At 64.6% G+C, this 222,421-nt stretch carries 227 protein-coding genes, 2 tRNA genes and 3 pseudogenes (2 of these 232 running past the window's edge); 150 read left to right on the top strand and 82 right to left on the bottom strand.

Translation table 11 applies throughout. From position 1 onward, the window contains the following. On the bottom strand, positions 1-1,333 hold the 5' portion of the coding sequence (locus UNPA324_RS30845) for a hybrid sensor histidine kinase/response regulator (protein WP_141937697.1). The gene continues 1,145 nt to the left of window position 1, outside the view; the window shows 1,333 of its 2,478 coding nt (coding positions 1-1,333); it begins with the start codon at positions 1,331-1,333; the stop codon falls past the left edge of the window. Positions 1,334-1,552: 219 nt separating this feature from the next. On the opposite strand from UNPA324_RS30845, the gene UNPA324_RS30840 reads away from it, so the two are divergent. From UNPA324_RS30840 to UNPA324_RS30825, 4 genes are all read left to right on the top strand, one after another. Beyond that, positions 1,553-2,647: a zinc-binding metallopeptidase family protein gene (locus UNPA324_RS30840; protein WP_141937695.1), complete on the top strand. Its 1,095-nt coding sequence runs from the start codon at positions 1,553-1,555 to the stop codon at positions 2,645-2,647. 187 nt (positions 2,648-2,834) lie between these two features. Beyond that, on the top strand, positions 2,835-4,850 hold the full coding sequence (locus UNPA324_RS30835) for an acetyl-CoA carboxylase biotin carboxylase subunit (protein WP_141937693.1): 2,016 nt from the start codon (positions 2,835-2,837) through the stop codon (positions 4,848-4,850). Between the two features lie 147 nt (positions 4,851-4,997). Next, the gene (locus UNPA324_RS30830) at positions 4,998-5,864 is read left to right on the top strand and encodes an isocitrate lyase/PEP mutase family protein (RefSeq protein ID WP_141937692.1); all 867 of its coding nucleotides are present in this window, start codon (positions 4,998-5,000) and stop codon (positions 5,862-5,864) included. Further along, entirely contained in the window at positions 5,861-6,160 is a 300-nt protein-coding gene (locus UNPA324_RS30825) for an acylphosphatase (protein ID WP_128918091.1), read from the top strand. The genes UNPA324_RS30830 and UNPA324_RS30825 overlap by 4 nt, the downstream gene beginning before the upstream one ends. Positions 6,161-6,427: 267 nt before the next feature. On the opposite strand, the gene UNPA324_RS30820 is transcribed toward UNPA324_RS30825, so the two are convergent. Both UNPA324_RS30820 and UNPA324_RS30815 read right to left on the bottom strand, forming a co-directional pair. Then, on the bottom strand, positions 6,428-7,948 hold the full coding sequence (locus UNPA324_RS30820; RefSeq protein WP_141937690.1) for a PAS domain-containing hybrid sensor histidine kinase/response regulator family protein: 1,521 nt from the start codon (positions 7,946-7,948) through the stop codon (positions 6,428-6,430). Between the two features lie 120 nt (positions 7,949-8,068). Beyond that, entirely contained in the window at positions 8,069-8,923 is an 855-nt protein-coding gene (locus UNPA324_RS30815; protein ID WP_141937688.1) for a LysR substrate-binding domain-containing protein, read from the bottom strand. A 112-nt stretch (positions 8,924-9,035) separates the two neighbouring features. On the opposite strand from UNPA324_RS30815, the gene UNPA324_RS30810 reads away from it, so the two are divergent. Then, positions 9,036-9,458, top strand: coding sequence for a tautomerase family protein (locus UNPA324_RS30810; RefSeq protein ID WP_128918094.1), 423 nt, complete (start codon positions 9,036-9,038; stop codon positions 9,456-9,458). Positions 9,459-9,502: 44 nt separating this feature from the next. On the opposite strand, the gene UNPA324_RS30805 is transcribed toward UNPA324_RS30810, so the two are convergent. Together UNPA324_RS30805 and lipB are read right to left on the bottom strand one after the other, a co-directional pair. After that, entirely contained in the window at positions 9,503-10,216 is a 714-nt protein-coding gene (locus tag UNPA324_RS30805; protein ID WP_181769576.1) for a DNA helicase, read from the bottom strand. A gap of 200 nt (positions 10,217-10,416) precedes the next feature. Next, positions 10,417-11,178 (bottom strand): lipoyl(octanoyl) transferase LipB, encoded by a 762-nt coding sequence (gene lipB, locus UNPA324_RS30800; RefSeq protein WP_141937686.1) that lies wholly within the window; start codon positions 11,176-11,178, stop codon positions 10,417-10,419. A gap of 100 nt (positions 11,179-11,278) precedes the next feature. Between lipB and UNPA324_RS30795 the strand changes: the two genes are divergently transcribed. The 3 genes from UNPA324_RS30795 (at position 11,279) to UNPA324_RS35855 (ending at position 12,431) form a co-directional block, all read left to right on the top strand. Further along, positions 11,279-11,521: a FliM/FliN family flagellar motor switch protein gene (locus tag UNPA324_RS30795; protein ID WP_018647371.1), complete on the top strand. Its 243-nt coding sequence runs from the start codon at positions 11,279-11,281 to the stop codon at positions 11,519-11,521. Between the two features lie 216 nt (positions 11,522-11,737). Beyond that, positions 11,738-11,822, top strand: a tRNA-Leu gene (locus UNPA324_RS30790). Positions 11,823-12,212: 390 nt separating this feature from the next. Next, positions 12,213-12,431, top strand: a complete 219-nt coding sequence (locus UNPA324_RS35855; RefSeq protein ID WP_141939120.1) for a GDCCVxC domain-containing (seleno)protein — start codon at positions 12,213-12,215, stop codon at positions 12,429-12,431. Positions 12,432-12,531: 100 nt separating this feature from the next. Here UNPA324_RS35855 and UNPA324_RS30780 read toward each other — a convergent pair whose 3' ends face one another. Beyond that, positions 12,532-13,194 (bottom strand): hypothetical protein, encoded by a 663-nt coding sequence (locus tag UNPA324_RS30780; protein ID WP_210246771.1) that lies wholly within the window; start codon positions 13,192-13,194, stop codon positions 12,532-12,534. 311 nt (positions 13,195-13,505) lie between these two features. Between UNPA324_RS30780 and UNPA324_RS30775 the strand changes: the two genes are divergently transcribed. The 8 genes from UNPA324_RS30775 to UNPA324_RS30740 all read left to right on the top strand — a co-directional run bounded on the left by UNPA324_RS30775 (position 13,506) and on the right by UNPA324_RS30740 (position 18,437). Further along, positions 13,506-13,835, top strand: coding sequence for a hypothetical protein (locus tag UNPA324_RS30775; RefSeq protein WP_141937684.1), 330 nt, complete (start codon positions 13,506-13,508; stop codon positions 13,833-13,835). A gap of 20 nt (positions 13,836-13,855) precedes the next feature. Continuing rightward, positions 13,856-14,446, top strand: coding sequence for a TlpA disulfide reductase family protein (locus tag UNPA324_RS30770; protein ID WP_181769575.1), 591 nt, complete (start codon positions 13,856-13,858; stop codon positions 14,444-14,446). A 140-nt stretch (positions 14,447-14,586) separates the two neighbouring features. After that, positions 14,587-14,928, top strand: a complete 342-nt coding sequence (locus tag UNPA324_RS30765; RefSeq protein WP_141937680.1) for a BufA1 family periplasmic bufferin-type metallophore — start codon at positions 14,587-14,589, stop codon at positions 14,926-14,928. Positions 14,929-14,977: 49 nt separating this feature from the next. Beyond that, a complete protein-coding gene (gene bufB / locus UNPA324_RS30760) occupies positions 14,978-15,865 on the top strand; it encodes an MNIO family bufferin maturase (RefSeq protein ID WP_141937679.1) in 888 nt (295 codons plus the stop codon). After that, entirely contained in the window at positions 15,849-16,637 is a 789-nt protein-coding gene (locus UNPA324_RS30755; protein WP_141939114.1) for an HvfC/BufC N-terminal domain-containing protein, read from the top strand. Before bufB ends, UNPA324_RS30755 begins: the two co-directional genes overlap by 17 nt. Positions 16,638-16,651: 14 nt before the next feature. Beyond that, positions 16,652-17,143, top strand: coding sequence for a DoxX family protein (locus tag UNPA324_RS30750; RefSeq protein ID WP_246667250.1), 492 nt, complete (start codon positions 16,652-16,654; stop codon positions 17,141-17,143). Then, positions 17,140-17,772: a sigma-70 family RNA polymerase sigma factor gene (locus UNPA324_RS30745; protein ID WP_141937676.1), complete on the top strand. Its 633-nt coding sequence runs from the start codon at positions 17,140-17,142 to the stop codon at positions 17,770-17,772. The genes UNPA324_RS30750 and UNPA324_RS30745 overlap by 4 nt, the downstream gene beginning before the upstream one ends. Then, positions 17,769-18,437, top strand: a complete 669-nt coding sequence (locus tag UNPA324_RS30740) for an NrsF family protein (protein ID WP_141937674.1) — start codon at positions 17,769-17,771, stop codon at positions 18,435-18,437. The genes UNPA324_RS30745 and UNPA324_RS30740 overlap by 4 nt, the downstream gene beginning before the upstream one ends. 283 nt (positions 18,438-18,720) lie before the next feature. Here UNPA324_RS30740 and UNPA324_RS30735 read toward each other — a convergent pair whose 3' ends face one another. Continuing rightward, positions 18,721-19,479 carry an SDR family NAD(P)-dependent oxidoreductase gene (locus UNPA324_RS30735; protein WP_128920495.1) on the bottom strand — a complete coding sequence of 253 codons (759 nt, stop codon included), beginning with the start codon at positions 19,477-19,479 and terminating at the stop codon, positions 18,721-18,723. 164 nt (positions 19,480-19,643) lie between these two features. Between UNPA324_RS30735 and UNPA324_RS30730 the strand changes: the two genes are divergently transcribed. The 7 genes from UNPA324_RS30730 (at position 19,644) to UNPA324_RS30700 (ending at position 26,240) form a co-directional block, all read left to right on the top strand. Continuing rightward, positions 19,644-20,903 carry an extracellular solute-binding protein gene (locus tag UNPA324_RS30730; RefSeq protein ID WP_141937672.1) on the top strand — a complete coding sequence of 420 codons (1,260 nt, stop codon included), beginning with the start codon at positions 19,644-19,646 and terminating at the stop codon, positions 20,901-20,903. Position 20,904: 1 nt separating this feature from the next. Next, positions 20,905-21,846, top strand: a complete 942-nt coding sequence (locus tag UNPA324_RS30725) for a carbohydrate ABC transporter permease (RefSeq protein ID WP_141937670.1) — start codon at positions 20,905-20,907, stop codon at positions 21,844-21,846. Continuing rightward, a complete protein-coding gene (locus tag UNPA324_RS30720; RefSeq protein ID WP_128920498.1) occupies positions 21,839-22,687 on the top strand; it encodes a carbohydrate ABC transporter permease in 849 nt (282 codons plus the stop codon). The genes UNPA324_RS30725 and UNPA324_RS30720 overlap by 8 nt, the downstream gene beginning before the upstream one ends. Before the next feature lie 22 nt (positions 22,688-22,709). Continuing rightward, positions 22,710-23,807, top strand: a complete 1,098-nt coding sequence (locus UNPA324_RS30715) for a Gfo/Idh/MocA family protein (protein ID WP_128920499.1) — start codon at positions 22,710-22,712, stop codon at positions 23,805-23,807. A gap of 9 nt (positions 23,808-23,816) precedes the next feature. Beyond that, entirely contained in the window at positions 23,817-24,461 is a 645-nt protein-coding gene (locus UNPA324_RS30710; RefSeq protein WP_128920500.1) for a ThuA domain-containing protein, read from the top strand. Further along, positions 24,458-25,507, top strand: coding sequence for a LacI family DNA-binding transcriptional regulator (locus UNPA324_RS30705; protein ID WP_141937668.1), 1,050 nt, complete (start codon positions 24,458-24,460; stop codon positions 25,505-25,507). The genes UNPA324_RS30710 and UNPA324_RS30705 overlap by 4 nt, the downstream gene beginning before the upstream one ends. A 124-nt stretch (positions 25,508-25,631) precedes the next feature. Further along, a complete protein-coding gene (locus UNPA324_RS30700) occupies positions 25,632-26,240 on the top strand; it encodes a cysteine hydrolase family protein (protein ID WP_141937667.1) in 609 nt (202 codons plus the stop codon). Positions 26,241-26,252: 12 nt separating this feature from the next. Here UNPA324_RS30700 and UNPA324_RS30695 read toward each other — a convergent pair whose 3' ends face one another. The 5 genes from UNPA324_RS30695 to UNPA324_RS30675 form a co-directional block, all read right to left on the bottom strand. Beyond that, positions 26,253-27,428 (bottom strand): DUF305 domain-containing protein, encoded by a 1,176-nt coding sequence (locus UNPA324_RS30695; RefSeq protein WP_181769574.1) that lies wholly within the window; start codon positions 27,426-27,428, stop codon positions 26,253-26,255. Continuing rightward, the gene (locus UNPA324_RS30690; protein ID WP_128920504.1) at positions 27,425-27,604 is read right to left on the bottom strand and encodes a CsbD family protein; all 180 of its coding nucleotides are present in this window, start codon (positions 27,602-27,604) and stop codon (positions 27,425-27,427) included. The genes UNPA324_RS30695 and UNPA324_RS30690 overlap by 4 nt, the downstream gene beginning before the upstream one ends. 157 nt (positions 27,605-27,761) lie before the next feature. Beyond that, positions 27,762-29,366, bottom strand: a complete 1,605-nt coding sequence (locus UNPA324_RS30685; RefSeq protein WP_141937663.1) for an alpha-amylase family glycosyl hydrolase — start codon at positions 29,364-29,366, stop codon at positions 27,762-27,764. Continuing rightward, the gene (locus UNPA324_RS30680; protein ID WP_141937660.1) at positions 29,347-29,916 is read right to left on the bottom strand and encodes a hypothetical protein; all 570 of its coding nucleotides are present in this window, start codon (positions 29,914-29,916) and stop codon (positions 29,347-29,349) included. The genes UNPA324_RS30685 and UNPA324_RS30680 overlap by 20 nt, the downstream gene beginning before the upstream one ends. Positions 29,917-29,927: 11 nt before the next feature. After that, positions 29,928-31,103, bottom strand: coding sequence for a zinc-dependent alcohol dehydrogenase (locus tag UNPA324_RS30675; protein ID WP_128920507.1), 1,176 nt, complete (start codon positions 31,101-31,103; stop codon positions 29,928-29,930). Positions 31,104-31,254: 151 nt separating this feature from the next. Here UNPA324_RS30675 and UNPA324_RS30670 point away from each other — a divergent pair, with 151 nt between their 5' ends. Continuing rightward, on the top strand, positions 31,255-32,037 hold the full coding sequence (locus UNPA324_RS30670) for an SDR family NAD(P)-dependent oxidoreductase (protein WP_141937658.1): 783 nt from the start codon (positions 31,255-31,257) through the stop codon (positions 32,035-32,037). A gap of 289 nt (positions 32,038-32,326) precedes the next feature. On the opposite strand, the gene UNPA324_RS30665 is transcribed toward UNPA324_RS30670, so the two are convergent. Beyond that, positions 32,327-32,800, bottom strand: a complete 474-nt coding sequence (locus UNPA324_RS30665; RefSeq protein WP_141937656.1) for a response regulator — start codon at positions 32,798-32,800, stop codon at positions 32,327-32,329. Between the two features lie 345 nt (positions 32,801-33,145). On the opposite strand from UNPA324_RS30665, the pseudogene UNPA324_RS36235 reads away from it, so the two are divergent. The 3 genes and pseudogenes from UNPA324_RS36235 to UNPA324_RS30655 all read left to right on the top strand — a co-directional run. Next, positions 33,146-33,727, top strand: a pseudogene (locus UNPA324_RS36235) (chemotaxis protein CheB); the annotation flags it as partial. Between the two features lie 42 nt (positions 33,728-33,769). Further along, a pseudogene (locus UNPA324_RS36230) lies at positions 33,770-34,903 on the top strand (sensor histidine kinase); the annotation flags it as partial. After that, positions 34,903-35,649, top strand: coding sequence for a Crp/Fnr family transcriptional regulator (locus UNPA324_RS30655; RefSeq protein ID WP_141937652.1), 747 nt, complete (start codon positions 34,903-34,905; stop codon positions 35,647-35,649). The pseudogene UNPA324_RS36230 and the gene UNPA324_RS30655, both read left to right, overlap by 1 nt. Before the next feature lie 47 nt (positions 35,650-35,696). Here UNPA324_RS30655 and UNPA324_RS30650 read toward each other — a convergent pair whose 3' ends face one another. Both UNPA324_RS30650 and UNPA324_RS30640 read right to left on the bottom strand, forming a co-directional pair. Beyond that, positions 35,697-35,897: a hypothetical protein gene (locus tag UNPA324_RS30650; RefSeq protein ID WP_128920512.1), complete on the bottom strand. Its 201-nt coding sequence runs from the start codon at positions 35,895-35,897 to the stop codon at positions 35,697-35,699. Positions 35,898-36,466: 569 nt separating this feature from the next. After that, positions 36,467-36,751 (bottom strand): hypothetical protein, encoded by a 285-nt coding sequence (locus UNPA324_RS30640; RefSeq protein ID WP_128920514.1) that lies wholly within the window; start codon positions 36,749-36,751, stop codon positions 36,467-36,469. A gap of 192 nt (positions 36,752-36,943) precedes the next feature. Here UNPA324_RS30640 and UNPA324_RS30635 point away from each other — a divergent pair, with 192 nt between their 5' ends. The 4 genes from UNPA324_RS30635 (at position 36,944) to UNPA324_RS30620 (ending at position 39,526) form a co-directional block, all read left to right on the top strand. Further along, positions 36,944-38,020, top strand: a complete 1,077-nt coding sequence (locus UNPA324_RS30635) for a flavodoxin family protein (protein WP_141937650.1) — start codon at positions 36,944-36,946, stop codon at positions 38,018-38,020. Continuing rightward, positions 38,017-38,916, top strand: coding sequence for an NAD(P)/FAD-dependent oxidoreductase (locus tag UNPA324_RS30630; RefSeq protein ID WP_141937649.1), 900 nt, complete (start codon positions 38,017-38,019; stop codon positions 38,914-38,916). Before UNPA324_RS30635 ends, UNPA324_RS30630 begins: the two co-directional genes overlap by 4 nt. A gap of 81 nt (positions 38,917-38,997) precedes the next feature. Further along, on the top strand, positions 38,998-39,327 hold the full coding sequence (locus UNPA324_RS30625) for a four-helix bundle copper-binding protein (RefSeq protein WP_128920517.1): 330 nt from the start codon (positions 38,998-39,000) through the stop codon (positions 39,325-39,327). Positions 39,328-39,337: 10 nt separating this feature from the next. Continuing rightward, positions 39,338-39,526 carry a hypothetical protein gene (locus UNPA324_RS30620; protein ID WP_128920518.1) on the top strand — a complete coding sequence of 63 codons (189 nt, stop codon included), beginning with the start codon at positions 39,338-39,340 and terminating at the stop codon, positions 39,524-39,526. 6 nt (positions 39,527-39,532) lie between these two features. Here the strand turns inward: UNPA324_RS30620 and UNPA324_RS35420 are convergent, their stop codons facing one another. Next, a complete protein-coding gene (locus tag UNPA324_RS35420) occupies positions 39,533-39,790 on the bottom strand; it encodes a hypothetical protein (protein WP_164936394.1) in 258 nt (85 codons plus the stop codon). A gap of 294 nt (positions 39,791-40,084) precedes the next feature. Here UNPA324_RS35420 and UNPA324_RS30610 point away from each other — a divergent pair, with 294 nt between their 5' ends. Next, on the top strand, positions 40,085-40,459 hold the full coding sequence (locus tag UNPA324_RS30610) for a hypothetical protein (RefSeq protein WP_128920519.1): 375 nt from the start codon (positions 40,085-40,087) through the stop codon (positions 40,457-40,459). Positions 40,460-40,462: 3 nt separating this feature from the next. On the opposite strand, the gene UNPA324_RS30605 is transcribed toward UNPA324_RS30610, so the two are convergent. After that, on the bottom strand, positions 40,463-41,740 hold the full coding sequence (locus UNPA324_RS30605; protein ID WP_141937647.1) for a polysaccharide deacetylase family protein: 1,278 nt from the start codon (positions 41,738-41,740) through the stop codon (positions 40,463-40,465). Between the two features lie 188 nt (positions 41,741-41,928). Further along, entirely contained in the window at positions 41,929-42,702 is a 774-nt protein-coding gene (locus tag UNPA324_RS30600; protein ID WP_181769691.1) for a polysaccharide deacetylase family protein, read from the bottom strand. A 116-nt stretch (positions 42,703-42,818) separates the two neighbouring features. Here UNPA324_RS30600 and mgtE point away from each other — a divergent pair, with 116 nt between their 5' ends. The 4 genes from mgtE (at position 42,819) to tolA (ending at position 46,975) form a co-directional block, all read left to right on the top strand. Beyond that, positions 42,819-44,240, top strand: coding sequence for a magnesium transporter (mgtE, locus tag UNPA324_RS30595; protein WP_141937643.1), 1,422 nt, complete (start codon positions 42,819-42,821; stop codon positions 44,238-44,240). 442 nt (positions 44,241-44,682) lie between these two features. Continuing rightward, positions 44,683-45,015 (top strand): helix-turn-helix domain-containing protein, encoded by a 333-nt coding sequence (locus tag UNPA324_RS30590; protein WP_128920523.1) that lies wholly within the window; start codon positions 44,683-44,685, stop codon positions 45,013-45,015. Between the two features lie 162 nt (positions 45,016-45,177). Further along, positions 45,178-45,996: an aldo/keto reductase gene (locus UNPA324_RS30585; RefSeq protein ID WP_141937641.1), complete on the top strand. Its 819-nt coding sequence runs from the start codon at positions 45,178-45,180 to the stop codon at positions 45,994-45,996. 49 nt (positions 45,997-46,045) lie between these two features. Continuing rightward, positions 46,046-46,975 carry a cell envelope integrity protein TolA gene (tolA, locus tag UNPA324_RS30580; protein WP_141937640.1) on the top strand — a complete coding sequence of 310 codons (930 nt, stop codon included), beginning with the start codon at positions 46,046-46,048 and terminating at the stop codon, positions 46,973-46,975. A gap of 207 nt (positions 46,976-47,182) precedes the next feature. On the opposite strand, the gene UNPA324_RS30575 is transcribed toward tolA, so the two are convergent. Beyond that, positions 47,183-47,899 carry a DUF599 domain-containing protein gene (locus UNPA324_RS30575; RefSeq protein ID WP_128920526.1) on the bottom strand — a complete coding sequence of 239 codons (717 nt, stop codon included), beginning with the start codon at positions 47,897-47,899 and terminating at the stop codon, positions 47,183-47,185. Positions 47,900-48,019: 120 nt separating this feature from the next. Here UNPA324_RS30575 and UNPA324_RS30570 point away from each other — a divergent pair, with 120 nt between their 5' ends. The 4 genes from UNPA324_RS30570 (at position 48,020) to UNPA324_RS30555 (ending at position 50,853) form a co-directional block, all read left to right on the top strand. Continuing rightward, positions 48,020-48,694 (top strand): glutathione S-transferase family protein, encoded by a 675-nt coding sequence (locus tag UNPA324_RS30570; RefSeq protein ID WP_128920527.1) that lies wholly within the window; start codon positions 48,020-48,022, stop codon positions 48,692-48,694. 293 nt (positions 48,695-48,987) lie between these two features. Then, positions 48,988-49,191 (top strand): hypothetical protein, encoded by a 204-nt coding sequence (locus UNPA324_RS30565; RefSeq protein ID WP_007611353.1) that lies wholly within the window; start codon positions 48,988-48,990, stop codon positions 49,189-49,191. Between the two features lie 171 nt (positions 49,192-49,362). After that, positions 49,363-50,370, top strand: coding sequence for a hypothetical protein (locus tag UNPA324_RS30560; RefSeq protein WP_141937638.1), 1,008 nt, complete (start codon positions 49,363-49,365; stop codon positions 50,368-50,370). A 42-nt stretch (positions 50,371-50,412) separates the two neighbouring features. Next, positions 50,413-50,853 (top strand): DUF1489 family protein, encoded by a 441-nt coding sequence (locus UNPA324_RS30555; protein ID WP_141937636.1) that lies wholly within the window; start codon positions 50,413-50,415, stop codon positions 50,851-50,853. 83 nt (positions 50,854-50,936) lie between these two features. Here UNPA324_RS30555 and panC read toward each other — a convergent pair whose 3' ends face one another. Beyond that, the gene (panC, locus tag UNPA324_RS30550) at positions 50,937-51,788 is read right to left on the bottom strand and encodes a pantoate--beta-alanine ligase (RefSeq protein ID WP_141937634.1); all 852 of its coding nucleotides are present in this window, start codon (positions 51,786-51,788) and stop codon (positions 50,937-50,939) included. Between the two features lie 281 nt (positions 51,789-52,069). Here panC and UNPA324_RS30545 point away from each other — a divergent pair, with 281 nt between their 5' ends. The 4 genes from UNPA324_RS30545 to UNPA324_RS30530 all read left to right on the top strand — a co-directional run bounded on the left by UNPA324_RS30545 (position 52,070) and on the right by UNPA324_RS30530 (position 55,875). Beyond that, complete coding sequence (locus tag UNPA324_RS30545; protein WP_141937632.1) at positions 52,070-52,993, top strand: division plane positioning ATPase MipZ; 924 nt, start codon at positions 52,070-52,072, stop codon at positions 52,991-52,993. Positions 52,994-53,332: 339 nt separating this feature from the next. Beyond that, complete coding sequence (locus UNPA324_RS30540; RefSeq protein ID WP_128920532.1) at positions 53,333-54,193, top strand: alpha/beta fold hydrolase; 861 nt, start codon at positions 53,333-53,335, stop codon at positions 54,191-54,193. A 134-nt stretch (positions 54,194-54,327) separates the two neighbouring features. Further along, positions 54,328-55,077, top strand: a complete 750-nt coding sequence (locus UNPA324_RS30535) for a vWA domain-containing protein (protein ID WP_128920533.1) — start codon at positions 54,328-54,330, stop codon at positions 55,075-55,077. Between the two features lie 72 nt (positions 55,078-55,149). Then, positions 55,150-55,875: a DnaJ domain-containing protein gene (locus tag UNPA324_RS30530; RefSeq protein ID WP_128920534.1), complete on the top strand. Its 726-nt coding sequence runs from the start codon at positions 55,150-55,152 to the stop codon at positions 55,873-55,875. Positions 55,876-56,123: 248 nt separating this feature from the next. On the opposite strand, the gene UNPA324_RS30525 is transcribed toward UNPA324_RS30530, so the two are convergent. Further along, entirely contained in the window at positions 56,124-57,968 is a 1,845-nt protein-coding gene (locus UNPA324_RS30525) for a D-alanyl-D-alanine carboxypeptidase (protein ID WP_141937630.1), read from the bottom strand. Between the two features lie 387 nt (positions 57,969-58,355). Between UNPA324_RS30525 and UNPA324_RS30520 the strand changes: the two genes are divergently transcribed. Then, positions 58,356-58,694: a phasin family protein gene (locus tag UNPA324_RS30520; RefSeq protein ID WP_128920536.1), complete on the top strand. Its 339-nt coding sequence runs from the start codon at positions 58,356-58,358 to the stop codon at positions 58,692-58,694. A gap of 74 nt (positions 58,695-58,768) precedes the next feature. Here the strand turns inward: UNPA324_RS30520 and UNPA324_RS30515 are convergent, their stop codons facing one another. After that, positions 58,769-60,121 (bottom strand): vWA domain-containing protein, encoded by a 1,353-nt coding sequence (locus UNPA324_RS30515; RefSeq protein ID WP_141937628.1) that lies wholly within the window; start codon positions 60,119-60,121, stop codon positions 58,769-58,771. Positions 60,122-60,603: 482 nt separating this feature from the next. Between UNPA324_RS30515 and clpS the strand changes: the two genes are divergently transcribed. Further along, positions 60,604-60,936 carry an ATP-dependent Clp protease adapter ClpS gene (gene clpS / locus UNPA324_RS30510; RefSeq protein ID WP_026202494.1) on the top strand — a complete coding sequence of 111 codons (333 nt, stop codon included), beginning with the start codon at positions 60,604-60,606 and terminating at the stop codon, positions 60,934-60,936. Positions 60,937-61,220: 284 nt separating this feature from the next. Beyond that, entirely contained in the window at positions 61,221-63,629 is a 2,409-nt protein-coding gene (clpA, locus tag UNPA324_RS30505) for an ATP-dependent Clp protease ATP-binding subunit ClpA (RefSeq protein WP_128920539.1), read from the top strand. Between the two features lie 72 nt (positions 63,630-63,701). Here the strand turns inward: clpA and UNPA324_RS30500 are convergent, their stop codons facing one another. The 6 genes from UNPA324_RS30500 to UNPA324_RS30480 all read right to left on the bottom strand — a co-directional run bounded on the left by UNPA324_RS30500 (position 63,702) and on the right by UNPA324_RS30480 (position 68,229). After that, positions 63,702-65,123, bottom strand: a complete 1,422-nt coding sequence (locus UNPA324_RS30500) for an MFS transporter (RefSeq protein WP_141937626.1) — start codon at positions 65,121-65,123, stop codon at positions 63,702-63,704. A 90-nt stretch (positions 65,124-65,213) separates the two neighbouring features. After that, positions 65,214-65,552, bottom strand: coding sequence for a c-type cytochrome (locus UNPA324_RS30495; protein WP_141937624.1), 339 nt, complete (start codon positions 65,550-65,552; stop codon positions 65,214-65,216). A gap of 12 nt (positions 65,553-65,564) precedes the next feature. Continuing rightward, a complete protein-coding gene (locus tag UNPA324_RS35415; protein WP_164936395.1) occupies positions 65,565-65,729 on the bottom strand; it encodes a hypothetical protein in 165 nt (54 codons plus the stop codon). Between the two features lie 66 nt (positions 65,730-65,795). Beyond that, positions 65,796-66,821, bottom strand: coding sequence for an aldo/keto reductase (locus UNPA324_RS30490; protein ID WP_164936396.1), 1,026 nt, complete (start codon positions 66,819-66,821; stop codon positions 65,796-65,798). A 115-nt stretch (positions 66,822-66,936) separates the two neighbouring features. Next, positions 66,937-67,173, bottom strand: a complete 237-nt coding sequence (locus UNPA324_RS30485; protein WP_128920543.1) for a hypothetical protein — start codon at positions 67,171-67,173, stop codon at positions 66,937-66,939. 99 nt (positions 67,174-67,272) lie between these two features. After that, positions 67,273-68,229, bottom strand: coding sequence for an AraC-like ligand-binding domain-containing protein (locus UNPA324_RS30480; RefSeq protein ID WP_141937622.1), 957 nt, complete (start codon positions 68,227-68,229; stop codon positions 67,273-67,275). 188 nt (positions 68,230-68,417) lie between these two features. Here UNPA324_RS30480 and UNPA324_RS30475 point away from each other — a divergent pair, with 188 nt between their 5' ends. Continuing rightward, complete coding sequence (locus UNPA324_RS30475) at positions 68,418-69,434, top strand: carbon-nitrogen hydrolase family protein (protein WP_128920545.1); 1,017 nt, start codon at positions 68,418-68,420, stop codon at positions 69,432-69,434. Between the two features lie 24 nt (positions 69,435-69,458). Next, positions 69,459-70,499 carry a phenylacetaldoxime dehydratase family protein gene (locus tag UNPA324_RS30470; RefSeq protein ID WP_141937621.1) on the top strand — a complete coding sequence of 347 codons (1,041 nt, stop codon included), beginning with the start codon at positions 69,459-69,461 and terminating at the stop codon, positions 70,497-70,499. A 97-nt stretch (positions 70,500-70,596) separates the two neighbouring features. Here the strand turns inward: UNPA324_RS30470 and UNPA324_RS30465 are convergent, their stop codons facing one another. Both UNPA324_RS30465 and UNPA324_RS30460 read right to left on the bottom strand, forming a co-directional pair. Beyond that, positions 70,597-71,235 (bottom strand): HAD family hydrolase, encoded by a 639-nt coding sequence (locus UNPA324_RS30465; protein WP_128920546.1) that lies wholly within the window; start codon positions 71,233-71,235, stop codon positions 70,597-70,599. A gap of 68 nt (positions 71,236-71,303) precedes the next feature. Further along, positions 71,304-72,341, bottom strand: coding sequence for a TRAP transporter substrate-binding protein (locus UNPA324_RS30460; protein WP_181769573.1), 1,038 nt, complete (start codon positions 72,339-72,341; stop codon positions 71,304-71,306). Between the two features lie 129 nt (positions 72,342-72,470). Between UNPA324_RS30460 and UNPA324_RS30455 the strand changes: the two genes are divergently transcribed. The 4 genes from UNPA324_RS30455 to tsaA all read left to right on the top strand — a co-directional run bounded on the left by UNPA324_RS30455 (position 72,471) and on the right by tsaA (position 75,124). Next, positions 72,471-73,400, top strand: coding sequence for a lytic transglycosylase domain-containing protein (locus tag UNPA324_RS30455; protein ID WP_181769690.1), 930 nt, complete (start codon positions 72,471-72,473; stop codon positions 73,398-73,400). A 112-nt stretch (positions 73,401-73,512) separates the two neighbouring features. Further along, positions 73,513-74,253 carry an AzlC family ABC transporter permease gene (locus UNPA324_RS30450; protein ID WP_128920548.1) on the top strand — a complete coding sequence of 247 codons (741 nt, stop codon included), beginning with the start codon at positions 73,513-73,515 and terminating at the stop codon, positions 74,251-74,253. Continuing rightward, positions 74,250-74,600, top strand: coding sequence for an AzlD domain-containing protein (locus UNPA324_RS30445; protein ID WP_128920549.1), 351 nt, complete (start codon positions 74,250-74,252; stop codon positions 74,598-74,600). The genes UNPA324_RS30450 and UNPA324_RS30445 overlap by 4 nt, the downstream gene beginning before the upstream one ends. Before the next feature lie 32 nt (positions 74,601-74,632). Continuing rightward, the gene (gene tsaA, locus UNPA324_RS30440; RefSeq protein ID WP_128920550.1) at positions 74,633-75,124 is read left to right on the top strand and encodes a tRNA (N6-threonylcarbamoyladenosine(37)-N6)-methyltransferase TrmO; all 492 of its coding nucleotides are present in this window, start codon (positions 74,633-74,635) and stop codon (positions 75,122-75,124) included. Between the two features lie 123 nt (positions 75,125-75,247). On the opposite strand, the gene UNPA324_RS30435 is transcribed toward tsaA, so the two are convergent. From UNPA324_RS30435 to UNPA324_RS30420, 4 genes are all read right to left on the bottom strand, one after another. After that, positions 75,248-75,676 (bottom strand): HIT family protein, encoded by a 429-nt coding sequence (locus tag UNPA324_RS30435; protein WP_128920551.1) that lies wholly within the window; start codon positions 75,674-75,676, stop codon positions 75,248-75,250. Positions 75,677-75,729: 53 nt separating this feature from the next. Further along, positions 75,730-76,986, bottom strand: a complete 1,257-nt coding sequence (locus UNPA324_RS30430; protein ID WP_141937617.1) for a GNAT family N-acetyltransferase — start codon at positions 76,984-76,986, stop codon at positions 75,730-75,732. A 219-nt stretch (positions 76,987-77,205) separates the two neighbouring features. Then, positions 77,206-77,952: a glycerophosphodiester phosphodiesterase gene (locus UNPA324_RS30425; protein ID WP_128920553.1), complete on the bottom strand. Its 747-nt coding sequence runs from the start codon at positions 77,950-77,952 to the stop codon at positions 77,206-77,208. A gap of 6 nt (positions 77,953-77,958) precedes the next feature. Continuing rightward, positions 77,959-78,426, bottom strand: coding sequence for a RidA family protein (locus tag UNPA324_RS30420; RefSeq protein ID WP_018321130.1), 468 nt, complete (start codon positions 78,424-78,426; stop codon positions 77,959-77,961). Between the two features lie 245 nt (positions 78,427-78,671). Here UNPA324_RS30420 and UNPA324_RS30415 point away from each other — a divergent pair, with 245 nt between their 5' ends. Beyond that, positions 78,672-79,517: a cell envelope integrity EipB family protein gene (locus UNPA324_RS30415; RefSeq protein WP_128920554.1), complete on the top strand. Its 846-nt coding sequence runs from the start codon at positions 78,672-78,674 to the stop codon at positions 79,515-79,517. Positions 79,518-79,781: 264 nt separating this feature from the next. Then, the gene (locus tag UNPA324_RS30405; protein WP_141937615.1) at positions 79,782-80,183 is read left to right on the top strand and encodes a RidA family protein; all 402 of its coding nucleotides are present in this window, start codon (positions 79,782-79,784) and stop codon (positions 80,181-80,183) included. Positions 80,184-80,222: 39 nt separating this feature from the next. On the opposite strand, the gene UNPA324_RS30400 is transcribed toward UNPA324_RS30405, so the two are convergent. Genes UNPA324_RS30400 through UNPA324_RS30390 form a run of 3 tightly spaced genes read right to left on the bottom strand, consistent with a single transcriptional unit; the run spans position 80,223 to position 82,218 of the window. Next, on the bottom strand, positions 80,223-80,621 hold the full coding sequence (locus UNPA324_RS30400) for an ACT domain-containing protein (RefSeq protein WP_141937613.1): 399 nt from the start codon (positions 80,619-80,621) through the stop codon (positions 80,223-80,225). Next, positions 80,621-81,910 (bottom strand): DNA polymerase IV, encoded by a 1,290-nt coding sequence (locus UNPA324_RS30395; RefSeq protein WP_141937610.1) that lies wholly within the window; start codon positions 81,908-81,910, stop codon positions 80,621-80,623. The genes UNPA324_RS30400 and UNPA324_RS30395 overlap by 1 nt, the downstream gene beginning before the upstream one ends. Continuing rightward, positions 81,907-82,218 (bottom strand): DUF3572 domain-containing protein, encoded by a 312-nt coding sequence (locus UNPA324_RS30390; protein ID WP_128920558.1) that lies wholly within the window; start codon positions 82,216-82,218, stop codon positions 81,907-81,909. The genes UNPA324_RS30395 and UNPA324_RS30390 overlap by 4 nt, the downstream gene beginning before the upstream one ends. A 238-nt stretch (positions 82,219-82,456) precedes the next feature. On the opposite strand from UNPA324_RS30390, the gene UNPA324_RS30385 reads away from it, so the two are divergent. Both UNPA324_RS30385 and UNPA324_RS30380 read left to right on the top strand, forming a co-directional pair. Then, complete coding sequence (locus UNPA324_RS30385) at positions 82,457-82,822, top strand: response regulator (RefSeq protein WP_008130064.1); 366 nt, start codon at positions 82,457-82,459, stop codon at positions 82,820-82,822. A 14-nt stretch (positions 82,823-82,836) separates the two neighbouring features. Beyond that, complete coding sequence (locus UNPA324_RS30380) at positions 82,837-84,210, top strand: PleD family two-component system response regulator (protein ID WP_141937608.1); 1,374 nt, start codon at positions 82,837-82,839, stop codon at positions 84,208-84,210. 297 nt (positions 84,211-84,507) lie between these two features. Here the strand turns inward: UNPA324_RS30380 and UNPA324_RS30375 are convergent, their stop codons facing one another. Beyond that, positions 84,508-85,113: a TetR/AcrR family transcriptional regulator gene (locus UNPA324_RS30375; RefSeq protein ID WP_141937606.1), complete on the bottom strand. Its 606-nt coding sequence runs from the start codon at positions 85,111-85,113 to the stop codon at positions 84,508-84,510. A gap of 130 nt (positions 85,114-85,243) precedes the next feature. On the opposite strand from UNPA324_RS30375, the gene UNPA324_RS30370 reads away from it, so the two are divergent. Continuing rightward, positions 85,244-86,482: an MFS transporter gene (locus tag UNPA324_RS30370; RefSeq protein ID WP_141937604.1), complete on the top strand. Its 1,239-nt coding sequence runs from the start codon at positions 85,244-85,246 to the stop codon at positions 86,480-86,482. 108 nt (positions 86,483-86,590) lie between these two features. Here UNPA324_RS30370 and UNPA324_RS30365 read toward each other — a convergent pair whose 3' ends face one another. After that, positions 86,591-87,253, bottom strand: a complete 663-nt coding sequence (locus UNPA324_RS30365) for a nucleoside/nucleotide kinase family protein (RefSeq protein ID WP_246667248.1) — start codon at positions 87,251-87,253, stop codon at positions 86,591-86,593. Positions 87,254-87,487: 234 nt separating this feature from the next. On the opposite strand from UNPA324_RS30365, the gene UNPA324_RS30360 reads away from it, so the two are divergent. The 6 genes and pseudogenes from UNPA324_RS30360 (at position 87,488) to UNPA324_RS30335 (ending at position 96,261) form a co-directional block, all read left to right on the top strand. Further along, positions 87,488-88,990 carry an MmgE/PrpD family protein gene (locus UNPA324_RS30360; protein WP_181769572.1) on the top strand — a complete coding sequence of 501 codons (1,503 nt, stop codon included), beginning with the start codon at positions 87,488-87,490 and terminating at the stop codon, positions 88,988-88,990. Between the two features lie 117 nt (positions 88,991-89,107). Continuing rightward, positions 89,108-92,263 carry a GAF domain-containing sensor histidine kinase gene (locus UNPA324_RS30355; protein WP_246667247.1) on the top strand — a complete coding sequence of 1,052 codons (3,156 nt, stop codon included), beginning with the start codon at positions 89,108-89,110 and terminating at the stop codon, positions 92,261-92,263. Continuing rightward, positions 92,260-92,480, top strand: a pseudogene (locus tag UNPA324_RS30350) (response regulator transcription factor); the annotation flags it as partial. The gene UNPA324_RS30355 and the pseudogene UNPA324_RS30350, both read left to right, overlap by 4 nt. Positions 92,481-92,712: 232 nt before the next feature. Further along, the gene (locus tag UNPA324_RS30345; RefSeq protein ID WP_128920565.1) at positions 92,713-93,804 is read left to right on the top strand and encodes a TRAP transporter substrate-binding protein; all 1,092 of its coding nucleotides are present in this window, start codon (positions 92,713-92,715) and stop codon (positions 93,802-93,804) included. A 372-nt stretch (positions 93,805-94,176) separates the two neighbouring features. Further along, positions 94,177-94,686 (top strand): DUF2867 domain-containing protein, encoded by a 510-nt coding sequence (locus tag UNPA324_RS30340; protein ID WP_128920566.1) that lies wholly within the window; start codon positions 94,177-94,179, stop codon positions 94,684-94,686. A 294-nt stretch (positions 94,687-94,980) separates the two neighbouring features. Next, positions 94,981-96,261 (top strand): amidohydrolase family protein, encoded by a 1,281-nt coding sequence (locus tag UNPA324_RS30335; protein WP_128920567.1) that lies wholly within the window; start codon positions 94,981-94,983, stop codon positions 96,259-96,261. Between the two features lie 87 nt (positions 96,262-96,348). Here UNPA324_RS30335 and UNPA324_RS35410 read toward each other — a convergent pair whose 3' ends face one another. The 3 genes from UNPA324_RS35410 to UNPA324_RS30315 all read right to left on the bottom strand — a co-directional run bounded on the left by UNPA324_RS35410 (position 96,349) and on the right by UNPA324_RS30315 (position 99,635). After that, complete coding sequence (locus UNPA324_RS35410) at positions 96,349-96,690, bottom strand: hypothetical protein (protein WP_181769571.1); 342 nt, start codon at positions 96,688-96,690, stop codon at positions 96,349-96,351. Between the two features lie 1,326 nt (positions 96,691-98,016). Beyond that, complete coding sequence (rpmG, locus tag UNPA324_RS30320; RefSeq protein WP_007603295.1) at positions 98,017-98,184, bottom strand: 50S ribosomal protein L33; 168 nt, start codon at positions 98,182-98,184, stop codon at positions 98,017-98,019. Between the two features lie 125 nt (positions 98,185-98,309). Next, positions 98,310-99,635 (bottom strand): LLM class flavin-dependent oxidoreductase, encoded by a 1,326-nt coding sequence (locus UNPA324_RS30315; RefSeq protein WP_141937593.1) that lies wholly within the window; start codon positions 99,633-99,635, stop codon positions 98,310-98,312. Positions 99,636-99,879: 244 nt separating this feature from the next. Between UNPA324_RS30315 and UNPA324_RS30310 the strand changes: the two genes are divergently transcribed. Then, positions 99,880-100,419, top strand: a complete 540-nt coding sequence (locus tag UNPA324_RS30310) for a hypothetical protein (RefSeq protein WP_181769570.1) — start codon at positions 99,880-99,882, stop codon at positions 100,417-100,419. A 9-nt stretch (positions 100,420-100,428) separates the two neighbouring features. Here UNPA324_RS30310 and UNPA324_RS30305 read toward each other — a convergent pair whose 3' ends face one another. From UNPA324_RS30305 to topA, 4 genes are read right to left on the bottom strand one after another with little or no spacing between them, the layout of a single operon-like run. Beyond that, positions 100,429-101,181, bottom strand: a complete 753-nt coding sequence (locus UNPA324_RS30305; RefSeq protein WP_141937589.1) for an NUDIX hydrolase — start codon at positions 101,179-101,181, stop codon at positions 100,429-100,431. Between the two features lie 31 nt (positions 101,182-101,212). Beyond that, complete coding sequence (locus tag UNPA324_RS30300; RefSeq protein WP_141937587.1) at positions 101,213-101,653, bottom strand: DUF983 domain-containing protein; 441 nt, start codon at positions 101,651-101,653, stop codon at positions 101,213-101,215. After that, complete coding sequence (gene rnr, locus UNPA324_RS30295; RefSeq protein ID WP_141937585.1) at positions 101,647-103,998, bottom strand: ribonuclease R; 2,352 nt, start codon at positions 103,996-103,998, stop codon at positions 101,647-101,649. Before rnr ends, UNPA324_RS30300 begins: the two co-directional genes overlap by 7 nt. Before the next feature lie 20 nt (positions 103,999-104,018). Then, positions 104,019-106,763, bottom strand: coding sequence for a type I DNA topoisomerase (topA, locus tag UNPA324_RS30290; protein ID WP_141937583.1), 2,745 nt, complete (start codon positions 106,761-106,763; stop codon positions 104,019-104,021). A gap of 226 nt (positions 106,764-106,989) precedes the next feature. Between topA and UNPA324_RS30285 the strand changes: the two genes are divergently transcribed. Further along, positions 106,990-107,229 (top strand): hypothetical protein, encoded by a 240-nt coding sequence (locus tag UNPA324_RS30285; RefSeq protein WP_141937581.1) that lies wholly within the window; start codon positions 106,990-106,992, stop codon positions 107,227-107,229. A 275-nt stretch (positions 107,230-107,504) separates the two neighbouring features. On the opposite strand, the gene UNPA324_RS30280 is transcribed toward UNPA324_RS30285, so the two are convergent. Then, positions 107,505-108,059, bottom strand: coding sequence for a flavodoxin family protein (locus UNPA324_RS30280; RefSeq protein WP_141937579.1), 555 nt, complete (start codon positions 108,057-108,059; stop codon positions 107,505-107,507). 80 nt (positions 108,060-108,139) lie between these two features. Beyond that, a complete protein-coding gene (locus UNPA324_RS30275; protein WP_128920577.1) occupies positions 108,140-108,607 on the bottom strand; it encodes a winged helix-turn-helix transcriptional regulator in 468 nt (155 codons plus the stop codon). Between the two features lie 121 nt (positions 108,608-108,728). On the opposite strand from UNPA324_RS30275, the gene UNPA324_RS30270 reads away from it, so the two are divergent. Then, entirely contained in the window at positions 108,729-109,502 is a 774-nt protein-coding gene (locus UNPA324_RS30270; protein ID WP_181769569.1) for an SDR family oxidoreductase, read from the top strand. Positions 109,503-109,678: 176 nt separating this feature from the next. Next, positions 109,679-109,861, top strand: a complete 183-nt coding sequence (locus UNPA324_RS30265) for a hypothetical protein (protein ID WP_128920579.1) — start codon at positions 109,679-109,681, stop codon at positions 109,859-109,861. Positions 109,862-109,928: 67 nt separating this feature from the next. On the opposite strand, the gene UNPA324_RS30260 is transcribed toward UNPA324_RS30265, so the two are convergent. After that, positions 109,929-110,534 carry an FMN-dependent NADH-azoreductase gene (locus tag UNPA324_RS30260; protein ID WP_128920580.1) on the bottom strand — a complete coding sequence of 202 codons (606 nt, stop codon included), beginning with the start codon at positions 110,532-110,534 and terminating at the stop codon, positions 109,929-109,931. Between the two features lie 83 nt (positions 110,535-110,617). Between UNPA324_RS30260 and UNPA324_RS30255 the strand changes: the two genes are divergently transcribed. Beyond that, positions 110,618-111,052 carry a winged helix-turn-helix transcriptional regulator gene (locus UNPA324_RS30255; protein ID WP_141937575.1) on the top strand — a complete coding sequence of 145 codons (435 nt, stop codon included), beginning with the start codon at positions 110,618-110,620 and terminating at the stop codon, positions 111,050-111,052. A 198-nt stretch (positions 111,053-111,250) separates the two neighbouring features. On the opposite strand, the gene dprA is transcribed toward UNPA324_RS30255, so the two are convergent. Continuing rightward, positions 111,251-112,393 carry a DNA-processing protein DprA gene (gene dprA / locus UNPA324_RS30250; RefSeq protein WP_141937573.1) on the bottom strand — a complete coding sequence of 381 codons (1,143 nt, stop codon included), beginning with the start codon at positions 112,391-112,393 and terminating at the stop codon, positions 111,251-111,253. A 91-nt stretch (positions 112,394-112,484) separates the two neighbouring features. On the opposite strand from dprA, the gene UNPA324_RS30245 reads away from it, so the two are divergent. Then, positions 112,485-113,729, top strand: coding sequence for an amidase (locus UNPA324_RS30245; RefSeq protein WP_141937571.1), 1,245 nt, complete (start codon positions 112,485-112,487; stop codon positions 113,727-113,729). Here UNPA324_RS30245 and UNPA324_RS30240 read toward each other — a convergent pair. The 4 genes from UNPA324_RS30240 to UNPA324_RS30225 form a co-directional block, all read right to left on the bottom strand. Beyond that, entirely contained in the window at positions 113,721-114,920 is a 1,200-nt protein-coding gene (locus UNPA324_RS30240; protein WP_181769568.1) for a patatin-like phospholipase family protein, read from the bottom strand. The two genes, UNPA324_RS30245 and UNPA324_RS30240, sit on opposite strands and share 9 nt — an antisense overlap. A gap of 171 nt (positions 114,921-115,091) precedes the next feature. Further along, positions 115,092-115,688 (bottom strand): glycerol-3-phosphate 1-O-acyltransferase PlsY, encoded by a 597-nt coding sequence (gene plsY / locus UNPA324_RS30235; protein WP_141937564.1) that lies wholly within the window; start codon positions 115,686-115,688, stop codon positions 115,092-115,094. Positions 115,689-115,750: 62 nt separating this feature from the next. Further along, entirely contained in the window at positions 115,751-117,052 is a 1,302-nt protein-coding gene (locus UNPA324_RS30230; protein ID WP_141939105.1) for a dihydroorotase, read from the bottom strand. 5 nt (positions 117,053-117,057) lie between these two features. Beyond that, a complete protein-coding gene (locus tag UNPA324_RS30225; protein WP_028135931.1) occupies positions 117,058-118,005 on the bottom strand; it encodes an aspartate carbamoyltransferase catalytic subunit in 948 nt (315 codons plus the stop codon). 211 nt (positions 118,006-118,216) lie between these two features. Between UNPA324_RS30225 and UNPA324_RS30220 the strand changes: the two genes are divergently transcribed. The 3 genes from UNPA324_RS30220 to UNPA324_RS30210 are packed head-to-tail and all read left to right on the top strand — an operon-like array spanning position 118,217 to position 121,418. After that, a complete protein-coding gene (locus UNPA324_RS30220; protein WP_246667245.1) occupies positions 118,217-118,966 on the top strand; it encodes a M15 family metallopeptidase in 750 nt (249 codons plus the stop codon). A gap of 20 nt (positions 118,967-118,986) precedes the next feature. After that, entirely contained in the window at positions 118,987-120,630 is a 1,644-nt protein-coding gene (locus UNPA324_RS30215; RefSeq protein ID WP_141937560.1) for an isovaleryl-CoA dehydrogenase, read from the top strand. A 23-nt stretch (positions 120,631-120,653) separates the two neighbouring features. After that, positions 120,654-121,418: a CPBP family intramembrane glutamic endopeptidase gene (locus tag UNPA324_RS30210; RefSeq protein ID WP_141937557.1), complete on the top strand. Its 765-nt coding sequence runs from the start codon at positions 120,654-120,656 to the stop codon at positions 121,416-121,418. Here UNPA324_RS30210 and UNPA324_RS30205 read toward each other — a convergent pair. After that, entirely contained in the window at positions 121,415-122,338 is a 924-nt protein-coding gene (locus UNPA324_RS30205; protein WP_128920588.1) for an AEC family transporter, read from the bottom strand. The two genes, UNPA324_RS30210 and UNPA324_RS30205, sit on opposite strands and share 4 nt — an antisense overlap. Positions 122,339-122,341: 3 nt before the next feature. After that, positions 122,342-122,833, bottom strand: coding sequence for a Holliday junction resolvase RuvX (ruvX, locus tag UNPA324_RS30200; protein ID WP_141937554.1), 492 nt, complete (start codon positions 122,831-122,833; stop codon positions 122,342-122,344). Positions 122,834-122,879: 46 nt separating this feature from the next. Between ruvX and UNPA324_RS30195 the strand changes: the two genes are divergently transcribed. Further along, complete coding sequence (locus UNPA324_RS30195; RefSeq protein WP_128920590.1) at positions 122,880-123,095, top strand: hypothetical protein; 216 nt, start codon at positions 122,880-122,882, stop codon at positions 123,093-123,095. On the opposite strand, the gene UNPA324_RS30190 is transcribed toward UNPA324_RS30195, so the two are convergent. Next, positions 123,082-123,972 (bottom strand): LysR family transcriptional regulator, encoded by an 891-nt coding sequence (locus UNPA324_RS30190; RefSeq protein WP_141937551.1) that lies wholly within the window; start codon positions 123,970-123,972, stop codon positions 123,082-123,084. The genes UNPA324_RS30195 and UNPA324_RS30190 overlap by 14 nt on opposite strands. Positions 123,973-124,067: 95 nt before the next feature. Between UNPA324_RS30190 and UNPA324_RS30185 the strand changes: the two genes are divergently transcribed. The 9 genes from UNPA324_RS30185 (at position 124,068) to UNPA324_RS30140 (ending at position 132,157) form a co-directional block, all read left to right on the top strand. Then, entirely contained in the window at positions 124,068-125,075 is a 1,008-nt protein-coding gene (locus UNPA324_RS30185) for an NAD(P)H-dependent flavin oxidoreductase (protein WP_128920592.1), read from the top strand. A 17-nt stretch (positions 125,076-125,092) separates the two neighbouring features. After that, a complete protein-coding gene (locus UNPA324_RS30180; RefSeq protein ID WP_128920593.1) occupies positions 125,093-126,169 on the top strand; it encodes an NAD(P)H-dependent flavin oxidoreductase in 1,077 nt (358 codons plus the stop codon). Positions 126,170-126,245: 76 nt separating this feature from the next. Next, the gene (gene gatC / locus UNPA324_RS30175) at positions 126,246-126,533 is read left to right on the top strand and encodes an Asp-tRNA(Asn)/Glu-tRNA(Gln) amidotransferase subunit GatC (protein WP_028143922.1); all 288 of its coding nucleotides are present in this window, start codon (positions 126,246-126,248) and stop codon (positions 126,531-126,533) included. A gap of 15 nt (positions 126,534-126,548) precedes the next feature. After that, positions 126,549-126,773: a hypothetical protein gene (locus tag UNPA324_RS30170; protein WP_128920594.1), complete on the top strand. Its 225-nt coding sequence runs from the start codon at positions 126,549-126,551 to the stop codon at positions 126,771-126,773. Then, positions 126,770-128,245 (top strand): Asp-tRNA(Asn)/Glu-tRNA(Gln) amidotransferase subunit GatA, encoded by a 1,476-nt coding sequence (gene gatA, locus UNPA324_RS30165; protein WP_128920595.1) that lies wholly within the window; start codon positions 126,770-126,772, stop codon positions 128,243-128,245. Before UNPA324_RS30170 ends, gatA begins: the two co-directional genes overlap by 4 nt. Then, a complete protein-coding gene (locus UNPA324_RS30160; RefSeq protein ID WP_128920596.1) occupies positions 128,236-128,538 on the top strand; it encodes a hypothetical protein in 303 nt (100 codons plus the stop codon). The genes gatA and UNPA324_RS30160 overlap by 10 nt, the downstream gene beginning before the upstream one ends. Then, the gene (gene gatB, locus UNPA324_RS30155; RefSeq protein WP_128920597.1) at positions 128,535-130,013 is read left to right on the top strand and encodes an Asp-tRNA(Asn)/Glu-tRNA(Gln) amidotransferase subunit GatB; all 1,479 of its coding nucleotides are present in this window, start codon (positions 128,535-128,537) and stop codon (positions 130,011-130,013) included. The genes UNPA324_RS30160 and gatB overlap by 4 nt, the downstream gene beginning before the upstream one ends. Positions 130,014-131,585: 1,572 nt before the next feature. Further along, positions 131,586-131,852 (top strand): hypothetical protein, encoded by a 267-nt coding sequence (locus UNPA324_RS30145; RefSeq protein ID WP_128920598.1) that lies wholly within the window; start codon positions 131,586-131,588, stop codon positions 131,850-131,852. Positions 131,853-131,947: 95 nt separating this feature from the next. After that, positions 131,948-132,157, top strand: a complete 210-nt coding sequence (locus UNPA324_RS30140) for a hypothetical protein (RefSeq protein ID WP_128920599.1) — start codon at positions 131,948-131,950, stop codon at positions 132,155-132,157. 137 nt (positions 132,158-132,294) lie between these two features. Here the strand turns inward: UNPA324_RS30140 and UNPA324_RS30135 are convergent. Then, positions 132,295-132,387, bottom strand: a tRNA-Ser gene (locus UNPA324_RS30135). Positions 132,388-133,040: 653 nt separating this feature from the next. Between UNPA324_RS30135 and UNPA324_RS30130 the strand changes: the two genes are divergently transcribed. Further along, entirely contained in the window at positions 133,041-134,582 is a 1,542-nt protein-coding gene (locus UNPA324_RS30130) for a porin (RefSeq protein WP_141937548.1), read from the top strand. A gap of 522 nt (positions 134,583-135,104) precedes the next feature. Here the strand turns inward: UNPA324_RS30130 and UNPA324_RS30125 are convergent. The 4 genes from UNPA324_RS30125 to UNPA324_RS30110 all read right to left on the bottom strand — a co-directional run bounded on the left by UNPA324_RS30125 (position 135,105) and on the right by UNPA324_RS30110 (position 139,380). Beyond that, positions 135,105-135,740 (bottom strand): MarR family winged helix-turn-helix transcriptional regulator, encoded by a 636-nt coding sequence (locus tag UNPA324_RS30125; RefSeq protein ID WP_141937545.1) that lies wholly within the window; start codon positions 135,738-135,740, stop codon positions 135,105-135,107. 751 nt (positions 135,741-136,491) lie between these two features. Continuing rightward, positions 136,492-137,817 carry a flagellar protein export ATPase FliI gene (fliI, locus tag UNPA324_RS30120; RefSeq protein ID WP_141937542.1) on the bottom strand — a complete coding sequence of 442 codons (1,326 nt, stop codon included), beginning with the start codon at positions 137,815-137,817 and terminating at the stop codon, positions 136,492-136,494. 42 nt (positions 137,818-137,859) lie between these two features. After that, positions 137,860-138,588 carry a flagellar basal-body rod protein FlgF gene (gene flgF, locus UNPA324_RS30115; protein WP_128920250.1) on the bottom strand — a complete coding sequence of 243 codons (729 nt, stop codon included), beginning with the start codon at positions 138,586-138,588 and terminating at the stop codon, positions 137,860-137,862. 3 nt (positions 138,589-138,591) lie between these two features. Further along, complete coding sequence (locus UNPA324_RS30110) at positions 138,592-139,380, bottom strand: DUF1217 domain-containing protein (RefSeq protein ID WP_128920249.1); 789 nt, start codon at positions 139,378-139,380, stop codon at positions 138,592-138,594. 143 nt (positions 139,381-139,523) lie between these two features. Between UNPA324_RS30110 and motA the strand changes: the two genes are divergently transcribed. From motA to UNPA324_RS29925, 37 genes are all read left to right on the top strand, one after another. Continuing rightward, entirely contained in the window at positions 139,524-140,420 is an 897-nt protein-coding gene (gene motA / locus UNPA324_RS30105; protein WP_128920248.1) for a flagellar motor stator protein MotA, read from the top strand. Beyond that, on the top strand, positions 140,417-141,358 hold the full coding sequence (locus tag UNPA324_RS30100; protein WP_141937540.1) for a flagellar motor switch protein FliM: 942 nt from the start codon (positions 140,417-140,419) through the stop codon (positions 141,356-141,358). The genes motA and UNPA324_RS30100 overlap by 4 nt, the downstream gene beginning before the upstream one ends. Beyond that, positions 141,339-141,653 carry a hypothetical protein gene (locus tag UNPA324_RS30095; RefSeq protein ID WP_141937538.1) on the top strand — a complete coding sequence of 105 codons (315 nt, stop codon included), beginning with the start codon at positions 141,339-141,341 and terminating at the stop codon, positions 141,651-141,653. Before UNPA324_RS30100 ends, UNPA324_RS30095 begins: the two co-directional genes overlap by 20 nt. Positions 141,654-141,729: 76 nt before the next feature. Further along, complete coding sequence (fliN, locus tag UNPA324_RS30090) at positions 141,730-142,119, top strand: flagellar motor switch protein FliN (RefSeq protein ID WP_128920245.1); 390 nt, start codon at positions 141,730-141,732, stop codon at positions 142,117-142,119. 2 nt (positions 142,120-142,121) lie between these two features. Next, positions 142,122-143,162: a flagellar motor switch protein FliG gene (locus UNPA324_RS30085; RefSeq protein ID WP_128920244.1), complete on the top strand. Its 1,041-nt coding sequence runs from the start codon at positions 142,122-142,124 to the stop codon at positions 143,160-143,162. 13 nt (positions 143,163-143,175) lie between these two features. Next, positions 143,176-144,261, top strand: coding sequence for a flagellar biosynthesis protein FlhB (gene flhB / locus UNPA324_RS30080; RefSeq protein ID WP_141937536.1), 1,086 nt, complete (start codon positions 143,176-143,178; stop codon positions 144,259-144,261). Positions 144,262-144,323: 62 nt separating this feature from the next. Then, a complete protein-coding gene (flgB, locus tag UNPA324_RS30075) occupies positions 144,324-144,725 on the top strand; it encodes a flagellar basal body rod protein FlgB (RefSeq protein ID WP_128920242.1) in 402 nt (133 codons plus the stop codon). Positions 144,726-144,736: 11 nt separating this feature from the next. Then, positions 144,737-145,153: a flagellar basal body rod protein FlgC gene (flgC, locus tag UNPA324_RS30070; protein ID WP_097660216.1), complete on the top strand. Its 417-nt coding sequence runs from the start codon at positions 144,737-144,739 to the stop codon at positions 145,151-145,153. A gap of 2 nt (positions 145,154-145,155) precedes the next feature. Then, the gene (gene fliE, locus UNPA324_RS30065) at positions 145,156-145,485 is read left to right on the top strand and encodes a flagellar hook-basal body complex protein FliE (RefSeq protein WP_128920241.1); all 330 of its coding nucleotides are present in this window, start codon (positions 145,156-145,158) and stop codon (positions 145,483-145,485) included. Between the two features lie 18 nt (positions 145,486-145,503). Then, entirely contained in the window at positions 145,504-146,292 is a 789-nt protein-coding gene (gene flgG / locus UNPA324_RS30060) for a flagellar basal-body rod protein FlgG (RefSeq protein WP_128920240.1), read from the top strand. A 13-nt stretch (positions 146,293-146,305) separates the two neighbouring features. Continuing rightward, a complete protein-coding gene (gene flgA / locus UNPA324_RS30055) occupies positions 146,306-146,782 on the top strand; it encodes a flagellar basal body P-ring formation chaperone FlgA (protein ID WP_181769567.1) in 477 nt (158 codons plus the stop codon). Then, positions 146,779-147,909, top strand: coding sequence for a flagellar basal body P-ring protein FlgI (gene flgI, locus UNPA324_RS30050; protein ID WP_141937532.1), 1,131 nt, complete (start codon positions 146,779-146,781; stop codon positions 147,907-147,909). Before flgA ends, flgI begins: the two co-directional genes overlap by 4 nt. Positions 147,910-147,976: 67 nt before the next feature. Then, positions 147,977-148,762: a MotE family protein gene (locus UNPA324_RS30045; RefSeq protein WP_181769566.1), complete on the top strand. Its 786-nt coding sequence runs from the start codon at positions 147,977-147,979 to the stop codon at positions 148,760-148,762. After that, complete coding sequence (flgH, locus tag UNPA324_RS30040) at positions 148,763-149,470, top strand: flagellar basal body L-ring protein FlgH (protein ID WP_128920236.1); 708 nt, start codon at positions 148,763-148,765, stop codon at positions 149,468-149,470. It abuts the gene before it with no gap. A 39-nt stretch (positions 149,471-149,509) separates the two neighbouring features. Further along, complete coding sequence (locus UNPA324_RS30035; RefSeq protein WP_128920235.1) at positions 149,510-149,953, top strand: flagellar basal body-associated FliL family protein; 444 nt, start codon at positions 149,510-149,512, stop codon at positions 149,951-149,953. Further along, complete coding sequence (gene fliP, locus UNPA324_RS30030) at positions 149,950-150,690, top strand: flagellar type III secretion system pore protein FliP (protein WP_126255035.1); 741 nt, start codon at positions 149,950-149,952, stop codon at positions 150,688-150,690. The genes UNPA324_RS30035 and fliP overlap by 4 nt, the downstream gene beginning before the upstream one ends. A 240-nt stretch (positions 150,691-150,930) precedes the next feature. Further along, positions 150,931-151,836: a flagellin N-terminal helical domain-containing protein gene (locus UNPA324_RS30025; protein ID WP_128920234.1), complete on the top strand. Its 906-nt coding sequence runs from the start codon at positions 150,931-150,933 to the stop codon at positions 151,834-151,836. Positions 151,837-152,110: 274 nt separating this feature from the next. Beyond that, the gene (locus tag UNPA324_RS30020; protein WP_128920233.1) at positions 152,111-153,025 is read left to right on the top strand and encodes a flagellin N-terminal helical domain-containing protein; all 915 of its coding nucleotides are present in this window, start codon (positions 152,111-152,113) and stop codon (positions 153,023-153,025) included. Between the two features lie 305 nt (positions 153,026-153,330). Continuing rightward, the gene (gene fliF / locus UNPA324_RS30015; protein WP_164936359.1) at positions 153,331-154,956 is read left to right on the top strand and encodes a flagellar basal-body MS-ring/collar protein FliF; all 1,626 of its coding nucleotides are present in this window, start codon (positions 153,331-153,333) and stop codon (positions 154,954-154,956) included. Next, on the top strand, positions 154,953-155,657 hold the full coding sequence (locus tag UNPA324_RS30010; protein ID WP_141937527.1) for a hypothetical protein: 705 nt from the start codon (positions 154,953-154,955) through the stop codon (positions 155,655-155,657). Before fliF ends, UNPA324_RS30010 begins: the two co-directional genes overlap by 4 nt. 6 nt (positions 155,658-155,663) lie before the next feature. Next, a complete protein-coding gene (locus tag UNPA324_RS30005; RefSeq protein WP_141937525.1) occupies positions 155,664-156,971 on the top strand; it encodes a MotB family protein in 1,308 nt (435 codons plus the stop codon). Next, complete coding sequence (locus UNPA324_RS30000; protein WP_128920229.1) at positions 156,968-158,146, top strand: chemotaxis protein; 1,179 nt, start codon at positions 156,968-156,970, stop codon at positions 158,144-158,146. The genes UNPA324_RS30005 and UNPA324_RS30000 overlap by 4 nt, the downstream gene beginning before the upstream one ends. After that, positions 158,143-159,480: a flagellar hook-length control protein FliK gene (locus UNPA324_RS29995; protein ID WP_141937523.1), complete on the top strand. Its 1,338-nt coding sequence runs from the start codon at positions 158,143-158,145 to the stop codon at positions 159,478-159,480. The genes UNPA324_RS30000 and UNPA324_RS29995 overlap by 4 nt, the downstream gene beginning before the upstream one ends. Next, positions 159,431-160,012 (top strand): transglycosylase SLT domain-containing protein, encoded by a 582-nt coding sequence (locus tag UNPA324_RS29990; protein WP_128920227.1) that lies wholly within the window; start codon positions 159,431-159,433, stop codon positions 160,010-160,012. Before UNPA324_RS29995 ends, UNPA324_RS29990 begins: the two co-directional genes overlap by 50 nt. 120 nt (positions 160,013-160,132) lie before the next feature. Further along, positions 160,133-161,368: a flagellar hook protein FlgE gene (locus UNPA324_RS29985; RefSeq protein ID WP_128920226.1), complete on the top strand. Its 1,236-nt coding sequence runs from the start codon at positions 160,133-160,135 to the stop codon at positions 161,366-161,368. Between the two features lie 34 nt (positions 161,369-161,402). Continuing rightward, a complete protein-coding gene (flgK, locus tag UNPA324_RS29980; protein ID WP_141937521.1) occupies positions 161,403-162,878 on the top strand; it encodes a flagellar hook-associated protein FlgK in 1,476 nt (491 codons plus the stop codon). 3 nt (positions 162,879-162,881) lie between these two features. Beyond that, positions 162,882-163,928, top strand: a complete 1,047-nt coding sequence (locus UNPA324_RS29975; RefSeq protein ID WP_141937519.1) for a flagellar hook-associated family protein — start codon at positions 162,882-162,884, stop codon at positions 163,926-163,928. Between the two features lie 67 nt (positions 163,929-163,995). Then, positions 163,996-164,340 carry a flagellar biosynthesis regulator FlaF gene (gene flaF / locus UNPA324_RS29970; protein WP_164936358.1) on the top strand — a complete coding sequence of 115 codons (345 nt, stop codon included), beginning with the start codon at positions 163,996-163,998 and terminating at the stop codon, positions 164,338-164,340. Continuing rightward, positions 164,340-164,750 (top strand): flagellar biosynthesis repressor FlbT, encoded by a 411-nt coding sequence (gene flbT, locus UNPA324_RS29965; RefSeq protein ID WP_128920223.1) that lies wholly within the window; start codon positions 164,340-164,342, stop codon positions 164,748-164,750. Before flaF ends, flbT begins: the two co-directional genes overlap by 1 nt. 14 nt (positions 164,751-164,764) lie before the next feature. Beyond that, on the top strand, positions 164,765-165,187 hold the full coding sequence (gene flgD, locus UNPA324_RS29960) for a flagellar hook assembly protein FlgD (RefSeq protein WP_128920222.1): 423 nt from the start codon (positions 164,765-164,767) through the stop codon (positions 165,185-165,187). Beyond that, positions 165,184-165,450: a flagellar biosynthesis protein FliQ gene (gene fliQ / locus UNPA324_RS29955; RefSeq protein WP_027572776.1), complete on the top strand. Its 267-nt coding sequence runs from the start codon at positions 165,184-165,186 to the stop codon at positions 165,448-165,450. The genes flgD and fliQ overlap by 4 nt, the downstream gene beginning before the upstream one ends. 78 nt (positions 165,451-165,528) lie before the next feature. Beyond that, positions 165,529-167,610 carry a flagellar biosynthesis protein FlhA gene (gene flhA, locus UNPA324_RS29950; RefSeq protein WP_141937517.1) on the top strand — a complete coding sequence of 694 codons (2,082 nt, stop codon included), beginning with the start codon at positions 165,529-165,531 and terminating at the stop codon, positions 167,608-167,610. Continuing rightward, complete coding sequence (gene fliR, locus UNPA324_RS29945; RefSeq protein WP_128920220.1) at positions 167,607-168,359, top strand: flagellar biosynthesis protein FliR; 753 nt, start codon at positions 167,607-167,609, stop codon at positions 168,357-168,359. The genes flhA and fliR overlap by 4 nt, the downstream gene beginning before the upstream one ends. Before the next feature lie 5 nt (positions 168,360-168,364). Further along, entirely contained in the window at positions 168,365-168,784 is a 420-nt protein-coding gene (locus UNPA324_RS29940; RefSeq protein ID WP_128920219.1) for a hypothetical protein, read from the top strand. Then, entirely contained in the window at positions 168,781-169,260 is a 480-nt protein-coding gene (locus tag UNPA324_RS29935) for a rod-binding protein (protein WP_181769565.1), read from the top strand. Before UNPA324_RS29940 ends, UNPA324_RS29935 begins: the two co-directional genes overlap by 4 nt. Positions 169,261-169,302: 42 nt before the next feature. Beyond that, a complete protein-coding gene (locus UNPA324_RS29930; protein WP_128920217.1) occupies positions 169,303-169,815 on the top strand; it encodes a flagellar biosynthesis protein FlgN in 513 nt (170 codons plus the stop codon). Beyond that, the gene (locus UNPA324_RS29925; protein WP_128920216.1) at positions 169,812-170,270 is read left to right on the top strand and encodes a hypothetical protein; all 459 of its coding nucleotides are present in this window, start codon (positions 169,812-169,814) and stop codon (positions 170,268-170,270) included. Before UNPA324_RS29930 ends, UNPA324_RS29925 begins: the two co-directional genes overlap by 4 nt. Before the next feature lie 317 nt (positions 170,271-170,587). On the opposite strand, the gene UNPA324_RS29920 is transcribed toward UNPA324_RS29925, so the two are convergent. Continuing rightward, on the bottom strand, positions 170,588-171,358 hold the full coding sequence (locus tag UNPA324_RS29920; RefSeq protein WP_181769688.1) for a winged helix-turn-helix transcriptional regulator: 771 nt from the start codon (positions 171,356-171,358) through the stop codon (positions 170,588-170,590). Positions 171,359-172,175: 817 nt separating this feature from the next. Between UNPA324_RS29920 and UNPA324_RS29910 the strand changes: the two genes are divergently transcribed. After that, positions 172,176-173,138, top strand: a complete 963-nt coding sequence (locus UNPA324_RS29910) for a hypothetical protein (RefSeq protein ID WP_141937511.1) — start codon at positions 172,176-172,178, stop codon at positions 173,136-173,138. A gap of 14 nt (positions 173,139-173,152) precedes the next feature. Here the strand turns inward: UNPA324_RS29910 and UNPA324_RS29905 are convergent, their stop codons facing one another. Then, positions 173,153-173,731: a MarR family winged helix-turn-helix transcriptional regulator gene (locus tag UNPA324_RS29905; protein WP_141937509.1), complete on the bottom strand. Its 579-nt coding sequence runs from the start codon at positions 173,729-173,731 to the stop codon at positions 173,153-173,155. A gap of 705 nt (positions 173,732-174,436) precedes the next feature. Here UNPA324_RS29905 and UNPA324_RS29900 point away from each other — a divergent pair. After that, positions 174,437-175,324 carry a dienelactone hydrolase family protein gene (locus UNPA324_RS29900; RefSeq protein ID WP_128920212.1) on the top strand — a complete coding sequence of 296 codons (888 nt, stop codon included), beginning with the start codon at positions 174,437-174,439 and terminating at the stop codon, positions 175,322-175,324. A 57-nt stretch (positions 175,325-175,381) separates the two neighbouring features. On the opposite strand, the gene UNPA324_RS29895 is transcribed toward UNPA324_RS29900, so the two are convergent. Both UNPA324_RS29895 and UNPA324_RS29890 read right to left on the bottom strand, forming a co-directional pair. Continuing rightward, on the bottom strand, positions 175,382-176,650 hold the full coding sequence (locus tag UNPA324_RS29895; RefSeq protein ID WP_141937507.1) for a serine hydrolase domain-containing protein: 1,269 nt from the start codon (positions 176,648-176,650) through the stop codon (positions 175,382-175,384). 119 nt (positions 176,651-176,769) lie between these two features. Next, entirely contained in the window at positions 176,770-177,618 is an 849-nt protein-coding gene (locus UNPA324_RS29890; protein ID WP_141937505.1) for an SDR family oxidoreductase, read from the bottom strand. 144 nt (positions 177,619-177,762) lie between these two features. Here UNPA324_RS29890 and UNPA324_RS29885 point away from each other — a divergent pair, with 144 nt between their 5' ends. Further along, positions 177,763-178,518: an HAD family hydrolase gene (locus tag UNPA324_RS29885; protein ID WP_181769687.1), complete on the top strand. Its 756-nt coding sequence runs from the start codon at positions 177,763-177,765 to the stop codon at positions 178,516-178,518. A gap of 24 nt (positions 178,519-178,542) precedes the next feature. Here UNPA324_RS29885 and UNPA324_RS29880 read toward each other — a convergent pair whose 3' ends face one another. Further along, complete coding sequence (locus tag UNPA324_RS29880; RefSeq protein ID WP_141937503.1) at positions 178,543-178,950, bottom strand: nuclear transport factor 2 family protein; 408 nt, start codon at positions 178,948-178,950, stop codon at positions 178,543-178,545. Positions 178,951-179,048: 98 nt separating this feature from the next. After that, on the bottom strand, positions 179,049-180,533 hold the full coding sequence (locus UNPA324_RS29875) for a mannitol dehydrogenase family protein (RefSeq protein ID WP_164936355.1): 1,485 nt from the start codon (positions 180,531-180,533) through the stop codon (positions 179,049-179,051). A 143-nt stretch (positions 180,534-180,676) separates the two neighbouring features. Between UNPA324_RS29875 and UNPA324_RS29870 the strand changes: the two genes are divergently transcribed. The 6 genes from UNPA324_RS29870 (at position 180,677) to uxuA (ending at position 186,979) form a co-directional block, all read left to right on the top strand. Further along, the gene (locus UNPA324_RS29870) at positions 180,677-181,483 is read left to right on the top strand and encodes a FadR/GntR family transcriptional regulator (RefSeq protein ID WP_141937501.1); all 807 of its coding nucleotides are present in this window, start codon (positions 180,677-180,679) and stop codon (positions 181,481-181,483) included. Between the two features lie 85 nt (positions 181,484-181,568). After that, complete coding sequence (locus UNPA324_RS29865; RefSeq protein WP_430641960.1) at positions 181,569-182,534, top strand: sialic acid TRAP transporter substrate-binding protein SiaP; 966 nt, start codon at positions 181,569-181,571, stop codon at positions 182,532-182,534. A gap of 203 nt (positions 182,535-182,737) precedes the next feature. Next, positions 182,738-183,316 carry a TRAP transporter small permease gene (locus UNPA324_RS29860; protein ID WP_128920205.1) on the top strand — a complete coding sequence of 193 codons (579 nt, stop codon included), beginning with the start codon at positions 182,738-182,740 and terminating at the stop codon, positions 183,314-183,316. Between the two features lie 4 nt (positions 183,317-183,320). Further along, a complete protein-coding gene (locus UNPA324_RS29855; protein WP_128920204.1) occupies positions 183,321-184,727 on the top strand; it encodes a TRAP transporter large permease in 1,407 nt (468 codons plus the stop codon). Beyond that, the gene (locus UNPA324_RS29850; RefSeq protein WP_128920203.1) at positions 184,724-185,773 is read left to right on the top strand and encodes an L-idonate 5-dehydrogenase; all 1,050 of its coding nucleotides are present in this window, start codon (positions 184,724-184,726) and stop codon (positions 185,771-185,773) included. Before UNPA324_RS29855 ends, UNPA324_RS29850 begins: the two co-directional genes overlap by 4 nt. A 15-nt stretch (positions 185,774-185,788) precedes the next feature. Continuing rightward, positions 185,789-186,979 (top strand): mannonate dehydratase, encoded by a 1,191-nt coding sequence (gene uxuA, locus UNPA324_RS29845; RefSeq protein ID WP_141937499.1) that lies wholly within the window; start codon positions 185,789-185,791, stop codon positions 186,977-186,979. A gap of 133 nt (positions 186,980-187,112) precedes the next feature. Here uxuA and UNPA324_RS29835 read toward each other — a convergent pair whose 3' ends face one another. After that, entirely contained in the window at positions 187,113-188,051 is a 939-nt protein-coding gene (locus tag UNPA324_RS29835) for a LysR family transcriptional regulator (protein ID WP_128920200.1), read from the bottom strand. Between the two features lie 210 nt (positions 188,052-188,261). On the opposite strand from UNPA324_RS29835, the gene UNPA324_RS29830 reads away from it, so the two are divergent. The 6 genes from UNPA324_RS29830 (at position 188,262) to UNPA324_RS29800 (ending at position 194,338) form a co-directional block, all read left to right on the top strand. Continuing rightward, complete coding sequence (locus UNPA324_RS29830) at positions 188,262-189,341, top strand: ABC transporter ATP-binding protein (protein ID WP_164936353.1); 1,080 nt, start codon at positions 188,262-188,264, stop codon at positions 189,339-189,341. 34 nt (positions 189,342-189,375) lie between these two features. Beyond that, positions 189,376-190,101 (top strand): HAD family hydrolase, encoded by a 726-nt coding sequence (locus UNPA324_RS29825; RefSeq protein ID WP_128920198.1) that lies wholly within the window; start codon positions 189,376-189,378, stop codon positions 190,099-190,101. An 8-nt stretch (positions 190,102-190,109) separates the two neighbouring features. Further along, positions 190,110-191,417 (top strand): NAD(P)/FAD-dependent oxidoreductase, encoded by a 1,308-nt coding sequence (locus UNPA324_RS29820; protein ID WP_502705473.1) that lies wholly within the window; start codon positions 190,110-190,112, stop codon positions 191,415-191,417. A 23-nt stretch (positions 191,418-191,440) separates the two neighbouring features. Next, entirely contained in the window at positions 191,441-192,490 is a 1,050-nt protein-coding gene (locus UNPA324_RS29815) for an ABC transporter substrate-binding protein (protein ID WP_141937491.1), read from the top strand. A gap of 193 nt (positions 192,491-192,683) precedes the next feature. After that, the gene (locus UNPA324_RS29805) at positions 192,684-193,556 is read left to right on the top strand and encodes an ABC transporter permease (RefSeq protein WP_181769564.1); all 873 of its coding nucleotides are present in this window, start codon (positions 192,684-192,686) and stop codon (positions 193,554-193,556) included. Continuing rightward, a complete protein-coding gene (locus tag UNPA324_RS29800; protein ID WP_141937489.1) occupies positions 193,553-194,338 on the top strand; it encodes an ABC transporter permease in 786 nt (261 codons plus the stop codon). Before UNPA324_RS29805 ends, UNPA324_RS29800 begins: the two co-directional genes overlap by 4 nt. Positions 194,339-194,386: 48 nt before the next feature. Here the strand turns inward: UNPA324_RS29800 and UNPA324_RS29795 are convergent, their stop codons facing one another. Continuing rightward, on the bottom strand, positions 194,387-195,037 hold the full coding sequence (locus tag UNPA324_RS29795; RefSeq protein WP_128920194.1) for a TetR/AcrR family transcriptional regulator: 651 nt from the start codon (positions 195,035-195,037) through the stop codon (positions 194,387-194,389). A 204-nt stretch (positions 195,038-195,241) separates the two neighbouring features. Next, positions 195,242-195,937 (bottom strand): aspartate/glutamate racemase family protein, encoded by a 696-nt coding sequence (locus tag UNPA324_RS29790; protein WP_141937487.1) that lies wholly within the window; start codon positions 195,935-195,937, stop codon positions 195,242-195,244. Positions 195,938-196,938: 1,001 nt separating this feature from the next. Here UNPA324_RS29790 and UNPA324_RS29785 point away from each other — a divergent pair. The 4 genes from UNPA324_RS29785 to UNPA324_RS29770 are packed head-to-tail and all read left to right on the top strand — an operon-like array spanning position 196,939 to position 201,442. Further along, positions 196,939-198,600 (top strand): thiamine pyrophosphate-binding protein, encoded by a 1,662-nt coding sequence (locus UNPA324_RS29785; RefSeq protein WP_141937486.1) that lies wholly within the window; start codon positions 196,939-196,941, stop codon positions 198,598-198,600. Positions 198,601-198,604: 4 nt separating this feature from the next. Then, positions 198,605-199,870: an NAD(P)/FAD-dependent oxidoreductase gene (locus UNPA324_RS29780; RefSeq protein ID WP_128920191.1), complete on the top strand. Its 1,266-nt coding sequence runs from the start codon at positions 198,605-198,607 to the stop codon at positions 199,868-199,870. A gap of 9 nt (positions 199,871-199,879) precedes the next feature. After that, positions 199,880-200,623: an aspartate/glutamate racemase family protein gene (locus UNPA324_RS29775; RefSeq protein ID WP_128920190.1), complete on the top strand. Its 744-nt coding sequence runs from the start codon at positions 199,880-199,882 to the stop codon at positions 200,621-200,623. Positions 200,624-200,662: 39 nt separating this feature from the next. Further along, the gene (locus UNPA324_RS29770) at positions 200,663-201,442 is read left to right on the top strand and encodes an SDR family NAD(P)-dependent oxidoreductase (protein ID WP_141937483.1); all 780 of its coding nucleotides are present in this window, start codon (positions 200,663-200,665) and stop codon (positions 201,440-201,442) included. A gap of 162 nt (positions 201,443-201,604) precedes the next feature. Here the strand turns inward: UNPA324_RS29770 and UNPA324_RS29765 are convergent, their stop codons facing one another. The 4 genes from UNPA324_RS29765 to UNPA324_RS29750 form a co-directional block, all read right to left on the bottom strand. After that, positions 201,605-202,399: an IclR family transcriptional regulator gene (locus tag UNPA324_RS29765; RefSeq protein ID WP_128920188.1), complete on the bottom strand. Its 795-nt coding sequence runs from the start codon at positions 202,397-202,399 to the stop codon at positions 201,605-201,607. A 19-nt stretch (positions 202,400-202,418) separates the two neighbouring features. Continuing rightward, complete coding sequence (locus tag UNPA324_RS29760; RefSeq protein ID WP_141937481.1) at positions 202,419-204,152, bottom strand: FAD-dependent oxidoreductase; 1,734 nt, start codon at positions 204,150-204,152, stop codon at positions 202,419-202,421. A gap of 7 nt (positions 204,153-204,159) precedes the next feature. After that, positions 204,160-205,374, bottom strand: a complete 1,215-nt coding sequence (locus UNPA324_RS29755) for an ABC transporter substrate-binding protein (RefSeq protein ID WP_128920186.1) — start codon at positions 205,372-205,374, stop codon at positions 204,160-204,162. A 200-nt stretch (positions 205,375-205,574) separates the two neighbouring features. Further along, positions 205,575-207,062 carry a glycosyl hydrolase family 79 N-terminal domain-containing protein gene (locus UNPA324_RS29750; RefSeq protein WP_141937479.1) on the bottom strand — a complete coding sequence of 496 codons (1,488 nt, stop codon included), beginning with the start codon at positions 207,060-207,062 and terminating at the stop codon, positions 205,575-205,577. Positions 207,063-207,403: 341 nt separating this feature from the next. Between UNPA324_RS29750 and UNPA324_RS29745 the strand changes: the two genes are divergently transcribed. The 4 genes from UNPA324_RS29745 (at position 207,404) to UNPA324_RS29730 (ending at position 210,117) form a co-directional block, all read left to right on the top strand. After that, complete coding sequence (locus UNPA324_RS29745; protein WP_141937477.1) at positions 207,404-207,865, top strand: Hsp20 family protein; 462 nt, start codon at positions 207,404-207,406, stop codon at positions 207,863-207,865. A 78-nt stretch (positions 207,866-207,943) separates the two neighbouring features. Continuing rightward, positions 207,944-208,435, top strand: a complete 492-nt coding sequence (locus tag UNPA324_RS29740; protein ID WP_141937475.1) for an Hsp20/alpha crystallin family protein — start codon at positions 207,944-207,946, stop codon at positions 208,433-208,435. Positions 208,436-208,522: 87 nt separating this feature from the next. Further along, positions 208,523-208,858 (top strand): hypothetical protein, encoded by a 336-nt coding sequence (locus UNPA324_RS29735; RefSeq protein ID WP_141937473.1) that lies wholly within the window; start codon positions 208,523-208,525, stop codon positions 208,856-208,858. Between the two features lie 155 nt (positions 208,859-209,013). Next, a complete protein-coding gene (locus tag UNPA324_RS29730; RefSeq protein WP_141937471.1) occupies positions 209,014-210,117 on the top strand; it encodes a trypsin-like peptidase domain-containing protein in 1,104 nt (367 codons plus the stop codon). A gap of 305 nt (positions 210,118-210,422) precedes the next feature. On the opposite strand, the gene UNPA324_RS35400 is transcribed toward UNPA324_RS29730, so the two are convergent. Next, complete coding sequence (locus tag UNPA324_RS35400; protein WP_164936352.1) at positions 210,423-210,599, bottom strand: hypothetical protein; 177 nt, start codon at positions 210,597-210,599, stop codon at positions 210,423-210,425. After that, positions 210,596-210,814 (bottom strand): hypothetical protein, encoded by a 219-nt coding sequence (locus UNPA324_RS29725; RefSeq protein ID WP_128920180.1) that lies wholly within the window; start codon positions 210,812-210,814, stop codon positions 210,596-210,598. The genes UNPA324_RS35400 and UNPA324_RS29725 overlap by 4 nt, the downstream gene beginning before the upstream one ends. Before the next feature lie 210 nt (positions 210,815-211,024). Between UNPA324_RS29725 and UNPA324_RS29720 the strand changes: the two genes are divergently transcribed. Next, positions 211,025-211,822 carry a fumarylacetoacetate hydrolase family protein gene (locus UNPA324_RS29720; RefSeq protein WP_141937469.1) on the top strand — a complete coding sequence of 266 codons (798 nt, stop codon included), beginning with the start codon at positions 211,025-211,027 and terminating at the stop codon, positions 211,820-211,822. A gap of 147 nt (positions 211,823-211,969) precedes the next feature. Next, positions 211,970-212,356 (top strand): hypothetical protein, encoded by a 387-nt coding sequence (locus UNPA324_RS29715; protein ID WP_141937466.1) that lies wholly within the window; start codon positions 211,970-211,972, stop codon positions 212,354-212,356. Positions 212,357-212,420: 64 nt separating this feature from the next. Here UNPA324_RS29715 and UNPA324_RS29710 read toward each other — a convergent pair whose 3' ends face one another. Then, a complete protein-coding gene (locus tag UNPA324_RS29710; RefSeq protein ID WP_181769563.1) occupies positions 212,421-213,272 on the bottom strand; it encodes an HpcH/HpaI aldolase/citrate lyase family protein in 852 nt (283 codons plus the stop codon). Then, the gene (locus tag UNPA324_RS29705) at positions 213,272-213,769 is read right to left on the bottom strand and encodes a MaoC family dehydratase (RefSeq protein ID WP_349630220.1); all 498 of its coding nucleotides are present in this window, start codon (positions 213,767-213,769) and stop codon (positions 213,272-213,274) included. The genes UNPA324_RS29710 and UNPA324_RS29705 overlap by 1 nt, the downstream gene beginning before the upstream one ends. Before the next feature lie 187 nt (positions 213,770-213,956). Here UNPA324_RS29705 and UNPA324_RS29700 point away from each other — a divergent pair, with 187 nt between their 5' ends. Continuing rightward, positions 213,957-215,123 (top strand): acyl-CoA dehydrogenase family protein, encoded by a 1,167-nt coding sequence (locus tag UNPA324_RS29700; RefSeq protein WP_128920176.1) that lies wholly within the window; start codon positions 213,957-213,959, stop codon positions 215,121-215,123. 49 nt (positions 215,124-215,172) lie between these two features. Here UNPA324_RS29700 and UNPA324_RS29695 read toward each other — a convergent pair whose 3' ends face one another. The 3 genes from UNPA324_RS29695 to UNPA324_RS29685 are packed head-to-tail and all read right to left on the bottom strand — an operon-like array spanning position 215,173 to position 219,505. After that, on the bottom strand, positions 215,173-215,709 hold the full coding sequence (locus UNPA324_RS29695; RefSeq protein ID WP_128920175.1) for a hypothetical protein: 537 nt from the start codon (positions 215,707-215,709) through the stop codon (positions 215,173-215,175). Between the two features lie 12 nt (positions 215,710-215,721). Then, complete coding sequence (locus UNPA324_RS29690) at positions 215,722-217,047, bottom strand: hypothetical protein (RefSeq protein ID WP_141937460.1); 1,326 nt, start codon at positions 217,045-217,047, stop codon at positions 215,722-215,724. Further along, positions 217,013-219,505, bottom strand: coding sequence for a hypothetical protein (locus UNPA324_RS29685; RefSeq protein WP_246667244.1), 2,493 nt, complete (start codon positions 219,503-219,505; stop codon positions 217,013-217,015). Before UNPA324_RS29685 ends, UNPA324_RS29690 begins: the two co-directional genes overlap by 35 nt. Positions 219,506-220,019: 514 nt before the next feature. Between UNPA324_RS29685 and UNPA324_RS29675 the strand changes: the two genes are divergently transcribed. The 3 genes from UNPA324_RS29675 to fliD form a co-directional block, all read left to right on the top strand. Next, complete coding sequence (locus UNPA324_RS29675) at positions 220,020-220,718, top strand: RNA polymerase sigma factor (RefSeq protein WP_141937458.1); 699 nt, start codon at positions 220,020-220,022, stop codon at positions 220,716-220,718. A gap of 144 nt (positions 220,719-220,862) precedes the next feature. After that, positions 220,863-221,687 (top strand): flagellin, encoded by an 825-nt coding sequence (locus UNPA324_RS29670; RefSeq protein ID WP_128920172.1) that lies wholly within the window; start codon positions 220,863-220,865, stop codon positions 221,685-221,687. Positions 221,688-221,748: 61 nt separating this feature from the next. Continuing rightward, positions 221,749-222,421: the 5' portion of a flagellar filament capping protein FliD gene (gene fliD / locus UNPA324_RS29665; protein ID WP_181769562.1), read on the top strand. The gene runs 1,010 nt beyond the window's last position; 673 of the gene's 1,683 nt are visible here — the first part of the coding sequence; the start codon lies at positions 221,749-221,751; its stop codon lies off the right edge, out of view.

The following is a 222,421-nucleotide window of genomic DNA, read 5'->3' as shown; positions in this document are numbered from 1 at the left end:
ATGCTTCCTCGCCGCGGCGTCGCTCGGTGATGTCGACGGCCTCGGGCACGGCGCCGGTGATGTTGCCGTGGCGGTCGAGCACGGGACGCATGCCGAAGTCGAAATCGCGCTCGCCGATCGGAAGGTGCAGGCGCATCTCGAGCCGCACAGCTTCGCCTTTGAGCACGTTCTCAAAGGCCTCGCGCACGGCGGCGCTCATGCCATCGGTGCCGGTGAACCAGGGCGTGTCCCAGAACGGCTTTCCGATCACGTCCGCGGCGCTCGCCTTGATGCCGTCGAGCGCGGTGCGGTTGGCATAGAGCAATTCGCCCTTGAGGTTGACCAGGCCCTGATATTGGTTGCTGGTGGCCAGGATGGCGCGCAGCCGCGACTCGTTGGACTCGAGCTCGGCGGTGCGCTCGGCGATGCGCTGTTCCAGCGTCTCGTTGAGTTGCCGCAGCTCGATCTCAGCCTGCTTGGCGACGGTGATGTCGTGGGCGACGCCGATGAAGCCGATATGCTTGCCGGTCGGGTCCCAGCGCGGCTGCGATTCCGAGCGCAGCCAGCGCCATTCGCCGCTGGCGTTCTTGTAACGCGCTTCCAACACGAAGGGCTTGAGTGAGGCTTCGCCCTGGACGGATTGCTGAAGCACGTGCGGCAGGTCGTCGGGGTGCAGCACCTTGCGCCAGTCGAAGTCGATGGCCTGATCGTAGGGCAGGCCGACGAAGTCGACATAGGCCTGGTTGGCGAAGGACCGCTTGCGGTCGAGCTTGGTCACCCAGATCGGCACCGGGGCGCTGTCGGCGATCAGGCGGAAGCGCTCCTCGCTCTCGCGCAGGGTCTCGCGCGCGAGCATCTGGTCGGTGACATCGATATGGGCGCCGACGAGGCGGATCGCGCAGCCATTCTTGTCGCGTTCGATCTTGGCGACGACTCGGATCCAGCGGGTCTCGCCGTCATTGGGGCGGATGATGCGGTATTCGGCGCTGTAGTCTTCGCCGGTGCCGGCGAGAGCTTCGAAGAAGTGCTTGACGGTGGCATCGCGGTCGTCGGGATGGATGCGATTGACCCATTCCTCATGCGATTCCTCGGCGGCCTCCGGCGGCAGGCCGTGGAGCATCAGATATTCGGGTGAGCGACGGTTCTTGAAGCCGTCGCGGAAATCGACCTCGAAGCCGCCGACCTTGCCGATGCGCTGGATGCGCGCCAGCTCGGCCTCGCGCTCCTGGATCGCGCGATAGGCGTTGTCGCGCTCGCGCGCGACGTCTTCGAGGTGTTGACGCAGCCTTTCGGCGGCGATGGTCTCGGGTAAGGGATCGTTCAAGGCATCGGCCGTTGTCATGCAGGAGCGCACGTGCCGGACCGATATTCACACAGACGGAGCGTGATGGCCATTGCCTAGAGGAAAGCGCGTGGCAGGAAAATCTGGGCTTGCGCGGACCGAAAAAGTACGCCTTGCCAATGCCGGGTCTGGCAATTTGTTCCAGAGACTGGAACGATCAGCCGGCGGACGCGTCTTCGCGAGGCGCAATGACGAGCTCCATGAAGCTCCCCTTTCCGAAGAGGCCAAATCTTGAAGCTCTTTGTCTGCCAGGCCTGCGGCAACGTCCTGTATTTCGAAAATCGCGCCTGTGAACGCTGCGGCCATCGGGTCGCTTTCCTGCCCGAGCAGGAGACGATGTCGGCGATCGAGCCGGACGGAGAGGCCTGGAGGATGCTGGCCGACAAGGGCGAAAGCCGGATGCTGTGCCGGAACGCCGGGTACGACGCCTGCAACTGGCTCACAGACGCGGGCGATACCACCGGCTATTGCCGCGCCTGCCGCCATAATGGGATGGTGCCGAACCTCTCGGATCCGGCGCAGCTCGCCGGCTGGCGCGAGCTGGAGGTGGCGAAACACCGTCTGTTCTATTCCCTGATCCGCTGGAAGCTGCCGCTCTGGACGCGGCAGGACGACCCCGAGCATGGTCTGATCTTCAATTTCCTGGCTGACGATCCGAACAGCGGTGAGAGGATCCTGACTGGCCACGACAACGGCTTGATCACGATCGCGCTCACCGAGACCGATACAATCGAGCGCGAGCGGCGCAGGCTCGAAATGGGCGAGCCGTACCGTACGCTGCTCGGGCATTTCCGCCACGAGGTCGGGCACTATTTCTGGGACGTGCTGGTGCAGGGCGGCGGCAAGCTCGATCAATGCCGCGCGGTATTCGGTGATGATTCCGCCGATTACGGCCAGGCCTTGCAGCGCCATTATGCCGAAGGCCCGCCGCCGGACTGGCAACAGACCTACGTCTCAGCCTATGCCACGACCCATCCCTGGGAAGACTTCGCCGAAACCTGGGCGCACTATCTCCACATCGTGGATGCCCTGGAGATGGCTGGCGAGTTCGGCATGGAGGTGCGCCCCAAGGTCGACCGCGACGGGGAGTTGACGGCGCGTATCCGTTTCAACCCGTACGAGGCACGCGACGTCGACGCGCTGGTCAACGCATGGCTGCCCTTCACCTTCGCCATGAACAGCGTCAACCGCGCCATGGGCCTGCGCGACCTCTATCCCTTCATCCTGTCGCCCGCGGTGGTCGGCAAGCTGGGCTTCATTCACGGCCTGGTCCGGGACGTGGCCAAGTCCGCGTCCAAGTCCGCATCCAGGTCCGGGAGGGCATAGGGCATCCGCGGGCTCGCCAGCCCCGTTCCCAAACCGGTTGGTCTTGCGCTGGCCCGCTGGAAGCGGGCCGGATTTAGACCGTTGCCTCCGGCTCATTTTGATGTACCACGGAAGCCACACGGCCCAGCCCCATAGGCCCCAACGGCCAGGGAAGGGTCCCGCCCAAGGTCGAGACTCAAGAAGAAGCATGTTCAAACGCATTCTGATCGCCAATCGCGGCGAAATCGCCTGTCGGGTCATCAAGACCGCTCGCCGCATGGGGATTGAGACGGTTGCGGTCTATTCCGAGGCCGATCGCGACGCTCTCCATGTCGAGATGGCCGACGAGGCCGTGCTGATCGGCCCGCCCGCGGCGGCCGAGAGCTATCTGGTGATCGAGAAGATCGTCGAGGCCTGCCGCAAGACGGGCGCCGAGGCCGTGCATCCCGGTTACGGCTTCCTGTCCGAGCGCGAGGCGTTTCCGCGCGCGCTGGAGGCGGCCGGTATCGTTTTCATCGGCCCGAACCCGGGCGCGATCGCCGCGATGGGCGACAAGATCGAATCCAAGAAGGCAGCGGCGAACGCCGACGTCTCGACCGTGCCGGGCTTTCTCGGCGTCATCGAGGATGCCAAGCATGCGGTGAGGATCGCCGACGCGATCGGCTATCCCGTGATGATCAAGGCCTCTGCCGGTGGTGGCGGCAAGGGCATGCGGATTGCCTACTCGACCGAGGAAGTCGAGGAGGGATTCGGGCTCGCGAAAGCGGAAGCGAAGGCCTCATTCGGCGACGACCGCGTCTTCGTCGAAAAGTTCATCGTCGATCCTCGCCACATCGAGATCCAGGTGCTGGGCGACAAGCACGGCAACGTCATCTATCTCGGCGAGCGCGAATGCTCGATCCAGCGCCGCAACCAGAAGGTCATCGAGGAAGCGCCGTCGCCGCTGCTCGACGAGGCGACGCGCCGCAAGATGGGCGAGCAGGCCGTCGCGCTGGCCAAGGCCGTGAACTACGATTCCGCCGGCACCGTCGAGTTCGTCGCCGGGCAGGACAAGAGCTTCTACTTCCTGGAGATGAACACGCGCCTGCAGGTCGAGCATCCCGTCACCGAGCTCGTGACCGGCATCGATCTCGTCGAGCAGATGATCCGCGTTGCCGCGGGCGAGAAGCTCGCCATCGCGCAGAAGGACGTCACACTGACGGGCTGGGCGGTGGAATCGCGACTGTACGCCGAAGATCCGTTCCGCAACTTCCTCCCGTCGATCGGGCGTCTGGTAAAATATCGTCCGCCGGCGGAAGCCAGCCACGACGGCATCACCATCCGCAACGACACCGGCGTGCAGGAGGGCGGCGAGATCTCGATCCATTACGATCCGATGATCGCCAAGCTCGTCACCCACGCGCCCTCGCGCGCGGCTGCGATCGAGGCGCAGGCGACCGCGCTGGATTCGTTCTACGTCGACGGCATCCGCCACAACATCCCGTTCCTGTCGGCGCTGATGCATCATCCGCGCTGGCGCGAGGGGCGGCTCTCGACCGGCTTCATCGCCGAGGAATTCCCCAAGGGCTTTGCGGTGCGCGTGCCGGAAGGCGAGGTCGCACGGCGCATCGCCGCGGTCGGCGCCGCCATCGATCACGTGCTCGGGGAGCGCAAGCGGCAGATCTCGGGCCAGATGGGCGGCCGGCTCGTGCAGCGCGAGCGGCGCCGTGCGGTCTGGCTCGACCGCCAGGAGATCCAGCTCGAGGTCGGACGCGAGGGCGAGGCCATCGCGATCCGCTTCATCGACGCCGAAGGAAAGGCCGGCAACGCGCATCTGCTGCAGTCGCCATGGAAGCCGGGCGATCCGGTCTGGCAGGGCACCATCGACGACCACTTCGTCGCGGTGCAGGCGCGCCCGATCCCGAACGGCATTCGCCTCGCGCATCAGGGCGTCGAGGTGCCGGTCTATGTCTGGACCGAAGCGGAGGCGACCTCAGCGCGGCTGATGCCGGTGACGACGGCCTCCGACAGCGGCAAGAAGCTGCTCTGTCCGATGCCCGGCCTCGTGGTCTCGATCGCGGTGAGCGAGGGGCAGGAGGTCAAGGCCGGCGAGACGCTGGCTGTGGTCGAAGCCATGAAGATGCAGAACGTGCTGCGCGCCGAGCAGGACGGCACGGTGAAAAAGGTTCACGCCAGCGCCGGCGCGACGCTGGCGGTGGACGCGCTGATTTTGGAGTTTGCGTAAAGCGCTTCAGGCACAACAGCAAACCCTCACCCTGAGGAGCCGCGCCTTCGCGGCGTCTCGAAGGGCGAGGCCACCAGCCGGGCCTGCATCCTTCGAGACGCGCGCAAGAGCGCGCTCCTCAGGATGAGGAATTGAGAGTGAGGCACCATGGCCTTTCGTTCCCGCCGCGAGAAACTTCGCTCCGTTCTGTCGGGCGCAGCTTGCGTCCATCCCGGCTCGGTCTACGACGCCATCTCGATCCGCATCGCCGAGGATCTCGGCTTTCCGCTCGGCATGTTCGGCGGTTCGGTCGCCTCGCTCGCGGTGCTCGGCGACCCCGACGTCACGCTGATCACGCTCACCGAGCTTGCCGAGCAGATGCGGCGGATGTCGCGCGCCTCCGCGCTGCCCGTGCTGGTCGATGCCGATCACGGCTATGGCAACGCACTCAATGTCAGGCGGACGGTGCAGGAGCTGGAGGCGGCGGGCGCCGCCGGCCTCACCATCGAGGACACGCTGCTGCCGGCGGCCTTTGGCGAAGCGAAGACGCAGTTGATCTCGCTCGAGGAAGGCGTCGGCAAGATGAAAGCCGCGCTCGCCGGCCGCAATGATGCTTCGCTGGTCATCATGGGCCGCACCGGAGCGGCTTCGATCACCTCGATCGAGGACGCGATCCGCCGCGCCAAGTCTTATGAATCCGCCGGTGTCGACGCGCTGTTCTTCACCGGCATCAAGTCGCGTGCCGAACTCGAGGCGGTACGCGCTGCGACGCGCCTGCCGATCGTGCTCGGCGGCGCGCCCGAGGACTTGAACGCGCTCGATTACCTCGCAGGTCAGCGCGTACGCATCGCGCTCCAGGGCCATGCACCGATCGCCGCCGCGACACAGGCCGTGTACGAGACCCTGAAGGCGCTCAGCGAAGGTACGTCGCCCAAAGGCCTCAGAGGGCTCGCATCCTCGGAGCTGACGGCCCGCATCATGCGCGAGGCCGATGTCAAGGCGCGCAGCGCCGACGTCCTCGGATTGAAAAAATGAGCCGGGCGATTCTCCAGGTGATGATCCGCGGGCGCGTGCAGGGCGTCGGCTATCGGGCCTGGGTCGAGTATCAGGCGACGGCGAGCGGCCTCGAAGGCTGGGTCCGCAACCGCCGCGACGGCAGCGTGGAAGCGCTGTTCGCCGGCACGCCGAAGCACGTCGCCGACATGGTTGCGCTGTGCCGCCACGGCCCGCCATCCTCGCGCGTCGACAGTGTGACGAGTGAGACGGCCGGTGCGGATGAGCTGAATTTGCGCCGGGCAGGGGAGGCGTTTTCGGTGTTGCCGACGGTGTAGGTGTATCGACTCTCTCGCCCCGCTTGCGGCAGGCTATCGTATATGGCGCTTTGCGGCATCTGAGCGCACGCCTCGTCCTTCGAGACGACCGCTTCGCGGTCTCCTCAGGATGAGGTTAAGTAGCATTGGTGCTCGTTGAAGCGAGTGCCGCGAACAAGATCCTCATCCTGGGGGCCCGCCAACCGCGGCGTCTCGAATGATGGCCACAGGCGAGATCGCTCCATATGCAATTGCCCTGCCGCACGCGGGAGAGGCGAAGGAAAGACCTCACCTTGGCAGCTTGGCGATGGCCTCGCTGAGCTCGTGGATCTCATACGGCTTGCGCAGAATCGGGAAATCGCCACGCACGTCGGCGGCGACCTCGCTGTAGCCGGTGGCGAGCAGGATCGGCAGGCCGGGGCGAATCTCGCGGAGATGATAGGCGAGGGTGAGGCCGTCCATCTTGCCGGGCATGACGATGTCCGAGAACACGAAGTCGACGCCGTCGGTCTCGATCTCGCGCAAGGCAGCTTCGGCGTCCGCAACCCGGCGCACCTGGTAGCCGAGCTGCTCCAGCAGGCCAATGCTGACGAGGGCGACGTCCGGATTGTCCTCCACCAGCAAGACCGTGCCGCTGCCCTTGAAGCCCGGCTCGCCCGTCGTGTCATGCGATGGCGCGTCTTCTCCGCGCGGCAGGAGGATGGTGAACGTCGTGCCCTTGCCGAGCTCGCTTGCGACCTTCACGGTGCCGCCGGCCTGGTGCGCGAAGCCGTGCACCTGGGATAGGCCGAGGCCCGTGCCCTTTCCGATCGGCTTGGTCGTGAAGAATGGCTCGAAGATCTTGTCGAGCACGTCGGAGGGGATGCCGAGCCCAGTGTCGGTGACGTCGATCGCGACGAAATCGCCGGTAAGCGATGCCTCGTCCAGCACGGCATTGCGCGCGCTGATCGTCACCGCGCCGCCATCGGGCATGGCGTCGCGGGCATTGATCACGAGGTTGAGCAGCGCGGTCTCGAGCTCGGAGACGTCGGTCTTGATCGGCCAGAGGTCGCGGCCGATGTCGAGGCCCAGGCGCACAGAGCTGCCGACACCGGCATCGAGCACCTCGCGGATCGCCGCGATGCGCTCGGCGAAGTCGATCGCCTGCGGATTGACGCTCTGCCGCCGCGCGAAGGTGAGGAGCTGGTTGGTCAACGCCGCGCCGCGCTTGGTGGCGGTCTCGATGGCCGAGATCGCGCGCTGAAGCTTAGCCGGGTCGTCGGCGCCTCGCTTCAGCATATGGAGGCTGCCGCTGATGATCATCAGGAGGTTGTTGAAGTCGTGCGCAACCCCTCCGGTGAGCTGCCCGAGCGCGTCGAACTTCTGGGACTCGGCGAGCTGCTTGTGCATCGCCTCGAGCTTGACCTGCGCATTGCGGCGTTCGGTGATGTCGCGCGTGATCTTGGCGAATCCGACCAGCTCGCCGTCCTCGTAGATCGGATCGATCACGACGCTGGCCCAGAAGAACGTGCCGTCCTTACGGACGCGCCAGCCTTCCTCCTCATAGCGGCCCTTTTCCCGGGCGATGCCGAGCGCACGCGCCGGCTTGCCGTTGGCGCGGTCGGTCTCAGTGTAGAACCGGGAAAAATGCTGGCCGAGGATCTCCTGAGGCGAATAACCCTTGATCCTCTCGCCGCCGATGTTCCAGCTGGTGATGATCCCTTTGGGATCCAGCATGTAGAGGGCGTAGTCGGCGACTCCCTCAACCAACAGCCGGAAACTGCGTTCGCTCTCGAACAAGTCTCTCTGTTGACTGAACTTTTCGACCATTCCGGACCCCGCCTCGACGGGAACAAACGCCGCAGGCGGCCGGATGGTTCCCTGGGGTGGGACATTTTTAGGCAGGTGTCCCGTACGCGTGCAGATAGGGCCGCTAAAGCGCCCATATCGTCAGGCTGCCGCCACGCTCCGGAACGTCGCCGCCACCGCACGCAGCGCTGCAAGCTTCGCGGGATCGCTGACCTTCGAATGCAGCATCACCTTCGAGCTGCCGAGTTTGGGCAGCTTGTGCGCAAGCCCGATGTCGACCAATCCGGGCGGCGCGATCCGTCGCGCCAGCGGCGCAATCGCAAGTCCGGCGAGCGTCGCTGCGACCACCGCCGTGACACCGCCGCCGACAAAGCGCTCGCGCCAGGCAATGCCTGCCTTGTCGAGGGCGCGCACGGCGATGGCGCGGACACCGCAGGGCGGGGCGAGCGTGGCGAGCGGCAGCGGCTCGCCTTTCGGCAGGGTGAAGCGTCGTGCGGCGAACCAGCCGAACGCGTCCTCAATCAGCTTCTCGCCGCCGCGGCGGCTGCCTTCTTGGCGCACGACCACCGCATCGAGCTCGCCTGCGTCGTAAGCATCCTGCATCTCGCGCGAGAAGCCGATGGTGACGGCGAGGGTGAGGTTCAAGGACATGGCGTGCAGGCGTTCCAGCAGCGGCACGAGCTCAGGGCCCGCCGCATGATCGGAGATACCGAGCGAGAGCGACTGCGCGGCCGGTGCCTCGCCCGACAGCGCGCGATCATGCGCCGCGATCAGCACACGGGCGCGTTCGAGGAAGCCGGCGCCGTCGGCAGTGAGCCGGACCGCGCGCGGCGAGCGCTCGACGAGACGTTTTCCCAGCAATGTCTCCAGCCGCTGCAGCTTGAGACTGACCGCCGCCTGCGTGGTGCCGAGCGCTTCGGCGGTGCGCGTAAAGCTCCGGAGGTCGGCGACCAGCAGGAAGGCCTGGACGGTGGCGATGTCGAGCGTCGGTGTCATTGTGGTTTGTTATCACTGCTATCAATATAGATAAGATATCAAAATGACGGCGACAGGTCTAGCTTCTCACCAACGCCGCGCTGACCGGCGCAGCATCTCGAGGAGAGCCAAAATGCCCCTGATCACCGTGTCCTACACCACCTCCCGCCAGTCGCCGTCGCTGAAGGCCGACATCGCGAATGCCGTATCCGAGCTTACCGCTGAGATATTGCACAAGGATCCCAGGGTGACCGCCATCATCGTCAAGTCGGTGGATGCCGATGACTGGTTCGCTGGCGGCAAGTCGCTGGCCGAGCAGAAGCTTGCAAGCTACTGGCTCGACATCCACGTCAGCGAAGGCACCAACACCAAGGACGAAAAGGCGGCCTATCTCGCCGCGATGTTCAAGCGCATGGCCGAAATTCTTGGACCGCTGCATCCCGAGACCTATCTGCATGTCGACGAGGTCAAGGGCGACGCCTACGGCTTTGGCGGCCTGACCCAGGAGCGCCGCTACATCGCCGGCAAGCTCGAGGTGTCCCTGCAGGCGGCGTAAGACCGCAAGCCGCGGGTGAGCCATCTCACCCGCGGCCTGATCGGTCAGCTCGCGGCGCGGAACTGGACTTCGGAATTGTTCAGGAAGCACGTCTTGTCGAACAGCTTCAGGTCGAGCGGATTCGGCAGCCTGATATCGCTGAGATCGGGGCAGGGCTTGACCGAGGGATCATAGGATCTGTCGATCTGCGAGATGAAGACCACGATCAGCCCCTGATCGCATGCGAACGATTTCAGCGTGCGCACCTGAACATTGAGGTCGGGGTTTTCGCGCCTTTGGTCGAGCAACTGCAGATAGTCGATCACCACGAATGTGCCGCGGGGCGCCGCGGCCATTTGCTTGACGACGTAATCGGCACTGATGGCGTCGGAGCAATCGACCTCGAAGAGTTCATCGAATTGCGCGGGCTCGACGCCGATCGCCTGCAGGCGGTCCCGCACGTCTTTCTCGGTATATTCGAGCGAGAAGAACGCGGCCCGATGGCCTGACCTCATGGCCTCCACGGCAAGTTCGAGGCTCATCAGCGTCTTGCCCTGACCCGGCCGGGCGCCGACCAGCACCATGTCGCCTGGCATGAATTGCGGGAACAGCCGGTTCGCGGGCGTCAACGCGGCGGCTTTCGCTGCGAGCATGCTCCAGGCGGAAAACCCTTCCGTCCTGGCGATGCGGTCAAGCGCGTCGTGCAGTGGAACGCCTTCCTCGCGGGACAGGCGCTTCGCTCGTCGCTTCAGATGATAGATCGGCGCAGAAAGTCTCATCGTCAAAACCTCCCATTGCGAGCAGAAAACGCAATCCCTCCTTATGCCTGGCGCTCGAAACAGTCGGTCCGATGATCTCATCGCCCTGCATGAGGTCTGCTTTCCCGGCGGAGGGGGGAGGCGTGGGCGGCGCCGGACCTAGACATAGCCGATTCCGCGGGAGAGGAGAACGCAGGCATTGCGTCTCCAACAGGAAAGCGTCAGGCGGCCGTTTCCGGCAGCAGCGCGCGGGTCGGTCCGAACAGCTGTTCGAACGCCTGGCGTAGCGCGATATCGACGTCAGCCATGGCGACGAGCTGGCCGAGGTCGACCAGCGAGGTGACGCCGTAGCGGGCGTCAGTGACGCCGCACGGCACGATGCCGGCGAAATGCGATAGCTCCGGCTCGACATTGATCGCGATGCCGTGGAACGAGACCCAGCGCTTCAATCGCACGCCGATCGCCGCGATCTTGTCTTCGTGTTCGGGCCCCTTGTCGGGCCGCTTGACCCAGACGCCGACCCGGTCTTCGCGCCGCACGCCGCGGACGTTGAAGGCGGCGAGCGTGCGCAGGATCAGCTCCTCCAGGCTGGCGACGTAGGCCCGCACGTCCGGCCGGCGGCGCTTAAGGTCGAGCATGACATAGGCGACGCGCTGGCCAGGCCCGTGATAGGTGAGCTGGCCGCCGCGTCCCGTGGCGAAAATCGGGAATCGGGGATCGAGCAGGTCGGTGGCCTTGCCCGAGGTGCCGGAGGTGTAGAGCGCAGGGTGCTCCAGCAGCCAGACCAGCTCCGGCGCCTCGCCCGCCGCGATGGCGGCAACCCGGGCTTCCATCGCGGCCACCGCCTCCGGATAGGGCACCGGCGCGTCCGAGATCCGCCACTCGACCGGCTCGCCGCCTGCGGCGGAAAACGGCGTCAAATCGAGCTCCTGACGCGGGTCTTGGCGCGGATCTTGGCGAGGGTTTTGCGGCGAATTAACCATTGCCTAACCATAACGTGGTGATCATCTCGGGGGCAAATACCAAGTCCTTTGGTCAAGTCCCAAATCAAGTCCCAAGTCCCAAGTTGCGGCGGTCCTGACAGTGCCCACCCTCGATAAAGTCACCGTGGATCTCATGGTCGTCCTCGGGACGACCACCATGCCGATCCATCAGGTATTGCGTCTTTCCCGCGGCGCCATCATCGAGCTGGACGCGACCGAAGCCGACGAGGTGAAGGTGTTGGCCAACAATCTGCCGGTCGCCTCCGGCGTCGTGCTGGTGGACCGCAACCGAATCGCGGTCGAGGTCAAGCAGATGCTGCCGCGCTCACCGGGCACGCGATAGCGGCCTGGGCACGCGGTAGCGGCCCGGGCACCCGTAGGGCCCGGGCACCCGTAGGGCCTGGGCACCGGGGGCAGGGCCAATTCGGGGAGGGGCCCGAACTTTCGTGCAAAGCTTGTGGGATTCAGGGCCTTTGCAGGCTTGTACCCCTCTGATGGATTTGTTAGATCGGCGCCGTTGATCCGGCCGGCCTTCAAGCCTCAGGCCGGTATCCCCAAAGCGCTCGTGGCGGAACTGGTAGACGCGCTGCCTTGAGGTGGCAGTGAGTAAAATCGTGGGGGTTCGAGTCCCTCCGAGCGCACCAGGCGGCATAAGTCATTGATACGAAAAATGATTCGTTGAGACTTGTTCCCACATTGTTACCCACACCGAACGTTAGAACTTCATTCCGCGAGGGCTCCGCACTCGACTTTCGCGTCTTGGTTCGGCGCTTTCCCTTTTCGGTCGAGCATCTTGATTTGAACCAACCATATGCGGTGCAAAACCACTATTTGCTCGCGACAGGGCGCTAGCGTCGCTCAGCGCAGAAATCGGCAGGTTCACATTTTCGGCGGGATCGCGCTTATCTGAACTACTTGGAGCGCTGGATATCGAGGATATCCAACACCGGAGGGCCGATGTGGCGGCACTCACGACGGCCACCACCAATGCCGGGTATCCTTCGCAGCCCAAGAGTTGAAAGGAGTTGAACGCAATGATCCTTGAATCGATTATCACCTGCCCGCATTGCGGCACCTCGAAGTCGGAAACGATGCCGACCGACGCTTGCCAGTTCTTCTACGTGTGCGCAGGCTGCGGCGCAAAACTCCGGCCGAAGGAGGGTGATTGCTGCGTGTTCTGCTCCTACGGCTCCGTGCCATGCCCGCCGATGCAAGCCGAGCATTCGGGGAATGTTTCGTGCCGCAGCACCTAGGGCGCAGCTAACGCTTCGGAGCAATCTGTTCGTGATTGGGTCAACAGCGTCGGCGCCGAGTGTGGGAGCCGCGACCGGAAACCCCAAGAGCGCCTCAGGATCACTCAGGCCGCGCGATGATCTGGTGATGGGCGTCAACTCCGATGCGGCCGCGTTCCATTCCGTGCGGCTGGCCGCCGCTGTTGTAGATGACGAGCACGGCGTTGGCGTGAGTCGGCATGCCGGGCAGAGTCACGGTGACGCTGGCGGTGCCGTCGGTCTTTGCGGTGAAGCTGTTCGCCTTTCCGGCGCCGTCGATAGGCGTGAACGTGATCGGCGCGGTGTCGAAGTGATTCTCGAAGAGACTGTAGCTCGCGTTCGGCTGCAGATTCTTGAACGTCGCATCGAGCGTCACCTTGCCGTCCTTCTCCGAGATCGTGACGGTGCCGGTAGCGGACAGCCACGACCGGAGATCGAAGCCCAGCGGCTGGTGCTCGGCGTTGAACAGCTTCAACGTCCTGGCGTCTTGGTCGATGAACGGTGGCCGCACTCCGGCGACGTGCTTGATGCCTTGCGGGCCGGTCGCCTCCGTTGCTGAGGCGTCCTCGACGAAGACCTGAGGGTCGAGCGTTTTCGGCTGCTTGGTTTCCGCCGAGAAGAAGGCAGCGTGAGTGACGAATTCCAGTTTCAGAGGCTGGGCCGCGAAGCTGCTTCCGACCGAAGCGAGGAGCAGTCCGGCCGTCGCGGCCGAGAGGATCAGACGTCGTTCGAGCGATTTCTTCATGTGGAATCGTTGCCTTTCGAGGTGATAGCCGGTGCCGCCTAAGGCGCCGCGGGCGGGAGGCCTCACGTCTAGTTCGCTGCGATCCGCCCCGAGGTTACGTCCCGCGGCCAGAAATCACCGCTCCGGTCCCCTGGGTACGGATGCCCTAAAATTCCCTCGATGTGTCCGGCGGCTCGAGCGCGAACGATGCCCAAGACGGGGCCGGAGCTGACCTGGAACGAAGAGGCGAGATGGTCACACTGCGCGGCGACCTGTAACCTTTTTGGAGATGCAGCGAACTGATCCGCGGGTACTGCATGGGAAGTCGAAGCATGTCGCGCCACGTCCGGATCACGCATCGAGCGAGCGGCGAAGTCATCGCGGAAGGACCGATTGGCCTCTTCGGGATCATGCCCTTCGAGGGCAACTACTACATCGCCCGCAAATACCTGAGAACCTCGCGACTGAAGCCGAACTGGGTTCCCGGGCTCTGCATCTACAAGTTTTTGTACGTTTGGCTCGACCTGCGTCTTCCAGACGGGACGCGAGAACCGTCGATCGGATGGCTGTACTGGCTGCCCAATCCGCTATTCTTCTTCATCGCGTTCCGGCCGGCAGTCCCTCAATCGTCGCCGGCGCTGTCGGTGCTGGAGACGGCTTGAAGAAGGAAGCGACAGCGTGGATGCCCTCACGTCGCGCCATTCTGCTGCGCGCGCTGGTCGGCATGGCGGCCGAATTCGCGCCGCGCGAGGCGACCGCGGCTGAAGATGACGTTCCCGGGTTCGCATCCGGACGCTACCAGTTCACCATTCTCCGTCCGCCGCAGGAGTTGCCCCCGCTGCGGCTGTTTCGTCTGGAAGGCGGCACGATCGATCTGTCGATCCTACGCGGCAAGCCGATACTCGTGAACTTTTGGGCGTCGTGGTGCGCGGCGTGCCGCTTCGAGTTACCCGCTCTGGACAGGCTATATCGGGACGCCTGGCGGGGCAGGGTGCATGTCGTCGCCGTCTCGGAAGACCGCGGTCCGCGCGAAGCGGTCGCGCGTTTCGTCAAGTCGCTCGACTTGAAGGCGCTTCCGATCTTCCTGGACCCGAACGGATACGCGGCGTACTCCGACGCCGAGAACGCCAAGAAGGCGCCGTTTGCGCTCTATGGCATGCCGATCACCTACGCCATCTCGGGCTCCGGCGCAGTCGTCGGGTACATGCAGGGCGATGCGGATTGGTGGTCCACGGCCGCGGGCGACCTCATCGCCTATCTCGACAGAATGTAACCCGGCGAAGGGCCGTAGGGCACACGAGCCATGTAACCTTTACCAGTCACGCAGCGAACATCGGTACGGACGGGAAAAGCAACCCGTCGGACAGCGACCATGCACCTCGCAAAGTCGCTCCGAACCCGGAGGAACTCGAAATGTCCAATCGCACGCTCAATGCAATGGTTGCCGGCGCATTTGCCGTCGCTGTCGGAACGCTCGCAGCCACGTCGGCCACCGCGCAGGGCAAGGCCGACATGGAAAAGATGATGAAGGAGAAGCAGGCCCAGACCATGAAGGCGATGCAGGGCGGCAAGATGGAGAAGTGCTTCGGCGTGGCCCTCAAGGGCCAGAACGACTGCTACGCCGGAGCCGGTACGACCTGCGCGGGGACGAGCACCGTGGATTATCAGGGCAACGCGTTCAAGCTCGAGCCCAAGGGGACCTGTACGACCATGAACACGCCGAAGGGCGCCGGAAGCCTCACCCCGAAGGCCTGATGAAACCGGGGCGGGCCACGCGGGCCCGCCCTCCATCCTCGAGATCGCCATGCGCTTTCTTTCGTCGTCGCCAGAAGACCGTATACCGGCGCGCGCCGGCGTCGGCCTCAAGGCCGAGCATTACCGCACAATCATCGATACGGCGCCCGACGTCGGTTTCTTCGAAGTACATGCGGAGAACTATATGGGGGCGGGAGGTCCACCGCACCGCTATCTGTCGGCCGTCAGGGAGCGCTATCCGTTGTCCCTTCACGGGGTCGGATTATCGATCGGCGCGGACAGGCCCCTGGACGAAGACCACATCAAGCGGTTGGGACAGCTCAGGCGACGCTACACACCTGGCCTGTTCTCCGAGCATCTGGCGTGGTCGACGCATGACGCCGGTTTCCTGAATGACCTGCTTCCCGTACCGTACACGTCCGGGACGCTCCAGCGCGTCGTCGAGCATATCGACCAGGTCCAGACGGCGCTCGGCTGCGAGATGCTCCTCGAGAATCCGTCGACCTACGTCGCGTTCGTCGAGAGCACCTACGCTGAGACCGACTTCATCGCCGAAGTCGCCCGGCGTTCGGGCTGCGGCCTGCTGCTCGACGTTAACAACGTCTTCGTCGCGTCGACCAACCAGCAGTGGGATCCAGTCGCCTATATCGAAGGCTATCCGCTCGCAAGCGTAAAGGAGATCCATCTCGCCGGAAACCACCGGCAGGCCGACGAGATCGGCAGGCCGCTTCTCATCGATACTCATGATCGCCCGGTCGAGGATGCCGTCTGGTACCTCTACGAACTCGCGATCCGACTCATCGGTCCGGTTCCCACCCTGATCGAGTGGGATGCCGAAGTGCCGCCTTGGCCGACGCTCGCAGGCGAAGCCGAACGTGCCGAAGCGATCATGGCCGCCAACCGTCCGGAGATGCCACGTGATGCAGCCGCTTGCTGAACTGCAACGGTCTTTCGCGGCCGCGCTGCTCGATCCCGCGCTTCCGACACCGGCGGGCCTGGTCGGCCCCGACGGGAAGCCGAGTTCGCGGCGCTTCGCCGTTTACCGCAACAACGTGATCGTCGGCCTGACCCAGACACTGAAGGATGCCTATCCCGCGGTGCACGGCATCGTCGGATCGGAATTCTTCCTCGCCTTGGCCCGCGCCTACGTCGTCGGTGATTTGCCCCGGTCGCCGATGCTCTTCGACTATGGCGCGGGCTTCCCGGACTTCATCGGCCAGTTCGAACCTGCTTCGGTGTTGCCTTATCTGGCCGACGTGGCGCGCATCGAGCGGGCGTGGACGGAGGCCTACCACGCGGCCGAGGCCTCGCCGATCGGTCTGTCGGCGTTTGTGGAAATCGCACCGGACCGGATTCCGGCTATTACCCTGGAGCTGCATCCATCGGTCCGGATCGTACGTTCGCGGTTTCCGGCGCTGACGATCTGGCAGATGAACGTCGACGGCGGCATTCCAGGTCCGGTCGATTTGGCGGCCGGCGGCGAAAACGCGATCGTCGTCCGGCCGGAGGTCGACGTGGAGGTTCGATCGATTCCGAACGGCAGTCCGGAGTTCATCCACGCGCTCGCATCCGGAAGGCCGGTGCTTGCCGCTTTCGAGGAAGCCAATGCCGCCGACCCGACTTTTGATCTTTCGGCGAATTTGTCGGATCTGATCCTGGCGGGCATGGTGGTCGGTTTCGGGTTCGCGCAGGAGCCGCTAGGGACATGAGATCTTTCCCGACCATGTCGACCGCCGAAGATGTCGTGCGGGACCTCCTGGAGCGTCTCGCGCAGGTCGCCCTCGTCGTAGCGCCGCCGGTGCTTCGCATCGCTCTGGCGCTGCCGTTCTTCAAATCGGGATTGACGAAGTGGGACGGCTTCCTGTCCCTGTCGCCGGCGGCGTCGTACCTCTTCGAAGGCGAGTTCAAGCTGCACATCTTCGGACACGCGTACGATCTTCCCTTTCCCGCCGTGTTCGCGTACTTCGACGGCATCGCGGAGATCGTACTGCCGGTACTGCTGATCGTGGGATTCGCAACGCGCTTCAGCGCGCTCGCGCTCCTAATCATGACGGGCGTGATCCAGCTCGTCGTGCCGGAGGGGTGGGCCAACTTCCATCTGCCGTGGGCAGCGCTTGCCATCGCCCTCATGGCGCTCGGTCCCGGCAGGCTTTCGCTCGACCATCTCGCCGCCTCGCTCTGTCGGCGCCGAGTCCCTGGCGGAGGCCGTCCATGACCGGACGATCCGGCGGCCCTCCTCAGCTCAGGCTCGTCGGCAGCGAAGGCGACGCCGCGCCTGCCGTCCCCGAGCCCACGAGGCGCGACACCGACTGGGCGATCCTGATGGCCCATGCCCAGGACGGCGACAGGTCGGCCTATCAGCGCCTCCTTCGGGAAATCACGCCCTACCTGCGTTCGCTGGCGGCGCGCCGGCATCGCGACCCGAGCGACGTCGAGGACGCGGTGCAGGACATCCTGCTGACCGTCCACGCGATCCGGCATACATTCGATCCGACCAGGCCATTCGGCCCGTGGCTCGTGACGATCGCGAACCGGCGGTTCATCGACCGGCTCCGACGGCAAGGGCGCAGGCGGAACCGGGAAACGCCTTTGATGCCCGAACATGAAACCTTTGCCGAGCCCCAATCGAACCTGGAAGAGACACCCGACAGACACGAACTCGAAAAGGCGATTGACAAGCTTCCTCCCATGCAACGCAAGGCGGTACGTTTGCTCAGGCTCAACGAGATGTCTCTGAAGGAAGCCTCCACGGCGAGCGGGATGTCGATCGCCTCGCTCAAGATCAACATGCATCGCGCGGTGAAGAGCCTGCGGAAGATCCTGGGCGATCGGAGCGAGCCATGATAGCCACCCCCGATCTCATCGAATCCCTCGCCGCGAACATGAAGCCGGTGCGGCGGCTTCGGCCGCCGGTGACGCGGGCGGCCTGCTGGCTACTGCTCGCAGCCCTGGTCGTGGCGCTTCTCGCGGTCAGTCAGGGCATCCGTCCGGACCTGGCGCAGCGGCTGCACGATCCGGCTTTCGCCGGCGGGATGGCCGGGGCCGCTTTGACGGGCGTGCTTGCGGCCATCGCGGCTTTCCTCGTCAGTCTTCCCGACCGCTCGCGACTGTGGCTGATCCTGCCTGCGCCGACCGTGGCGATCTGGTTGTCGAACATCGGCTACCAGTGCCTCGCGCAGTGGATATCGATGGGACCGAACGGGGTCAGTCTCGGCGAGACGATCCGTTGTCTTGCAACCTTGGTTCTGACGAGCCTGCCGTTGTCGCTCGCCATGCTGGTAATGCTGCGGTACGCGGCGCCGCTGCGACCGACGTCCGTGACGTTCATGGGCAGCCTATCGGTCGCGGCGATCACCGCAACAGCTCTCTCGCTCTTTCACGCCGGCGACGCGACTTTGATGATCATCATGTTCAACGTCGGAACGGCGGCCATGTTTGTCGGCCTCGGCAGCCTGTTCGGCCGTCGCATGCTCGAATGGATGGGCCCGCGCTCCGACATCAGAAACTAGCCAGCAGATCGCCCGATCGGATGGCAGTTCGGGCATCCTCCTCGAAAGACACTTTCGAGGCACGAAACGCGCGTTGTGTAACCTTTGCCGAGTGCCGCGGCCCGACTTTTCTCTTAAGTGGCGCACCCGACACCATTCCCGAGCGCTACCGCGGCGGGGTGCCTCCGCGGGCGCCTCGTCCGGTTTGACGGGCAGTCTCATTTTTGAATGTTGCGGCGCAAATGGTTTTGCAGTGCAAGCGGCGACCGGGCTGCGCCCGGATGCGTCCGCCATCCTCGGCATCTTACACCCAGCCGCCATCCACGATGTAGTGCTGGGCGGTGCAGGCGGAAGCTTCCTCCGAGGCGAGGAAGAGGGTGAACTTCGCGACCTCGTCCGGCATCAGCCGGCGCTTCAGGCACTGCCGCTGCTGCAGCTCGATCTCGCCCGCCGGCGTCATCCATTTCTCGAGCTGCCGCTCGGTCATGATCCAGCCCGGTGCGATCGCGTTTACGCGGATATTGTAGGGACCGTAGTCGCGCGCCAAAGAGCGCGTGAGACCGATGACGCCCGACTTGCTGGCGGTGTAGGCGGCCATGCCGCCTTGTCCGGCGATCCATGATACCGAGCCGAAATTAATGATGGCGCCGGCATTTGCCGCCTTCATGTCCGGCAGAACGGCTTGCGCCGCAAAGAACTGGTGCTTCAGATTCACCGCGATGCGATCGTCCCAATACTCAGGCGTCATCTCCTCGGTGTTGTGCCGTTCGTCATGCGCGGCGTTGTTGATCAGGATGTTGATCGCGCCGTGCGCCTTGCGTGCCTCCACGACTCCGGCGCGCAGCGCGGGGATGTCGGTGAGATCGACGTGTTGGAAATGCGCGGACAGTCCCTGATCGGACAGCTCGCGCGCGAGGCGCTGGCCCTCCTCGACTTTGATGTCGAAGAACACGATTTTGGATTTCTGCTCCGCGAAGCGCCGCACGATCGCGGCGCCAATTCCTGCCGCACCTCCGGTGACGAGCACGACCTTGCCGGCGAGGTCGGAATAGATGGCGGCCATGGGCACCTCTCAGTCTCTTGCGGGCGGCACGGTGGGCCGTCCCGATTCTTGTCGAGACATTAGCCAGTCGGTCCATGAGGTGCATAGGTCAGAATTTCAGTTGCGTACCTCAAATATTGAAGGCAGGATTGCGGTTCAAGAATAAGATCGGCCGGGAGGATGTGATGAGACTGCTCGGGAAACTGGGACTCGCCGCTGCCGCCTGCCTGCTTTGGGCCAACTCTGCCGCAGCCGACACAACCGTGAAATGGCTGCACATTGAGGCCAATCCGGCCCAGGTGAAGATCTGGGAGGAGGTTGCGCGCGCCTACGAGGCGTCGCATCCGGGCGTGAAGGTCGAGATGCAATTTCTCGAAAACGAGGCCTACAAGGCCAAGTTGCCGACCATCCTGCAATCCAAGGACCGGCCGAACATCATCTACAGTTGGGCCGGCGGCGTCCTGAAGACGCAGATCGAGGCTGGCGTCCTCGACGACATCACCGATTCCGTGAAGGGTTACAGCGACAGCCTCACGCCGGCGGCGCTCGCCGCCTTCACCAGCAATGGCCGCGTCTATGGCCTGCCGACCGCGCTGTCGCAGGTCGGCTTCCTCTGCAACAAGGAACTGATGGCCAAGGCGAAGGTCGATCCTGCCGCGATCAAGACCTGGGACGATCTGCTTGCCGCGGTGAAGACGCTGAAAGCGGCGGGCGTCACGCCGATCGTGGTCGGCGGCGCCGACAAGTGGCCGCTGCACTTCTATTGGACCCATCTTGCGGTGCGCCTCGGCGGCAAGCCGGCCTTCGAGGTGGCGCTGAAGGGCGAGAACGGTGGCTTTGCCGGCGAGACTTTCCAAAGATCCGGCGAGCTGTTCAAGCAGCTCGTCGATCTCCAGCCGTTCCAGAACGGTTTCCTCGGCTTCAAGAACCCGCAGGCCGTCGGCTATTTCGGCGACGGCAAGGCAGCGATGACACTCGCGATCTCGACCGTCTACCACTTGCAGCGCGCGCTCGCCGCCGACAAGGTCGGATTGAGCGAGGACAAGATCTGCTGGTTCGATTTTCCGATCGTATCAGGCGGCAAGGGTGCACCGACGGATACGCTCGGCGGTATCACCGGCTGGCTGATCACCAAGGGCTCGCCGAAGGAGGCGGTCGATTTCCTGAAGTACTTCGTATCGAAGGACGTGCAGACCCGGCTTGCGGCGGGCAATTTCATCATCCCGGTGGTGCAGGGCGCGGACGCCGGTCTCAACAATTCCTTCATGAAGCTGATCGCGGCCAATCTCGCGAAGTCGAACTATCACCAGAACTTCTATGACCAGAGCCTCGGCCCCTCGGTCGGCCGCGTCGTCAACGACGTCACCGCGGAGATCGCCGGCGGCAGCATGAGCCCGCAGGACGCGGCGAAAGCGATCGAGGCGGCGTGGAAGCAGGGCAATTGAGGTGGCGCGGCGGATCGCGATCGCGTCGGCGATGAGCGTTGCCGGCGAGACGGCCCCGCGGGCCGCGCTTCGCGGCCCGCGCTGGGACGACCGCTTCACTGTTCTGATCCTGTTCCTGCCGCCGGCGCTGCTGTTGTTCACCTTGTTCGTGGTGCTGCCGATCGGCGAGGCCGCCTGGTACTCGGCCTTCAACTGGAACGGGTTCGGCAGGCCGACCAACTGGATCGGACTCGACAATTACCGTTTCGTGCTGGAGACGCGCGCCTTCTGGCTCGCACTGCGCAACAACGGCCTGATCATCGCGGTCTCGCTCGCAATCCAGCTGCCGCTCGCGCTGACGCTGGCCCTGATGCTCGCCGAGCGCTTTCGTGGGGCTGTGGTGCTGCGCATGCTGTTCTTCATGCCCTACATCCTCGCGGAGATCGCGACCGGGCTGATCTTCTCCTTCGTCTATGACGGCGACTACGGCCTGGTCGCCTCGATCTGGCGCAGTTTCGGCGCCGAGCCGCCCCATCTTCTCGCCTCGACCGACACGGCGATGCTGGCGGTGCTGATCGTGATCGTCTGGAAGTACTTTGGCTTCCACATGATGCTGTTCATCGCGGCGCTCCAGAGCCTCGACAAGAGCCTGGTCGAGGCGGCGCGGATCGACGGTGCGACGCGGACGCAGGCGTTGCGTCACGTCGTGATCCCCTTGCTCTATCCAACGATCCGTCTGTCCGTGTTCTTCGCCATCATTGGCTCGCTGCAGCTCTTCGATCTCGTCATGCCCCTGACGCGCGGAGGGCCGGCCGATTCGTCGAACACGATGGTGAGCTTCCTCTACAACAACGGCATTTCCCGCATGCGGGTCGGCTATGGCAGCGCCATCGGCGTCATCCTGTTCGTGATCTGCGTGACCTTTGCCTTCACGTACAAGCGATGGTTCATGCGCGATGAGTAGGGCCGAGACCACCCGCGCGCCGTTCGATCCCGCCGTGCTGTTCAAGACGGTGTTCCTCGCCGTCGTCGCCGTCTTCGTGCTTGTGCCGCTGCTCGCGACCCTGCTCGGCGGCTTCAAGTCGCTCGGTGAATTGCGTGTCAATCCGTTCGGCTGGCCCACGCATTGGGAATGGCAGAATTATGCCGACATCCTGTTCTCGGCCCGTTACTGGCAGCTCCTGCGCAACTCGCTGATCATCTCGACGCTCACGGTGACGTTGACCTTGATCGTCGCCTCGATGGCGGCATTCACCTTCGCCCACGTCAGGTTCTTCGGTAGCTCGATGCTGCTGAGCTACCTGACGCTGGGCCTGCTGTTTCCGGCAGCGACCGCCGTGCTGCCGCTGTTCATCAAGGTGCGCGATCTCGGATTGCTCGATACTTATTTCGGCGTCGCGCTGCCGCAGGTCGCTTTCAGCCTTGCCATGAGCGTGCTGCTGCTGCGACGCTTCTTCAAGGACATTCCCTATGAGCTGCTTGAGGCCGCGCTGGTCGACGGCTGTAGCTACATCAAGTTCTTCCGCTACGTGACACTGCCGTTGTCGCGACCGATCCTGGCGACCGTCGGCACCATCACCTTCGTCAACAGCTGGAACGCCTATCTGCTGCCGCTCGTGATGCTCAACACCGATGCGCTCTATCCCTGGCCGCTCGGCATCATGATCTACCAGGGGGAGTATTCGTCCGAGTGGCACCTGATCCTGGCCTTCATCACGCTGACTATCCTGCCGACGATCATTCTGTTCCTGCTGGCACAGAAGCATATCGTCGCCGGCCTCACCGCAGGCGCGGTCAAGGGATGAGCAGGACTTCACGGAGAACGCAATGAGAAAAATCGGCGTCGGAATCATCGGCTGCGGTGTGATCAGCACCGCCTACCTCAAGGCAGCGCAGCGCTTCCCGTTCATGGAGGTGAGAGCTTTGGCCGACATGCGCAGCGATGTGGCGGAGCGGCAGGGCGCCGCCTTCGGGCTGCCGGCGATGCGGGTCGACCAGCTGCTCAAACGCGATGACGTCGAGATCGTCATCAATCTCACCGTTCCGCTCGCCCACACCGACGTCAGCCTCGCGGTGCTAAACGCCGGCAAGCACGTTCACTCCGAGAAGCCGCTCGGCATCAACGTCGCGGAAGCCCGCAAGGTGATGGATCTCGCCGCGCAGAAAGGGCTTCGCGTCGGCAGCGCACCCGACACGTTCCTCGGCGGCGGGCACCAGACTGCGCGCAAGCTGATCGACGACGGCGCGATCGGCACCCCTGTCGCCGGAAGCGCCTTCTTCGGCTGTCCCGGCCACGAGCGCTGGCATCCGGCGCCCGGCTTCTATTACTTGCGCGGCGGCGGGCCGATGCTCGACATGGGCCCGTATTACATCACCGATCTCGTGCAATTGCTCGGTCCGGTCGCCAGCGTGATGGGCTCGACCGCGCGCCCGAAATCGGAGCGTCTGGTCACCAGCCAGCCGATGAACGGCGCGCTGATTCCGGTCGAGGTGGCGACCCATGTTGCAGGCACGCTCGAATTCGAGAGCGGGGCGGTGGTCTCGATCGCGATGAGCTTCGACGTGCCGAAGCACCGGCATGCGCCGATCGAGATCTATGGCGACAAGGGCAGCATGTTGGTACCGGACCCGAACCGCTTCGGCGGCGAGGTGCAGGTCGCCAAGACCGGCGGTGAATTTGAGACGGTGCCGTTGACGCACGGTCATGTCGAAGGCGAGTTTCGTTCCATCGGCGTCGCCGACATGGCCTCCGCGATCCTGAACGACCGGCCGCACCGCGCCAGCGGCGCGCTCGCCTTCCACGTGCTGGAGGTGATGGAGGCGTTCCAGACTTCCGCCGACGACGGCCGACGCGTCAAGATCGAGAGCCGCATCGAGCGGCCGGCGATGCTGCCGGCCGGACGTGAAACCGGACAAATCGACTGAGGACAGAACATGCGCAAGGCAATGATTGTGTGGGGCGGCTGGCCGGGACACGATCCGGATCTGTGTGCCTCGATGATCCGCGGCTGGCTCAGGGCGGAAGGTTTTGAGGTCCGGATCGAGACGACGACGGAAGCATTCGGCGATCCGGCGATCCATGATCTGTCGTTGATCATCCCGATCTACACCATGTCGAAGATCGAGAAGGCGGACGCGCTCAATCTCTGCGCGGCGGTGCGCAGCGGCGTCGGACTCGCCGGCCATCATGGCGGCATGTGCGATGCGTTCCGCGAGTCGGTCGACTACCAGTTCCTGTGCGGCGGGCAGTGGGTGGCGCATCCCGGCAACATCATCGATTACAAGGTCGACTTGACGAAGCCGGATGACCCCATCATGAAGGGCCTGAAGAGTTTCGAGCATCGTTCCGAGCAGTACTACATGCATGTTGACCCCGCCAACGAGGTCTTGGCGACGACCACCTTCACGGGCGAGCACGCGCCCTGGATCGACGGCGTAGTGATGCCGGTGGTCTGGAAGAAGCGTTACGGCGCGGGCAGGGTGTTCTATTCCTCGCTCGGCCACCGCGCCTACGAGCTCGACGTGCCCGAGATCCGGACGTTGATGACGCGCGGCATGCTGTGGGCGGCGCGCGAATGACGGCTGGCGCGATGCAGCCGGCAGTTCGCGCCACGCTCGAGGATGTCGCGCGTGCGGCGGGCGTTTCGCTTGCGACCGTCGATCGCGTCGTCAACCGGCGCGAGGGCGTCCGTGCCAAGACCGTTGCGCGTGTCGAGGCCGCCGTCGCCAAGCTCGGCTACCGTGCCGACGTGGCGGCCGCCCGGCTGGCGCGCGGACAGAGTTTTCGCTTCGCCTTCGTGCTGCCGACCGGCAGCAACAGCTTCATGACCAATTTGACCGAGCAGGTCCAGCGCACCGCGGACTGGCTCGCCGGCCAGCGCGGCTTCATCGATATCCTCCATGTCGACGTGTTCGATCCGGATGTGCTGGCAGGCGCGCTCGAAAACCTGTCGCCGGCCTATCAGGGCGTCGCCGTCATTGCGCTGGACCATCCCAGGGTGCGCGCCGCGATCGACGAACTCACCGCGCGCGGGGTCGCCGTGGTGACTCTCGTGTCGGACGCGCCGAGCTCGCGCCGCCTGCATTACGTCGGTATCGACAACCCGGCCGCGGGGCGGACTGCCGCGACGCTGATGGGACGTTTCCTGGCCGGGTGCGAGGGGACGGTCGCCGTGATCGCCGGATCGTTGTCGCTGCGCGATCATACCGAGCGGCAGTTCGGCTTCCACCAGATCCTGTCCAGCGAATATCCGAACCTGGTCGCGCTCCCGGTCATCGAGGGCCGCGACGACAGTGCACGCACGCGGGAGCTCACCGCCGCGTTGCTCGCGCGCCATGCCGATCTCCGCGGCATCTATTGCTGCGGCGCCGGAAATCGCGGCATTGCCGATGCGCTGGAGGCCTCTGACCGCGCGCGCGAGGTGGTCTGGATCACCCACGAGCTCACCCAGTACACACGGCGTTTCCTGGTGCGCGGCACGCTCGATGCCATCATCAACCAGGATCCTGGCCACGAGGCGCGGTCTGCGGCGCGGGTCCTGCTCGCGCATTGCTCGGGTGAGCCGATCAGCCCCGATCAGGAGCGCATCCGCATCGACATTTTTCTGCGCGACAATCTGCCGTAAGCGACGCATCATCCTGCCGGATCACCGGCCGCATGAATGCGGAACGATTGCCGCCGGAATCGCATTTGCAGTCGGTAAGCCCGCTGCGGACGGGCCGCGGCCATGCGTTTGCCGGTGGAGGACAATGAGAAACAGCGCCTCGGACGTCGCCGAGATCAGGGACGCCGTTCACCTCTGCATCGACATGCAGAACATCTTCGCGCCCGGTGGTCTCTGGGCGACACCCTGGATGGAGCGCGTCCTGCCAACGATCGCCTCGATCGTTTTGCGCTTCCAGATCAGAACGATCTTCACGCGCTTCGTCACGCCGGAAGATCCGGAAGATCGTCCCGGACAGTGGCAGCACTATTTTCGTCGCTGGCACCAGGCGACGCGGAAGCATCTTCCGCCGTCCGCTCTCGACCTCGTGCCGGTCCTGAGCCGCTTCGTTCCGCCGGCGGCCGTGATCGACAAGCCGGCCTATTCCGCCTTCAGCAATCCCGGCCTCGCGGGCCTGCTGATCGAAAAGAAGGTCGGCACGGTCGTGATTTCGGGCGCCGAGACCGACGTCTGCGTGCTCTCGACGGTGCTCAGCGCCGTCGATCTCGGCTTCAGGGTCGTCATCGTCGAGGATGCGCTGTGCAGCTCGTCCGACGTCGGGCACGACGCGCTCATGACGATGTACCGCACCCGCTTTCACGGTCAGGTCGACCTCGTGACCGCCGAGGAGCTGGCGGAGTTCTGGCGCGAGTAGGGTGCTATCAGCTCAATTGACGTTGTCGCCGAACATGTTGCGGAAGGCCGTGGCGACGGCCGTAACGCCGTCGACGCCGTGCATGAGCGCGATCTCGCCCTGCTGGCCGTGGCGAATGGCATGCGCCATGATGCGCAGGCGCAGATCGCCGCGGCTCTGCCATATCTGATCGGCCATCCGGACCGCGCCGGAATGATGCTTGGTCATCGCCTCGGCGAAGACCGCGTCGAACTGGTCGGGCGGCGCCGCCTTGACCCCTCGCATCTCGGCCGGCGTCAAGTAGCCCGGCATGGCAGCACGTTCTTCCGTGCTGCAGTCGGGCATCTCCGTGTCGAACCAGCTCAGCCACCAGTTTTCGAAGATCCTGATTTCGCCGGCCTGGCTCGCGACCATCAGCATCGCGAGCTTGCGCAGATGCGGGTCCTGGGCCTGTTCGGCGGCGATCCGCGCCAGCTCGATGCCCTGGGCGTGATGCGCGGTCATGTGCCTGATATAGGTCTGGTCCGCATCCCTGTCGCGGCCCATCCACGGCGGCTCGTAGCCGTGGCTGCCGAACAGGGCTATCGCGCCGAGCAGCACCATCGCGGCCACCGCGCCGGTGGCCCAGACATTGGTGAAACGAATATCGCGCAGCCGCGCATGGCCGCGCCTCCAGCGCAGCCGGGCGAACAGGGGATACATCACGGCCGAGGAGCCATGGACCAGCAGCCCGATCCAGTAGGGCTGCTGCAACGTGAACAGCGGTTGCCAGAACGGAAACAGTGGCACCAGCACGAACCATTCCATGCTCGAGGTGAACGCCGCCCACGGCAGCGCGAGCAGCAGGATCGTTCGCGGCGCTAAGTCCGCGGTCCAGCGCCCGAGCACGCCGAAGAACACCAGCGCCCAGGAGAAATCCGCCCATTGATGAAAGCCGATGCCGGCGAGGATCGCGCTCCACGATGGCTCTGCGCTGAGCGCCCAGTCGCGCGCGGGAATAGCGGCCACCGTCATCCAGTCGACCGCGGCATCGCGGCCGATGCGGGCGGCGAAGAGCTGGCTGACGAGGGTCGAGAACGTGCTGCTGATCAAGCCGAGCTCGGCGGCGGCGATCCAACGCGAACGTCGCGCTCGCCCGGTGAACCGCAACGCGCCTCCGCCAGCGTGCCGCGCTGTATCGGAGACCGTTGGTCGCGGCTCGGCGTTCACGTCAGCTGCTTGAGCTTCTTCAGTGGATTGAGCTCGCTCGGCTTGTCCTGTTCGTCACGGCCGCGCTCGGCTTGCGCCTTGCCGTCATCGTGGAGATCCTGGTCGCCGATGATCTCGCCGACGGCCTGCCTGGTCTTGCCGACGATGCGTTGCCGAAGACCGTTCGTCTTGCTCATGAGCTGCCTCCCTTGGCCTGCCTCCAAGCTTCATGCCGCCAGCCCCGGCGCCTGAAGGGGGGGCGAGCGCCGGGGCCGCGGTTTCGCGCAGTCCGCCTCCGGCCGGGGGGGCAGGAGGCGTTGATCAGACGCACTGATGCGCCGATGGTTCCTGCCGTCACCGCGCCTCGATTGCGATGATCACGCCTTCATTGCCGCGGAGCAGGATGGATGCGTCCGGCAATGGCTCGGGCGGGCGATCCAGATGCGTGGACATCAGCAGGCGGCCGCGGCCCTGCCAGTGGTATTTCCGCGGCTCGGCAGCGATGTTGAGCGCGATCAGCAATCCGTCGCCGTCATCGGTCCGTTTGTAGGCGAGGACGTCCTGCAGCGAACGCAGCGGCTCGTAACCGCCCCGGCGCAGGCACCCATGCTCGCGCCGCAGCGCCATCAGCGCGCGAAACAGTGCCAGGATCGAACGCTCGTCGCGCTGCTGCCCGGCGACGTTGGCCGCACCATCAGGACGCTCCAGCGGCAGCCATGGTTTGCCATTGGTGAAGCCGCCCTCCGGACTGTCGTCCCAGCGCATCGGCGCGCGCTCGGGATCGCGGCACAGGTCGAAGCCGGGCACGAGCTTTTCGAAGGGATCGCGGACGCGCTCGGACGGAATCGGAACGCGCTTGCGGCCGATCTCGTCGCCCATGAAGAAGAACGGTGTCCCTTGCAGCGTCATCAGCAGCATCGCCAGCACGCGCATCTGGGCTTCGCCGATCTTGCTGGCGATCCGCTGCTTGTCGTGGCCCCCGACCACCCAGACCGGCCAGGCCTTTTCCGGGATGGCGTTGAAATAGGAATCGATCGTTGCCTGCAGCGACAATGCATCCCATTGCGAGTCAAGCAAAGCGAAATTGAGCGGCAGATGCAGGCGCGGCTTGTCGTTGCCGTAGAAGTGGCCGATGCGGTCGGTCTTGCCCTGGACTTCGCCGCACACCATGCGCCCCGGATAAGTGTCGATCACCTCGCGAATGAACTCGATGCAATCCATCGTCTCCGGCCGGTCGTCGTTGAACACGGGCGTCTGCCGCTGCGGCGGCGGCTTGCCCTTGGCCTGCGGGTTAGGCGGATTGTCGCGCATCAGCGCGTCCTTGATGAGCACCGCGCTGGCGTCGACGCGAAAGCCGTCGACGCCGCGGTCGAGCCAGAAGCGCATGACGTCGGCGATCGCGGCGCGCAGCTGCGGATTGCGCCAGTTGAGGTCGGGCTGCTCGACCAGGAAAGAATGATAATAATATTGCCGCCGCGCCTCGCACCATTCCCAGCCGCTGCCGCCGAACCGGCTCAGCCAGTTGTTGGGCGGCCCGCCATTCTCGGCAGGATCGGCCCAGATGTACCAATCGGCCTTGGCACTGTTGCGCGAGCTTGAGCTCTCGACGAACCAGGCGTGATCATTGGCGGTGTGATTGGGGACGAGGTCGAGGATCAGCCGGATGCCTGCGGCGTGCAGCGCCTCGAGCAGGCGGTCGAACTCCTCCAGGCTGCCGAACGCAGGATCCACCGAGCAATAGTCGGAGATGTCATAGCCGAGGTCGCGGAACGGGCTCTTGTAGATCGGCGTCAGCCACACCGCGTCGACGCCGAGCCATTTCAGGTAATCGATCCGCGACATCAGCCCAGCAAGGTCGCCCTTGCCGTCGCCGTTGGAGTCCTGGAAGGAGATCAGTGCGATCTCGTAGATGACGGCGGATTCCCACCACTTGGCTTCGTCAGGGGACTCGACGCTCATCACCTCGCTTCACCTCGTTTTGTCCGGCGTGAGCCGCGATCTGCCTGGCCGCAGTCCGGACGCTCTCGATGCCCTTGGGGAAACCGCTGCGGTTCGGATAGAGCTTACGCCGTGCATCGCGCGGCGGGCGTCGCGGCTTGGTGTCCTGTGCGGCACGGTAGTCGAGCATGGCAATGCCACCGACCATCAGCAGCGCCAGCGCGATATTGCCCTTCTTGGGATTGTCCGGCGTCAGCCCCGACAGCAGCGCGGCGGCATCGAGGCCGTCGCCGCCGACGCGTGCCCACAGGCCAGCGTTCTTCTCGACCGACAGCGACATGATGCCGGCCAGGATCTCGCGGGCGCCGAAGGCCCGCACCATCGTCTCGTGGCCCTCCATGCCCAGCGTTTCCGTGACGCGCCGCGGCGCGAGGAATTCGACGACGCCGAGGCCGATGCTGAACCAGCCGAGCGCGCGGGCGAGCTGGTCCGCCGGCTGCTTCAGGCTTGGTCCGCCCTGGACGATCTTCGGATCGCCCTTGGTGCGCACGATGTTGGAGAAATGAAACATGAGCTTGCTCCTCAGGGCTTCAGCACGACCTTGACGCAGGAATCGCGCTTGTCGCGAAACACCTGGTACATCTCCGGTCCCTGTTCGAGCGGGACGGTGTGGGTGATGACGAAGGACGGATCGATCTCGCCGTCCTCGATGCGGCGCAGCAGATCGTCGGTCCAGCGGTTGACGTGGGTCTGGCCGGTGCGCATCGTCAGCCCCTTGTTCATGAAGGCACCCATCGGGAGCATGTCGGACAAGCCGCTGTACACGCCTGCCACCGAGATGATGCCGCCGGGACGGCAGACATAGATCATCTCGCGCAGGACGTGCGGCCGGTCGCTCTCCGCCATCACCATCTGCTTGGCGCGGTCGAGCAGCGTGTCCGGCAGCGAGGCCATCACATGCGATTCCATGCCGACGCAATCGATGCATTTCTCCGGGCCCTTGCCATCGGTCAGCTCCTGCAGCCGCTCCAGAACGCTCTCGGTCTCGAAGTTGATCGTGGTCGCGCCGCCGGCTTCCGCCATGCTCAGCCGTTCGGGCAGGCAATCGATTGCGATCACCTGGTTGGCGCCGAGCAGGAGGGCGCTGCGGATCGCCATTTGGCCGACCGGACCACAGCCCCAGATCGCGACCGTGTCGGTCGGCTCGATGTCGCATTGCACGGCGGCCTGCCAGCCGGTCGGGAAGATGTCGCTGAGGAACAGCAATTGCTCGTCGGGAATGCCGGCGGGCACCTTGATGTGGGTGGCGTCGGCATAGGGCACGCGCAGATATTCGGCCTGGCCGCCGGGATAGCCGCCGGTCAGGTGGGTGTAGCCGAACAGGCCGGCGGTGGTATGTCCGAACACCTTGTCGGCCAGATGGCGCTTACGGTTGGTGGTTTCGCAGACGGAAAAATTGCCCCGCTTGCACTGGTCGCATTCGCCGCAGATGATCGTGAAGGGCACGACGATCCGGTCGCCCTTCTGCAGCTTGCCGTCGACGCCGGAGCCGACCTCGACCACTTCGCCCATGGTCTCGTGCCCCATGATGTCGCCGGGCAGCATGCCGGGAATGAAATTGTGGAACAGGTGCAGGTCGGAGCCGCAGATGGCGCAGCTCGTGACCTTGATGATGGCATCGCGCGGATCCTGGATCTCAGGGTCGGTGACGGTGTCGCAGCGGATGTCCTCCTTGCCGTGCCAAACCAGCGCCTTCATCTTTCGTCCTCTCGGCTGAACCAGTTGCCACTTAAGTCCAGTAATGAACGATGGTTGCTAAGCGCTGCACAATTCTTCGCACTGCACCTGATAGGAACGAGATGGCGGCGGAGCGATTGGGCGTCATCATCTCACCGCAAGGACATATGCCATGCCCGCCAATCAACTCGCCGTCGTCACCGGCGCCTCCACCGGCATCGGCCTGGAGCTCGCCAGGTGCTGTGCCCAGGCAGGCTTCAACCTGGTCATCGCCGCAGATGAATCCCAGATCGAGCGGGTCGCCGTCGATCTGCGCCGGCTCGGCGTCAGCGTGGAGCCGGTCGAGGCCGATCTTTCCACCACCGAAGGCGTCGACAAGCTCTGCGCCGCGGTGGGCGACCGGCCGATCGACGCGCTGCTCGCCAATGCCGGGGTCGGCCTCGGCAAGGCCTTCCTCGACCAGGACTTCGCCAGGGTGAAACACCTGATCGACACCAACATCACCGGCACGCTCTATCTGATCCACCGCGTCGGCAACGAGATGCTCCGCCGCAATGCCGGCCGCATCCTGATCACCGGTTCGATCGCCGGCTTCACGCCCGGCAGTTTCCAGGCGGCCTACAACGCCAGCAAGGCGTTCCTCGATTCATTCTCGTTCGCGCTGCGCGAGGAGTTGCGTGACAGCGGCGTCACCGTCACCTGCCTGATGCCGGGCGCCACCGACACCGAATTCTTCCGCCGCGCGGACATGATGGACACCAAGGTCGGCACCGAGCAGAAGGATGGCGCCTACGACGTCGCCAAGGCCGGCTTCGATGCCATGCTGCGCGGCGAGGCCGATATCGTCACCGGGCTGAAGAACAAGATCCAGACCACGGTCGCCAACGTCACGCCGAACGAGATCCTGGCCAGGCAGTATCGCAAGATGGCCGAGCCGGGCACGGCAAGATCGTAAGATGCCGTCGCTGCAATCTTCGCGGAGCAGTGCGGCACATTCCTTGGTGCGACTATAAGGAGAGAGCCGATTCACATAGCCTAATGCGCGGTGGCCCCGAAGCCGTCAAATTGGACGGGCTGGAAACAGAAGGGGGCTGCGATGGCGATGGACCGCATCGAACAGGCCTTTGTCGCGACTGCAATCACGGGCTTTCTCGTCATGATGGCGGCAATCGTCTGGATGATGGTGAGTTGACGCGAGGGAGCTTGCCGTCTTGCGCGTCGCGCTACCTTACGCCGCGGTTATCCTATGCCTGGCCGTCACCGCCTGGCTGACTTTCGCGCATCTGCTCTGATCGGTGGCGAGGCTGCGCGGTATCATGCGGTTGACCGCGGACGAGGCTCGCAAGGTTCTGGGCCATGGCCACAATGTCGATCGGTTTCTCCCAGAGCTGCACGTCCCGGAATTCCGTTTCGATGCTGAGCCTGTCGTAGCCCGTGGTGAACACGAAGGGCACTTGGCGTGCCCTGAGCTCGCGGGCGATCGGAAAGATCGACTGGGCGCGGATGTTGACGTCGAGGACCGCGGCATCGAGAGCGCCGCCATTGTGCAGCATCTCGACCGCATCCTCGATGTGGCCGACGGGACCGGCGATCTCCGCGCCGAGTTTGCGTAGCGCGTTGCCGATGTCATCGGCGAGAAAATATTCGTCCTCGACCACGAGGATGCGGCGACCCATCAATGGCGCGCGCTGACGAGACGACGTGGACGATACCGACATGATCCCTCCGGCGCCCCCTCGCTGGGAACATTAGGCCGGTGGCGCCCTCGTACAACAATGCAACCGAAGCTGGGTTCCATGCCACCGCGATATCATCGTCATCGGAGGCTCGGCCGGTGCGACCCAGCCAAAACCGGGGTAGCCATGAGCCAGCCTGACCTACGCATTGAGACCGAACATCTGACCGAACCCTTGACGCCGGGTCGCCGGGAGGGGCTTGGTTCGGAAATCGAAACAGGTTTCGGGACGTTTTTGTCTTTGATCTGTTGGGATAATATCGATTTCTGCGATTTGCAGGGACGGGCGCCCGTTGGCCCCGGTCGGTGAACGAAAGCTGCCAGAGCCATGAACGAAGTCGGCGACCAGCCGGTCGATGGAGAGCGCCAGAGGAAAGTCCCGCTGATCATCGGCGTAGGCGCCTCGCCGGGTTCGCCGGAGAGCATCGCGCGCTTTTTTTCCAAGTTGACCCTCGGCGCCGATCAGACCCTCGTGCTGGTGCTTCAGCATCACGAGGCATCCGACGAGCCGCGGTTGCGAGAGGTCGTAAGAAATTCCAACGGCGGCAAGGTCGCTGAGATCGCCGATGGCCATGTGGTCGAGGGCGGCACCATCTATCTGTGTCCGCCCGCGATGATCACCACGATCCAGGACGGCCGGTTCGCGGTTCGGAAGGCCAGGCAGTCGCCTGGCGAGCGCGCCATCATCGACAGCTTCCTGGTGTCGCTCGCGGAGGAACGCGCCGAGCAATCCATCGGCGTCCTCCTGGCCGGCACCGGCGGTGACGGCACGCTCGGCACTGCGGCCTTGAAGGATCATGGTGGTCTCGCCATTGCCGAAGGAGTCGCGAGCCCCGAACAAGCCTCGCCTCTGGCCGACGGCAACACGCCGGCTTCCATCGCCGATTTCGTGCTGTCGCCGGAGGAGATCCCCGCGTACATCCAGGTCTATGCCCGACATCTGCGGCGCCTGGAACCGAAATCCTCCAACGCGGGATACCACTCGCTCAACGAGGAGCTTCAGTCGGTCAATGAGGAGCTCGAAACCTCGCGCGAGGAGTTGCAGTCGGTCAACGAGGAATTGACGACGGTCAGCGGCGAGCTGGCGCATCGTGTCCAGGAATTGACGCGCACCAGCAGCGACCTCAAGAACTTCCTCGAGAGCACGCAGATCGCCACCGTGTTTCTCGACAACGAAATGCGCGTAATGAACTTCACGCCGGCGATCAGGCAGATCCTGCATCTCGTCGAGACCGATACGGGCCGGCCGATCGCCCACATCAAGGCCCACGTCCCGATCGAGGAGCTGTACGAGGACATCCGCCGTGTACTGCGCACGCTCGCGAGCGTGGAGCGCGAGCTGAGCGCGACGGACAGCGGCACGCGCTACATCGTGCGCATTCTGCCTTACCGCAGCATCGACAATCTTATCGCTGGCGTCGTCATCACTTTCATCGACGTCACCGCGGTCACGCGCGCCGAGGAGCGCCAGCGTCTGCTGCTGGCCGAGCTCCAACATCGTGTCCGCAACACGCTCGGCGTGGTGCGCTCGATCGCCCGCCGCTCCGCCGAGACCAGTTCCACGGTGGAGGAATACGCCTCGCATCTCGACGGGCGGCTCAACGCATTCGCCCGCACCCAGGCGCTGGTGACCCGCGATCCCGAAAGTGGGGTCGACCTGGAATTTCTCGTCGTCGAGGAGTTCCTGGCCTATAACGCCCGCGAAGGAGAGCAGATGCGGGTGTCCGGCCCCAAGGTGCGCTTCCAGGCCAAGGCCGCGGAGACGTTTGCGCTCGCGATCCACGAGCTTGCGACCAACGCACTGAAATACGGTGCCCTGAGCCGGCCCGGCGGACGTATCGAAATCACCTGGCGCCTCGACGAGGGCAGGGATCCTGCCGCGCTCCTGTTCGAATGGCGCGAGCACGGCGGACCGCAGGTCGAGCCGCCGCCGCGAAAGGGTTTTGGTACCGAGCTTCTGGAGCGCACGCTGGCATTCGAGCTCAAGGGGCACACCGCGTTGGCATTCAACCCTGCGGGGTTGGAATGTGCCATCGCGATCCCCCTCAGCAAGCGCACGTTTCACACACCGGTGGTAGCTGGCTGATGCCGTTGTCGACGTCCGATCGCAGCGTGGTGGAGCCGGCCATTCGCCGGCTGAGCGCGCTGAGGATGTTGTCAGCGGAGGCCCGCGCTTCACTCGAATATGCGATGCTCGAGGGGTTGCAACGTGGCGGCCCGGGCGAAGACCTCCTCGCCGAAGGGGATTCTGTCGACAGTGTCCGTATCCTGCTGTCGGGCTGGCTCTGCCGCTACAAAATGCTCGAGGATGGGCGGCGCCAGATCGTCAATTTCATTTTTCCGGGCGAGAGCTGTGACACCCATGCGTTCCTGCTCCCGGTGATGGACCATTCCATCGCGACGCTGACGCCGGTGGTCTACGCCGAGATCAAGCGCGCCCGTTTCGAGAGCCTGTTGGCCGGCGACCGCTCGCTCGCGGAAGCGTTCTGGTGCGAGACGCTGGTCAACAACGCGATCCAGCGCGAATGGGCCGTCAATCTTGGAAGGCGCATGGCCTTGGAGCGCGTGGCGCATCTGTTCTGCGAGATCTTCGAGCGGCTTCGTCCCGTCGGCATGGTCGAGGGCAATTCCTGCATCATGCCGGTGACACAAATGGATCTCGCCGATGCGACGGGATTGTCGGTGGTCCATCTCAACCGCACCGTCCAGGAGCTGCGCGCGTCGGGCCGGATCGTGCTGCGCGATCGCACGCTGACCATCAACGATCTCGATGCGCTCAAGGACGCCGGACTGTATTCGCCGAGCTATCTGCAGCTCTACCGGCGCGGTTGAACTGCGGACCAGGCCTTCGTGGCGCCCGCGGTCGGGCCGGAAATCGGTCATTCAACGTTCGTGATCATTTGCATACCGACGCCTCGCGGATCGTCTTGCGCGCGCAGCTCGGCCGCCTGAAGCTCCTTGTATTCCGCTCGTTTGCGATACTCCTCCGCCATTTCGAGAAGCACCGTTCGCGTTGCGGGGGAGGAGCTGAGAGCAGCCTGGTGCTCACAGCTCTTCTGCAGCTGGCGATAGTTGTCCATTTGCGCCAATCCAGGCTGGAGCCACGACATCCCCAAATTAGCAGAATGAGCCACCGGCTGATTTAACCCATGTTACGCTTTCTGGCCGATGAGGCACCACGCAACCGTTCCGCTTCTGGAATGTTGTAGAGGCATCGCCTTCGCGCGATGATTTCAATCGGTAAGGAGGCAACGGAGCGCTCCGACCTGGCGATCAGGGAGACAGCCTGATGACGACGCGACATCGGTTCAAACATGCTGAGACTTTGGAAACGCGCCTCGCCGCCGAGGCGGAGCGGCTGCGCGAGGCAGCGAAATCGCTTCCGCCGGGCGCAGCTCGCGACGAGATGTTACGCAAGGCGCGTCAGGCGGAGACGGGGTCTCAAATGAGCGAGTGGCTGAGGTCACCGGGCCTACAGCAACCGAACTAAAGGGCGCAGCGCGTGCAGCCTGTCACAGGCTGCACGCGCCGGGAACGGGTTAGATGTCGGCGCGTACCGATGCGCTGATGTCGTGGGCAGAAACCGGAAAAATGAGCGCCACGTCCATCGTCCCCGTTGTGTCCGGTTGTCACCCGGCGGTGCGGAGCATCAACGCCGCTTCGCGGTTTTGGTTCGCCGGTTGTAAGGCGAGCGGTTGACGGGCCGCAGCGAAATGCCTTCGCGTTGCGCCTTGCTGCGAATGGCCGCGACCGGGCGCTGCAATTTGATGCTCATCACACCGGTCGGCGTGTTTCCTTTCGCAAGCTGCTTCAACTTGCTCACGTCCGCCGGCGTCCAGGGCTGCCGCGCGCGGCGCTTGTACGCCGGGCTTGCCTTGCGCGGTCCCTTGCGGCCGATCGGTGAGCCCGGCCGTTTCCATGCTGCTTTCGCCATGATGATCCTCCTTCAGGATCGTTCTTGAACATACGAATCAGCATTTCGGTTCCGGCGCAATGTCCGTCCTGTCGCTTGCCAAAATCGCGCGCCGTTAACTTGATGCGCCACAGGAGGTGGTTCGCCAGTAAGGGTAAGGAACCGCGCGCAATGCTCCGGGTTGATCGGACGACCGACTTTGCCGGAGCACGCATGACGGACGCCGAAATTCGCAAGGGGATGCCGCCCGTCAAGCTGTCGCGCGCAGAGTTCGAACGGCGTTACAAGGGGCAGTTCGTCGACCCCGTCTTTGCCCCGCTGCAGCGCGAGCTCGATGCCGTCACCGCTGCGGCCTGGGATGCCTACAGCCATTCGCGCAAGGCACCGTTGACGCGGAAGGCGGGCGCGGGTTTTTCCGATCCCGACTACGACATCGCCGTCGACTGGCTCGAGGCACGTGCAAAGATCCTGGAAGCCCAGCGACGGCACGACGATGCGAACGAGACGCCGCGCATCCTCGTCATCAACGGCTCGGCCCGCAGCGAGCACACCTGTCCCGGCGAGATGTCCAAGACCTGGCGGCTGGTCAAGCTGGCCGAGCCTGTCTTCGCCGAGATGGGGTTTGCCGTCGACATTCTCGACCTGTCGCGCCTCGCCTCGGAATTCGGCAAGACGATCCATCCTTGCAAATCCTGCGTCGGCACCGCCATGCCGCTCTGCCACTGGCCCTGCAGCTGCTACCCGAACCATTCGCTGGGACAGACGGGCGACTGGATGAACGAGATCTATCCGCTATGGGTTGCCGCTCACGGCATCCTGATCGTGACGCCGGTGAACTGGTATCACGTCCCGGCCGGGCTCAAGGCGATGATGGACCGCATGGTCTGCGCCGACGGCGGCAATCCCGATCCGACCTCGACGCATGGCAAGAAGGCCGCCGAGGCCAAGGCGATCGAGCTGAAGGGCTGGTCCTATCCGCGCCATCTCGCCGGCCGTCATTTCGGAATCGTCGTTCATGGTGATGCCGTCGGTGCCGAGGGCGTGCGCCGCGCTTTGTCGGACTGGCTGACTGACATGCAGCTGATCTCGGCCGGCCGCTTCGCCGAGCTCGACGGCTATGTCGGCTACATGGAGCCATACGCCACCTCGCATCACGAGCTCGATGAAGACGCAAAATTCCAGCAGCAGGTGCAGAACGCGGCGCGCGCGCTGGGCAACGCTGTCCGGCTGGCAAGGAGCGGGCGCCTTCAGGAGCCCGGTGCCGGTCTTGCCGACCCGAGCCCCAAATGACCGTTGCGCGGCTCGATTGCCTGATCGTCGGCGGCGGACCTGCCGGACTGATGGCTGCGATCTATCTGGCACGCTTCCGCCGCAGCGTCTGTGTCGTCGACACCGGCGCGAGCCGGGCCGCGCTGATCCCGCGCAGCCACAACGTTCCCGGCTTCGTCCACGGACTGTCAGGCGCGGAGCTGATCGAGCGGATGTCAGCGCAATTGGACGAGCTCAGCGTCACGCGCGTGGAGGCCGAGGTCACCGCGCTGCGGCGGCACGATCATGGTTTTGAGGCGAGCTGGAACGGCGATGCGCATGCCGCCGCCACCGTCATTCTCGCCAGCGGCATCGTCGACACCCATCCGCCGTTTGCCGAATGGCGCGAAGCGGTCGCGGATGGGCTGTTGCGCTACTGTCCCGTCTGCGACGCCTTCGAGGCGACCGGCCATCGCATTGGCGTCATCGGCCCGCTTCACCTTGCCGCCAGTAAGGCGCTTTTCCTGCGCGCCTATTCGCGCGACGTGACGCTGCTCGCAACCGGACCGGACGACGACCAGGGCGCAGCCTCGGAGCTGCTGGATGCCGGCGTCGAGGTCGTGTTCGCGCCCGATTTACACCTGCGGCGCAGCGGCGAGGGCATCGAGGCCGTCTTCGCCGATGGCCGGACGATGCAATTCGACATGGTCTATCCCGCGATGGGGGCCGAGGTGCGTTCGCAGCTCGCGGTGTCGCTGGGGGCCAAGCATGTTGGCGAAGGCTATCTCAAGGTCGACGACCATCAACGCACGTCGATCCATGGGCTCTACGGCATCGGCGATGTCGTCACCGATTTGCACCAGATCTCGGTCGCGTTCGGCCACGCGGCCGTCGCCGCCTGCAACATCCATCACAGCCTGCCGCGGCGTCTTGCATGAACTCACAATTGCTAGGGAACCGGGAACGAAGGGCGTTGCCTCGCCTTGGTTGAGCGGGCGGGCGAGCGCAAGGAGATAGAGATGGCGCAATCAGAAGACATGACCCGCTGCGTCGCGCTCTGCATGAGCTGCTACCAGACCTGCCTTGGCACGGCGATGAACCACTGCCTCGAGACCGGCGGAAAGCACGTCGAGCCGAAGCACTTCCGCCTGATGATGGCCTGCGCCGAAATGTGCCGGACGGCGGCGCATTTCATGCTGATCAATACGCCCCATCACCGGCATACCTGCGGCGAATGTGCTGAGATCTGCGCCGAGTGCGCCGCGGATTGCGAGCGGATCGGGGGCATGGACGAATGCGTCGCCATGTGCCGCTCCTGCGCACAATCCTGCCGCGCGATGGCCGCTTGAGGAGAAGCCCATGCTGGAAGAGAAGCTCAAGGACGCCGTCATCGGCGAGCTGCAACGGCAGGCCGCCAACCGGCCGCAGTCGCTGAAGATCGAGGGCGCCAAGGATGCGCAACGCTCGGAAGAGCTGACCGTCAACGGCAAGATCGACCTCGGCGCGCTCGTCATGGCGATCGCCGGATCGGTTGCGGGCGGCCCTTAAGCCGCCTCAGCCGTATTCCTCGCCGATGCCGTATTCCCGATAGATCTCCAGCGGATCGAGGTCGGGAAACAGGCGGCATTTGGCCTGGGCGAGGTGCAGGCGCACCGCCGCCGGCTCCTTGCCGTTCGAGAGCATCTTGCGGATGTCGTCCATATGCGCGGTCGGCTGGTGCTTCGGTTCGAGCTGCTCCAGCGCGACCAGGGCGGTCGCGAGGGCCTCGGTCAGAACCCAGTCGTCGTGGCCGGTAATTCCCTTCTTCGGCATCGGCTGACCCCAGATGTGGCGGCAGGGCTTTAGTCTATCGCGACTTCCGCCAAATCGCCATTGAGCCGTTGCGGGTATCCTGCGGGGGGCAGCGCCCGTGGGCCATGCTCCGGCTTGCCTTATGTCCGCGTCAGGCTAAAAGGCGGCGCGAGTTGCGGGGGCGACAGTATCTTTATTGAAACAAACTTGGCGTAGACGGGCCGCTACCGCATCCAGGCTGGCCGTTCCGGTCTGAATCTCCGATCCCGAATTTGCAACACGATTGTGGTTGCGCTCCTCAAGGCTCGAACCAGCATGGTCTTTCTCAGCTTCGTCTACCGCTTCATCACCAACTTCGCGTTCATGGCGGTGGTCTATTTCAGCCTGAACTTCATGGAGAAATATCCGAACCGGGCGATCCTTGCGATCCTGGTGCTGATCTATGCCTCCATGCGTGCAGTCTCGACGCTGCGGGCGTTCTACTTCTTCCAGAAGATCGAGAGGCTGGAAGCCGAGACACGGCGTCTTCAGGGCCCGATCAACGACGGCTCCGGAGGAACGAACGCGCGCAAGCAGGTCATCGCCGACGTTGCCCGGCTGCGGCGTGACGGCGAGCTCAAGTCCTATATGGACCTGTTCTTCCTGGCGCTGATCGTGCTGCTCTGCGTCGCCGCCATCCTGCGCCAGTAGAGGTTAAGCCCGTTTCTTCAGGCTGGCGACGCGGGTCGGGCGCGGCGTAGCACTCTTGACCTGCGCGGCATGCTTCGGTGCCGCCGGGGCCGCATGCGCGGCGTGCCGAGCTTGGGACTTGGCCGTCCTGCCCTTTGCTATCTTGCCCCTGACCGCATGCGGCGTCTCGGCCGCCATCGCCAGCCGCGTCGCGGCACGCCGCGACAATGTCGTCGACAGAAGCACCTCGACCGAGCCTTCCGGGATCGCGAAGAGTGCGCGGCCGGGCACGGGCAGGGTGGATGCGAGATCCATCTGTCCCTTGGTCCGGCGCGGCAGCAGCGATTGATGCTCGGTCTGTGCGTTGAGGTCGGCGAGCGAGGGCGCCGGAAGCGTCCGGGTCTGCGTGAACACGAAGGTCGGAACGGCCGGCCAGCGCGCGATCGGCACCGTCTCGGTCGGCGGATGCAGCAGCCATTCCACCGGATTGGTCGGCGTCGCCGGCCGGTCGGCGGTCGCCGGCACCACATGCACGATGCGATAACCGTGCGCCTTGAGATCGCGGATGATCTTCGGCAGCGCCGCCACCGTGCGGGCCTGGATGTCGTGCAGCAGCAGGATGCCCTTGCCCTTGGCCTCCAGCCGCTGGATCGCGAGCTGATAGACGCGGTCGGACGACACATGGCGCCAGTCGTCGGCCGGGAAGTCGGCGCTCCAGACCTGGATGCCGCGCGAGATCAGATAGTTCTCGACGCCTTCGGCGCGCATCAGGCCGGGAATGCGGAAGAACGGGGCGAGCTGGGACGGGTCCGTCATCGCGGCCGAAGTCCACTCGATGCCGCCGTTGATCTCGGGCTCGAACTTCTCGACCGGCATCCGGTCGAAGGTCAGCGGATGGTTCATGCTGTGGGTGCCGACGGTATGCCCCGCCGCCACCAGCTTGCGCACACCTTCGGGATTCGCCTTGGCCTGGCTGCCGATGATGAAGAAGGTCGCCTTGATGCACTCGTCGTCGAGGATCTTGAGGACCTGGTTGGAATATTTGGGCAGCGGACCGTCGTCGAAGGTGAGAACGATTTCATGGTCCTTCAGCGGCAACGTCTCGCGGTACTGCATGGTGCCGATGCGCGGATGCTCGTGCGGATCGACCACGAGCGTGCGGGAAGTCCCGAGCGCGTCCGGATGGCCCGGACAATCGGCTGCAAGCGCCGCCGGCGATCCCACGGCCGAAAACCCAAGGAAACCGCCGAGGCAAAGGACGATCCACGATCGCGTCCGCACAACAACGCTACTTCCGATCATGAACTCCGTCTGCCCTCATCAGCTATTGCCGCCATAATAGGTCGGAGACTGCAGGAAACGGTTCAGGCGCCAAGAGGCTTTCAAGCCTTTCCCATTGCAAAGTCCCTATCTATTTGCATGGCGTAGCATGAACAGAGTGTTAATAGGGCTCAAATCACCCCAATTTGCGCCGGCGTGACATTCCGGCATCAGCGCGCATCGGCATTCTTCTGCGGCGGGCCAGCCGGTACGACGTGAACCACGCGAAACCCGTTCTCCCTCAGATACCGCAGGAAGGCCGGCATGATCGCGGCCGTGCGCGCCTTGGGGTCGTGGAACAGGACGATGCCCTTGCCGGCCGCGGCGAGGCGCTCGGTGACGAGCTTCAATTCCTGCTCCGGCGTCATCTCGTTCCAGTCGCTGGCCCAGAGGTCGGCCCCGAACACGACGATGCCGCGCGCCTGGAGCAGGTCGAGCTCGGCCTGCGTCCCCTCGAAATAGGGAAACCGGAAGAACGGCGTCGAAGGCGTCGTCGTCGAGGTGCCGTGCAACGCCGTCTCGTTCGCGGCGATGCCGCGGTCGATCTCGCTCTTCGCCTTGTCGAACGGGATCCGCGCCATGAACGGATGTGAGAAGGTGTGGTGGCCGATGGTGTGGCCCTCGCGGGCGATGCGCTTGACCATGTCGGGATGCTGGGAGGCGTGCAGGCCGATCAGAAAAAAGGTCGCGCGCACGCATTCCTGCGCCAGCGCCGCCAGCACCTTCGACGTCGTCGGCGGGTTCGGTCCGTCGTCGAAGGTCAGCACGACCTCGTGATCGGCCAGCGGCAGCGTCTGCGGAAAGCTCTTCAAGCCCACGCGCGGCGTGGTCTTGGCATCGACGCTCAGCACGCGGAAGGTGCCGAGCGCGGCCTTGCGCGGGCACTCCGCAGCATCCGTCGCGGCGATGCCGGCGAGGGCGGCGAGGGCCGCGCCCAGCGACATCGAGGTCCACCTCAGTCGAAGCATCTTTGTCATTGCGCTCGGAGTTGCCTTGTGGGTATTGCCTGAACCGTCAGCCCAGATCACCCGTTCCAACCTGTCAAACGGCGAGGCGCGCCATGGACGAACATATGGACGTGGCCCCACCCGCTGCGGATTCGGTACTCGACCACGTGCCGATGCGCAATGAAGACGGCGACATCAGGCACGAATTCGTCGAGGAGATTGCGCGTGCGATCGAGGCCGGCGACAGCGCCTCGCTGCGCGCCTGCGTCGCCGAGCTGCACGAGGCCGATCTCGGCGATCTCATCGGCGCGCTGGAGCCCGACGACCGTGTCCGCCTGGTCGAGCTCACCGGGGCCGACTTCGACTTCTCCGCGCTGAACGAGGTCGACGAGGCCGTCCGCGAGGAGATCCTGGAAGAGCTGCCGCCGGAGACCGTCGCCGAGGGCGTCCGTGAGCTCGAATCCGACGACGCGGTCGAGCTGCTGGAGACCCTCGACCAGGCCGAGCAGGAGGAGATCCTCGAGAAGCTGCCGCTGAAGGAGCGCGTCGCGCTCGAGCGCAGCCTGCTGTATCCGGAGAATTCGGCCGGACGCCGCATGCAGACCGAGTTCATCGCGGTGCCCCAGGATTTTACCGTGGGCCAGGCGATCGACTACATGCGCGAGACGCCGGATCTGCCCGACCGCTTCTACGAGATCTACGTCGTCGACAAGGACCAGCACTGGCAGGGCGCTGTTCCCCTCGACGTGCTGCTGCGCGCGCGCCGGCCGATCGCGCTGGCCGAGCTGACCGATGAGGACCGCCGCCGCGTGTCCGTCCTGGAGGACCAGGAGGAGGTGGCGCGCATGTTCGGCAAGTACAATCTCGTCGCTGCCCCCGTGCTCGACACCCAGGATCGCCTGGTCGGCGTCATCACCGTCGACGACGTCGTCGACGTCATCGAGGAGGAGGCGGACGAGGACCTCAAGGCGCTCGGCGGCGTCACCAGCGACGAAGAGCTGTCGGATACCTTCCTGACCATCGCGCGCGGCCGCTTCAACTGGCTGCTGGTCAATCTCGCGACCGCCTTCCTCGCGTCCTCCGTGCTCGGCCTGTTCGAGGGGCAGCTCGAGAAGATGGTCGCGCTCGCCGTGCTGGCGCCGATCGTGGCGAGCCAGGGCGGCAATGCCGCGACGCAGACCATGACAGTGGCGGTGCGGGCGCTGGCGACGCGCGAGCTCGGCGCCTCCAACGCCTGGCGGGTGGTGATACGCGAGGCGCTGGTCGGCCTCGTCAACGGTCTCGCCTTCGCGGTGATCACGGGGATCGCGGCGGTCGCCTGGTTCAAGATTCCGGGCCTTGGCATCGTCATCGGGCTCGCGATCATCTGCAACCTCATCGCCGGCGCGCTCGGCGGCATCCTGATCCCGATGGCGCTCGAACGTGTCAGGGCCGATCCGGCCGTGGCCTCCGGCACCTTCGTCACCACCGTGACCGACGTCGTCGGCTTCTTCTCCTTCCTCGGCATCGCGACGCTCTGGTTCGGGTTGAGGTAGGGGGCGGTTTGGGGCGCCAAGCTCGCTCCGCGTCATTGCGAGCGCAGCGACTTGTCCGCCGAAGTCTTGGCGAAGGCGGAAGCAATCCAGAATCCCTCCGCAGTGGCAGTCTGGATTGCTTCGTCGCATCAGCGCAAAATTGCTACGCAATTTTGTCGCGAGCTCCTCGCAATGACGGGGTGGGCAGCGCGGGCCCCCTCACTCTCGTGTCCCGGGCGCGCTGCGGCGCTCCATAGCGCGTCGAAGACGCGCGTAAACCCGCTTATGGCGCTGCTGCGCAGACCGGGACCCAGAAGGCGGCGTACTCCGCGGCGAAATGGGCCCCGGCTCAGCAGCGCACCACGCCGCAAGGGCGGCGCGTTGCGCTGCGTCCGGGGCACGGGACCGTCATCTTTAATCCGAACTTAAGCGACCTGCCGCATCATCGGCCGCGCTTGGGGGACTGGACATGCGGTTGCGGCTGAAGGCGGACGGACGGGTCGTTGAGTTGCGGGACGGGCAAGAGCTTCCAGTTCAGCCGTTTCCGGTCCAGCCGTCTGTCGTCGAGCCCGTGGCCACGGTCGCGCCTGGCGATAGCTCTTCGCTCGCGGTGCGCGATTTGCGTCGCCGCGCCTGCCTGACCCAGATGGAATTTGCCGCCAAGCTCGGCGTTCCCGTTGAGACCATCCGCAATTGGGAGCAGGGCAAGCGTGCTCCGCGGGGGCCGGCCCGCGCGCTACTGGCGGTGATCGCGCACGCCCCGGAAACGGTGTTCCAGGCGCTTGCCAAAGCCTGACGTCAAGGCCTCGCGGATTGAACAGCCCTGATGCGAACCTCCCGTTAGCATTGCGCCAAATATCCGGCCGGACTGCCGCGGCCTGCGTTGGCAGCGTCATGGGCCGGGTCCATAATGCGCTCTGATGACGTTTGGGGCTGCCGGAACGGAAGAGGAATTCTCATGCTGTTCGTCGAGGCCAATGGCGCAAGAATCCCGGCGATCGGGCTCGGGACCTGGGAGCTGAGCGGAAGGCTTGCCGCGCGCGTGGTCGAGCAGGCGCTGCGGCTCGGCTATCGCCACATCGACACCGCCCAGGTCTACGACAATGAACGCGAGGTCGGCGACGGCTTGCGCGCCTCGGGCGTGCGGCGCGACGACGTCTTCCTCACCACCAAGGTCTGGACCAACCACTTCGCGCCCCACGATCTCGAGCGCTCGGTCAAGGAGAGCCTGGCGCGCTTGCGGCTTCCTAGCGTCGACCTGTTGCTGCTGCACTGGCCCAATTCGCACGTGCCGCTGGCGGAGACGCTTGGCGCGCTGTCGCATGCGAAGACGATGGGCCTGACCCGCCACATCGGCGTCTCCAATTTCACGGTGGCGCTGATCGAGCAGGCGGTGGCGGCCTCACCGGAGCGGCTCGCCTGCAACCAGGTCGAATACCACCCTTATCTCGATCAGGCCAAGGTGAGGGCGGCCTGCGACCAGCATGGCCTTGCCCTCGTCGCCTACAGCCCGATCGCCAAGGGGCGCATCAAGACCGACCAGACGCTGGTCGAGATCGGGCGCACCCACCACAAGACGCCGGCGCAGGTCTGCCTGCGCTGGCTGCTGCAACAGAATGTCGCTGCGATCCCGCGCACCTCGCGCATCGAGCGCCTGTCTGAAAACATCGAGATCTTCGATTTCGAGCTGTCGGAAGACGAGATGAGCCAGATCGCCGCGCTCGCCAATCCGAAGGGCCGCCTGACCGACTTTGGCTTCGCCCCGAAATGGGATTGAGGGGAGACCGCATTATGCTAACAGCAGGGCGGCAATCCAAGATCTGGCAATGGAACTGCGGACAATCATACGGACGGACATTGCAGCGTCGGCGATCGCGCATCTGACGCTGGTGGCGCTGATCATCCTGATCAGCGAAGTCCATCCGTTCCACGCTACTCCGTCCGAAACCGTCACGGTGGACATCATCACGCCGGAGCAGGTGAAAGAGGAGGAGGCGAAGGCAGAGGAGAAGGCTCAAGAAGAGGTCAAGGAAAAGCCGCCGGAGCCCGACCTGAAGCTGCCGAAGCTCGATATCACTGACAAGGCGGATCCAGCGCCAAAATCCGCGGACAAGCCGCAGGCTTCGTCGCAACCTTCACCGCAGCCGGCGCTGCAGAAGCCGCCGCAGCCCGCGCAGGCGCCGAAGCCGCGTGAGGCCAACGCGCAGCCGCAACAACAGGCTCCGCCGCAACAACAGCCGCCGCAGCAACCCCAGTCGCAGCCGCTACCGCAAATGCCGCCTCAGCCGACGCCCCCGCAGCAGCAGGCTGCGCCGCCGCCGGCCTATCAGGCGCCGCAGCCTGACGTCACCGTCAAATACGGCGTCATGCTGGGGCTGCCGCCTGAATTGCCGCTGCCGAAAGACGTCCCCAAGGACGATGGCGGCGACGCCAAGGATTCGATCGGCGCCAAGCTGCCGCCGGAAGTCATCGCCGCGCTTCGCGGTCACTTGCGCAGCTGTGCGAAATTGCCGGCCGGACTTGCGCCCACCGACAACGTTCACATCAAGCTGCGCACGGTGTTTTCGACCGACGGCACGCTGGCCCGCGAGCCGATCCTGATCGAGGCCCCGCCGTCCGCGAAAGGCGTGGCCCTCATGAAATCCGCGATGAGCGCGCTGCAGAACTGTCAACCTTACAAGATGCTGCCCGCCAATCTGTACGAGGAATGGAAGGTGCTGGACCTGCCGTTCAGCCCGCGGGATTTCGGCGGGTAGCTCTGGTAGCTCGGGTGGCGTCTTGAAGCCCGGGTGAGCGGCTTGCGCGCCACACTCTCGTTGTCGTGCCCCGGACGCAGCGCAGCGCTCCTTCAGCACTGCGCTGCAGAGCCGGGGCCCATCCATCCGCATTGTACCGTGCGGCCCTTGGGTCCAAGCTCTGCGCCGCAACGCTCAGCGCGTTGCGGCTGGTCCGGGACACGTACGTCAATGACCGCGCTTCATCTCCTCATCGCCGTGCACCACCTCCGGCGCCATCGCCGCCCAGGCGCTGGATGCGAACTGGCGTCGCCAGGTCACGACCACCACGGCGGCGGTGGTGACGAACAGCACCCAGGGGCTGACGAACCAGCCGAGATAGCCGAGCGCGAAGAAGAAGGCGCGCTGGCCGCGGTTGAAATGGCGGCCGGCGGATTCGAACAGGCGCGAGGTACGGATGACATGGGCTTCCGCCTCCGGCGTGTCGCGCCGCTCCGCCGGCGGCATGCCGCCGAACAGGATCGCGACGTAGTTGAACAGACGATAGGCCCAGGCGAATTTGAAGAAGGCATAGACACAGATCAGCACGAGGCCGACGCATTTCAGCTCCCACATCGCCGGCGACGTACTGAGGTCGATCGGCAGCTTGCTCAGAATCGTGATGGCGTCGTTGGTGGCATGCAGCAGCGCCAGCGCGCCGCCGAGCGCAAACAGGCTGGTGGAAGCGAAGAAGGCGGTGCCGTTCTGCAGCGAGGCCATGATCTGCATGTCGACCATGCGGGTGTCGCGGTCGAGCAGGCGGCGGACCCAGACCTCGCGATAGCGGTTCATGCGCGCCGACAGGCTGTCCCGGCCGTAGGCCGAATGCTCCAGCGTCAGGGCGTAGACCAGCCATTCGATGATGAAGAAGCCGACGGCGGTGATGTCGACCCAATGCCTGCTCATCTCTCTCTCCTCGGAAGCCGCCACGATTGCCACGCGTGACGGGGCGCGGCAACGATTGATTGGCGGCAGGCGATGGCGTTAAAAGCGGCGCTTCAAAGCGTTTCGGGAAGGACTGATGACATGGCTGCGCTGAAACTCGCGATCGGCAACAAGAACTACTCGTCATGGTCGATGCGGCCCTGGCTCGCGCTTCGCGCCAACGACATCCCGTTCGTGGAGACGCTGATTCCGCTCTACACCGACAATCCCGCGGACAAGGAGCAGATCCTGTCCTTCAGCCGCGCCGGCAAAGTGCCGGTGCTGGTCGACGGCGACGTCACGGTGTGGGATTCGCTCGCCATCATCGAATACATCGCCGAGCGCTATCCGGAAGTGAAGCTGTGGCCCGACGACGTCGCCGCGCGCGCGCAGGCCCGATCGGTGTGCGCCGAGATGCATTCCGGCTTCGTGGCGCTGCGCGGCGAATGCGGCATGAACCTGCATCGGCCGATCCGCCCCGTGGCGCTCTCCGCGGACGCCAAGGCCAACGTCGCGCGCATCGAGGAGATCTGGCGCGAGTGCCGCACGGGCTATGGGGCCAAGGGTTCGTCCAAGGGTCCGTTCCTGTTCGGCCGCTTCGGCGCGGCGGACGCGATGTACGCGCCGGTCGTGCACCGCTTGCGCACCTACGCGATCGACGTCGCGCCGGACACCAAGGTCTACATGGAGACGATGATGGCGCTGCCCGCGTTCCAGGAATGGACCCGTGACGGGCTCGCCGAAACGCTGGTCATCTCCAAGTTCGAGGACGCTTGATCGCCGGGTCCCCCAGGTCCGCTGACCGCGTGTCGGCCGGCGGCGCGCCGGTCCGGAAGTTGACCGGAGGCCAGGGATCCCCGGCCTGCGACTCGCCCGCCCGGACGAGCGGCCCGGGCGGTATCATCGGCCCGCTGGTTCGATCTCTATCATTTTGAAAAGACTGCAAAATTTACTCGTTTGCCATGCGGGCATGGCGCTGGCCAAAACCGTCGGCCGCGTGCTATACAGCGCCTGGGTTTCCGGCCGGCCGTCGTAGTGGGACCATGGGCGAGGCAGGCGTTGTTTGAGTGATGGAGAGGGTGTTGAAGCACAAATTCCCGATTGGAGCGCGCGTATTGTTCACGGCGAGCAACGTCGCGCGTCCCGCTGCCAGCGGCTCGTACGAGGTCATCCGCCTGCTGCCGACCGACGGCGACGACTGCCAGTATCGGATCAAGAGCTCGACCGAAGCCTTCGAACGCGTTGCCAAGGAAAGCCAGCTCGCGCTGTCCTGAGGCCAGCTCACGCTCCTGAAGGCTGACGCACCTCGCATGGGTGCCATCCGGAATTGTGTCCTGCCGCCGTTAAAAGGCCCGCTTCACCTTCAAAAGGTGGGCCGGGGCAGCTGCCGACTCGCGGTGCTCGCTTGACCATTCGCTCTCTGCTCGCGTGAGGGGACGTCGCGCATGAACTGGGCATGGGCCACTTCGCTCGACCAAATCTGGCGCTCACCGGCCTTTCCGATGTGGATGACGCTGGCCGCTGCAGGATTCTTCGGATTGATCCTGCTGATTACGCTGCTGCGCGCCGAGAAGTCGGTCGCCAACGGCGCCCTGACCGTGATTACGCTGCTCTCCATCGCGATCGCCGGAGCCGCCACCGTGCGCGTCTATGGACCGGCGGGGCCGGACACGCCGGTCGAGGCGCGCGCGCAAGGTGCGGTCGTCGCCAGTCTGCCGGCGCTGTCCTGCCTTGACGATCTCGCCGGCGATGCCGTGGCCATCGGCTGCGAGAAGGCGTTGTTCGGCTCGCCGGATGCCGTGGCTTCGGCCGTGTCCTACACCGCGGCCCGGATCGACCGGCTGATGGTGCTCGGTGATGCCGCGACTGCCGAGAAGAGCCTGACGGCGGACATGAAGGTGCTGCGCAAGGCGCTGGAGCGCGATCGCTACGGCCTCGTGGCGCAGGTGCTGGTCGTGCGCGACGGCTGTACCCAGTTCGATTGTGCCGCGTTCCGCTCGCTGACCGACCAGCAGCAGGTCGCTGCCAACATGGATTCCCGTCTCTACGACACGCTGGTCGCGCGCCATGCGCCGACCTGGAACGCGCCCGCGATGGCGACGGCGCCAGCAGCGCTGCCACCGACGGCGGCGCTTGCGGGTCTGCCGCCTTCGATGCCGACGGGCAAGCCGACCAACGCGGAGTTCCCGAGCGCCTCGTCGACGCCGCCGGTGAGCATCATGAATCCGGAGCCCGCGGCGACGACGCGGCAGGCGGCCCCTGCCGCGAACGCAGCGGCAGCGCCGGCCGCTTCGCGCGCACCGGCCGCGACCTCGGCACAGGCCTCGGCTCCTGCGGCACCTGCTGCGAAGAGGCCGCCGGCTCCGAAGGCTGCGCGTGCCCCCGCCGCGCCGGTTCCGCTCGCGCCCCCGCCGGCGTCGGCTGCGGCTCCTGCGGCTGCGGATAACGAGTAGTTCGGCATTCCAAATGCGGTGCTGCCCGGCTAATGCTTGGGCATGCCGCTACATCTGATCAAGCTCGCCGTCGGCTGCGACTCCGTCAAGGAATTGAAGGGGTGGATCGCCGAACGGATGCAGACCGCCAAGAAGAAGGGTCTGCCGCAACATCACATCCACATCACCCGCATGGTCCCCAAGCGCGACGCCGAGATCCTCGCGGGCGGGTCGCTCTACTGGGTGATCAAAGGCGAGATCGCCGCGCGGGAAAAGATCATCGGCATCGAGCCGTTCCGCGACAAGGACGGTATCGGGCGCTGCCGCATCGTGATGCAGCCGAAAGTGATCTCGGTATCGCCGCGGCCGATGCGCCCGTTCCAGGGCTGGCGCTATCTCACCGAGGATTCCGTGCCGCCCGATCTCGGCAAGTCCGCCGCAGGCTCGATCGCGGCGATGCCGGAGCCGATGCGGCGCGAATTGCGCGATCTGGGTCTGCTCTAAGGATGATCCGGAAAAGTGCGCTGCGGTTTTCCGAAGAGATCATGCTCAAACAATAAGCTGAAGCGCGATGATGTCGTCGCGCTTCAGACTCCTATATTGTCGATCAGCCGCGTGCTGCCGAGCTTGGCCGCGACCAGGATCCGCAACGGGCCCTCCTTGCGCGAGGCGACTTGCGCCAGCGTCTCGGCATGGCGGACCTCGTAATAGTCGAGCGCAAAGCCCGCCGCCTTGATCATCTCGGCGCCGCCGGCCATCGCAGGTGCGATGGCGTCGCCGGCCTTGATCCGCCGCGCGCTCTCTTTCATGGCCCGGTAAAGGATGGGGGCGGTCTGCCGCTCCTCGGGCGACAGATAGACGTTGCGGGAGGACATCGCGAGTCCGTCGCGCTCGCGCACGGTGCGCGAGCCGATCACCTTGACGCCGAGATCGAGGTCGCGCGCCATCTGCGTCACCACCCGCAACTGCTGAAAGTCCTTTTCGCCGAAGATCGCGAAGTCCGGCCGGCACTGCGTGAACAGCTTGCCGACGACTGTGGCGACGCCGCCGAAGAAATGCGGGCGGAAGCGATCCTCGAGGCCGGCGAGCGCCGGCCCCTCCGGCACGATTCGGGTGGCGAAGCCCTCCGGATACATCGCCTTGACGTCCGGATGCCAGACGATGTCGACGTCCTCGGCCGCGAGCTTGGCGATGTCGGCCTTCCAGGTGCGCGGATAGGCGCCGAAATCCTCGGTCGGGGCGAACTGGGTCGGGTTGACGAAGATCGAGACCACGACGCGGCTGGCGCGCCGCTTGGCGAGGCGGACGAGAGACACATGTCCGTCATGGAGGGCCCCCATGGTCGGGACCAGCGCGATCGTGGCCTTTCGCTTGCGAAGAGTGTCGACGGTGCGGCGCAAGGTTGGGACCGTGCGGGCGATCAAGGGGCTTGGTGACATCAGGACTCGGCAGGGTTGGGAATCGGCGCGGTGTGATCTGCGCCCAGGGCGACTAACCTTAACAAGCAGCGATCATGGATGCCATGCATGCGGATGCGGCACAGCATCCCGCGCAAGGCCGCACGACATCGCGACATTGTAGACTGGATCACAGACGAAGATTGGCGCCGCGATTCATGATGAAGAACGGCGCAGTACGATTTGCATTGCCTGTCACGCATTTCACTTGACCGCAGACGCGGCCAACTCGAAGATATTCATCAGGGGTGTTGAGGATCGCCATGCTTGTGCAGGCTAGCCAAGGCCAATCCGGCTCGGCGCATGTGGTCGTGCTCGGCAACGAGAAGGGCGGCTCCGGCAAGTCGACCACCGCCCTGCACATCGCGGTTGCGCTCCTGAAGGCTGGCCAGCGCGTCGCCACCATCGACCTCGACTGCCGTCAGCAGAGCTTTACCCGCTACATCGGCAACCGCGCCGCCTGGGCGCGCCGCACCAAGCTCGACCTCGAACTGCCGGTTCATCGCTGCATCAAGCTCGGCGAGACCATGCAGATCGCCGAGAACGAGAATTCCGAGTTCCAGCAGTTCATGGAGGCGGTCTCGGCGGTCGAGAGCAGCTTCGACTTCATCGTCATCGATACGCCGGGGACCGACAGCTACCTGATGCGGCTTGCGCATTCGATGGCCGACACGCTGGTCACGCCGATCAACGACAGCTTCCTCGATTTCGACGTGCTCGGTACCGTCGATCCCGCGAGCTACGCGGTGACGGGCGAGAGCCATTACGCAGAGATGGTGCGCGACGTCAGGCGCAAGCGCCGCCAGCTCGACGGTTCGACCACCGACTGGATCGTCGTGCGCAACCGCCTGTCGATGCTCGGCTCCCGCAACAAGCAGCTGGTCGCCGAGGGGCTGAAGGATCTCTCGCTGCGGCTCGGCTTCCGCTACGTCGATGGCTTCGCCGAACGGGTCGTCTACCGCGAATTTTTCCCGCGCGGCCTGACCGCCCTCGACGAGATCGACGAGGTCACGCTCGGCATGCGGCCAAATCTCGGCCATCTCACCGCGCGGGAAGAAGTGACGAGCCTGCTTCGTCAGCTCAAGCTGCCGCTCGACGAACGCGGCCGCCGCCGCGCCGCCAACCGGGCCGAGTGGTTCAACCAGGTCGACAAGCCGCTCGAAGTCCACGACATCCTGGGCGCCTGAGGCGGTATATCGCTACTTCCGATCGATCTAACCGGCCGGTCCTCAGGGAACCGGAGCCGCGTTTGGCCGTTTTCATCCTACGCATACGCGAAATTGAACCCGATCCTGACCGGTTGCGTCGGATAGTGAGATACACCCTAACGTAGCCGTGGAAAAACAGGGTGCCTAGAAAACGTGTGCGCCGCACAACGAAAGAGCTGCCGGTTCACAATATTTGGCCTTCCTGTCACGCGCCTGTGACATATATTAGCGAATAGGCGACCAGGGGACGAAGAGCCCCGGAAGAACACGATTTTCAACAGGGATTCAGGCCGCAAACGCCTGAGGCTGAGGACGAAAATGAAGCGTGGAATTGCCGTTCTGGTTTCGGTCAGTGCCCTCTGCGGCATCGCCTATTTCACGGCGAGCAAGTGGGCAATCAAGCACGAGACCATCACCTTCTACGACGCCTCTCGGGACAATCGTCCGGTGCCCGTCGACATCGCGGTGCGCCGCGACAAGGAAATGCAGGCCAATGCCGGCATGATCACGCTGCCGGTCGCAGTGATCAATCACGGCAACACCGTCAAGAACACCGAATACGGCTTCCTCGCCAACATCTTCGCTGCGCGCGGCTACATGGTCGTGAGCCCGCAGCACGATTTGCCGACGGATCCTCCGATGGTCACCAAGCCCGGCGAGCTCTATGTCGGCCGGCTGCCGCAGATCCTGCGCGGCGTTGCCAACATCCATCTCGCGATGCAGGAGTTGAAGAAGGTTCAGCCCAACGCCGACTACGCCAGGGTGACGATGGTCGGCCACTCCATGGGCGGCGACATCACGATGTATTTTGCCAAGCAGTATCCGGATGAGGTCAAGAAAGTCGTCACACTTGACAATCTGCGCGTGCCCTTCGTCACCGCCGGCAAGTTCAAGATCCTGTCGTTCCGCTCGCAGGATCCGCAGTTCAAGACCGATGCGGGCGTTCTCCCGACCGACGAGGAATGCGAGAAGGCGGGTATCCAGGTTGTGAAGACCGAATTCCAGCATAATGACATGCGCGACACCGGTCCGGATGTCGCCAAGAACTCGATCCAGGGCATGCTCGACAAATTCCTGAGCGTGACCGACAGCGAGATCGCGCCGGTCGACACGCAATCGTCGCCGCCCAACATCCTCGAGCCTGGTCCGGTCGCGCTGATGGCGCCTGCCAAGAGCTAATGCCCTAAGCCGACGCTCTTCCTCGTCGTCCGTCACGTTCTCAAAGCCCCCGCCGGTCTCCGCCCGCGGGGGGCTTTGCGCATTGACCGGGCCTCCCGCGCTGACCACATTAGCTGTCCACGCAGGGTCAAGGGATGTCGGGCGAACCCATCAAGCCGCACCGCGGCGATGCCGTCTCGGCGCAAGCGGGCGGCGCGGTGCCACAGGCCGCAACGTCGACCGCGGAGGACATCGCCGCTTTCGTCGCCAAGGCGCGGGCACTGTCACCCCATGCGCCGGGCGCGAAGGGGCGGCTGATCTTCGCATTGGACGCGACGATGAGCCGGCAGCCCACCTGGGACATGGCCTGCGCGCTTCAGGCCGACATGTTCCGCGAGACCGCGGCGCTCGGCAGTCTCGATATCCGGCTCGTCTACTATCGCGGCTTCAACGAGTGCCGTGCCACGGGGTGGATCTCCGACAGCGCCAGGCTTGCGGCTTTGATGAGCAAGATCGATTGCCGCGGCGGCGATACCCAGATCGGCAAGGTGCTGACCGAGGCGCGACGCGAAGCGGTCGCATCGGGCGTGCGCGCCGTCGTCTTCGTCGGCGATGCCATGGAGGAGAAGGTCGACGAGCTCTGCGCCAAGGCCGGCGAGCTCGGCATGCTCAAGGTGCCCGTGTTCGTGTTTCAGGAAGGTCATGATGCGGTCGCCGAGCAGGCCTTTCGCGAGATCGCGCGCCTGACCGGCGGTGCCTGGTGCCGGTTCGATCCAGGCGCGGCCGCGCAGTTGCGCGAGCTGCTGCGGGCAGCCGCGGCCTATGCCGCCGGCGGTCGCGAGGCGTTGTTGAAATTGGCGAAGACCGCGAGCGGCGCGGCCAAGCTGATCGGCCAGATGAAATAGCGCGCAGGCCGTCCTCGCTCGCGGCGGGGCGCATGCCATGCATTTTGCCACGAGGGCGACTATATTCCCGATATGACCCTGCTCGCCGGCGCCGTCGCCGTTATCACGCTTTATCTGCTGCTCCAGACGTTCCGCGCCGCCAACCCGGCGGTGCTGGCGCGTGCCATCAGATTTGGTGGCGGCGTGCTGGCACTCGCAGTCGCAGCGTTCACCGGCCTGCGCGGCGAGCTGGCGGTGGCGATCCCGCTGGGGATTTTCGGTGCCGGGCTGCTGGGCTGGACACCGCTGGCAAACGCCGGCTTCGGCAATGTCGGCGGACTGTTCGGCGGCGGTGCCGCGCCCGCGTCAGGGCAGGCCTCACGCGTGCGCTCGCAATTCCTGGATATGCGGCTCGACCACGATTCCGGCCAGCTTGGCGGACAGATCGTCGCCGGGCCTCACGCCGGGCGCGATCTCGGCGAGTTCGATCTTCCGAGCCTGCTGGCGATGGTCCCGACCTTCGACGCCGAGAGCGTGGCCTTACTTGAAAGCTATCTGGACCGCCGGTTTCCCGCTTGGCGTCAGAACGCGCAGGGCGATGCGGCAGGGGGGCAGCGCCGCACGGCGGCGAGCGGCAAAATGACGGCGGAGGAGGCCTATCAGATCCTTGGCCTGCAGCCGGGGGCGGGGCGTGACGACATCAGCCGGGCGCACAAGTCCTTGATGAAGAAACTCCATCCCGACCAGGGGGGCTCGAACTATCTCGCTGCCCGGGTAAACGAGGCCAAGGATACTCTGCTTCGTACGCATAACGGCTAACTCCGGCACCACGCCACAAACGCCCGTACCGTGTGAGCTCCGCTTGCTCCGTTTGCCGTCGCCCCGATGCCCGCCATTTCGGCGTGGTCGATCCCTTGAGCAAAGTTTTAACCGTAAATTCTTGACGAGAGGTTGTCGCGGAATAGCCTTGTCGTGATCCCGTCACCGCGTCCGCACAACGAACGCGTCCCCCCAAACGAAAATGCCCGCGCAAGGCGCGGGCATTTCGTCGGGAACGGGAAACGAGATCAGTTGCGGACGGTGATGCAGGAAATCTCGGCGCGCTTCAGGGTGCGGCAGACCGCTTCGGCTTGGTCGCGCTCGAGGCCGGCGAAGCGGGCGCGATAGAGCTTGCGATTGTCCTTTGCGACAACGGGCTCGGTGAACGGATCGGCCCTGCTGAGCAGGCCGCGGGCCGAGCTGCGCGCGGCGTCGATACGCTGCTGGGCTTCGTTCTCGCTCTCGAGCGCGCCGACCTGGACGATCCAGCCGTTGTGGGTGGCGGCCGGCTTGGTGGTGGCGCTCATCTGGACCGGCATCGGATCGGCGGAGGCGAGCTTCGGAGCGGCCGGGGCTGGCGCGGCGGCCGCTGTGGCGGGCAGCACGCCGAGGATCCCGTTGCCGGTGCCGAAGCCGGCCGGCTGCCGCGGCATCTCGGTGCGGGCGACCTCGGCCTTCGGCGCTTCCGCCTGGCTGACGATCTCGGGCTTGTTGATGAGGTCGGCCCGGGCGACCACGGCGCCGGAGGTTTCTGCGACGTCGGAACGGGACGGGATGGTGCTGGTGACCGGCGGGGCAACCTGGGCGGGGGCGGCCGAGGCGACCTTCACGGCGCCGGCCTTGACCTGAACCGTCTTGACCCGCACCGGCTTCATCGGCTCGGACGAGCCGGGGATGATGGAGAGCGGCTGGCTCGAGATCACGCCATTGGTGAGCGGCGCGGGCTCGATCTTGGATTCCGTCGGCCGAACCTCGGGCTTGCTGGTTTCCGGCTTGGGCGGGGACGGTGGCACCGCGGCCGTTGCGGCAGCAAGCGTCGACAGGCGGGCAGCGAGACGAGACGGGGCGGATTCGGGCGCAGGGGCCGCGGCCTGGACCTGCGCAGCGGGACGGGCCGGCGGAGTATCCGAGGCGGCAGCAACATCGGTGGCGGTGTCGGCGCCGTTGCGCTCGGTGACCGCGGCGACGGTGTGAGTGGTCGCACCCTTATCGAGATTCTCCGCGAGCAGGTTGCGCATGATGGCATCGCGCGAGCCGCCGCTGCGGCCGCCAAGCACGACGCCGATCAGATGGCGGTTGCCGCGGCGCATCGAGGTGACGAGGTTGAAGCCGGAGGCGCGGGTGTAGCCCGTCTTGATGCCGTCCACGCCCTCGACGCTGCCGAGCAGGTGATTGTGATTGCGGATCGACTGTCCACGCCAGTTGAACGTGGAGGTCGCGAAATAACGATAGTAGCGCGGGAAGCGCTCCTGGATGGCACGGCCGAGCGTTGCCTGGTCGCGCGCGGTCGTGACCTGCTCGTCGTTGGGAAGGCCGTTGGCGTTGCGGTACACCGTCCTGGACATGCCGAGCGCGCGCGCCTTGCGCGTCATCATCTGGGCAAAGTCGTCCTCGTCGCCGGCAATCGCTTCCGCGATCACCACCGCGGCGTCGTTGGCGGAGCGGGTGACGAGACCCTTGATCGCGTCCTCGACACGGATGGTCTGGCCGGCACGCAGGTTCAACTTGGTCGGATCCTGGTCGGCGGCGTGCTGGGACACCGGCATCTCGGTGTCGAGCTTCATCTTGCCGGACTCAAGGCGCTCGAACAGGAGATAGAGCGTCATGATCTTGGTCAGCGAGGCGGGGTGGCGGATCCCGTCGGGGCTCGTTGCCTGCAGCACCGCACCCGAATTGCCGTCGACGATGATGGACGCGAATTTCGGGCTGGAGCTCTCGGACACATCGCGCTGCACCCGGTGGTGCGCATAGTGGCGGCGATGGCGCCGTGCCTCGGCGGCATCGGTGGTGAAGATGACCGCGGTGGTGATCGTAAGAAGCCCGAAAACGCCAACCCGCGCCAAGCGCGAGGAAGACAAGTTTTTGCGAAGCATGGAACCCCGTCCCCGTTTCTGACTAGATCACCGGCTCGTGAGGCGAAATTGTGCCCATTGGACCCGGGATCATTACCTGCTCAGGCTGTCCCTCCGCTGGTGTTCGCCGCGGGAGACGTTGGACCTGAGCCGCTATTCTGGCTAAGGTGATGTTCTCAAACGGCTTTTGACCGTCTGCGGTAGCTGAACACGTCCGGGAATCAGGGTAGGGGGCCGCGGTTTCCAAAAGCTTAAGGAACCCTTGCGGGAAACCCCGGGAATCTCCGCGATTTGCGTCGAATTTTGTGCGACGCACAAATATTCTTGACTTATTTGTGCGTTGCACTAATAATGGGCAGAGTCAGGGAGCCGGGGCTTCCGACGCGAGCCAGGGAAAAGGATTCCGAAATGTTCAAGGTTGAAGACTTTCAGAACTACGGGAAAGAGCAATTCGAGCAGTGTGTCGCTTCCGCGACCTCGGTGCAGCATGGCCTCCAGGCGATCGCCAGTGCCTATGGCGACTACACCAAGAAGTCGTTCGAAGACACCAAGTCCTTCGTCGAGAAGCTTTCCGGCGTGAAGTCGCTGGACAAGGCGATGGAAGCGCAGACCGATTTCGCCCGTTCCGCCTACGAGACCTTCGTTGCGGAATCGCAGAAGATCGCCGGCCTCTACAGCGACCTCGCCAAGCAGGCGTTCAAGCCGGTCGAGACCATCGTGTCGAAGTTCACCCCGGCCGCCCAGTAACGTTTTCAGGATATCCTGGAATCGAAAAGCCCGGCTGATCCAGCCGGGCTTTTTGTTTGCTCGCGGTCACTCGGTCAGCGCGCCACGCGCAGCTTCGACAGCGAGGTGCCGATGTCCTTGAACACCGAGACGGTCTGGCTGGCCGACGTGACCAGATAGAATTTGTCGGTGCTGCTGGCGCAATATTGCAGCACGCTCGAGGTCGGATCGCTGCCGGTGTTCACCTGCACGGTGTAGATCGTGATGTTGTAGGGCTGGGCCTTGGCATTGTCGCACAGCTTCTTCTGCCGCGCGTCGATCTGCGAGGCGTTGCTGTACCAGCGGTTCTGCGTGTTCAGACCGTCGGAAAGCAGCACGATCGCGTCCTTGTAGGTGTAATTGGTGTCTTTGGCCGGCGCGTTCATGGGATCGCCGGTCGATAGTGTCATCCACCCCCAGGCGAGGCCGATGCCCTGGTTGGTGTTGCCCGTAGGCTTCATGGCGTCGATCCGGCTCTTGAGCGCGGTCCAGTCGTAGCTCAACGGCATGATCGGTTGCAGGTAGGACCAGCTGCTCGTGCTGCAGTAGGAGTACTGGTCGGCGGGGAAGAGCGTCCCCACATTGCTGCTCGTCGGCGTGGTGTTCTTGGTGTCGTAGTCCTGATCGCGATCGACCACGCACCCGGTCCAGGTGTTGTGGTTGGCCGGCGTCCATTTCCAATTGTTGCAGTTGTTGTAGTTGCCCGACGTGCAGCTCCAGCTGCCGTTGGCGGCATCCCAATCGCTGAAATCGATCCAGCTCTTATTGTAGTTGCTGGCGCCGACATTGACGTCCTTGGCGAACGGAACGATCGAGATGTAGACATCGCCGGTAGTCTTGGCGAGCGCGCTGAGTTGGTCGACCAGATTCTTCGCAGCCGTCTGCATCGCCCCCATCTTGCCGTCCTGGGCCATCGAGCCGGTGTTGTCGAGCACCAGGGCCACGCGCATGCGGACGTTGCCCCAGGCGCTGGTGGACGTGGTGCCGACGTCGAGCGTCGGAAAGCCGGCGATCTTCATGAAGGTGGTCGTGTAGGTGCCAGTTCCGGTGAGCTGGATCGTTGAGCCCATGCTGGTGCTCGCCGAATAGGTCGCCGCGACGCTGACCGAAGGCAGGGCGGACGTATCTGTAAACAGCGCGTTGACATAGGCTTGCGCCTTCGTGCCGAGCTGCGAGGTGGTGATGGTCCCGGACGACAGATCCTTGGAAAGCATCAGAGCGGCGGAGTCGAGGGCCGCCTGCATGGACGTCCGGGCCTGGGCGGCGCGGCTATAGTCCACTGCGGCACCGATGAAGCTCAGCACCGGGACCAGCGCGATCGCGAAGATCACGGCGATATTGCCTTGCTCGGCCGCTGCGAAGCGGGCGAACTGTCGACCAATCAGGCTGGCGAGCGGCGAGCGAAACATGACGGTGCCCCGAAATCGGTGGTTTTGCCCGATTTCGCGCCACGCCATTGAAGACTTGGTGAATCGCACCGTAGAAGACCGGGGTATCTCGGGCGAAACGTCGCAATCGTGTTAAATGGCTGGGTTCCTGGTCAACAGATTCTAAGCGGCAGGGGCATAAGTTTTTGTCAAATCGGTCCGGATTGATTAACCTTGACCCAGATCGCCCGGACCGGGAATCGGGACTGCCGCGGCCATCGGTCGGACCTTGCACGCTTGCGGCGAGCCGGGGGCAGGCCCATATTGCTGGCGAACGATCCGGTTTGAATCGGATCTATCGGGAGCGGCGATCCAATAAGGCGGCGCGCCTGCGCCAGGCTCCGAAGGGCGGGGTCGCGCGGTGGCCGCCATTCGCTTCCGTGGGGAATTTGAACGCCTGAGCCATGCCGCAATTGACTTCCAGACTCGACCTGTCCGCGCCAGCCGCTGCCCACGCTCCTCGCATGAGCAATGACGAGAACCGTTCCGGCAACCCCTCCGGCCCGAACACGTCGGTCATCACCAAGGTCAAGCCCAAGACCAAACGGCCGAACCTCTACCGCGTGCTGATCCTGAACGACGACTACACGCCGATGGAGTTCGTCGTCCACGTGCTGGAGAAGTTCTTCAACAAGGACATCGAGGCCGCGACCAAGATCATGCTGCACGTCCATCATCACGGCATCGGAGAGTGCGGCGTCTTCACCTACGAGATCGCCGAGACCAAGGTGACGCAGGTGATGGATTTCGCCCGTAAGCACCAGCATCCGCTGCAATGCGTGATGGAAAAGAAGTAGACGGTGCGTTTGACGCTGGCCCTTGTGTCGGTCGCAGTGTGAGCGTCGCGTGAGGCCTGTGCGCACGAGGTGCGTCGCAGTCGGCAAAACTACGGAATTCCGCGCCGGCGCCGCTCCCGCCCAATTCGGAATGGGTTTTGCATCGAAAAATACCACAGCTGTGGAGTCGCCGAGTCGCGGGAACCGGTCTTTCGCCGCGGTCTTGTATAACTATATGTGACAAAGGTTGTTGTTGCCTGACCGGGCGATCACGACCATGATGGTGGGGGCCATAGAGGACGCGAATGCCGACTTTTTCCCAAAGCCTTGAACAATCCCTGCATCGTGCGCTGGCGATCGCAAACGAGCGTCATCACCAATACGCGACGCTCGAGCATCTCTTGCTCTCCCTGATCGACGACTCCGATGCAGCCGCCGTCATGCGCGCCTGTAGCGTCGATCTCGACAAGCTCCGTACGAGCCTCGTCAATTATCTTGAGACCGAATTCGAGAACCTGGTGACCGATGGCGCCGACGACGCCAAGCCGACCGCCGGTTTCCAGCGCGTGATCCAGCGCGCGGTCATCCACGTGCAATCCTCCGGTCGCGAAGAGGTGACCGGCGCCAACGTGCTGATCGCGATCTTCGCCGAGCGCGAGAGCCATGCCGCGTACTTCCTGCAGGAGCAGGACATGACGCGCTATGACGCGGTCAACTACATCAGCCACGGCATTGCCAAGCGGCCGGGTGTCTCCGAGGCGCGCCCCGTTCGCGGCGTCGACGAGGAGACCGAGGCCAAGGGCAACGAGGACGCCAAGAAGAAGGGCGAGGCGCTCGAGACCTATTGCGTCAACCTCAACAAGAAGGCGCGCGACGGCAAGATCGATCCGGTGATCGGACGCAATTCCGAGATCAACCGCGCGATCCAGGTGCTGTGCCGCCGGCAGAAGAACAATCCGTTGTTCGTCGGCGAAGCCGGCGTCGGCAAGACCGCGATCGCCGAAGGCCTCGCCAAGCGTATCGTCGACAGCGAAGTGCCGGAGGTGCTGGCAGCTGCCACGGTGTTCTCGCTGGACATGGGCACGCTGCTCGCGGGCACGCGCTATCGCGGTGATTTCGAAGAGCGCCTGAAGCAGGTGCTGAAGGAGCTCGAGGCGCATCCCAACGCCATCCTGTTCATCGACGAAATCCACACCGTGATCGGTGCGGGTGCGACGTCGGGCGGGGCGATGGACGCCTCGAACCTGCTGAAGCCTGCGCTCGCCTCGGGCACGATCCGCTGCATGGGCTCGACCACCTACAAGGAATATCGCCAGCACTTCGAGAAGGACCGCGCGCTGGTGCGGCGCTTCCAGAAGATCGACATCAACGAGCCGACGGTCGAGGACGCGATCGCGATCCTCAAGGGGCTCAAGCCGTACTTCGAGGACTACCACCGGCTGAAGTACACCAACGAGGCGATCGAGGCTGCGGTTCAGCTCTCCTCGCGCTACATCCACGACCGCAAGCTGCCTGACAAGGCGATCGACGTGATCGACGAGTCCGGTGCCGCGCAAATGCTGGTTGCCGAGAACAAGCGCAAGAAGACGATCGGCATCAAGGAGATCGAGACCACGATCGCCTCGATGGCGCGGATCCCGCCGAAGAGCGTGTCGAAGGACGATGCCGAGGTGCTCAAGCATCTCGAGCAGACCTTGAAGCGCACCGTGTTCGGCCAGGACAAGGCGATCGAGTCGCTCGCCGCCTCGATCAAGCTGGCGCGGGCCGGCCTGCGCGAGCCCGAGAAGCCGATCGGCTGCTACCTGTTCTCGGGTCCGACCGGCGTCGGCAAGACCGAAGTCGCCAAGCAGCTCGCGGCGTCGCTCGGCGTCGAGCTCCTTCGCTTCGACATGTCCGAATACATGGAGCGGCACACCGTGTCGCGCCTGATCGGCGCGCCTCCCGGCTATGTCGGCTTCGACCAGGGCGGCCTCTTGACCGACGGCGTCGACCAGCATCCGCATTGCGTGGTGCTGCTCGACGAAATCGAGAAGGCGCATCCCGACCTCTACAACGTGCTGCTTCAGATCATGGACCACGGCCGGCTCACCGACCACAACGGCAAGCAGGTCAACTTCCGCAACGTAATCCTGATCATGACCACGAACGCGGGCGCTTCCGATCTCGCCAAGCAGGCGTTCGGGTTCACGCGCTCCAAGCGGGAAGGCGACGACCACGAGGCGATCAACCGGCAGTTCGCGCCGGAATTCCGCAACCGCCTCGATGCCATCGTCTCGTTCAGCCATCTCAGCGTCGAGGTGATCGGCACCGTGGTCGAGAAGTTCGTGCTTCAGCTCGAAGCGCAGCTCGGCGACCGTGACGTCACCATCGAGCTGTCCGAGCCCGCGAAGGCTTGGCTGGTCCAGCATGGTTACGACGAGCAGATGGGCGCGCGTCCCATGGCCCGCGTGATCCAGGAGCACATCAAGAAGCCGCTGGCCGACGAGGTGCTGTTTGGTAAGCTCAAGGGCGGCGGCCACGTCCGCGTCGTTCTCGTCAAGGACGAGGCCGACGAGACCAAGGAGAAGATCGGCTTCGAATTCGTCGAGGGCCCGGTCACGCCGAAGCAGGAGAAGCTGCCCGGCGCCCGCAAGCGTCCGCCGGGCAAGTCCAAGCCGGGCGGTCCCGGCGGCTCCAAGGGGCCGACCTCGAAGGGCCCGCTGGTCAAGGCTTGATCTCGAGCGATATGGGTTGAAAAGGTCGGCTGTAAAGCCGGCCTTTTTTGTCGGCTCGACGTCCGATGACCGTCAATCGCCGCGCAAGCGCTGATCGTCCTGCACACGGACATGTTCGGCGCCGCGCGCGCCGGCCGGGGACAGTCGCAGCATGCTCAGGACCGCGCCGCAGAGCGCAAATCCGACGCCCGCGAGGAGGGCCAGCCTGGTCCCCTCGACCGGATAGCGACCGAGCAGCAGCGCCACCAGCGCAGCGCCGGTGGTCTGGCCGAGCAGGCGCGCCGTGCCCAGCATGCCGCTGGCCCCGCCCGCGCGCTCGCGCGGGGCGGCCGCGATCATGGTGCGGTTGTTGGGGGTCTGGAACAGGCCGAAGCCGGCGCCCGCCAGCGCCATGCGCCAGATCACGTCGAACGGCGTCGGGTCCGCGGGCAGGAGCGCGAGCGCGGCAAGGCCGCAGGCGAACAGCGTGAGCCCGATGCCGCCGAGCAGGCCAGCCGGATAACGCTCGACCAGGCGGCCGGCGAGGGGAGCCGCGAACGCCACCGCGATCGGCCATGGCGTGATCAAAAGGCCCATATGCACCGCCGAATAGCCGAAGCGGCTCTGGAGGTAGAAGGGGATCGCGACGAAGGCGAGCATCTGTCCGCAGAACGAGGCGATCGAGGTTGCAATCGACAGGGCGAACACCGGGATGCGCAGCAGATCGACCGGCAGGAGCGGCGAGGTCATGTGGGTCTCGCGCCAGATCAGCAGCGCACCGGCGACGATGGCGATGGCGAACTGGATCAGGCAGGTGATCGCTGCCTCGCCGTGACCGACGCTGTCGACCGCGGCGATGCCGACACCGAACGTGATCGCGGAAAGCCCCGCGCTCTGCCAGTCGAACGAATGGCTGGCAGGCATGGTGTGCGGCAGGCTGCGCAAGCCGACCAGCAGCGTCACCGCGCCGAGCGGCACGTTGATGGCAAACAACCAGGGCCAGCTTCCCACCGCGAGGATGCCCGCGGCGAGCGTCGGGCCGATTGCGGCGGAGAAAGCGACTACGAGCGCGTTAAGTCCGATGCCGCGGCCGAGCAGATTGCGCGGATAGGTGAAGCGCACCAGCGCCGAATTGACGCTCATGATGCCGGCGGCGCCAAAGCCCTGGATGATGCGCGCGACCGTCAGCAGCGGCAACGTATGCGCCAGCGCGCAGAAGGCGGACGCCAGCGTGAACAGCACCAGCCCGACCAGATAGACGCGGCGATAGCCGACGATCTCGCCGAGCGAGGCCAGCGGCAGCAGCGCGATCGTGATCGCGAGCTGGTAGCCGTTGACGATCCAGATCGAGAAGGCCGGACTCGCGTCCAAGTCGGCCGCGATCGTCGGCAGCGCGACATTGGCGATGGCGCTGTCGACCACCGCCATGATGATGCCGAGTGCAATCGTCAGCACCGCCTGCTTGCGCTGCGGCTGCGGCAGGCCGTCGGCATGCTCGATCGTGGTTGACGACATCGTGAGACGTGTTCGGTTGAGATGCGGTGCTGCTCCGCAACTTGGTCCGACCCGGGATGGTTCCAGCCAAAGCCGTAGCCGTTTGAGCTCCTATTTCGGCTTCCGCGGCTCCTGAATCGCCCTGAGGTAGCTTACCACGGCCTCGGCGTCGTCGCGGCCGAATCGAGCCGTCGGCATGGAGCGGTGAATGCTGCTGTAGCCGTCCTGGAGGCGCTGCATGAAGTCGGGGTCGTAGAGTTTGTTCTCGCCGAGGTTCCGGAAAGGCGGTGCCAACTCATTCCGGCTCGTGCCAGCCCTGCCAACTGCGTGGCAACGCGCGCACATCCGTTGCAGCATTGCTTCGGCGCGCCGCTGTTCGAGGTCCAGGGCTTGACTCGCGGTGCTCCACAGAATGCTGACGGCCAGCAACGCCGGTACGACCCTATTCATCAGGCACTCCCGTCATTCCCAGCGCGAGGTTGCCTTGGCCCAGACGTAGAGTGTGATCAAGGCGATCGTTACCCCTGTGGAGATGACCAGGATGTAGCGATCCCAATCGATCCGCGTCCGCTCGGCGCGGCCCAGACTGAGGGCTGTGAACAGGACCTTCATGGCAAATCGGCGCATCGGAGCCTCGCGACGGCCGTAGAATGTCATGGCCGACGCAAGCGCGCTTGATGCAGCTCAAGGGTCCTAGACCGCCGGCGGATTGCGGTCGGTGAACGTCGTCCTCTGGTGCCAGTAGGGATAGGGCAGCGTGACCTTGCTCGCCGCATCGAGCTTGGCAACCTGCTCCTTGGTCAGCGACCAGCCGATCGCGCCGAGATTTTCGCGCAGCTGCGTCTCGTTGCGCGCGCCGATGATCAGCGTCGACACTGTGGGGCGCTGCAGCAGCCAGTTCAGCGCGATCTGCGACACGCTCTTGCCCGTTTCCTTCGCGACCTCGTCGATCGCATCGACCACGCGATAGACGTGCTCGTCCGGCACGGGCGGGCCGAACTCGGCCGTCTTCGGCAGGCGGCTCACCTCGGGCTTCGGCTGACCCCGGCGGATCTTGCCGGTGAGGCGCCCCCATCCGAGCGGCGACCAGACCACCGCGCCCAGCCCCTGGTCGAGGCCGAGCGGCATCAACTCCCATTCGTAGTCGCGTCCGATCAGTGAATAATAGGTCTGGTTGGCGACGTAGCGCGGAAAGCCGTGCTTGTCGGCAAGTGCAAGCGATTTCATCAGGTGCCAGCCCGAGAAATTCGAAACGCCGACGTAGCGGATCTTGCCGGCGCGCACGAGCACATCAAGCGTTGAGAGCACCTCTTCGGGCGGCGTGAAGGCGTCGAAGCCATGAAGCTGGAACAGATCGATGTAGTCGGTGCCGAGCCGGCGCAGCGAACCATCGATGGCGGCGAGCAGATGCTGCCGCGACGAGCCGATGTCGTTGGGGCCGTCGCCGAAGCGGAAAGTGGCCTTGGTCGAGATCAGCACCTTGTCGCGGCGGCCCTTGACGGCTTCGCCGAGCACGCGCTCGGATTCGCCGAGCGAATAGACATTCGCGGTGTCGAACATCGACACGCCGGCCTCGAGGCAGATATCCAGCAGGCGCCGCGCTTCGGTCGCGTCCGTCGTCCCCCACGCAGCGAGGCGGCCGACGCCGCCGAAAGTGCCGGTGCCAAGGCTCAGGGCGGGCACCATGAGGCCTGACCGGCCCAAGCGTCGGTATTCCATCGATATGCTCCTCGGCTGCCTGCTGATTGATCGTTGCGGCCTTGGCGCCGAAGTTAGCGCAAGCAAGCGGCTTGTCCTATCACAGGCTCACATGGCGGCCTTGCTCGGGAACGCCCTAATCGTGACGAAGCATATCGTCGAAGGCGGCATCAACGAGGCGCGGGCCGATGGTCTGCGCCGGAAGTTTCGCATCGTCCCTTACCACGGATGAGGGAACGCAGCCGAGCTCACGATTGCGCGCCTGCGGCTGCAGGAGAGTCAAACCCCACCCCACCACGACCAGCACCGCAAGCCGGATCGCGATGACGCTCAGCAACACCTCCGTTCCGCTCATGGTAGCGTCAGTCCTCATGCGCGCCAGCCTGATGCAGCCGGCAGGGTCTGACAATCTGGAATTCACGAGCACTGCCTTCGCTCCGAGCGAAGGCTCCAGCCAATGGCTGTCCGGATCTCAATGCCGCAACTGGCTTTGCCTGAAGTCGCGCGGTGACATGCCAAAATGCTCGCGGAAGACGCGGCCGAAATGCGAGAGGTCGTTGAAGCCCCAGGCGAAGGCGATCTCGCTGATGTGGCGATGGACGAGCAGGGGCGAGACGAGGTCGCGCCGGCAGTGGGCGAGGCGTTCGGCGAGGACGAACCGTTGGAACGAGGTCTCTTCGTCGGCGAGCAGGTCGTTCACGTAGCGCGGCGAGATGCCGAGCGCGGCCGCGGTCTCAGCGAGCGAAAGGTCGGGATCGGCGAGATGGGCGCGGACGTGCGCCTTGAGCCGGTAGAGCAGCGCCGAGCGGTGGGTCGAGGACGGCAGCGACGTCTTGCCGAGGCGCTCGCTCAGCGCCATCGCGAGCAGATCGACGGCTTGCTCCGACAACGCCGCGGCGTTGTCGGATGCGAGCCGGTCAGCGCTCTGGCAAAGCCGGAAGATGAAATCGTAGGCGAGCCGCTCGAGCGGGGCCTCGGTACCGAACGACAGCGCGGTCAGCGTCTCGGTGCCGCCGAGCCGGCGCTGCAGCATCTGGCGCGGCACCTTGAAGATGGTCTGGGTGAAAGCGTCGTTGAACTTCAGCTCATAAGGGCGCGTGGTGTCGTAGAGTGCAAACTCGCCGGGATGAATCACGGTTTCGCGACCGTCCTGCACCACGCCGCCGTCGCCGCGGTGGCCGAGCGCGATCAGGATGAAATCCTGATCCGAGCGCGCAATGCGGGAGGGCGTGCGAAACACATGCTGGCGATCGGAGCAGACCTCCGAGCACACCGCCTTGCCGAGCGAAGCCTGCGTCACCGAACCGCGAAAGGCGCTGCCGAGATCGGACTTGCAGTCAAGCCCGACAAAGACGTCGCAGACGATGTCCTGCCAGAGCGCGAGCCGCCGATAGCCCGGGCTGCCGTCCGTCGTGAACTGGATTGGCATCTGGACAGCCTCCCTTTCGCATCCAGCAAAATCGCGGGGCTCTAGCCTGCCCGGAGGCAAATCCCGTACCGGCAGGAATTCCGTCCGGTCGAGTTTTTGTTCCGCCGCGGTCGAGCGTCCGATGGTCCGCTTTGGCCCAATAGACTGCATCGGAGATGGCTTCCGATCAACCGGCAAGGGAGGCGGCAATGGGCATCGAACATCCGAAATACAAGGTGGCGGTGGTGCAGGCGGCACCGGCCTGGCTCGACCTCGACGGCTCGATCGACAAGTCGGTCGCGCTGATCAGGGAAGCCGCCGAGAAGGGGGCCAAGCTGATCGCCTTCCCGGAGGCCTTCATCCCAGGTTATCCCTGGCACATCTGGATGGATTCACCGGCCTGGGCGATCGGGCGCGGCTTCGTGCAGCGCTATTTCGACAATTCGCTGTCCTATGACAGCCCGCAGGCCGAGCGGCTGCGCGCCGAAGTGCGGAAAGCGCAACTCACCGCCGTGATTGGCCTGTCCGAGCGCGACGGCGGCAGCCTCTATCTGGCGCAATGGCTGATCGGGCCCGACGGCGAGACCATCGCCAAACGCCGCAAGCTGCGGCCGACCCATGCCGAGCGCACCGTCTATGGCGAGGGCGACGGCAGCGATCTTGCCGTCCATGCGCGGCCCGACATCGGCCGTGTCGGCGCACTGTGCTGCTGGGAGCATCTGCAGCCGCTGTCCAAATACGCGATGTATGCCCAGAACGAGCAGGTGCATGTCGCGGCCTGGCCCAGCTTCTCGCTTTACGATCCCTTTGCGCCGGCATTGGGCGCCGAGGTCAACAATGCCGCCTCGCGCGTCTATGCGGTCGAAGGGTCCTGTTTCGTGCTCGCGCCTTGCGCGACGGTGTCGCAAGGAATGATCGACGAGCTCTGCGACCGGCCCGACAAGCACGCGCTGCTGCATGCCGGCGGCGGCTTTGCCGCGATCTATGGCCCCGACGGCAGCCAGATCGGCGACAAGCTGGCGCCGGACCAGGAGGGATTGCTGATCGCCGAGATCGATCTCGGCGCAATCGGCGTCGCCAAGAACGCGGCAGATCCGGCCGGCCATTATTCGCGCCCCGACGTGACGCGGCTGCTTCTGAACAAGAAACGGTACCAGCGCGTCGAGCAGTTCGCGTTGCCGGCGGATACCGTCGAGCCCACGGACATTGCCGCGGCGGCAAGCTGATCATTGCGATCGAGGGGTATGATCATGGAATCCGCAATTCCTCCGCATCTCAAGACCCAGCGCACGCGCCACAAGCGGGTGCCGGATGATTACCAGCCGCCATATCCGTCCTTCGTGGCGCGCTACAAGCCTGCCGTGAGCCGTGTCGTGATGGCTTATTTTGGCGTGCAGTATCGCGGCGCGGCACCGGCCGCCGCGACGGCGGCGCTTGCCGAGATCGCGGCGCGGTTCGCTGCGGCTGACGGGCCTTCGCATTGGGACCGCGCCCACTATGTCGATCAGGCCGGCCATGAGAACGTCGTCTCGGTGGCCTATTGGGACGATGTTGCGCGCTTCGACGGTTGGTTCGAACCGGCGCGCGAGGCCTGGACCGGACAGCGGCGCGAGGGTATCGGCACCTTCATCGAGGTGCTGCGTCCCAGTGTGGCACGGCACGAGACGCTGTTCTCCTCGCCCGACCGCACCGAGGGCGCCGCCGCCATCGCCGGCGGCATGAGCGGCGAGGTCCAGGAGCACGCCTATTGGGGCGGCATGCGCGACCGTATCCCGCTCTCGCAAACCGACGCGATGGCGCCGGACGGTGCGCCGGAACTGGTCCGCGACGGCGCGCGGCTGCGGGTCGTGGCGCACGACAATCTCTGCCTGATCCGATCCGGACAGGATTGGAGCGATACCGAGGCATCGGAGCGAAAGCTCTATCTCGACGAGGTCGAGCCGGTGCTGCGCGAGGGCATGGATTTCCTGCGCGACGATGGACTTGCGATCGGCTGCTATGCCAACCGCTACATGCGCGTGCTCTCGGCCAACGGCAGCGTGAGTGAGAAGTCCTATGGGCAGAGCTGGTGGAAGAGTCTGGCGGCGCTCGAACGCTGGGCGGAGTCGCATCCGACCCATGTCAGGATTTTTGGCGCGGCGATGAAGTATCTGTCCACACTCGGTCCATCAGCCAAGCTGCGGCTTTATCACGAGGTCACGGTGGCAGCCGCAGACGAGCAGTTCCTCGAGTACCGCAACTGTCACCCGAAGACCGGTATGCTGGCGGCAGTCGAGACCGTCAGCGCCTAAAGCATGATCCGGAAAAGTGCGAAGCGGTTTTCCGGAAGGATCATGCGCAAACAACGACCTAAAGCGCGATGACGATTCTTCCAAATCTCATCGCGCTTTAGGCCACGCAATGGCCGAGCAGCTCGGGATGCGCGGCGCAGATGTGATGGGCGCCGGCGTCCTTCAGCTCGGCCTCGCTGCCATAGCCATAGAGCACGCCGATCGCGGTCATGCCGTTGGTGCGGGCGCCAATGACATCGTGACTACGGTCGCCGATCATGATCGCGCTGCCCGCATCGACCTTGGCCTGGTCGAGCGCGTAGCGCAGCAGGTCGCGCTTGTCGACGCGCGTGCCGTCGAGCTCGGAGCCGAACACATGCTCGAAGTAGGGTTTCAGGCCGAAATGATCGACGATGCGCCTGGCATAGACCGCAGGTTTGCTGGTCGCGACGAACATGCGCGGCGTTGTCGCGGCGAGCGTCGTCAGCGTGTCCACGATGCCGGCATAGGCCTCGTTCTCGAACAGGCCGATATCGCTGAAGCGCTCGCGATAGAGCAGCAATGCGCGGTCGGCGAGTTCGTCGGTTCCGGTGAGCTTTTTCAGGCTGGCATGCAGCGGCGGCCCGATGCACCAGGTCAATTCGTCCTCGCTCGGCACCGCGACGTCCAGCCGCTCCAGCGCGTACTGGATCGAGCGCGTGATCCCAGGCTTCGGGTTCGTGAGTGTGCCGTCGAGATCGAAGAAGATTGTCGCCATGCCGCCGCAGTCCGGTTGATACCGCCCCGTTGCTAGTGGGATCGGCTTTCAAGTCAAGAGCAGATGCGTCATTGCTGCCGGGCCCATTCGACGATCGCGGCGGCGTCCGCGCCGGCCTGCGTTTCCCAGGTGGCGACCGTCGTCGTTGCTGCCCTCCGGAGCGCGGCGAGGAGGGATTGCGGCGCCGCCTCGGCGATGCGCACGCCGTTGTCACGCATGCGCGCATAATTTTCGGCAGTGCGATGGGCCAAGAGGGCGAACTGGCTTTGCTCGGTCTCGGCGGCCGCCGCCAGCACCTCGCGCTGCACCGGCTCGGACAGTTCGGCAAAGGCGTCGCTGCGGACGAACGCGATCGAGACCGGCATCGCGTAGTTGATGGCGGTGAAGTGCGGCAGGAAATCCCAGAGCTTGCGTCCCGCGCCGCCGTCGCCTGAGGTGAGGAATGCATTCAGGCGATGCTCCTTGAGTCCAGCGAGCGCCGCGTCCATCGGTAGGAATTGTGCGTCGGCGCCGGCCGCGCGCATGACCGCGCTGGAATTGGCGTCATAGGTCCGCAAATTCAGCTTGGGCAGGTCGTCGGCACCTTGGAGCGCATATTCAGACCACAATCCCGTGGCGGGCCAGATCGTCAGATAGAGTAGCTTCAGGCCACGCGCCGCCAGCGCCTTCTCGTAAAGCGGACGCGCCCGCAGATTGGTGGCGCGGGCGAGCTCGACCGATTGCACGAGGAAGGGCAGGGTGGACAACCCGAGCACGGGATCGACGCCGGAGAGCGCGCCTGCGAAAGCATCGCCGCCGGCGATCCGGCCATCGAGAGCGGCGCGCGGCATCTCGCCCGAATTGATCTTGAGCCGGTTGTCGAAGGCGTTGGCCACGGTCACGAAGCCGTGGGTGCGTTCGGAAACGCGGCTGGCAAAGGTCGTGAGCCCGATCCCGGAGATGTTATTCTCGGGGTATTCCGTGGTCATTTGCCAGGTGACTTTGGCGGCCACCTCAGCGATGGCCGGCGCGACGCTCAAGGTGAGCGCGATCCAGGCGGCGAAGGCGAGAATGGTGCGGATCCGTTTGGCGGGGTAACGCATTGGGAGAAGCAGGTCAGGCAGCATCAATTGGTAACTCGTCGAAACATGGCACGATGCCACAGCATGGCAGATCATCTTGTTGCACGCCGCGCCGGTGGGCGCCACTGCCATGCCTGTCCGCGATGGGTGCAGATTGCATCGGGCATCGTCACCATGCTGCTCGTCCTGACGTCACAGGTTGCGGCCTCGGACAGCCCGCCTGCCAAGACCGATGCCGCCGTTCCCGCCGCCGAGGAGCCCGCGAAGCCGCCGGAGAAGTCCGATGCGCGTGAGAACGATACGCGGGAGTCGATCTGCCTGATCATCGAGGCCGCCGCGCGCGACGCCAATCTGCCGCTCGAATTCTTCGCCCGGGTGATCTGGCAGGAGAGCCGCTTCCAGGCCGATGCAGTCGGCCCCATGACGCGCAGCGGCGAGCACGCACAGGGGATCGCGCAGTTCATGCCGGGCACGGCGAGCGAGCGCGGGCTGCTCAATCCGTTCAATCCGGTGCAGGCATTGCCGAAGTCGGCGGAGTTTCTCAACGAGCTGCGCAACCAGTTCGGCAATCTCGGCCTTGCCGCCGCTGCCTACAACGCAGGTCCGCGGCGCGTGCAGGAATGGCTCGCCGGCACCGGCGGCATGCCGGAGCAGACCCGCAGCTACGTCTTCGCCATCACCGGCACGAGCCTCGATGCCTGGGCCAAGGCAGGCGCGACCGGCAAGGGGCCGCCGAGCTCGCCGCCGACGAGCTGCCGCGATCTGATGGCGCTGCTCAAGCGCGCGCCGAATGCCTTCGTCGCCGAGCTCGAGCAGCATGTGGAGCTTGCGGCCGCAAAGGTCTGGGGCGTCCAGCTCGCTGCCGGCTTCGACCGCAACAGGGCGCTGGCGATGTATTCCCGCGCGGTCACGCGGCTCGGCGCCGTGATTGGCGACCGCGATCCGAGCCTGCTGTCATCCGTGATGCGCAGCCGCGGCACGCGCGCCTTCTACCAGGTGCGCATCGGTGCAGACACGCGCAGCGAGGCGGATGATCTGTGCAACCGGATACGAAAGGCTGGCGGAGCCTGTTTCGTGCTGAAGAATAGGGGCGTGAGCGGATAGGGTGCCCGGTCAGCGCCGACGCTGCGCATGCCAGCCCCGCCGCGCGCTTCCTTGACGCGAGCCGCCGTCTCGCCCGTTATGCAGGCACGATTCCTCACCAGCCAAAGCTCCCGTGGCGCTGCCTCCGCTCGATTCACCGCAATGGAATAGCCCCTGGCTTGCCTTCGGCTGGGGGCTGCGTTCGATCACGCAGACGATCCTCACCATCGTGCTGTTCGTGACCTATCTCGGCATCGGCGCGCTCGCCCATGACACCCATTTCAGCCTGCTCTGGGCGCTGTGCTCGACGCTGTTCGTCTGGGCGGGCCCGGCGCAGATCATCCTGATCACCACGCTCGGCTCCGGCGCCACCATCATCCAGTCGGCGATTGCAGTCACCGTCAGCGCCATCCGCCTGTTTCCAATGGTGGTCTCGGTGCTGCCGCTGATGCGGACGCCGACGACCAAGCGGCGCGAGCTGGTCTTCGCCGCGCATCTCACCGCGGTGACGCTGTGGGTGGAGTGCCATCGCTTCCTGCCGCTTGTGCCGCGTGAGCGGCGCATCGCCTTCGTTCACGGGCTCGGCTGCGGCCTCGTCTCGGTGTGCCTCGTTGCCAACACCGTCGGCTATTTCCTCGCCGCCAACCTGACGCAGACGCTTGGCGCGGCGATCCTGTTGCTGACGCCGCTGTCCTTCCTTTTCTCGACCGCGCGCAACAGCCGCGAGGTCGCCGACGTCGTCGCGCTCGTGCTGGGGATCTTCCTGTATCCGCTGGCCGCAAAGATGAGCTCCGGCGTCGATATCCTGGTCAGCGGGGTGGTGGCCGGCACGATCGCCTATGGCGTGCATTGGTGGCGGGAGGTGCGCGCATGAGCTTTGCGCAAGCGATCGGCGACTGGCAGGCGCTCGTCGTGCTGTTCGTCGCCGGCGTCGTTCCTAACCAGATCTGGCGCATGCTGGGTCTGTGGTTCGGCGGCGGCATCGACGAAGGCTCCGAACTGCTGGTCTGGGTGCGGGCGGTCGCCACCGCCATCCTCGCCGGCGTCATCGCCCAGATCGTGGTCGAGCCGCCAGGCGCGCTCGCGAGCGTGCCTGATGTCCTGCGCTATGGCGCGGCGGCCGCCGGCCTCGTCGCCTTCCTGCTGGCCCGCCGCTCGATCTTCGCGGGCGTCGTGACCGGTGAAGTCTTCATGCTGGCCGGCAAGTGGTGGTTGGGCTAAAACCCCCAGCGAACAGCCAAGGAACAGGAAATATGGTTCGCGAACAGGAGCTCCGCGAGGGCGAGGTCGCCATCGAGCTGCCACCGACTAAGGATGCCGGTCTTGTCTTCATCGGCCGCATCCGCACGCCCTGGACGTCGCGGCTGGAGACGCCGCGGCAGGGCCGGCAGGATGGCCCGATCTGCCGTCTCGAAATCTTCGAGCCGTTCGTGCCGGCCATCAAGGGCGTCGATTTCTATAGCAATCTCGAAGTGCTCTACTGGCTCGACCAGTCGCGCCGCGACATCATCCTGCAGAGCCCGAAGAACAACGAGAAAACCCGCGGCACCTTTTCGCTGCGCTCGCCGGTGCGGCCGAACCCGATCGGCACGTCGATCGTGAAGCTGGTCGGTATCGAGGGCAATGCGATCCTGGTGCGCGGGCTCGACTGCCTCGACAATACGCCGCTGATCGACATCAAACCGGATCGGTGCGAGTTCACCCCGCTGGCGGCGCCGCAGAAGGGTGATTTCGAGACGGAGTGAGGGGCGCTCTGCTCCAACCGCCCGTCATTGCGAGCGCAGCGAAGCAATCCAGGCTGTTTCTACGGAGACAGTCTGGATTGCTTCGTCGCGCAAGGGCTCCTCGCAATGACGGAGTGTGTGGCGCTATCCCGCCTTCAACGCCGCGATCAGCTTCGCCGCGTTCTCCTCCAGCACCTTAGTGTCTTCCTTGCGGCTGGCGGGCGGCAGCATCGCCACGCCGTCGTGGCGCGGCATCACGTGCATGTGCAGGTGGAACACCACCTGGCCGCCGGCGGGCTCGTTGAATTGCTGAACGGTGATGCCGTCGGCGCTGAAGGCCTTCATTGCGGCGGCAGCGATCTTGTGCGCGCCGCGGGCGACATGGGCGTAATCGTCGGGCTTGATGTCGAGAATGTTGCGGGCAGAGGCTTTTGGGACCACCAGCGTGTGGCCTGATACCCGCGGCATGATGTCGAGGAAGGCAAGCACGTGCTCGTCCTCGTAGACCTTGTGGCAGGGGAATTCGCCGCGCAGGATTTTTGCGAAGATGTTGTTGGGGTCGTAGGCGGTCATGTCGGCGGCTCCTCGAACAATTTGCGCCTACTGTCACCAGCCACGGCGAGGCGTCAAGGCGCCTCGTCGGCGTCTCTGCGGAACGGGCCGAGCTCGGCAAGCTCGCGTCCGGCCTCCGCAACATAGGCGCGCTCGCGCTTGAGGTAATCGTCGATGGCGCGGCGCAGACCGGGATCGGCGATGAAGTGGGCGGAATGGGTGGTGCGGGGCAGGTAGCCGCGCGCGATCTTGTGCTCACCTTGCGCGCCGGCCTCGACATGCGTGAGGCCGCGCTTGATGGCGAAGTCGATCGCCTGGTAATAGCAGACCTCGAAATGCAGGAACGGGTGATGCTCGACCGCGCCCCAGTTGCGGCCGAACAGCGTATCCGACCCGATGAAATTGATCGCGCCCGCGATCCAACGATTGTTGCGGCGGGCCATCACCAGCAGCACGTCCTCGCTCATGGTCTCGCCAATCAGCGAGAAGAATTCCCGCGTCAGATAAGGCCGGCCCCATTTGCGCGAGCCGGTCTCCATGTAGAATTCGAAGAAGGCATCCCAGGCATCCTCGGTGATGTCTTTGCCCGTCAGCCAGTGGATGGAGATACCTGCGGCCAGCGCATCGCGCCGCTCGCGCTTGATCGATTTGCGGTGGCGCGCGTTCAGCGTCGCCAGGAAATCGTCGAAGCTCGCAAAGCCCTCGTTGTGCCAGTGGAACTGCTGGTCGGTGCGCTGCAGGAAGCCGTGCTTGGCGAGCAGCTTCCACTCGGACTCGCGCGCGAAGGTGACATGGACGGAGGAGGCCTTGCTGACGCCGCACAGCGCTATGAGGCCACTCGCCAGCGCGTCCATGATGCGCTCGCGGTCGACGCCGTCGCGGACCAGCAGCCGCGGCCCGGTCGCCGGGGTGAAGGGAACCGAGACCTGGAGCTTCGGATAATAGCGCCCGCCGGCGCGCTCATAGGCGTCCGCCCAGCCGCGGTCGAAGACGTACTCGCCTTGGGAATGCGATTTCAGATAGCAGGGCACGATTCCGGCGACGCGGCCATCGATCTTGGCCACGAGATGCCGCGGGCCCCAGCCAGTGCGGATCGTCGCCGAACCCGATTTCTCAACAGCAGACAGAAATGCGTGCGAAACGAACGGGTTATAGGCAGGTTTTGAGAGGCTGAGGGAATCGCCTGGAAGGGGGGATGAAGTTCCCGGGCCATGCCCGTTGCAGGCCTTCTCGTTAAGGGCCTTGCCGGGATTGGCGCAAGCGTCCCAATCCTCCGGCGAGACCTCGCCAATGGACGGTACAGCCTCAAGAGTAATTTCGGATGATGCCATCGACCCCCAAGATCGTGCATTGCAGCAGCGACTTCAAGGGGGTGGGGAAGGCACGCTCTCGGTGCCCCGGACGCAGCGCAGCACGCAGGCGATGCGAAGCATCGTCCGGCGTGGTACGCTGCTGCGCCGGGGGCCCATGTGGCCGCACAGTCTGGCGCCTTCTGGGGCTCTGCGCTGCGACGCTGACGCGTTGCAGCTTGTCCGGGACACGGGCAAGACCTACGGCACGAACCCTTCAAAAATCATCTGGTCCGCATATTGCCCGACCCGCGTCCGCTGCTCGCCCGTGCGGACGGTCCAGCCGAGCAGGGCGCAACCGAAGACGTTGCGGGCGATCCAGGGGGCGGGGGCCGGGAGGTCGTCGACCCGAAAGGCCACGAAGTGGGGCTGGGTCCGAAAGCCGTGGCGCAGATAGAGCATGCTGTCGCGCTGCTCCCGCGTGAGCTTGGCCCAGTAATCGTCCTCATAGGCGCGCTGCGCGACGATGCCGCGCGGGCGATTGGGCAACAGCTCGCGCAGCGCCAGCACCTGGTCGGGATCGAAGGACATGCCGACGGCTGGCCCGTCATAGGACGCCAGCACCTCGGCCATCCGCTTCACCAGCTTGCGGTCGCCGCCAAAATGGCTCTTCACCTCGATCACCAGCGGCACGCGGCCGGCGACGAGGGCGCAGAGGTCGGACAGCGACATCATCCGCTCGCCCGTGTCCTTGAACCTGATTGCCTTCAGCTCGGCCGCAGTCTTCGAGATCACCTCGCCGGTGGCCTCGGTGAGGCGGCCGAGGGCATGGTCGTGATGCACCATGGCCTCGCCGTCGGCGGAGGGCTGGATGTCGACCTCGATCGAGAAATTTCCCGCGATCGCGGCTTGCACCGCGCCCGGCATGTTCTCGACGATGCCACGGGAGATGTCATGCAGGCCGCGATGGGCGACCGGCCGGGCCGTCAGCCAATCAGGAGCGCGCATTTTCCGTCAGGCGACCTCGAACACGCCGTCGACCTCGACTGCCGCATCCGCGGGCAGCGAGGCGACGCCGACGGTGGTGCGGGCATGGCGGCCCTTGTCACCGAAGGCCGCGACCATCAGGTCGGAGGCGCCGTTGAGCACCTTTGGTCCGTCCAGGAAGTCCGGCGCCGAATTGATGAAGCCGCCGAGGCGCACCACGCGCACCACCTTGTCGAGATCGCCCAGTGCCGCCTTGACCTGAGCCAGCAGGTTCACCGCGCAGCCGCGAGCGGCCGCAGCGCCGTCCTCGATCGAGACGCCGGCACCCAGCTTGCCCTTGGCAATCAGCTTGCCGGCGGGATCGAAACAGACCTGGCCGGAGACGAACAGCAGATTGCCGGTGCGCACGAACGGGACGTAATTGGCGACGGGAGTAGGGGCCTCATGCAGCTTGATACCCTGTTCCGCCAGCTTCTGCTCGACCGTGCCCGCCATGTCCGACCTCGTTGTCCAAAAATCATTCGCCCCGGCGCGTCCGCAAGGCCGGGCGCGCCCTGTTTCGCCCATCGGGCCGCCACATGCAAGCAACCCGCAACAAGATGCTTTTGCCCGCGGCGAGGCAGCAGGTTCAGCGCTAGGGCCGCAACTTTACGTGAAACGGCCTCAGTTGCGACGCAATGGAACGGTCATTAAAATGTCGAATCTGCGCTTCCCCAAGGATGCGTCCTCAAGGAATAGACATGGTGCACCTTTTCCGGACTTCGCTCGGTGTGATGGCGCTCGTCGCGGCCAGTTTCGGCCTTGGCGAGGGCGCAAAGGCCGCCAACGGTCCGTTCCTGCCGCATCAGGCGCTCTATGACCTCAGCCTGGTGAAATCGCGCTCCAACTCGGTCAACAGCGCGCGTGGCCGCATCCTCTACAACTTCACCGGAAGCTCGTGCGAGGGCTACACCTCCGAATTCCGCCAGGTCTCTGAACTCGACAGCGGCGAGGGCAAGGTCACGCTCAGCGACCTCCGTTCCAATTCCTGGGAGGACGCCGCTGGCAAGAGCTACCGCTTCAAGATCGAGACGCGCATGAACGAAGCGGATGCCGGGCGGGTCGACGGCTCGGCCGAGCGCGACGGCGACCACATCAACGTCAAGCTGAAGCTTCCGGCGCCGAAGAGCTTCACCCTCGACGGCAAGATCGTGTTCCCGACCGAGCAGATCCAGCGCATCATCGCCGCTGCGAAAGAAGGCAAATCGCTGCTCGAGCTCTCCGTCTATGACGGCTCCGACGACGGCCAGAAAGTCTACAACACGCTGACCGTGATCGGCCAGCCGATCCCATCCGACCGTGACACCGCGTCCGATCCGACCACGTCGGACGAGCACATGAAATCGCTTAAGCGCTGGCCGGTCACCGTCAGTTATTTCGACCGCGACGCCCAGCAGAAGGAAGGCGAGCAGACGCCGGTCTATGCGATGTCCTTCGAGCTCTACGAGAACGGCGTCTCGCGCCAGCTCGTGCTCGATTACAACGACTTCGTCATCTCCGGCGCGATGGGTAAGTTCGACGTCAAGGACAGCAAGCCCTGCAATTGAGGGGGCACTTGCCAGGGCCGCGTGCCGCGTACTTCACTCCATCACCGTCACCCTGAGGCGGCCGCTTCTTCAGCGGCCCTCGAAGGGCGACGGCCCGGCTGCAGCTGCGGGGCCGTGCATCCTTCGAGGCTCGCCGCGCGGAGCTTTGCACCGCGCAGCTCACACCTCAGGATGACGGTGCGCGAGGGTTGCTTGTCGCATCTAGCTCTTGTCATGATCTCCAGCTACGCTTCCTTCCAACGAAAAACCTCAGGGAGCCAGCCCATGCCCAAGCTCGACCATCTCCGTCCCAGCGGCCTGCATCACAATCCCGCTTACTCCCACGTCGTCACCGCCTCAGGCGCGCGGACCATCTACATCTCGGGACAGGTCTCGGTGGACGAGGAGGGACGGATCGTCGGCGAAGGCGATATCGCCGCACAGACCACACAGGTGATGCAGAATCTCGGTCACGCGCTGAAAGCGGCCGGCGCGAGTTATTCCAACATCGTCAAGATTACGACCTTTGTCGTGAACTACAAGCCGGAGCTGCGCCCGGTCATCGGCAAGGCCCGCTCGGCCTTCTTCGAAGGCATGGAGCCGCCGGCGTCCACGCTTCTCGGCGTCACCGCGCTTGCCGCGCCGGAATGGCTGATCGAGATCGAAGCGATTGCGGTCGCGGATTGATCTGACTGTAGGATCGGGTTTCGCTGCGCTCTACCCATCCTACTCTGCTGACAGCTCTTGTAGAGACGCCATCGCTTCGTCCAGCCGGTCAACGGGCACGAAGAGATGGTCATGATGGAAGGCCGAAACGGCATTCACGCCGATGCCGGCTTCGGCGAGGCGCGCCGTGATCGCCGCCAGGAAGCCGACCGCGTCGAGCGCCGAGTGAACCGTCAGGGTGATCAGCCGCGAGGCAAACGCATAGTGCAGTCCCGCGGCTTCTGCTTCTTCGCGCGGGATCACCAGCGTTGTGCCTTCCTGCTCGCGAAACGTCAGCACTGGGTTGATCATCGCCGGAATGCTCTCATTTGCCGGGATCGTGCAGAACACGAAGATGCCCGGCCGCAGCTCCGGCCTCATGTCTCGCAGCAACACCCGGATGTCGCGTTCTCCCGTCATCACTCCGGCGCCTTCTCCGGGCCGTCATAGGCGATGCCGCGGATCACCGCAGCGCTGCCGAATTTCTTGCGCAAACTGTCCACCGCGCGCTCGGCGTGGGCGGCGCGGCGGTCGAGCATGTCGGTGTCGTCGGCGGCCGAGCCGTTGCGCAGCGCGCTGACGCCGGCGCCCATCAGGCGGAAGGCGGTGCCGTCGATCTCTTTCGCCAGCATCTCGCGGCAGATCGCAAAGATCTTTGCGGCGAGCTGGGTCGGCGCGGCGATCGACTGCGAGCGGGTGCGCTGCCGGAAATCGGCGGTCTTCAGCTTCAGCGTGACGGTCGTGCCGGCGAGCTCGCTGCTCTTCAGCCGCGACGACGTCTTCTCGCATAGCCGCCACAGGATCTTCTCCAGCGTCGCGAAATCGCGGATATCGGTCTCGAAGGTGGTCTCACTGGAAATGGTCTTGGCGCCCCGGTCAGGCTCGACGCGGCGGTCGTCGATGCCGCGCGCGAGCCGCCACAGCCTGCGGCCGTCGCTCGGAAACTGCCGCATCATCTCGATCTCGTCGGCCTTCTGCAAATCGGCGATGATGCGGAAGCCGCGCTGCACGAGGCGCTCCTGCGTGGCGGGGCCGACGCCGAAGATGAAGCCGACCGGCTTGTCCGCCAGCATCACGCGCGCTTCCTCCTGATCGAGCGCGGCAAAGCCGCGCGGCTTGTCGAGGTCGGAGGCGATCTTGGCCAGGAACTTGTTGCAGGACAGGCCGACCGAGACGGAGATGCCGATGTCGCGCTCGACCTCGCGGGCAAAGCGCGCCAGCACCTTTGCCGGGGCCATGCCGTGCACCCGCTCGGTGCCGGAGAGATCGAGGAAAGCCTCGTCGATCGACAGCGGCTCGACCAGCGGCGTCAGGGCCTGCATGGCCTGGCGCACCTCGCGGCCGACGCGGACATACTTCGCCATGTCGGGCGGGATCACGGTCGCATGCGGGCAGGCTTCGAGCGCCCTAAACATCGGCATCGCCGAGCGCACGCCATAGGTGCGCGCGATATAGCAGGCGGCTGATACCACGCCGCGTTTTCCTCCGCCGATGATGACGGGCTTGTCGGCGATGTCGGGGTTATCGCGCTTCTCGACCGTCGCGTAGAAGGCGTCGCAGTCGATATGAGCGATGGTCAGCGAGCCAAGCGCCCGATGGCGGACGAGGCGAGGGGAACCGCAGGCCGAGCAGCGCCGCACGGCCATATCCAGATCGGCCAGACAATCCCGGCAGAAGCAGCGGGGCCCGGCCGGGACGGGAACGATCACGGCACGTCGCGCTCCCAGGAGGGGGCGCCGAGCGAGTCGCCGAGGACCTGCCGCGCTGCGGCAACGTTGGTCGGATGCAGTTCGACGGAGCTGGCAAAGGCCTTCACGGTGGCGTCGTCCCGCATCACGAAATCGAGCACGCTGAGCAGGAAATTGGGGTCCGCGGCGGCATTGCGCAGGGTCTCCGGACCGACCCCTGTCTCGGCCAGGAACAGGCCCAGCCGCTCGGGCTCGCTCGCGACGAAGGACAGCGCCTGAATCGCAACGATTTCAGCGACTTCGCGGGGGTTGTGAACAGGCTTTTTCAAGGGGACGGTTTGCCTTTCCGTTAACTTTCAGTGTCTACTTTGCATCATGCCCGAGTCTCGCCTCTGAGTCTCCCGACCCCAGACAAGCAACTGGAAACCACATCGCAGAAAGTCGACCCTCGGGTTTAACGAAACTCAAGCGAATCTGAGGCTAGTTTGAATCCAGTTTTCGAAACGCCGGCGAGCGGCGTCTGAGGCGTCACATGTATCGGTCCTTCGGACCAATCAGGAGGGCGGGATGGCCAAGACCGTCCTGATCGTGGAAGACAACGAGCTCAACATGAAGCTCTTCCGCGACCTGTTGGAGGCGCACGGCTACCAGACCTCCGGCACCAGCAACGGCTATGAAGCGCTCGACCTCGTTCGCAAGATGCGGCCCGACCTCGTGCTGATGGATATCCAATTGCCGCAGGTCTCCGGCCTCGAGGTGACGCGCTGGATCAAGGACGATCCGGAACTGCGTTCCATTCCCGTCGTCGCGGTCACGGCGTTCGCGATGAAAGGCGACGAAGAGCGCATCCGCGAGGGCGGCTGCGAGGCCTATTTGTCCAAGCCGATCTCGGTCGGCAAATTCATTGAGACGGTCCGGCGCTTTATCGGATAGGAAGTGAGTTCACAGTGTCTGCGCGTATCCTGGTCGTCGATGACGTCCCCGCCAACGTCAAGCTGTTAGAGGCCCGCCTTTCCGCCGAATATTTCGACGTGATGACCGCCTCGAACGGCACCGAGGCGCTGGCGATCTGTCATCGCGCCGAATGCGACATCATCCTGCTCGACGTGATGATGCCTGATATGGACGGTTACGAAGTCTGCCGCCGCATCAAGTCCGACCCGGCCACGCATCACATTCCCGTCGTCATGGTGACGGCCCTCGACAGTCCCTCCGACCGCAACCGCGGGCTCGAGGCCGGCGCCGATGATTTCCTGACCAAGCCCGTCTCCGACGTCGTGCTGATCGCCCGCGTGCGCTCGCTGACGCGGCTGAAGATGATGACCGATGAGCTGCGCATGCGCGCCATCACCTCGCTCGAGATCGGCATGCAGGCGCCCGAGCGCAGCGCCGTCTCTGACACCGGCAAGGGTGGCCGCATCCTCCTGGTCGACGACCGCCAGTCTTCCTACGAGCGGCTGGCGACGATCCTCGCCGCCGAGCACACCATCGACGTCGAGCCGAACCCGACGGAGGCGCTGTTCCACGCCGCCGAGGGCAATTACGACCTGCTGATCGTCTCGCTCGACCTCAACAATTTCGACGGCCTCAGGCTCTGCAGCCAGGCGCGCTCGCTGGAGCGCACACGCCACGTGCCGATCCTGGCGATCGCGGACCCCGAGAACTCGACCCGGCTGCTCCGCGGCCTCGAGATCGGCGTCAACGATTACCTGCTGCGTCCCATCGACAAGACCGAGCTCCTGGCGCGCGCCCGCACCCAGATCCGCCGCCGCCGCTACACCGATCACTTGCGCGACAACGTGCAGAACTCGATCGAAATGGCGATCACCGACGCGCTCACCGGCCTGCACAATCGCCGCTACATGGAGAGTCATCTGGCAACGCTCGCCGAGCAGGCCGCGACCCGCGGCAAGCCCCTGGCGCTGATGATCCTGGACATCGACTTCTTCAAGTCGATCAACGACAATTACGGCCACGACGCCGGCGACGACGTGCTGCGTGAGTTCGCGGTGCGGGTGCGCAAGTCGATCCGCGGCATTGACCTCGCCTGCCGCTACGGCGGCGAGGAATTCGTCATCGTGATGCCCGAGACCGATCTGCACGTCGCCGGCATGGTCGCCGAGCGCCTGCGCCGCTCGATCGCGGGCGAGCCGTTCGCGATCCACAAAGGGGCGAAGCGCATCGAGGTCACCATCTCGATCGGCCTGACCACGCTGGAGAGAAAGGGCGAGGCGGTCGCCGACGTCCTCAAGCGCGCCGACACCGCGCTCTACCGCGCCAAGCACGACGGCCGCAACCGCGTGGTGTCGCAGGCGGCGTGAGGCCGCTCGCACAAAAAGTGCGAAAACAACCCCATGCATAGTAGCCGGCGCTCATCGGATCAATGGGTTACGCGCGGGTTGCAAAGGGCCTTGCGCTAGCGGTCGCGCCTTTTGACTTGTCGGGCAAAACAGGAGCATTTTGATCCTGTGGCGGCGGTCTCCCGAACTCCGCCGTCATTCCCCGCGAAAGCGGGAAATCCAGTACGCCGCGGCCTCTCCGTTCAATCACAGCTGCCTCTGGAATACTGGATCACCCGCTTTCGCGGGTGATGACACCGAGCAGTGCGGCGCCGGCGTTTATCGCGGCGGGCGCTTGCGACCCTGCGCCGGCTTCGCATCGCCCCCCACATCCACCCCCGCATTCCGCAACAGCACCGTCGCCGCTTCCTTCGCGGCGCGCGCCATCGCGGGGTCGTCGTGGACGAGGTCCTGGGCGATCGAGCCGTCGACCAAGAGCACCAGCTGCGTTGCGAGCGCGTCCGGGTTCGCCACACCGAGCTCGGTCAGGCGATCGCGAAACCAGAGGCGGCGGCTTTCCTTGAAGGCGATCGCGATCTTTTTCACGGCGCGGTCCGTAGGACCGAGCTCGGCGACCGCGTTCACGAACGGACAGCCGCGAAAATCCTTGGCCGCAAAGCGCCGCTCCAGCGAATCGAAGGTGGCGAGGATCTGCTCGGCCGGCGGCTTGTCGGAAGGGGATGCGTGCACGAAGCGGCGCTCCAGATAGGCCGCAATCAGCGCGTCCTTGGAGGGGAAGTGGTTGTAGAGCGTGCGCTTACTGATGCCGATCTCGGCCGCGATGGTGTCGACGCCGATCGCACGAATGCCTTGCAGATAGAACAGCTTGTCGGCGGTGTGAAGGATCCGCTCTTTCATCGTCTGTGGGGCGGGCGGGGGAGCCATGCAGCAGAAAAGCTCCTGTTGGCTTGACAGCACCTGCCAATCATAGCCTAAGTACACAGGTCTGTGTAATCAAAATCGACGGCAAAAGCGGACGGCGGCCTTTGCGCCGTGCCCAAAAGGGAGAAGAAAAATGCCCCTGCTGCAGGTCCTGCGTCCGACCTTGCCGATCCTGATCGGCGCCTCGATCATGCTGACGCTGAGCATGGGGCTGCGGCAGAGCCTCGGCATCTTCATGCAGCCGCTGACGCATGACATCCACATTTCGATCTCGGATTTCACGCTGGCGCTGGCGGTGCAGAACCTCGCCTGGGGCTTTCTCCAGCCGCTCGCCGGCGCGATGACGGTGCGCTACGGCTTCCGTGCCATCATGATCGCGGGCTCGCTGATGTATATTGTAGGCCTTGCGCTGATGGCGACCGCGAACGGGCTGGTCAGCATCATGATCGGCGCCGGCGTCCTGATCGGGACGTCGCTGGCCTGCACCGCGGCTGCGATCGCGATGTCGGTGGCGGCACGCGCGGTGCCCGCAACGGTGCGCTCCACCGTGCTCGGCATCGTCTCCGGCGCAGGCTCGCTCGGCGCGCTCTTGTCGGCACCGATCGGGCAGATGCTCAACGAGGGTTTCGGCTGGCGCGTCGGGCTCGCCGGTTTCGTCGTCATGTCGGTGCTGATGATTCCCGCGGCCTGGTATGCCGGCCGCGTCGATCAGGTCCCGCTGCCCAAGCCTGCCGCCGACGACATCGGCGATGTGAGTGCGGCGTCGGTGACGAAGGCGGCGTTCGGCAACGCCTCCTTCGTGGTGATGACCTGCGCCTATCTCGTCTGCGGCATGCAGCTCGTGTTCCTCACCACGCATCTGCCGTCGTATCTGGCGATCTGCGGCCTCGACCCGATGCTGAGCGCACAGACGCTCGGCATGATCGGCGGCTTCAACGTGCTGGGCTCGCTGTTCTTCGGCTGGGCCGGCCAGCGCTGGAACAAGCTGGCGCTTTTGGGCGGCATCTACATTCTGCGCTCGCTGGCGCTCGCCTGGTACTTCATGCTGCCGGCGACCCCGTTCTCGACGCTGCTGTTCGGCGCGATCATGGGATTCCTCTGGATGGGCGTCGGCCCGCTGGTCGCGGGCGCGGTTGCCGAGATGTTCGGCCTGCGCTGGCAGGCCATGATCCAGGGCCTCGCCTTCATGAGCCACCAGATCGGCAGCTTCCTCGGGGCCTACGGAGGAGGGGTAATCTACGACGCGCTCGGCTCCTACACCATGGCTTGGCGCATCGGCGTCGCGCTGGGGCTAGCCGGTGGCATCGTGCAGGTGGCATTCGCGCTGGTCAGGCCGTCACAACCGCCGGCGCCGGTGCTGCGGACGGCGTAGGCGGCGAGGCGGCTCCAGAGCTTTCGCTTCGGAGCTGGGAGCGGACGACGCGCTGCGTCGTCGTGATCGACAGTCTGTGCGCGCGAGCGGGCTTGCCGCTTGAATTGTTCACGTCACAATCGACGGGGTTGAGAGGTCGTTGTAATCGACGACAATCGTGGCCTTCGCTTCCGGTTGGCAGCTCCGAAGATAGAGCCGCTGCCCGTCAACGTAGCGTCGGTTCGATGGAGCGGCGGGGTCGGGTGATGAGCCATCGCGCGAAGCGCAGCGCGCTACGGACACGGAGAAGTCCGTTCGGAGGAAGATGGAAGCGTCCCAATAGGCGAGCAGTTCAGGCCGGTGCAGGAAGATGCCGTCTATCAGCAAGACGGAAGTGGGCGGTGCCTCCAGGTCATTGGCAGGCACAATGTCGTCGGTCAGATGATCGAAGAAGGCCCGACGATAGCGGCGAGAACCACCGGGGCTTAGCGGGTCCAGCAAATATTGCTTCAATGCCGCGTAGTTGTAAGAGTCCTCGAAAAAACCATCCGGTGAATGTCGCCCGCGCCGATATCTGACCGCCCGGGGATGATGAAATCCGTCGACTGATGCTCGAATGACAGGCCGCCCTTTGGTCGCGACGAGGCTTCCGAGTTCATCGGCGAATGTGGTCTTTCCGGCTCCGTCGACGCCATCGATAGCGACCCGGACCGTCCGATCTGGCGAGATTGCGACAAGGCGGTCGGCCAAGCCGGATAGAAGCTTTCTTCTCTTGTCCATCTGGATCGACATGCGCCGGGATCAAGTCACTTGAACCTACGATGGAGTTGGTCACGTCTGCAATTGGCCTCAGGGGAACACCACGAGAGCCACTGCCATGTCTATTGTCCGCGGGAAACCGGACGTTGTCCCACTCATGGGCTGACTGCCGTTTTTGACCCATCTCGGACGTTGCCCCTAGCCCGATAGCAGCGCACCATGCTTTAATCTGACCGCCATTGCTGCGATTTCATAATGGAGACATTCATGGAACGTCGTGAGTTTTTGGTGCGAACCGCAACTGCCGTTTCCGCTACTCTCCTCCTGGAAAGCATCCGGTCTGACCGTTATCATTTCGTTGGTTCAGTGCTTGCTGCTGGCAACGGCGACGGCCAGAAGGCGACACTTGAGCAAAGATTTGCCGATTTTGCATTAGCCATACGATATGAGGTTTTGCCCGTTGAGGTTATCACGTCGGTCAAGCGCGTCCTTCTTGACACACTCGGATGCGCATTTGGATCGGTAGGATCCGAGCCCGCAAATATAGCCGAGACAACCATTCGCAAGACGTTCGGAGATGGCGATACAGCGACAGTGATCGGCTATCCGCGACCCGCTACCATAGAAGGTGCACTGTTCGTTAATGGAGTCCTCGTCCGTTCACTCGACATGAACGACACCTACATCGGCACCGAGCCGCTTCATCCAAGCGAGGTGATTCCCGCAGCGCTTGCGCTCTGCGAAGAGCAAGGCCGAAGTGGCCGCGATCTCATCGAGGCGATGGTTGTCGGCTATGAGGCCAGTATGCGCGTCAATGATGCCATCTCCTTCATTGAACGAGGTTTCCATCCGTTGTGTGCAGCCTCGTACGGCATTCCTTTGATTGCGGGCAAGGTCTGGGGGCTTCCAAAGCAGGCGCTCGCAAACGCGGTCGGAATATCTGGCGCACGTGGTTTCACAAGTTTTGCCGTCAATAGCGGCGCGATCAGTATGATGAAGGCCATGGGGCTCGCGGCGACCGCGGCCGATGGCGTTTTCGCAACGCGACTGGCCGCGCAGGGCTTTACCGGCCCATCTGGCACGCTGGAATGGCTGGCCTCAAAAATGAAACCTCCCAAGGAGGGGTTTGCCGTCGACCTCGAACTTGCGCGATACCGGCTGCCCCGCGTGGCATTCAAGCGTTTCCCTGTTCAGATCGAGTTGCAGGCTGTGGCAGAGGCCGGTGTGCTGCTTGCTGCAAGGATCAAAGGGCGAGCACAAGATATACGGGCGATCACGGTTGAGACCTATCCCGGAATTATCGAGCGCGTAGCAGATCCTCCGAAATTCCGGCCGCAGACCAAGGGTACCGCTGATCACAGTCTTCCCGTGTGCCTCGCCATGGCTCTTGTCGACGGTGATGTGACAGTCTCACAATTCGAGAACGACCGCTGGCGGGACCTGGACGTGATGGCCTTGGTGGACAAGACCTCCGTAAAACCCGGAGAATCTCTCATTGCAAAACTGCCAAGGGGCCGCGGCGCAAGCGTCGAGATTGTCCTCGCAGATGGTCAGTCCGCGCGCGAGACAGTGGAGGTTCCCGAAGGCGATGCACTACGCCCGCTCGCGCGAGCGTCACTCGAACGAAAGTTCATGAATTTTGCCGTGCCAGTCGTTGGTAAGGCTGCTGGAGAGCGCGTCATGTCGCTCGTCGATGGTATCGAGGACCTAAGCAATGTCCAGGAGTTGACCCAGGAGCTGAAAGGGATGGGAAAACAAGACCCGTCGTGACCTGATGGGCCTGTCGATCTTCGAATTTGGTCAGGAACGGAGTGGGTAGACTAATTTGATGCACTGTGGATGAGCGCTTCCGGCATGTTGAGCGGCTCAGTACCTTCAGAGAAGACAATGAAGCGACGCTTAAGTATGGGCTACAAACCCGGTAAATCGGCCGGCGGCAAGGCGGCGACGCCAAGTAAATCCAAAGCGATGCCCGGCGATCGTTTGGCGACGACCGCGCAGCAAAGACGCTTAAGACGCGAGCGCGATGAGGCGCTCGAGCGGGAGAAAGCCACCGCTGAAGTGCTACGGGTCATCAATTCATCGGCCGGCGATTTGGAACCGGTATTCAATGCGATGGTCGAAAATGCGCTCCGGCTTTGTCAAGCCGAGTTCGGAAATTTGTTTCTCTACGATGGCAAGGAGTTCGCCACGGCCGCGCTGCATGGCGCTCCCCCGGCCTATGCTGAGGCGCGACGTCACGGCGGGGTGGTCCGTCACCCCCATCCGGATGTTCCCTTAAACCGCGTCATTCGCACGAAAGAGGTTATTCACATTGCGGACGTCAGAAACGAACAAAGCTACATCGATCGCGACCCACGATTCTCCGAGCTTGTCGACATCGCCGGAGCGCGTACCCTTCTACTTGTGCCAATGCTTAAGGATGACAAACTGGTCGGCGCCTTTGCCATCTACCGCCGGGAGGTCCGGTCTTTTGGAAGCAAGCAGATCGAGCTGGTCCGGAATTTCTCAGCCCAAGCTGTCATTGCAATCGAGAACGCAAGGCTGCTGAAGGAGTTGCGCCAGCGCACGAATGATCTCAGCGAAGCACTGCAGTTCCAGACAGGCAGTGCCGACATCCTCCGCGTTATCGCCTCGTCCCCGACCGATGTCGGGCCGGTTCTCAACGCGATCGTCGAAAGTGCCTGCGCGCTCTGTGGGGCCTATGACGCCGTCATCGTGCTCCAGGGAGCCGACGAACTACACCTTGGTGCCCATCATGGCCCGATTGCCATGAATCAGAAGCGCTGGTCCAATGACCGGGCCTCGATCTCGGGCCGCGCCGTGGCCGACCGGCACCCGGTCCATGTGCACGACGTGCTTTCCGAAGGCACGGACTTCGCGATAGCGCGCGAAATGTCACGTGTCGATGGCTGCCGCACACTCCTTGGCACGCCGCTGCTGCGTGATGGCGAAAGCATCGGCGCGATCGTGCTTCGTCGGTCGGAGGTCAATCCGTTCAGCGACAAGCAGATTGCCTTGCTCCAAACATTTGCCGATCAAGCGGTAATCGCCATAGGCAACGTCCGCCTCTTCGAGGAGGTGCAGGCGCGGACGCACGAGTTGACGGAATCGCTGGAGCAGCAGACCGCAACATCGGAAGTGCTGAGCGTTATCAGCCGATCGGCCGGCGATCTCGCACCGGTGTTCGACGCGATGCTGAGCAAGGCGATGCAGCTCTGCGGCGCTAGTTTTGGCGTGCTCAACACCTACGATGGCAGGCAATTCTACACGGCGGCCACTTATGGTCTGCCCCCCGCATACGATGAGGCTCGACGTAAGCAGCCTCTCCAATATGGTCCTGCCACAGCGCCCGCGCGCCTCTTGAAGGGTGAAGCATTCGTTGAAATCACCGACCTGCTCGAGTCGGACGCCTATCGCAGCGGAGATTCCAACCGGCGGGCGCTGGTCGACCTCGGCGGTGCACGCTGCCTGCTCGCGGTGCCGTTACTCAACGACGAGCGAGTGGTAGGCAACGTCATGATCTTCCGGCAGGAAATTCGGCGCTTTTCCGAAAAGCAGATCGCGCTCCTGCAGCAATTTGCTGCCCAGGCGGTCATCGCCATCGAGAACACGCGGTTGCTCAGCGAACTGCGCAAGCGAACCGAGGATTTGAGCGAGTCGCTGCAACAGCAGACGGCGACCGCCGACGTGCTCAAGGTGATTAGTCGCTCGGCCTTCGACTTGCAGGCCGTGCTCAATACGTTGGTCGAATCGGCGGCGCGACTATGCGAAGCCGATATGGCGGCGATCACCCGCAAGACCGGCGATGCTTATTTCCGGGCGGGTTCCTACGGCTTTCCAGCCGAATTCGCCGAGTATGTAAGGGATCTCCCGGTCCGGCCCGACAAGCGCACCATCACGGGCCGGACTTTGCTCGGCGACAAGATAGTCCATGTTACCGATGTGCTTGAAGACACTGATTACTTTTTCGAAGGCCAGGAATTAAGCGGCAATCCGCGCAGCTTTCTTGGCGTGCCCTTGCTACGCGAACGCAATCCGGTCGGCGCCATTGTCCTTGCACGTCGCGAAGTCCGGCCATTCAGCGAAAAGCAAATCGAGCTCGTTACGAGCTTCGCCGATCAGGCCGTCATCGCGATCGAGAATGTGCGCCTCTTTGATGAAGTACAGTCCCGCACGCGGGAACTTGCAGCCTCACTCGACGACCTCCGTACAGCGCAGGACCGGCTGATCCAGACCGAAAAGCTTGCCTCACTCGGACAGCTCACCGCCGGCATTGCGCATGAGATCAAGAACCCGCTCAACTTCGTCAACAACTTCGCCCTGCTGTCGTCGGAACTGACGGACGAGCTCAACAATATTCTGAACTCCGCCAGTCTCACCAGTAATATCCGCGACGAAGTCGACGAATTGACAGGCCTTTTGAAGGACAATCTGCAGAAGGTCATCCAGCACGGCAAGCGCGCCGATTCCATCGTCAAGAACATGCTGCTGCATTCGCGCGAAGGCAGCGGCGAGCACCGGCTGACTGACGTGAACAACCTAGTCGAAGAGAGCCTCAATTTAGCCTACCACGGCGCGCGCGCCGAAAAGCCGCAGTTCAACGTCGCGCTGCAGCGCGACTTTGATTCGGAAGCCGGTATGGTCGAGGTATTCCCGCAGGAAATCACCCGCGTGCTGCTCAACTTGCTTTCCAACGGCTTCTACGCAGTGGGCCAGCGCAAAGTCGACAACGGCAGCGGCGAATTCGAGCCGATGATCACCGCCAGCACGCGCGGGGCCAGCGATCATGTCGAGATCCGGATCCGCGACAACGGCACCGGTATCCCGCCCGAGGTGAAGGAGAAGATGTTCAACCCATTTTTCACCACTAAGCCAGCGGGGGAAGGCACAGGGCTTGGCCTGTCCATAAGCCACGACATCGTCGTGAAGCAACACGGCGGGACGATCGAGGTCGTGAGCGAACCCGGTGCGTTCACCGAGTTCATTCTCACACTTCAACGAAAGGGTCAGCGCAAAGGCACCCCTGGGGAGACCAAGTGAGCATCTACATCATGGTAGTTGATGATGAGCTGGATGTCGAAAGCATGTTTCGTCATCATTTTCGGCGTGACTTGCGATCGGGGCGCTTCGTGATGCAGTTTGCTTTGTCCGCGCTGGAGCAGATGAGAGCGATCCCAGACCCATCACTGATTCTGACCCTGTCAGACATCAACATGCCAGGCATGACAGGGCTGAGATGCTTCCGAAAGTGAGGGCACAAGACTGCCGCAGTGCAACATGCCCGCTTCCCAATCCATCCGGTCCTATTTGACTTGCAGGTGGCGGCTGTCCGCATCTCCTGCGCATCCCAATGTCTGATATATTGATATGTGCCGGGTTCATCCAAGAAGGCCCGCAGGAAAGAATTGATCCCCGGAGAAGCACTGCCGTCGAACTGACCGCGGGCCGCGGCTTTATTCAATGCGCAATCATCCACAGGGGAGAACGCCATGAAACGTCGTCAATTTCTAAGTACGGCAGGCGCTGGTCTCGCCGCGTCCGCCGCCGTTGTTGCGCCAGCCATCGCTCAGTCGATGCCTGAACTGAAGTGGCGCTGCACCACGAGTTGGCCGAAGTCACTGGACGTGCCTTTCAGTGCATCAGAGACGATCGCAAAATATGTTGCAGAAGCTACCGACAACAAGTTTCAGATTCAGCCCTTCGCAGGCGGCGAGATCGTGCCTGCCTTGCAGGCGGTCGATGCGGTAAGCAACTCAACGGTCGAAATGTGCCACACCGCCGCCTATTATTTCATCGGCAAGGATCCGACCTTCGCACTCTATTGCTCGGTACCGTTCGGCCTGAACTCGCGCCAGCAGAACGCATGGTTTCAAGATCACGGCGGTCAGGACATGCTCAACGAGTTCGGCAAGAAGTACAACATATACGGCATTGCGGGCGGCAATACCGGCACTCAGATGGGCGGCTGGTTCCGCAAGGAGATCAATAACGTCGAAGATCTCAGCGGATTGAAGATGCGGATCGGCGGTTGGGCGGGCAAGACCCTTTCAAAGCTCGGCGTGGTCCCGCAGCAGATCGCAGGCGGCGACATCTATCCCGCGTTGGAAAAAGGCACGATCGACGCAACTGAATGGGTCGGTCCCTATGACGACGAGAAGCTCGGCTTCTACAAGGTCGCGAGGTACTACTATTATCCGGGCTGGTGGGAAGGCGGCACGGCGCTGCATTTCTTCATCAACCTGGACAAGTGGAACGCCCTGCCAAAGGCTTACAAGTCGCTCCTCACTCTGGCCTGCGGCTATGCCAACATGGATGTTCAGGCGCGCTACGATGCGCGCAATCCGGCGGCCATCAAACGGCTGGTCGCCAACGGGACCCTTCTGCGTCCGTTCAGCCAGGCGGTGATGGAGGCGTGCCTAAAGGCTTCGAACGAGGTCAATGCGGAAACCTCCGCATCCAACCCTGATTTCAAGAAGATCTACGATTCGCAAATGGATTTTCGAAACGACGAGAATCTCTGGTGGCAGATCGCGGAGTATTCATATGAAACATTCATGATCCGCACGCGTTCGAAGGGCTGAACGAGCCGCGCGTTTGAAATCTGACTTACCGGAATATCCGGATTTGGCCCTAGGCTGACATCCAACTGTCCGCATTCAGCGTCGTCTTCTGCATCGAAAGCGGACATTGCTTGGGACGCGCCTAGTCGTCTGGCGCGTCCCCTAGCCGCAACGCACTGCGTTCCAACGCCTCGCCTTTCATGAGCCACCAGCTCGGCAGTTTCCTAGTGCCTATGGGAGGGTCGTGATCGACAGCTTGTGACCCAACTGGGACATGTGCGCCGTAGGATTGTTGCGATGCAGAGCGCGTGGGTATAAAAAGGACTACGGTGGCAAGATCGTCCGCAACGCCAACCGCACTGCGCTCCTCCAAAGCATCCGGTACCTGATCCCATGACCAAAGCGCGCGCCGTGCCGATGCCGAGCAACAGTGTGCTTACGCCGCTTTACGCGGGCGCGGATCTCTTGGATGCCTTTGCAATTCGACTGCCGGCGGGCGCCAGTGATGATGTAGAGGTGCTGGCTCGCGCCGCGCTCGAGCGACAGGCGTGGTGGATTCGTGCCCTCACACGTGTCCGCGATATCGTGATGGCGACGGTCGGCGTCAAATCGTCGCGCGCCGTCGGTCTTGCCGCAGCGGCGCGCGGGCCGGTTATCGGCTTCTTCCCGGTGCTGTCAAAGAGCGCGACGGAGCTGGTCGTGGGCGCGGATGACCGGCATCTCGACTTCCGCGTCACCATTCAACTTCGCCCCGATGCAGCAAATGGGCGCGAGCTGGTCGCGGGCACTGTGGTGCATTGCCATAACCGATTGGGGCGTATCTATCTTACGACGATAGTACCGTTTCATCGCGTGATTGTGCCGGCCAGTTTAGAACAGGCGGCAAGAGCGATGAAGAGTTAAGCATGCTTTAGCGGTTGCGACCTGTTGCGGTCGACGAACGAGTCTGTTTCTGGCGCCCTGGCGGATCTTGACGTCGATGTCCGCGGATGCGGTCGCTTAGTCGTCGTTTGTCCGAGAAGGTTCATGCGGTTCTCGAAAATTTTGCCGCTCCTCAGCGCTCGTTTGCAGTCATAGGATTGGTCTCGCAGGGCGACGTGTCTCCGGCTCCAATCGATTCATTCTGAATTCCTGCGTTGCCGCGCGAGGCGGAGCTGCTCGTCAAAGCCGCGAACAAAAAAGCACAGGGGGGACCTCATGACCGCGTTGTCACGCCGCGATTTCCTGGCACTTTCGACATCCGCCGCAGCCGTCGGCCTCGCCGCACCAGTGCGGGCCGCGATGGGGCCGAACGACAAGTACGATCTGGTGATCCGCGGCGGCGAGGTGCTCGATCCCAGCCAGTCGCTGCGCGCCAGACGCGATATCGGCATCCGCTGGGGCATGATCGAGACGGTCCAGGAGACGATCCCCGTCGAGCGCGCGCTGAAGAGCATCGACGCGTCAGGCAAGCTCGTGATGCCCGGTCTGATCGATCTGCATTGTCACGTCTACCCTTACGGCTCGGCCATCGGTATTCCCGCCGACGAGCTGGTGCAATTCCAGGCCACGACGACCGTCGTCTCGGCAGGCGATGCCGGGGTCAACAATCTGGCGGCGCTGCGCCGGTTCATCGTGGCCCAAACGCGGGCGCGGATGTACGCCTTCGTCCATATCGCCAATAACGGCCTGTCGGCGTTCCCGGCCGCCGAGCTGTACAATATCGACGTCGCACAGACCGAAGCCTGCGCGATGGCGCTCGCCGAGAACCGCGACTTCCTGCTCGGCGTCAAAGTGCGGATGTCGGAGAACGTGATTTACAAGCACGGGCTCGAGCCGCTGAAGCGGGGCATCCAGGCTTGCGAGATGTGCGGCTGGCCGGCCAAGATGATGGTGCATATCGGCGGCGTCGAGACCAAGGAGCTGATGTCGCAGATCCTCGACCTGCTCCGCCCGGGCGACGTGCTGACGCACGCCTATTCAGGCGCTCCGAACATGTCCAACGTCTTCACCAACATCGTTCAAGACGGCAAGCTGCTGCCTGCGGCTCTCGCCGCCAAGCAGCGTGGGGTCATCTTCGACGTCGGTCATGGCGGCGGCAGCTTCGATTTCACCGTGGCGGAAGTCGCGATCCCCGGCGGATGCACGCCGGACACGATCTCCTCCGACATTCATGTCTTCTCCGGCAATTCGCCAGGCATTCCGTTCCTGCCCAACGTGATGAGCAAGTTCATGATCCTCGGCTTCACGCTGGAGCAGGTGGTTGCGATGGCCACCACTGCCCCGGCGAAGATCATCGACCGCGCGCCGAAGATCGGCACGCTGCAAGTCGGTGCGCCCGGCGACGTCGCCATCATGGAGCTGGTGGAAGGGCCGGTGAGCTTCGTCGACACCCGCAACAACAAGAGGGACGGCAAGGCCTATCTCAAGCCGATTCAGACCGTCATCAACGGGGTGCCCTTCGGCCGGCCCTATCAGGCGCCGTTCGCAGTCAGATAGCGAGCCGGCCGACGCTGAACGTGTGCGACGCGCGTGATCGAGGTCCATCAAAGTTGCGGGACTACGTCCGCGACAATCTTGTTGCATTCAACGAAAGGTGGTATCGTCGGGTTGGGTTGCATAGGGAGACGTAGCCATGAGCTTCTCGCCGCGTGTGTCGGCCCCGCTGTCTTGCATTGCCTTGATGATCCTCGGATCAGGCAGTCCGGCCCTGTCGCAGCCAACAACGACGCTTCCCGACGTCACCGTCGAGGCTCCAACGCTCAGGTCAAAGGCGAAGCAGCACGTAGTTGCGCGACACACTGTCAGCAGCCCCACGACGACGACCGTTGGAACGATCTTGGCGGCGCCGATCTCGGATTCGGCAAAGCTCGCAAGGTACGCGAGCATCACGGGCAGCTGCGTCGGAGGTTGCTCCACGAGCTTCAAATCCGGAACCGCTCCCTGGCACGGCTGCTCGATATCTTCCTATCCGGCTCTGTCGCCGACGTGCAGAAACGTCGGTAATTTCAAGACCTACGAAGAGTGCCGGGCGACGTCGATGCTGATGGGGTGGAGACCTAACGACATTCCATGGTACTGTAGCAGCCTGGCTCTGAAGTAGCCGGACACGTGCAGCTAAGACGCCGCGATGCGAAGCATCGTCCGGTGCGATGCGCTGCAGAGCCGGGGCCCATGCCTCAGCAGTGCGCCGTGTTGCTTTCTGGGTCACGGCTCTCAGGAGCAGCGCCATAGCGTGTCGAAGACGCGCGTGAACGTGCTGATGGCGCTGCACCGTGTTCGGGATACGAGAGAGCTCGCGCTCAACCGCAGCACAAGATCTTTGGAGAGAAAGAACTAGCGCGCGCGTCCTGACCGCTTAAGATCGGCGACCTTGAACCTGTTGCCGGCGGCGAGGCTGCTGCAGAACCAATGGGCTCTGTTTCGAAACTCGCCGAGGAACACCTTGGTCTCGACGCAAGCCTCGTAGGATTTATGGGTGATGGTGTCTCGGCACGTTGGCGAGAAAGGCCCATAGTTCAGACCGCCGCCCGACTCGCTGCATCCAATCCACGGCTCATTGCCCTGTCGGAAGCTTGTTGCACAGCCACCGTTGCAGCTGCTTGCGACTTTCTCCAAGCCGGCAATCCGCGCCATTGGCGAGCCCGGTGCATACGAAGTTGTGCGCGCGATTGACGTTCGAGCTGTTGACGCAGTCCGACGCGGCGCCGTTGTGTTTGCTCCCCGCTCCGACACATGCGGCTTTGCCACCTGTTTCGGCGCGTCGACCGTGATGGGAGGAAGCGAGGTGGCGGAGCCGGTTGGGATTTGCGATGCTGCCGGGGCGCACAGCAAGACGGTTGACAGGGCTGCGATGGTTGAAGGCACGATAAGGCTCGATGACAATCTCATGACCATGTCCTTCCAATGCCGGCACGGAAATGCCGTGCCGGTAATTGCACGGTAACATACATTTGAGGTTGATCAATCGAAGGTTGAGGAGCCGTGTGACCAATCGTTGACTATGGTGGTCAGGCGAGGTGGAGCACGTCAATTCGTTCTCGTGCCCGGACGCGGCGCTCCTGGCGATGCGAAGCATCGTCCGGTGCGGTGGCAGAGCCGGGCCCATGTCTCCGCAGCGGGCTGTGTTGCTTTCTGGGTCCCGGAGGCAGCGCAGCAACGTTGCACTCTGCAGCGCGTCCGGGAGACGCGGCTCAAAAACGAAAACGGGGCCCGAAGGGGCCCCGTGAAACTCAGCAGTGCTGATCCGCGATCTTACTTGATCTTGGCTTCGCGGAATTCGACGTGCTTGCGCGCGACCGGATCGTACTTCTTCTTGACCAGCTTGTCGGTCATGGTGCGCGAATTCTTCTTGGCGACGTAGTAGAAGCCGGTGTCGGCCGAGGACACGAGCTTGACCTTGATGGTGACCGCTTTGGCCATGTTCTGAACCTCAGAATATCAGGGGAATCTGGAGCCGGCCAAACGGCCCGCGTTGGCCGGCAACCTAGCCAGAAACCGCCTGATGTCAAGGTTTTACACTCTGAAAACCACCCAAATCGGCCCGATCAGGCCTCGAAGAACCGGTTTTTCGGCCGAGGCAGGCCCAGATTCTCCCGCAAAGTGGCCCCTTCGTACTCTTTCCGGAAAATCCCGCGCCGCTGCAGCTCCGGGACGACCTTGTCGACGAAATCGTCGAGGCCGGCGGGCAGGAACGGGAACATGATGTTGAAGCCGTCCGAGCCGCGCCCGACCAGCCATTCCTCCATCTGGTCGGCGATGGTCTTGGCCGTGCCGACGAAGGACAGCCCGCCATAGCCGCCGACGCGCTGGGCGAGCTGGCGCACGGTGAGCTTGTCGCGCTTGGCGAGGTCGACCATGCGCTGGCGGCCGCTCTTGCTGGCGTTGGTCTCGGGAATCTCGGGCAGGGGCCCATCAGGATCGAAGCCCGAGGCATCGGTGCCGAGAATGACGGAGAGCGAGGCGATGGCGCTGTCGTAATGCACGCGGCTGTCGAGCAAAGCGCGCTTCTCCTTGGCCTCATCGACGCTGTCGCCGACCACGACGAAAGCGCCGGGCAGGATCTTGAGGTGCTCGGGATCGCGGCCGACCTTCTCCATGCGGCCCTTGATGTCGGCATAGAGCTTCTGCCCGTCGGCGAGGCTGCCGCCGCCGGTGAACACGGCTTCCGCGGTCTCGGCCGCGAGCTGCTTGCCATCTTCCGATGCGCCGGCCTGCACGATCACGGGCCAGCCCTGCACGGGCCTTGCGATGTTGAGGGGGCCGCGTACCTTCAGATATTTGCCGTTGTGGTCGAGCGTGTGCATCTTCGCGGGATCGAAGAACAACCCGCTCTCGACATCGCGCACGAAGGCGTCGTCGGCGAAGGAATCCCACAAGCCGGTGACCACGTCGTAGAACTCGCGGGCGCGCTTGTAGCGCTCGGCATGCTCCATGTGGTCGTCGAGGCCGAAATTCAGCGCCGCGTCCGGGTTCGAGGTGGTGACGATGTTCCAGCCGGCACGGCCGCCGCTGAGATGGTCGAGCGAGGCGAAGCGCCGCGCGACGTGATAGGGCTCGTCGAACGTGGTCGAGCCGGTCGCGATCAGGCCGATGCGCTCGGTGACCGCCGAGAGCGCCGACAGCAGCGTGAACGGCTCGAACGACGTCACGGTGTGGCTGCGCTTGAGGGCGTTGACCGGCATGTTCAGCACGGCGAGGTGATCGGCCATGAAGAAGGCATCGAACTTGCCGGCCTCGAGCTTCCGGATCAGCTGCTTGATGTGACCGAAGTTGAAATTGGCATCGGGCCAGGCCCCGGGATAGCGCCAGGCGCCGGTGTGGATGCTGATCGGGCGCATGAACGCGCCAAGCTTGAGTTGCCGTTGTGCCATCGCGCGCGAAGTCCGTTCTGGGTGTCGTTGGGGGAAGACATAGGCATGCCGGGGAACTCCGCCATTGGGGGAGGCAGGAAGAATTTTTTGTTTTTCGCGACACGCTCAGCACAATCGCGTCATTGCGGGGTCGCCACTTGGCGCGCGCCCCGGAATGACAGCGGAGGGCGGGTCGTTCCGAATCGAACCGATCCGCCGTTCGGCCCGACCAAGCCTCAACCTTCGCTTCCGAGGAGACGCTTCAGTGGCCGGCGCAATGACAGTAGACGGCACAATCCGCATCGACCGTCCCATGCCCTGGGTCGGCCGGCTGCTGTCGCTGCCGCTGCTGGCGGCAAGTAGTTATCTGCTGTGGAACGTTGCGCTCGGCCTGCGCCAGGATTTTTTCGGCTTCGGAAGGCTCGCCGATGATCTCGTGCCGGTGCTGGTGTTCGCCGGGCTCGGGCTCCTCGTCGGGATCCCCGGACTCATCCTGCTCACGTTCCGCTATTTCGTCGTGCTCAACGAGACGCTGCGCCAGATCGTCATCACCAGGCAGTTCGGTCCGCTGAATATCCGCTCCTCGCGCGATCTCGCCGACTACCATTTCGTCAGCATCAACGACGACTACGATCCGCAAGCGACGACCTACGACGTCAATCTCTGTGGCAACAAGGGCACCGAGCCGATCACGCTTCAGAGCTTCACCAGGCGGGACGAGGCGGACAAGCTCGCGAGCGAGATCGGCCGCCTCCTGAAACTGCCGGCGCGCGACTATGTCGGCACCGAGCCGGACGCGGACTGATCCGCACGATCAGCCCAAAAAATCCTTCTGCATCTTGCCGCCGTAGAAATGGAAGAACGGCACCGGCGCGTCGTGGCGGAGTGGGCCGGTGGCAAGGCGGCTGTCGAGCTCGTTGAGCACGTTGCGCGTCATCGGATGCAGATCGGCGAGCGGCTTCGAGCCGAGCTCCACCCAGACCAATTCGACCAGTTCGGCATCGGCATGGATCACGCCGTCGATGCGGTGAGTGATCGCGGAGGCATCCGCAGTGAAGAAGCGCGTGTCGAACCGCTTGACGCGGCCGGGCGGGGTGATCGCGCGCGCGATTAGGAACAGGCTGGACGGATCGGGCAGGAGACCTGCATCCGCGAACGGCTTCCACGGACCATCGAGCTTCGTCAGCTTGGCCTCGGTCTTGCGGCCGAGGCAGAGACCGGTCTCTTCGCAGGCCTCGCGGATCGCGGCAATGGCGAGCGATTTCGCGCGTGAGGCGGGGGTCTTCGGGCTACCCTTGGCAAGATTGGCTTCCAGTTCGGCCGTGATGGGCGCAGCACACGGCACGCGGTAGTCGGCTTTGTCGACGCGCCCGCCCGGGAAGACGAACTTGCCGGGCATGAACACCACCTTGTCGTGGCGCTTGCCGACCAGAACTTTCGGAATGGCGCCGCTGCGATCGACGAGGATCAGCGTCGCCGCATCCTTCGGACGGAAATAGGGATGATGATCGGCTTCCTTTTCTTCGTGGACCTTTGTCTTCTCCGCAACCGGCGCAATATCCGTCATGTCCTCACCCAGGTCGTTCTTGCTTATTTGCTTACACCGGCGGAATACCATCGGGAGGGGTCTCGTCAAACCCGTGCATGCGCAGAGCCCATTGCAAGCCGACCACAGCTCCCTTCACCGGCTGCAGCAGGGCGAGCGAGGCGACGAAGGTGAAGGGCAGATAGGCGGCGAAGCTGATCCAGACCGGCGTGGTGTAATTGGTCTCGATCCACAAAACACCCGGCACGACGATGTGGCCGACGATGACGATGACGAGATAGGCGGGCAGATCGTCGGCGCGGTGCGGGGTGAAATCGAGGTCGCATTTGGCGCAATTGTCGGCCGTCTTCAGGAAAGCGCGGAACAGCTTTCCCTCGCCGCAGCGCGGGCAGCGGCCGCGAAAGCCGCGCCTCATCGCCGTCCACAGATCGCGCTTCTCGACGAGCCCCGTCTCGCGCGTCCAGATCTTTGGGGCCGTGCTCATCGTCACCATGCCTTGCCTTTCTTGCCTTTGCCCTTGTTCTTTCCTTTGCCCTTCCCAGCCTTGCCGGATTTTGGCTTGGCCGGCTTGCGTTTTTTGTCCGGGCTGCGCCCAGGATGTGCCTTGAACGAGGGACGGCGTTGTGGTCCAGGTCGCCTGCGGTCGCGCGGCGCGGTCTCGCTTGAGGATGACAGCAGCTCGAAGCGCAGTGCGCCGGCGATGGGGGCCGCTTCAATCAGGCGGACATCGACGACATCACCGAGCTGATACATGGTGCCGCTGCGCGTGCCGATCAGCGCATGGCGGCTCTCGTCATAGTTGAAATATTCCGTGCCGAGGGATCGGATCGGGATCAATCCGTCGGCGCCGGTCTCGCTCAGCTTGACGAACAGGCCGGCGCGGGTGACCCCGGAGACGCGGCCCTGGAAGCTGGCGCCGATGCGGTCGGCGAGGTGATGGGCGATCAGGCGATCGACGGTCTCGCGCTCCGCCTTCATGGCGCGCCGCTCGGTCAGCGAAATATGAGCTGCGACCTCGCTTAAGGTTTCCGGCGTCTCGCTGTCGGGCAGGGCGCCTTCGCCCAAGCCCAGTGCGCGGACCAGGGCGCGGTGCACGACGAGGTCGGCATAGCGGCGGATCGGCGAAGTGAAATGCGCGTAGCGCCGCAAATTCAAGCCGAAGTGCCCGTAATTCTCCGAGGAGTATTCCGCCTGCGCCTGGGCGCGCAGCACCACCTCGCTCACCAGCGGGTAATAGTCGTGACCTTCGAGCTGGGCCAGCACGCGGTTGAACAGCGTCGGTCGCAGCGCACCTGATTTGGCGAAGGGGACGTCGAGCGTCTCCAGGAACTCAGAGAGCGCGTGGACCTTTTCCAGCGTCGGCTCGTCATGCACGCGGTAGATCAGCGGCAGTGATTTCTTCTCCAGCGTCTCCGCAGCGGCGACGTTGGCGAGGATCATGAACTCCTCGATCAGCTTGTGCGCATCGAGACGCTCCGGCACCACGACGCGGTCGACCGTGCCGTCGCTCTTCAGCAGGATCTTGCGCTCGGGCAGATCGAGATTGAGCGGATCGCGCTCGTCGCGCGCGCGCTTGGCGCAGGCATAGGCGGCATAGAGCGGCCGCAATATCGGATCGAGCAGGGGGCCCGTGACATCGTCCGGCCGACCGTCGATCGCAGCCTGTGCCTGCGCGTAAGCGAGCTTTGCCGCCGAGCGCATCAGGATGCGGTGGAACGTATGCGAGCGCTTGCGGCCATCGGGGCCGAGCACCATGCGCACCGCGAGCGCGCCGCGCGGCTCGCCCGGCACTAGCGAGCAGAGATTGTTCGAGATCCGCTCGGGCAGCATCGGAACGACGCGGTCGGGGAAATAGACCGAGTTGCCGCGATCGAGCGCGTCGCGGTCGAGCGCCGAGCCCGGCCGCACGTAGAAGCTGACATCGGCAATGGCGACATTGACGATGAAGCCGCCTTTGTTGTTGGGATCGTCGTCGGCCTGCGCATGCACCGCGTCGTCATGATCCTTCGCATCCGGGGGATCGATGGTGACGAGCGGCACGTCGCGCCAGTCCTCGCGTCCCCTAAGGTTGGCGGGCTCTGCGGCTTCCGCCTCGCGCTCCGCAGTGGAGGAGAATTGCAGCGGAATGTCATGGGCGTAGATCGCGATCAGACTGATCGCCTTCTCCGACTTGACCGAGCCGAGCTTCTCCTTGACCCGGCCTGACGCCAGGCCAAAGCTGCGGGTGCGCACGATGTCGACGCTGACGAGGTCGCCATCCTGTGCGCCGTGCGTATCGGCTGGAGCGATGTTCAGCTCCCGGTCGGCGGACTTCTTGTCGACGGGCACGAGGCGTCCGCCGCCATCGGGAAGGCTGCGGAAGACGCCGAGGATACGGGTCTTGGTCTTGTCGAAGACCTTGATGATGTGGCCGAGATAGGCCGGGCCTTCGGTCTCGTCCGAGCGCTCGACGCGCAACAGCACGCGATCGCGAACGCCGGCGACGGTGCCGGGCTTTGGCCGGCGCGGCATCTGGATACGGATTTTAGGAGGCTCGCCGCTCTCGACCTCATCCCATTCGGTCGGGGAGGCGATCAGCTCACCGTCGGAGTCGCGCCCCGTAATGTCGGCGACCAGCGTCGGCGGCAGGCTGTCCGGTTCGGACACCGTATGGCGCTTCTTCTTGATGGTGCCGTCGTCGGCAAGCTCGCGCAGCATGCGCTTGAGCTCGACGCGATCGGCGTTCTTCAGGCCGAACTCGCGTGCAATTTCGCGGGTTCCGGCCTTTCCTTGATTTGCCTTGATGAAGGCGACGATGGCTTGCCTGTCGGGAAAGCCATGGTCATTCTTGCGTTTCACTTAACCTCTAATTCTTGATCTCAAGTCTTGCCGGCACTCTTCTTGGCCGGAGCCTTGGTGGCGGCGGCCTTGGTCGGCGACGTTTTTGCAGTCGACGACACGGCAGCGCGCGCCTTGCTGGTGGATTCGGTTTTCGATTTGGCCGCCTTCTTCGCGGCCGGTTTCTTCTTCGGCGCGGTGTCCTCGCCGTCCGCGGCCTTCGCTGCAGTTTTCTTGGCTTTGGCGGGCTTTGCCGCCTTCTTCGCTTTGGCTTTGCCGCCGCCCTTGGCCGCGCGCTCGTCGATCAGCGCGATCGCCTGCGGCAGCGTGACGGTGTCCTTTTCGAACTCGGCAGGGATCGTCGCGTTGACGCCGCCGGCGGTGACATAGGCGCCGTAACGGCCGCTCTTCACGGTGACGGTGCCGAGGGTGGGATGATCGCCGAGCGCCTTGCCAGGATCGGCGCCGAAGCGCCGGCTCGGGCCCTTGGCGACCTTCTCCGCGATCAGCGTCACCGCGCGGTTGAGGCCGATGTCGAACACCTCGTCGCCGGCTTCCAGGCTGGCGTAGGTCTTCTCGTGCTTCACGAACGGTCCGAAGCGGCCGAGCCCGGCGGTGATGGGCTGGCCGGTCTCCGGATGCTTGCCGATCTCGCGCGGCAGCGACAGCAGCTTCAGCGCAAGCTCGAGATCGACATCGCTGGGCGAGGTGCCCTTCGGGATGCCGGCGCGCTTCGGCTTCTCGCCCTCCTCATAATCCTTCTGCTCGCCGAGCTGGATGTAGGGTCCGAACCGGCCGGCCTTCACCCAGACATCGCGCCCCGTCTCGGGATCCTGGCCGAGTGAACGGTCGGCGCTGGTCTCGCTGTCGGCTGCGAGCTGGCGGGTGTAGCGGCATTCCGGATAGTTCGAGCAGCCGACGAAGGCGCCGAACTTGCCGGCCTTGAGATTCAGCCGGCCGGTGCCGCAATTCGGGCACTGCCTGATGTCGCCGCCATCGGCGCGAGGCGGATAGATGTGCGGCCCGAGCATCTCGTCGAGCACGTCGAGCACCTGCGCGACGCGCAGATCCTTGATGTCGTCGACGGCGCCGATGAAGCCGGTCCAGAAATCCTTCAGCACCTGCTGCCAGGAGATTTCGTTGTTGGAGATGCGGTCGAGCTGCTCTTCGAGGCTGGCGGTGAAATCGTATTCGACGTAGCGGGCAAAGAAGCTTTCGAGGAAGGCGACGACGACGCGGCCCTTGTCCTCGCCGTGCAGGCGCTTCTTCTCCAGCTTGACGTAGCCGCGGTCCTTCAGAACCTGCAGGATCGAGGCATAGGTCGAGGGACGGCCGATGCCGAGCTCCTCCATGCGCTTGACCAGCGAGGCCTCGGAGAAACGCGGCGGCGGCTCGGTGAAGTGCTGGGTGACGGACAGGCTCTGCCGTTTCACCGCCTCGCCCTGGCTCATCGCGGGCAGGCGGCGCGAATCCTCGTCCTCCTCGTCGTCGCGGCCTTCCTGATAGAGCGCGAGGAAGCCGTCGAACTTGACGACCTGACCGGTGGCGCGCAGCTCCAGCGTGCGGGAGCCTGCCTTCGCCGTGATGTCGACGGTGGTGCGCTCGAGCTCGGCCGATTCCATCTGGCTCGCGATGGTGCGCTTCCAGATCAGCTCATAGAGTTTCGCCTGATCGGCATCGAGCCTGCGGCTCATGCTCGCGGGGCGGCGGGACATGTCGGTCGGGCGGATCGCCTCGTGGGCTTCCTGGGCGTTCTTGGCCTTGGCCTGGTACTGGCGGGGGGCGTCCGGGACATAGGCGTTGCCGTAATCCTCGCCGATCACCTTGCGGGCCTGGGTGATCGCCTCGGGTGCAATCTGCACGCCGTCGGTACGCATATAAGTAATGAGGCCGGTGGTCTCGCCGCCGATGTCGATGCCTTCATAGAGGCGCTGGGCGATGCGCATGGTGTGCGCCGGCGCAAAGCCGTATTTGCGGCTGGCTTCCTGCTGCAACGTCGAGGTGGTGAAGGGCGCCTGCGGATTGCGCCGGGCCGGTTTTGCGTCGACCGCGGTGACGGCGTAGCTGGCGGCTTCCAGCGCCTTCTTGAAGTCTTCGGCTTCCGCGCCGGTGCCGATGTCGAGGCGCTGGATCTTCTTGCCGTCGGCGCCGACGAGGCGGGCCTCGAAGGCATCGCCGCGCGGGGTGAGCAGGGTCGCGATCAGCGACCAATATTCACGCGCGACGAACTTCTCGATCTCGAGCTCGCGGTCGCAGACGAGGCGCAGCGCCACCGATTGCACGCGGCCGGCAGAGCGGGCGCCCGGCAGCTTGCGCCACAGCACGGGGGAAAGGGTGAAGCCGACGAGGTAGTCGAGGGCACGGCGCGCCATATAGGCGTCGACCAGCGCGCCGTCGATCTGGCGCGGATGCTTCATCGCGTCCGAGACAGCCTGCTTGGTGATGGCGTTGAACACCACCCGCTCGATCTTCTGATCCTTCAGGGCGCGCTTTTCCTTCAGGACCTCCAGCACGTGCCAGGAGATGGCCTCACCCTCGCGATCAGGGTCGGTGGCGAGAATCAGGCGGTCGGCGCCCTTCAGGGACCTGGCGATGTCGTTGAGCCGGCCGGCCGCCTTGGGGTCGACCTCCCAGATCATCTTGAAATCGGCGTCGGGATCGACGGAGCCGTTCTTCGCGGGCAGGTCGCGGACATGGCCGAATGAGGCCAGAACCTCATAGGACGAGCCCAAATATTTGTTGATCGTCTTGGCTTTCGCCGGCGACTCCACAATGACGATATTCATGTAGTTCCAGTAACTTACGGGAAAATTGGAGGCCGAGAACGAAAGGACTCGGGTCGGCCGTTTCGCCCCGAACATGGGTGGTGAGGCCTCCGCTGTCAAATCGAGGGGTTCTGAAAGCCCAAGGAATGGGAAAAGTTTCATATCGAGAAAGTTGCAAAATACCACCTTGGAGTTGCGGCCGATGTCGGCGTAATGTTTCCGTGGGCATGGATTCGGGTGGGGTCTGGTGACTAAGCCGGGGAAGAAACGGGCGCGCGCCGGATCAGGCGCGCCGGGAGGCTCGCGTCACGAGGAACCGGGGGAGGGCGGCGTAGACGAAGCCGTCGCCTTCATCGCCGAGCAGGTCGGCGCATTGCGCAAGCTCGCCGAGCGTCACAAGCTCGACGTGCTGCATTATCTGTTGGGCATGACCAAGCTGGAGGCCGACGAGCATTTGAGGCTGCGGAGCAAGCGCAAGCTGTCGTGAGGGGCGTTGTCGCTATCTAACCCCGTCATCCTGAGGCGCGTGGCGCGATGCAAGGCATCGCGCCAGGAGCCTCGAAGGATGCACGGTCCTCGCTGATGCAGCCGGGCCGTCGCCCTTCGAGGGCCGCTGAAGAAGCGGCCGCTCAGGGTGACGGTGAGAGAGTTGAGAGCGCTGCTCTATCCCCGTCATTGCGAGCGCAGCGATGCAATCCAGAGCTTTTCCGCGGCGGCAGTCTGGATTGCTTCGTCGCAAGGGCTCCCTCGCAATGACGGTGGTTAGCCGTTGCGCATTGTCAATTTGGCCAAGCGCTGGCCGAGATATTCGGCTGTGTCGATGTCGCTCTGCGGCAACGCGCCGTCCACCAAGTGGGTTGCCAGGCCGAGCTGGCTGCCCAGCCGATTACGGCCCCTCACATCCTCGCCTCCTGGAATGTCGAGTCCGCACCAGAGCATGCCGTGCTGAGCAGCCAGGATCGTAAAGTAGGTCAGCGTGTGAAGCTGATCGCCGCTTGCGCAGGCGCCGGTGGTGAATCCGGCTGCGATCTTGTTGGCCCAGCGCTGCCGGCTCCACCGCTCACTTGAAGCGTCCCCGAAGGCTTTGAATTGCGCCGCCGCTCCGCCCATGTAGGTCGGGCTGCCGAACGCGACCGCACTGGCGCGGTCGACCGTTTCCAATACGCTCTCGTTCTGGAAGCGGCCCGACATGATGTCGTTGCCAGTGATGCGACAACACGCGACGTCCACTATGCTATCCGCTCCGCGCGCCACCGCATGCGCCAGCTTTTCAGTGGTGCCTGAGATGGAGAAATAGACGATGGCGAGCAGGGCCATGGCGGAGCCATTTTCGGGGACTTAGCCATTTTTGACGGCGTCCATATTTTCCACAAGTCCTCCGTGCGGCATTGCGACGATCACGCCGAGCGCCGGCGCGGCGCCGGCCGCGGCTTCAGCATGGTCTCGGCAGGGCTGAGCAGCCGTCCATCTTCTGCACGCATTTCGAGCTTCTTCACTGGGCGGCCTTTCTCGCGATCGACCAGCACCGTCGCGATCTCCTCGGGATGGTCGTCGAACTCCTCGCTCCATTGCCGTAGCGCCACCAGGATCGGGAAGGTGCCGCGGCCTTTCGGCGTCAGCACATATTCCTGGTAGGCGCTGCCGTCGGAAGCAGGGGCGGTTGTCAGGATGCCGTGGTCCACGAGTGAACGCAGCCGCACCGACAAAATGTTCTTGGCCATGCCGAGCTTGTTCTGGAATTCGCCGAAGCGGCGGAGGCCAAACAGCGCCTCGCGGATGATCAGCAGCGACCACCAATCGCCGATCGCCTCCAATGAGCGCGCGATCGGGCAGGAATCGCCCTCGAAGCTCGTTCGTTTCACCATCGTTCCGGTCCTGTCGCGTTCGCACGATCCGATCGCCGATCACGCGCTTGTGTGGTTGCATTATAAAACCATCTGCCTTAGATGGCAATCTAGTTTTATGATGCAACCACTGGAGGCGAGCGTGAGACTGACGAACAAGACGGCCCTGATCACCGGCGGCAACAGCGGCATCGGCCTTGCGACCGCAAAACTGTTCGTGGCCGAAGGCGCCAAGGCGGTGATCACCGGTCGCAACAAGGAAACGCTGGCGGCGGCCGCCAAGGAGCTCGGGCCGAATGCGCTCGCACTGCCTGCCGATGCCACCGACATCGCCGCGACCGAAGCTGCGATCAAGCACGGCGCCGAAAAGTTCGGCAAGTTCGACATCGTGTTCGCCAATGCCGGCATCGCGGGCGGCACGCCACTGGGTTCGGCTACGCTTGACGTCTTCGAGAAGGTCATCAGCACCAACCTGACCGGCGTGTTCTTCACGGTGCAGTCGGCGCTGCCTTATCTCAACGACAACGCCTCGGTCATCCTCAACGGCTCGGTGATCTCGGTGCTCGGCATTCCCGGTTACTCGGCTTACGGCGCCGCGAAGGCCGGGGTGCGCGCAATGGCGCGGATCATGGCCTCGGAGCTCTCTCCGCGCGGCATCCGCGTCAATGTCGTGGCGCCGGGTGCGATCCGGACGCCGATCTGGGGGCCCGCGACCGCGACGCCGGAAGCCGAGAAGGCGTTCGAGAAGCGGATCGGAATGATGACGCCGCTCGGCCGCCTCGGTGAGACTGACCACGTTGCGAAGACGGTGCTATTCCTCGCCTCCGATGATTCCTCGCACGTGCAGGGCCAGGAGATCTTCGTCGACGGCGGCGCGGTGGCTTCCCCGAGCGGCGCGCCGATCTATCGCGGCTGAGCAAATCGGCCACAATCTGAATCGGCCGGTGCCGCGCCCGCGGTTGCGCCGGCCGAATCCTGCGTCTTTCGAGACGTGTTGGCCAAACCTTTGCGTGAAGCGTTGAACCTTGGCGCGGGCTGCGAAGACATTTTTACGGGCAGGGGTCAGAAGACTCATTTTCAAGGGAGTCCGTTATGCCGAAAGCAGCCCGCATTTTTTCGTCGATTTCAGCACCGCGTATTTTCACTGAAGAATCGGCCATCCCGGCCAAACGCTCGGACAAGTCGGAACTCGTCGCCGTCGCATTGTTTGCCGGCATCGGCCTGTTCGTCTCGCTCGTCGCCGTGATCCTGGGCATGCAGGGCGTCTGGTTCTAGCTCTGCAGCATGCGCTCGCACGCCTCAGCCGCCGCGCAATCCGGCGGCGGCTGAATTTGGTGCGACCTCAGGCGGCGCGCAGGCTTGCGGCGGCGTGGAGTGCGTCGGCCAACGCCTTCTCGCGATGCTCCGGCCCGACCTGGATGCCGTCGGCGGTGATGAATTCGGGATTGATCCCAATGAACCCGAACACGCTGCGCAAGTACGTTTCCAGGTGCTCCAGCGCCGCGGCGGGTGAGCCCGCGCCGTAATAGCCACCGCGCGAGATCGCGATGATCACACGTTTGCCGCCGGCGAGGCCCTGCGGTCCGTTAGGGCCGTAGCTGAACGTCTTGCCCCTCACGGCGATGCGGTCGATCCACGCCTTGAGCTGGCTGGGAATCGTAAAATTGTACATGGGGGCGCCGATCACGACGATGTCGGCAGAAAGAAACTCGTCGAGCGCGGCCGCGCTAGCGGCAAGGTCGGGTCCGAGTTCCGCCGGCACGGGCGCGCCTTGCGCGGCGGCGAGATGCGAGCCGGAGAGGTGGGCAAGCGGGGTCTGGGTCAGGTCGCGATAGGTCACTTCGAGCGAGGGCGTTGCCTGGCGCAGCCGATTGACGATGGCGGCGGAGACCTGCCGGGAGACGGAGTGGGGGCCGAGGACGCTGGAGTCGAGATGGAGAAGTTTCATTTGGGGTCACCCTGGTATAAGTTTGTAACCAGGACTACATGAGTGACTATCGAAACCCCCGCAAGAACGCACTTTTTTGGGCCATGGACACATCTTTGAAACCTGCGCACACCGCTTTGCCTGCCTTGCCGAGGCAGGAACCAGGGTCAACTGGGAGGCCCGATCCGAACCACGCGGACTGCCGCGGGGTCGCCTCCGTGCTGTCCCGTGTCGGCGACAAATGGAGCGTGTTGGTGATCATGATGCTCGGCGACGGGCCGAAGCGCTTCAACGAGCTGAAGCGCATGATCAACGGCATCTCACAGCGGATGCTGACCCTGACACTGCGTGGGCTGGAGCGTGACGGCCTGGTGACGCGCACGATCTTTCCGACCATTCCGCCGCGTGTGGACTATGAGCTGACCGATCTCGGCCGCGGGCTGTCGCAGCCGGTGAAGGCGCTTGGGGAGTGGGCGATGGACCATATGGCGCAGATCGAGGCTGCACGGACGAAGTTCGATGCGCGCATCGAGGGCTAAGGCGGAGACGTTCAGCTCCTGCATATGACATTTGGCGGCAGTTGAGCGCACGCCTCGCCCTTCGAGACGACCGCTGCGCGGTCTCCTCAGGGTGAGGCTGAATGGGCATCGTGGTGCCTTGACATGTCGCCACGCACTCCGCCCTCATCCTGAGGGCCCGCCAGGGGCGGGCGTCTCGAAGGATGCGCCGCAGAGAAACTAAAGCAGCGACACCAGCCCGCCGCCATGGCGTTCGAGCTTTCCGGCCAGCTCGAGCTCCAGCAGCACGGTGCGCACGATCGCGGGCGAGGCGCCGGACATCCGCACGAGATCGTCGATGGAGATGGGCGCGGGGCCGAGTAGGCCGGTGATCTGGTCGCGGTCGTGCCGTTGCGGATCGCTCTCGAACGGCTCGCTGTCGGGCTCGCTCGCAGGACTCATCAGCGGCCGCTCCATGATCGGCTGCACCGCGTTGATGATGTCGGCAGCTTCGGTGACCAGGGTCGCGCCCTGCTTGATCAGATCGTTGGCGCCGGCGGCGCGCGGATCGAGCGGCGAGCCGGGGACGGCGAACACCTCGCGGCCCTGTTCGGCCGCCATGCGCGCGGTGATCAGCGAGCCCGAGCGGTGCGCCGCCTCCACCACGACGACGCCGAGCGAAGCGCCCGAGATCAGCCGGTTGCGGCGAGGGAAGTCGCGGGCGCGCGGCTCATGGCCGAGCGGCATCTCGGAGATCGCAGCGCCTTCGTGATCGAGGATCGCCGTGAGCAGATCGCCATGCTCGGGCGGATAGATGCAGTCATGGCCGCCGGCGAGCACGGCGATCGTGCCGCTCTCGACGCTGGCGCGATGCGCGGCCTGATCGACGCCGCGCGCGAGCCCGGAGATGACGACGAAGCCGGCTTCGCCGAGCTCGCGCGCGAGCAGGCCTGCGAACTTCAGCCCGGCGCCGGAGGCATTGCGCGAGCCGACGATCGCGATCATCGACCGCATCAGGGTCTTGGTATCGCCGCGCACGGCGAGCAGCGGCGGCGCATCGTCGATCATCGCCAGCCGCGCCGGATAGCCGTCCTCGCCGGGTGCAAGCCAGGCGATGCCGAACTTGCGGCTCGCGGCGAGCTCGGCCTTGGCTTCATCGGCGCTATAGATGCGGCCCGATCGCTGTGCACCGCCGCGGCGCGCGAGATCAGGCAGCCGCTCCAGCGCGGCGCGCGCGGTGCCGAAATGATCGACCAGCGAGCGGAAGGTGCGCGGGCCCACATTGTCGGAACGGATCAGCCGCAGGCGGTCGATCCGTTCAGCCTCGGTCAGCTCCACGCTCGGATTGATGGCGTCCACGGCGTCTCCTTGTAGGCGCAGCATGGAACAACCTGAGGGCGTTGCGCAACAGCGACGTGCGCTTGCGCGGCCTCATCGCAATGCTAAAAGCGGTGCCAATAAGAAGGGTTTTGCCATGATCTCACTCGCCGACCTCCAGCGCCGCATCGAAGCCGGCGAGTTGTCGCCCGATGCCGCCATCGCCCAGTCGCATGCGGCAATCGAGGCAAAGGAGAAGGACGTCCGCGCCTTCGTCCGTCACGATAAGGCCGCGAAGGCACAAGGCGCCGGCCCGCTGCGCGGCATCGCGGTCGGCATCAAGGACATCATCGACACCGCCAACATGCCGACCGAGATGGGCTCGGAGATCTATCGCGGCTGGCAGCCGCGCGCCGATGCGCCTGTGGTGATGATGCTGAAGCGGGCGGGGGCCACCATCATCGGCAAGACCACGACCACGGCGTTCGCCTCGCGCGATCCGACACCGACGCTCAATCCGCACAATCTCGGTCATTCGCCGGGCGGCTCGTCCGCAGGGTCGGCAGCAGCGGTCGGCGCCGGCATGATCCCGCTGGCGCTGGGCACGCAGACCGGCGGCTCGGTGATCCGGCCCGCGGCCTATTGCGGGACAGCCGCGATCAAGCCGTCGTTCCGGATGCTGCCGACGGTCGGAGTGAAGTGCTATTCGTGGGCGCTGGACACGGTCGGACTGTTTGGCGCGCGCGCGGAGGATCTTGCGCGCGGACTTTTGGCGATGACGGGCCGCACGGAATTCTCCGGTATCGCTCCGGCGAAGGCGCCGCGCATCGGCGTGGTCAGGCAGGAGTTCGCAGGCAGCGTGGAGCCGGCGGCCGAGGAAGGCCTGCAGGCCGCGATCAAGGCGGCGGAGCGCGCCGGTGCCAGCGTGCAGGCCATCGATTTGCCCGAGGCGGTGCAGGAGGCCTGGCGCATCCACCCCATCGTCCAGGATTTCGAGGCGCATCGCGCGCTGGCCTGGGAGTTTTCGGAGCGTCACGACGAGATCGCGCCGATGCTGCGGGCAAGCCTCGATGCGACGGCCCACCTGACGCCGAAAGAATATGACGAAGCGCGCCGGATCAGCCGGCGCGGCCGCCGCGAGCTCGGCGAATTGTTCGAGGGCGTCGACGTGCTCTTGACCTATTCGGCGCCGGGCACCGCGCCGGCCAAGGAGCTCGCGACGACCGGCGATCCCCGCTACAACCGGCTCTGGACCTTGATGGGCAATCCTTGCGTCAACGTGCCGGTGCTGAAGGTGGGTGGCCTGCCGATCGGCGTGCAGGTGATCGCACGCTTCGGCAACGATGCGCGCGCGCTCGCAACGGCGTGGTTCCTGGAGCAGGCGCTGGCGAAGTCAGGTTAGCGCCGGTTCGGAAGCCGCGAGAACCTGTGCGGACGCGGAAGGCGCGCCGGCCTTTGCGTCTTGCCCAAGCCAGCGCTCGGCGGCGGCGCGACCGCTCCGGTGCAGCAGCCGGATGAAGCCGCGGCCGAGATCGGTCGATGAGCGCTGCGCCAAGCCGTCAACGGAATCTTCGGCCGCGATCCTGGTGAGCCGCAGCGAAGATGCTGCGTGCAGCTGCGCCCATGCGATCGCAGCGATCTCGGCATTGAGCGCGGCGTTAGCCGCGATCTGGTCGAGACGGCGGTCGATCGCGGCGAGCGTGATCGGCACATAGCCGTCGCGCGCCGGCGTGACCTGCACGAGCAGGACATCGGGGGTTGTCGTCTCCTGCACCAGCCGCAGCAGCGGCGGGTTGCCGCCGAAGCCGCCGTCCCAATAGGCCTCGCCGTCGATCTCGACGGCGCAGTGAACCAGGGGTGGGCAGGTCGAGGCCAGCGCGACGTCGGCGGTGACCGCGTCGTTGCGGAAGATCTGCTGCTGCCCGTCGCGGATCCGCGTCGCCGCGATCAGCAGCTTCGGGCACTGCGCGCCGCGCAACGCGGAAAAATCGATGTCGCGCAGCAGCGCCTGCCGCAGCGGATCGAGATCGAACGGATCGAACTGGCCGGAGCGCAGCGTCGGACCGAATGCGACCGAGCTACCCGCCGGCGAGAATCCGCCGACCAGCATCAGCGAGCGGAACGAGCCCTCGTGCATCAGGCGGAGCCAGAACCGGCTCAGCCGGCTGCGTGCGGCTTCGCGGCCGCCCTCCGCGAGGCCGGAGGCGAGCAGAAGCGCATTGACGGCGCCGGCACTGGCGCCGCTGATGGTGTCGATCTCGATCGGCTCTTCCAAGAGCCGTTCCAGCACGCCCCATGTGAAGGCGGCAAAGGTGCCGCCGCCCTGCAGCGCCAGCGACAATTGTCGCGGCGGCCATGGCGTGGAGCGAGGCTGCGCTGACGCAGATGAGGGCGCCGCAGGTCGGACCTCGACCGCGACAGGAGCTGCTGCGACGGCGGCAGGTGCGGGCGCTGGCGGCGAAACGGCTGTGGACTTTGGCGCAGGAGGCGGCGCGGGCGCATCGGACCAGATGCTGGTCGTCGACAGCAGGCGGCTTGCCGCAGTGGCCTGCGAGCCGGCTTCGCCATGCGTGCTGTCCTTCATCTCGCTCATTCTGAGCAACCGCGTAACGCCATCTCGACTGTCAGGATGACAGGCGTGGAACTTGTTCGCTACTGCCGGCCGCGAGCAGCGACGAGTTGCGAACAGGATTTGGCATATAATGCAGAAGGGTAGCTTCGGTATCCGTAGATGCCCTGGCCTTAGAAGCTTGCCTTGACGCCACTACGCTTTCTCGCCGATCCGGCTTTCCTTGCCCGCTTGCAATCGCTTGATGTTCTCGCGATGCGCGTAGAACAGGAGCAATGTCAGCACGGCAAACAATGCTGCGAGCGCGAGATGCCCGAACCACCACAGGAAGATCGGTGTGATGAACGCGGCTACCAGCGCCGACAGCGATGAGTAGCGGGTGGTGAAGGCGGTCGCCAGCCAGAGCAGGCAGAACACCACCATGCCAGGCCAGAACAGGCCGAGCAGGACGCCGATATAGACGGCGACGCCTTTGCCGCCCCGAAACTTGAGCCAGACCGGGAAGAGATGGCCGAGGAAGGCGCCGAGCCCAGCGACCATCGCGGCATCGGGACCTGCGATGTAGCCGGCGATCAATACGGCCACGGTGCCCTTGAGCGCGTCGAACAGCAGGGTGGCCGCGGCAAGACTCTTGCGTCCGGTGCGCAGCACATTGGTGGCGCCGATGCTGCCGGAGCCGATCGAGCGGATATCCTGCGTGCCGGCGAGCTTGGTCAGGACCAGGCCGAATGGAATCGAGCCGAGTAGGTAGCCGATGACGAAGGCTACCGGCAAAAATGCTTCAAGCCCCATGGCGGCCTCTCCAAAGGCTGGATCTCCAAAGACTGGATCTCAATGTCGCACGATTGCGCACGTCAGACATGCTCGTACACCGTGCGGCCGCCGACAATGGTGCGCACCACGCGGCCTGTAAAGCGCGCCTCGTCGAACGGGGTGTTCTTGCAGGGGGATTTGAGGTCGGCGGGATCGACCACCCAGGGCACGTCGGGGTCGATCACGATGACGTCGGCCGGGCTGCCGGCGCGCAAAGTTCCGCTAGGCAGGCCGAGCAACTCGGCCGGGCGGGTCGACATCGCCCGGATCAGCGTCTTCAGGTCCAGCTCGCCATTGTGCACGAGGCGCAGGCCCGCCGGCAGCATGGTCTCGAGCCCGACGGCGCCGGGTGCCGCTTCGGCGAACGGCAGGCGCTTGACCTCGACGTCCTGCGGATTGTGGTCGGACATGATGACGTCGAGCAGGCCGGAGGCCACCGCGGCCACCAGCGCCCTGCGATCGTCCTCGCTGCGCAGCGGGGGCGACAGCTTCAGGAACGACCGGTAGGGGCCGATGTCGTTCTCGTTCAGCGCCAGATGGTTGATCGAGACCGAGGCGCTGACGGAAAGTCCGGCATCGCGGGCGCGCTGGAGGATGTCGAGGGAATCGATGCAGCTCAGCGAGGCCGCGTGATAGCGGCCGCCGGTCAGCGCGACGAGGCGCATGTCGCGTTCGAGCATGACGGCCTCGGCTGCACTCGGGATGCCCATCAGGCCGAGGCGCGAAGCGAACTCGCCTTCGTTCATCACGCCTTCGCCGACGAGATTGGGGTCCTCGGTGAAGTGCACGATCAGCGCGTCGAAATCGCGCGCATAGGTCAGCGCACGGCGCATCACCTGCGCATTGGTCACGCTTCTGGCGCCGTCGCTGAAGGCGATGGCGCCAGCGGCCTTGAGCAGGCCGAACTCGGTCATCTCCTCGCCGTGCATGCCCTTGGTGAGCGCCGCCATCGGCTGGATGTTGACGATCGCGGTGTCGCGGGCGCGGCGCATCACGAAATCGACGGTCGCCGAATTGTCGATCACCGGCAAGGTGTCGGGCTGGCAGATGATGGTGGTGATGCCGCCGGTCGCGGCCGCCTGGCTCGCGGTGGCAAAGGTCTCGCGATGGCTGAGGCCGGGCTCGCCGACGAAGGCGCGCATGTCGACCAGGCCGGGCGCGACGATCTTGCCGGAACAGTTGACGATGTCGGTGCCCTCGGGGACGCCGGCTGCGCCAATGCCGCGGCGGGTCTCGCGGATGGTGCCGTCGGCGATCAGGACGTCGCCGACACCGTCGTAATCCCTGGAGGGATCGACGACGCGGGCGTTGGCGAGCAGGATGGGGCGGCGATCGGTCAACATCGGCATCACGCGTTCGGCAGGTTACGGGCGAGCGCTTCCAGCACCGCCATGCGCACGGCCACCCCCATCTCCACCTGTTCGCGGATCAGGGATTGTGCGCCGTCGGCCACGATCGAGTCGATCTCGACGCCGCGGTTCATGGGGCCGGGATGCATGACGAGCGCGTCCGGCTTGGCGTAGGCGAGCTTCTTCTGGTCGAGCCCGAAATAGTGGAAATATTCGGACGACGACGGCACGAAGGAGCCGTTCATGCGCTCGCGCTGCAGCCGCAGCATCATGACGATATCAGCGCCGTTCAATCCCTCGCGCATGTCGCGCGCGACCTCGACGCCCATCCGCTCGATGCCGGGCGGCAGCAGCGTGGTGGGGCCGACCACGCGGACGCGGGCGCCCATCGTGTTAAGCAGGATGATGTTGGAGCGGGCGACACGCGAATGCAGCACGTCGCCGCAGATCGCGACCACCAGCCCTTCGATCCGGCCCTTGTTGCGGCGGATGGTGAGCGCGTCGAGCAAGGCCTGGGTCGGGTGCTCATGCGCGCCGTCGCCGGCATTGATCACGGAACCGTCAACCTTGCGCGCCAGCAGTTCCACCGCGCCGGAGGCGTGATGGCGCATCACCAGGATGTCCGGATGCATCGCGTTCAGCGTCATCGCGGTGTCGATCAGGGTCTCGCCCTTCTTCATCGACGAGGAGGAGACCGACATGTTCATGACGTCCGCGCCGAGCCGCTTTCCCGCGAGCTCGAACGAGGATTGGGTCCGGGTGGAGGCCTCGAAGAAGAGGTTCACCTGCGTCCGTCCCCGCAGGACGGTGCGCTTCTTGTCAACCTGGCGGTTGAGCTCGACATATTCTTCGGACAGGTCGAGCAGGCCGGTGATGTCGGCCGCGGAAAGGCCCTCGATGCCCAGCAAATGCCGGTGGCCGAGGACGAAGGTCGATTTCGATGTCATTAAAACGAGAGCTATAGGCGGGGACGGCGGGGTGGGCAAGGGTCAAACCGCGGGAAGTGAGTTATCCCCCGATCTGTCTGCGCGGGCGGCGCCACGCCATCCCCTCCGTCATGCCCGGGCTTGTCCCGGGCATCCACGTTCTTCTATCGCATTTGATGCAAACGAACGTGGATGGCCGGGATAAACCCGGCCATGACGATGTGGGGCATTCGTGAAGAAAATTCTGACTGTGCTCTTGGTTGCAGCAACAATCTCAGCAGCCCACGCCCAATCGCTCCCCGGCGATTTCGTTTACCTGCGCGACATCGACCCCAGCATCATCCAGGACATCCGCTACGCCACCTCGAACAATTTCGTCGGCCGGCCGCTGGCCGGCTACAATGCCGGTGAATGCGTGGTGAAGCGCGAGGTCGGGCTGCGGCTCAAGGCGGTGCAGCAGGAGCTCGCCGCGCAAAATCTCTCGCTCAAGATGTTCGACTGCTACCGGCCGGCGCGGGCCTCGCTCGACATGGTCAAGTGGTCGCAGAACGGTCACGAGACCGCGGCCGAGCGGCGCTACAATCCCAAAATCCCCAAGACCGAACTGTTCCGCCTCGGCTACATCGCCAGTCGCTCGCAGCATTCCACCGGCGCGGCACTCGATCTCACGCTGGTCGATCTGAAGGCTGACAATTCCGCCAAATACGACCGGTCAAGAACCTATGCCGATTGCACGGCGCCGGTCGAAGCGCGTGCACCCGAAGGCAGCGTCGATATGGGGACCGGCTACGACTGTACCGACACGAAGGGCCATACTGCGGCACCGTCGATCACGCCGGAGCAGCGCGCCTGGCGCAAGCGGCTGCTGGCGGCAATGGCCAGGCAAGGCTTTGTGAACTATTCAAAGGAGTGGTGGCATTTTTCCCTGCCTGGGGGCGGTGGGGCGGCCTATGATTTCCCGATCCAGCCGCGACGGAACTGATTCCGCGCCGAGGAAACCTGATGACCCAGCCGAGCTTTGCGACCCACGAGGTCTTCAACCAATCGCCGCCGTTCGAGGATATCGACCTGTTCGCGGTGGACCGGCCGCTGGTCGAGGCGGTGAAGGCCAATGGCGGCGCCGCGGCGGAACGCGAGCTGTCGGCGTTCGGCAAGCAATGGGGCTCGGCCGCGATGGCCGATCGCGGGCGCCTCGCGAACGAGAACACGCCGAAGCTGCGCAGCTTCGATGCTAAGGGCAATCGCCGCGACCAGGTCGAGTTTCACCCCGCGTATCACGAGCTGATGGCGCACAGTGCGCATGGCGGCGTGCACAATTCGACGTGGACGGCGGACGGCAAACCGGCGGGCGATGCTGCCGAGGTCATTCGTGCGGCAAAGTTCTACATGGCGGCGCAAGTCGAGACCGGTCACCTCTGTCCGATCACGATGACGCGCGCCTCCGTCGGTGCGCTGGCGATGCAGCCGGACCTGCTGGCGCGCGTGATGCCGGTGCTGTCGACCAAGAGCTACGATCCCAGCTTTGCGCCGTGGTGGGAGAAGCGCGGCATGACGCTCGGCATGGGCATGACCGAGAAGCAGGGCGGCACCGACGTGCGCTCCAACATGACGCGCGCGGTGCGCGACGGCGAGGCCTATCGCATCACCGGCCATAAATGGTTCATGTCGGCGCCGATGTGCGATGCGTTCCTCGTGCTGGCGCAGGCCGAGCAGGGTCTGACCTGCTTCTTCATGCCGCGCTTCGCGCCGGATGGATCGGTCAACGCGATCCAGTTCCAGCGGCTGAAGGACAAACTCGGCAATCGCTCCAATGCCTCGTCCGAGGTCGAATTCGTCGGCGCCTATGCGCAAGCGGTCGGTGAGGAGGGCAAGGGCATCCGCACCATCATCCAGATGGTGCAGCTGACGCGGCAGGATTGCGCAATTGCCTCGGTTGGCCTGATGCGCTCGGGGCTGGCGCACGCGCTGCATCACGCCCGTCACCGCAGCGTGTTCCAGAAGCATCTGGCCGATCAGCCCCTGATGCAGGCCGTGCTGTCGGACATGGCGCTGCATGTGGAGGCCAGCGCGGCGCTGGTGATGCGGCTCTGCCGCGCCTTCGACCGCACGCCGCACGACGCGGCGGAGGCTGCCTATATGCGGCTGCTGACGCCTGCGATCAAATACTGGACCTGCAAGAGTGCGCCGCCGTTCCTCTATGAAGCCATGGAGTGCCTCGGCGGCAACGGCTATGTCGAGGACGGCATTCTGGCGCGGCACTATCGGGAGTCGCCGGTCAACGCGATCTGGGAAGGCTCCGGCAACGTGATGTGCCTCGACGTGCTCCGCGCGCTCTCGCGCGAGCCGGAGGCCGCGATGGCCGTGCTGCAATCGCTCGCGGCCGAGACGAAGGGCTTGCCTGGCGCAGGAGAGGCGGTCGCGTTCATCGGCAAGACTTTTCGGCGTGCCGACGGCGAGCGCGTCGCGCGGCTTGCCGTGGAGAAGCTGGCGCTGCTGGCTGCCGCCGCGGCGCTGAACGGCGTCTCGCCGCGCAATGCCGAATTGTTCGCAAATACGCGTCTTGCGGCCAATCATGCCAGCATGTACGGCGCCGTGGAGCTGGACAGCGGCGATGTGCGCGCACTGCTGGATCGCGCGCTGCCGTGAGTTTCCCAAACGAAAGCCTCTTGATGGACTCCCTCAATCCCGACCATCCGCCGCTGACCATGATGCCGGCGAGGCTGCGCGTCTGGAAGTTCTGGGGCACGGCGCTGTGGGGCCTCTTCATCTTCGTCGCGATGTTCGTCGGGCAGATCGGCGCCGTCGTCCTGCTGGCGGCGCAGCGTGGTCTGCCCATGGACCTCGCCTCGATCCAGCTCGTCGGCCATGAGCCTCAGGCGCTCGCGCTCTCCGTCATCATGGGCCTGCCGGCGACGCTTCTGGCGGTGTGGCTCGCCATAGCCATCAAGAAGGCTTCCTTCATCGACTATCTCGCGTTGCACTGGCCGTCCTGGAAGCAGCTCCTGTTCGGTGCGGTCGGCCTCATCCTGCTGGTGCTGGTCTGGGAGACGATGTCGCGCGCGCTCGGCCGCGAGGCGACGCCGGGCTTCATGACCGATCTGTTGAAATCCGGTCGCGACAAGGCCGCGGCGCTGCTGCTTCTGTTCGCCTTCAGCGTGGCCGCGCCGATGTCGGAAGAGGTTTTGGCGCGCGGCTTCCTCTATCGCGGCTGGTCGGCGAGCTTCCTGCGGGTGCCGGGCGCGATCCTGTTGTCGTCGCTGGTCTGGACAATCGTGCACCTGCAATACGACATGTACTTCCTCGCCGAAGTCTTCACCATCGGCCTGTGGTTCGGCTACATGCGCTATCGCGCCAATTCACTCTGGGTCACGATCGTGCTCCATGCGCTGAACAATCTGACCGCCGTGGTGCTGACGATGTGGCTGGGGAGCTAGGCGACCAGCGCGATCGCGATCGGCATCGTGATCGCGGCCAGAATCGTCTGCAGCGTGATGATCTGCGCCAGCAGCGGCGCGTCGCCGTTCATCTGGCGGGCGAGGACATAGGCGCTGGGGGAGGTTGGGACCGCCGCGCAGATCGCGACGATCGCAAGATTGTTGCCGGACAGGCCAAACCGCACGGCAAGCGCCAGCGCAAGCATTGGCATCAGCACCAGCTTGAATGCCACGCCGAGCGTCGCGCCCAGGCTGGGGCGGAGCAGCCCCTTGAGTTGCAGGCCCGCGCCGGTGACGAGCAGGCCGATCGCGAGTGAGGAGCGGCCGAGTGCATCGGCCACCTCGTGCCACAGTTTCGGTAATGGCATATGGACGAGGTTGACGGCGAGGCCGATGACGCAGGCCCAGATCAGGGGATTGCGGATCAATGTCATGACGATGGCGCGCGCAGACTGCTTCTCGGGCGCGGCATAATGTGCGAGCACCGCGACGCTGAACACGTTGACCAGCGGAATGATCGCGACCATCGCCACCGACGCCAGCGCCAACCCGACATCGCCATAAAGGTTGGCGGACACCGACAGCGCCACATAGGTCTGCCAGCGCGTCGCACCCTGGAAGATCGAGGTGAAGCCGGGGCCGTCGATGCCAAGCCGCGCCAGGGCAGGGCGGAGCGCGAGGCAAACCAGCGACATCGCCAGCGCCGACAGCAGCAGCGCGCCGCCGACGCCGGCGACCGGCACGTTGGAGAGGTCGGCCTTCACCAGTGTCTGGATCAGCAGCATCGGGAACAGCACGAAATAGGTCAGCCGCTCCAGCCCGTGCCATTGCGTGTCGAGCCGCATCAGGCTGCGCTTCAGCACGACGCCGAGCACAATGAGGATGAAGACCGGCAGCAGCGCCGCGATCACGACCGCCATGGATCAGTCAGTCCCCGAGGCGGCGCGGAGATTGGCGAGGCGGTCGAGCGCGCCTTGCAGGATGAAGATCGCGGCGTGCTCGTCGATCACCTCGGCGCGCTTGGCGCGGCTGACGTCCATGCCGATCAGCTCGCGCTCGACCGCCGCGGTCGAGAGGCGCTCGTCCCACAGGCCGATGGGGAGGGCGGTCAGACCGGCGAGATTGCGGGCGAAAGCGCGGGTGGATTGCGCGCGCGGGCCCTCGCTGCCGTCCATGTTGATGGGCAGGCCGAGCACGAATCCGGTCGCCTTGCGCTCGGCCGCAATCGCGAGCAGCCGGGCGGCGTCCTGCTTGAACGCCTTGCGCTGGATCGTCTCGACGCCGGTCGCAAGCCGGCGGTCCGGGTCGGACACGGCAACGCCGATGGTCTTGGTGCCGAGGTCGAGCCCGACCAGCGCGCCGCGCGCGGGCCAGTGGGTTGCAGCACCGACGAGAGGCAGGATAAGAGCCGGCATGGCGTAGCGCATATCACGCGTCGCGCCGCGGAGTGAACCCATAACAATGGATGCGCTGACATTATTCGGCCTGTTCGCCGTCACGGCGATGCTGGTCACTTACGCTCTGGAAGATCGCAGCAATTGGTTCGTGCTGCTGTTCGCCGCGTCCTGCGTGCTCGGCTCGGCCTACGGTTTTCTCCAGGGCGCCTGGCCGTTCGGCCTGGTCGAGGCGATCTGGGCTGTCGTGGCGCTGCGGCGGTGGCAGCTCAGGCCGCGATGACGTCCTCGTCGGTCTTCAGACAAGCAGCAAAGCCGCTGAGCGCGCTATATTGATGTCCGGCGCGGCGCTGGATGAAGAGTGTCTCGACGCGCGCATGCGACGGGCTCAAGGCGTGGATCGAGACGGTGCCATTCATGGCGCTGCGTTCGACGACCGCACGCGGCAGCAGCGTCACGCCCATGTCGGCGGCGACGCAGCCGATCATGCCGTCGAGCGTGCCGAGCTCGAAGCGCGCGGCCGAAGGCCAGCCGAAGTCGACGAAGATCTGCTCGAGCCGTTGACGGTAGGTGCAGCCGGTGCGGAACACCAGCGCGGTCGGGCCGGATTCCGGCGTGCCGGCGCGCAGCTCGCCAAGTGAGGTCCAGCGCCGCGCGCTGACCAGCACGAGCTCCTCGCGGAACGCGCTCGTGGCGGTGAGGTCGGCATGCGCGATCGGACCCGCGACGAAGGCGCCGTCGAGCGCGCCTTCGAGCACGGCGGCGACGAGGTCGGCCGTGGTTGCGGTACGTAAGGAGAGCCGCACGGCGGGAAAGCGGCGGTGGAAATCGGCGAGCAGGGGCGGCAGCCGCACCGCCGCGGTCGTTTCCATCGAGCCGATCGCAAGTGGTCCCTTCGGCTCGCCATCATCGCGCGCAGCAAGCACGGCCTCGCGCGAGAGTGCTGCCATCCGCTGCGCGTAAGGCAAAAGGCGCTTGCCGGCGCCGGTCAGCGTCATGCCGCGGCTATGGCGTTCGAACAGCGGGGTGCCGATCTCCGCCTCCAGCGCCTTCACGCGCTGGGTGACGTTGGATTGCACGGTATTGAGCTCCTCCGCAGCGCGGGTGATGCCGCCGGTGCGGGCCACAGTGGCAAAGGTCTGGAGATCGCTGAGTTCCATGGTCCATTTCTCTTTTGAGATGGCAGCGTTCTGTAGAATTCAATTTTGAAGAATGTTATTTGCGCCTAATCTTCCTGTCCAGAGTGGGAGGACCCATGCCGATTGCCACGCCGCTGACGGAGCTCCTCGGGATCAGGCATCCGATCTTGTCGGCTCCCATGGATACGATCGCCGGCAGCCGCCTGACCCGCGCTGTCAGCGAGGCCGGCGGATTCGGCATCCTGGGTGGTGGATACGGTGACCCTGTCCGGCTTCAGACGGAAGCCGCAGAGCTGAAGGGCTTTGCGCCGTTCGGCATCGGCTTCATCACCTGGAGCCTGGCAAAACAGCCCGAACTGCTCGACATCGCGCTCGACGCTGGCCCCGAGGCCATCATGCTGTCATTCGGCGACCCCGCGCCGTTCGCACCGCGCATTGGGGCGAGCGGTGCGCGACTGATCTGCCAGGTGCAGAGCGAGGACATGGCCAAGCAGGCGCTCGATGCCGGCGCGGAGATCCTGATCGCGCAGGGCACCGAAGCCGGCGGCCATGGCGCATCGCGCACCACGGTCGACATCGTGCCTGCGATCGTGGATCTTGCGGCCGGACGTGTGCCGGTCGTCGCGGCCGGCGGGATCGCCGACGGAAGGGGCCTCGCCGCGATGATGATGCTGGGCGCATCCGGCGTGCTGATCGGCACGCGCTTCTATGCGAGCGTTGAGGCCAACGGGGCGGACGAAGCGAAGCAGCGCATTCGCATGGCGAGCAGCAACGACACGGTGCGCGGCGTTGTCGCTGACTGGTCGCGAAGCCTGTTCTGGCCGGCTCCGTTCACGGCACGAACGCTGGTCAACGATCACATCAGTCGGTGGAGCGGCCGTGAGATCGAACTGATGCAGCGCGCGGGCGAGGTCGCCAAGGAATATGCTGCGGCGAAGGCCGCGGGCAATTTCGAGGTCGCCGCGGTTTTCGCCGGCGAGGCGGCCGGGCTGATCCATGACATTCCGTCCGCCGCGCAGATCGTCGAGCGGATTGCGACGGAGGCGGAGCAGTTGCTGGAAGGAAGACGCAATTCGGTGACAACGGCGCGAAATTCTTCACCCTCCCCCTCCAGGGGAGGGTAAAAACAGAGAGAACAACCATGTGGCCTGACCGTCGACTGATCGACCTCTTCAAGACCGAATTTCCGATCGTGCTGGCACCGATGGCCGGTGTGATGGATGCGGAGCTGGTGATTGCGGCGGCGCAGGGCGGCGCACTCGGCTCGCTGCCGAGTGCGATGATCTCGCCGGAGAAGGCGCGCGAGCAGGTCGGCCTGATCCGCCAACGCGTCAAGGCGCCGGTCAACATGAACTTCTTCTGCCACACGCCGGTCGAGCTGACGCGCGAGGCCGAAGCGCGCTGGAAGCAGCGGCTCACGGGCTATTATACCGAGCATGGCCTCGATCCCGCAGCGCCGATCAATGCGGCGAACCGCGCACCATTCGATGTCGCCTTCTGCGAGGTCGTCGAGGAGCTGAAGCCGGAGGTCGTCAGCTTCCATTTCGGGCTGCCGGAGCAGGCGCTGCTCAAGCGGGTGAAGGCCGCCGGCTGCCTCGTGATCTCGTCGGCGACGACGGTGAAGGAGGCGGTGTGGCTCGAACAGCGCGGCGTCGATGCCGTGATCGCGCAAGGCGCGGAGGCGGGCGGTCATCGCGGCATGTTCCTGACCGACAAGATCGCCGAACAGCCCGGCACCTTTGCATTGGTGCCGCAGGTCGTCGATGCCGTGAAGGTGCCGGTGATCGCCTGCGGCGGCATTGCCGACGGGCGCGGCATCGCCGCGGCCTTCGCGCTCGGTGCCTCCGGCGTCCAGATCGGCAGCGCCTACTTACGCTGTCCGGAATCCAAGGTCAGCGCGGGCGGCCGCAAGGCGCTCGCCGAGGCGGGCGATGATTCCACCGTCATCACCAATGTCATGACCGGCCGGCCGGCGCGCGGGGTCCAGAACCGCCTGATGCGCGAGGCAGGCCCGATCTCGCCGGATGCGCCTCCCTTTCCCCATGCCGCGACGGCGCTGGGACCGCTCAAGGCGGCTGCCGAAAAGCAGGGCAGGGTGGATTTCACCAATCTCTGGGCCGGCCAGGCCATTGCCCTCGGCCGCGAGGTCCCCGCGGCAGAATTGACCCGGGATCTGGCCAAATCGGCGCTGGCCCGCATGAAAGCGCTGGCAGGGTAGCACCCGGCGCCGGTTGCGGCGCAAAACCGGCCTCTGCTATACGGCACATGGGTTTTGCCGTGAGAGGCCTTATATAATGTCCGTCGACGCCGCTACCGTCCGCCGCATCGCGCATCTGGCGCGCATTGCGGTTTCCGAGGGCGAGGTTCCGCACCTTCAGGGCGAGCTCAATGCCATGCTCGCCTTTGTCGAGCAGCTCTCGGAGGTCAATGTCGAGGGCGTGGAGCCGATGACCTCGGTCACCCCGATGCAGATGAAGAAGCGGCAGGACGTGGTCGATGACGGCGAGATCGCCGACGATATCGTTGCCAACGCGCCCGCGACCGAAGGTCACTTCTTCCTGGTGCCGAAGGTCGTCGAATAACTCTTGGGACGTCCGATGTGCATGCTTTGCGACGATGAGAAGGCCTATCAGGCCTACATGAATTACCTCGACAAGATGGAGCGGCAGGGCAAGGCTGCCGATCCCAATGTTGCCGTCAATGCTGTGCTCGACGAGCTCGAGGCCGCCGCGAATGCCGCTGCCAAGAAGAACGTCACGCAAGACGACCCGGCCAACGACAAGACCCTGTCTCCGTTCTTCTGCAGCCCGATCAATAAATGACCGATTTGACATCGCTGACGCTCGCCGAGGCCCGCAAGGGTCTCGCCGACAAGACTTTCACGTCCCTCGAGCTGACCGACGCGCATCTTGACGCGATCGAAGCCGCGCGCGTGCTCAACGCCTTCGTGATGGAGACGCCGGACCAGGCGCGCAGCATGGCGAGGGCCGCAGACGAGAAGATCGCCAAGGGCGACGTCGGCCCGCTCGCCGGCATCCCGCTCGGCATCAAGGATTTGTTCGCGACCAAGGGCGTGCGGACCACGGCGTGCTCGAAGATCCTCGGCAATTTCGTTCCGACCTACGAGTCGACCGTCACCTCGCAGCTGTGGCGCGACGGCGCCGTGATGCTCGGCAAGCTCAACAATGACGAGTTCGCGATGGGCTCGGCGAACGAGACCTCGTGCTTTGGTCCCGTCGGCAATCCGTGGCGGCGCGAGGGCAGCAACACGACGCTGGTGCCGGGCGGCTCGTCCGGCGGCTCGGCCTCGGCCGTGGCGGCGCTGCTGTGCATGGGCGCGACCGCGACCGACACCGGCGGCTCGATCCGGCAGCCCGCGGCGTTCACCGCGACCGTCGGCATCAAGCCGACCTACGGCCGCTGCTCGCGCTGGGGCATCGTCGCCTTTGCCTCCTCACTCGACCAGGCCGGCCCGATCGCGCGCAGCGTGCGCGATGCTGCGATGCTGCTGCGCTCGATGGCCGGACACGATCCGAAGGACACGACCTCGGTCGATATCGCGGTGCCGGATTACGAGGCTGCGATCGGCAAGTCCGTGAAGGGCATGAAGATCGGCATCCCCAAGGAATATCGTCTCGACGGCATGCCGGCCGAGATCGAGAAACTCTGGAGCGAGGGTGCGGCCTGGCTGAAGGCCGCCGGCGCCGAGCTCGTCGAGGTCTCGCTGCCGCACACCAAATACGCGCTGCCGGCCTATTACATCGTGGCGCCGGCGGAGGCGTCCTCCAACCTCGCGCGCTATGACGGCGTCCGCTACGGCCTGCGCGAGCAGGGTAGGAACATCATCGAGCTCTACGAGAACACCCGCGCGGAAGGGTTTGGCGCGGAAGTGCGGCGCCGCGTCATGATCGGCACCTACGTGCTCTCGGCCGGCTATTACGATGCCTATTATCTCCGCGCGCAGAAAGTGCGCACGCTGATCAAGAAGGATTTTGAGGATTGCTTCGCCAAGGGCGTCGACGCGATCCTCACCCCCGCGACGCCGTCGGCCGCCTTCGGCATCGGCGAGAAGGGCGGCACCGATCCGGTCGAGATGTATCTCAACGACATCTTCACGGTGACCGTGAACATGGCGGGCCTGCCCGGCATCGCCGTGCCCGCCGGCAAGGACCGCCAAGGCCTGCCGCTCGGCCTGCAGCTGATCGGCCGTCCCTTCGATGAGGAGACGCTGTTCTCGCTCGGCGAGGTGATCGAGCAGGCCGCCGGCCGCTTCACGCCGACGAGGTGGTGGTGAATGTCGCTGATTTCATCGCGAGCCTCGACGGCGCGGCGCCTGCGCCGGATCTGAGCGCGCCGCTCAGAGGTCTCTGGTGGGCCGCCAAGGGCGACTGGGACCAGGCGCACAAGATCGTTCAGGACGACCAAGGGCGCGACGCTGCCTGGGTGCACGCTTATCTGCACCGCGTCGAAGGCGATCTCGGCAATGCCGGCTACTGGTATCGCCAGGCCGGCCGGCCAGCAGCAAAGGATTCATTGGAAGCGGAGTGGGAGCGGATCGCTGCCACGCTGCTCGGGAGCAAGACATGAGCACGGCCACGCACAAGCTTCTCAAGGGCTCAACCGGTGACTGGGAGATGGTCATCGGCATCGAGATCCACGCCCAGGTGACCTCGAACGCAAAATTGTTCTCGGGCGCGTCGACCGTCTTCGGCGGCGAGCCGAACAGCCACGTGTCGCTGGTTGATGTCGCGATGCCGGGCATGCTGCCCGTCATCAACGAGGAATGTGTCAGGCAGGCTGTCCGGACCGGGCTCGGCCTCAACGCAAAGATCAACCTGCGTTCCGTGTTCGACCGGAAGAACTATTTCTATCCGGACCTGCCGCAGGGCTACCAGATCAGCCAGTACGCGTCGCCGATCGTGGGTGAGGGCGAGGTGGTGGTCGATCTCGACGGCGGCAAGACCGCCAACATCGGTATTGAGCGGTTGCATCTGGAGCAGGATCCCGGCAAGATGCTGCACGACCGGTCGCCGTCGCTCTCCTTCATTGATTTCAACCGCTGTGGCGTGGCGCTGATGGAGATCGTCTCGAAACCGGACATCCGCGACGCCGAGCAGGCCAAGGCCTATGTGTCCAAGCTGCGTTCGATCATGCGCTACCTCGGCACCTGCGACGGCGACATGGAGAAGGGGTCCTTGCGCGCCGACGTCAATGTGTCCGTGCGCAAGCCCGGCGGGCCGCTCGGCACCCGCTGCGAAATCAAGAACATGAACTCGATCACCTTCATCGGCCAGGCGATCGAGTATGAAGCGCGGCGCCAGATCGAGATCCTGGAGGATGGCGGGCAGATCGAGCAGGAGACGCGCCGGTTCGATCCGAACAAGGGCGAGACGCGCTCGATGCGGTCCAAGGAAGAGGCGCATGACTACCGCTACTTCCCCGATCCCGACCTGCTGCCGCTGGAGTTCGATCAGGCATTCGTCGACGAGCTCAAGGCGAAGCTGCCCGAGCTGCCGGATCAGAAGAAGATGCGCTTCGTCGCCGACTTCGGTCTGTCGGCCTATGATGCGAGCGTGCTGGTTGCCGAGCGCGAGAGCGCAATGTTTTACGAGACCGTGCTCGACAAGCTCGCCAACCGTGCGCGCGACGGCAAGATGGCGGCAAACTGGGTGATCAACGAGCTGTTCGGCCGTCTCAACAAGGAAGGCCGGGATATTACGGGCTCTCCCGTCACCGCCGAGCAGTTGGCTGCGATCATCGACCTGATCGGCGAGGGCACGATCTCCGGCAAGATCGCCAAGGATCTGTTCGAGATCGTCTGGCAGGAAGGCGGCGATCCCCGCGCGCTGGTCGAAAGCCGCGGCATGAAGCAGGTCACGGACCTTTCGGCGATCGAAAAGGTTGTCGACGACATCATCGCGGCCAATCCCGACAAGGCCGCGCAGGTCAAGGACAAGCCGCAGTCGCTCGGCTGGTTCGTCGGCCAAGTGATGAAGGCGTCCGGCGGCAAGGCCAACCCGCAGAGCGTCAACGACCTGCTCAAGTCCAAGCTCGGCATCTGACCTCACGCGTTCGAACGAGGTGACGGACACGTTTCGTCACCTCGCTTTCATTCCTCGACACGACGTTCGCACGCATCCTCGGCGGCACACTTCATCCCGATCGCCTGCGATGTGACGGCCGAATCGCCGTGACGCGATTCGCGCAAAACGGCGGCTCGCGCTCGCTTCGAGGAGCGCTTGCGCCGTTAAGCATGAAAATATTTTCGTTGCCAAAAGTCGCGACTCAGAGTCCGCAAAGCGCCCTTGCGAGGTGGTCGCGGGATTGGCAATGCACGTCGCCGCGATCATCGTGCGCAATGCGCGCGTACAGAAAAATACTTGCTGCATAGTGTTTTTCTGCAATCGCATATGGCGCGAACAGCGAGGTTGCGGGCACTCTCTGCACTCGATCGTGCGCGTCATGCAGTGCGCTTGCATCGCGCTCGCCAAGCGCACGCGTGTTGCGTCGTCAACACTTCTTTAAGCGAGACGCTGTTTTTTTCGTTGTGTTGGTGTATTCGGGATGAGTGCATTCGATCCCCGACTGCACGCAGCGATTAAAGCCATCTCACACATCGGAGGGCAACATGGCCAAGAAAGCGAAGAAGGCGAAGAAGGCGAAGAGCGCAGTGAAGAAGACTGCGAAGAAGACCCGCAAGGTCGCGAAGAAGAAGAAGTAACTTCGACTTCTGAAGTTGCCGGCTCCAGCAGCCGGCACGTCATCAGCGCCTCCTGAAGGTTCTGATCGACGATAGAGGGTGTCGGCGAGACATCAGGTCAACGGTCGGATCGTTCGCTTTGACGGTCCGGCAGAAGAAACGAGTTTTCTTCGTTCGGTGCGGTTCTCCGAAAAGGGGCTCCGCAATTTCACAAGCGGCCTTCGGGCCATCGTGGAATCTGGTCCTGACGTGTTCGCCGACGCCCTCGTTCTCCTGAGGCCGGGGTATTGCCGGCATTCCTTATCCCCGACATTGCTGATCTGACCGCGACGTGGCCGCGCCGACCTCGTTGCTCTGCCTTGGGGCAGGCGAGGGCTGCGGCCTGTTTGCGCGCCGCTTCTCCATTCGCGATGTCATCGCCCGGCTCCGACCGGGCGATCCAGTACGCCGCGGCGTCTCGGGGAGATGATGGCCGTCTCTGGAATATTGGGTCGCCCGTCTGCCGCCTTCGCTGAAGCTTCGGCGGTCCCGGACCGCATGCCCCGCGTAGCCTTGGCGTCGCCGGGGCGCGGGTGACGACAACGAGCAGCGCCGCAGCACCAGGCGCGCCGCCCACCGCGCGCGATGGTTATCGTTCTGCGAAAATCCCGGGGTAAACAGAATCTGGTGAATCGCAGAAGTGCCTGCAAATCAGGAACTTTTCTAATTCTTCGCGTCGCCACCGCGCGTGCGCGTTTACGTCTGCTTCATCGCGATACTTAAACTGCCATTCAAATTTGCCCGCCATCATCGCCTCCAACAAGCCGGCAAACGGCAGGAAGACTCGGGGATGAGTTGAACAGTGCACGATCCCGAAAAAGGGGCATGCACATCAGAGTTGGACGGGAGCCGCGCTCGGGGGAACGAGGCGGCATAAGAACAAAGGGGATGCGTTATGTTTCAGGGTACTTTCGATATGGAGACGGCTACGCCGATCGACGCGAGCGCGCTATCCGACGTGCTGTTCGAGCGCGGCATCTATTGGGCGAGCGGCCGCTCCGGCCTCGTCGATCTCGTCGCCGCACATAAATGGTTCAATCTCGCCGCGCTGAAGGGCCGCAAGGACGCCGTGGCGCTGCGCCAGGAGGTTGCCGGGCAGATGTCGGATGTCGAGATCTCGGTCGCACAGCGCGAGGCGCGGGCGTGGGTTTCCGCCCATTGAGCTGAGAATCGCATCCATACCCGTGTTCGCACGGGTGGGCCTGGTTGCGCTGAATCAAGTTTCTTCGTCGTGCCGCCACATAAGACCCGAGCGGCATGAGCGATCCCGACACGAATGGACGATGGCTGCCGATTCAGATCGCTCCCGATGAGTGCGACCTGGAACTCGGCCGCCTGCACAAGACGGGAATTCTGCCCTGGTCGTTCCCGTGCCGGCGCAGGTCCGGCGTCTGGTTCAACGTCTGGGCCGACGAGGCCGTGCTGATTTCGCCCTCGCATTGGCGGATCTGGCGGTTCCACCGCTAGACGCGGACGCCCACATATAAGGTCAGGGCGAATCGGCTGAATGCGGCGCGCTGATCCTTGCGCCAGGCTCTCGCACGGGCCTTAGCGTCGCTTTCAGGCGAACGAACGCACAGATCTTGATTGATTCTGCCGCTGGGTGGCGGAGAGGGAGGGATTCGAACCCTCGATACAGCTTGAGACCGTATGACGCTTTAGCAAAGCGTTGCCTTCAGCCACTCGGCCACCTCTCCGGTGCGAGCCTTATGCATCTAATTACTCGGGCCGGTCAATTTGGAAGCGTGTGTTTTCGCTCGAATATTCCCAGCGATTTTCGAAACCAGGCGGTTTGTTGCCGGGCGCCATCTCAAGCAGGCCCTCTATATAGAGGCGCCGCCGCCGTGGCGCGGCCGGATTGCCGCAGCCGTTTGAGAGGCGGATCGGCGGTCCGTCCGGGCTGTTTGCACCTCCCGCCTCAAGCCCCGGTCTGATTCTACGATTCGAGCCTCCTCAGCGCCGCGGCGGCGAGCGCCCGTTCCCTCTGCCTCAGGTGAGGAGTTTTGGCGGCAAACGGAACCGCTTCAAAAAGGCCAGCAAAAACAATATGTTGCGAGCGCACCGCGATCACATCTGCGTGTTATTTGTGCAACACCCATCGGAAAACAAGCTTCATGGGCCCGTTTCGAAGCGTTCTGTTGTTGTGTGTGCAAGGACGTTCGGTAATTGTGACTGAGCGACGGAGGGGGGCATCCCGAGGTCGTCCCGTTTAGGTCATTCGCTTAAGTCCCTCGCGTTCATGCGGGTGTGTCCGAAGGCGCGAAGGGGACCAAAGCGGTGATTTAGAGGGGGTTGGGGAATTGGCCGTCCGGTCAGTGACCTTCCCTGAAGAGCAACTTGGAGGTTTAACATGAAGTTGGTTAAGAGCCTTTTGCTCGGCTCAGCGGCGGGTCTGATCGCCGTGGGCGGAGCGCAGGCAGCTGATCTTCCCGTAAAGGCCAAAGCGGTCGAATACGTGCGGATCTGCTCGCTCTACGGCGCGGGTTTCTACTACATCCCGGGCACTGACACCTGCATCAAGCTGGGTGGTTATCTGCGCGCTGAAGTCGCGCTGGGCACGAACAGCGTTTACGGTATTGCCAACGGGGCTCCCGCCGGTGCGCACAATCGCCTGAGCAACTACTACACCGCTCGCGCTCGTGAAGACCTCAACATCGACACGCGCACGGCCACCGAATACGGCGTCGTCCGCACGTTCTTCGATGCGACGTTCTCCTGGACCACCGGCAGCTATGTCGGCACGGGTTCTGGAACGGGTACGACTGGTTACAGCGCTACGACGGCTGGCACCACCACCATCAACCCAACTGACGGCGGTACCTCGGGCGGTTCGCTCGGCGTGTACTACGCCTTCATCCAGTTCGCTGGCTTCACCATGGGTAAGGCCGTGTCGCAGTTCGACGCGCCCTGGACCAACTATCCCGGCAACAACATCGACAGCCTCGTCGGCGGTTCCGGCACGGTCACCGGTGTCAACCAGTTCACCTACACCGCTGACTTCGGTCAGGGCGTGACGGCGGCCTTCTCGGCTGAAGACGCGACGGCCTACTATCAGGCCGGCAACATGAATCTGACCGGCGCCAGCGCTGGCAGCATGATCGGCGGCACCTACGGCTCCAACGCCATCGGCGGTTCGCGTTCGCCGAACCTCGTCGGTATGGTCCGCGTCGACCAGGCTTGGGGCATGTTCCAGGCGTCGGTCGCTGCGCATGACAACCACGTGGCCTATTACGGCGCCACCGAGACCACCGGTCACCCCGACGACAAATGGGGCTGGGCGGTTCAGCTCGCTCTGTCGATCAAGAACATCCCGACTGGTGCGGGTGACGTGATCAACATCCAGGGCGTCTACACCGACGGTGCGACCCGCTACAACTTCCAGAACCTGGCGGGCAGCAGCTACTCGATGTTCGGCAGCTCCGGCGTTGCCTACCAGAGCGTCGGCTTCGCCTCCGCTCCGGACACCGTGTTCATCACGGGCGGCCAGCAGGAGACGGTGAAGACCTGGGGCTTCCGCGGTGCTTACACCCACAACTGGGATCCCTACTGGAACACCGCGCTCTACGGTGCCTACGCTCAGGCGCAGTACGGCTCGGTCGCCAAGACCGCGCTCTGCGGCGCTGGCGGTGCAGGCGGCGTGTTCGGCGGTCTCGCCGGTGTCACCGGCTGCAATCCTGACTTCGCGGTCGCCCAGATCGGCCTGATCACCCGCTGGACCCCGGTCAAGAACCTGACCTTCTCGGGTGACGTGAACTGGACCCACCTCGACCAGAAGTACTCGGGCACGGTTGGTTACGCCGGTGCCGGCACGACGGCCAAGCCGGCCGCTCTGTACGAGCTGAAGGACCAGGACAGCATCACCCTGCTGCTCCGCGCTCAGCGCAACTGGTAAGATCTGTCGAAGTCTTTCGACGAGCACCCGGCGGGCAACCGCCGGGTGTTTTTTTGTGCGCGGATGTTGCGAGCGGCTCGGCGACCCGTGGTTCCGTAGCCCGGGTGAGCGCATAGGGACGTCAGTCGCAAGTGTCCCTCGGGCCGTCAACCCGCAACGGCAAAGTATCCCATTTAACCGAAATTCGGATTTATCGCGTGGGACTCTCACCCCGGTTCGCGAAGGCGCGCCCGTGGCCACACGCGCGGTGTCATCGTCGGGGTTGATGGCGGGCGATCCAGTACTCCGAGACGGCTGTGATCGAGCCGCTACCCGCGGCGTATAGGATTCCCCGCTTTCGCGGGGAATGACGGCGGCACTTGGAGAGCAAGCTGCCGCCTCATACGCCGTCATTGCGAGCGCAGCGAAGCAATCCAGAGTCTTGCCGCAGAGGGATTCCGGATTGCTTCGCTGCGCTCGCAATGATGATGTGGAGAGCCCGTGCGTATTCAGGAATAGGCTCGCCTGGAAATTGCGCGCGCCTCAGCCCTGACTCGCTATCCGCGCGCGGTCGAGATGCTCTTCGATCTTCGGGCGGTCGCGGGTGCGCTCGAAACTGGTGCACAGCAGCTCGGTTTCCTCGAGCGAGATCGGAGCGCGATACAGCCGGCACATGAATTCGCTGCTTGCGCGTCCCTTGGAGGTGGCCGGGCCGCGTTCGGCGAGAAACATGCAGTCACGGCAGACGCTGGCATCGAGCCGCTGATGGGCCGCGTCGAGGTGATTGAGGACTTCGCGGAGCGAGTCGCGCAGCCTGACGCATTCGTCGTTGCCGAGCGCGGTGACCGCATTCACCACGTGATTGATCGGGTCGTGCTGGCTCAGGCACTTCTCGCCCTGGGCGGTGACGTGCAGGACGACGGAACGCTTGTCCTCCTGCGACGGCTTCCTCACCAGAAAGGACTTGCTCTCCAGCGTTTTCACGATCTGCGATGCAGTCGCTCTGGTGGCGCCGATGAAGCCGGCAAGCGCAGACGGCGTACGCGAAAACCTGTTGGCGCGGCCGAGAAAGCGCAGCGCCATCCATTCCCGGTCGCGCAGTCCATGCTGATTGCCTTCGAAATACCAAGCCCTCGCCGCTTGAACCAGCAGCTCGACGGCCTCGCGCGCCAATGGCATGAATCTACCCCGTCCCCGGAACTTCGTCTGCGCCGTCCCGAAGCCGCTTTGCGCTGTGGTCCGCGAAGGCTCCGAAGCACACCAAGCGATTGCAACCGTCCGCCGCGCACGTCGTGTCGAGCTCTCCTTCGAATGAACGAATTGCAGCGCGCCCGATCTTTATCCGTGAGACTCGCGTGCTCCGGAGTGAGTCACTGCGCCGTTGGCGTGCCAACGGTGTCGTGGTTGCACGGGAGCCCGGTTTGCCGTCGCCAGCAGACGATGGATCGGAATAGTTCAACCGAAGCCCCTGAGTTCAAGTCACACGCAGACGTTTCTTATATTCCGTCGGAAACGATGAATGAGCTTCTCAACAAAATCAAGTAGAGACCCTCACGCGTCCAAGACGTCGTCGCAGGCGAATGTAACGTTCAAGACAATCTTGCTCTTCAGGACACATGATAGTGAACGCAATACGTTGGGTGGCAAACGATATGCATTCGGCGCCGCGGCACTTTGATCGCATCTCATCTTGCTGTCTGTGTTTCTGCGCAAATTGATTGAAGCTTGTGCAGGCCGACTTTGCGTATCGGCATGTCATCCACAACTTGTATGGCGCGTCGGCGGAATCGCTCGAGAGAACTTGCAGGAATTGCACGCGTCGGTTGTTGACCGTCATTGCGGCCGCAATCGCCGACGCCGACGCCGATGCTTCAGGTGCGAGCATCGGGCAAGCGGGCGCATGTCGCCCGCGCCCCGCGTTCTCGACCTGTTAGTCGCCCTTGAGCATGTCCCGGAGCTCGCGGAACGGATCGGCGCTCGGGGGAGCCGAAGCGTCCTGCCGCATCGCGCTGTAGATTCTCGGGACCATGTCGACCGCCTGGTCGAGGCCCGAATCACGTCCCGACTGGTAACCGCCCATCAGGCGAAGGTCGCGCGTGTCCTCGTATTTGGCGATCATGGCGCGCAGCTTGCTCACCAGTTCGCGCTCCTCGGGGTCCCAGACGTTATGGGCGAGCCGGGACACCGAGGCCAGAACGTCGACGGCCGGATAGCGCGCCTGGTCGGCGATGTGCCTGGAGAGCACGATATGTCCATCGAGCGTGCTGCGGATGGTGTCGGCGATCGGCTCGTTGTGATCGTCGCCATCGACCAGCACGGAGAAGATCCCGGTGATGGTGCCGGAGCCTTCCTCGCCTGGGCCGGCGCGCTCCAACAGGCGCGGCAGATCGGTGAAGACCGTCGGTGCGTAGCCGCGCGCGACCGCGGGTTCGCCTGCGGCGAGCGCGACCTCGCGGGCAGCGTGGGCGAAGCGGGTGATCGAATCGACCATGAGCAGCACCGATTCGCCCCGGTCGCGGAAATATTCGGCGACCGCCATGGCCGTCTTCGGCGCCAGCCGCCGCATCATCGGGCTTTCGTCTCCGGTCGACACGATGGTGACAGCGCGCTGACGATCGTTGCCCAGCACGTCCTCGATGAACTCGCGCACCTCGCGGCCGCGCTCGCCGACCAGGGCCAGCACGACGGTGTCGAAACCCTGGCTGCGGGCGAGCATCGCCAGCAGCGTCGATTTGCCGACGCCGGAGCCGGCAAAGATGCCGACGCGCTGGCCGGCGCAGATCGGCGCGAACAGGTCGATGACGCGCACGCCGGTGCGCAGCGGCTTGTGCACGCGTGCGCGCTTCATGGCCGACGGCGGGTCGGCCTCTGCCGAGACCGTCAGGGAGCCCGGGGTGAGGGGCCCCTGTCCGTCGAGTGGCGCGCCGAGGGCGTTGATGACGCGGCCCTTCCAGCTCGGATCGGGCGCAAAGGACAAGGGCGGCATCCGGTAGGCGACCGACCCGAGGCCGCCGGCGAAGTGCCGGTCGAACGGCTTGGCAACGATGCCGTCGCTGTCGATCCGCACCACCTCGCCGATCTGGGGCTTACCGGCCGAGTTGACGCCGATGAGCTCGCCGAGCCTGACGAAGCGCGACAGGCCGGAGACACGGAAATGCGTCGGCGCGATCTCGGAGATCGCGCCGCTGACGCTTGCCAGGGGAGTGCTCTGCTGAAGCTCCAGCAGCGCCCACTCGAGTTGCCGAAGAGCGTTCAAGGAAACCGTCCAACCTCAATCTCAATGCGCGCGAGGCGCGCTCTACTTGCCGGGTTCGCCCAGCGTCCGAATGGCGTTCTGAAGCGAGCTCTCGGTGCCCTCGATCATCGAATTGGTGCCGTCGAAGGCGCGCGAGGCCGCTATCAGCTTGGTCAATTCCATCATGGGATTGGCCCCGGAGCCCTCGACATAGCCCTGCTTGAAGCCGTCGCGCGAGAAATCCGCGATCGCGGTCGCGGGCCGGTCCGGCGTCACGCCGGAATTGCCGTAGCGTTCCAGATTGGCGTCAGCGGGAATGTTGAACAGGCCGATGGTACCGATCTCGTTGTTGTCCTGGGTGATCGCACCGTTGCGCGCAATCGAGATCTGTCCGCCGTTGGGGTCGAGCGTGATCTGCGCGCCGCCGGAATCGACGACAGGGAAGCCGCTCACGGTCTGAAGATCGCCGTTGGGGGCGATCTGGAGGCGGCCGTCGCGGGTATAGACCGTGCCGTTCGGGCCGGCGAAGGCGATCCAGCCCTGTCCGACCACGGCGACGTCGAGCGGGTTGCCGCTCTCGGTGATGTTGCCCATCTCGCGCGAGATGATGTTGTCGCCGGGCGAAGAGAAGGCGACCGGGTTCGGACCCGCCTTGGACAGCACGGTTTCGAACTTCACTACGTCGGTGCGGAACGCCGCCGTGTTGACGTTGGCGACGTTGTTGGCGATCGTCTGCAGGCGCTTTTCGAGAGCGACCTGGGCCGACAATCCCACATAGAGGGCCGATTGCATGTGCTACTTTCCGAACCGGATGGACTGAAGTTTCGACAGCATGTCGCTATCCATGCTGGCCGACGCCGACGCGCCGCCGATCAGGACCAGCGCGGGATTGGTCGAGGTGTCGCTCTGGGCCTGGGTCGCGTCCCACATCGCCGCAAAGCGCTGCACGAACTTGGTGACCTTGGCCGGGTCCTGGAAATCGGTGAGCTCGACCTTGTTCGTGATCAGCTTGGCCTGAGCGTCGATGTTGCCCGCGCTGATCGTCGACGGCAGACCGAGCGCGGTCTGAACCACCTGCGTCAGCGCCTTGTCCGCGAGGACCTGGTAGGCGGTCCTGATCGTGGAGGCCTTGCGGGTGAAATAGAGCGCCAGCCGCAGACCCTCGTTCTGGTCGCCGGCCTTCTGCTCCATGGTCTGCGTGACATAGTGGGTCGCCGTCCCGGTCGTGGCCTGGGTGGTCTTGGTCGCGTTGCTGCCGAGAGCGGCGAAATTGAAGGCGGTGGCGAATTCGCGGTAACGGGCGTCGGTCAGCTTGTTGGCGAAGGTATCCTTGTTCGCGACACCCTCGGTCAGCACCTTGCGCATGAACGCCTTGGCATAGGTCATGTCGCTGAGGCCGTAGGCCTTCATCGCATAGGAATAGAGGCGATAGTCCTTCAGGAAGTCGTCGATCGTCTTCACGTTGCCGATATGGCTCAGGAAGTAGTCGGTCTCGCGGCTGACATCCGGCTGTGTCGCGACCTGCGTCAGCGACTTGCCCATGTCCTTGGTCAGTCTGGTGTAGTCCGCGATGGTGGATAGCATGACACGCGCCTCTCTGGCCGCCGTTGCGACGCCGCCTCAAGCTGCCGCCAATTGCTTGCGCGAGGCTGGCGATGCGGGAAGCCAGCTTCGCGCAAGGCTCGCCGACTAGATATTCCCGATGGGATCGGCGATGGAGCGGCGTGTTGGGCAGTTTCGTGGGGGTTTTCATCACGGTAGCGGCGCTGCTCGGCGGATTTGCCGCCATGGGCGGGCACCTGGCCGTGCTCATGCAGCCCTGGGAGTTCGTGATCATCATGGGCACCGCGGTCGGCACCTTCATCGTAGCCAATCCGTGGAAGACGGTCGTGGACACCGGGGTCGCCTGCATGCAGGCCATCACCGGCGCGGTGCCGAGTGAGCGCTACTATCTCGACCTGCTCGGGGCGCTCCATGCCCTGATGCGCGAGCTCAGGGGCAAGGGCCGCAACGAGGTGGAAGCGCATATCGACGATCCCGCGTCCTCCGAGATCTTCAAGGCGTTTCCGAGCGTGCTCGGAGATCCCTCGCTGCTCCAGTTCATCTGCGACTATGTCCGCCTCATCATCATGGGCAATGCGCGCACGCATGAGATCGAAGCGCTGATGGACGAGGAGATCCACACCATCGTGAAGAGCAAGCTGACGCCTTACCATGCGCTGGTGACGGTGTCCGAGGCGCTGCCGGCGCTCGGCATCGTCGCTGCGGTGCTCGGCGTCATCAAGGCGATGGGCGCGCTCGACCAGTCGCCGAAGCTGCTGGGCGGCTTCATCGGCGCGGCCCTGGTCGGAACCTTCGCCGGCATTTTCCTGTCCTACGGCGTCCTTTCGCCCTTCGCGATCAAGATCAAGACGACGCGCGAGAAGAAGTGCCGGCCCTACATCATCGTCAAACAGACGCTGCTGGCCTTCATGAACGGCGCGATGCCGCAGATCGCCGTCGAGCACGGCCGCAAGATGATCGCGAGCAGCGAGCGCCCGTCGATCGACGTCGTTGAGAACGAGACGATCGCAGGTCCCAAGGCCGTCGTCACCGAACCCGAACCCAAGGCTGCCCGCGCATGATGATGGGAGACGTCGAAGTCGATCAGCGCAAGCAGCTGCCGAACTACCTGCTGGACGCCGCCGGCATATCGGTCGAACGCATGCCGATGCTCAATGTGATCTTCGATCGCATGGCGGCATCGTGCACCGACAGCCTGCAGCCGATGGCGGGAACGCCCTGCTATTTCTCGGTCAACGGCATCACCAACGACCGCGTCGGCGACATCGTCAAGGACTACGAGGCCAACGCGGTCGCCGCCGTGCTCTACGCCGAGCAGTGGGATTCGCGCATCATCATCATGCTCGACCGCGATTTCGTGTTCACGATGGTCGAGGCGATGTTCGGCTCCGACGGTGCCGAGCCGCCGCTCGACGTCGAGCGCTCGTTCTCGAACATCGAGATCCGGCTGGTCCAGGCGCTGTTCGAGCGTTTCGCCAAGGCGCTGCAATCGGCCTTCGCCGGCACCTCCAACGTCACCTTCCGCGTGGAACGGGTCGAAACCGCGATGGCCTCGCTGGCGATCGGGCGGAGCGGCAACATGTCGATCTGCGCGAACATCATGTTGCAGGCGCTGTACCGCGGCGGCCAGATGTTCCTCATCATTCCGCACTCCGCGCTCAATCCGCTTCGGCAGAAGCTCGCCCACGTCGTCGTCAGCGACGGCCGCGCTTCCGATCCGCGTTGGCGCGAGCAGATGGAGAGCGAGGTCCACAGGACCGAGGTGACGCTGAGCGCGGTGCTCGACGAGAAGATGATCTCGCTCGAGGACGTCGTGAACTTCAAGGTCGGGCAGGTGCTTGAGCTGGAGGCCACGCCGCGCACGCTGGCCCGGCTCGAGAGCAACGGTCAGGTGCTGTTCTGGTGTCAGATCGGTCAGCTTGATGGCTACTACGCCATGCAGGTGGCCGATCCTGTGGATCAGAAACGGGAGTTCGTCGATGATATCCTATCTCGTTGATGCCGTGCTGCTGATTGCGCTCGCCTTCACCAGCATGCGGGTGACCCGGATGCACCGCGAGCTGGCGCGGCTGCGCAGCTACCAGGGCGAGTTCTCCACCATCGTCCACGAGACGGCGGGCGCCTTCGACACGGTCATCACCGCGGCGCATGATTCCACCGCAAATCTCGGGCGGCTCGCCAACGTGCTGACCACCAAGATCGATCAGGCCCATGAGGCGATCGCGGCGCTCGACGCCCGCACCGGGCTTGCGCCGGCCGCGACCGCGGGCGGCACCGAAGTGAACAAGCACTGAAGCCGGAGCCGGCAAGACCAATACGATCGGAACGTCGAGGCGCTCCGGGAGCGGAAATACCAAGAGGCGATACCAGATGGCGCAATCCTTCGACTATGACTCTGCCACGCGAGCACCTGCCTCCGACGAGGGGCATACCGACACGACTCCGCTGGAGCGGCTGGCGGAGATCGCCGCGCGCACGGCGGAGGAGAGCGGCAAGTTCGCCAATGTCGATGCCATCCTGCGTATTCCGGTCACCATGCAGGTGGTGCTGGGATCAGCGACCATTCCGGTGGCGAACCTGATGAAGCTCGGCCGCGGCGCGGTGGTTCCGCTCGACCACCGGGTCGGCGAGCCCGTCGACGTCGTCGTCAACGGCCGCATCGTCGCCCGCGGCGAGGTGGTCGTCGTCGAAGAGGACAATTCCCGCTTCGGCGTCTCGCTCACGGAGATCGTCGGACCGCTGGGGCAGGGTGATAGCTGACCATGGCGGCACAGGTCGGCATCGCCCCCATCAAGCAGCGAGGCGTTGCCACGCTGGGGGGAACGGAAAAGGTCGCGGCGCTCCTCCTGGCCATGGGCCGGCAGGCGGCCGCAAGCGTGCTTCAGCAGTTCGAGCCGCAGGAGATCCGCATCGTCACCAAGGCCGCAGCGGAGCTGCGGCCGATCACGGCGCAGGAGCTCGAGGGGATCGTGGAGGAGTTCGCCCAGCAGTTCTCGATGGGCGCCAACATCCTCGGCACGCTGGGCGGTCTCGAGGCCGTGCTCGGTGACGTGCTTCCGGCCGATCAGGTCTCGCAGATCATGTCGGACCTGCTCGGCAATTCGAGCCGGTCGGTGTGGGACCGCGTCTCGTCGGTCTCTGAAAACTCGCTCGCGAGCTATCTGTCCAAGGAGCATCCGCAGACCGCGGCGCTGATCCTGTCCAAGGTCAAGCCGGCCTGCGCCGCCAAGGTGATGAGCCAGCTGCCCTCGAGCCTGCGCAACGAATTGATGCGGCGCGTGCTGAGCCTCAAGCCGATCGCCGACGACGCCATGAGGGTGCTCGAGAAGACGCTGCACGAGGATCTGACGCTGAACTTCGCCCGCAATCTCGGCGCCGATACTTACGCCCGCGTCGCCGACATCATCAACAAGATGGAGCGCGGCCACATCGAGGACATGCTGAAGAGCCTGTCGGAAAAGCGGCCGAAGTCGGCCGAGGTTCTGAAGGAGCTGCTGTTCACCTTCGACGACGTCGTCAACCTGACGCCGAAGGCGCGCACCATGATCTTCGACCAGGTGCCGACCGATCGCATCGTCATCGCACTGAAGGGAACCGACAAGCATTTCCGCGAACTGATCCTGTCCTCGGTCGCATCGCGCGTGCGCCGCGTCGTCGAGCACGAGCTCGCCATCGGCGAGCCCTCGAACCAGCGCGACGTGCTGGAGGCGCGGCGCGTGATCACCGATCTCGCGCTCGAACTCGCGGAAAAGGGCGAAATCGAGCTCAACCCCGAGCAGGAGGATGAGCTGGTCTTCCGCTGACCGCTGAACGGGCATGGCAGAAACATCCGATCAGGAGAGCAAAACAGAAGAACCGACCGAGAAGAAAGTCCGTGATGCGCTCGAACAGGGCAAGATCCCGGTCTCTCGGGAGGCCTCTATTTTCGCCTCGATGGCCGCGCTGATGGTCATTCAGGCGTTCCTGATCGGTCAGGGCGTGCAGCAATTGACGCCGACGTTGACGAGCCTGCTGGACGATCCCGAAGGTTTCCCGCTGTCCACCGGCGCGGACGCGCAGAACCTGCTCACCGTGGTCGGTCTCCAGGCGCTGCGTTTTCTGGTGCCGCTGGTCGTCGTCCTCATGGTATTCGGGCTCGCCTCCTCGCTGCTGCAGAATGCGCCGCGCTTCGTGCTGGAGCGCATCAAGCCGGAATTGTCGCGCATCTCTCCGGTCGATGGCTGGAGCCGGATCTTCGGAACGCGCGGACTGGTCGAGTTCGCCAAGTCGCTGTTCAAGCTGGCCGCGGTGACCTCCGTGGTCGTCTTCGTGCTGCGCTCGTCGGAGGCGAAGGCGTTCGAGGCCATGTACACCGATCCGGTTGCGCTGCCGGAGATGATCCTCAACATCGCGATGCGGATCGTCTCGGCGATCTGTATCGCGACCATCATCCTGGTCGCGATCGATCTCGCCTGGGCGCGCTTCCACTGGCGGCGCGAGCTGCGCATGACCAAGCAGGAGATCAAGGACGAGCACAAGCAGGCCGAGGGCGATCCGCTGATCAAGGCCCGCCTGCGCTCGCTGGCGCGCGACCGCTCGCGGCAGCGGATGATTGCCTCCGCCGCGCGCGCGACGCTGGTGATCGCGAACCCGACGCACTTCGCGATCGCGCTGCGCTACAACCGCGAGGAAAATCCCGCGCCCCTCGTGGTGGCCAAGGGCATGGACGTGATCGCGCTGAAGATCCGCGAGGTCGCCGAACAGAATCGGATCCCGGTGATCGAGAACAAGGCGCTGGCGCGCGCACTCTACGAGGCCGTCCAGGTCGATCAGGTGATTCCGGCTGAGTTCTTCCGGCCGGTCGCCGAGATCATCTACTTCCTCCAGTCGAAGCAGGCGCCGCGCACCGAGAAGGTCCAGTAGAATTCCGAGCAACGTCCGGCCCAACAGCTTGACGAAAGCTTAACGCCCTAGGCTTCTCCCGAATGGACCAGAACGGGGCTGTCGTGGGACCGCTTTATCTCTTCGAACTCGCATCGTCGCAGGCGCGCTACCTCGAGCTCCGCCAGTCGACCATCGCCACCAACGTTGCCAACGCCAATACGCCGGGCTTCAGGGCACGCGACGTCGAGCCCTTCAACAAGGTGCTCGACGGCATGCCGGTGAGGCTCGCCACGACGTCGCCCTCGCATCTGCAATTGTCCGCGGCCGAGACCGATACGCGCGCAACCGCGAAGAAGGACAGCTGGGACGTGGTTCACTCCGGCAACTCCGTCAGCCTCGAGCAGGAAATGATCAAGGGCAGCGACGTCAACCGCGACTATTCGATGAATTCGGCGATCGTGCGGTCGTTCCACCGCATGGTCCTGTCGAGCGCAAAGGCCTGAGGTGAACTGACATGCTGGACTCACTGAGCGCTTCCCTGACGGTCGCGAGCTCCGGGCTCGAAGCGCAATCGACGCGGATGCGCATCGTCTCGGAAAACCTCGCCAACGCGACCTCGACGGGGCGCACGGCCGGCGCCGATCCCTATCAGCGCAAGACGATCACCTTCGATGCCGCGATGGACCGTGCCTCGGGCTCGCAGCTCGCGAAGGTCAAGGAGATCGGCGTCGACACCACGCCTTACCGCGTCGAGTACGATCCCGGACATCCCGCCGCCGACAAGGCCGGCTACGTCAAGATGCCGAACGTCAACATGATGATCGAGATGGCCGACATGCGCGAAGTCAACCGGTCCTATGAAGCCAATCTCCAGGTCGTGAAACAGGTCAGGTCGATGCTCGGCATGACCATCGACCTCCTGAGGAGCTGACAATGCTTGAGGCGATTTCATCCACGGCGGTCGCCGCAGGGCAGGCGGCGTCCCGCGCGACCGAGACGCAGGCGATCTCGCCCGCCGCGACGACGGCAATCCAGTCCGGAGACGATGTCGGCTTCGAATCGGTGATGAAACAGGTGACGACCGATGCGATCGGGACGCTGAAGGCGGGCGAGGCGGCGTCGATCTCGGCGATGCAGGGCAAGGAATCGACGCGGCGCGTCGTCGAAGCGCTGATGTCGGCGGAGCAGGCCCTGCAGACGGCGGTCGCGGTTCGCGACAAGGTCGTGCAGGCCTACCAAGAAGTCGTCCGGATGTCGATTTGATCTGAAGGAGTGGGTTAAGTGAAATCGCTTGCCATTGCGGCCACGGGCATGAACGCCCAGCAGACCAACATCGAAGTCATCGCGAACAACATCGCCAACATCAACTCGACGTCGTACAAGCGGGCGCGTGCGGAATTCACCGATCTGTTCTACCAGATGGACCGCATGCAGGGCGTTGCCAACGTCAACGGCTCCTCGCCGATTCCGGAAGGCGCCAACCTCGGCCTCGGCGTCAAGTCGGCGGCGATCCGCAAGCTGCACATCCAGGGCGCGCTGACGCAGACCGGCAACCCTTACGACCTCGCGATCAACGGCCGCGGCTGGTTTCAGGTGCTCGGTCCCAACAACGAGGTGCAATACACCCGCGCGGGTTCGTTCAACACCAATGCCAACGGACAACTCGTCACGATCGACGGCTACCTGCTGGATCCGGCGATCACGGTGCCGCAGGGGACGGTCGAGGTCACGGTCAACGCCACGGGCCAGATGTTTGCCAAGCTCGACACGGAAGTGAACCCACGGCAGATCGGCCAGCTCAACCTTGCCAATTTCGCCAACGAAGCGGGCCTCGAACCGCTGGGCAGCAATCTCTACAAGGAGACCACGGCGTCGGGCACGCCTGTCGTCGGGCTGCCGGGCGATGCCGGCTACGGCAAGATCAACCAGAAATATCTCGAAGCCTCGAACGTCGATCCGGTCAAGGAAATCACCGAGCTGATCTCGGCGCAGCGCGCCTACGAAATGAATGCCAAGGTCATCCAGGCCTCGGATGAAATGGCCCAGACGGTCTCGAAGGGCATGCGCTAGGTCCGGTGTATCTATGTTGAACAGGCTGGGCCTGATCATGCGCGGGTTGGCCGCCGTGCTGCTGATTCTGGCTTCAGTGCGCCTCGCTGGCGCCGAGGAGAAGCGGCTTCCCGTGCCGGCGGTTTCGATCCGCGCCGGCGAGCTGATCCGGGACGACATGATCACCGAACGCGCCTTCGCGCCGAACCTGCTCGGCGTTGCCATGTTCATCGAAGGGCGCCAGGTCCTGGTCGGCCGCATGGCGCGGCGCGCGCTGTTGCCGGGCCAGCCCATTCCCAGCAATGCGGTGGAAGATCCCTGGACGGTCGCCCGCGGCGCCATGGTCAAGGTCGTGGTGGAAGACAGCGGGCTGTCCATCGTCACCTACGGCTCGGCGATGCAGTCCGGCGCGGCCGGCGCGCTCATCCCGGTGCGCAATACCGATACCGGGGTGGTTATCAGGGGCGTCGTCCAGCCGGACGGCACCGTCAAGGTCGTGGACGGCTCATGACCAGGCTCCTGCTTGCGCTCGTCCTGCTGCTTTCGGCCGTCAGCGCCCATGCCGCCGTCCGCATCAAGGACATCGCGGACATCAAGGGGCTGCGCGAAAACCAGATCGTCGGATACGGCCTCGTCATCGGCCTCAACGGCACCGGCGACACGCTTCGCAACGCTCCCTTCACGGAGCAGTCCCTGCAATCGATGCTCGAGAACATGGGCATCAACGTCAGGAACGAGACCACGAGCACCACCAACCCCACGCGTCCGACGACGCTGCGCACGCGCAACGTCGCGGCCGTGATGGTGACTGCGGACTTGCCGCCCTCGATCGGGCCCGGCGAGCGCATGGACGTCACGGTGTCGTCGCTCGGCGATGCGACCTCGCTGCTCGGCGGCACGCTGGTCATGACGTCGCTGCGCGCGGCGGACGGCGCCGTCTACGCGGTGGCGCAGGGCGCGATCACCGTCGCCGGTTACAACGTTGGTGGCCAGGCGCAGAACGTCAGCCAGGGCACGCCGACGGCCGGGCGCATCCCGAACGGGGCGCTCGTCGAACGCGCGGTGCAGGGAAGTCTCCATGAGATGGAGTTCCTGGTGCTTGAGCTGAAGAACCCCGACTTTGTCACCGCAACGCGCATCCTCGACGCCATCAACCGATACGCCGGCGGACGCTACCGCGCGCAGATCGCCTTCGAGCGCGACTATCGCACCATCGTGCTGTCGAAACCGCGCCACATCGGCCCGGTCCGATTCCTTGCCGAGATCGGCGAGCTGACGGTCGAGCCGGACACGCCGGCGCGGGTGGTGATCAACGAGCGCACCGGCACGGTGGTGATCGGGCGCGACGTGCGGATATCGACCGTTGCCGTGACGCACGGCAATCTGACGGTCCGTGTCACGGAGATGCCCGTGGTGTCGCAGCCGGCGCCGTTCTCGCGAGGCCAGACGGTGGTCGTCCCGCAGACAATGGTCGAGGCCAACGAGGCCGGGTCGCAGGTGGCGATCCTCAGCGGGGTCGATCTGCAGCGCCTGGTGCGCGGGCTGAACCAGATCGGCCTGAAGCCGTCCGGCATCATCGCGATCCTTCAGGCCATCAAGACCGCCGGCGCGCTCCAGGCCGATGTCATCGTGCAATGATGCATAAGCGTCGTGCAAGCTTGGTCGCTCAATGCTGAGGTCTGAAGCGAGAATCGCGCGCGGCCCGATGCTGAAGCTGGATCACAAAGCCAAACTCCTCCTGCTGGTCGCGGCATCGATGCTCGCGGGCGCATCGCCCGTGCTCGCCCTGGACGAGGCCAGGCCCTCGAAGCCGCTGAACCTGCTCTCCTTCGCGCGCGCCCGCGCGGCCGGGCCGCAGAAGCCGCAGCCGCTCACGGCCCCGCCAAGCGACAATGCCTCGATCCGGGCGGCCGCATGGGCCGCCGAAGATCAGGGCCCCGCGACCACCGGCGCGGTGCCTGCGTCCGAAACGCCTGCGCCTGCGCAAGCGGCTGCGCCCGCACCCACGCCTGCACCGGCCCGACTGGTCAAGCCCGGCAGCGTCACGGCGCCGCCGAAACCCGCGCCGCCGCAGGCCGCGGCGTCCGCGGACAACGAGGTCGCGCTGTTCTGCAGCAACGTCGCCGATCCCGCCGTTGATGCGAGGCTGGCCTGGCAGCTCAAGGAATTGCAGAAGGCCGAGACCCTGCTCCGCGAGCGGATTGCCGAGGTCGAGGCCAAGCGCGCCGAATATGAAAAGTGGATGGAACTCCGCGACGACTTCCTGAAGAAGGCCGAAGCGAGCGTTGTCGAGATCTATTCGCGCATGAAGCCCGAAGCCGCGGCGACCCAGATCGCCGGCATGGCGGATGAGACCGCCGCCGCCGTGCTCGCCAAGCTCAGCCCGAGGAGCTCGAGCGCAATCTTCAACGAGATGGAGACGGCACGCGCGGCACACCTTGCCGACCTGCTGGGCGGAATGCGCCGCGTGGATGACGGAAAGACCAAATAGATGAAGACGCCGATCCGCATCCTCCCGCTCGTCCTGGCGTCCGTGCTGCTGGCGGGGTGCTTGCATGACCCGGCCGAAATCCTCACCGGCCCGCAGATGTCGCCGGTCGGCAGCGGCTTGAGGACCCAGGCCGATCCGATCCCGGTGACGCCGCGCATGCGCACGCCCGTCAGCTATCGCTCGACCTGGGACGACGGCACCGATCTCTACCGCGATCCCCGCGCCCGGCGCACCGGCGACGTCGTGACCGTGATCATCTCGATGCAGGACAAGGCCAAGCTCGACAACAAGACCGGCCGCTCCCGCGACTCGCAGGTCAAGTTCGGGCTCGACTGGCTGATGGACGTCGCTGGATGGCAGGACAAGGGCTCCACCAACGCCAACCTCAGCACCAACACCCAGATCAAGGGCAACGGCCAGATCGACCGCACCGAGGACATCAAGCTGTCGATCGCCGCCATCGTCACCGACGTGCTGCCGAACGGCAACATGATGATCAGCGGCTCGCAGGAGTTTCGCGTCAACACCGAGATGCGCGTGCTCAACGTCGGCGGCATCGTACGCCCGCGCGACATCTCTCGCACCAACACGATTTCCTACGAGAAGATCGCCGAGGCGCGCGTCTCCTATGGTGGTCGCGGAAATCTGTCCGACGTGCAGCAGCCTGGATGGGGACATCGGATCTATGACGCCGTGGCACCATTCTGAAGGCCGTGCCGGCAGGACCGGGCGAGGGCAGGGGACGTCATGCGCCTGATTGCGGCCATCGTGGTGCTGACCCTTGTCGCGATCGGCGCGGGAGCGCTGGCCGGCCTGCATCTGTTTGCGACCGCCGAGCGCGTCGCCGACGCGAAGAAGAGCGCGACCCCGCCGCCGCTTGCGTCGAGCTACGCCGGCAGCGCGCGGCTCAGGAAATTGTCTCCGATCGTGACCAATCTCGCCGCGCCCGCCAACAATTGGGCCCGCATCGAAGCCTCCATGGTGACCGAGAGCATGAGCGACGAGGACGCCGGCATCCTGGCCGCCCACATCAGCGAGGATATCGTGACTTACTTGCGGTCCGCCTCGGTGGCGCAGTTCGAGGGATCGCGCGGGCTCCAGCATCTGCGCGACGACCTGACCGAGCGCGCCGCCATCCGCTCGTCGGGCAAGGTCCGCGAATTGATCATTGAGACGTTGGTGATCCAGTGAGAGTGAAAGTCCTGCTGCTCGCGTTGATCATGGTCGTGCTGCCCGAAGTGGCGCTCGCCCAGATTCCTGATCTCAACTCGCTGCTGCCGCCCGGAAACGGCTCGACCAGCGGCCGGATCATCCAGCTGATGGCCCTGATCACGGTGCTGTCGGTGGCGCCGGGACTGCTCATCATGGTGACGAGCTTCACGCGATTTGCGGTGGCACTCTCGTTCCTGCGCGCCGGGCTCGGCCTGCAGACCACGCCGGCCAATCTGGTGCTGATCAGCCTCGCGCTGTTCATGACCTTCTACGTGATGGCGCCGACCTTCGATCGCGCCTGGGAGACCGGCGTCCAGCCGCTGATGAAGAACGAGATCTCGGAAGAGCAGGCCTATCTGAAGATCACGGATCCGTTCCGCGAGTTCATGCTGGCCCATGTCCGCGACAAGGATCTGCAGACCTTCGAGTCGCTCGCCGCGGAGAGCTTCCGCAAGAAGTTCGACGACAAGCGTGTCGATTTGCGCGTCATCATTCCGGCTTTCATGATCTCCGAGCTGAGGCGTTCGTTCGAGATCGGATTCCTCATCATCCTGCCGTTTCTGGTGATCGACATGATCGTGGCGACGCTGACCATGTCGATGGGCATGATGATGATGCCGCCGACGATCCTCGCGCTGCCGTTCAAGATGCTGTTCTTCGTGCTGATCGACGGCTGGAATCTGCTCGCCTCCGGACTGGTGCGCTCGTTCTCGTAACCGCGGCGATCATCGGTCGACTCGTTATGGTTAGCGGAAAGTAATATTAACCATATGATATTGCTTGGGAATTCAAGCCGGCCTTAATCCGGCGGCAAGATTCGACGTGCTAGCAATGCGTCACGGCGGGTTGGACCTCACCCACATCAGTCCAAAGGCATGATGCCGCCCTGTCGTACCGGTGCAAGCCCGGTATGTCCCCTGATGAAAATGTAACGCGTACATAAAGGGACATTCGCAATGTCAAGCCTGCTTACGAACTCGACCGCCATGACCGCGCTCCAGACCCTCCGGTCTGTCAGCTCGCAGCTCTCCACCACGCAGAACCGGATCTCCACCGGCCAGCGCGTGGCCACCGCCTCGGATAACGCCGCCTACTGGTCGATCGCGACCTCGATGCGCGCCGACAACGCCGCACTCTCCGCCGTCTCCGACTCGCTCGGTCTGTCGGCCGCGACCGTCGACACCGAATATACCGCTCTGACCTCGGTCGTCGGCAACAGCACCGGCGGCCTGACCAAGCTCCAGTCGTTGCTGGTCGAAGCCAAGACGGCCGGTATCGACCGCACCAAGATCCAGGCGGACATCACCCAGATCCAGCAGCAGATGAAGGGCACGGCCAACGCGGCGACGTTCAATGGCGTGAACTGGCTGAGCACCAACGCCTCGACGCCGGCGACGGTCAACCTGGTGTCGTCGTACTCTCGCGTCGGTGGCACGCCGACCACGGGTTCCATCACCCTGACCGTTGCCAACTACTCGCTCTACACCGCGAGCACGGGCGGCATTCTGGACACGGTGAGCGGCAGCGCGTCGGTCGACACGATCAACATCAGCGCGCTGACCGACTCGGCGGCCGACCAGACCACGCTCGATGGTTACATCGCGCAGGTCACCGGTGCGATCAACTCGGTGGCTTCCGCCGCCGCCAACCTCGGCGCGGTCAAGAACCGCATCTCCACCAACACGGACTTCGTGAAGTCGCTGATGGACTCGGTGGATCGCGGTATCGGCCAGCTCGTCGACGCCGACATGAACCAGGAGTCCACTCGTCTGGCGGCTCTCCAGGTCCAGCAGCAACTCGGCGTTCAGGCACTCTCGATCGCCAACAACGGCAGCCAGAGCATCCTGTCGCTGTTCCGCTAAGCCGCAAAACGATCTGAGGAGGGCCGCGCTTCTGCGAAGCGCGGCCCTTCCATTTGGCGTGACGCCGCGCGCACGTCGTCATTTCGGGCCGCCCTGTTGCAGCCGGGGCACAGCGCCACAAGCCTCGCGCAAGCTTCGGCCGCTAACCTCTCCGCTACGACAGGTTGGGCCCTCCATCCGCTTTTGCGCGGCCCAAAGGCATGACGCCGCCCTCTCGTACCGGTGCAAGTCCGGTATGTCCCCAATCTCATTCAATCTCTAAAGGGACATCAAAATGGGCTCTAGCCTCCTTACCAACTCCGCTGCAATGACTGCGCTGCAGACCCTGCGCAACGTCAGCTCGCAGCTCGCCACCACGCAGAACCGGATCTCTACCGGCCAGCGCGTGGCCACTGCGTCGGACAACGCTGCCTATTGGTCGATCGCGACGTCGATGCGGGCCGATAATGCCGCGCTCTCCGCCGTCTCCGATTCGCTCGGTCTGTCGGCCGCGACCGTCGACACCGAATATACCGCTCTGACCGCGGTTGTCGGCGATAAGACCGGCGGCCTGACCAAGCTCCAGGCGCTCCTGGTTGAAGCCAAGACCGCCGGTATCGACCGCACCAAGATCCAGGCGGACATCACTCAGATCCAGCAGCAGATGAAGGGCACGGCCAATGCGGCAACCTTCAACGGCGTGAACTGGCTGAGCACCAACGCTTCCACCCCGGCGACCTTCAACCTGGTGTCGTCGTTCTCGCGCGTCGGCGGCACGCCCACGATCGGGTCCATAACGCTCACGATCGCCAACTACTCGCTCTACACCTCGAGCACGAGCGGCATCCTCGACACGGTGAGCGGCAGCGCGTCGGTCGACACGATCAACATCTCGGCGCTGACCGATTCGGCGGCCGACCAGACCACGCTCGATGGGTACATCTCGCAGGTCACCACTGCGATCAACTCGGTGGCCTCGGCCGCTGCCGGTCTCGGCGCCGTCAAAAACCGCATCTCGACCAACACCGAGTTCGTCAAGACCCTGATGGACTCGGTGGACCGCGGTGTCGGCCAGCTCGTCGACGCCGACATGAATGCGGAATCGACCCGCCTGCAGGCGCTCCAGACCCAGCAGCAGCTCGGCGTTCAGGCGCTCTCGATCGCCAACCAGAACAGCCAGAGCATCCTGTCGCTGTTCCGCGGCGGCTAAGCGGCGCTTTCGAAAACGACCGTGCTCCCTCAGGGAGCACGGTCCCCGCGTGAGCGGCGGATGTGACGGCACAAGACGTGCCCGCAATTCGACCGCCTGAGTTCAGACTTCTCGCAACACCCGCAGCCGATCGCGTGGCCATGTGCCCGATCGGCCTATTGCAGCCAAGCTGATCGCGTCGCCGCCCAATCTCGTTTTAAAATTGCAACGCCGTGCCTGCGAACTGACACAATCGTGTCCTCGCGCAACCTTCAGACAAGGTTGGCAGCGGAGTGTCCTCCATGTTCGCATTGGTACGAGGTCATATGCTCAGTCGTGCGCAGGTACAGCAACTGCTCAACAATCTGCTGGAGCTTGGGCCGCGACGCCTGATGGCCTTGGGATTGATCGGCTTTGCCGTTCTCGTCACCGTCGTCGGCGGCGCGTACTATCTGAGCCGGCCCGAATTCGAGACGCTCTATACCGGCCTCACCCGCGAGGACGTGACGCGCATGGGCGCGGCGCTGCGCGAGCAGAACATCACTTTCGACATCAATACAGCCGGCGACGCGCTCTCGGTGCGTCCGAGCCAGACCATGCAGGCGCGGATGCTGCTCGCCGAGAAGGGGCTGCCGACCAGCGCCAATTCCGGCTACGAACTGTTCGACAAGATCGGTTCGCTCGGCCTGACATCCTTCATGCAGGAGGTCACCAAGCTCCGGGCGCTGGAAGGCGAGATCGCGCGCACGGTGCAATTGATGAAGGGCGTCAAGGCAGCCCGGGTGCATATCGTGTTGCCGGTGCGCGGCTCGTTCCGCGCGACGCAGCAGCCGCCTTCGGCATCGGTCGTGTTGCGCACCGACGGCGCGATCGAGGCGCGCACGGCGCAGTCGATCCGTCATCTCGTCGCCGCGGCCATTCCAGGCATGAATCGCGACAAGGTGACGGTGCTGGATGCCGACGGTTCGATGCTGCTCGCCGAAGAGGACGAGGCGAGCGCCGCGCCGACCAAGATGGCGAGCCTTCAGAAGACGGTCGGCGGCATGGTGCAGGAGAACATCCGCAAGGCGCTGACGCCGTATCTGGGCCTCGACAATTTCGAGGTCAGCGTCGCGCCGCAGCTCTCCACCGACAAGAAACAGATCAACGAGACCGTCTACGATCCGGAGAGCCGTGCCGAGCGTTCGGTGCGGAACGTGCGCGAGAAGGAATCGTCACAGAACGCCGACCGCTCGACGCCGACGACCGTGCAGCAGAACCTTCCCGATCAGCAGGTGAACGCCGGCGGCGGCAAGAACTCCAGCGAAGACAAGACCCGCCGCGAGGACGTCACCAATTTCGAGGTCTCGTCCAAGACTACGACGACGGTGAGCGACGGCTATTCGGTGAAGAAGCTCTTCATCGCCGTCCTGGTCAATCGCGCGCGGCTGGTCGCCGATCTCGGCGACAAGACCAACCAGGCCATCGTCGACAGCAAGCTCGCCGAGATCAGCCAGCTCGCGGCGACGGCCGGCGGGCTGGACAAGGCGCGCGGCGACCAGATCCAGGTGACGGCGGTCGACTTCATCGAGGGCTCGCGCGAACTGGCGCCGGTGCCCCCGATCAGCTTCGTCGAGATGATCAACAAGCAGCTCGGCAGCGTCATCAACGCGGTGACGATCCTGGCCGTTGCTTCGATGCTGGTCTGGTTCGGGCTGCGGCCGGCGGTCAACGGCATTCTGACCCATCGCGCGGCGCAGGAGCAGGTGGAGGCCGCCGAGGCCGCTGAGCTCGAATCTGCCGCCGCCCTTGCGCTCGCCGAAAGTCAGGACCCCGAGCTCAACCTCGTCGAGGACCTCGAAGGCAAGATGCAGCGGACGCCGCAGAAGCGGCTGGAGCAGATCGTTCGGCTCGATCAGGCGCAGGCGGCAGCGATCCTTAAAGACTGGATGCGACGCGAGGAGGCGGCATGAACGCGGCAATCGGAAAGCTCCTGACGCAGTTCGATGCGAACGGCCGGGCCAAGTCACCACCGCCTCCACCGCCCAGGATCCAGGATCTTTTGACCAGGCCGAAGGAGGCGGCGCGAGAACCTCAGCCGCAGCTTCAGACTCAGCCGCAGCCGGTGCCGCAGCCGGTGCCGCAGTCACCGCCGCCGGCGCCGAAGGCGGAAGCCCCGGCTACCAATCTGCTGGACGACGCCTACCGGCGCGGCCATGCGGCGGGCGTTGCGGAAGGCGATGCCAAGCTCGCCGAGGAGCGCGTCCGCAGCGCGATCCGGCTCGGCGAGGAGCGCGCCAAATGGTCGGACCAGCAGGCGGTCGCAATCGTCAGCGGCTTCGAGGCCGCCTGCCGCGAGATCGAGACCAACATCGCGAGCTCCGTTGCGCGGATATTGCTGCCATTCCTCGCTGACGCGGTCCGCGACAAGGCGATCGGATCGCTGGTCGAGCAGATTGCGGCGCTGACCGGCAGCTCGTCCGCGCCAGCGTTCAAGGTCACCGGCCCGAGCGAGCTGCTCGACCTCGTGAGGACGCAGCTCGCAGCTTCCAGGCGAATTGGCATCGAGTACGAGGCAGCTGAGGCTCTCGAGGTTCGTGTCGTGGCGGACCAGACCGTGATCGAGACGCAGATCTCGGCCTGGAGCGAACGACTGAAGGAAGCGCGCCGGTAACCCGCCATGGAAGAGGTCAAGCATGAGCTCGTGATCGTTCGCCGGCGCAGCGCCTTCGCTGAGGAGGCGCATCACGGCGGTGTCTGGAAGATCGCCTATGCGGACTTCATGACCGCGATGATGGCGTTCTTCCTGGTCATGTGGCTGATCAACGCGCTCAACCAGGACCAGAAGCAGGTGGTCGCGAGCTATTTCAACCCGATCCAGCTCGCGGAAAATGCCCCCGCGCCGAAGGGCCTCAAGAATCTCTCCAAGAAGGAGCCGACGTCGTTCGAAGGTCAGGACGGCAAGCGTCAGCCGGCTGGCTCGAACGAAGAACGTCGCGGTGACTCGCCGACGAACGAGAAGCCGGCCTCCTTTGAAGAGAAGGTGCTGTTCCGCGATCCCTATGCGACTCTCGCCGAGATCGCGAGCAGCGCGAACCAGTCCTCGGGGCAGCGGCGCGCCGGCGCGCTGACGTCCGCCGAAGAGGATGGCCTCAAGGGCGGCGACGCCTACCGCGACCCCTTTGACCCCGGCTATTGGAAGCTGGCGCCGCAAGCCTCCAAGGACGCCGATCGCATGATCGAGAGTGAGCCCAAGCCGAATGCCTCCGCGCGCGACAGCGCGCCCGCGACAAATCAGAGCGAGCCGCAGGCAAGTCGTGCCAGGGCGGACGATGCCGGCGGAAGCGTAGCTCCGAGCGCGGACGCCTCATCCGCAAACCTGTCACCTTTGCTGCCGCCGGCGCCGGCGCAGTCGCCCCGCGAGGGCAGCGCTCAAACGACCGCTCAACCCAACGCCGCCGCGCAGGCGCGTCAGAGCGATGCGGCGAGGGAGAGCGACCCGCGCGATACGGCCCAGACCCAGCAGCCGACCGTCAAGCAGCTTCAGTCCGCGATCGCGGACGCGCTGTCGGACATCAAGGCGGGCGCAGGACCGGCGGCCGAAGTGCGTCAGGTCGAGGAAGGCATCCTGATCAGCCTGACCGACGATGCGAGCTTCGGCATGTTCGCGGTCGGCTCGGCCGAGCCGCGGCCCGAGCTCATCCGCGTGATCGACAAGATCGGGCCGTTGCTGACGAAACGCCAAGGCATGATCATTGTCCGCGGCCATACCGACAATCGGCCGTATCGTTCGGAGACTTACGACAATTGGCGGCTGTCGACCGCCCGCGCCCAGATGGCCTATTACATGCTGGTTCGCTCCGGCGTCGACGCGCAGCGGATCGAGCATGTCGAAGGTTACGCCGATCGGCGGCCGAAGCTTCCGAACGATCCCGCGGCCGCGCAGAACCGCCGGATCGAAATCCTCATCCGTGAGAAGCGCCCTTGATCAGGCCGCTCCTTTGCGCCGCTCTGCTGCTCCTGCCGTTCACGGTGGCGAACGTACGGGCTCAGCCCGCGCGCCAGCCGGGCGAGCCCTATGAACTGGTCCGCGCGCTGCAGGCGGTACAGGACGGCATCGCCAATGGTGATACCGCCGCGCATGGCAGCCACATCGCGCTGATCCGGCAGATCGGAGAGAGGTTTCTCGCCGCCGATCCCACCGTGTGGAGCAATCCGCAGAACAGCCAGGCCGTGGTGATCTACCTGCTCAGCGGCGGCGCGCCGCAAATCGTCCGCAAGCTGCCGCGCGACAAGATGAACGTCGACGAGCGGCTGTTCAACGGCGCGCTCGCCTATGTCGAGGGTCGTCAGGAGGAAGCGCGGGAGCTGCTCAAGGAGGTCAAGCCGCGGACGCTGTCCTCGGGCCTCGGTGGACAGGTCGCGCTGGTCCAGGGCGCGTTGTTCGCGCGTACCGAGGCATCGCTCGCGATCGAGCGGCTGGACGACGCGCGCCTGCTTCTGCCCGGAACGCTGGTGGAGGAGGCGGCGCTGCGGCGCGAGATCCTGCTGGTCGGGCAGGCGGAAGACTTCGACAAGTTCGAGTTCCTGACGCTGGCCTATCTCCGCCACTACCGCAACTCGATCTATGCCGGAGATTTCTGGCAGCGCTTCTCCACCGGCCTGACGCAATCGAGCCTGGCGCTCGACGAGCGCCGCTTTGCGCGGATCGCTGCCATGCTGGAGAAGATCGATGGCGCGAGCCGCCTCAAGCTCTATCTCGTGATCGCGCGCACGGCGATGGTGCGTGGGCAGCTGGCCGTGACGCGGCTTGCCGGCGAGCGGGCGCTGACGCTCAGCGCCGACGCCTCCGCGGATCGCGAGCGGGCGCATTTCTTCCGCGGCGCCTCGCGAGCGCTCACCGACGAATATGACGGCGGTCTCGCCGAGTTGAAGGCACTCGACCGGTCGAAGCTGCCCGAGCGCGACGTCCCGCTTCTGAATGCCACGTTGCAGCTCGCGCTCGATGTTCGCAAGCCGTTCCCGGGCGGATCCGCCGCCGCGGCCGACAAGCCTCCGGCAACGCCGGCGCGTCTCGATCTGGCGTCATCGACCGTGACGCTTGCGCGCGCGCAGAAGCAGCTGGGCGAACTCGAACTCCTCACCAGGGACCGCCGTCCATGACCAAGCTCAGTGGAACATCCGGACAGCTTTTTTCAGGCCTCGCCGAGACTCTCAATATGCGCGGGACATCGCGTGCGGCAAAGAGCGCCGGCGCCAAATCGCAGACAAGCTCGTCGTTCAACGATCTGCTGCATACCGTCTCGAACCTCGCCAAGCAGGCTCTGAACGACGACGGCAGCGATACGACCGATAAGGCCGGGCCACTGCGCACGCGTCTGGCTCATCCGACCGGGAAGGCGAAGCCGAAGGACGCGACGGCGCACGAGCTCATGGATGCGCCGGAGCGAGCAGAGCCCACAGAGGGGGCTTCCGACAAGAAGGTCGACAAGCCGTCGGAGAAACAACATCCGGTCGATCATGTCGCCAGGGCGGAGGTTCAGGACCAGTCGGGCATCGCCGTGGGTGTCGGACAGGAGATCGCTGCCGCGCCTGCCGTGAAGCCGCAGATGCAATTGCAATCCGCCGACAGGACCGCGCCGGCGCGCGACGAGCGGTCCTCCGCGACCAAGCGCGACGTTCAGGGCGCGAAGGCGGCGACAGGCGATACCGCCCCGTCCGGTGTCGCTCCGACCGCCGCGCGCTCGCTGGCTGCGGCGTCGCAAGCGACGGCCGTGCCGCTGCCGACACAAGGCGGTGAGCCGTCGAGCCCAATGCCCGCGACGCCGGGCTTCGAGGCGGTCACGGCCAATGTCGAGCGCGCTGCCAAGGCCTCGGGCCGTGACGCACTGCCCGAGACGACCAAGGTCACCGTGGTCCAGCAGGAGACCCATCTGCCGCCGGCGCAATTCAACGCCCCGCAGCAGGTCGCCAATGCGGTCGTCGCCGAGCTGAAGGACTCCGCTGGTCCGACGGCGTCCGCAGCGCCTGATCTTGCGGCGTCCCAGACCAATGCGCCGGATCAGCCGCTCAAGATCCTGACCATCAATCTGGAGCCGCCGGCGCTCGGCAACGTCACCGTGCGTCTGCGCCTCGTCGGCACCGAAGTCGCCGTCCATCTCGCGGCCGAGCGCAAGGATACCAGTCAGATGCTGGACCAGCAGCGCGACCAGATCCGCGATCTCATGCAGTCGGCGGGCTATGTCGCCGACGTCGCACCGGTCCAGCACGGCTCGCTGGACGGATTCCAAAGCGGCTCCGGCCAGTCGCAGCCGCAGCTCCCGAGCCAGCAACAGCCCTCGTCGCAGTCGCAAGGAACGTTCGACGGCTCCGGCACGTCGTCGGGGCAGTCCGACGGCGGCGCGAGACAGGCCCGGCAGGAGCGCCAGTCCAACCAGGAGACGCGTCATGACCAGGACGTGGGCCAGCCAAATCGTCGCGGCCCTGTTTATCTGTAACGCCGGCGCCGCGGCTGCGGCGACCGACCACGCGCGCTCCTGCGAGCGCGAGATGGCGCGCGCGGCCCAGCAGCACGGGATTCCACTCGGCATTCTCTATGCGGTCGGCCTCACCGAGACCGGACGGCGCGGCGCGCTCCATCCCTACGCTCTCGGCGCCGACGGCCAGACCGTGTTCGCCAAGGACATCAACGACGCGATGGCGAATTTCGAGGCGATGCGAGCCAAGGGAATCAAGTTGATCGACCTCGGCTGCATGCAGATCAACCACTATTATCACGGCGACAAGTTCGCCTCGGTGCGGGCAATGTTCGACCCCGCCAGAAACGTCGATTATGCCGCGCGTTTCCTCAAGGAGCTGAAGCAGCGCGAGGGCAGCTGGACCATGGCGGTCGCCCGCTACAATGCCGGTCCCAACAACCAGCCGGCCCAGAAGCGCTATGTCTGCCACATCGTCGCGCACCTCGTCTCGAGCGGTTTCGGCGCCTGGACCGACAATGCTCGCTCCTTCTGCCAGCCGAAAGCAACTTGAGTTGACGAGCTGAAGCAACAACCGGCGGCACGACGACAAGTTGTGCATCGTTCCCAATCATCAGCCCCGCGCAAGCAAGACCTCTCATTGTAGCTGCAACCTACCAAAGGAGCCCCTTTCATGAGCCTGTATGGTGTTATGCGCACCGGCGTTTCCGGGATGAGCGCGCAGTCCAACAAGCTGTCGACGGTCTCGGACAACATCGCCAACGTCAACACGACCGGCTACAAGCGGGCTTCCACCGAATTCTCCTCGCTGATCCTGAAGAGCGGCTCCGGCAATTACGATTCGGGCGCGGTCGAGACCACGGTCCGCTATGCCATCAGTGACGCCGGTCATACGCAGTTCACGACGTCGACGACGGACCTCGCCGTCCAGGGCAACGGCTTCTTCGTGGTGTCGAATGCCAACAACACGCAGCAGTACCTGACGCGAGCCGGCTCGTTCGTGCCGGACAGCCAGGGCAATCTGGTCAATGCGGCCGGCTTCTACCTTTTGGGCAAGCAGGGACTCGTAACCAATTTCTCGCAGAACAATCTGACGGGACTTCAGATCGTGAACGTCTCACAAGTGTCGCAGGTGCCTGTGCCGTCGACGCTGGCAACTGTGACCGGCAATCTTGATCCCAGCGCGGCCATCGTCCCGCCGGCATCTCTACCTCCCAGTCCGACGTCATATTCGTCGAAGAGTTCGATCGTGGCCTACGACAACATCGGCAACGCCAAGAAGCTCGACGTCTATATGGCTAAGACCGGATCGATTGCCGGTACGGACACTTGGCAGATCCAGGTCTACGATTCGGCAGCGGGTGCCCCGCTTGCGGGTGGTCTTGGCACGTTCACCTTCGACACGACGGCAGCCGGAAAGGGCGCAATGACCGGTCCAACATCGCTCACTGTGACTGTTCCCGGTGGCTCAGCCTTTACGATCGATATGTCGGCCGTGACGCAGGTCGCTTCCAGCTTCGACTTCAAGGCGACGGTCAACGGCAGCGTTCCCTCTGCCATCGAGAAGGTCGACGTTAACTCCCAGGGCGTGCTGACCGCCATCCTCAAGAATGGGCAGCAAACGCCCCTCTACACGATCATGCTTGCCGACGTTCCGAGTCCCGACAATCTCACGCCCGAAGCTGGCAACGTCTATTCCATCAGTATGAATTCCGGAAACGCGCAGGTCGGGAATACTGCTGCTGGCGGGCGCGGCACCGTTCAGTCGGGTGCGCTGGAGGATTCCAATGTCGATCTCGCGGACGAACTCACCGGGATGATCGAGGCGCAGCGCGGCTTCACCGCAAACTCGAAATCGTTCCAGACCGGCGCCGACCTGCTCGACGTCGTCGTCAACCTAAAGCGCTGAGTCGTTCGGCACGCATCCCGGCCAAGAGCAGATCATGTCCCTTACCGCCGCTCTCGACTCCGCTCGCGCCTCGCTCATGGCGTCGGGCATCCAGTCGTCGACGATCTCGCGCAACATCGCCGGTGCCGGCGCCGTCGGCTATTCGCGCAAGATCGCCGTGCTGGACAACCTGCCCAATGCCGGCGTCTATGTCGCGGCGATCCAGCGCGCCGCAAGCTCGGGTCTCTACAACAACGTCTTGATCGCGACTTCGTCGTCGGCCAAGCAGAATGCGATCTACGATGGTCTGCAGAAGATCGCATCGGCCACGGTGGACGATCCGGAACTCGGCCAGTCGCCGACGGCGCGGCTCAATGCGCTGAAGCAGGCACTGCAGCAATATGCGAACGCTCCGGACAACGCCACGCTGGCGCAGGCCGCGGTGACGTCCGCAAAGGACATGGCGACCTCGCTCAACGAGGCGACCAGGACCGTGCAGACGGTGCGCGCGGGCGCGGACGCCGACATGGCGACCTCGGTCGCCAACATCAATCAGCTGCTCACCCAATTCGATAAGGTCAACACCGCGATCGTGAAGGGAACGATCGCCGGCGACGACATCACCGACTATCTCGACCAGCGCGACACCATCGTTTCGAAGATGTCGCAGGAAGTCGGCGTCTCGATGTCGATCCGCGCCAACGGCGATGCTGCGCTCTACACCGACAGCGGCGTCGTCCTGTTCGACAAGACGGCGCGCTCGGTCAGCTTCGCGGCGACCAACAACTACACGGCCGGCACCACGGGCAACGCGGTCTATATCGACGGCGTGCCTGTTACGGGCGCCAATTCGGTGATGCCGATCAAGACCGGCAAGCTCGCGGGCCTCGCTGACCTGCGCGACAAGGCCACGGTCACGTATCAGGACCAGCTCGATGAAATCGCGCGCGGCCTGATCAATACCTTCAGGGAGAGCGATCAGACCGCCGCGGCGCTGCCCGACGTTCCCGGTCTGTTCACCTATCCCGGCGCGCCGGCGATGCCGGCGAGCGCCACCGTCTCGGTCGGCCTTGCCGGCCTGATCAGTGTTGCGGCGTCGGTCGATCCGGCCCAGGGCGGCAACCCGAACCTGCTGCGCGACGGCGCGATCAGCGGCAATGTCGCATACCAGTACAACGCCGCCGGCAACGGCGGCTACTCGGCCCGGCTGCAGCAGCTCATCGGCGGCATGGACGCGGCGCAGCCGTTCGATGCAACCACGCAAGGCAAGCCGAACGGCAGTCTGGTCGACTTCGCTTCGTCGTCGACGAGCTGGATCGAAAACCAGCGCAAGACCGCGGACTCCAACGTGAGCTACCAGAAAACGATGCTCGAGCGCAGCACCGCGGCGCTGTCGAATGTCAGCGGCGTCAATATGGACGACGAGATGTCCTTGATGCTTCAGGTCGAGCGCACCTATTCGGCATCGTCCAAGATCATCTCGACCGTCGACCAAATGTTGCAGAGCCTGCTGGCTGCCGTAGGGAATTGAGCCATGATGAGCGCGAACTACATCTCGACCCTGATGCTGTCCTCGGGCTTGAGGTCCTCGATCACGAACAATCAGGCCGCGCTGGCCAAGGCCTCGAAGGAAGCCACCACCGGCCGCTTCGCCGATGTCGGCCTCGAGCTTGGTGCCACAACGGGAAGCGACGTCACGTTGCGGGCGGACTTCAGCTTCGCCGATCAGCTCGTTGATACCAACGCGCTCGTCTCGGGGCGCCTGGACACGACGCAGAACCGCATCACCCAGCTCAACACGACCGCAACGTCTTTCCTCAAGGACCTGATCGCGGCCCGCAGTACCGACGGCGGCGGGCGGATCATCCTGCCGCCTGCGTCCTCCAACCTCCAGGATCTGATCGGCGCGCTGAACGTGTCCTACAACGGCTCGTATCTGTTCTCGGGCATCAATACGCAGAACCAGCCGATCACGGCCTACACGGCCGGCTCGGCCAGCAAGAACCAGGTCGATGCGGATTTCTTTGCGGCCTTCGGCTTCTCGCAATCCTCAGCCAGCGTGAGCAGCATTAGCCCGGCACAAATGCAGACCTTCCTCAACACCACCTTTGACGCCGAATTCGCGAGCCCGGCTTGGAACACCAATTGGTCAACGGCCACCGACCAGGTCATGCAAAGCCGCATCTCGACGACCGAGATCGCCGATACGTCCGTGAGCGCCAACCAGACCGGCTTCCGCAAGCTGGCCGAGGCCTACACCATGATGGCGGATCTCGGGAACGCGAACCTGAGCCAGGATACGTTCCAGGTCGTCGTGGACAAGGCCATTGGCCTCGTCGGTAATGCCATCACCGACCTCGCTGCGCTCGGCGGCAGCGTCGGCACAGTCCAGCAGCGGGTTACCGGCGCCACTGAAAAGCTCAAGACGCAGCAGGACATTCTGAACAATCAGATCGTCAAGCTGGAGGCGGTCGACCCGACCGAAGCCTCGGTCCGGGTCAACACCCTGCAGACCCAGATCCAGACCGCGCTGGCGCTCACCTCGCAGCTCCAGAAGATCAGCCTGATCAACTATCTCTGAGAAGGCTCCTTCGTGAAGGCTCGTAACCTTTGTCTTGCTGTCCGGTCTCCTGTTTAGAGTGGTTCTGATGACGTTTGAAGCCTATGAAGCGGTCGTCGACGAGAGTGGCTTTGAGGCGCGGGGTCGCGAGCGGCAGGCGCTCAGCCTCGGCATCGATCGGCTCGAACGGCTCCAGAAGGGGCGCTTCAGCCTCGAGGATCTGGTCGAGAGCCTGCTCTATGTGCGGCGGTTGTGGACGATCTTCATCGAGGACCTCGCGCACCCGGAAAACGGGCTGCCGGACAAGCTGCGCGCCGACATCATCTCGATCGGCCTGTGGGTCGTCAAGGAAGCCGATCGCCTTCGCGAGGAGAGATCGAACGACGTGATGCAGCTCATTGAAATCAACCGCCTGATCCGAGACGCTCTTTGATGAAAGTCTCCTTGCGGGCGGGCGAACGCATCTACATCAACGGCGCGGTGCTTCGCGTGGACCGCAAGGTCTCCGTCGAGCTCGTCAACGACGTGATGTTCCTGCTCGAAGGGCAGGTCATGCAAGCCTCCGATGCCACCACGGCGTTGCGGCAGCTCTATTTCATCGTCCAGCTCATGCTGATGAATCCGACCGACATCCGCGACGCCGCCGCGCTCTACGCGCAGCATCACGCGGCCCTGTGTGCCGTGTGCGAGAGCCGCGAGATGCTGGAGGGACTCGGCGCGGTCGACGAGCTGGTCCAGGCGACGCGTTACTTCGAGGCGCTCAAGCGGATCCGGGCCCTGTTCCCGGTGGAGCAAGCGATCCTGGCCGGCGCCGCCACCGTTTCCCCCTTCGAGGCTGCCTGACAGCGGAGAGTCACATGAACGTCACCAGCGCGACCGACAGCACAAGCAAGTCGTCCAACTCGACTGGCCAGACCACGACGACGTCGAGCAACGGCGTCGACTACAATACGTTTCTTCAGCTCCTGATCGCCGAGATGAAGAACCAGGATCCGACCAATCCGATGGACACCTCGCAATATATGAGCCAGTTCGCCCAGCTCTCGACGGTCGAGCAGGCGATGCAGACGAATTCGAAGCTGGACGCGCTGCTGTCGTCGCAGTCCTTGTCGCAGGCCAACAGCCTGATCGGGAAGACCGTCAGCTTCACCGACTCCACCGGTGCCAGCTTCAGCGGCAAGGTCGCTTCGGTCGCCATCAACAGCGATGGCTCCATCGCGACCCTTCAGGACGGCACCAAGGTCGCGGTCGGGCCCGGGCTCACGATCAGCCAATCATGAACGAACGCGACGCTCTCGATATCGTCCAGGCGGCGATCTGGACCATCATCGTCGCCTCCGGGCCCGCGGTCGGCGCCGCGATGCTGGTCGGCACCGTGATCGCGCTGATCCAGGCCCTGACCCAGATCCAGGAGGTGACGCTGACCTTCGTTCCGAAGATCATCGTCATTCTGCTGGTCGTTGCCGTCTCCGGCTCCTTCATCGGCGCGCATCTCTCCACTTTCACCGAGATGGTCTATTCGCGGATCGAGCACGGCTTCTGATCCTGGCGGCGACCTGCCACCACCCTCGCGTAAGCTTTGCGCGGCAGATTGCGAACCGGACTCCTCCGCCGGTGACCCATGGCCGATACGTTAGCTGCTAGCCTGCCCAGCCCGCGCCGCCTCGGGGCCGACGCCTTTTTCGCGGCCGGCATCGTGACCATGCTCACGATTCTGTTCCTGCCGATTCCCCCGATCCTGATCGACCTCGGCCTTGCGTTCTCGATCGCGCTGTCGGCGCTGATCCTGATGGTCGCACTGTGGATTCAGAGACCGCTCGACTTCTCGGCCTTCCCGACCGTGCTGCTGATCGCGACGATCCTGCGCCTGGCGCTGAATATCGCGACGACGCGCCTAATCCTGTCGCGGGGCGGGGAGGGCGAACAGGCCGCCGGCTACGTCGTCGCCGGCTTCTCGAAGTTCGTCATGGGCGGCGACTTCGTCATCGGTCTGATCATCTTCGCCATCCTGGTCACCGTGAACTTCGTCGTGATCACCAAGGGCGCGACGCGTATCGCCGAAGTCGGCGCCCGTTTTACCCTGGACGCCATTCCCGGCAAGCAGATGGCGATCGACGCGGACCTGTCCGCCGGCCTGATCGACGACAAGGAAGCCCAGCGCCGCCGCCGCGAGCTCGAAGAGGAGAGCGCCTTCTTCGGCGCCATGGACGGCGCCTCGAAATTCGTCCGCGGCGACGCCATCGCCGGCCTCATCATCACCGCGATCAACATCTTCGGCGGCATCGTCATCGGTGTCACCCATCACGGACTGACCCTGACGCGTGCCGCGGACGTCTATACCAAGCTCTCCGTCGGCGATGGTCTGGTGTCGCAGATGCCGGCGCTGATCGTGTCGCTGTCGGCGGGCCTGCTGGTCTCCAAGGGCGGCACCAGGGGGTCGGCGGAGCAGGCGGTGCTGCGGCAGCTCGGCGGCTATCCGCGCGCGGTGTCGGCCGCCGCGCTGATGATGTTCGTGCTCGCCCTGATGCCGGGCCTGCCGATGGCACCCTTCGTGCTGCTCGGCGGTGTCATGGCCTTCGTCGGCTATACGCTGCCGAGGCGGCAGGCGGCCCGGGAGCGCAAGGAGGCGGCCCTCAAGGCCGACGAGCGCGCCCAGACCGAGGCCAAGGAATCCGTCAAGGAGCAGCTCAAGACCGCCGAGATCGAGCTGGCGCTCGGCGGCCACCTTTCGGTCCATCTGCTGGGCTCGCGCACCGAGCTTGCGCACCGCGTGGCCAAGATCCGCAAGAAGTACGCCAAGCAGTACGGCTTCGTCATTCCCGAGATCAAGCTCACCGACAATCTCTCGATCGATCCCAAGGGCTACCAGATCCGGATCCACGACACCCGCGTCGCCCATGGCGAGCTCAGGCTCGGCGAGGTGCTCGTGCTGGTCGACAAGGACGGCAAGCCCGACGTGCCGGGCGAAGAGGTGGTCGAGCCCGCCTTCGGCATGAAGGCGCTGTGGGTGACGGAAGCCTTCACCGACGAGATCAAGCGGCAGGGCTGCAAGCCGGTCGACAATCTGTCGGTGCTGCTCACGCATTTGAGCGAAGTGATCAGGGCGAACCTCGCCCAGCTCTTGTCCTACAAGGACATGCGCGCGCTGCTCGACCGGCTCGATCCCGAGTACAAGCGCCTGGTCGAGGATCTCTGCCCGTCGCAGATCTCCTATTCGGGCCTGCTGGCGATCCTGAAGATCCTGCTGGCCGAGCGGGTCTCCATTCGCAACCTCCACCTCATCCTCGAGGCGATCGCCGAGATCGCGCCCCATGTGCGGCGCTCCGAGCAGGTCGCCGAGCACGTGCGGACGCGGCTTGCCCAGCAGATCTGCGGCGATCTCTCCGACAACGGCGTGCTCAACGTCGTGCGTCTCGGCAACCGCTGGGACCTCGCGTTCCATCAGAGCCTGAAGCGCGACGCCAAGGGCGACGTCGTCGAATTCGACGCCGATCCGCGCCTGATCGAGCAATTCGCAACCGAAGCCAGCGCTGCGATCCGCAAATTCACCGAAAGCGGCACCAGCGTGGTGCTGGCGGTGACGCCCGAAGCGCGCCCCTATGTCCGGATGATTCTGGAACGGGTGTTCCCGACATTGCCGGTGCTGTCGCATGTCGAGGTCGCGCGCAGCGCGGAGATCAGGGCACTCGGAGCCATCTCGTGATCAGCGGTCTCGCCGACAGCGTGCTGGTGACGTTCATCGTGTTCTGCCGCATCGGCGCTTGCCTGATGCTGGTGCCCGGCTATTCCAGCGTCAACGTTCCGGCCCAGGTCCGCCTGTTCGTCGCGCTGGTCACGACGTTCGCGCTGGCGCCGATCCTGATCGCGGTTCTGAAACCTCTCACGGACAACGCCGCGCCGCTGACGCTGGCACTCCTGATCTGCTCCGAGCTGCTGGTCGGCAGCGTCATTGGGCTCGGCGGGCGGGTGTTCTTCCTCGCGCTCCAGACTATGGCGACCGTGATGGCGAGCGCGATTGGCCTCAGCAACATCCCGGGGACGCCGGTTGCCGACAGCGATCCGGCGCCGGCGCTGGTGCCGCTGATCATGGTATCGGTCACCACGCTGTTCTTCATGACCGACCAGCATTGGCAGGTCCTGCGCGGGCTGATGAACTCCTACGACGTCTGGCATCCCGGCGACAGGCTCGGCGGCGGCATGGCGCTCGACCAGCTGGTCGGCCGCTTGTCCGAGGCGTTCGTGCTGACGCTGCGGATCACCAGCCCTTTCATCGTCTATTCGGTGATCGTCAACCTGGCGGTCGGCCTGATCAACAAGCTGACACCGGCAATTCCGGTCTATTTCATCTCCGTGCCCTTCGTGCTGTTCGGCGGCTTCCTGCTGCTCTACCTCACCAGCGACGAACTGCTGACGCAATTCATGCTCGGCGTCTCGTCCTGGCTGGCGGAGTAACTGGCATGACCTCGCGCGCGGACAAGCTCGGCCGGATGGTCTCGCTGATGAAGCTCCAGCTCCGGCTGTCCGAATGGCAGCTTGCGCAGTTGCGGCAGCAGGAGCGCAGCCTGCAGCACGAGCAGGAATGGCTGGTGGGAGCCTTGAACGACGGCAAGCCGCCGGCGGGCTCGTCGAGCGAATCGATCGCGCGGCGCCTCAACAGGACGAGCGTCGGTGCGCGCGCGGTCGAGGCGCAGGCCGCCCAGCAGCTCGACCAGGTTCGCGCGGAGAACCGCCGCGTGAAGCAGCTCGAGGAGGTCGCGAAGGCGGCACTGGCCGACAAGCTCCGCGACGCGGAGAAGCGGGTTCTCGAGGAGATGACGGGACTAAGCCCTGCCGTGCGCGCGTGGACGCCACGGCCAGCCAACCGGAACAAGACATGATCGTGACAGCGACGCCAGACCTCGTACTCGACGTCCTCGGGGCCGCCGATCCCGTGACGCAGCGCGCAGCGACCGCGAAACTCGATGCACTGAAATCTTCCGGCGCCGACTTCGCCGCCACGATGGATGCAGAGGTCGGCAAAGCCGCAGCAGTGGCAGCCGACCAATCCGCGACGCACCTGTCCGAGGCGCAGTCGAGCGCGGTGAACGGCGCGCCGGTTCGGGTGATCAAGGCGCCGGCATCCGGCGAGGTCTATCGGAAGTTCGAAGCTTTCATCCTCCAGACCTTCGTCGAGACGATGCTGCCGAAGGAGTCGGAGGAGGTCTTCGGCAAGGGCACGGCTGGCGGGGTCTGGAAGTCGATGCTGGCGGAGCAGCTTGGCAACCAGCTGGCAAAGGGCAAGGGCATCGGCATCGCCGATCGGCTCGCTGCTGCGCATCCAGCGGCACCGAACGTTGCGGACAAGGCAGGATGATGGTCCGCGAATGGGTGACAGAAGTTGAGGGGTGAGGTTTCTATGCAGGTACAAGAGGGCGCGGCGGCCATGGCGATCGAACAGCCGGTCGCGGACACCGAGGTGATCACGACGGACGCAGCGGCAGGCGATGCGCTGCTTCCCGTGTTGCTGCCAATCGTGAGCAGCGAGGCCGTGGTCGACGGCGCCGATGCGGTGAGATCGGACGAGGTGCGCGGCCTGCTGTCTGCGATCCGCCGGCTCGAGAGCATCGTCGAAGAGGAGACGGCCGCGCTCGCCACGGGCAAGAAGATCGATTTCGACGACTTCAGCGCACGCAAGAGCCGGAGCATGCTCGAATTCGTCCGCCTGATGCGGGCGCGGATGCATCTCGGCGGCGAAGTCGAGGTCACCGCGGAGATCCAGCGGCTGCGCGAAAAACTCGAGCGGAATCGCTCGATCCTCGAAATGCACTATGACGCGGTGCGCGAGGTCGCCGGCATCATCGTCAAGGCGATCAAGGAGGCCGAGTCGGACGGCACCTATACCGGTCGCGCAGCGCAGGACGGAAAATGATCAGACTGGTGCTGGCCGGACTCTGGGTATGCATCCTCACTGCGGGCACGAGCTATGCCGTGGCCTATTGGAAGGAAAACGGCAGCCTTCTGCCGGCGAAGGACGAATATCTCGACGGGCTGCAATACCAGAAGACGCGGGCACTGAGCGTGCCCATGGTCGAGAACGGCAATGTGCAGGGCTATATCGTCGCGCGCTTCGTCTACACCGTCGAGGCGCGGACCATGCACCAGCTCAACGTTCCGCCGGAGCCGTTCGTCGTCGACGAGGCCTTTCGCAGGATCTACGCCGACGACCGTCTCGACTTCAGGAAGCTCGCCCGTTACGACCTCTCCATCCTGACGACGGCGATCAAGCAGCGCGTCAACGAGCGGATGCAGGCTGACGTCGTCCAGGACGTCCTGGTCGAGGATTTCAACTACGTCTCCAAGGAAGAATTCCAGCAGAAGCCGTAGGATGCGACGGCTTGACGTCGAGTCGTGCTCGGCCGATAGCACCTCAGCATGAGGCCAAGCAGCGTTGGTGCTCGCTGAAACTGGCGCCGCGCACCCGGTCCTCATCCTGAGGGCCCGCCACCGGCGGGCGTCTCGAGGATGGCCACAGGCGAGATCGCTCCCACATGGGATTGCCCTGCCCCACAAGGGGGAGGGAACGCACCTTCATCGCGGCTCAGCAGGGCTCATCCCGTCGTCTCCGCCCCCAAAAGTGCAACGGCCTCCGCGAAGGTGCTTCGCGGAGGCCGTTGTCGGTTTCACAGCAGGCTTCTGCCGCGTCAGTTGCCGGCCGGGTACGCGGCCGAGACGGCATGCGCTCGGTTCAGGAGGATGCCGACCTCGTCGAGCTCCTGCATCGGTTCGTCAAGGGTTTCGCCGGCGGGGATGTCGAGGCGGTATCCGACGTAGCGCCGGGCCACGATCGCGTCGAAGCCGAGGCGGTCGCGGAGCTTCTTGCGCAGCTTGCTGACGTGACTCTCGATCACGCTTTCGTCGAAAGTGGACTCGAAGATGCCGTAGACCGCGTTGAATATCTGCGTCTTGGTGATCCACTTGCCGTGGTTGCTGACCATATATTCGAGAATGCGCAGTTCGCGGCGGGGCAGGGTGAGGGCGTGGCCCGCGATCTCGGGGTCGCGGCCGTTGAAGAAGACCTGGATCCTGGTCTCGCAAGGCCTTGGCAGTTCGCCCACCCGGCGGCGCGCGATCGCGGCCGTCCGGGCGAGGATTTCGCGGAGGTGAACCGGCACGTGCACGACATCGTCGACGCCAGATTCGAACAGCTCGAGCGTGTTCTTGAGCATTTTCTGGCTGCTCACGGCGATAATGGGAGCCGATGAGCGTTTGCGCATGGCCCGCGGCAGGCTTCCGCGGGCATCGCAATCCCCGAGGATGAAGGCATCGACCGCTGCCAGATCCGATTCGCTCGCGGATTGCAGCCAGTCCCAGAATTCCCCGGAGGAGAATCCGATCGACGATACGCCTTCGCGGACGAGCCCTCCGACGTAGCTGTTCGCGACGCTCTCGCGATCATCAACGATAATATACATCAGTCTTTCGCCCCTGTTTCGCATTCGTCGCGGCCGGTTGGTGGTGTGATGCCCGGCTCGGCAACGATGCTGTTTGACGACATTCCTTCCCGCGAACCGTTGTTATGGTTTCGATATTCGCGGGCAGCCCTACGCATTCAGTGCCTGCGTCTCGCAGGCCTGGTACTTCCACTCGATACTGAACGCTTACTGTGTGAGGCCCGGCGGGTGTCTTGCGGATCACCTCGCGGAGCGGATTGAGAAACGACCTAGAACAGTTGCGCCAAGTTGCTCATTGCGTCCGAACGCCACCGAAACTGTGTCGATCTCCTCGCCAACTGGCGAGAATCACTTGACTAGGACCGTAACAATTGCCGATTCCCGATCAAGCGTGCGTAATAAAGCGATTGCTACGTGTGCTTGATACTGTTGGTTTGTTTCCGGTTGCTGCTTGATGTATTCAATCGCATCAGTTGATTTAGAAATTAAACTAGTTCTGCACCGTGATGGTTCTAAGGTTCCGTATCCCCGTACGATTACAGCTCTTTCGGGCAGTGCCGCGGCCATGCATGTGGAAGGGGTTTCAACCCGGGATTGACTCTGGACCGCCTGTTTCCACATGCGGCAATTCGACTCGGGTGTAGCGGCGAGACTCCAGCTTGGCGAAATCTTGGCGAGTGTGTGTCTTTCGAGTCGCACTCTCGCCACGTACATGGCGCGTTCGTACCGCCCGTCGTCGCATCGCGCATGATGAAAATCTTTCGACGCGCACGTTTCAGGCAAGCTTCGGCAAATAACCTCGCCGTTCGACAGATCGAACCGAACGGAGCATTCTCACATGTTGTCCGATGGACAAGCTCGTCCCAACGCGACCGCTGATGTCTCCGCGACGGTGAAGCCGACTCCCGAGCCGCGCGATATAAAGGACAATACGGCGCGAGCGACCAAGCCTGCTGCGGGCGCAAAGCGTGTGTCGGCCGCGGCCAGCGACGAAGCTCTCGCGAAGGAGGCGCTCGAGGGCCTCAAACGCATTCGCGCCAAGGCGCGTCTCGACAAGATGGCGATACCCAAGCCCACGCCGACCGTGATCAAGCCGGCCGTGATCGTGGCCAAGCCCCCGCCGCCCCGTCCGGCATGGGTTGCGCCGCTCGCAACATTGGCGGTCGCCGCCATACTTGTGGTCTGCGCCTGCACCGGCGTGATCGCCTATCTCACCACCCAGCCCGCGCAGAACAACGTTGCGGCCAATACGGAGATCAGGATCCTGCGCGAGACCGTCGCACAGCTGCGCAAGCAGGTGTCGGGCGTGTCGGAAAATCTCGATGGCCTCCGCACCGCGGTCGATCAATCGAGCAAGGCGACCAACGACCGGTTCGGCAGGTTCGCCGAGAACCTGGATCGCATCGAGCGGGTGAGCTCGTCCTCGACGGTAAAGCTCGACAAGCTCGCCCAAGGACAAGCTCAGGCGCAAGTCCAGGCGCCGGCACCGGCAATGGTGCAATCACAGCCCTCGTCACCGCAAGGGCAGATGATGGCCTCGGTCGCAGCGCCGGAGTTCACCGGCTCGGTGTCTCCGTCCGAGCGCACGTCGGCGCCGCGCAAGGTGATCAAGGGCTGGTCGGTTCGCCAGGCCTATGAAGGAATTGCCATCCTGCAGAGTCCGAACGGCGTCATCGAAGCCGTGCTGGGACAGCAGGTGCCAGGTCTCGGCCGCATCGAGGAGATCAGGAACGAGAATGGGCGTCTGGTGGTGGAGACAAGCGGGGGCGTCGTCTATTCGTCACGCAAGGCGACGCCCTGATCGAACGCCGCCTTCTATTGGCGATGATGCTCGAAGCTGGTGCATAGCAGATCGACCTCCGCCTCCGCGATCGGCGAGCGAAACAGGCGGCAGCTGAACTCGGCCGTCGCCTTGCTGTCCGTGGCGGTGCGCTCTTCCCGGAGGAAGATGCATCGCTTGCAAACGTCGGTGTGGTGCCGCTGCTCGGCTGTGTCCGACTGATCCAGCACGTGCCGGAACGTGTCGCGGAAGCGGATCTTGACCTCGTCGTCGAGCACGGCAATCGCCTCGACCAGAACGTTGACGGGGTCGCGCACCAGGAACTTCTTGCCCTGCTGCGTCACGCTCAGCATCACCGAGCGCTTGTCGGTGGCCGAGCGTTTCCGCTCGAGATAACCGAGCCGCTCGAGCTCCCCGATGATGAACGATGCGGTGCCACGCGTGGTGCCGACGTAACTTGCGAGCGCCGAAGGCGTCCGGGAGAAGCGGTTGGCGCGGGAGAGGAATCGCAGCGCCATCCACTCGCGGTCGCGCAAGCCGTGCTTGGTGCCTTCGAACCACAGGATTCGTGCGACCTGCTCCAACAGTTCAATCGATTCACGAGCCAAATTCATTTCGGTTCCAGGTCGGATAAAGCTTTATTCAATTGAGCCTTGGGTAGCGCAATCTGAGGGACGGGAATGAAGTCCCCACTTGGCCCTTCGTCCGTTGCCGAACGGCGAGCCTCGCGCGGGGAAGAAGCTCCGTTGCCGGAGATGGAACTTCCGGACGTGGAACTAGGCGTCACAAAGAAAGTTCGAGTAAATCGCACGGCTCGATTCATCTGAAAATTTCAATCAAATGACGGCGGCTCGCCCGTGATCTGACGGTCGTGCGCGATGCGTGAGCAATATGATTGTCATTGTGGCCATTGCGGCGTCCATTTGTTGCGGGCGAGCGTGTCGAATGCGCAAACATGTGCATCGCCTGCGGCGCCCGGCGGTGGGATCGGCCGGGAGAGAACCATCTTTCTCGGTTAATGGATGTTGCGATGCGGCGCAGCTAGACGGTTAAGTCCGCACGCGAGCGATCCAGGGAATGTCAGCGCGTCGCTGGAAATCGAGCAAGCAGCGCCGTTCAGCGTCACACGTGGAGCATTGGCAGCCTCTGTTGGGCAACATGCTCGAGCTCTACGACCTCATCACCTGCAGCGTCTTCGCCCTCCGGGGGCCGGCCTGAAAGCGCGGTTGCTCGCAGGCTGGTGATTTGCGTTTCGCCGGCAAGTATTGGCGAATGCGTCGCCCGGGGCATCAGCATAAGCGGCAGGGAGGGATAGACCGATGAGCTTCGAAACCACCATGACATCCGACGTCGTCGGGTTGACGAAAGTCGCCCCGGTCTCGCGCCGCGGCTTCATGAGCGCCACTGCGGCGGTGGCGGCCGGCTACACGCTTGCGGCCGGGCCCGTGCGGGCCGAGGTGATCACGACTGACACCAATGGTCTCCAGGTTGGCGACGCCAAGATCAAGGTCGGCTCCGAGGAAATGCCCGCCTATTTCGCCCGCCCTGCCGGCAACACCAGGGCGCCGGTGATCGTCGTGGCGATGGAGATTTTCGGCCTGCATGAATACATCAAGGACGTGACGCGGCGCCTCGCCAAGCTAGGCGCCTTCGCCATCGCGCCAGACTATTACTTCCGCAAGGGCGTCGACCTGACCAAGATCACCGAGCTCAAGGACCTCTTGCCGATCGTCAATGCCAAGCCGGACGCGGAGCTGCTGTCCGATCTCGACGCGACGGTGGCATGGGCGGGATCGCAGGGCGGTGACACGGCCAAGCTCGGCATCATCGGCTTCTGCCGGGGCGGCCGCACGGTTTGGGAATATGCCGCCCATAGCGGCACCCTCAAGGCCGGCGTTGCCTTCTACGGACCCGTGGTCGATCCCGCCAATCCGCTGTGGCCGAAGAGCCCGATGCAGCTCGCGCCCGAGATGAAGGCGCCGGTGCTCGGCCTCTACGGCGCCGCCGATACCGGCATTCCCGTCGCACAGGTCGAGCAGATGAAGGCGGCGCTCGAGCAGAACAAGAAGACGGCCGAGTTCAAGATTTATCCGGAAGCGCCGCACGGCTTCCATGCCGATTATCGCGGCAGCTACCGCAAGGACGCCGCGGAAGATGCCTGGAAGCAGGCGCAGGCCTGGTTCAAGAAATACGGCGTGTTGAGCTGATGCTGAAGTTCAAGGGCGGCCTTGGCGCCGCCCTTTCTCTGTAAAATACCGCAGGTCTCACTTCGTCATCGCGCCGTAGACGATGTCTTGTACCTGCTCGCGATAATATTTCCTGAGCTCGCCGGGTGCCGCCGTTCCGACCACGACCACGAGACGTTCCTTCGGATCGCAGAAGAACTGCGTTCCGTAGGCACCGTTCCAGGTAAACTCGCCGGGATTGCCGGGGACCGAAGACAGCCCCTCGCTGGTGCGAACCGCGACTGCAAGGCCAAAGCCGAAGCCGGCGCGATGCGGCTCGACATTGGCCACATTGTTCTTGATCTCGGGACCGAGATGGTTGGTCGTCATGTGATGCACGGTCCTCGGCGAGAGGATGCGCTGGCCGTCGAGCTCGCCGCCGTTGAGCAGCATCTGCCCGAAGCGGAGGTAGTCGCCGATCGTCGCGAACGAGCAGGCGCCGCCGCAGTCGAACTTGGTCGGATTGTCCAAAAGCTTGATGGCTTGCGGTTTGCCCGTCAGCGGATCGTTGGCGAACGGGCGGGCGAGGCGAGGGCGCTGCGCGTCGGTCGGGTGGAAGGTCGCGTCCTTCATGCCGAGCGGCTGCCAGACATTGGCGGCGAGGTAGTCGCCGAGCTTCTGCTCGCTCACCTTCTCGATGACCGCGCCGAGCACGTCGATCGAGAAGCCGTATTCGAACTCGGTCGAGGGCTGGTGCGCCAGCGGAAGCTTTGTGATGCGGTCGATGAAGGCCTGGGTGTCGCCCTCGATCGCCGGCGCGACGCCATCGGGGTATTGCCGCGCCACCGGGCTCGAACTGTCGGGACGGCCGCCATACATCAATCCCGACGTGTGCCGGTAGAGATCGTGGATGAAGATCGGCGAGGCCTGCGGCTCCAGTTTGAGCGAACCGTCGGCCTCGGTCACGCCGACCTTCATGTCGGCAAAGCCGGGATAGTAATTGGACAGCTTGGCCTGGAGCGGCAGCCGTCCCTGCTCCATCAAGGTCAGTCCCGCGACCGCCGCCATCGGCTTGGTCATCGAGGCCAGCGCGAAGATCGCGTCGACCGGCATCGGCGTGCCCTTCTCCGGATCGAGCAGGCCGTAGGCCTTGTAGTGCACCAGCTTGCCGTCCCGCGCGATGGCGACCACCGCGCCGGGCACACGCTTGGTGGCGATCTCGCGCGCGAAGAAATTGTCGAGGCGCGCCAGGCCCTGTTTGGAAAAGCCGACGTCGTCGGGATTGGCTTCGGGCAGTGGCGCGGCGCTGGCCGTGCCGAATGCGACGACGGCAGCCGCCGTCGCGATCATGGCGATCGTCTTGTTCATTGCGTCCTCCCAGGCGAGCTCGTTATGCGGTGGCTCGCGCGATGCCTAGATCATGTCCGCACCGACGCGAAGTCAAGCGCGGGCGGGGCATGTCTGGAACGCGCCGGGATGCCGGAACCCTAGCGTCCTTCGCCCGCGCGCCACAGCGCATCGAGGCCGTGCCGATAGGTTGGGTGGACAAGCGTGACGCCGAGCTCGCGCTTCAATTTCGCGTTGGAGACACGGGCGCTGCTGGCATAGAAGCTGCGCGCCATCGCCGACATCTCGGCGGTGGCGAAATCCTCCTCGGGCGGCGGCGGCGCGCCCATCAGCTTCGCCGCATAGACGATCACGTCCTGCGGCGGCGCGGGCTCGTCATCGCAGACGTTCCAGGTGCCGCCGCTTTCGTGGCGAATGGCGGCCATGATCGCACTCGCAATGTCGTCGACATGGATGCGGTTGAAGACCTGGCCGGGCTTGATGATGCGCCGCGCCTTTCCCGCGCGCAGCGTCGCCAGCGCATTCCGGCCGGGGCCGTAGATGCCGGCAAGCCGCAGGATCGCGGCATCGCCGCGCGCAATGTCCATCCAGGCTTGCTCGGCCGCAATCCGCATGCGCGCGCGGTCGAGCGTTGCCTGCGACGGGGTGCTCTCGTCCACCCAGCCGCCGTCGTGATCGCCATAGACGCCGATGGTGGAGAGATAGACGACCTTGCGGCGGCGCGCCGCCAGCACGTCGCCGAACGCCGCGATGGCGGGATCGCCGGAGCTGCCGGGCGGGATCGACACCAGAAGCACATCGGCATCGCGGGTTTGTTCGACCGTCTCGCGCGACGGAGGGCCGCCCGAAAAGGCGTCCACGTCGATGCCGGCAAGGTCGCCCCGCTGCGCGGGATCGCGCACGGTGCCGGCGAGATGCGAGAAGCTGCCGCCGTGTTTGCAGACGAAATGCCGGGCGCTGTAGCCGAGGCCAAGAATGAAGAGGCGCATGCGTCTCCCTGAAAGCTCGAAGTTCCGTCCGCGTCGTCGCGCGCCTTTCGCTCATAAGAGATTTTTGGGTCCGGCAAAAGATATTGCGATTTGTCTCGCCTTCCGCCTCGGGCGATGTTCGCCCGGCACAGGGAGGCACCAATCATGCAGGCAAAAGCGCTCGCCTTGGGGCCGGCGGACGCGACCGACCTGATCCGGCGCGCGGCCGCGCTGATCTTCGACGTCGACGGCACCCTGGCCGAGACCGAGGAGCTGCATCGGCAGGCCTTCAACCATGCCTTCGCGCGCCGCGGCCTCGACTGGCGATGGGACCGCGCCGTCTACAAGGACCTGCTACGGGTGACCGGCGGCAAGGAGCGCATGCGCGCCTACCACGCCGGGCTCGGGATCACCCCGCCGCTGCCGGACGAGGACATCGCCGCGCTTCACCGCATCAAGACCGCGCATTATGCCGAGCTGGTCGAAACTGGCTGCTGCGAGTTGCGGCCGGGCGTGATCGAGTTGCTCGCCGCGGCGAAGGCGCGAGGCCAGCGGCTTGCGATCGCGACCACGACCTCGCACGGCAACATTGCTGCGCTGCTGTCGCAGACGCTGGGAGCGCGCTGGGCTTTCGGGTTCGACGCCATCGTCGCCGGTGACGACGTCAGGCACAAGAAACCCGCGCCGGACGTCTATCAGGAAACGCTGGCGCGGCTGAAGCTGGACGCGGCCGACTGCGTTGCCATCGAGGATTCCGCCAACGGGTTGATCGCCGCCTCACGCGCCGGCATTCCGGTTCTGATCACCCGGAGCATGTTTTTCCGCGACGAGGATTTCAGCGCGGCACGGTTCGTGCTGGATGATCTGTCGGAACTCGGGCTCGCCAAACAAGAAACCGAAAAACAACCCCATGCACAGTAGAACACGCCCGCCCGTTCGCCGCGGTCAGTGGACGCGGTGGCTCGTCCTATCGTCCTCAACCTGCTCGACAATCTGCGCGATCGGGCTCGACTGGTGATGCACCAGGCGCCAGTCGTTGCCGACGCGGCGGAAATGGTTCGCCGCGGCCAGAGCGGTGCCGTCGACGATCTCGATGCAGAGCACGCGGGCGCTGTCGCCGTCCACGATCGCCTGCGGCTCGGCGCAGACGATCTGCGGCCGCTCCGGATTCTGCAGGATGTCGCGCCAGCTTCCGATCACCGTGGCGCGCCCGACGATCGCCGGCCAGCCCGGATGGATGCAGGAAATGCCGTCGTCATTGGCCCATATCTGTTCCATGCCGGCGAAGTCGCCTGCTGAAAAAGCGGCGTAGAAGGCCGCGTTTGCGGCGATGATCTTACTGTCCTTTGCCATCGCTCTCGGGTGGGGCAAGGACAGGCAAAAATCAAGCGCGACTTCCGTTCGACTTCGTGTTCGATTTGGACCGCAGTGCAGCATTGCCCGCTCTGTGGTCAAGCCGACACGAGCGACTCCACCGCCCGCCGCGCGCCATCCTTGTAGAGACGGCCGAGGGCCGCGGTCACGGCCTCGCGCAGGCGTGGCTCGGCACCCAGCGGTCCGAACACTTGTCCGACGCCGAGCAGAGCGGGCGCGAGCCGCTCGGCAACAGGTCCCGCCTCGCGCGCCAGCGCGGCGAACTCGCCGGCAAGGGGATCGCGCACGTCGATGGCGCGGCCCTGTTCGTCTGTTGCGCTGACGTAGCGCATCCAGCCGGCCACCGCGAGCGCATGCGTTGCGATCGGCAGCCGCCGCGCGAGGCGATCCTGCATCGCGCCAAGCAGGCGCTGCGGCAGCTTTTGCGAGCCGTCCATCGCGATCTGCCAGGTGCGGTGATGCAGCGCCGGATTGGAATAGCGCTTCAACAGCGAAGCGCGATAGGCGGCGAGATCCGTGCCTGCGGGCATCGTCAGCGTCACCGCGGCCTCCTCCATCACCTTTGCTGCGAGGCGAGCGAAATGCGGGTCCCGCATGGTGTCGGCGATGGTCTCAAAGCCTGCGAGATAGCCGAGATAGGCCAGCGCCGAATGGCTGGCGTTGAGCAGCCGCAGCTTCATCAGCTCGAACGGCTTGACGTCGGAAACGAGCTCGACGCCCGCGGCGGCAAGATCGGGTCGGCCCGCCGTGAAGCGGTCCTCGACCACCCATTGCGTGAACGGCTCGGTCATCACGGGCCAGGCGTCGCGTAGGCCGAGGGCGTTCGACACCGCGTCGCGGTCGGCATCCGTCGTTTCAGGCACGATGCGGTCGACCATGGTCGAGGGGAAGGCGGCATTGTCCGCGATCCACTTGCCGAGATCCTTGGAGCGCAGCGCGGCGAACTGCGTCACGATGCGCTGCACGGTGTGGCCATTGGCGGCGAGGTTGTCGCAGCACAGCACGGTGAACGGCGGCAACCCCTGCGCGCGCCGGCGCGCCAGCGCCGCGACGATGAAGCCCGGCGCCGAGCGCGGCGCGTCGAAATTGTTGAGATCATGCACGACATCAGGATGACGCTCGTCGAGATCGCCGGTCTGCGGCGTATGGCAATAGCCTTTCTCGGTGACGGTGAGCGAGACGATGCGGGTGGCGGGATCGGCCATCCGCTCGACCAGAGCCGCCGGCTTCTCACGCGCGACGACACTGTCGAGCAGTGCGCCGATCACGCGATGTTCGGTGCCTTCGGCGGCGCGTACGGCAAGTGTGTAGAGATGATCCTGCGGGGCGAGGGCGGCGCGCGTGTCCGGGCTGCGCAGGCTGGCCCCGACGATGCCCCAGGAGGAGCTGCCTGCGGCAAGGCAATCGTCGATGACGACGGCCTGATGCGCGCGATGAAACGCGCCGAGACCGAGATGCACGATACCGGGCGTGACGCGCGAACGGTCATAGGCCGGGCGGCGGACGGCCGACGGCAACCGGTCGAGATTGGCGCCGCCAAGACGCGCTGAACCTGGGCGCATGGACGTCTCCCCCTTTGCTTTGCCGCTGCTTGACATGGCGCCCGTATCAGGTCAATGCTTCGGTCAATTGGTAAGACCAATTTTCCAAAATTGGCGGGCCGCGGACTGAATTGCTCCCGCGCGACCCTTTCGGGAGGACCAGCGTGCCGCTGGAAGCTGTGGAGGCGAGACGGCTCTATCGCCAGGTCGCCGATCAATTGCGAAGCCTGATCGACAGCGGCGAGTACGCGGTCGGCAGTCGCTTGCCGACCGAGCGCGAGCTCGCCGAGCAGCTCAAGGTGTCCAGGCCGACCGTGCGCGAAGCCCTGATCGCGCTCGAGGTCGAGGGCCGCCTGCGCATCCGCGTCGGGTCCGGCATCTATGTGATCGAGCCCGCCGCAATCGCCGCGCCCGCAGCCGCGTCCGTCATCGAGGGGCCGTTCGAGCTGCTGCGCGCTCGTGAATTCCTGGAAAGCGCGATCGCCGAACAGGCCGCACGCGTGGCGACGAGGGACGACATCGCCCGCATCGACGCCTCCCTCCTCGCGATGGAGCAGGTCGAGCATCCCGGCGAAGCCTCCATGGTTCACGACCGCGCCTTCCACGTCGCGATCGCCGGAAGCCTCGGCAATGCCGTTCTGGTGCGCGTGGTCGGCGAGCTGTTCGACCAGCGCCTCAACCCCTATTTCGCGCAGCTTGCGCATTATTTCGAGAGCCCTGGCACCTGGCGCACCGCGCTCGACGAGCATCGCGCCGTGCGCGAGGCGATCGCGGCGCATGATCCGGACGCCGCGCGCGAGGCGATGCGAAAGCATCTGGCGCGCTCCCAGGAGCGCTTCGCGCAGAATTTCGGCGCCGAGAAAGCGGCAGGATCCTCTTCCGGGCGGAGCCGGACCGCGCGATCCCCGGCGAAGACGGCACCAAAGCGGCCACCGAAGAAGCGGGCCGGGAGCGGTCGCGCGCGGCGGTGATGAGATTGTGCGGTCCGCATCCGTGCCGGGGCGGGCGAACAAGAAGCAGACTTGAATGATGGAGGAAAAGTCGATGTTGAAGAAGATGACGATTGCAGCAGTGATCTCCGCCGCTACGCTGCTGGCTGCGACCAGCGCCGGCATGGCGCAGACCAAGCTGAAATGGGCCCATGTCTACGAGACCTCGGAGCCGTTCCACACCGCTTCGGTCTGGGCTGCGCAGGAGATCGGCAAGCGCACCAACGGGCGCTACCAGATCGACGTCTATCCGGCCTCCCAGCTCGGCAAGGAGGCCGACATCAACCAGGGCCTGTCGCTCGGCTCGGTCGACATCATCATCTCCGGCTCGAGCTTCGCGGCCAAGAGCTTCCCGCCGATCGGGGTGACCTACTATCCCTATACGTTCCGCGATGCCGATCATCTGCTCGCCTACACCAAGAGCGACATCTTCAAGGAGCTCGCCAAGGGCTATGAGGACAAGAGCGGCCACCACATCGTCGCGGTGACCTATTACGGCGTGCGCCAGACTTCGTCGAACAAGCCGATCAAGACCTGCGCCGACATGAAGGGCCTGAAGATGCGCGTGCCCGACGTGCCGGCGTACCTGGCGATGCCGCGCGCCTGCGGCGCCAACACCGCGCCGATCGCATTCGCCGAAGTCTATCTCGCGCTCCAGAACGGCACCGTCGAGGCGCAGGAAAACCCGCTGACCACGATCGAGGCCAAGAAGTTCTACGAGGTGCAGAAGCACATCGTGCTGACCGGCCATATCGTCGATCACCTCAATACCGTGATCGCCGGCGCGCTGTGGAAGAAGCTCTCTGACGAGGACAAGAAGATCTTCACCGACGTGGCGCAGGAAGCCGCCGCCAAGGCCACCGGCGAGATCAAGCAGAACGAAGCCAAGCTCGTCGCCTTCTTCAAGGAGAAGGGCCTGACCGTGACCGAGGTCGACAAGAACGAGTTCCGCGACACCGTGCTGAAGAACGTCGCGTTCGAGACCTTCGGTTATCGCAAGGCCGACTGGGAAAAGATCCAGGCCGTCAAGTAAGTAAGACCCTCATGGTGAGGAGCGCGAAGCGCGTCTCGCACCATGAAGGCCCCGATCTCGCCCGGGGCCATCCTTCGAGACGCTTGCTTCGCAAGCTCCTCAGGATGAGGAGCGGAGCAAGCGTAGATAGCAGAACAAAGGCGTCATTCCGGGTTCGACGTTGATGCGTCGCCCCGGAACGACGATTGGAGAGAGGTAACCCCATGTCCACCGCCGAAATACACCGGCAGATCACCGCGGACGAGATCGCCCATACCTTCGAGGAGGAGGCGACGCCGAAGGTCGATCTCGGCATCTACGCGTTCGAGGACTGGGTGGCGCTTGCGATCTTCTGGGTGATGGCGCTCGCCGTCTTCCTCCAGTTCTTCACCCGCTACGTGCTCAACGACAGCTATGCCTGGACCGAGGAGATCGCGACCTATTGCCTGATCGGGGTGGTCTTCATCGGCGCCTCGATGTGCGTGCGGCTGTCGCGGCACATCCAGGTCGACCTCGTCTACCGCTATCTGCCGCGGCCCGCGGGGCGCGCGCTGTCGACAATGATCGACCTGATCCGCATCGCCTTCTTCGGGTACGCCACCAAGCTGGTCTGGGTCTACATCCAGATCATCGGCGACGAGCAGATGACCACGATCAACTTCCCCAAGAACTACGTCTATTACGCCGTGCTGCTCGGTTTCGTGCTGATGTTCGTGCGCTCGTTGCAGGCGGCACTGCAGCACTGGCGGCAGGGTTACTCGGTCCTCGAACGTCCCGGTGCCTACGACGGATCGGAGATTTGACATCATGCTGCTGTTGCTCGGAGGTTTCCTCGTCCTGATGCTGCTCGGCGTTCCCGTGGCGGTCGCCATGGCCGCCTCGTCGCTGCTCTACATCCTGGTCAGCGGCGTGACGCCCGACGTGACGCTGGCGCAGCGCATGATCGCCGGCGTCGAGAGCTTTCCGCTGCTCGCCGTGCCGTTCTTCATTCTCGCCGGCAACCTCATGAACATCGCCGGCGTCACCGGGCGCATCTATAAATTCGCCGTCGCACTGGTGGGGTGGATGCGCGGCGGCCTCGGCCACGTCAACATCATCGGCTCGGTGATCTTCTCGGGCATGTCCGGCACCGCGATCGCGGACGCCGCCGGCCTCGGCACCATCGAAATCAAGGCGATGAAGGACCACGGCTACTCGACCGAGTTCTCGGTCGGCGTCACCGCGGCTTCGGCGACGCTCGGCCCCATCATCCCGCCGTCGCTGCCTTTCGTGATCTACGGCATGATGGCGAACGTCTCGATCGGCGCGCTGTTTCTCGGCGGCGTCATTCCTGGCGTTGTCCTGACGCTGTTCATGATGGCCACCGTGACCTATTTCGCGCACAAGAACAAATGGGGCAGCGACACGCCATTCTCCTGGCCGCAGCTCAGCTCGGCCGGCCTCGAGATCGTCGTCGTGCTCTCGTTCCCGCTCGCGATCTGGCTGATGGTGATGGCCGGCCTCTCGGTCAACGTGTCTGTGGTCATCGGTCTCGGCACGCTGCTGGTGATCGACTGGTACTTCGACTTCTCGGCGGTGATGGCGCTGATGGCGCCGGTGATCCTGATCGGCGGCATGACGCTCGGCTGGTTCACGCCGACGGAAGCTGCGGTTGCCGCCGTGATCTGGTCGCTGTTCCTCGGCCTCGTCCGCTACCGCACCATGACGCTGCAAACGGTGGCGAAAGCGACGTTCGACACGATCGAGACCACGGCCTCGGTGCTGTTCATCGTCACCGCCGCCTCGATCTTCGCCTGGCTGCTCACGGTGTCGCAGGCCGCGCAGACGCTCTCGGACTGGATGCTCAGCGTCACCCACAACAAATGGGTGTTCCTGGCACTCGCCAACGTCCTGATCCTGTTCGTCGGCTGCTTCATCGACACCACAGCAGCGATCACCATTCTGGTGCCGATCCTGCTGCCGATCGTGCTCAAGCTCGGCATCGATCCCATTCACTTCGGCCTGATCATGACGCTGAACCTGATGATCGGCCTGTTGCATCCGCCGCTCGGCATGGTGCTGTTCGTGCTCGCCCGCGTGGCAAGACTCTCGGTCGAGCGCACGACGGTGGCGATCCTGCCCTGGCTGGTGCCGCTAATGCTGGCGCTGATCGCGATCACCTACATTCCCGAACTGACCCTCTGGCTGCCAAAATACATGGGACTCTCCAAATGACCTCGATCGCTCTTGCCGCAACCCTGTTCGGTCCCGAAGATCTGCGCATGATCGAGCATCCGCTCGACAAGCTCGCAGACGGCATGGTGCGCATCCGCTTCGGCGCCGGCGGCATCTGCGGATCGGACATGCACTATTTCCGCCATGCCCGCACCGGCGATTTCGTGGTGAAGTCGCCGCTGGTGCTCGGCCACGAGATCTCGGGCGAGGTCGTGGAAATCGCAGGCGCCGCAGCCAATCTGAAGGTCGGTGACCGCGTCGCGATCAACCCGTCGCGCTGGTGCGGCCATTGCGTCGCCTGCCGCGAGGGCCGGCCGAACCTCTGCGAGAACATCTACTTCATGGGCTCTGCGTCGAAGACGCCGCACATGCAGGGCGGTTTTGCCAATTATTTCGACGCGATCCCGGCGCAGTGCGTGAAGATTCCCGATCACGTCTCCTACCAGGCCGCGGCGCTGGCCGAGCCGCTCGCCGTCTGCCTGCACGCGGTCGCGCGCGCCGGCAATATCGAGGGCAAGCGCGGCATCATCTTCGGTGCCGGCCCGATCGGGCTTCTGACCATGCTCGCCGCGCGCCGCGCCGGCATGACCGACATCACGGTCGCCGACATCGCGCCGGCGCCGCTCGCCTTTGCAACCCGGCTTGGCGCTTCGCACGTCGAGAATATCTCCGGCGGCGAGGAAGGGCTCAAGGCGCAGGCGGCCTCGCGCCCATACGACGTTGCATTCGAGGTCTCCGGAACCGCCGCAGGCCTTGCCAGCGCGATCGGCATCGTCAGGCGCGGTGGCATCGTGGTGCAGATCGGCAATTTGCCGGGTGGCCAGATCCCGACGCCGTCGAATGCGGTGATGGCGAAGGAGATCGACCTGCGCGGCTCGTTCCGCTTCGGCTTCGAATTCGCAACCGCCGTGGAACTGATCTCCAATGGCAGCGTCGACGTGCTGTCGCTGGTCACCACCGAGCGGCCGTTGTCGACCGCGCCCGATGCGCTGCGGCTGGCGCTCGACCGCTCGCAGAGCGTCAAGGTCGTGCTGACCGCGGACTGATCGGAGACAATGCCTATGATGCTGGAGGGATGGCGCTGGTACGGGCCCGACGATCCCGTGTCGCTGGACGACGTCAGGCAGGCCGGGGCGAGTGACATCGTCTCGGCGCTGCATCAGGTGCCGATTGGGGAGGCCTGGACGCGCAAGGCGGTCGAGGAGCGCAAGAACTTCATCGAGCGCGGTCGACCCGGCCGCTCGCGATTGACCTGGTCGGTGGTGGAATCGATTCCGATCCCCGACGACGTCAAGCGCCTGGGGGCTAAGGCGACGAAGTCCACCGAGGCGTGGATCGCGAGCCTGGAGGCGGTCGCGAGCGCCGGCATCAAGATCATCTGCTATAACTTCATGCCGGTGGTCGATTGGTGCCGCACCGATCTCGAATGGGAGCTGCCGAACGGCGCCCGCGCCATGCGCTTCGACCAGGAGCGCTTTGCCGCCTTTGAGCTGCACATCCTCAAGCGTCCTGCGGCCGTGCAGGAATACTCGCCCGAGCAGCAGGCGCGCGCCAAGAAGCTGTTCGACCAGATGAGCCAGGCCGATATCGACTATCTGGTCATGGTGATCGCCAGCGCGCTGCCGGGCTCGACCACCGAGCCGATGACCATCCCGCAATTCCGCGATCGGCTGGAGACTTATCGCGACATCACGCCAAAGATCCTGCGGCAGCATCTCGCCGAGTTTCTGGCGCGCGTGACGCCGGTGGCCGAGCAGCTCGGGGTGTCGCTGACCCTGCATCCGGACGATCCGCCGCGACCGCTGTTCGGTCTGCCGCGCATCGCCTCCTCAGCCGACGATTATCAGGCGCTGTTCGATGCGGTGCCGTCGAAGGCCAACGGCATCTGCCTGTGCACGGGCTCGCTCGGCGTGCGACCCGAGAACAATTTGCCTGAAATGGCCGAGCGCTTCGGCCCGCGCATTGCCTTTGCCCACCTGCGCGCCACCAAGCGCGAGGCGGACGGGCTGTCGTTCTACGAGTCCGATCATCTCGACGGCGACGTCGACATGGTCGCGGTGCTGAAGGCGCTCTTGAAGGAGAACGCCCGGCGGTCGTCGGACAAGAGGATCGTCTTCCGTCCCGATCACGGCCACCGCATGCTCGACGACCTCGCCGCCACCAAGCGCACCAACCCCGGCTACACCGCCATCGGCCGTCTGCGCGGTCTCGCCGAGCTGCGTGGCGCGATCCGGGCGATCGAGCATCGGTAGGGCCAAAGCTCTCTCCACATCGGCATTGCGAGCGCAGCGAAGCAATCCAGAATCCCTCCGCGGATAGACTCTGGATTGCTTCGCTGCGCTCGCAATGACGTGGAGGGAGGGTGCCTCACCCAACACCGCCTGCCTAGTAGCACGCTTCCATTGCGCCGAGCTTCGGATAGAGCCGGTCGATCGCGGCGATCTCGCTTGTCATCTGCGCGATGATCCAGTCGCGGATCTCGGCGGCGATGGGGCGCATCAAGCGATTGCGCGGCGGCAGGAATTCGCAGACCCGGCGCGTGGTGGTCAACCGGTCGGAGGCCGGCACCAGAGCGCCGGTCAATAACCAGTGCGAGGTGACCGTCAACCAGCCGAGCGCGATGCCCTGGCCGAGCAGGGCGGCCTGCACCACGACGGCGTAGTCGGTGAAGCTCAGCGCCTTGGCCGCGCCGCGGCGCCCTGTGAGGAGCGATGCGTAATCCGCGGCCCAGTCGCCCGGCGTCTCGGCAAGGCGGATGATGGTGTTGCCCTCGGTGGGATCGGTTTCGCCGAGATAGCTGGGGCTGCACATCGGCAGCATGACTTCCCTCATCACGAGTGTGCCGCCCGACGACGGCTCCTCGCGATCGCGAAAGCGCATGCCGAGGTCGACATTCTCCACCGGCCCGCGCAACGCGCCGGAGATGAGCTGGAAGCGCAGATCGACCTGCGGAAATTGCTTCTGAAGCTTGTCGATGCGCGGCATCAGCCAATGCGTGGTGAAGGCTGACGAGACCGACAGCGTCACCGTCTCGGTACCCTTGCGGCGCCGCTCGATCTCGACGAGACCGCTCTCGATGCTGCGAAAGCCGTCGAGCACGCGGCGATACAAGAGCTCGCCTTCCTCGGTGAGCACCGCGCGCCCCGCGGTCCGGTCGAACAGGCGAACGCCGAGATGCTCCTCGAATTGTCCGAGCATCCGGCTCACCGCCGGCTGCGTGACGTTCAATTCGGCGGCCGCGGCCGTGAAGCTGCCATTGCGCGCCGCCGCGTCAAAGACGAACAGGGCGTTACTGGAAGGCAGCATCCGGCGCAGCTCGGGCATAACCCCATGTTATGAGCCGCGTGAGAATTTGGCAATTGCCGAGTTTTGCCAAGTCTGTTGTCATTGCCATCACTGCCTGAAGATAGGGCTCACGAGAGAAGATTTGGTGCGGCGCACGCTTCGATCAAGAGTGCTCACATTCCCTGTCTATAAAGCAGGCTTATGGCGCGCAGTGAGGCACGCCGTTGCAGGGATGGGCGAGGTCGATCGTTGGACAAACGAGCGGAAAGCGTCGAGATCAGATCCGCGAGCAAGGCCTATGGCCCCGTCCGCGCCCTCGACGACGTCTCCCTCAATGTCGGCGCCGGCGAGTTCGTCTCGCTGCTCGGTCCCTCCGGCTCGGGCAAGACCACGCTGCTCGGAATTTTGGGCGGCTTCACCCTGCCGTCGTCAGGCACGATCCTGTTCGGCGGCCGCGACGTCACCTACATGCCGCCGCACAAGCGCGACATCGGCGTCGTGTTCCAGAACTACGCGCTGTTCCCGCATATGAGCGTCGGTGAGAACGTCGCCTTCCCCTTGCGCGCCCGCCGCCTGCCGAAGGCGAGCTGGGCCGACAAGGTGCGCGCAGCGCTCGGCATGGTCGGGCTCGCCGGCTACGAGGAGCGCGGCATTGCGCAGCTCTCCGGCGGCCAGCGCCAGCGCGTGGCGCTCGCGCGCGCCATGATCTTCGAGCCGCGGCTGATCCTGATGGACGAGCCGCTGTCCGCGCTCGACAAGCAGCTGCGCGAATCCATGCAGATCGAGCTGCGCGCGCTGCACCGGCGCATCGGCGCCACCATCATCTATGTCACCCATGACCAGCGCGAAGCTTTGACCATGAGCGACCGCGTCGCGGTGATGAAGGACGGCCGGCTGATTCAGATCGATGAACCCGAGCGCCTGCACGATCATCCCGCCGATTCCTTCGTCGCGAGCTTCATTGGCGAAGCGACGATGCTCCCCGTTCGCCGCGTCGATGCCTCTAGCGTCGCGCTCGGCAATGCGCTGCTGCGCAGCGGCCGCGCCATTCCCACAGGCGCTGCCCTGATGCTCGCCGTGCACAGCGAAAAACTCCTGATCGACGACGGCGCGCAGGACGCCGCCTGCAACCGGCTGACCGGCACGGTCACCGACATCGTCTACCAGGGCGAGAGCCTGCGCATCTTCCTGGCGCTCGAAAGCGGCATTGCGCTCAGCCTGCGCCAGCCGGCCTATCACCAGGCCTACGGCCGCATTCCGCCGCTCGGCGGCAGCCTCACCGTCACCCTTCACCCCGAGGACACCATCGTCGTGCCCAGGGTGGACTGAACTCAAGTCTTGTCCAACCGAGAGAAGAAGCGAAATGTCGTCCCCAGCCTCGTTCAGCAATTTCAAGGTTCTCACCTTCGACGTCGTCGGCACATTGATCGATTTCGAGACCGGCGTGCTCTCCGCGGTGCGCAGGATCGCGGGCAAGACGGCGGCCGAGCTCAGCGACGATCAGATCTTCGAGCCCTACAAGCGCGGCCGGGACAAGCATTACGGGCGCTCCAGCGAGGCGATGTTCCACGTCTATCGCCACCTTGCCAAGGAGCTCGGGCTGCCATCGGATGATGCGTCCTGCGAAATGTTCCAGCTTGCCGTGCTGCGCTGGGGACCGTTCTCGGATTCGGTCGAGGCGCTCAAGCGCCTGCGCACGAAATTCCGCTTGGTGGCGATGACCAATGCAGACCGCGTCGCGCTGTCCTGCTATGCCCACGCGCTCGGCGATCCCTTCGACGACACGGTGTGTGCCGACGACACCGGCGTTGCGAAACCCAATCCTGAATTCTTCGCCTACAACAGGGGGCGCCAGTCCGCTTTCGGCTACAAGCAGTCCGACATTTTGCATGTCGCGCAGAGCCAGTACCACGACGTCGGGGTCGCGCGGAAGCTCGGCTACAAGGTGTGCTGGATCGAACGTCGCCAGGGCATCGCCGGCTTCGGCGGCACGCCGGCGGTGGAGACGCTGACCAAGCCGGATTTCCATTTTCCGACGTTGAAGGCGCTCGCGGACGCGGCCATCGGGGCCGGAAGCCTAGATCCATGAGCACGGGCATGACACGGGACTGGAGCGCGCTGCCCTCGGCCAACTCGCTGTGGGAAGCCACGGCGGCGCCGGCGCGCGATTTTCCCGTGCTGTCGGGCGAGCACCAGGCGGATGTGGTGATCGTCGGTGCTGGATATACCGGCTTGTCCGCGGCGCACCACATCGCCAAGAGCGGCCTGTCGCCAATCGTGCTCGAGGCCAACCGTCCCGGCTGGGGTGCGAGCGGCCGCAACGGCGGCGTGATCACCGCAAAGTTCCGCCTGTCGTTTCGCGAGGTCGATGCCGCACATGGCCGCGCCATGGCACGGCGCATGTACGAGATCGCGCATGAATCGACTGATATGGTCGAGGAGCTCGTCTCCGAATTCGACATCGCCAGCGCGGCATTGACCCGCACCGGCCAGGTCAAGGCCGCGCATAACGAGACGACGCTCCGGTCCGCGATCGACGAAGCCAACTGGATGACGCGCGAGATGGGTTCTGCCGAGGTTCGCATCCTCGACAAGAACGGGGTGCGTGACGAGACCGGTTCGGACATCTTCGTCGGCGGCGTGCTCAATCCCGGTTCCGGCGGTATTCATCCGCTGAACTATCTGCGCGGCCTCGCCGACGGCGTCGCGCGTCGCGGCGTCTCCATCTTCCAGCAGTCGCCCGTCATCAGGCTGCGGCGTGAGAAGGACGGAATCGTCGCCGAGACGCCACGGGGAGCCGTGCGAGCAAAACAGGTGATCATCGCCACCAACAGCTATTCCGACCTCACCGGCGCCACCGCGCACATGCAACGCACGCTGATCCCGTTCCGCAGCGCCATGGTCGCGACTAGGCAGCTGCCGCGCAATCTCGCAGGTCGGCTGATGCCGACGGGGCGCACTTATACCGAAACCAAGCGCATGATGCGCTGGTTCCGCATGGTCGATAACCGCGTGATCTTCGGCGGACGCGGCGCCTTCGGCAAGCAGGATTCGCAAGTCGCGTTCGACGCTTTGCGCAAGGCGATGGTCGGCATCTTCCCTGATTTGGCGGACGTCCCGCTCGAATACAAATGGTCGGGCCTGGTCGCGATGACACTGGATTCGGTGCCGCATATCGGCCGGCTCGACGACCGCACCCTGGTCTCGCTGGGCTACAACGGCGCGGGTGTTGCGATGTCGAGCCTGATGGGCCGCTATCTCGCCGCTTTCGTGCGCGGCGAAAGTCCCGATGTGGGCCTGCTCGATATCAGGCGCATGAAGACGATTCCGTTCTATCCGCTGCGTGAGCCCGCCGTGCGCATGGTCGCCGGCTGGTACCAGTTTCTCGATGCGATCGGTCGGTGAGATCTCTATTGGAGGAGGCGAGAATGACGGCGATACGAAATATCGGATTCGGTTGCGCTCTGGTGGGTGCAATCGCCCTCAGCGGCACCGCGGCTGATGCCGCCGAGCAGATCACCTTCGTCTCGCAAGGCGGGGCCTATCAGCAGGCGCAGACGGTGGCGATCCTCGATCCCTCCGCCAAGAAGCTCGGCATCACTATCAACCAGGATTCGATTCCCGACGCCTGGCCGGCGATCAAGACGCAAGTCGGCAGCGGCAAGCCGATCTGGGACGTAGTCGACACCCCGACCGGGTATTGCCTGCGCGGCGGGGAGCAGGGACTGATCGAGAAGCTCGACTTCTCGAAGATCCCCAACGCTGCGGCGATGCCGGAGGCGTATCGCAGTCCTTACTCCGTCTCCTACGAATTCTATTCCAGCGTGCTCGCCTTCAGCCAGAAGACGTTCCCGAAGGATGCACCGAACAGCTGGGCGGATTTCTGGGACGTGAAGAAATTCCCGGGCCGCCGCGCGTTGCGCAACCATCCGATCGCCACGCTCGAGGCGGCGTTGATGGCCGACGGCGTCGCGCCGGACAAGCTCTACCCGCTCGACGTCGACCGCGCCTTCAGGAAGCTCGAGGAGATCAAGCCGCACATCACGGTGTGGTGGACCTCGGGCGCCCAGTCGGCGCAGCTGCTCAATGACGGCGAGGTCGACATGGAGATGGCCTGGAACGGCCGCGTCAGCGCCGTCGCCAAGGAAGGTGCCAAGGTCGCCTTCACCTACAACCAGGGCATCCTGCAGAGCACTTCGCTCTGCATCCTCAAGGGCGCGCCCAATCTCGCCACCGCGGTCAAATTCCTCAACGAGGCCGTCGATCCCGTGCACCAGGCCAATCTGCCGCTGCACATCGATTACGGTCCGGGCAATCCCAAGGCGTTCGAGACCAACGTGATCAAGCCTGAGCGTGCGGCGCAATTGCCGAGCGAGCCGGCGAACGCGGCCAAGCAGGCGCTGATGTCCTACGCCTGGTGGTCCTCGCCTGCCGGAGAAGCCGCCGAGAAGCGCTGGGCGTCCTTCATGCAGAAGTAAGTATAGTCGTGATGAGCGCGAGTCGCACCACTGCCGACGCTGCGCTCCCTCCCCCGCTTGCGGGGGAGGGTTGGGGAGAGGGTGTCTCCGCGAGAAAGAATCCCCAAGAGGATAGAACCCTCACCCGGACCGCTTTCGCGATCCGACCTCTCCCGCAAGCGGGAGAGGTGCAGCACCCGAGATGAGCGAGCTTATGCTGACGACATCAGTGCCAGATCCCTCCCAAAAGCATCGGCGCCGCGAGCACGGCCTGATGCTGGCGTTGGTGTCGCCGGCGCTGCTGGTGATTCTGGCGCTGATCGTGCTGCCGGTCGGCTGGCTCGCCTGGCAGTCGATCTACCATGACGGCTTCACGCTGGAGAATTATCGCCGCGTGTTCACGGAAGACGTCTACTGGCGCAGCTTCGCGCTGACCTTCGAGATCAGCCTCGCGGTCACGGGGATCGCGCTGCTGCTCGGTTATCCCGTGGCTTATCTTGCCAACTCGGTGCCGAAAGGATGGAGCATCCTCATCCTGTCGCTCGTCGTGCTGCCGTTCTGGACCAGCGTGCTGGTGCGCGCCTATGCCTGGCTGGTGCTGCTTCAGCGCAGCGGCGTGATCAATCAGCTCCTGCGCAATCTCGAATGGATCTCCGAGCCGCTCGCGCTGGTCCACAACACCTTCGGCACGGTCGTCGCGACGGTGCACATCCTGCTGCCCTTCATGGTGCTGCCGCTTTATGCGACCATGCAGAAGATCCCGAACGAGCTGATGCAGGCCGGCGCCAGCCTGGGCGCAAGCCCGTCGCTGACCTTTGTCCGCGTGTTCCTGCCGCTGTCGCTGCCGGGCGTGCTGGCGGGCTGTACCATGGTGTTCGTGCTCTGCCTCGGCTTCTACATCACGCCGGAATTGCTGGGCGGCGGCCGCACCGTGATGGTGTCGATGCTGGTGAGCCGCAATGTCGAGCTTTACAACCAGTTCGGGGCCGCGAGCGCCGTCGCAGTGGTGCTGCTCCTCAGCGTCCTCGCGATCTTCGTCGTCGTCAGCCGTTTCATCTCGCTCGATCGCGCGTTGGGGCAGAAATGATGCGCTCCGCGGCCGCACGCATCGTCCTCTATGCGATCAGCGCGCTGGTGCTGGTCTATCTAATCCTCCCCATTCTGATCATCGTGCCGATCTCGTTCTCCAGCGCGCGCTTCCTCACCTTCCCGCCGCCGTCCTTCTCGCTGCGCTGGTATCAGCAATATTTCGCCAACCCGGCCTGGATGCAGGCGACGCGGGTGACGCTGACCGTCGCAGTCCTGACCGTGGTGATCGCAACGCCGTGTGGGGTGGCCGCTGCCTACGCTATCAGCCAGTCGAAGCTGCGGATCATGCGCGTGATCCATATGGCGCTGCTGCTGCCGCTGGTGGTGCCGATCATCATCACCGCGGTCGGCATCTTCTTCGTCTATGCCAAGGTCGGTCTGGTCGCCACCATGCCCGGCCTCGTGCTGGCGAATGTGATGCTGGGATTGCCTTACGTCGTCATCTCGGTGCTGGCGGGCTTACAGAGCTTCGATCCGGCGCAGGAGATGGTGGCGCGCAGCCTCGGCATGAACCGCCTTCGCAGCTTCTTTGCGGTGACGCTGCCGCAGATCAAGTCCAGCGTAGTCGCCGGCGGCATCTTCGCCTTCATCTCGGCGATGGACGAGACCATTGTCGCGCTGTTCATCTCGGGCGGCCAGTACCAGCCGCTGACCAAGCGCATGTTCACCGCGCTGCGCGACGAGATCGACCCGACCATCGCCGCGATCTCGACGCTGATGACGGCGGCCTCGTTCATGCTGGTGCTGCTGGCGAGCGCGCGGCAGAAGAAGGGCGGGTGAGGGGAGCGCCGCTCCGCTTTCGGCGTCGTCGCCCGACTTGAGCGCCAGCTAGACCTTCGGCGCCAGCCACGCCAGGATCATCTCCACGATCTGCGTCCGGCTCTTCGCCAGCATCCTGGGCTCGCTCAGGTCGCGATCGAACAGCGCGCCAAAGGTGTGGCGGTTGGCGACGCGGAAGAAGCAGTAGGAAGAGATGGCGAGGTGCAGGTCGATGGCATCGACGTCGTCGCGGAAGACGCCTTCCTCGCGGCCGCGCCTGAGGATGGCGTCGAGGGTTGCGATCACGCTGGCGTTGAGCTGGCGCAGCAGCAGATTCTGCTTCAGGTGCTTGCCGTGATGGATGTTCTCGATTGAGACCAGGCGGATGAAGTTCGGGTTGCGCTCGTCGTGGTCGAAGGTCGCTTCGATCAGCCGACGCAACCCTTCGCGCGCGTCGCAGCTCGCGATGTCGAGCTGGTCTTCCAGCGCGCGGATGCTGCGATAGGCCTCCTCGAGCACCGCGAGGTAGAGCTGCTCCTTGCCGCCGAAATAGTAGTAGATCATGCGCTTCGAAGTGCGCGTCCGCGCCGCGATCGCATCGACGCGCGCGCCGGAATAGCCTTCCGAGGCGAATTCGGCCATCGCCACTTCGAGGATGTCGCGCTTGGTGCGCTCAGGGTCGTTGATGCGCTTGGATGGGGGCGGCATGCGCTCGAGCACTATTGTTTCTCCCGCCAATTTCCACGGATCATCCTGGAGGTGAAGGCAAATTGGGCCGCTTCCGGCGATGACCCAACGTGTATTTTACAGGCGTACGAGTTCGTATACCACAATCCCAAACCAAGCTTACGGCAATCAGAACCATAATCGCGCGCGAGGCGGGGCCCGCCTGTCGCGGTCCGGAGGGGCGCGTATGGCCCTTGATCAGGATCGTCCGATCGCGAAATCCGCAGCCGTTTCCGCGTGAATGGCCGTGGTGTCGAACGTCTCGACCGACGTGTCATCGGGGCCGACCAGCATCGTGATCTCGGTGCAGCCGAGGATGATGCATTCCGCGCCGGCGGCGACGAGCGCGGCCATCACGTCCTGATAGCGGCGACGCGAAGGATCGGCGACGATTCCGAGGCACAGCTCGTCGTAAATGATGCGGTTGACGTCGGCGCGCGCCTCGGTGGGAGGAATCAGCACGTCGAGATCATGCGCGCGCAGCCGATCGACGTAAAAGTCCTCCTCCATCGTGAACCTGGTGCCGAGCAGCCCCACGCGCCGGTAACCTTTCGCCCGAATCCGCTGCGCCGTCGCGTCACCAAGGTGGATGAATGGAATGGTCACGCTGGAGACGATGTCGGGCGCCAGCTTGTGCATCGTGTTCGTGCACAGCACGATCGCCCGTGCGCCGGCACTTTCGAGGCGCCGCGCGACCTCGGCCAGGCTGGCCGCCGCCTCGCTCCAGCGGCCCGCGTACTGCATCTGCTTGATCTCTTCGAAGTCGTAGGAATATAACAACAGCGGAGCGGAATGCAGTTTGCCCATGCGTTCGCGGACGCGCTCGTTGATCAGCTTGTAATAGAGCGCCGTGCTCTCCCAGCTCATGCCGCCGATCAGGCCGATGGTCTGCATTTCCGATGTCCTCGACGTTGGGGTTCGGCCGGACCATAGACGAAAACGTCCAAGCTCGGTAGCCGTCGCAAAGGCTTGCCTAGCGGGCAACGCGCCTGTGTCGGCCTTTGTCAATCCGCAAGCGCCAAAATATTCCGCTTTACCGAAATTCGGTTTCGGCGTATGTGTCGCTCATCCTGATCCGGCGAAAGGGGCGGTCGTACGTCGTCACGAGCCGCGGATCGGGGAGCGGTGGACGCAGGCGGCGTCGTGCACGAGAGGCGGGAGCAGGGCGGGATCAACCCCGTGAGGTCCTGCTTCGTGCGGACGAGCGGCGCTGGTGCGTACGGCCAAATCGCGTGGTCCTGGCTGTCGTCGCTACAGCCAAGCCTTGCGGAGGTGCGCCGAGCCCGACCGGGCAAAGCGCGCCGCCAATCCGCGAGGTGACGGAGGCAAGCAGGAACTCGTCTCCGGGGAGAGCGCGCCATACGCTGTCAAACATCGCGCAGGGAAGGCCGGACGTTTCGGCTTCACCTGTTGATCCGTTGTGCCTATGCGTGTGCATCTGATTGCACGGCGGACCGAGGGTGCCAGCCGGCGCTCGGCCTTCCCTGCGCCCTTTCATTCTGAGGGCGTGACGCGAAGCGCAAAACTCGGGCGGAAAGCGCCGCGAGGATGCGAAGGCGTGTCTGCAGCCACACACGCGCTGTCATCGCCCGGCTCGACCGGGCGATCCAGTAATCTGAGGCCATTTGAATCAAGGCTGCGGCGTACTGGATTCCTCGCCCCCGTGCGCAATTGCGCACTAGGCGGGGAATGACAGCGTCATTTGAAGGACCATCTTGTCAGCTCATACACCGTCATTGCTGTCACGTCATCGCGAACGGGTGGTCGTGCAAGGAGCAGGGATCGGCATGCCGCCTGCGCAGGCTATGATCGGCTTTCGAGCTTGCGCGCTCTCCCGGCCTGTCTTACGCAGTTCCCGAATAGTAGCGCATCGCCAAAGCCTTGAGGGAGCCGACATGACCATCCGCAACACCCGCACCGGCGGCCAGATCCTGATCGATCAGCTCGTCGCGCAAGGCGTCGAGCGCGTCACCTGCGTGCCGGGCGAGAGCTATCTGGCCGCGCTCGATGCGCTGCATGACAGTCCGATCGACGTCATGATCTGCCGCGCCGAGGGCGGCGCGGCGATGATGGCGGAGGCCTATGGCAAGCTCACCGGGCGGCCCGGAATCTGCTTCGTCACCCGCGGTCCTGGCGCCACCAATGCCAGCCACGGCGTCCATATCGCCATGCAGGATTCGACGCCGATGATCCTGTTCGTCGGTCAGGTCGATACCGGCATGCGCGAGCGCGAGGCGTTCCAGGAGCTCGATTACAAGGCGGTGTTCGGCTCCATGGCGAAATGGGCGGTCGAGATCGACCGCCCCGACCGCATTCCCGAGTTGGTGGCGCGCGCCTTCCGCGTCGCCATGCAGGGCCGCCCCGGTCCGGTGGTGATCGCGCTGCCGGAGAACATGCTGACCGAGACCGCGGCCGTTGCCGATGCCCTGCGCGTCGAGCCTGCGGTGAGCTGGCCTGGGCCGGCCGATCTCGAAAAGCTCGGTGCCATGCTCGCGGGCGCCAGGGCGCCGCTGGTCATCCTCGGCGGCTCGCGCTGGACCGACGAGGCGACCAAGGGCATCGCGCGCTTTGCGGAGCGGTTCGACCTGCCGGTCGCGACCTCGTTCCGCCGGGCCTCGCTGATCGATGCCGATCACTCGCATTATGCCGGCGATCTCGGCATCGGGCCGAGCCCGGGCCTGAAGGCGCGCATCGATAACGCCGACGTCATTCTCCTGATCGGCGGCCGCATGTCGGAAATGCCGTCCTCGTCCTACACGCTGTTCGACATTCCCTCGCCGAAGCAGAAGCTGATTCATGTGCATCCAGGCTCGGAAGAGCTCGGCCGCGTCTATCAGCCGGAGCTGGCGATCCAGGCGTCGCCTGCCGCCTTCGCTGCCGCCGTCGAGACGCTGAAGCCCGCGGGCGCAGTGGCCTGGAAGGGCGAGGCCGCCAAGGCGCATGCCGATTACCTTGCCTGGACCGACAAGGCGCGCGAGCTGCCGGGCACGTTCCAATACGGGCAAGTCATGACCTGGCTGCGCGACCGGCTGCCGAAGGACGCCATCGTCTGCAACGGCGCCGGCAATTATGCCGGCTGGATTCACCGCCATCACCGCTTCCACAGTTTTGCGGCGCAGCTGGCGCCGACCTCGGGCTCGATGGGCTACGGCGTGCCGGCGGCGGTGCTTGCGAAACGGCAATATCCAGATCGAATCGTCGTCGCCTTTGCCGGCGATGGCTGTTTCCTGATGAACGGCCAGGAGTTCGCGACGGCCGTACAGTATGACGCGCCGCTGGTCGTGATTGTCGTCGACAATTCGCAATACGGCACCATCCGTATGCACCAGGAGCGCGACTATCCCGGCCGCGTCGTCGGCACCCAGCTCAAGAACCCTGACTTTGCGATGTATGCGAAGGCGTTCGGCGGTCATGGCGAGCGGGTCGAGCGCACCGAAGAATTCGCGCCGGCGTTCGAGCGGGCGCTGGCCTCGGGCAAGCCGTCGATCCTCCACTGCATCATCGATCCCAGAGCGATCTCGGTCGGCAAGGATTTTACGCCCGCGGTGAAGGCATAAGGCGATGGCGGGCGGTCGCCACGTTGCGATCATCGGCGCCGGCGCGGTCGGGGTGATCAGCGCCATCGAGGCGCTGCGCGAGGGCCATCGCGTCACGCTGATCGATCCGGGCGAGCCCGGCGGCGAACAGGCAGCGAGCTACGGCAATGCCGGTTGGCTGTCGTCGCACTCGGTGATCCCACCGGCCGAGCCTGGCATCTGGAAGAAGGTGCCGGGCTATCTGATGGACCCGTTCGGCCCACTTGCGATCCGCTGGTCGTATTTGCCGAAGGCGCTGCCCTGGCTGATCAGATATCTGCTCTCCGGCTGGACCGCGGCGCGGGTCGAGACGACGGCCTTTGCGCTGCGTGATCTGTTGAAGGACGCGCCGCTGCTGCACCGGAAGCTTGCCGAAGAAGCCGGCGTTCCGGAATTGATCGAGCGTAACGGCGTCATGCACGTGTTTCCGTCGCGCGGCAATTTCGACAACGACCTCGGGTGGCGCCTGCGCAAGAAGGTCGGTGTCGAATGGCTGGAGCTTTCCGCCGACGAGATGCGTCAGCGCGAGCCTGATCTGCACCCGCGCTACACCTTCGGCGTGGTGGTGGAGGAGGCTGGCCGCTGCCGCGATCCCGGCGCTTATGTCGCAGCGCTCGCCAATCATGCGATCGCGAGCGGCGCCAAGCATGTGCGGGCCAAGGCGACCGGTCTGAAGCTGTCCGGCAACAAGCTCGTGGCCGTCGTCACCGAGACCGGCGAGATCGCTTGCGATGCGGCCGTCGTCGCGGCTGGCGCCCGCTCGAAGCAGCTCACCGCATCGCTCGGCGATCCCCTGCCGCTGGAGACCGAGCGCGGCTATCACGTCATGATCGAGAATCCGGAATCGGGCCCGCGCAGCTCGATGATGGCGTCCGATGCCAAGATGGTGGTGAACTGGACCAACAGGGGCCTGCGCGCGGCCGGCACGGTCGAAATCGCGGGCCTTCAGGCCGCGCCGAACTGGAAACGCGCGGAGATCCTGCGCGACCATCTCATCAGCATGTTTCCCAAGCTGCCGAAGGACATTCCGGCCTCGCGCATAAAAACCTGGTTCGGCCATCGGCCAAGCATGCCGGATGGACGACCCTGCATCGGCTATGCGCGCGCCTCGCGCGATATCGTCTATGCTTTCGGCCATGGCCATGTCGGCCTGGTCGGTTCGGCCCGGACCGGCCGCCTTGTCGCGCAGCTCCTCAGCGGCAAGCAACCGGAAATTCCGCTTCTTCCCTTCGCGCCCGATCGTTTTCTCTGAGGTCGCAACATGACCATTTCAGCCAACGCGTCATCCCGAATCGCCCGTGGCGGCAAGGCCATCTATGGCGCGCCGCTCGGCATCTTGATGCTGGAGGCGCGCTTCCCCCGCATTCCCGGCGACATGGGCAACGGCACGACCTGGCCCTTTCCCGTGCTCTATCGCGTGGTGAGCGGGGCCTCGCCGGAGAAGGTGGTGCTGAAGGGCGCGGCCGGCCTGCTGCCCGACTTCATCGATGCGGCCAAAGATCTGGTGCGGTTAGGGGCCGAGGCCATCACCACCAATTGCGGCTTTCTCTCGCTGTTCCAGAAGGAGATCGCGGCCGCGGTCGGCGTTCCCGTCGCGACCTCGTCGCTGATGCAGGTGCCGTGGGTGCAGGCGACCCTGCCGCCGGGCAAGCGCGTCGGTCTCGTCACGGTGTCGGGCTCGACCCTGACGCCGGCCCATCTCGAAGGCGCCGGGGTGCCGCTCGACACGCCGCTGGTCGGCACCGAGAACGGCAAGGAGTTCTTTCGCGTCCTGATCAAGGCCGAGAAGGACGACATGGACGTCGCACAGGCCGAGCGTGACGTGGTCGAGGCCGGCAAGCAGCTCGTCGCCAAAAATCCCGATGTCGGCGCCATCGTGCTCGAATGCACCAACATGCCGCCTTATGCGGCGGCGCTTCAAGCCGAGGTCGGGTTGCCGGTTTATGACATCTATTCCATGATCACCTGGTTTCACGCCGGACTGCGCCCGCGCGTCTTTGCGTGAGCGCGTCCGCGAGACCGTCACAAGTCCTGGAGCGAACCCATGAAATTATCTGGTAAGGTCGCCGCCATCACCGGCGCCGCACGCGGCATCGGAAAAGCCTGTGCGAAGAGACTTTTGGACGACGGCGTCAAGGTCGTGATCTCCGACATCGATGCCGAGGGCCTTGCCGCGACGGCCGCCGAGCTGGGCCGGCCGGATACCTTGCGCGCCGTCGTCGGCAATGTCGCCAAGCGCACTGATGTTGACCTGCTCGTCGCCACCGCCGTGAAGGAGTTCGGCCGGCTCGACATCATGGTCAACAATGCCGGCGTCGCCCGCAACCGCGACATCCTCGACATCACCGAAGAGGAATTCGACGAGATCATCGGCATCAACCTGAAGGGCGCGTTCTTCGGCGTGCAGGCGGCCGCCAGGCAGATGATCGCGCAAGGTGACGGCGGCGTCATCATCAACATGTCGTCAGTGAATGCGCTGCTGGCGATCCCGGCGCTTGCCACCTACGCGATGTCCAAGGGCGGCATGAAGCAGCTCACCTCGGTCGCCGCAGTCGCGCTCGCCCCGCACAACATTCGCGTCGTCGCGGTCGGGCCGGGCACGATTTTGACCGACATGGTGGCGTCGTCGATCTACACCTCGGAGGACGCCCGCAAGACGGTGATGTCACGCACGCCGGCGGGCAGGGGCGGCGAGCCGAGCGAGGTGGCCTCCGTTGTCGCGTTCCTCGCCAGCGACGATGCCTCCTACATCACCGGGCAGACGATCTATCCGGATGGCGGAAGGCTCGTCCTGAACTACACGGTGCCGGTGAAGGAGAAGTAGGAGGAGGTCGCCCCACACTCGCTGTCGTCGCCCGGCTTGACCGGGCGATCCAGTACTCCGAGACAGCAGTGCTAGAACCGATGGGCTGCGGCGTACTGGATTCCCCGCTTTCGCGCGCTTTCGCGGGAAATGACAGTCGTTGTGAGGCGAGCAGTATTCCTCTCACTCCGCCGCAACATTGATCCCGTGACCGAGCCGCTTCGAGATGCCGCCGGCACAATCCCGCAGCGCATGCGCGATCGGGCTGTCCCAGCGCGCGTCGAACGTGCCCTCAGGCCCCATCGCAGTGATGACCAGCGCGACATGGCCGGAATGGTCGAACACCGGGGCGGAGAAGGCATTGACGCCGGGCAGGGGATCGCCGAGGGCGCGGGCAAGGCCCTGCTTGCGCACCTCGGTCAGCATCTCCGCGACCTTGGCGCCCTTCACCGCGCGCTTGGGATTGTAACCGACGCCATGACGGTCGAGGCCGCTCTCGAGCGCGGCGGCAATCGTCTTCTCCGGCAGGAACGCTGCGAACGCCCGGCCGGTCGCCGTCTCCAGCAGCGCCATCACGGAGCCGACGCGCATGACGATGTGAACCGGCTGGGCCGGCTCTTCGAGCTGGACCACGGTCGGCCCTTGCGTGCCCCACACCGCGAGTGAGACTGCATGTCCGATCTGGCTCGCCAGCGCGGCGATCTTCGGCCTTGCGATGCGCACGCCGGAGAGGCGGCGGAGGCTGATCAGGCCGAGCTCCAAGGCCAGTGCGCCGATCTCGTAGCGGCCGGTGGTCTCGTCCTGCTCGATCAGGCCGATGCGCGAGAAGCTGGCGAGGTAGGGATGCGCCTTGGCCGGCGCCATGCCGGCCTCGCGCGCGAGGTCGCGCAGCATCATCGGCTCGCCGCACCGGGCGAGGGCCCGGAGCAGTTCTCCGCCGACCTCGATCGACTGGATGCCGCGGCTTTCCCTCTTCATGCGCCTCCTGGCGTCTGGCTTACGCCGCGTCGCGCTTGGCGGCGCTGTCGGCGAGATGACGGCCGGCAATGTAGCCGAAGGTCAGTGCCGGCCCAAGCGTGATGCCGGCACCGGGATAATTTCCGCCCATGATGCTCGCCATGTCGTTGCCGGCGGCATAGAGCCCAGGAATCACCCGGCCCTCGGCGTCGAGCGCCCGCGCGTTCGCGTCGGTGACGATGCCGGCATAGGTGCCGAGATCGCCGATCACCATCTTGATGGCATAGAACGGGCCGTTCTCGATCGGCGCGATGCAGGGATTGGGCCCGTGCATCGCGTCGCCCTGGTAGCGGTTATAGGCCTTCGAGCCCTTGCCGAAGGCGGCGTCGTGGCCCTGCGGCGCCGTCGCATTGAACTGTTTGACGGTCTCGACGAAGGCCTTGGCATCGATGCCGGCCTTCGCCGCCAACGCCTCCAGCGTATCGCCGCGCATGAGATAGCCGGTCTGGAGGTGATGACCCAGCGGCATCGGGAAGGGCGGCACGCAGCCGAGGCCGTATTTGCGCAGCGTCGTGTGATCGCAGACCAGGAACGCGGCGATCTCGTCGCCAGGCCTGGCCGCCTTGACCATGGCCTGGACGAAGTCGTGATAGGAATTGCCTTCATTGGCAAAGCGCTTGCCGTCGCGCATTACCGCGATCACGCCCGGCTTGGCGCGGTCGATGAAATGCGGCATCACGCCCTTCGATCCGTCCTTGCGCGTGGTGAGCGACACCGGCACCCAGGCCGCCGCGTTGGGCAGGCGATCCTCGACTCGCCCGCCGGCGGATTCTGCGAGACGCAGCCCGTCGCCGGTGTTGCCGGTGGGCCCCGGCGAATAATGCTCGTTGCCGGTCGGCGCGTGCGGGAACATCTTCTTGCGCCGTTCCGCGTCATGGGGAAAGCCGCCGCAGGCGAGCACGACGCCCTGGCGCGCGCGGACACGCACGTCGCGTCCCTCGCGCGAAACGATCGCGCCGGTCACGGTGCCGTTCTCGACCGTTAGCTCGCGCATTGGCGAGGACAGCCACATCGGAATTTTGAGATCGAGCGCGGATTTGGCGAGGCGCCCGGCGAGCGCATTGCCGTTGGTCAGTGTCATGCCGCGGCCATAGCGCAGCACGTCCATCAGGTGCCGCGACAGCCGCTTGGCGACGTAGACCGCCGAGGTCAGCGACTTCGTCACGCGCATGAAATGGATGATCTCCTTGCCACTTCCCAGCATCATGCCGAACACGGTGAGCTCGGGCAGCGGCATGCCCAGCGTCTTGATGAGGTCGCCGAGCTCGCGGCCGTCGAACGGACGCGTCACCATGGAACGGCCGCCCTGTGCGCCGCCCGGCGCCTCCGCGTGATAGTCCGGAAACACCAGCGGCATGTCGAAGCGCAGCGCCGTCTTGGTGGTGAAGAAGTCGACCGCCTCGGGGCCGGCCGACAGAAATGCATCAACGCGTGCCGCATCGTAATTGTTGCCGGCCTCGTGCCGCAGGTAAGTGCGGGCTTGCTCCGGCGTTTCCGCAATGCCATAGGCCTTCGCCAGCGAGGTGCCGGGAATCCAGAGCCAGCCGCCGGAGCGGGCGGTGGTGCCGCCGAAGCGCGGCTCCTTCTCGACGATCAGCACGTCGAGGCCGCGGGAGCGGGCGGTGATCGCGGCCGACATGCCGGAGCAGCCCGATCCGGCCACGAGCACATCGCACTCGTAGGTTTCGCTTGCGCTATGCTCGTTGCCGGTCATCTGAACCTCACTTTTTGAGCAGCGGACATTTGGACTCGGAGACCGGGCGGAAGGCGTCTTCGCCCTTCACGGTCTTGACGATGTCCAGATAGTCCCATGGTTCCTTCGATTGCTCGGGCGATTTGACCTTGGCGAGGTACATGTCGCGGATGACGCGGCCGTCCTCGCGCAACTTGCCGCCATGGACGAAGATATCCTCGATCGGCAGCTCGCGCATCTTGGCCATTACCTTGGCGGGATCGTCGCTGCCGGCGGCCTTGATGCCTTTCAGGTAATGCAGAACCGAGCCGTAGACGCCGGTATGGATCATGGTCGGCATCACCTTGGTGCGCTCATAGAACTTCTTGGACCAAGCGCGCGTCGCCTCGTCCATATTCCAGTACGACGCCGTCGTCATATAGGTGCCCTGCGCGGCTTTGAGGCCGACCGCGTGCACGTCGGTGTCGAACATCAGCAGGCCGACCAGCTTCTGGCCGCCCTGCACCAGGCCGAACTCGCCGGACTGCTTGATCGCGTTGTCGGTGTCCTGGCCGGCATTGGCGAAGGCGACGACGTCGGATTTCGAGCTCTGCGCCTGCAACGCGAAGGAGGAGAAGTCCGCGGTATTGGTCGGATGCTTGACGCCGCCGAGCACCCTGCCGCCCATCTCGTTGATGAAGCGGGTTGCGTCCTTCTCGAGCTGCTGGCCGAAAGCATAATCGGCCGTGATGAAGTACCAGGACTTGCCGCCTTCCTTGATCACGGCGGAGGCCGTCACCTTGGACAGCGCGTAGGTGTCGTAGGTGAAGTGCACGGTGTTCGGACTGCACAGCTCGTCGGTCAGCGAGCTCGCGCCGGGGCCGGACAGCAGGGCAATCTTATTGCGCTCGCGCACCATGTTGTGCACGGCGATCGCGATGCCGGAATTGGGGATGTCGACGACGGCGTCGACCTTGCCGTTGTCGAACCAGCCGCGCACGATCTGCACGCCGACATCGGTCTTCATCTGGTGGTCGGCACTGATGATCTCGATCGGCTTGCCGAGCACGGTCGGCCCGAACTCCTCCACCGCCATCTTCGCGGCCTCGACCGAGCCCGGTCCTGAGTTGTCCCGGCCCCAGCTCGACAGGTCCGTCAGCACGCCGATCCGCACCGCGTCGTCGGAGACTTGCGCGGTCGCCGCTGTCGTCATGGCCGCCGACGTCATGGCCGCGAGCATGGCGCAGGCCAGAAGCCCTCTCATCGTTGTTTCCTCTCTTTTATGGGCCGCACGGCGCGGCCGATCGCACTGGAGGTAAATTAGATATATACAAATAAGTTTGTCAATGACGAACTGGTTGGGCGAGGAGAGGCGGAACTTCTTCAACCCCGCCGATCATCAGGATCGCCGTGACGCCGAGGCGCCGGAAAAGCGGCGCGCGACGGCCTCGAGTCCTGCCCACCTCAACGGCAAGCGGCAGCGCCGGGCATCACCAGGAAGGTGATGCTCGCTGGCGGCAGGCGGACCCGACCTGCCGCCGTCGCGCGCGCTTCGAAGCGGGGCAGGTCGTCGTCGTCCGACAGCGAGAGCCTCTTGCCGTTCAACTGCACGCTGACGTCTTGCAGATGATCCGCTCGAAGCGTGTAGCGCGCGGCCGAAACGGCCAGCGTTACGGAACGTGACTTGTGTCGCGACGTGTTGATGAGAAGCACGGATGCCGCACCCTTTGTCGCGGCATGGCAATGTGCATAGACGTGGAGGCCGGCTGTCGAGGCCACGTCTGGATCGAGCACGGTCGATCCCATCAATCGGCGCCAGAGCAGGGCGCCCCAGTAATTTGGCCGCGGGCGAAAGGTCCTTTCGTCAAGCAAGCCGTAGTCGCTCGCCGCGAGCGTGTTGTGCATGACGACCTGCACGCCGGCCTTGGCAAGACGGCCGAGTTGATCGAGATAGCGGAACGTGTCGAGGAAGGTCGCATCCCACATGTTGCCGCCGCAGGCGGCATTCGCCGTCTCCGTCAGCCAGATCGGCTTGCCCGGCTCGAATGCGTCGCGCAATCTGCGATAGATGTTCAGCGTGGCGTCGGTCCGCGACAGCCAGTCTTCGGACAGCGCCTGCACCGGATCGTCGTGCGTGCCGCAGCGAGCCGAGAGCGTGTTGTAGTGATGATAGGAGACGCGATCGAGCCCAGGCCCCGTCGCGGCGAGCAGGTCGCGCGTGCGAATGCCGCTGGATGAGGACGCGGACTCGCTTGCGGAGCCCGGACCGGCGATGAGGGTCTCCGGTGCCGAGCGCCGTATCCAGTCGCGAAAGATATTGAAGTCGCGGCCATAGGCCATGGCGTCATATCCCGGCGGGGGGCCGTTGATGGCCGCGAGGGTCGGCTCGTTCATGAACTCGGCGGCGGCGATGCGGCCGCCCAGCTGGCGGGTGTCGTCAATGAGACGCTGCGCCTGGGCCGGCCTCCACGCGCCGTCCGGGCCACGGCTGCCGGGACTGACGGCAAAGGACGTCACGATCTCCGCATCGACCGCACGGGCAAAATCGACGACGCCGCGCCATTGCGCGCGGGTGAGCACGCCGTTGAAGCCGGCGGGTGGCGCGGATTCCGCAGCGTCATTGTCGGCGAAAAACGTCGCATTCGCCCAGGTGCCGCTGACGCGCATGTAGGCGGGCCCCAGCGCCGCGGCGAGCCGGCGCAGCCGCTGGTTGGAGAGATCAACCGGTGGCCGATAAGCGTAGCGATCACGACGCATGTCCTTCTGCGCGTAGGGCTTCCAGAACCCGCCGCCGGTCACCTCGACCATCTCGACATTGTAGGACTGGAAGCGGGCGTCGATCGTGCCTGATACCTTCATGCGTGCAGGCGTGATCATGTCCGCGCCATCGCCGGCCCCCAGCGACGTCGCGCCGAAGAGCAGCGCGAAGCCAATTCTCCGGAATGTCTGCATGGCACGGGTGCCTGCCAACGAAGGCCCTGCCGAACGAGTTCCCATCCTGTTCGACGGGGCAAGGCTATTTCTACGCCTGGTGCGACACAGCTAAATGGCCGGGGATCGTCGAAACTCTTGGTTCGGAAGGCTACCCCTGGGAGAGGTCCGGCGGCCGCAAAATTTTTTCTGGCTGGCCTCTTGAAACCAACTTTCCATTTTCTAAGTCGTTTTTCGCCGCGAGAGCGGTGTGCCGGACGCCAGATCGGGTCCGGTGCGGGCGCCGGGCCGGTCTTCCGACCCCGTCTGAGACCCCGTCCTGCGCTCCTTCGTATCCATCTTGCTCTCAGGAGGACTTGGTTATGAGGACCAGTTTCGACTTCGCGCCCCTGTGGCGTTCCACCATCGGCTTCGATCACCTGGCCGACCTCGTCGACAGCACGCTGCGCCAGGCAACCGAGGACAATTATCCCCCCTATAACATCGAACGCTCCGGCGAGGACCATTACCGGATCAGCCTTGCGGTGGCAGGCTTCGGCGCCAGCGACATCACGGTGATGGCCGAACAGAACGCGCTCACGATCGAGGGCAGGAAACCCGAGACCGCCGCGCGGGAATATCTGTACCAGGGCATCGCCGCACGGCCGTTCCGGCGTGTGTTCAACCTTGCCGACTATGTCCAGGTGAAGCAGGCTTCGTTACAGGACGGACTGTTGATCATCGACCTGGTCCGCGAGGTTCCGGAAGCGATGAAGCCGCGTCGGATCCCGATCGCGGGTGCCGCGCCTGCGGCCTCGCAGATCGAGCAGAAGAAAGCGGCTTAAGCTTCCGAGCAAGCGAGATGGTGGAGCGCGGCGCGCCACACGTGGGCCGCGCTTCCCCGATGCATGGAGGAGAGAACCATGGCTTTTCGTGATCTCATTCCCTGGTCAGGGAAACAGGAGCTTAGCCCTGCGCGCGACAATTTCGATCCCTTCCTGACCCTTCACCGCGAGATGAACCGTCTGTTCGACGACGTCTTCCGCGGCTTCGGCGGGACCAGCCTGTCGCCGCTGATGGAAGGCCGATTCGGCTGGCCGAGGGTCGAGCTCAGCGAGACCGACAAGACGCTGACCGTCTCGGCCGAGCTTCCCGGCCTCACCGAGAAGGACGTCCAGGTCGAGATTGCCAATGGCGTGCTGACTCTCCGCGGCGAGAAGAAGGCGGAGCGCAACGGCGAAGGCAGATACTTCACCGAGCGTTATTACGGCGCTTTCGAACGTCAGATCCCGCTGGAGGGCGTCGAGGAGGACAAGGCCGAGGCATCGTTCAAGAACGGCGTCCTGACCGTGTCGCTGCCGAAATCCGAGAAGGCGCGCGAAGGCGTCAAGCGCATCGCGATCAACACGCAATGAGTGAAAGCGGGACGGCGGCGATGGCCGCCGCCGTCCAAACGTCAACAAGCCCGTCCCTTGGAAAGGAGCATGAGGGGAGGTTCACCAATGACCAACGTCAATACCAACACCGGCACTCTCAATCCGCTGTTTCATCCCGCGGCCCATTACGACTCGCCCGCCGACGTTCTGAATGCGGCCGACCTCTCTCCGCCGGAGAAGCGGATCATCCTGTCGTCCTGGGCATCCGACATGTACGCGGTCGAGTCCTGTCCCGCTCTGCGTGAGATCCCCGGAATGAGCCACACGGTCCGGCTCGCCGACATCCTGGCCGCCCTGCGCAAGCTCGACGGCGACAATGACAACGACGATCCGCCGCGCGGCGGCGGCGTGCCGATGCGGCTGCGGCGGCCCTGGGCCGCCGCCGAGGGGCGAAGCCCATGATCCTCACGCAGACCGTTCTGGGACTCGTGCTGCTCGGCCAGGCCTCGGCGGCCTGCGCCGCTCCGCTCCTCGCCATGCAAGGCTGGATCCTCGCGTCACGCGACGAGTGAAGCCACCCCGTTCTCCGATATCCATACAATGCGGCAGGAAGAAAGATGAATGCTGTGCGTCCGCTCTTGCTGGCGATGCTGGTGCTGACGCTCACGGCGTTACAGCCTGCTGCCGGCCAAATCCCCGACATGAAGACCGGCGGCTCGGTGCCGACACTGGCGCCGCTGGTGGGCCGGGTGACACCCGCCGTGGTCAACATTTCCGTGCACGGCCGCGTGCGCGAGGACAATCCGCTCTATCGCGACCCGCTGTTCCGCGAGTTCTTCGACGTTCCCCGGCAGATCGAAAAGGAGGTCAGCGCGACCGGCTCCGGCGTGATCGTCGATGCCGAGCGCGGTTATGTGCTGACCAACAATCACGTGGTCGAAGGCACTTCCGCGGTCCAGATCACGACCAAGGACGGCCGGCAGTTTTCCGCCAAGGTGGTCGGGCGCGATCCGCCGACCGACGTTGCAGTGCTTCAGATCCAGAACCCGGCGGGCCTCAAGGCGCTTCCCTTCGGCGACAGCGATGCGCTCGACGTCGGCGATTTCGTGCTTGCGATCGGCAATCCCTTCGGCCTCGGCCAGACCGTGACCTCCGGCCTCGTCAGCGCGCTGGGCCGCACCGGTCTCGGCAAGCAGGGCTACGAGGATTTCATCCAGACCGATGCCGCGATCAATCCAGGCAATTCCGGCGGAGCGCTGGTGAGCCTGCGCGGCGAGCTGGTCGGTATCAACTCGGCGATCATCTCGCCTGCGGGCGGCAATGTCGGCATCGGCTTTGCCATTCCGGTCAACATGGCGCGCAAGGTGATGGAGCAGATCGTCGTGAGCGGCCGCGTCGAGCGCGGTCGCATCGGCGTCTCGCTGAAGGACCTGCATCCGTCGATCAACAAGGGACTGAACCAAGGCGCCGTCATCGCCGAGATCGTGGCGGACTCGCCCGCCGAGAAGGCCGGCCTGCGCAAGGGCGATATCGTGACCGCAGCCGACGAGCGCCCGATCCGCACCGCCGCCCAGCTCCGCAACACGATCGGCCTTGCACGCGTCGGCGAGGAGGTGAGGCTCACTCTGCTGCGCAACGGTGCGCCACTCACCGCCACCGTGCGCGTGGCGCCGGCGACTGAACCGAGCGCGCTTGCAGGCCCCAATCGCCTCGTTCGTTAAAGCATGATGGGATGAGGCTTGATTGCCGCGATGACGGAGGTGCACTCCCTCTCCCGCTTGCGGGAGAGGGCTGGGGAGAGGGTGTCTCCTCAATGGGACAATCTCCAAGAGGAGAAAGCCCTCTCCCGGCGCGCGGGACGATGCTTCGCATCGCCCGGGACGCGCCGACCTCTCCCGCAAGCGGGACAGGTGAACGAGCCCGCGGCAATCGATTCAACCTAAAGCTACTCCGCTCTAGATCGCAGTCCGCCAAAAGGAAAGTGGCTCGCCCCTGCAGCGGTCATAGACCGCATGCTCTCCCCTGCTCAGGCGGCGCGGTCATCCGGCCCGCCTTGCAGGTCGCGGATCAGCCGACGCTCGCGCTCGATGCGCTGCCGATAAAGCTCGCGCTCATGCTCGGTCTTCGCGCTTGCAAGCAGCAGCTCGTAGTGGCCGATCACCTTTTCGCTGCCGCGAATGAGCAGGTCCCGCTGACTGTTCATCGCGCCAACCCGATCGCATCGGCCGGCAGTCCTGAGGCGCGGAAGCCGACAGGGAAAGTCGCCGCGGTCAGCGCATCGAGCGCCGACTTCTCTTCTGCCAGGCGTCTCTCGATGAAATTGCGCTCCAGCTGCGACAGCCTTGTCTTCAGCAGCCGTCGATAGCGGTGAATGTTGTTGCGGTGCGCACGTATGCGGGCCAAATTCTCATCGAGCATCGTCGTCTCTCCAGACGGTCGCGTTGGGTCCTTTGATTTTTCGAGGGTGAGAAAGTGCTTTCTCGGTGAAAGAAATATTCAACGCGAAACCGCTGTCAAGATGTTCGAAGCTCGCACCCGGCCATCCCTGTTGCGGGCACGCTGAAGATCGACTATCAGCCGGAGCGGCGCGCTTGACGCGGCCCAACGACAAGGAGGGGAGCCCCTGCAATGAAACGGACCTCACCGACGCGACGCGATCTGCTTGCAACCGCAGCGGTCGCGACCGCGGCAACCATGGCGGACGTCGTTCCGGCCCCAGCGCAGGCCGGGCCCAAGCCGATCTTTCCGGTGCCGATGGTGACCGTCCCCATCGTCGGCGAGAAAGAGGTGTTCCAGGTCCGGCGTATCTACTGCATCGGGCGCAACTATGCGGCACATGCGATCGAGCGCGGCTCGGATCCGAACCGCGAGCCGCCGTTCTTCTTCCAGAAGCCGACCGACGCGATTCAGAACGTCGCGATCGGCGAGGTCGCCGATCATCCCTATCCGTCGCTGACCAAGAACTATCATCACGAGGTCGAGCTGGTCGCCGCGCTGAAATCCGGCGGTACCAATATCACGGTCGATAAGGCGCTCGACCACGTCTATGGCTACGCGCTCGGCCTCGACATGACCCGGCGCGATCTGCAGAACGGCATGGCGGCGGAGAAGAAGCCCTGGGAGATCGGCAAGAGTTTTGACCACGCCGCGGTGCTCGGCCCAATCCATCCGGCCAGCAAGACCGGCCATTTCGAGAAGGGCGCGATCTCGCTGGCCGTCAACGGAACGGTCAAGCAGAACTCGGATCTCAGCAAAATGATCTGGAGCGTGGCCGAGCAGATCGCAAAGCTGTCGGAAGCGTTCGAACTGAAAGCCGGCGACATCATCTATTCCGGTACGCCGGAAAATGTCGGTCCCGTCGTCAAGGGCGACGTGCTGCTGTGCAAGCTCGAGGGCCTGCCGGACATGTCGATCAAGATCGTGTAGCTGCAAGCTGCCGCTGCAACCGCCGGTTGGCGGCGGAAGCCCTGCGACGGCGGAGTTCCACCCGCCGATTGCCTTTTGTTGGCCGGCAAGCGAACCTCGTGCGGCCATAATTGAGAACGAGTGAATTCCCGCGAGGGAGGCGCTCCGATGACCAAAGCTCTGATTACTGCTGTCGCAATGCTGGCCTGTGTGCCCGTGAGCGCGGTTGCGCAGGAGCGCGCCGGTGATGCAGCGCTCGGCGCGGTATCCGGCGCGGTCGTGCTGGGACCGGTTGGGGCGGTCGCCGGAGCCTTGATCGGCTACACCGCCGGACCTTCGATCGCCCGATCCTGGGGCATGAGAGGGTCGCAGTCGGCCGGACACCGGCGGCCGCCGCGCCGCGCGGCCGCGACCAGGAGCCCGCCAGGCACGCGCGAGGCGATGGTAGCCAACGGTCAAGTGAGAGCAGCCGCCAATCCGGCTCCGCCGCCGGTTCAAGCTGCGCCCGCCGTGCCGGCGCAGAGCTCGACGCCGCCCGTTCAGGGCTTCGACTGAGACCGCGGCTTCGAGCGGTCGCCTTCGGCCGCAGCCGGTCGACGTGGCGGGCTTGCGCCCCGAACTAGGGCTGGCCGAGGATCTTCTTCGCGGCGCGGAGATGCGGCCTGTCGATCATCTGGCCGTCGAGCCGCAGCGTGCCGGAATTCGGATTGCTGGCGAACGCCGCAATCACCTTCTCCGCCCAGGCCCGTTCGGCGTCCGTCGGCTCGAACGCCGCATTGACGATGTCGACATGCTTGGGATGGATCAGCGCCTTCGCCGAAAAACCGTCGCGCCGCGCGGCGCGTGTCTCCTGCTCGAGGCCGGCGAGGTTGTCGATGTCGGTATAGACGGTGTCGATCGGCGCGACCTCGGCCGCGGCCGCTGCCATCAGGCAGAGATCGCGTGCGAGACGATAGGGGCTGTGGAACACGCCACCTGAGGCTTTTGCGGTGGCGCCGAGCGAAGCCGAGAGGTCTTCCGCGCCCCACATCAACCCGGCGAGGCGAGGGGAGCAGCCCTTGTAGCTGCCGAGGCCGAAGATCGAGCTTGCCGTCTCCGTCGCGACGCAGACGATGCGGGTCGTGCCGACCGCGATACCGGATGCAGCTTCCAGAGCTTCGAGCCAGGTCGCGACCAGGCGCACGTCGTCGCCACCCTGCGATTTCGGCAGCACGATGCCGTCGGGCCTGCCAGGCAGCACCGCGGCGAGATCGGCCAGCGTCATGCCGGTATCGAGCGCGTTGACGCGAACATAGAGCTGGTGCGGGCCGGAACGCTTCCTCAGCATCGCCAGCGTCAGGGTGCGGGCTTCCGGCTTCTTCTCGGCGACGACGGAGTCTTCGAGGTCGATGATCAGAGCGTCGGCCTTGCCTTCGCTCGCCTTCTCGAATTTGCGCGGGGAATCGCCCGGCACGAACAACATCGAACGCATCAGACCGGCCTCTTGTGCATCATCGCCATGCGGCGGCATTTGCCGACGATCTCGTCATTCTGGTTCAAGGCATGGTGCTCGAACTCGACGATGCCCGCTCTCGGGCGCGATTTGGATTCCCTCAACGAAAGCACCTTCGTCGTCGCCCGCAAGGTATCGCCATGGAAGACCGGTTTTGGAAACGTGACGTCGGTCATGCCGAGATTGGCGACGGTGGTGCCCAAGGTCGTATCATAGACCGTCATGCCGATCATGATGCCGAGGGTGTAAAGGCTGTTGAAAATGCGCTGGCCGAACTCGGTCTTTTCGGCGAAATGGGCGTCGATATGCAGCGGCTGCGGGTTGAGCGTCAGCAGGCTGAACATGGGTGTTGTCCATCTCGTGACGGTCCGGGTCAGCGGATGCCTGAACTCCTGGCCCACGGAGAAGTCTTCGAAATAAAGTCCGGCCATCGCGGTTTCCTCCCTGCGAAATAACGGGCGCGCTCCTGGCGTCATGCCGCATGAGCCTATGCATCGTAGACACAGTTGATGGACAAATTCACGTATCTGTACCCGGGGTTTTCGAGCTAAAGAACGCAGGCGAGGGCACGTCGCGGCGCAACAAGCGGCCACGGCCCTTGCGGGGGGAACGCGAGAGACGGGAGATGGCGCGGTCGCGGCTCCCAAGAAGGGGATCAAGATCATGGATTTCGCGCTCACCGATCAGCAGGAAGCCATTCGCGATGCCATCGCCAAGATCTGCGAAGGCTTTCCCGATGCCTATTGGCTGAAGAAGGACCACGACGGCGGCTTCCCGCACGACTTCCACAAGGCGCTGGCGGATGCCGGCTGGCTCGGCATCTGCGTGCCAGAGGAATATGGCGGCTCGGGGCTCGGCATTACCGAAGCTGCGATCATGATGCGCACGATCGCGGAATCCGGCGCCGGCATGTCCGGCGCTTCCGCGGTGCACATCAACGTGTTCGGCCTCAACCCCGTCGTCGTGTTCGGCACCGAGGAGCAGCGCAAGCGCATGCTGCCGCCGATGGTCGAGGGCCGCGAGAAGGCCTGCTTTGCCGTCACCGAGCCCAATACCGGCCTCAACACCACGCAGCTCAAGACCCGCGCGGTCGCCAAGAACGACCGTTACGTCGTCAACGGCCAGAAGGTGTGGATCTCGACCGCGCAGGTCGCGCACAAGATCCTGCTGCTCGCACGCACCACGCCGCTGGAGGAAGTGCGCTCGCCGACCCACGGCCTCAGCCTGTTCTACACCGATTTCGACCGCAACAGGATCAAGGTCCACGAGATCGAGAAGATGGGCCGCAAGATCGTCGATTCCAACGAGCTGTTCTTCGAAGATTTCGAGATCCCGATGGAGGATCGGATCGGCGAGGAAGGCAAGGGTTTTCAGTACATCCTCGAAGGCATGAACCCCGAACGTATCCTGATCGCGGCCGAGGCGGTCGGCCTCGGCAAGCTGGCGTTGGCGCGCGCGACCGAATACGCCAAGACGCGAATCGTGTTCAATCGCCCGATCGGCAAGAACCAGGGCATCCAGCATCCGCTCGCGGTGAACTGGGTCGAGCTCGAGGCGGCCTGGCTGATGGTGATGTCGGCGGCCTGGCAATACGACAAGGGCATGCCCTGCGGCGCCGCGGCCAACGCCGCAAAGTACCTTGCGGGCGAGGCCGGTTTCTCGGCTTGCGAGCAGGCCGTGATGACCCATGGCGGCTTCGGCTATGCCAAGGAGTTTCACGTCGAGCGTTATTTGCGCGAAGTGCTGATCCCACGCATCGCGCCGGTCAGCCCGCAGCTCGCGCTCAGCTTCATCGCCGAAAAGGTGCTGGGGCTCGCCAAATCATATTAGGCTCGGCGCCCGGGAAAGATCGCGATGAATCTCGCTCACCGCCGCTAGCTCAATTCATCATCGCGAGCGTCGGACGCTGGCTCTCGCTGGATCCGATGATCCCCGGAAGATCCGTCGCCTCGCCGGCGATCATGTGCGACATGCCCCAGAACAGGTGAGCGAGGCGTGAGAACACCAGCCGCTCGCGCTCGGCAGGAACGGTGCCAACAGGGATCGTGACGGTCTCGAGGCCAACGACCTTCTTGAAATCCGGCCAGATCGTCATCGACTGCGCGATCACGGAGTAGCAGCGCGGATCGTCATCGCTCTCGTCGGGCGCGGACGGCAGGCCCGGATATTGCGTCGGCGCGGCGTAGAATTTGTAGGCACCATAGCCGAGCTTGAGCAGGAATTTCTCGGGCACGGCGACGTCGGCGGCGAAAGATACCAGCCGCGCCTCGCTCAGCACGTTTAGGTCGATGGCGCCGAGGTCCGATGCGCGGAGCGCCGAGCAGAAGGCGAGGTCGCGATTATGCTCGCGGAGCAGATTGGCCAGCGGCTGCTGCTGTTGCACGGTGTCGGTGAGCAGGATGATGGTCTTGAGCATCTCTGATATCCCTCAGGGGAAAAGTTGGCGTGCGGTCATGACCGCATCCTCGGACGCGTGTGCGGCGAAGAAGTCGTTGGCGATGCGCTGCCCCGGAGCGATCTCCAGGATGCGGTATCGCGCCAGACCGGCGGCTTCACGCGCGACGCCGACGTCGTCCTGCCAGGCGCAGAGCGACAGCTCGAGCCGGCCGTATCCGCCGCAATCGGCGGCATAGGCGCCGGTCACGGCCTCGACGGTCGCGGCGACCGCACCCGCGTCGCTGGCCGAGACGTCGCGCAGGATCACGGCGATGCCGCCTCTGGTCTCGGCCTTCGAGGTCATCACCATGAAGGCGTCGCGGGCGCCGGTGCGGCCGGCGCGGCGGGCCGCGCGCAGGATGCCGGCAAAGCCGGGATCGGGACCGAGCTCCAGCGTCGTCGTCTGCTGGTCATGCAGGATCGTGGCGCGCGAGGCTCCGAGGTCGCCTTGCAGTGCGTGATAGGTGCGCGGCAGCCATACGGTATCGAGCGGCACCTGCGACGAGGTCAGGCTCCAGGCCTGATCCAGCAAATAGCCCTCCCAGACCGCGGGATAGGCGGCCGCAAGTTGCTGCCAAGCGTGAAGCAGCCGTTCCGCATGGGCGGAGCGGCCGAGATAGAGCGTGCGCGCCGACATCTCCCAGCGATTCCACTTGTGCAGGGCGACGTCGCAGCCGAGGAAGGCGGGAAGCAGCGGCGCGCCGCGCAAGGTCGCACCGGCATCGACGAACAGCAGCGGCTCGCGATACTTGTTCCACATCCGCACCATGAACTCCGCTTTCTCGAAGCAGAGCAGGCGGTCGTCTAGCTGGGTGTCGATCGGTTCGATATGACAGTCGAGCTGCAGGCGTTCGAGCGAATGGCGGAGGCGGCGCGGCGCGGCCTCGTCGCCGCCGCGCGGATGGCAGGAGACGATCCGCGGCCGGAGGGGGGAGGTATCGGCGGCGGCGAAGAATCTCGACCAGCCGATGCCGCCCCACCACATCTCGTGCGGGCCGTCGGCTCCGCAGGGGCCAACGGTGCCGAACTCGGTCAGCTTGGACTTGAGGAAATCGAAGCCGGGGTTCTCGCTTCTGGGAATGACGACGGCGCAGGCTGGATTGAGCGAACGGTAGAACAGCTCGGCCGCCGCGCCGCTCAGTGGCTCCTTGAGAATGATGACGCCGTCGTGCCGCCCGTCCGGGACGCCATCGAGCGTCGGCGCGCCGTACTGGCCGACCAGCCAGCCCAGGCGGTCGTGCTGGGCCCGGCCGAGCTTGATGCCGCCGGCTTGCAGCAACTGGTCAAGATTCGCCTGCGTCGCGTCCCGCAATTCCATGCCCCCTCGTAAGCCCTGGGATTTCAACGGCCGGGGCGGCGCGATCAGGCGCACTATTTGGAGCCGGGGTGATCGCGACGGAGTAGACCGCGATCTCCTGCGTCATCGGGCTGACCGGGATCAGCAGGCAACCGTCTTCAGTCTCGGCGCGATAGTGGCCGCCATTCCGCTGCACGCCGGCGTAGATCAGCCCGTCAGTCGCGATGGCGACAACCTCCTGGCTCTCGGCGGCATCACGAACGTCGTCGCCCCGCTGCAGGGTTACGCCGTGAAGCAGGCCCTCGGGCGCAAATTTCGCCAGCGGCAGTGCGATCATGGTGATCGCCATGCGACGCGACAGGGGAATGCGCAGACGCAGCTCGCCAAGCCCGGTGCGGTGAACGGTCACCCCCTCCAGCGCTGCGCCGCCGTCGGCGCGGAACAGTCCGACCTGGACTGGGCCGGCGGGCCGTTCCTCAAAGACGTCAGCAGGCAGGCGGTTGGCGCCGAACAGCACGTAGAGATAATTATAGGATGGCGACAGGCCGGCGAAACTGCCCGCGAGCCACATTGGCGGCGCGGCGGCCGTGCAGGCTGCCGAGAGGCCGCGGGCGGTGATCTGGTTGCGCACGAACGGCCCATCGAGCAGCGGCGCGAGCGCGTGAGTGCCGAGATTGACGTCGTGTTTCAACGTGCCGAGCAGCGCGAGCTCGTCATCGTCAGGCAGCAGCAGAAGCCGGCCCAGCGTCGCCGCGCACCAGCTCGCCGCGACATCGGGTGCGGCATAGGGATCGAGGTCGTAGTCGCGGGCGACACCGTCCGCGCTGCCTGCGAAAGCCAGTGCGCCGGCCTGGATCTCCGCGGCAATCGCCACCTGCTCCGGAGGACGCGGATTGATTTCGCGCAGCACCGCGCCGCCGTCGTAATCGCACACCGAGCCGTCCGCTGAGCAGCAGGCCTGCTCCAGCAACGCGACATTGCGGATCAGCATGCGCTTGACGTGAGGCGTGACGACGAGGTCGGAAATGAAGCCCGCCGCGCTGTCCTGCTCGGCGAGGTCGTCGAAGGCGTCGTCGAGCGACATCAGATAAGCGCCGTGGAGGCGGATCTCGATGCCTTCGAGGTCGAAGATGCGGCGCAGCGCCTTCTGCACGCTGCCGGAATAGCCGAGATCGGCGATGACGAGGTCGGTGCAGTCGTCGAAGCCGGGGATGGTCTGGCGGAGATAGGCGAGCAGCCTGGCGCGCAAGCCCGCGGCGAGCGCGACGATCTCAGCCGGATCGATCAATCCGGGAAGCGCCTCGGCTAGCTCTGCGCCGGAGGCAATCCCGTCCGGAAAGCCGGCAAAGAATGCGGCGACTTTCGCCGGCATGATCTTCACCATGTCGTGGAAGGTCGGCGCGTCGATCTTGAGTACCTTGCCGAGCAGATCGACGAGTGGCTGCATCGTATCGGCCGAGGCGATCAGGCTGACGCGGCGGTTGATCTCGAGATAGGCCGATGTGGCGTCACGTAGCTCCTGCCGGATCCGGTGCGACAGGAAACCGTCGCGGCCGAGAAAGCCGAGCGCGACCTTCCGGCCGGGACCCGCAATCTCCTCGCAGCGCCGCGTCACGAAGGCGTCGAACGCGGCCATCGCCGGGCCGAGCACGGTCAGCCCGAGGTGGAAGGCTTGCGACCTCTTGGCGCTGCGCGCGGCGACCATGCGCCGCAGCGTTCGTGCGCCATGATCGAGCCTTGACGGCGCGCCACCGCACAGCAGCTCGAACAGCGCCGTCTCGCGCTGAAACTTCGAGGCGAGCTGCGCAGTCGCCTGCGGATAATAGCGGGGATGAATGCCGTGGCGCCTCGCCCCCTTGATGTCGGCCTTCTCATTGTCGCCGACGTGAAAGGAAGCACCGGCGTCAATGCCCTGCTCGGAGACGTAGGTGGCGAACAACGCTTCGCTCTTGCCGCTGCCATGGTCGCAGGACGCATAGAGGAAGTCCCAGGTCAGCCCGGGACGGCAAGCCCGCAGCAGCCGGGCCAGCCGGCCGGAGTCCCAATAGGTGTCCGAGATGAATCCGACGCGATGGCCGGCGCGTTTCATGTCCAGATATTGCTTGAGCATGTCCGGGTTGACGCGGCAAAGCTCGACCTCGGCGGTGAACTCGGCTTCGACCAGATCATTCAGGTCGGTTCGTGACAGACCGAACAGCTTGAATGGAAAACAGGAATAGATCTCGTCGATGCGCACTTCGCTCGCGCCGCGTTTCTCCTTCGCAGTCCGGCGCGCACGCGATTCGGCCTGGATGCGATGTTGAACGAAACTCGCGGAAACATTCGGACAAGGTCGTGAAATGCCGGATAGCTCGTAAGTCCTTTCAAATACGCCGTCCGGCGTCGTGCATGCGCGCAACAGAAATGTATCGAAAACATCGAACGACCAAGCAGAAACAATTTGCGCGCGGCGCTCCGCGCCGACCGTAGCTAACTTCATGCTGCAATTCCCCGCCCACTGGGATGATTAACGTGCGCATGCGTCGGGTCAGGCGCCACAAATGCAAAAAAAACTTCACGCGCGATTCAAAATCGCGTTCGTCGCGACTGACAGATTCAAAAAAATCGCTAGGTTCGAAAAAGGTGATTCGGAAAAAATTGCCGAGTGCGGAAGTCGTCTCTCGTTCAGTCACGCTCGGAAACAATCGCTTCTTGATGCGCCACGCGCGCGTCGCGTTCGATCACCTAGTGCCGAGTAATGTCTGCGTTTTCTCCCACATGCATCTGTTCAGGATGGATGATCCGCCATGGCGCGAGACGATGTGATGATTGCAGGATCGATGCGCGAAGTTCGCGCGCGGTCGGCAGTTGTTGCCCGCCACTCGGCAAAATTGACCGGCTAACATCTTGAAAAACAACAAAAAATCTTCGCCTGGATCGCTTCATTGGCCCGTTCAACGCCTGGAAGCCGTGTGGCATGTGCGCCCCCGGCATTGCGGGTTGGAGGTTGCGGGATGAGTTACGCTGCTGATGTCATGGCGCCCGCCGAGGCCGGGATTGCGACAACGGTGTCGGCCGAAGCGGCGGTGCCGATGATGCCCTCAGTGCCGCTCGCGCCGGACGGCGCGCCTGTCGCCGACGACGTCGTCTATGATGAAGACAGCGAGCTGCTCGACAAGCTCGCGACCGGCGACGAGGTTGCCTTCCGTATGCTTGTCGAGCGCCACATCGATCGCGCCTATGCAATTGCGCTGCGCATCGCCGGCAACGCGGCGGACGCCGAGGACGTGGTGCAGGACACCATGCTCAAGATCTGGAGCCATCGCGGACGCTGGCAGCATGGCCGCGCCAAGTTCTCGACCTGGCTGTACCGTGTCATCTCCAATCGCTGCATCGATCTGCGCCGCAAGCCGCGCAACGAAAACGTCGACACCGTGCCGGAGGTCGCCGACGGCCAGCCCGGCGCGGTCGAGATCATCGAGCGTAACGAGCTGAACGACATGCTGGAACTGGCGATGCAGCGCCTGCCCGAGCAGCAGCGCATCGCGGTGATCTTCTCGTACCATGAGAACATGAGCAACGGCAAGATCGCTCAGGTGATGGACACGACGGTGGCCGCCGTCGAGTCGCTGCTCAAGCGCGGACGCCAGCAGCTTCGCCAGCTCCTGCGCAAGCACGAGCGCGACATCCGCACCGCGTTTACCGACTGCTAACCATAAAATCGCGCCAGCGAAAGCTTTCGCGCCTGATCTCCGTGCACTCCGTCGTTTGAGCGAACGGACGGGGCTGCGGTCCGCGTCGTCGTAAGTCGATTTCAACGATGCGGCACGCCATGCCCATCAGCACAGGAGCTTTCAATGCCCGCAATCAACACCAATACCGCCGCCAATGCCGCGGTTCGTTACCTCAACATCAACTCATCGCAGGAGACCTCTTCGCTCTCGAAGCTGTCGAGCGGTTCGCGCATCACGTCGGCTTCCGACGACGCCGCCGGTCTTGCGATTTCCACCCGCATCTCCTCGGACGTCACCACGCTGCAGCAGGCCGCGACCAACGCCTCGCAGGCCACCGCGATCCTGCAGACCGCCGACGGCGGCGCCTCGAACATCTCCGACATTCTCGCCCGCATGAAGTCGCTGGCCTCGGAATCGGCGTCGGGCACCACGACCGACTCCAGCCGGGCCTATATCAACTCGGAATTCACGCAGCTCACGAGCGAAATCGATTCGATCGCGTCCGGCACCCGTTACTCCAGCCAGAGCCTGCTCGACGGCTCCAGCGTGTTCGCCTCCGGCGTCTCGGTGCTGGTCGGCTCCTCGGGCTCGGATACCATCACCATCACGCTCACGAGCCTGACGGCCTCCTCGCTCGGCGTGTCCTCGCTCGACGTCAGCTCGCTGTCGGACGCGACCTCGGCGCTGACTACGCTTGATACGGCGATCGACACCGTCTCCGCCGCCCGCGCCAGCATCGGTGCCCAGGAATCCCGCTTCAACTTCAGCGCGGACTCGATCTCGACCCAGACCGAGAACCTGCAATCGGCCAACTCGGCGATCAAGGACGTCGACATCGCGGCCGAGCAGTCCAAGCTCTCCTCCGCGGAAGTGAAGACCCAGGCCGCCGTGTCGGCGCTGGCCGCGGCGAACCAGATGCCCCAGTACCTGCTCAAGCTGCTGGGCTGATGACGAGACGGGCGGGCCGGCGTGATGCCGGCCCGCTTCTTACCAGGGACCGATACGCAAAGTGGCTTCCGTCAGTTCGAGCACCAGCAGCACAAGTTCGGGTGTGTCCGTCACCACGAGCGGGACCACCAATTCGAGCAGCATCGACTGGTCGGCGCTGATCCAGTCAGCCGTCGACGCGAAGACCGCGCAGGCGGATACGATCTCGACCACGATCACGAACAACGAGGCCAAGATCTCGGCCTATCAGACGCTCCAGAGCGATCTGAAGACGCTGTATTCGGGGTTGGCGTCGCTGTCGACCGCAGTGGTCAACTCGTTGTCCACCAGCGCGTTTGCCACGCGTGCCGCGAGCATCAGCTCGACCGGGGACGTCAGCGCCTCCTCGGCGCTCTCCATGACGATCAAGAGCGGCGCTGCGACCGGCGACCACACTCTGACGATCAGCCAGCTCGCCGCCGCGCAGAAGGTAGCCAGCACTTCGCAATCGAGTCAGACCGACGAGCTCGGCTATTCCGGCACGTTTTCGATTGGTCTGGAGGGCGGTACTACGTCCGACATCACCGTCACCAGCACGATGTCGCTCCAGGACGTCGTCGATGCCATCAACGCCCAGACCTCGACGACCAATGTCCAGGCCTCCATCGTGCAGGTGTCCAGCACCTCGTACCAGATGGTGTTGACCGGCACCGAGGATGCGGCCGATATCAGCTATTCCAGCACGTCCGGCGACG

Origin of the sequence: Bradyrhizobium sp. UNPA324, assembly GCF_006658635.1 — a bacterium.
Lineage (GTDB): Bacteria > Pseudomonadota > Alphaproteobacteria > Rhizobiales > Xanthobacteraceae > Bradyrhizobium > Bradyrhizobium nanningense.
This window is presented reverse-complemented; position numbering and strand designations above follow the sequence as displayed.

Bases quoted from the DNA above. Each gene is read 5' to 3' on its own strand.
- UNPA324_RS30835 (WP_141937693.1), top strand. From the start codon at position 2,835: ATGTTCAAACGCATTCTGATCGCCAATCGCGGCGAAATCGCCTGTCGG.
- UNPA324_RS30830 (WP_141937692.1), top strand. From the start codon at position 4,998: ATGGCCTTTCGTTCCCGCCGCGAGAAACTTCGCTCCGTTCTGTCGGGC.
- UNPA324_RS30825 (WP_128918091.1), top strand. From the start codon at position 5,861: ATGAGCCGGGCGATTCTCCAGGTGATGATCCGCGGGCGCGTGCAGGGC.
- UNPA324_RS30820 (WP_141937690.1), bottom strand. From the start codon at position 7,948: ATGGTCGAAAAGTTCAGTCAACAGAGAGACTTGTTCGAGAGCGAACGC.
- UNPA324_RS30815 (WP_141937688.1), bottom strand. From the start codon at position 8,923: ATGACACCGACGCTCGACATCGCCACCGTCCAGGCCTTCCTGCTGGTC.
- UNPA324_RS30810 (WP_128918094.1), top strand. From the start codon at position 9,036: ATGCCCCTGATCACCGTGTCCTACACCACCTCCCGCCAGTCGCCGTCG.
- UNPA324_RS30805 (WP_181769576.1), bottom strand. From the start codon at position 10,216: ATGAGACTTTCTGCGCCGATCTATCATCTGAAGCGACGAGCGAAGCGC.
- lipB (WP_141937686.1), bottom strand. From the start codon at position 11,178: ATGGTTAATTCGCCGCAAAACCCTCGCCAAGATCCGCGCCAAGACCCG.
- UNPA324_RS35855 (WP_141939120.1), top strand. From the start codon at position 12,213: ATGATCCTTGAATCGATTATCACCTGCCCGCATTGCGGCACCTCGAAG.
- UNPA324_RS30780 (WP_210246771.1), bottom strand. From the start codon at position 13,194: ATGAAGAAATCGCTCGAACGACGTCTGATCCTCTCGGCCGCGACGGCC.
- UNPA324_RS30775 (WP_141937684.1), top strand. From the start codon at position 13,506: ATGTCGCGCCACGTCCGGATCACGCATCGAGCGAGCGGCGAAGTCATC.
- UNPA324_RS30770 (WP_181769575.1), top strand. From the start codon at position 13,856: ATGCCCTCACGTCGCGCCATTCTGCTGCGCGCGCTGGTCGGCATGGCG.
- UNPA324_RS30765 (WP_141937680.1), top strand. From the start codon at position 14,587: ATGTCCAATCGCACGCTCAATGCAATGGTTGCCGGCGCATTTGCCGTC.
- bufB (WP_141937679.1), top strand. From the start codon at position 14,978: ATGCGCTTTCTTTCGTCGTCGCCAGAAGACCGTATACCGGCGCGCGCC.
- UNPA324_RS30755 (WP_141939114.1), top strand. From the start codon at position 15,849: ATGCAGCCGCTTGCTGAACTGCAACGGTCTTTCGCGGCCGCGCTGCTC.
- UNPA324_RS30750 (WP_246667250.1), top strand. From the start codon at position 16,652: ATGTCGACCGCCGAAGATGTCGTGCGGGACCTCCTGGAGCGTCTCGCG.
- UNPA324_RS30745 (WP_141937676.1), top strand. From the start codon at position 17,140: ATGACCGGACGATCCGGCGGCCCTCCTCAGCTCAGGCTCGTCGGCAGC.
- UNPA324_RS30740 (WP_141937674.1), top strand. From the start codon at position 17,769: ATGATAGCCACCCCCGATCTCATCGAATCCCTCGCCGCGAACATGAAG.
- UNPA324_RS30735 (WP_128920495.1), bottom strand. From the start codon at position 19,479: ATGGCCGCCATCTATTCCGACCTCGCCGGCAAGGTCGTGCTCGTCACC.
- UNPA324_RS30730 (WP_141937672.1), top strand. From the start codon at position 19,644: ATGAGACTGCTCGGGAAACTGGGACTCGCCGCTGCCGCCTGCCTGCTT.
- UNPA324_RS30720 (WP_128920498.1), top strand. From the start codon at position 21,839: ATGAGTAGGGCCGAGACCACCCGCGCGCCGTTCGATCCCGCCGTGCTG.
- UNPA324_RS30715 (WP_128920499.1), top strand. From the start codon at position 22,710: ATGAGAAAAATCGGCGTCGGAATCATCGGCTGCGGTGTGATCAGCACC.
- UNPA324_RS30710 (WP_128920500.1), top strand. From the start codon at position 23,817: ATGCGCAAGGCAATGATTGTGTGGGGCGGCTGGCCGGGACACGATCCG.
- UNPA324_RS30705 (WP_141937668.1), top strand. From the start codon at position 24,458: ATGACGGCTGGCGCGATGCAGCCGGCAGTTCGCGCCACGCTCGAGGAT.
- UNPA324_RS30700 (WP_141937667.1), top strand. From the start codon at position 25,632: ATGAGAAACAGCGCCTCGGACGTCGCCGAGATCAGGGACGCCGTTCAC.
- UNPA324_RS30690 (WP_128920504.1), bottom strand. From the start codon at position 27,604: ATGAGCAAGACGAACGGTCTTCGGCAACGCATCGTCGGCAAGACCAGG.
- UNPA324_RS30685 (WP_141937663.1), bottom strand. From the start codon at position 29,366: ATGAGCGTCGAGTCCCCTGACGAAGCCAAGTGGTGGGAATCCGCCGTC.
- UNPA324_RS30680 (WP_141937660.1), bottom strand. From the start codon at position 29,916: ATGTTTCATTTCTCCAACATCGTGCGCACCAAGGGCGATCCGAAGATC.
- UNPA324_RS30675 (WP_128920507.1), bottom strand. From the start codon at position 31,103: ATGAAGGCGCTGGTTTGGCACGGCAAGGAGGACATCCGCTGCGACACC.
- UNPA324_RS30670 (WP_141937658.1), top strand. From the start codon at position 31,255: ATGCCCGCCAATCAACTCGCCGTCGTCACCGGCGCCTCCACCGGCATC.
- UNPA324_RS30665 (WP_141937656.1), bottom strand. From the start codon at position 32,800: ATGTCGGTATCGTCCACGTCGTCTCGTCAGCGCGCGCCATTGATGGGT.
- UNPA324_RS30655 (WP_141937652.1), top strand. From the start codon at position 34,903: ATGCCGTTGTCGACGTCCGATCGCAGCGTGGTGGAGCCGGCCATTCGC.
- UNPA324_RS30650 (WP_128920512.1), bottom strand. From the start codon at position 35,897: ATGGACAACTATCGCCAGCTGCAGAAGAGCTGTGAGCACCAGGCTGCT.
- UNPA324_RS30640 (WP_128920514.1), bottom strand. From the start codon at position 36,751: ATGGCGAAAGCAGCATGGAAACGGCCGGGCTCACCGATCGGCCGCAAG.
- UNPA324_RS30635 (WP_141937650.1), top strand. From the start codon at position 36,944: ATGACGGACGCCGAAATTCGCAAGGGGATGCCGCCCGTCAAGCTGTCG.
- UNPA324_RS30630 (WP_141937649.1), top strand. From the start codon at position 38,017: ATGACCGTTGCGCGGCTCGATTGCCTGATCGTCGGCGGCGGACCTGCC.
- UNPA324_RS30625 (WP_128920517.1), top strand. From the start codon at position 38,998: ATGGCGCAATCAGAAGACATGACCCGCTGCGTCGCGCTCTGCATGAGC.
- UNPA324_RS30620 (WP_128920518.1), top strand. From the start codon at position 39,338: ATGCTGGAAGAGAAGCTCAAGGACGCCGTCATCGGCGAGCTGCAACGG.
- UNPA324_RS35420 (WP_164936394.1), bottom strand. From the start codon at position 39,790: ATGCCGAAGAAGGGAATTACCGGCCACGACGACTGGGTTCTGACCGAG.
- UNPA324_RS30610 (WP_128920519.1), top strand. From the start codon at position 40,085: ATGGTCTTTCTCAGCTTCGTCTACCGCTTCATCACCAACTTCGCGTTC.
- UNPA324_RS30605 (WP_141937647.1), bottom strand. From the start codon at position 41,740: ATGATCGGAAGTAGCGTTGTTGTGCGGACGCGATCGTGGATCGTCCTT.
- UNPA324_RS30600 (WP_181769691.1), bottom strand. From the start codon at position 42,702: ATGTCGCTGGGCGCGGCCCTCGCCGCCCTCGCCGGCATCGCCGCGACG.
- mgtE (WP_141937643.1), top strand. From the start codon at position 42,819: ATGGACGAACATATGGACGTGGCCCCACCCGCTGCGGATTCGGTACTC.
- UNPA324_RS30585 (WP_141937641.1), top strand. From the start codon at position 45,178: ATGCTGTTCGTCGAGGCCAATGGCGCAAGAATCCCGGCGATCGGGCTC.
- tolA (WP_141937640.1), top strand. From the start codon at position 46,046: ATGGAACTGCGGACAATCATACGGACGGACATTGCAGCGTCGGCGATC.
- UNPA324_RS30575 (WP_128920526.1), bottom strand. From the start codon at position 47,899: ATGAGCAGGCATTGGGTCGACATCACCGCCGTCGGCTTCTTCATCATC.
- UNPA324_RS30570 (WP_128920527.1), top strand. From the start codon at position 48,020: ATGGCTGCGCTGAAACTCGCGATCGGCAACAAGAACTACTCGTCATGG.
- UNPA324_RS30565 (WP_007611353.1), top strand. From the start codon at position 48,988: ATGGAGAGGGTGTTGAAGCACAAATTCCCGATTGGAGCGCGCGTATTG.
- UNPA324_RS30560 (WP_141937638.1), top strand. From the start codon at position 49,363: ATGAACTGGGCATGGGCCACTTCGCTCGACCAAATCTGGCGCTCACCG.
- UNPA324_RS30555 (WP_141937636.1), top strand. From the start codon at position 50,413: ATGCCGCTACATCTGATCAAGCTCGCCGTCGGCTGCGACTCCGTCAAG.
- panC (WP_141937634.1), bottom strand. From the start codon at position 51,788: ATGTCACCAAGCCCCTTGATCGCCCGCACGGTCCCAACCTTGCGCCGC.
- UNPA324_RS30545 (WP_141937632.1), top strand. From the start codon at position 52,070: ATGCTTGTGCAGGCTAGCCAAGGCCAATCCGGCTCGGCGCATGTGGTC.
- UNPA324_RS30540 (WP_128920532.1), top strand. From the start codon at position 53,333: ATGAAGCGTGGAATTGCCGTTCTGGTTTCGGTCAGTGCCCTCTGCGGC.
- UNPA324_RS30535 (WP_128920533.1), top strand. From the start codon at position 54,328: ATGTCGGGCGAACCCATCAAGCCGCACCGCGGCGATGCCGTCTCGGCG.
- UNPA324_RS30530 (WP_128920534.1), top strand. From the start codon at position 55,150: ATGACCCTGCTCGCCGGCGCCGTCGCCGTTATCACGCTTTATCTGCTG.
- UNPA324_RS30525 (WP_141937630.1), bottom strand. From the start codon at position 57,968: ATGCTTCGCAAAAACTTGTCTTCCTCGCGCTTGGCGCGGGTTGGCGTT.
- UNPA324_RS30520 (WP_128920536.1), top strand. From the start codon at position 58,356: ATGTTCAAGGTTGAAGACTTTCAGAACTACGGGAAAGAGCAATTCGAG.
- UNPA324_RS30515 (WP_141937628.1), bottom strand. From the start codon at position 60,121: ATGTTTCGCTCGCCGCTCGCCAGCCTGATTGGTCGACAGTTCGCCCGC.
- clpS (WP_026202494.1), top strand. From the start codon at position 60,604: ATGAGCAATGACGAGAACCGTTCCGGCAACCCCTCCGGCCCGAACACG.
- clpA (WP_128920539.1), top strand. From the start codon at position 61,221: ATGCCGACTTTTTCCCAAAGCCTTGAACAATCCCTGCATCGTGCGCTG.
- UNPA324_RS30500 (WP_141937626.1), bottom strand. From the start codon at position 65,123: ATGTCGTCAACCACGATCGAGCATGCCGACGGCCTGCCGCAGCCGCAG.
- UNPA324_RS30495 (WP_141937624.1), bottom strand. From the start codon at position 65,552: ATGAATAGGGTCGTACCGGCGTTGCTGGCCGTCAGCATTCTGTGGAGC.
- UNPA324_RS35415 (WP_164936395.1), bottom strand. From the start codon at position 65,729: ATGCGCCGATTTGCCATGAAGGTCCTGTTCACAGCCCTCAGTCTGGGC.
- UNPA324_RS30490 (WP_164936396.1), bottom strand. From the start codon at position 66,821: ATGGAATACCGACGCTTGGGCCGGTCAGGCCTCATGGTGCCCGCCCTG.
- UNPA324_RS30485 (WP_128920543.1), bottom strand. From the start codon at position 67,173: ATGAGGACTGACGCTACCATGAGCGGAACGGAGGTGTTGCTGAGCGTC.
- UNPA324_RS30480 (WP_141937622.1), bottom strand. From the start codon at position 68,229: ATGCCAATCCAGTTCACGACGGACGGCAGCCCGGGCTATCGGCGGCTC.
- UNPA324_RS30475 (WP_128920545.1), top strand. From the start codon at position 68,418: ATGGGCATCGAACATCCGAAATACAAGGTGGCGGTGGTGCAGGCGGCA.
- UNPA324_RS30470 (WP_141937621.1), top strand. From the start codon at position 69,459: ATGGAATCCGCAATTCCTCCGCATCTCAAGACCCAGCGCACGCGCCAC.
- UNPA324_RS30465 (WP_128920546.1), bottom strand. From the start codon at position 71,235: ATGGCGACAATCTTCTTCGATCTCGACGGCACACTCACGAACCCGAAG.
- UNPA324_RS30460 (WP_181769573.1), bottom strand. From the start codon at position 72,341: ATGCTGCCTGACCTGCTTCTCCCAATGCGTTACCCCGCCAAACGGATC.
- UNPA324_RS30455 (WP_181769690.1), top strand. From the start codon at position 72,471: ATGCTGCTCGTCCTGACGTCACAGGTTGCGGCCTCGGACAGCCCGCCT.
- UNPA324_RS30445 (WP_128920549.1), top strand. From the start codon at position 74,250: ATGAGCTTTGCGCAAGCGATCGGCGACTGGCAGGCGCTCGTCGTGCTG.
- tsaA (WP_128920550.1), top strand. From the start codon at position 74,633: ATGGTTCGCGAACAGGAGCTCCGCGAGGGCGAGGTCGCCATCGAGCTG.
- UNPA324_RS30435 (WP_128920551.1), bottom strand. From the start codon at position 75,676: ATGACCGCCTACGACCCCAACAACATCTTCGCAAAAATCCTGCGCGGC.
- UNPA324_RS30430 (WP_141937617.1), bottom strand. From the start codon at position 76,986: ATGGCATCATCCGAAATTACTCTTGAGGCTGTACCGTCCATTGGCGAG.
- UNPA324_RS30425 (WP_128920553.1), bottom strand. From the start codon at position 77,952: ATGCGCGCTCCTGATTGGCTGACGGCCCGGCCGGTCGCCCATCGCGGC.
- UNPA324_RS30420 (WP_018321130.1), bottom strand. From the start codon at position 78,426: ATGGCGGGCACGGTCGAGCAGAAGCTGGCGGAACAGGGTATCAAGCTG.
- UNPA324_RS30415 (WP_128920554.1), top strand. From the start codon at position 78,672: ATGGTGCACCTTTTCCGGACTTCGCTCGGTGTGATGGCGCTCGTCGCG.
- UNPA324_RS30405 (WP_141937615.1), top strand. From the start codon at position 79,782: ATGCCCAAGCTCGACCATCTCCGTCCCAGCGGCCTGCATCACAATCCC.
- UNPA324_RS30400 (WP_141937613.1), bottom strand. From the start codon at position 80,621: ATGACGGGAGAACGCGACATCCGGGTGTTGCTGCGAGACATGAGGCCG.
- UNPA324_RS30385 (WP_008130064.1), top strand. From the start codon at position 82,457: ATGGCCAAGACCGTCCTGATCGTGGAAGACAACGAGCTCAACATGAAG.
- UNPA324_RS30375 (WP_141937606.1), bottom strand. From the start codon at position 85,113: ATGGCTCCCCCGCCCGCCCCACAGACGATGAAAGAGCGGATCCTTCAC.
- UNPA324_RS30370 (WP_141937604.1), top strand. From the start codon at position 85,244: ATGCCCCTGCTGCAGGTCCTGCGTCCGACCTTGCCGATCCTGATCGGC.
- UNPA324_RS30365 (WP_246667248.1), bottom strand. From the start codon at position 87,253: ATGTCGATCCAGATGGACAAGAGAAGAAAGCTTCTATCCGGCTTGGCC.
- UNPA324_RS30360 (WP_181769572.1), top strand. From the start codon at position 87,488: ATGGAACGTCGTGAGTTTTTGGTGCGAACCGCAACTGCCGTTTCCGCT.
- UNPA324_RS30355 (WP_246667247.1), top strand. From the start codon at position 89,108: ATGAAGCGACGCTTAAGTATGGGCTACAAACCCGGTAAATCGGCCGGC.
- UNPA324_RS30345 (WP_128920565.1), top strand. From the start codon at position 92,713: ATGAAACGTCGTCAATTTCTAAGTACGGCAGGCGCTGGTCTCGCCGCG.
- UNPA324_RS30340 (WP_128920566.1), top strand. From the start codon at position 94,177: ATGACCAAAGCGCGCGCCGTGCCGATGCCGAGCAACAGTGTGCTTACG.
- UNPA324_RS30335 (WP_128920567.1), top strand. From the start codon at position 94,981: ATGACCGCGTTGTCACGCCGCGATTTCCTGGCACTTTCGACATCCGCC.
- rpmG (WP_007603295.1), bottom strand. From the start codon at position 98,184: ATGGCCAAAGCGGTCACCATCAAGGTCAAGCTCGTGTCCTCGGCCGAC.
- UNPA324_RS30315 (WP_141937593.1), bottom strand. From the start codon at position 99,635: ATGGCACAACGGCAACTCAAGCTTGGCGCGTTCATGCGCCCGATCAGC.
- UNPA324_RS30305 (WP_141937589.1), bottom strand. From the start codon at position 101,181: ATGACGGATATTGCGCCGGTTGCGGAGAAGACAAAGGTCCACGAAGAA.
- UNPA324_RS30300 (WP_141937587.1), bottom strand. From the start codon at position 101,653: ATGGTGACGATGAGCACGGCCCCAAAGATCTGGACGCGCGAGACGGGG.
- topA (WP_141937583.1), bottom strand. From the start codon at position 106,763: ATGAATATCGTCATTGTGGAGTCGCCGGCGAAAGCCAAGACGATCAAC.
- UNPA324_RS30280 (WP_141937579.1), bottom strand. From the start codon at position 108,059: ATGGCCCTGCTCGCCATCGTCTATTTCTCCATCTCAGGCACCACTGAA.
- UNPA324_RS30275 (WP_128920577.1), bottom strand. From the start codon at position 108,607: ATGGTGAAACGAACGAGCTTCGAGGGCGATTCCTGCCCGATCGCGCGC.
- UNPA324_RS30265 (WP_128920579.1), top strand. From the start codon at position 109,679: ATGCCGAAAGCAGCCCGCATTTTTTCGTCGATTTCAGCACCGCGTATT.
- UNPA324_RS30260 (WP_128920580.1), bottom strand. From the start codon at position 110,534: ATGAAACTTCTCCATCTCGACTCCAGCGTCCTCGGCCCCCACTCCGTC.
- UNPA324_RS30255 (WP_141937575.1), top strand. From the start codon at position 110,618: ATGGACACATCTTTGAAACCTGCGCACACCGCTTTGCCTGCCTTGCCG.
- dprA (WP_141937573.1), bottom strand. From the start codon at position 112,393: ATGCTGCGCCTACAAGGAGACGCCGTGGACGCCATCAATCCGAGCGTG.
- UNPA324_RS30245 (WP_141937571.1), top strand. From the start codon at position 112,485: ATGATCTCACTCGCCGACCTCCAGCGCCGCATCGAAGCCGGCGAGTTG.
- UNPA324_RS30240 (WP_181769568.1), bottom strand. From the start codon at position 114,920: ATGAGCGAGATGAAGGACAGCACGCATGGCGAAGCCGGCTCGCAGGCC.
- plsY (WP_141937564.1), bottom strand. From the start codon at position 115,688: ATGGGGCTTGAAGCATTTTTGCCGGTAGCCTTCGTCATCGGCTACCTA.
- UNPA324_RS30230 (WP_141939105.1), bottom strand. From the start codon at position 117,052: ATGTTGACCGATCGCCGCCCCATCCTGCTCGCCAACGCCCGCGTCGTC.
- UNPA324_RS30225 (WP_028135931.1), bottom strand. From the start codon at position 118,005: ATGACATCGAAATCGACCTTCGTCCTCGGCCACCGGCATTTGCTGGGC.
- UNPA324_RS30215 (WP_141937560.1), top strand. From the start codon at position 118,987: ATGACCCAGCCGAGCTTTGCGACCCACGAGGTCTTCAACCAATCGCCG.
- UNPA324_RS30210 (WP_141937557.1), top strand. From the start codon at position 120,654: ATGGACTCCCTCAATCCCGACCATCCGCCGCTGACCATGATGCCGGCG.
- UNPA324_RS30205 (WP_128920588.1), bottom strand. From the start codon at position 122,338: ATGGCGGTCGTGATCGCGGCGCTGCTGCCGGTCTTCATCCTCATTGTG.
- ruvX (WP_141937554.1), bottom strand. From the start codon at position 122,833: ATGCCGGCTCTTATCCTGCCTCTCGTCGGTGCTGCAACCCACTGGCCC.
- UNPA324_RS30195 (WP_128920590.1), top strand. From the start codon at position 122,880: ATGGATGCGCTGACATTATTCGGCCTGTTCGCCGTCACGGCGATGCTG.
- UNPA324_RS30190 (WP_141937551.1), bottom strand. From the start codon at position 123,972: ATGGAACTCAGCGATCTCCAGACCTTTGCCACTGTGGCCCGCACCGGC.
- UNPA324_RS30185 (WP_128920592.1), top strand. From the start codon at position 124,068: ATGCCGATTGCCACGCCGCTGACGGAGCTCCTCGGGATCAGGCATCCG.
- UNPA324_RS30180 (WP_128920593.1), top strand. From the start codon at position 125,093: ATGTGGCCTGACCGTCGACTGATCGACCTCTTCAAGACCGAATTTCCG.
- gatC (WP_028143922.1), top strand. From the start codon at position 126,246: ATGTCCGTCGACGCCGCTACCGTCCGCCGCATCGCGCATCTGGCGCGC.
- UNPA324_RS30170 (WP_128920594.1), top strand. From the start codon at position 126,549: ATGTGCATGCTTTGCGACGATGAGAAGGCCTATCAGGCCTACATGAAT.
- gatA (WP_128920595.1), top strand. From the start codon at position 126,770: ATGACCGATTTGACATCGCTGACGCTCGCCGAGGCCCGCAAGGGTCTC.
- gatB (WP_128920597.1), top strand. From the start codon at position 128,535: ATGAGCACGGCCACGCACAAGCTTCTCAAGGGCTCAACCGGTGACTGG.
- UNPA324_RS30145 (WP_128920598.1), top strand. From the start codon at position 131,586: ATGTTTCAGGGTACTTTCGATATGGAGACGGCTACGCCGATCGACGCG.
- UNPA324_RS30140 (WP_128920599.1), top strand. From the start codon at position 131,948: ATGAGCGATCCCGACACGAATGGACGATGGCTGCCGATTCAGATCGCT.
- UNPA324_RS30130 (WP_141937548.1), top strand. From the start codon at position 133,041: ATGAAGTTGGTTAAGAGCCTTTTGCTCGGCTCAGCGGCGGGTCTGATC.
- UNPA324_RS30125 (WP_141937545.1), bottom strand. From the start codon at position 135,740: ATGCCATTGGCGCGCGAGGCCGTCGAGCTGCTGGTTCAAGCGGCGAGG.
- flgF (WP_128920250.1), bottom strand. From the start codon at position 138,588: ATGCAATCGGCCCTCTATGTGGGATTGTCGGCCCAGGTCGCTCTCGAA.
- UNPA324_RS30110 (WP_128920249.1), bottom strand. From the start codon at position 139,380: ATGCTATCCACCATCGCGGACTACACCAGACTGACCAAGGACATGGGC.
- UNPA324_RS30100 (WP_141937540.1), top strand. From the start codon at position 140,417: ATGATGATGGGAGACGTCGAAGTCGATCAGCGCAAGCAGCTGCCGAAC.
- UNPA324_RS30095 (WP_141937538.1), top strand. From the start codon at position 141,339: ATGATATCCTATCTCGTTGATGCCGTGCTGCTGATTGCGCTCGCCTTC.
- fliN (WP_128920245.1), top strand. From the start codon at position 141,730: ATGGCGCAATCCTTCGACTATGACTCTGCCACGCGAGCACCTGCCTCC.
- UNPA324_RS30085 (WP_128920244.1), top strand. From the start codon at position 142,122: ATGGCGGCACAGGTCGGCATCGCCCCCATCAAGCAGCGAGGCGTTGCC.
- flhB (WP_141937536.1), top strand. From the start codon at position 143,176: ATGGCAGAAACATCCGATCAGGAGAGCAAAACAGAAGAACCGACCGAG.
- flgB (WP_128920242.1), top strand. From the start codon at position 144,324: ATGGACCAGAACGGGGCTGTCGTGGGACCGCTTTATCTCTTCGAACTC.
- flgC (WP_097660216.1), top strand. From the start codon at position 144,737: ATGCTGGACTCACTGAGCGCTTCCCTGACGGTCGCGAGCTCCGGGCTC.
- fliE (WP_128920241.1), top strand. From the start codon at position 145,156: ATGCTTGAGGCGATTTCATCCACGGCGGTCGCCGCAGGGCAGGCGGCG.
- flgA (WP_181769567.1), top strand. From the start codon at position 146,306: ATGTTGAACAGGCTGGGCCTGATCATGCGCGGGTTGGCCGCCGTGCTG.
- flgI (WP_141937532.1), top strand. From the start codon at position 146,779: ATGACCAGGCTCCTGCTTGCGCTCGTCCTGCTGCTTTCGGCCGTCAGC.
- UNPA324_RS30045 (WP_181769566.1), top strand. From the start codon at position 147,977: ATGCTGAAGCTGGATCACAAAGCCAAACTCCTCCTGCTGGTCGCGGCA.
- flgH (WP_128920236.1), top strand. From the start codon at position 148,763: ATGAAGACGCCGATCCGCATCCTCCCGCTCGTCCTGGCGTCCGTGCTG.
- UNPA324_RS30035 (WP_128920235.1), top strand. From the start codon at position 149,510: ATGCGCCTGATTGCGGCCATCGTGGTGCTGACCCTTGTCGCGATCGGC.
- UNPA324_RS30025 (WP_128920234.1), top strand. From the start codon at position 150,931: ATGTCAAGCCTGCTTACGAACTCGACCGCCATGACCGCGCTCCAGACC.
- UNPA324_RS30020 (WP_128920233.1), top strand. From the start codon at position 152,111: ATGGGCTCTAGCCTCCTTACCAACTCCGCTGCAATGACTGCGCTGCAG.
- fliF (WP_164936359.1), top strand. From the start codon at position 153,331: ATGCTCAGTCGTGCGCAGGTACAGCAACTGCTCAACAATCTGCTGGAG.
- UNPA324_RS30010 (WP_141937527.1), top strand. From the start codon at position 154,953: ATGAACGCGGCAATCGGAAAGCTCCTGACGCAGTTCGATGCGAACGGC.
- UNPA324_RS30005 (WP_141937525.1), top strand. From the start codon at position 155,664: ATGGAAGAGGTCAAGCATGAGCTCGTGATCGTTCGCCGGCGCAGCGCC.
- UNPA324_RS29995 (WP_141937523.1), top strand. From the start codon at position 158,143: ATGACCAAGCTCAGTGGAACATCCGGACAGCTTTTTTCAGGCCTCGCC.
- UNPA324_RS29990 (WP_128920227.1), top strand. From the start codon at position 159,431: ATGACCAGGACGTGGGCCAGCCAAATCGTCGCGGCCCTGTTTATCTGT.
- UNPA324_RS29985 (WP_128920226.1), top strand. From the start codon at position 160,133: ATGAGCCTGTATGGTGTTATGCGCACCGGCGTTTCCGGGATGAGCGCG.
- flgK (WP_141937521.1), top strand. From the start codon at position 161,403: ATGTCCCTTACCGCCGCTCTCGACTCCGCTCGCGCCTCGCTCATGGCG.
- UNPA324_RS29975 (WP_141937519.1), top strand. From the start codon at position 162,882: ATGATGAGCGCGAACTACATCTCGACCCTGATGCTGTCCTCGGGCTTG.
- flaF (WP_164936358.1), top strand. From the start codon at position 163,996: ATGACGTTTGAAGCCTATGAAGCGGTCGTCGACGAGAGTGGCTTTGAG.
- flbT (WP_128920223.1), top strand. From the start codon at position 164,340: ATGAAAGTCTCCTTGCGGGCGGGCGAACGCATCTACATCAACGGCGCG.
- flgD (WP_128920222.1), top strand. From the start codon at position 164,765: ATGAACGTCACCAGCGCGACCGACAGCACAAGCAAGTCGTCCAACTCG.
- fliQ (WP_027572776.1), top strand. From the start codon at position 165,184: ATGAACGAACGCGACGCTCTCGATATCGTCCAGGCGGCGATCTGGACC.
- flhA (WP_141937517.1), top strand. From the start codon at position 165,529: ATGGCCGATACGTTAGCTGCTAGCCTGCCCAGCCCGCGCCGCCTCGGG.
- UNPA324_RS29940 (WP_128920219.1), top strand. From the start codon at position 168,365: ATGACCTCGCGCGCGGACAAGCTCGGCCGGATGGTCTCGCTGATGAAG.
- UNPA324_RS29935 (WP_181769565.1), top strand. From the start codon at position 168,781: ATGATCGTGACAGCGACGCCAGACCTCGTACTCGACGTCCTCGGGGCC.
- UNPA324_RS29930 (WP_128920217.1), top strand. From the start codon at position 169,303: ATGCAGGTACAAGAGGGCGCGGCGGCCATGGCGATCGAACAGCCGGTC.
- UNPA324_RS29925 (WP_128920216.1), top strand. From the start codon at position 169,812: ATGATCAGACTGGTGCTGGCCGGACTCTGGGTATGCATCCTCACTGCG.
- UNPA324_RS29920 (WP_181769688.1), bottom strand. From the start codon at position 171,358: ATGTATATTATCGTTGATGATCGCGAGAGCGTCGCGAACAGCTACGTC.
- UNPA324_RS29910 (WP_141937511.1), top strand. From the start codon at position 172,176: ATGTTGTCCGATGGACAAGCTCGTCCCAACGCGACCGCTGATGTCTCC.
- UNPA324_RS29905 (WP_141937509.1), bottom strand. From the start codon at position 173,731: ATGAATTTGGCTCGTGAATCGATTGAACTGTTGGAGCAGGTCGCACGA.
- UNPA324_RS29900 (WP_128920212.1), top strand. From the start codon at position 174,437: ATGAGCTTCGAAACCACCATGACATCCGACGTCGTCGGGTTGACGAAA.
- UNPA324_RS29895 (WP_141937507.1), bottom strand. From the start codon at position 176,650: ATGAACAAGACGATCGCCATGATCGCGACGGCGGCTGCCGTCGTCGCA.
- UNPA324_RS29890 (WP_141937505.1), bottom strand. From the start codon at position 177,618: ATGCGCCTCTTCATTCTTGGCCTCGGCTACAGCGCCCGGCATTTCGTC.
- UNPA324_RS29885 (WP_181769687.1), top strand. From the start codon at position 177,763: ATGCAGGCAAAAGCGCTCGCCTTGGGGCCGGCGGACGCGACCGACCTG.
- UNPA324_RS29880 (WP_141937503.1), bottom strand. From the start codon at position 178,950: ATGGCAAAGGACAGTAAGATCATCGCCGCAAACGCGGCCTTCTACGCC.
- UNPA324_RS29875 (WP_164936355.1), bottom strand. From the start codon at position 180,533: ATGCGCCCAGGTTCAGCGCGTCTTGGCGGCGCCAATCTCGACCGGTTG.
- UNPA324_RS29865 (WP_430641960.1), top strand. From the start codon at position 181,569: ATGACGATTGCAGCAGTGATCTCCGCCGCTACGCTGCTGGCTGCGACC.
- UNPA324_RS29860 (WP_128920205.1), top strand. From the start codon at position 182,738: ATGTCCACCGCCGAAATACACCGGCAGATCACCGCGGACGAGATCGCC.
- UNPA324_RS29855 (WP_128920204.1), top strand. From the start codon at position 183,321: ATGCTGCTGTTGCTCGGAGGTTTCCTCGTCCTGATGCTGCTCGGCGTT.
- UNPA324_RS29850 (WP_128920203.1), top strand. From the start codon at position 184,724: ATGACCTCGATCGCTCTTGCCGCAACCCTGTTCGGTCCCGAAGATCTG.
- uxuA (WP_141937499.1), top strand. From the start codon at position 185,789: ATGATGCTGGAGGGATGGCGCTGGTACGGGCCCGACGATCCCGTGTCG.
- UNPA324_RS29835 (WP_128920200.1), bottom strand. From the start codon at position 188,051: ATGCCCGAGCTGCGCCGGATGCTGCCTTCCAGTAACGCCCTGTTCGTC.
- UNPA324_RS29825 (WP_128920198.1), top strand. From the start codon at position 189,376: ATGTCGTCCCCAGCCTCGTTCAGCAATTTCAAGGTTCTCACCTTCGAC.
- UNPA324_RS29820 (WP_502705473.1), top strand. From the start codon at position 190,110: ATGACACGGGACTGGAGCGCGCTGCCCTCGGCCAACTCGCTGTGGGAA.
- UNPA324_RS29815 (WP_141937491.1), top strand. From the start codon at position 191,441: ATGACGGCGATACGAAATATCGGATTCGGTTGCGCTCTGGTGGGTGCA.
- UNPA324_RS29805 (WP_181769564.1), top strand. From the start codon at position 192,684: ATGCTGACGACATCAGTGCCAGATCCCTCCCAAAAGCATCGGCGCCGC.
- UNPA324_RS29800 (WP_141937489.1), top strand. From the start codon at position 193,553: ATGATGCGCTCCGCGGCCGCACGCATCGTCCTCTATGCGATCAGCGCG.
- UNPA324_RS29790 (WP_141937487.1), bottom strand. From the start codon at position 195,937: ATGCAGACCATCGGCCTGATCGGCGGCATGAGCTGGGAGAGCACGGCG.
- UNPA324_RS29785 (WP_141937486.1), top strand. From the start codon at position 196,939: ATGACCATCCGCAACACCCGCACCGGCGGCCAGATCCTGATCGATCAG.
- UNPA324_RS29780 (WP_128920191.1), top strand. From the start codon at position 198,605: ATGGCGGGCGGTCGCCACGTTGCGATCATCGGCGCCGGCGCGGTCGGG.
- UNPA324_RS29775 (WP_128920190.1), top strand. From the start codon at position 199,880: ATGACCATTTCAGCCAACGCGTCATCCCGAATCGCCCGTGGCGGCAAG.
- UNPA324_RS29770 (WP_141937483.1), top strand. From the start codon at position 200,663: ATGAAATTATCTGGTAAGGTCGCCGCCATCACCGGCGCCGCACGCGGC.
- UNPA324_RS29765 (WP_128920188.1), bottom strand. From the start codon at position 202,399: ATGAAGAGGGAAAGCCGCGGCATCCAGTCGATCGAGGTCGGCGGAGAA.
- UNPA324_RS29760 (WP_141937481.1), bottom strand. From the start codon at position 204,152: ATGACCGGCAACGAGCATAGCGCAAGCGAAACCTACGAGTGCGATGTG.
- UNPA324_RS29755 (WP_128920186.1), bottom strand. From the start codon at position 205,374: ATGAGAGGGCTTCTGGCCTGCGCCATGCTCGCGGCCATGACGTCGGCG.
- UNPA324_RS29750 (WP_141937479.1), bottom strand. From the start codon at position 207,062: ATGCAGACATTCCGGAGAATTGGCTTCGCGCTGCTCTTCGGCGCGACG.
- UNPA324_RS29745 (WP_141937477.1), top strand. From the start codon at position 207,404: ATGAGGACCAGTTTCGACTTCGCGCCCCTGTGGCGTTCCACCATCGGC.
- UNPA324_RS29740 (WP_141937475.1), top strand. From the start codon at position 207,944: ATGGCTTTTCGTGATCTCATTCCCTGGTCAGGGAAACAGGAGCTTAGC.
- UNPA324_RS29735 (WP_141937473.1), top strand. From the start codon at position 208,523: ATGACCAACGTCAATACCAACACCGGCACTCTCAATCCGCTGTTTCAT.
- UNPA324_RS29730 (WP_141937471.1), top strand. From the start codon at position 209,014: ATGAATGCTGTGCGTCCGCTCTTGCTGGCGATGCTGGTGCTGACGCTC.
- UNPA324_RS35400 (WP_164936352.1), bottom strand. From the start codon at position 210,599: ATGAACAGTCAGCGGGACCTGCTCATTCGCGGCAGCGAAAAGGTGATC.
- UNPA324_RS29725 (WP_128920180.1), bottom strand. From the start codon at position 210,814: ATGCTCGATGAGAATTTGGCCCGCATACGTGCGCACCGCAACAACATT.
- UNPA324_RS29720 (WP_141937469.1), top strand. From the start codon at position 211,025: ATGAAACGGACCTCACCGACGCGACGCGATCTGCTTGCAACCGCAGCG.
- UNPA324_RS29715 (WP_141937466.1), top strand. From the start codon at position 211,970: ATGACCAAAGCTCTGATTACTGCTGTCGCAATGCTGGCCTGTGTGCCC.
- UNPA324_RS29710 (WP_181769563.1), bottom strand. From the start codon at position 213,272: ATGCGTTCGATGTTGTTCGTGCCGGGCGATTCCCCGCGCAAATTCGAG.
- UNPA324_RS29705 (WP_349630220.1), bottom strand. From the start codon at position 213,769: ATGACGCCAGGAGCGCGCCCGTTATTTCGCAGGGAGGAAACCGCGATG.
- UNPA324_RS29700 (WP_128920176.1), top strand. From the start codon at position 213,957: ATGGATTTCGCGCTCACCGATCAGCAGGAAGCCATTCGCGATGCCATC.
- UNPA324_RS29695 (WP_128920175.1), bottom strand. From the start codon at position 215,709: ATGCTCAAGACCATCATCCTGCTCACCGACACCGTGCAACAGCAGCAG.
- UNPA324_RS29690 (WP_141937460.1), bottom strand. From the start codon at position 217,047: ATGGAATTGCGGGACGCGACGCAGGCGAATCTTGACCAGTTGCTGCAA.
- UNPA324_RS29685 (WP_246667244.1), bottom strand. From the start codon at position 219,505: ATGAAGTTAGCTACGGTCGGCGCGGAGCGCCGCGCGCAAATTGTTTCT.
- UNPA324_RS29675 (WP_141937458.1), top strand. From the start codon at position 220,020: ATGAGTTACGCTGCTGATGTCATGGCGCCCGCCGAGGCCGGGATTGCG.
- UNPA324_RS29670 (WP_128920172.1), top strand. From the start codon at position 220,863: ATGCCCGCAATCAACACCAATACCGCCGCCAATGCCGCGGTTCGTTAC.